Below are 230,686 nucleotides of genomic sequence, written 5' to 3'. Positions count from 1 at the left end.
TAAGCGTTTCGAGACACAATTGCCTGCATGTGACGACTATTTTTCAGGTAATGATTTAAAGGCTGTATTAAAGCAAAAATTAACTCAAATTTATGATATTGCACAAGACGATGCCAACATACGTGCTTGCATTAAAGACGGCAAAGTAGAGCAAAAAGCATTTGATTTATTACGTAAGAACTATCCGCTGCGTCGCGAGTGGGCAGCACATGGAGGGCCGCAGGCATGAGTTTAAGTTATCAACCTACTTGTTCAATTGATGCCTTAAAAGCTCGTGCCAAGCTCTACACCCAAATCCGTCAGTTTTTTGCAGAACGAGATGTTATGGAAGTTGAGACACCGATTGTTTCACAAGCAGGTGTCACCGATGTGCATTTAGCTTCTGTTCAAGCTTTGCGTCATATCAATGGCAAATTGCAAACTCAATATTTACAGACTTCACCTGAGTTTGCCATGAAACGTTTACTGGCGAGTGGTAGTGGGCCGATTTACCAGATTTGTAAGGTTTTTCGAGATGATGAACACGGGCGTAAACACAATAGTGAATTTACGATGCTTGAATGGTACCGCCCGAGTTTTGATCTAAAAGCTTTAATGCATGAAACCGCCGATTTATTGCAAAGCTGTTTGCAGCATCGTTTTGGTGAGGTTCGTCCGTTTATTCTAAGTTATAAACATGCCTTTCAGGACCGTTTAGATATTAACCCATTACAAGCAACTTTGAAGCAACTCAAAGATACGGCAAATCGTGTGGGATTAAACCTTGATTTAGGTGACGACCGTTTAGCTTATATCGATTTATTATTCTCGCATTTTGTTGAACCAAGTTTGGGGTTTGATGCACCTGTCTTTTTAACTGACTTTCCACCAGAGATGGCATCTTTGGCAAAGGTAAAACTCGATGAAGATGGAGAAGAGGTTGCTGCCCGTTTTGAGGTTTATATTGAAGGTCTAGAACTTGCCAATGCTTACGATGAATTGCTCGATGCAGACGTGTTACGTTCACGCTTTGAAGCAGATAATGCAGAACGGGTTAAGCAAGGCCTTCATGTCATGCCTTTAGATGAACATCTATTAGCTGCTTTACCTCATATGCCAGAATGCTCAGGAATTGCTTTAGGGGTGGACCGTCTATTAATGGTTGCAATGGATCAGGTCAAAATTGAAAAAGTCATTACATTTCCAGCAGACATTGCTTAAAAACTAACAAATAAAAAAGCCACAATATTGTGGCTTTTTTATTTAGAGCTTATTCAATTTAAGCTTGTTGAATACCTGCAACAACCCAGTCTTGCTGAGAGCCAGCAGGTTTAACAAAGTGCCAGATTTCAGTAAATGGTTGTGGCAAGCTGTTTAAATCTTCACTCACATTACCTGTGAAGCGTACGCTCACAACGTATTGACCATTTTCAGTCGCACTGTCTACAACCATCGCATTAAGATTGCTAAATTCAGCAACGTCTTGATCTTGGTTTTCCATGATGTCGTTATACATAGAAGTATAAAGTTCTGGTGTTAAGTAACGGCGAATTTCTTCAATGTTACTTGCAGTATTCATCGATTGGATGTGATTAAAACGTTGACGTGCAATACGCAAGAACGCCGCTGGTTCACTACCGTCTGGAAGTTGGTTGCCATTGCTGGTTGTTACACCGCCAAAAGGAGCTTGGGTTGCAGCACCACCAGTCACAGACTGACCAAAGATATTTGTATTATCTCCAGCATTACGTGGTGTCGCTTGTGGTGCAGCAGAACGGCCAAATGGGTTTTGACCGCCGTTGTTTGGTGCGTAAGGATTATTACCCGCTAATTTTTTTTTTGCGCCCAATTTGCGGAATACAAAAAAGGCTAAAGCTGCTGCAAGTAATACCCAAAGCCAGCTAGGAATTCCGCCTTTCTTCTCTTCTTGTGCTTGAGCAGCTTGGTCTGTTCCAGCTTGAGTTGCTTGATGTTCAGTTGATGTTGGTTTGTCATCAGCTAAAGCATTTGCTGCAACAGCACCTACGGCAGCACCAGCCACACCAGCTGCAACCATTGAACCAACGCCTGGACCAGATCTTTGAGGTGCAGTAGCAGGTTGTTGAGCAGGAGTCACTTGACGAGGTTGTTGATAAGACTGGCTTGAAGTAGTCGAGCGTGCCATACCGTGGCTTTTACCACCACCTGCACGTTTAGCTTCAGCAAGAGGCGAAATTGCTAAAGCAGCCATTAAAATACCGGTAATCAAGCCACGCTGGTGTACTTCCATAGGAAATTCCTGTTTAAAATTAATTTGTAATAGTATTTATGAAGGTATTTGCGCTAAATTTCAACTATAAAAGTATGTTTTTTTATGTCAATTCCTCACTAAGTTGCATTGCTTCGGTCAATGCTTCATGCAGACGGGCAACCGCAATGACTTGTACGCCTGGAATTGCTTTTTGCGGCGCATTACCTCTTGGTAAAATGACATATTTAAAGCCATGTTTTGCAGCTTCTTTTAAACGTTCTTGACCATTAGGGACGGGGCGAATTTCACCAGAAAGACCAACTTCTCCAAAAACTGCAAGTTGTTGGGGTAAAGCTTTAGTACGTAGACTTGAAGCACATGCTAACAAAACCGCTAAATCGGAACCTGTTTCGGTAATTTTTAAGCCACCCACAATATTGACATAGACGTCTTGTCCTGTGGTTTGAACACCGCCATGACGGTGCATTACAGCAAGCAGCATGTTCAAACGGTTTTGTTCCAGACCCAATGCGACACGTCGTGGTTGGCCTTGTGCATCGTCAACTAAAGCTTGTACTTCGACTAAAAGAGGACGAGTCCCTTCACGGCTAATCATGACAATTGAACCGGGGATCGCTTCATCATAACGACTCAAGAAAATGGCAGAAGGGTTAGCAACTTCACGTAACCCTTTATCTGTCATGGCAAATACACCAAGTTCATTGACCGCACCAAAACGGTTTTTAACAGCACGAATCATTCGATAGCGTGAGTCGGATTGACCTTCAAAGTAAAGTACACAATCCACCATGTGCTCTAAAACACGAGGGCCAGCAAGTGCACCTTCTTTGGTCACATGACCAACAAGAAATAGCGCCGTGCCACTATTTTTTGCATAGCGTGTAAGTAATGCAGCAGATTCACGAATTTGAGAAACACCACCTGGTGCCGATTGAAGTGTTTCGGTGTAAAGCGTCTGAATAGAATCTAAAATAGCCACCGCAGGCTTTTCTTGTTCTAAAACCTCACAAATTCGTTCTACACAAGTTTCGGCCATGGCCTTTAATTTGTCAGTAGGCAAATCAAGACGTTGAGCACGAAGAGCAACCTGAGATAAAGATTCTTCACCCGTAATATAAAGTGCAGAGCTTTTCGCGCTTGCCATGTGAGTCGCTGTTTGTAACAGAATGGTCGATTTACCAATACCGGGGTCACCGCCGATTAGCACAACTGAACCAGTAACTAAGCCTCCGCCAAGTACACGATCAAATTCGCTAATCCCTGTCTGTAATCGGGTTTCATGGGAAACTGAGACTTTGTTGAGTGTTGTAATATTGGCCGCTTGGCCTGCATAGCCCCCAGTTTTGGGACGTGCTCGGTGTGCAGTGGTAGGCTCAAGTTTGACTTCAGTCAAAGAATTCCATTCACCACACTCTGAACATTGACCTGCCCATTTAAGATGATCAGCACCACATTGTTCGCAACGGTAAACAGTTTTGACTTTGCTCATATTCGACTTCAGTTAAAAACTTCTTAATTAATAGTAGAAACGGAGTATAACAAAACCAAAATAGAGAATCAGTTTTGAGGTGGAATACATTTTGCTTAATTTAAAACAACGAAAATATCAGGTCATTGTCATGTGTTAAATAAATTGAAAGATTAAGGTCGAGAAGGGGTGTTTTTAATAAACAGATGAATGACTGAAATGAAATTGAATATTAGAAAAACGGTCAATTGAGTCGTCTTTTTAATTTAAAAATCAGACAAGTTCAAGTCATGTTTTTAGACCGTAAAGTGCGTTGTATTGCTATGGGCTTGTGCGTATTATCAGATTTAATTGTATGTAGCTTGAAATCATCAGCAATACAGATAAAAATCGGTTAGCTGAAAAGTTATCAAAAAATATACATTTAAAAGATACCTGCAAATGGTGCGATATCGTCTTTTTGATTTTAGCTAACGGACTAAAAAAAATTACTGGAGTGTATTGATAAGATGTCGAATCAAAATCTGAGTGAGTCTCATGAACAAGGTGAGCTCCATCGTAGCCTCTCAAATCGGCATTTACAGCTGATCGCGATTGGCGGTGCAATTGGTACGGGATTGTTTATGGGATCGGGCAAAACAATTAGTCTTGCTGGCCCATCAATCTTATTCATTTACCTGATCATTGGTGTGATGGTGTTTTTTGTCATGCGTGCGCTTGGCGAACTACTTCTTTCAAATTTGGCCTACAAATCATTTATTGATTTCACAACAGATTTAATTGGCCCATGGGCAGGTTATTTTGTAGGCTGGACGTATTGGCTATGCTGGATCACAATTGGTATTGCCGATCTGTCTGCAATTATCTATTACTTACAATTCTTTAATAATGGTCTACCTTTCTCGCCTGTCGAAGGTGCCATGATCAGTGTTGCGGCCATCGTATTCATTATGGGCTTGAACTTGTTAACAGTTCGCTTGTTTGGTGAATTGGAGTTTTGGTTTGCGCTCATTAAGATCCTTGCAATTATCATTTTAATTGCTGTGGGTTTATGGATGATCTTTACGGGCTTTACCTCGACTACAGGTGAAGTTGCTTCATTTACTCATCTTTGGGCTAATGGTGGTTTCTTCCCAACAGGGGTGCATGGTTTCTTGGCAGGCTTCCAGATTGCAATCTTTGCTTTCGTTGGTGTAGAGCTGGTTGGAACAACGGCTGCGGAAACTAAAGATCCTGAACGTAATTTGCCTAAAGCAATTAACTCAATTCCAATTCGTATCATTATTTTCTATGTGTTCGCATTAATTATTGTAATGTCTGTAACACCATGGAATCGAATTGATCCAGCCATCAGTCCATTTGTAAATTTGTTTAGTCAAGCAGGTGTTGCAGCAGCAGCAATCTTGATGAACTTAGTCGTATTGTCATCAGTGATGTCATCAATGAACAGTGGCGTGTTTTCAACAAGTCGTATGTTATTTGGTCTATCACGTGAAGACCAAGGACCTAAAGCTTTTGGTAAATTGAACAAACGTGCAGTACCTGCAAATGCATTGTATTTCTCTGCTGCGTGTTTATTGTTAGGTGCGGCTTTACAGTATTTTGTTCCAAATACCGTTGAGGCGTTTACGCTTGCAACAACACTTTCAACGATTCTGTTCATTTGTGTGTGGTTGTTAATTATCTGGAGTTACATCCGCTATTACACTACGCGCCCTGAACTACATGCCAAATCAACATTTAAATTACCGGGTGGTTTATTTACCTGTTGGATCACCATTATTTTCTTTGTTGGCATGATTTATGTGTTGTCTTTAGAGCCAGATACGTTTAAAGCGCTTAAGGTAAGTCCAATCTGGTTTATTATCTTGCTCATTGGTTATTTCTTCTTCTATAAACCACGCAATAAAAAATAATTAAACTTATTTGGTTATGACTAAACGCCGGCTGGAAAGCTGGCGTTTTTTATGCATATTGTTTTTCTCTTTAAGTTTACTCTTTAGCCGCTTGCATGATCACGGTATACTGCATCGAATTGTTTAAATCAGGTGCTCAGATGCGTCGTGTCATTTGCCTCATCAGTTTATTGAGCAGCAGTGTTTTGCTTAGTGCTTGTGGTCAGTCAGGAGTATTACAACTACCTTCTGATCCAAATTATGACAAACGTGCAAAATACTTGCTCTATCGTAATAAAGAACCAAAACAAGTTGTGCAAAACGATGAAAAGGCTGAACAGTCAGCCGAATCTTCAACAGCTCCAACCCAAACAACATCACCTTAAGCTTTGAAATAAGGACACATTCATGAGTTTCACCCGCATTAATGGAGTATTGCACGCAGAGCAATGTTCTCTGGAGCAGCTTGCGCAGCAATTTGGCACACCGTTGTATGTTTATTCAAAAACAGCTTTTGAAAAACATTATCTAGATATGGATCGTGCTTTTGACTTTATTGATCATCAAATCTGTTTTGCGGTGAAATCTAACTCAAATTTAGCTGTTCTTAATGTATTGGCAAAACTTGGTGCGGGTTTTGATATCGTATCTGGTGGTGAGCTTGCACGTGTTTTAAAAGCGGGTGGGGATGCATCTAAAATTGTTTTCTCGGGTTTAGGTAAAACCGAAGTTGATATTGAAACATCGTTAAATGTAGGTATTGCTTGCTTTAACGTAGAGTCATACGCAGAACTAGACCGTCTTCAAAAAGTTGCGGCTCGTTTGGGTAAGAAAGCTCCGATTTCTTTACGTGTAAATCCTGATGTAGATGCAAAAACACATCCTTATATTTCAACAGGTCTTAAAGAAAATAAATTTGGTATTCCAAGTGATACCGTTTATGAAACTTATCAATATGCTGCATCTTTACCCAACCTTGAAATTATTGGGATTGACTGCCACATCGGTTCGCAATTAACCGAGACTAAGCCATTTGTTGATGCTTTAGATCGTGTCATGTTGATGATTGATGAATTAAAAAAACTTGGCATCAATCTTAAACATATTGATATTGGCGGTGGTTTAGGTGTTTGTTATAAAGATGAGACGCCACCAAGTGTTGAAGAATATGCCAACTCAATGAAACCTGCTTTAGAAAAGTTAGGTCTCAAGGTTTATATGGAGCCGGGCCGTAGCATTAGCGCAAATGCAGGCGTGCTTTTAACAAAAGTTGATTTGCTTAAACCAACGAGCCACCGTAACTTTGCCATTATTGATGTCGCAATGAACGATTTGATTCGCCCTGCATTATATGAAGCGTGGATGGATATCCAACCTGTGGTACCAAGTTCAGATACTGAAGAAAAAACTTGGGATCTTGTTGGTGCAATCTGTGAGACAGGTGACTTCATTGGTAAAGATCGTTCATTGGCTTTAAAAGAAAATGACTTGTTAGCTGTTCTCGGTGCTGGTGCTTATGGTTTTGTAATGAGTTCAAATTACAACACACGTGGACGTGCCGCTGAAGTAATGGTATCAGGCGATAAAGCTCATTTGATTCGTGAACGTGAAACAGTTGAATCCCTTTGGGAAAAAGAACGTTTATTGCCTGAGGAGTAAATGAGATGTTATTAGAATTTACTAAAATGCATGGCTTAGGCAATGACTTTATGGTGGTTGATCTGATTAGCCAGCGTGCTTATTTAGATACAGAAACAATTCAACGCTTAGCTGACCGTCATTTTGGGATTGGTTTTGATCAGCTTTTAATTGTTGAACCACCAGATTTACCAGAAGCAGATTTTAAATATCGTATTTTTAATGCTGATGGTTCTGAAGTTGAACAGTGTGGTAACGGTGTCCGTTGTTTTGCTCGTTTTGTACATGAGCGTCATTTAACGAGCAAAACCAATATTACTGTTCAAACCAAAGCCGGTATTGTAAAGCCAGAACTGGGGCAAAATGGTTGGGTACGCGTGAATATGGGTTACCCGAAATTTTTACCAAATGAAATTCCATTTGTTGCTGAACAACCAGAAGCTTTATATACACTTGAGTTAGCCAATGACCAAAACATTAGTATTGATGTGGTCAATATGGGCAATCCTCATGCCGTAACGATTGTTCCTGATGTACTCACGGCAGATGTCGCTGGTATTGGTCCACAAGTTGAGTCACATAAACGTTTTCCTGAGCGTGTGAATGCTGGTTTTATGCAAGTAATTGATGAAAACCATGTGCGCCTTCGTGTATTTGAACGTGGTGTAGGTGAAACACTTGCATGTGGTACAGGTGCTTGTGCTGCTGCGGTAAGTGGCATGCGCCGTGGCTTACTTGCTAATTCTGTAGAAGTTGAATTGGCTGGCGGTAAATTGCAAATCGAATGGCAAGAAGGCGATGTGGTCTGGATGACTGGTCCAACAACCCATGTGTATGATGGGCGTTTGGATTTACGTTATTTCCAAGGCTAATAGCGTTACCTAAATAGAAGCCTCTTTTCATCAACTAAACTGATAAAAGAGGCTTTCTTTTATATGTACAATAATATTTGATTTAACTACTTTATAAGAAATATGAATAATTTAATTTTCCTTCCCGGTGCTTCAGGAAGTATTAGTTTTTGGCATCCATTAATTGAAAAACTACCTCAGCAGTATCATACAAAAATTATTGGTTATCCGGGCTTTGGAGATACACCAGAATCTGTAGAGGTTAAAAATTTTAAAGACTTAACAAACTATGTTCTTAATCAAATTAATGATGAGTCTGTAATTATTGCTCAATCTATGGGAGGAATTTTTGCTGTTGCCGCAGCGTTGCAAAAACCTCAACTGGTTAAAGGGCTGGTCTTGATTGCAACTTCTGGTGGAATCAATCTTGAAAGATTCAATGTACAAGATTGGCGTGAAGCATATCGCCAAGCATTTTTAAAATATCCAGATTGGTTTGTTACTACCAATATTAACTATGAAGAATTTTTGTCAGATATAAGCATCGAAACTTTACTAATTTGGGGCGACCAAGATCCAGTGAGTCCAGTAGTGGGGACATACTTAAATCAGATATTTAAAAGTTCAACATTGCATATTGTTAAAGGGGGAGATCATCAGTTGGCAGAAAAATATGCAGATGAAGTTGTAATCCAAATAAAAGACTATTTAAAAAAGCTGAAGTAACTCTTTAAGTTATATTAAGCGTGCTAGGTGCCAGCACGCTTTTTAGGTTTACTTTTTGCTCAAAGCCAATTTCAAAGCAAACAACACAAAAATACTGCCTGTAATACGGTCCATATATTTCACAAATTTAGGTTGCTTTAGATAACGCGACAGTGGTTGCATAGCCAAAATTAATAGAGTTGACCATAACATTCCAATTACTACATGAATCATCACTAGCCCCATGACCCAAGTGACAGCCGATGCTTGCGGTGGAATAAATTGGGGAAGAAATGAAATATAAAAAATGCCGACTTTAGGATTAAGTAAATTACCCAAAAAACCTTTAATGAACCAATTTTGTGAAGTGGGTATATTTGAATTACTCCCTTGCATATCTGTAAGTTGACTACGCGGTTTTAAAATCATATTCAAACCCAGCCATGCAAGATAAGCGGCCCCCATCCATTTCAATATATTAAAAGCTAAATCAGAAGCCATGAGCAAAGCACCCAGACCGCAAGCAACCACGATTCCCCACGCAATACAACCAAGGCTAATGCCTACTGCTGCTTGGAATGCTTTGGATTTACCTTCAAGTGTAGCAGTACGAATAATTAAAGTCGTATCTAGACCCGGGGTAAGCGTAAGTAAGGTAATTGCAAGTAGATAGGGTATGAGTATGGTGGTCATGGCAGCAAGGTTCCGACAAATACTTGAGCTAAAGTGTAATACATATATAAGGTAGTTAGTTATTATGCTGTAAGATCTCAATTTTCCTGATCAACTACTTTTTGGTACACTGAAAAAAATAAAATGAGCAAATAAATGGAGAGCAATTTGGATTTTGCATTACAACTGCTCTCAATGTGGTTAAAAGAAAGAAAAATTCAGAACCAGTCTGAGCACACGATTACGGCTTATGAAAGAGATGTTAAAAGCTTTCTTGAGTTTTGTGATCTCAAACAAATTGATTTAAGAAATGTTGAAGCTTCAGATTTACGTGAATATTTAGCCCAGCGTGTTGAGCAGGACCAGTTAAGTTCAAGCAGTATGCAGCGTCATCTCACTTCCATTCGCCAGTTCATGAAATGGGCAGAACAAGGAAAATATCTAGAAATTAATCCTACTGATGATTTTAAGCTAAAACGTCAGCCTAGACCTTTGCCCGGTATGATCGACATAGAAACGGTTAATCAGATTTTAGATCAACCTATGCCTGAAAAACCGATTGATCAGCAACTGTGGTTACGTGATAAAGCCATGCTCGAGTTACTTTACTCAAGTGGTTTACGTCTGGCTGAGCTGCAAGGTTTAACAATTAAAGATATAGATTTTAATCGGCAACTGGTCCGTATTACCGGTAAAGGAAATAAAACCCGTATTGTACCATTTGGGAAAAAGGCGAAAGAAAGCCTATTGAATTGGCTAAAAATTTACAAAATCTGGAAAGGCCATTTTGATCAAAATGCTTTTGTTTTTATTTCTCAAAGAGGTGGAGTGTTAACCCCGCGACAAATCGAAAAACGTGTAAAGCTTCAGGCGCAAAGAGCAGGTGTAAATGTGGATTTACATCCTCATTTATTAAGACATTGTTTTGCTAGCCACATGTTATCAAGTAGTGGTGATTTACGCTCAGTTCAAGAAATGTTAGGTCATAGTAATTTGTCTACGACACAAATTTATACGCATATTGATTTTGATCATTTGGCACAAGTCTATGATCGAGCTCACCCAAGAGCACAAAAGAACGAATAGATTTAAAAACTATCTTAATAATAAAGTTGACCAAAATGGCAAGTCTTATACGAATGTAGACATCATTTGTATTTTTTTAGAAATTTGTTTAAGAGAAATAGGGAAAATAGTCAAATTGACCATTTTGATCTTTGGATATTTTGTAGGTACCCCTGAGTCAAAAACATCTAATCTCGATTATTTAAAGGCGATCTTATGTTTCTGGCTAATAAGCTAAATAAGATAAAAAGATAATAAAAATCAATATATAAAATAGAGTGTAAAAAGAATGAAATAGCACCTAATAAGGCATAATATTTTTTTTATGAACTGATGGTTTCATTTTTTTTGTGCTGTTCTGGAAAATTGTGACTTGACCGAAATGCCAAACACATTGCAAGATAGGGTACCTAAAAAATTTTAATTGAAGAGTTAATATACTTTTCTCAACATTTACTTTTGCTAGAACAGCCGAGGATTACATGAAGGCTCTTGTTGCTGTAAAACGCGTGGTTGATGCCAACGTCAAAGTTCGTGTTAAGCCGGACAATAGTGGGGTTGACCTAACTAACGTTAAAATGTCAATTAACCCATTTTGTGAAATCGCAGTGGAAGAAGCGGTTCGCTTAAAAGAAAAAGGAACAGTAACAGAAATCGTTGTTGTTTCTGTGGGTCCTAAAGAAGCTCAAGAACAAATCCGTTCTGCAATGGCTTTGGGTGCAGACCGCGGTATTTTAGTTGAAACTGCTGATGAAATTGGTGCTCTAGAAGTTGCTAAAATCCTCAAAGGCGTTGTTGATGCTGAGAAACCAGAACTTATTCTTCTTGGTAAACAAGCAATTGATGACGACTCTAACCAAGTAGGTCAAATGCTTGGCGCTTTACTTGGTGCTGGTCAAGGTACTTTTGCATCTGAAGTTAAAGTTGACGGCGGTAAAGTTCAAGTTACTCGTGAAATCGACGGTGGTTTACAAACTGTTGAGCTTGCACTTCCTGCAATCATCACAACTGACTTACGTTTGAATGAGCCACGTTATGCTGCTCTTCCAAACATTATGAAAGCTCGTAAGAAGCCGCTTGATACTAAATCTCCTGCTGATTATGGCGTTGCAACTGGTACTAAACTTAAAACTGTTAAAGTTGAAGCACCTGCTGAACGTAAAGCTGGCGTACAAGTGAAGTCTGTAGACGAGCTTGTTGAAAAATTGAAAAATGAAGCGAAAGTGATCTAATACAGAAGGATACAATCATGAGTATTTTAGTTATCGCTGATCACAACAACCAGACACTTAACGGTGCAACTTTAAACGTTGTTGCGGCAGCTCAAAAAATCGGTGGTGATATTACTGTATTAGTAGCTGGTTCTGGCGCTCAAGCAGTTGCTGATGCTGCTGCTAAAGTTGCTGGTGTGAGCAAAGTATTACTTGCTGACAATGCTGCTTATGCAAACCAATTGGCTGAAAACGTAGCTGCTTTAGTTGCGGATTTAGCGAAAGGTTACAAATACGTATTAGCTGCTTCTACAACAACTGGTAAGAACATTCTTCCACGTGTTGCTGCTCTTCTTGATGTAAGCATGATCACAGATATTATTTCTGTTGAATCTGCGAATACATTCAAGCGTCCGATCTATGCAGGTAACGCGATTGCTACTGTTCAATCTGACGAAGCAATCATTGTTGGTACAGTTCGTGGTACAGCATTTGATCCAGTAGCTGCTGAAGGTGGTTCTGCTACCGTTGAAGCAGTAAGTGAAGCGAAAGATGCAGGTATTTCTAATTTTGTATCTGAAGAAATCGTGAAACTTGACCGTCCTGAATTGACAGCTGCTCGCATCGTTGTTTCTGGTGGTCGTGGTGTAGGTTCTGGTGAGAACTACCATAAAGTACTTGATCCATTAGCTGATAAGCTTGGTGCAGCACAAGGTGCTTCACGTGCGGCAGTTGATGCAGGCTTCGTACCTAACGACTTCCAGGTTGGACAAACTGGTAAGATCGTTGCACCTGACCTTTATGTTGCTGTAGGTATTTCTGGTGCGATCCAGCATTTGGCTGGTATGAAAGATTCTAAAGTTATTGTTGCAATCAACAAAGACGAAGAAGCGCCAATCAACAGTGTTGCTGACTACTGGTTAGTTGGTGATTTGAACACTGTAGTACCAGAGTTGGTATCTAAACTTTAATCTTTACTGGTTAAAGTCAAAAACCCTTAGTTTTTACTAAGGGTTTTTTTATTGTAGAGATGGATGTTAAAGACTAAATTGGATTTGTTATCTGATTTTGGGTTTGATTTTTATAGAATAAAAATCACATAGTTTTAATAAGGTGAACCTATGCCCATTACAGCGATATGATAAGAATAATATGCAATTAAATTATACAAATATCACCAGATTGACCATGTAGATTCCGTACATTCCAAAGCGCTTTTGTGCTATAGTATACAGCTATATTTTTTTCGACTTTAGTTCAGTTTTCGGAACTAAATTTTTTGCAAGATCAAGACATATAAGCAGATGGAAATTTCTATCTGTAAGAAGGAGTATGCATGAGCGTATCGGAAATCCGACCGATTGCCATTGAGGATGAACTCAAGCATTCATATTTAGATTACGCGATGAGTGTAATCGTATCTCGTGCATTGCCGGATGTGAGAGACGGTCTAAAACCTGTTCACCGTCGTGTACTATTTGCCATGCACGAATTGGGCAATGACTATAACAAAGCCTACAAGAAATCTGCACGTGTTGTTGGGGACGTAATCGGTAAATATCACCCTCATGGTGACTCAGCTGTTTATGAAACCATTGTACGTATGGCTCAGGACTTTAGCTTACGTTATTTATTGGTAGATGGTCAGGGTAACTTCGGTTCGATTGATGGCGATAGCGCAGCTGCAATGCGTTATACCGAAGTCCGTATGACAAAGTTAGCGCACGAACTTCTTGCAGATCTAGAAAAAGACACTGTTGACTGGGAAGATAACTACGACGGATCTGAGCGTATTCCTCAGGTGGTTCCGACACGTGTTCCAAACTTGCTAATTAATGGTGCTGCCGGTATTGCTGTTGGTATGGCAACAAACATGGCACCACACAACATGACAGAAGTTGTGAATGCATGTTTAGCCTATGCCGACAATCCGAATATCTCGATTGAAGGATTGATGGAATATATTAGTGGTCCTGATTTCCCTACAGGCGGTATTATTTACGGTAAATCAGGTATTGTTGATGCATACCGTACAGGTAAAGGCCGACTACACATTCGTGGTAAGTACCATTTCGAAGAAGATGAAAAGACAGGTCGTATAACCATCGTCTTTACTGAAATTCCATATCAAGTCAACAAAGCAAGAGTCATTGAGCGTATTGCCGAGTTAGTTAAAGAGAAAAAACTTGAAGGTATTTCAGAGCTTCGTGATGAGTCTGATAAAGACGGTATGCGTATTGCGATTGACTTGAAACGCGGTGAAAACGCAGAAGTCATTGTAAATAACTTATTCTTAAATACACAGCTTGAAAACTCATTCAGCATCAACATGGTTTGTCTTGACAATGGACAACCAAAATTGATGAATCTGAAAGATATTATTGCGGCATTTATTCGTCACCGCCAAGAAGTAGTGACACGCCGTACCATGTTCGAATTGCGTAAAGCACGTGAACGTGGTCATATCTTGGAAGGCTTAACCGTTGCCTTAGCCAATATTGATGAAATTATCGAAACCATTAAAACTTCTGCTAACCCAGCTGAAGCGCGTGAGCGTTTACTAGCAGGTGAGTGGGCTGGCGGTGGTGTCGTTTCTTTACTCGAAAAAGCTGGCGCTATTTCTGTTCGCCCAGATGAAATTGAAGGTGAAAACCCAGATCGTCCATTTGGCTTATCTGAATCGATTTATCGTCTATCTCCAACGCAAGTAGGTGCAATTTTAGAATTGCGTTTACATCGTTTAACGGGTCTTGAGCAAGATAAATTACATGCTGAATATACTGAAATTTTAGGTCAAATTGCTGAACTTACTGCAATTCTTAATGATTTCAATTTATTGATGGCTGTGATTCGTGAAGAATTAGCACAAGTTTTACAACAGTATGGTGATGGACGTCGTACGGAAATTATTGAATCGCGTATTGATTTTAGTCGTGAAGATTTAATTCCAGAAGAACAAGTTGTATTAACGGTTTCACAAACAGGCTACGCAAAAACTCAACCGCTTTCTGACTATCAGGCTCAGCGCCGTGGTGGACGTGGTAAGTCTGCAACTTCAATGAAGAGTGATGACTTTATTCAACATCTCATTGTAGCTTCAAACCATGCGACTGTGCTGTGTTTTACTAACGTAGGTAAAGTATATCGCCTTCGCGTATTTGAAGTGCCTCAAGCATCACGTGGTGCAAAAGGCCGCCCGATTATAAACTTGTTACCTTTAGATGCGAACGAAACAGTAACTGCGATCTTGCCGTTAACAGAGTTCCTAGAAAACCATTACGTATTTATGGCAACAGCTTCAGGTACAGTTAAACGTGTTGATTTGGAGCAGTTCTCTAACATTCGTTCAAATGGCTTACGTGCAATTGAACTTAATGAAGAGGATACCTTAATTGGTGTTGCGATTACTGATGGTAATCAGCAAATCATGTTGTTCTCGAATGAAGGTAAGGCAATTCGTTTTGCTGAAACCGATGTGCGTTCAATGGGTCGTACTGCTAAAGGCGTCCGTGGTATGCGCGTTAGCATTGCAAGCAACACTTTAAGTGAAGAAGATGCGGAAATTGAAAATGATGAATCTGATGATAATGAAGATTCAGCAGAGTTAAGTGTAGTAAGTCGCATCGTATCACTTGTTGTTGTTCCTGAAACGGGTGAAGTGCTGTGTGCGAGTGCCAATGGTTATGGTAAACGTACTCCTGTAAATGACTTCCCAACCAAAAAACGTGGTGGTAAGGGTGTTATTGCAATTAAGACAAGTGAACGTAATGGTGAGCTTGTGGGTGCGGTATCTATTGATGAAAGCAAAGAACTGTTGCTTATTTCTGATGGCGGTACATTAGTTCGTACTCGTGCAGCAGAAGTTGCAATGACTGGTCGTAATGCACAAGGTGTACGTCTAATTCGTTTAAGCGAAGAAGAAACCTTGGTGGGTGTTGTGTCTATTGAAGCGGTTGAAGATGAAGAAGAGTTTCTCGAAGGAGAAGTGGATACTTCAGAATTAGATACCGAAGATGCGGTGTCTACGAATGACGATGCATCAGAAGAGTAAATAGAAATTAAATAAAAAAGGAAGCGTAAGCTTCCTTTTTTATTTTATGAAGAAGATTTTTTAACAAGTCGATAATAAGCTAAGCACATTAATATTAATCCGGCTGTCGCAAGAAATATCAATTTTGGTACAACCGTTGCTAAAGGAACACCCATCTGATTAAGTTGTACAAACATTTGTACGGCATGTGTAGAGGGTAAACACCAAGCAAACCATTGTAACCACTCGGGCATGGCTTGATGAGGCCATGCAGCTCCAGTTAATAAGAATAAAGGTATAGAGCTAAACACAATAATATGTCCAGCACGTTCTGGCATATCTAAAAGTGAGCCAATCAGCATGCCTAATCCAATCACACAACTAATAAAAGTAGGAACGGCGACTAGCAAGCCAGTAAAGTTCCCACCGTGTGGATAGTCATTGAACCACAAGGTAAAACCGAAAAGATAAAAACATCCTAAACAGCCAATGGTAAATATACTTGCAAAAATTCCAGCGAAGCGAACACCTGTAATTTTTTGGTGTTGTTCACGGTAGCTTGCGATTAGCATTGCTAAACCTAACACAATCGTTTGATGGATAATTAAACCTGCAACAGCTGGAAAAATATAACTTCCATATCCTGAAAGCGGGTTAAATAACGGGACTTGATGAATAGAAAGGGCCGGTTGGAAATGTGTGCGCTCTCCAAATCTTTCAATATATTCTTTTAATGTGGCTTCAATGGATGTGGCTAAACCTAAACCAATTTCTTTAGTTTTTAAAAAGTTTGTTGTGCTCAGATATAAGCCAATTCCACCCGTTTCTCCTCGACGCAAGCTTTGTGTTAAGTTGCTTGGTAAAAGTAAAATACCATCGGCCTTTTGTTCACGAACCATTTGTTCAGCTTGTAAAAAATTACTTGTAACGGTAACAATATGAACATGTGGACTATTTGCACTTTGGCCGATTAATTGAGAGGTTAATAGGCTTTGTTCTTCATCGACAATCACGATTGGAATTGATTCTGCGCGCTCAGCTTTATAGGCGGTAGGATAAAAAAAGCTATAAAGAATAACCGATAAAATCAGAGTTGTTAAAACCGAGCTATTACTAACAATATCTTTAAAAGTTTGCCCATAAGCCTTTAAAAACTCTTTCATGGAGTTGCTCCCCGAATTAATTTTTTAAGCAGCAGAGAGCTTAAAAAGAAGTAAATAAGGCAGTAACCCAGAAGTATTAAAAAGGGAATCATTGAAATGAAAAGTGGACTACCAATCACCCATTGCTCGGTTTGCAGCTTGGCATAAGGTGTATAGGGAATAATGAGGGACCAAAATTTAGTGAAAATCGGTGCATTATTTAAAGGCAAAGTAACGCCTGCAAAACTTAAAGATGAGCCACCATAGACGGCAATAAAGCCAAAAGTTTTGCTCAAATTTTTAGTGGCAAGAATGACCGTACTGCTAATTAAAGCATAGGCAAAATAAAGTAAGAACTGTGCGACCAGCAATAAACTTAAGGAACCCGCTACGAACCAGCCACGGATTTCAACTAGCCAAAACATCCACAACCATGTCCAAAAACAGAAAATAAGGCTATAGAGCAAATTTTTAGCCAATAAGCCTTGAATAAAATTTTCTCGGTTTACCCATTGAGTGAGGGTATTACGTTTTAGTTCTTGTCCAATTGCAAAAGCAACACAGCAGCATAGCAACAGATGCAATACGGCAGGAACCATAAATGGCTCTAAATAAAACTCATAGCTCATGCTCGGGTTGTAAAGCGTTGATACTTTTACATGAGCTGTAGGTACATCTAAATAGGGAATATTATTTGCAAGATAACTTTGGCCTGCATAGTCTGCTAAAGCATTGAGGGTACTTACCAACATTGCTGAAGAAATCGTATTTCCCACACTAAAGAAAGACTGGTTAAAAGCAATGCTGATTTGAGCATCTTGCGCTTTCACAAAACGCTTTTCAGCGCCGTCCGGAATAAAAACATAACCCCAGATTTTGGTTTCATTCAGTAACTGTTCAGCTTCAGTAGAGCTTGCCGTAATTGTTTTAATATCTACCGTATGATTCAACGAAAGATACTTTTCAATATTACGGCTGAGTTCACTTTGGTCTTGGTCAATAATGGCAATGGGTAAATGTTCAGCTTTACCTGCGTAAAACATGCTGCTAAACATAAAAATGATAAAAGCGGGGATGAGTGTCACCATACACAAATCCCATTTGTTGCTTTTTAGATAGTTTAGTTCACGTAATATACTGGCAAACATACTTTATTTTTCTTCTTTAATTTTAAAGAGAACACTCATACCCACTTTTAAATCTTGCACTGGTTTTTCAGGTACAAGATGAAGTTTAAAGCTACGAATATCATAGCCTCCAGTTTGACGAGTAGTTTTAATCGTCGCAAATTCACCTTCAGCATCAATATTTTTAATTTTAAAAGTCACATTTTGATTCAGTGCAGGAATAAAACCTTCAAGGGTTTTATTTCTATAAACAGAGGCATATTGATTTTCACCCACATTTAAACTCACCCATAAATCATCATCTTCTAGAATGCTGACAACAGGTACACCCATAGCGACTAACTCAGAAGGCTTGCCGTAAGTTTTTGAAACTGTACCTGAAATAGGGGAGAATAAACGTGTCTCAGCTTCAAGTGCTTTTGCTTCACCTACAGCTGCTTTTGCAATTTCAACCTGTGCATCTGCTGTAGATTTTTGCTGGCTAGTACTACCTCGTTTTGCACGAGCATATTGTTGATAAGAGGCTTCACTTAATTCTTGCGCAGAAGTTTGAGCCGCTAGCATCTCATCTCGTCTTTGGCGTGAAATAACACCTTGTCTATATAAATTTTCACCGCGTTGGTAAGTGGTTTTTGCAAGGTTTGCTTGTGCTTTTGTGCTTTGCCAGTTGGCATAAAGAGTATCGATATTTTCTTGCTGAGAACCACGGTCTACCGTAGATTGAAATGCTAAAGCTGATTGTAAAGCTGCCAAGGCTTGTTGCTTTTTAGCTTCTATTTCTGGGCTAACCAAGCGAACAAGTGGCTGGCCTTTGGAAATTTTCTGGCCTTCTTGTACATAAATTTCTTCAATACGGCTTGGAACTTTCGTACTCACGTGAATAGTTTCGGCTTCAACCCGACCTTGTAGTTCAATAGGCTTTGGCTGATAACTTTTCCACAAACCAAAAATAATTAAACCTAATAGCGCAATAATTACTAAGCCAATAATTAGTTTAAGCTTGGAGTTTTTAGGTGGTTGAGAGTCACCATTATTTATGTTTGATTCAGGGGTGTCACTCGCTTGATCGTTTTTTTGAGATTGGTTAATTTCTACCGTATCCGCAGCAAGAGAATCCTGTTCTGAATGAGATGATTCTTGATTCATTTTATACTCCTATTAACGGATATAGTCGGTATGTGGTTGATTGACATAAGCTTTAAATTGATCAATTGAACCATGACTTTGCAATAGAGTCGCGAGTGACATGACATATTTATAGGCGTTTAAAGCCATTTCAGTTTTTAACGCGCTTAATGCATTTTGTGCATCAATGACTTGGGTTGCTGTACCCATTCCTTCACGGAAAGAAAGCTCTTGGATACGCAAGTTTTCTTGAGCGGCATTTACGTTTCTTTGTAAGAGTTGATGGCTTTGCTGAGCAGAACTGAGTTCGTTATATGACTTATTCAAAAGAGCTTCAATCTCTTGCTTAGTGCGTTCGGTCATAAGTTCAGAAGCATAACGCTTTAATTCGGCAGCATGGATATTCTTATTTTTATCTACACCAGAGAATAGGTTGTATTTTGCCATTACACCTACAATCCAGTTTTCATTTTCATCAAGGGCATATTCACCAAATGCAAAAAGACTTGGTTTTTTTGCGGCTTGTTGAGCTTGAATATTTACATTAGCCAGTTGGGTATCCATCTGCATTTTTTGTACAAGGCTAGATTTTTGCGAATAACTGGTTAAAAGTGATTCTAGAGACTGGCTTGGAGTGTTATTTACAAATAAGGGTGTACTTAAATCTACATTATTTTGTTGATGTAAAAGATTATTAAGGCTAAAGCGACTGGCATTTAAGTTGGCTTGAGTACTTTGTAAAGTACGTTCCGCATTATTACGCGCGACTTCAAACTGCATGCGTTGCCCTTTACTAATAAATCCTTGCTGTTCGAGCTTTAGGGCATTGCTGTAATGTTTTTGCATGGCATTAAAGTTGAATAAACTACTTGCTACCAGTTGCTGCTGTAATTGAACATTAAAATAACTTTGTACCACTTCAAACCGCTGTACATCTTGTTGCTGTTGACTTGAAAGTTCAGAACGCTGTGCTTGAATGTTGGCTATTTTTTTTGCACTGCTGGTTAAGCCGCCTGTATATAGGGGCATAACGACCGAAATAGAAGGGCGTACAACCTGATCTTCTATAGTCAGATTCGCATAGTCGGGAAAGCGATTTATACCATCATGAATGGTTTGATTTGCACCTTCTTGAACTTGTCCAAGAACATCCGATGGAATGACATTGTTCCACTGTGAAAGTTTATCGTTGAATCCCTGACTTAAATCATTTTCAAGCTTTTGTTTAAAAGAGGCGAGGGGTACGTCTGTTTCGCTATGAAAGGCATATGCTCTGACATTTAAATCAACTCGAGGTAATCCGAGTCCTTTCACTGCTTCAGCTTCTAGTTGAGATGCTTGCTGCAAAGCTTGATTAGCTTGAGTGCTATAAGAACTTTTCAAAGCTTGTTGTTCCGCTTCAGCATAGCTTAAGCTTTGAGCATATAAATGATTTGTGAAAAAAAGTCCTAAGGCCAAAGCAAGATGCTTGGGTTTAAAGAAAAAGGGGCAAATAGACTGTCTATATCGATGTACTGGCATTTTAAATAACAATTTCTGGCATCCCTTATAGTTTAAATTTCTTGTTATTAAATTCAATTATCATCTTGTTTCTTATACATTTGTATAAAAACCTTGTAGTTTTAACCTCCCTTTAATTATTGAATATGACGAAGCCTATATATTTGTAATCCCTATCAAAGTATGTGAAATCATAATCACAAGTCAAGCTGATCTTGATTGAATAAAAAATGTTTTAAATCGATAAAATTGGAAGTCAAAGCAAAGAAATAAATAGAACAATAATTGAAAAAATAAACCTAAATGTAGTCCAGCATTGAAATATTTACTTGAGAAGCTGCTGCAAGCTTAAGCAATCTGTGGTTAAATGCCATTTTTATTGTGTTTGACTTTATACAAGGGAAAAATCATGCGCGCGTACAATTTCTGTGCTGGTCCTGCTGCATTACCTACTGCCGTTTTAGAAAAAGCTCAACAAGAAATGTTGGATTGGCATGGTAAAGGTCTATCCATCATGGAAATGAGTCATCGTAGTGCTGACTATGTTGCTATGGCTGAAAAAGCTGAAGCAGATTTACGTAAGTTAATGAATATTCCAGAAAACTATAAAGTACTGTTTTTACAAGGCGGTGCGTCATTACAATTTTCTGCGATTCCTTTAAACCTTTTGGGTAAGAACAATAAAGCTGATTATATTGATACAGGCATTTGGTCTGAAAAAGCGTTAAAAGAAGCAAAACGTTATGGCGACATTAATGTTGTAGACGCTGGTATTAAAGTAGATGGTAAGTTCGCAATTTCTGAACAAAGCGAATGGAATTTATCTGACGATGCAGCCTATGTACATTATGCAGATAATGAAACGATTGGTGGCTTACAGTTTGCAGGAATTCCTGATGTAAAAGCGCCACTCGTTTGTGACTATTCATCAAGTATTTTATCTGCTCCATTAGATGTGACCAAGTTTGGTTTGATCTATGCTGGCGCACAAAAAAATATTGGTCCTGCTGGTTTAACAATTGTCATTATTCGTGATGACTTACTTGATCAAGCTAAACCAGAAATTCCAAGCATCTTGAAATATGGTGACCAAGCGAAAAATGGTTCTATGGTGAATACACCATCGACTTATGCTTGGTACTTGTCTGGTTTGGTATTTGAGTGGTTGCTAGAGCAGGGTGGGGTAGATGCTATCCATAAAGTTAACCTTGCAAAAGCTCAGTCATTATATGGTTATATCGACTCAAGCGATTTCTACAATAACCCGATTGCAATTCCAAACCGTTCAATTATGAATGTACCGTTTACCTTGGCAGATGAAGCTTTAGAAAAGCAATTCTTAAAAGAAGCGGAAGCAAACCATTTATTAAACTTAGCTGGACATCGCTCTGTCGGTGGTATGCGTGCAAGTATTTATAATGCCGTACCATTAGAAGGCGTACAGGCTTTAATCAACTTTATGGATGATTTTGCAAAGCGTAATGGTTAAGCAAATCAAATAAATAAAGCCCTCAAATGAGGGCTTTATTTTTGAATAAATTTTATAAACTAAAAAGGAACTAAACCAAACTGGTGCATGAATATGGCAGCTAAAAACATACCCAATACAAAAAAGCAAAACGCACCAGTATCGACCTTTACGCGCAGGCTACTAGATTGAATGAGGCTGGTAGTTTGTTCGGGTATAATCTTCATTCAATAACCTAATTATTAAAATATTAGTGAAATTCAATTAGTTTCACCCTTTTTAGCACAAATAGTCGCCTGAATCCAGATATTACCGCGAATATATTCGCCAATATTAAAGTTTTTATACAAATCGTTTTTGGTTGCAATGCGCACTAATATGGCAGGAAGATCATCTTCTAAAACCAAAGTAACATCATAAAGGCTATATTCTGCCCCCATAAATGTCATAGAAGTTTTGCCAACAATATTACCTTGGAACCATGCTTCATCTTCTTGACCAAGATTTTCACCATATAAATAAGCAACCATTTTAGAAAAATCAACGGTTACAGGTTCTTGATCTTCTGGAGTTTTTGGTTGCCATTCATTAATGAGTTCCTGTAAATTTTCAGGAGCAACACCATTATGTTCAGTCAAAATCGCATTTAATGCACGGTGATGTTTAATTGAGGCTGGGTCATCGACAACGATTTTTTCGCCTGCTGGAACCGGTTCTAATTCATAAGCCCATGCATTAAATTGAACTTGATAGTCTTTAGTTTTGTCATATTGACATGAGTTAACGCTAAATAAATTATCAAATGCATAAACCGTTGTATCTTTATTTAGTTTTAAACTTAAAACAGCTTGTGTCGCAGAGTCACAAGTAATGATACGTTCAATTTTCGCATTATATTGATATGGACTTTCAAAACTTGGAAAGGCTGTTTTGAGTGCGCGAGGTTTCTGATTTTCAACCGCAATAATCTGGTTGATTGTAACTTTTTGGTTTTGTGGGCCTTGAATCAACCAAAAAGATTGATCCATCTCTTCTTCATGTTCACATAAGCCCATTGGCATTACAGGTGCATCAAGTGCTAGTCCTAACCATTTTGGTACATCTGTTTCAGGATGGGACGTCAATAGATTCCAATGTTCGCCATGACTACCAAAATTTTGGTCATTTACTTTAATAACTTCTGGACTGTTTTGATTTTTCATAAGCATGATGCTGTTGGGTTCACATTACTTGTTATATTAAATCGAGGGTGTTTGCTATTTTTCAAGTCACCATATGTAAATTCTCTTGTAAAAGCACATATTTAGTCATTGAAAGATAGATATTGCTGCTAATTATAAAATAAAAGGTAGATCTGGCTCTTAAAAAAACTTAAACACTAAATTAAAAATAAGTTTAATGTTTATTACTATTCACCTTAGAAAAGCATCTGTTAGACTTATATTTTTAATGGAAATAGAGAATAACTTGCTGCCATTTAAGCTATGGGTAGATGCAGATGCTTTACCAAGAATATTACGTGAAGTGATTTTGCGCGCATCAGATCGTTATCAGTTAGAAGTCATCTTTGTTGCTAATCAAAATGTTGGGATTACGCCTTCTGTCCGCATCAAGTCAATACAGGTTTTAAGTGGTGCAGATCAGGCCGACAAAGAAATAGTTGATCGTATGATTGAAAATGACATTGTCATTACGCAAGATATTCCACTAGCAGCTCAAGTAATTGAAAAGGGTGGCGTTGCTATTCACCCCCGAGGTGAGGTTTATACAACCGCGAATGTTAAAGCGCGGTTACATCTACGTGACTTCATGGATACGCTTCGTGGCGCGGGTGTGCAAACTGGTGGACCGCCACCTATTTCCGAGCGGGATAAGCGTGAATTTTCGAGTGCATTAGATCAAACAATTTTAAAGCAAAAACGTAAAACAGCTAAGTGAGCATCGCATGCCATCGCAAACCAATTTGGCTTTAACCTATGCCTTGTTAGTGTTTATATGGGCAACAACTCCATTAGCCATTGTTTGGAGTGTGTCCGATTTACATCTTATGTGGGCATTGTTGTTACGCTTTTTTATTGCATTGCCTTTGGCCGTGACCATATTACTGATTTTAAAAACGCCTTTTCCAACTCATCGACAAGCTATTCATAGTTACATTGCCGGATCTTTTAGCTTAATTGGTTCTCAAATTTTCACATATGCCGCTACCCAATATTTAAGTTCAGGCATGATTGCACTTATGTTTGGCTTAGCACCTATTATGGCTGGGCTGATTGGCCGTTTTGCATTTGGTCAGCAACTTTATAAGTTGCAATGGTTAGGTATGGCTATTGCCGTAAGTGGTTTAGCGATTATTTGCTTGAATGGATCGAATCAGCATGTGCATCCATTTGGCATTGTTCTTATGCTGATCAGTGTTTTTGTCTATTCTTTTTCAATTTTCTGGGTTAAGAAAGTTAATGCACAAATTCAGCCTATGGCTCAGGCAACAGGCTCTATTTTAGTTTCTTCGATTTTGGCAAGTTGTCTTATTCCATTTATTTGGCAATATGCACCGACACATTTACCAGAGACCAAATCTTTATTTGCCTTAATTTATACGGTACTGATGGCTTCATTAGTCGCCATGTTTTGTTATTTCAAACTTATACAAAATATTCAGCCAACGACTTTATCTTTAACCACCGTAATTACACCAATGTTAGCTATGATGATTGGAGCTGCCTTAAATCATGAACAACTTTCGATTATGGTTTTTGTAGGGGCTTTAATCATCTTGTCTGGACTCTTTTTATATTTCTATAAAGACATTCAAGCAAATCGAAATTTTGCTCGGCATATTAAGTCTAAATAGGAGAATATTTGGGTAATTTGTTGAGCTTATTCATTAAATTGTTCTAATTCGTAGCGAAATGCATGATCAAATTGATCTCCCAACTTAAGTAGTAGAAAATAGCGCAGCAATATAATATTAGGATTGTTAAGGAAAGATCAGAACTTACTGATTTTTAATCCTTAATACAGCATCTAACGATATGGTCAAATAGTAGATGTGGATGCGATTTGACATGAGCATCTGCTATTTCCCATCAATCACCTTGGATTTAGAAGGTATGTTTAAACCAATCTCACTGTATATAGGGTTGAGATATACTCGCGCAAGACGCAGTAATCATTTTATTTCTTTTATTGCATTGGTTTCGATGATCGGTTTGACACTAGGTGTCGCTGTGCTGATTACGGTACTTTCTGTGATGAACGGTTTCGATCGAGAACTAAAAAACCGTGTTTTGGGAATGGTTCCGCAAGCGACAGTTTCATCTACACAAATCCTCACGGATTGGCCTGAACTGGTAAAACGAGTTGAACATCATCCACATGTAACTGGGGTTGCACCTTTTACCCAATTGCAAGGTATGTTAACCGCGCAAGGGCAAGTCGCAGGTATTATGGTGACGGGTATTGACCCAAAATATGAAAAGAATGTGTCTATTATTCAAAATCATATTGTTGCTGGTAGCTTAGATTCACTTAAAAAGGGTGAGTTTGGTATTGTCCTTGGTAAAGATATGGCTGACTCATTAGGCTTACGTCTAAATGACAGTGTGACATTGGTTTTACCTGAGGCAACGCCATCTCCAGCCGGTGTTGTACCTCGTTTCAAGCGTTTTAAAGTGGTGGGTATTTTTAGTGTAGGCGCTGAAGTCGACTCTATGGTGGGTTATATCGCCCTATATGATGCTTCAACCTTATTACGCTTACCAGATGGTGCTCAAGGTGTTCGTTTAAAACTAGACGATATTTTTGCCGCGCCACAAGTTGCAGACGACTTGGTAAAAAGTTTGCCAAGCAATTTCTACGCGACGAACTGGACCTATACGCATGGCAATCTGTTTAATGCCATTCAAATGGAAAAAACACTAGTTGGTTTGTTACTTGTACTTATCATTGTGGTTGCAGCATTTAATATCGTTTCGTCTTTAGTGATGGTTGTTACTGATAAAAAATCTGATATCGCCATTTTACGTACATTAGGCACGTCACCATCGATGATTACTAAAATATTTATGGTGCAAGGCACAGTGATTGGTGTGATTGGTACAGTTGCGGGTACGGTTTTAGGTGTAATTTTGGCTTTAACCATTAGTGATATCATTTCATGGTTTAACAATGTGTTGGGCTTAAATCTATTTGATGCTTACTTTGTGCATTACCTACCTTCTTATTTAAGATGGCAAGATGTGACGATTATTGTGATTGTATCTTTACTTCTAAGCTTCTTGGCAACTATCTATCCGGCGCTTCGTGCTGCCAAAGTTCAACCTGCCGAGGCACTGCGCTATGAGTAAAATTGTTTTAGAAGCGAAAGATATCTATAAACATTTTGATGATGGTAAATCTAAGGTTGAAGTCATTAAAGGTCTTTCTTTACAAGTTGAAGCAGGGCAGTTTGTTTCGATTGTTGGTGCGAGTGGTTCAGGTAAAAGTACTTTACTTCATGCGCTAGGCGGTCTAGAGCAACCAACGCAAGGACAAGTATTTTTAAATGGTCAGCGTTTTGATAATTTAGGTGAAGCCGAGCGTGGTTTTCAACGTAACAAATACCTTGGTTTTGTTTATCAATTTCACCATTTGTTACCTGAGTTTACTGCGCTTGAAAATGTGGCAATGCCTCTTATGCTTCGCCCAGATAGCCAATACAAATCGGTAAAAGCACAAGCTGAATATTTACTAGACCGAGTGGGTTTATCTCATCGTATGGATCATCAGCCAGGTGAGCTTTCAGGCGGTGAGCGCCAACGTGTCGCTTTGGCTCGTGCTTTGGTCACTCAACCTGCGGTTGTTTTGGCTGATGAACCAACAGGAAACCTAGATCGTAAAACAGCTTTAGGCATTTTTGAATTATTGACCGATCTTAAGAAAGAACTCAACATGGCCATGCTCATTGTGACTCATGATGAACAATTGGCGCAGGCAGCAGATTCAATCTTGCATATGGAAGATGGTCTTTGGGTGAGCGGTTCTTAAAAAAATGTCATTAAATCACATTGTTAAAGCCCACTTAGTTGGGCTTTAATTTTGCCCCTAAAAAGATAACGATATGATTTTAAATGTTAAAGCTTATTTTAGTGGGGTGGGTTGTAGGTATTGCATTCATGGGAATAGATCTTCCTTTAATAATGCAATATGGTTGGATTGGTAAAGTTGTCCTCTTTATCAGCTTTATTTTTTATATTTTTAAGCAGCACATCGTTGTAAATCGTCCTCTATTAAAGGCAGGTTACTGTTTAATCTGTGGTCTAAGCCTTTTTATTATAGGTCATCAATATGCTCAGCATGCCTTAAATGAAAGACTACAACTACGGGAGATGCAACCTGAGTCTTTAGACATTGTTGTTTATATAGATCGAATAAGTGAAGAAAAAGATAATAAGACACAGCAACTCGCTCAGGTTCTAGGGCGGTCATCCCATGTAGTCAATTGGCTATTATATTTAAAAAATGAAAATGAGAATGCATTGATAGAGGGGCCAAAATTACAATTAGGTCACTACTATCGGATTTCGGGTAAAACCAGACCAGCTCATAGTTACGCAGTATCAGGTGCTTTTGATCAAGAACAATGGTTCATTCAACGAAACATAATGTCAGGTTTCAGTGTTCAGCATATTGAGTCTTTAAACTCTAATGAAATTTATCGGTTGGGTTATCAAAATCACTTAAAACAGCAACAAAATTTTTTGACTAGACAACAATTAAATATAGAAAAACTCCGTCTAAAATTTAGATTAATGCTAAAAAAATCTCCATTTCAGAACAAAGGATTGTTATTAGCACTTCTAACAGGAGATGAAAGTCTTTTAAATGAACAGATTAAAAATCAATTTAAACAGTTAGGAATCTCTCATTTGTTGGCCATTTCAGGGCCTCATGTCCTTATTTTTTCCATCATGTTGTCGTGGAGTTTACATCAATTAGTACGACGTTATTATCCACAGATTTATTTGTGGCAACCCAAACAAATATTGGCAATGATTCCATTATGTTTCGGTGTTTTGATTTATACTGCATTTGTAGGCTTTGAAATTCCAGCCTTAAGAGCTTTACTTTCAGTATTTTTATTTGCCTTTTTATTGTTGGTCAAACTGCCTATTAAGCCATTTACACTCTTGGTTTATAGCGCAAGTCTACTTTTACTTTTTGATCCATTTAGTGTTTTATCGGCAGGTTTTTGGCTCTCTTATGGTTCTTGCTTTATTTTATTACGCATTTATCAAACCATAGTACAGACTCCAAATCTTGCCTCATTGAGCTTGCTATCTAGAATAATTTTTTTAACTAAAACCCTAATTGAATCTCAGGGCAAAATATTTATCGCCCTATGTCCTTTAATGCTGATTTTCTTTCAACAAATTTCATGGGTCGCACCTCTCACAAATATTATTGCAGTTCCTTTGCTAGGAGGAATTATTGTTCCTTTGAATATTTTTGCTGCTTGTGTGTGGCTTATTTTTAATTCAATTGGAAGTGCACTCTTTCAGATTAACGATATTTTGCTCAGTATAGTGCTGACATGTTTTAGTTTTTTAGAGAAGTTATCTCTACCGTTGCAAGGTTTTAGCCTGACACCACTTGCTTTGTTAGGCTTAAGCTGTGCAATTATTATTTTATTTTTACCGCGTGGTGTTTTACCGAAATCTTGGAGTCTTATATGTTGTTTACCCTTAGTCATTCCGAATAAAACCTCTCAGCAAATTCAATTAAATATTATAGACGTTGGCCAGGGCCAAGCGATTTTTTTACAACATCCAGAGCAGACATGGTTAATTGATACAGGTGGTTCTTATGATGAGAAGGCTTTTAGTATTGGTCAAAATGTAGTGATCCCATATTTACGTCAGAAAGGTATTAAACAATTAGATCATGTGGTGTTATCTCATCTTGACCAAGATCATAGTGGTGCATTTCCTTTTATCGCTCAGGCTTTTCCTATCAAACAAGTCATATCAAATGAGCTATGGGCAGAGAAGGTGAAAGAACCATTTACCTATTGTCATCAAGGGCAAAAATGGCAGTACCCCCAGTTAGATATTGAGATACTTTGGCCTAAAGAAAATGATTTAAATTTAGTTTCTTCAAATCAAAATCAATACTCTTGTGTCGTTTATATTCATTTAAAACAAGTAAGGGGTTATCAAAATTATTTAATTATGGGGGATGCAGGATGGGAAGCAGAATATCAATTGATAAAAGAATATCCTGATTTAAAAGTAGATGTTTTGGTATTAGGTCATCATGGTAGTAAACATAGTTCTGCCTATGACTTCTTAGCGACTTTAAATCCCAAGCTTGTTGTTGCCTCTGCCGGTTTTAATAACCGATACGGTCATCCAAGCAAAGAGGTGATAGCGAGAATACAAGCACTTAATATTCCTTTTAAAAGTACAATTGAGCAAGGAACATTAAGTTTTGTATCTCAGAATCATCAAATGATTTTATACACTCGACGTTTTGAGCGCACTTGGCTTCACAGAACTTTGTGAAGCTTCGGCTTTAAGTCTATCTACAATTTGAAGTGCTTCATTTGGATCAATATTGTAAATATTATCTAAAGCAGGATTTGCCTTAAAACGTTTATAGCTCCAGTGATAGTGTTCTGGATAACGCTGGATGAGTTGTTCAATAGCCTGATGAATCACATAAGTTCCATCATCCGCACTACCTTGGTAGATCTTCTCATCCATAGGTTCAACGTGCATCGTAAAGCCGTCATTTTCGTTACGAATCGCGTAAAGGAATAAAGCTTTTGCTTTAGTTTTTTGAATAAGCTTGGTACTTAAATTACTTGAGGCAAGGGGAACACCAAAATAATTGATCATACTGCCGCCGACGTTAGGCGTATGGTCAGGCAAAATTACGGTAGTTTCACCTTGTTTTAAAGCTTTAAAAATTTGTCTTACACCAGTTTCGTCAGTAGGAACCAAGTGGGCTTGTTCACGACTACGTGCTTCTCGAACAAAACGGTCTGCATCTTCATTTTTTACTGGCTTGTATAAAATTGTCATTGAAGTGAATTGTGAACACCAAGCATTCAGGACTTCCCATGTACCAAAATGTGGAACAATCAAAACTACACCTTTTTTTGCTGCAAGTGCTTCGTGAAAGTAATGTTCACCTTCAATATGATGAATTCTTTCGATATTCTTACTATTTGATGAACCCCAAATACTTAAAAATTCAAAGTATGAGGTGACTTCATTACGAATAGCTTGTTGCGTAATTTCTATTCGCTGCTGTGGCGTTAAATGTGGAAGGGCGATTTGTAAGTTTAGTTCTATACTTTTTGATGTTTTAGTAATTTTTAAAGTATTGATTAACCCTGCCAACATACGAGCAAGAAAACGTCCAAATTGAATTGGCTGGCGGCTAAAAGTTTTGAGTAGGTAGTAGTTCATGCTTTTTGTATCTAATTTGGTCATCTATCGCGGGAAAAAGGAAGCAATAATTAAAAAAAGATAAAATTATTATAAATGAAATCATATTATTTAGACAGTTTTTATCAAATCAACGTATATAATGACATCATTTTAGATTAATTTGGATTGGAATTTTATGTCCGATTGGCCGCCAAAACCACAAAATGAACCTATAATCCCTAAACAAAATGGACCAGAATGGCAAATTCTCGAGAAGGCTGTGCTTGCCTCTGTAGAGGAACAGCGTCGAAGTCGCCGTTGGGGTATCTTCTTTAAAACATTAACTTTTATTTATTTATTATTTATTATTGTACTCATGGGTAAAGGCTGCTCAACCAGTAAAGAAGGATCTGCTGTAAGTAGCAGCAGTGCTCATCTGGCAGTGGTAGATATTATTGGAACTATTGATGCTTCAAGCAATCAATCTGTGAATAGTGAAGATACCAATAAAGCGCTTAAGCGTGCTTTTGAGGCATCAAACAGTAAAGCTGTTGCACTTAATATTAACTCACCAGGCGGTTCTCCAGTTCAGTCTGATGAAATCTGGCAGGAAATTCGTTATTTAAAAAAACAGCATCCTGATAAGAAAGTTTATGCTGTTATTGGTGATATGGGTGCATCGGGTGCGTACTATATTGCTTCTGCTGCAGATGAGATTATTGTTAATCCATCGAGTTTAGTGGGCTCAATTGGTGTCATCATGCCTAACTATGGGATTACTGGTTTAGCTCAGAAACTTGGTATCGAAGACCGCACTTTAACAGCAGGAACGAATAAAGACATTTTAAGTATGACAAAACCGATTGATCCTGCGCAAAAGCAGCACATTCAATCTGTTCTTGATAATGTTCATACTCACTTTATTACCGCAGTTAAAGAAGGACGTGGAAAGCGTTTGAAATCGAATGATCCAGCTATTTTTTCTGGTTTGTTCTGGACTGGTGACCAAGCAATCCAGTTAGGAGTTGCTGACCGTTCAGGTAACATTACGAGCTTGATGCGTGAACTAAACCTTGATAATAAAGTTGACTACACAATTGAGCGTAACCCATTACAATCAATTTTAGGTCGTATGGGTGCACAGATAGGGCAAGGGGTAAGTGAATCTATTGCTCAAGAAGTGCAGACTCGTCAAAGCGCAAAATTACAATAAAATCTGTTTTAGGATAGCGGTATGTCAATGAAACCAGTTATACACTTTGCTCATGCGAATGGCGTACCCTCAAAAGTGTATCAAAAACTGTTTGACCAGTTGAAAGGGGAATATGACATTATTTATGTTCCCCTGATTGGTCCTGATAAGCGTTATCCTGTGACTAACCATTGGCCTTCTTTGGTTGATCAGGTGATTGATAGTATTGTGCGGCAGGCGAAAGGACGTAAAGTCATTGGACTTGGGCATTCTCTTGGTTCAGTTTTAACTTTGATGGCCTCTTTTCAGCGTCCTGAACTCTTTTCTCAAGTGATTATGTTAGACCCGCCTCTTATTTTAGGACGATATTCATTTGCTTTTCATATGGCAAAATTATTTCGTCCTAAATTAGTTGATGCGATGACACCAGCAGGCTTATCTGCACGTCGTCGTGAACATTGGGAATCCAGAGAACAGGCGGCCGAATTACTGCGTCCTAAAGGCTTCTATAAAGATTTTGATGAAGATTGTTTTCAAGCTTACATTGACTATGCTTTAAAAGAAGACTCGGTCCGCGGTGGAGTTACTCTAACTATTTCTCGTGAAGATGAGGTTGCAATTTTCCGAAAAAATCCTTCTTGGTGGTGGCTACCTATGCCAAAACCTAAGATGCCTGTGCATTTAGTTGTAGGTAAAGGAAGTGATTTCTTAAAAAGAGGCTTTCCTCAAATGGCAAAGCGAAAAATGGGAATTCCGTTTACTGTGGTTGAAGGGGGGCATATGTTCCCTCTAGAACATCCGACTGATACAGTGAACTCTATAAAGAAATTGATTCATACTCACCCAAATTAATTTTTAAACTTATAAAAAAAGGACATGCTAGCATGTCCTTTTTTTTTATTTCTGCTTGTAAGTAAAATGCTTTACCAATTTGCAAAACGAATAGGGTGTTTAAGAACTTGATCACGGAAATAAGCTTGACCATTTTTCCATGTAAGTTGACCGTTACATAACCACTCTGCTACTTGTGGGTAAATAAAGTGCTCAAGTGTATGTACTCGATCTGCTAATGAAGCGGCAGTATCATGTTCTTTAACTGAAATAGCGGATTGGGCAATTGATTGACCAGAATCTAGTTCAGCAGTTACAAAGTGTACGGTACAACCATGTAAACGATCACCTGTATTTAAAACACGTTGATGAGTGTTCACGCCTTTGTAAGCTGGAAGAAGTGAAGGATGTATGTTCAGCATTTTCCCTTGCCATTTATTGACAAAGGTGGGAGTTAAAATGCGCATGAAGCCGGCTAAAATAACCACATCCACTTGCCAAGCCAAGAGTTGTTGATGCATTGCTTCATCAAACACTTCACGAGTTGGAAAGTCTTTATGGGAAATAACAGCCGTAGCAATATTAGCTTTTTGAGCACGCTCTAGGGCATAAGCATCTGCTTTATTAGACAGTACACCTACAATTTGCCCTGATAGATTTGCATCTATCAAGGCTTGTAAATTACTGCCGTTCCCAGAGATTAGAACAGCAATTTTTATCATGCAAAGATCACACGAATTTTTTCGTCTGCGCCTTCCACTGATTCAGCATTTTCTTGGATATGTCCGATTTTCCAAGCTTTTTCACCTTGAGCATTAAGCACTTCAATTGCTTTTTCTGCATCATTTGCATCAACAGCAATGACCATACCTACGCCACAGTTAAACGTACGGTACATTTCAAAGCGTTCTACATTGCCTTCGCGTTGTAGAAGTTGGAATAATTCAGACCATTCCCAAGAAGCTTCATCAATGACAGCTTGTGCACCATTTGGTAATACACGAGGTAAGTTACCTGGTAAACCGCCACCAGTGATGTGTGCCATAGCATGTACATCAACTTGTTTGCATAGCTCAAGAACTGGTTTTACATAAATACGAGTTGGCTCCATTGCTACATCAGCAAGAGGACGGCCATCAATCGTTTGAGTTAAATCAACATTTTTAACGTCTAAAATTTTACGTAATAATGAATAACCATTTGAGTGAGCACCACTTGATGCAACACCAATAAGCACATCACCAGACTTTACTTTAGAGCCATCAATAATTTTACTTTGCTCAACTACACCAACAGCAAAACCAGCAAGATCGTAATCTTCGCCTTCATACATGCCTGGCATTTCTGCGGTTTCCCCACCTACAAGTGCGCAACCTGCAAGCTCACAACCTTTACCAATACCAGTAACAACATTTGCAGCAACGTCAACATTTAAGTGACCAGTTGCATAATAATCAAGGAAGAATAATGGTTCTGCACCACAAACTAAAAGGTCATTTACACACATAGCCACAAGATCTTGGCCGATTGTGTCATGACGATTAAGATTAAGTGCCAAACGTAATTTAGTTCCTACACCATCGGTTCCAGAAACTAAAACAGGCTCTTCATAACCTTTAGGAATTTTGCATAGTGCACCAAAGCCACCAAGTCCGCCCATTACTTCAGGACGACTTGTACGTTTAGCGACTGACTTGATACGATCGACCAGTGCGTCGCCCGCTTCAATGTCGACACCCGCATCTTTATAGCTTAAACCGGTATTTGGGGTAGAAGTTGAGTTGCTCATAAATGAAGTCTCCGCATTGGCGGCAGATTATAACCTGAATATACGAAACTCTTATGTTATTTATGCTCGAAAATGCTATCTTTAATAAAAATATTTTTTCATTTATAACGATTAAATCAAAAAAGGCTAGATTTTATGCAAGATCGTATACTGCGCCGTATTTTTTTACTCGCAGGTATTGTATTGCTGGTATGGGTATTGTACTTACTCAAGCCTGTAGTCATTCCTTTTATCGGCGCTTTTTTCCTAGCTTATTTATTCAGTCCACTTGTTGATGTTCTGGTAAAAATCAAATTGCCTCGCTGGTTAGCAATTAGCGTGGTGTTTATAGGAATAGGTGTAACTCTAACCATCGCTTTGTGGTATTTGGTTCCTCTAATCTGGAAACAATTGGTTTATGCCCGAGATAGTATTCCAGCTGGTATTCACTGGATTAACGCTACCTTTTTGCCTTGGGTATCTTCAACTTTTAATCTCCAGGCAATGGAAATTGACACAGAGCAGATGTCAAAAGCTGTGATGGAATATGTTCAAACCAATTATAGTGCCGATAGTATTCAGTCAGTGTTATTAAAATTGGCCCAGTCTGGTTTGAATTTTATTCAGATTGGTGGAACAGTTGTTTTAATTCCAATTATTGCTTTTTATTTTTTACTAGACTGGGATCGTATGTTACAGAACTTACGTCGTCTCATTCCACGTCAATATGAAGCAACTACCTTGCAAATCGTTGGTGAATGTCATAGCGTTTTAGGGGCATTTGTTAAAGGTCAGTTTCTCGTCATGCTGTTGCTAGGCATAGTATATGCGGTTGGTTTGCAGCTCATTGGTTTGGAAGTTGGTCTTATTATTGGTATGGTGGCTGGCCTTGCCAGTATTATTCCTTATTTAGGGTTTGCAGTAGGTATTATTGCAGCGGTTATCGCAAGCTTGTTCCAGTTCGGATTGGACTGGATGCATTTATTACTCGTTGGTGTAGTTTTTATGATTGGCCAAGCGGTAGAGGGCTATATTCTACAGCCATTCTTACTGGGCGATAAAATTGGTCTATCTCCTGTAGCAGTTGTTTTTGCAGTATTGGCAGGCGCGCAACTTGCAGGATTCTTGGGAATGTTAATTGCATTGCCTGTTGCGGCTGTTATTGTAGTGTTGTTGAAACACTTAAGAGATAACTATGAAAGAAGCTCACTTTACGCTTCACCGTCTGCGTTAGTCATACAACAAGGTGATATTGAGCAAATTCATGTAGAAACCGAAAGCACTAAGCTTGATCTTGAGGTTAAAACACAGCAAGATACAGATAAACTGAAACCATCTGACCAGAAATAATTTCAAGGTTAATTCGATATATGCGTCAACTCCAACTGGATATAGAACCTCAACTTGATGCCCGAATCAGTGATTTCTCGGGACCAAGTTGGGGGAATGTAGTCGATGCTGTGCGTCAACTACATGCTGGTCTGGTCAGTAGGTTTTACATCTATGGTGGGGCGGGGACAGGTAAGAGTCATTTACTTTCCGCAATTTGCGACTCTTATTTAGAAATAGGCAAATCTGCAATTAAAGTTTCTTTGCTTGAACTCCTTGATGCTCCTATCGAAGCAATTACTTCTTTAGAACATTATGACCTTGTTGCTCTGGATGATATTGAATCGATTAGTGGTGTTCCTCATTGGCAAAAAGCTGTCTTTCATTTAATGAATAACCACGAAGGGCAGTTGGTATTTTCTTCGCGTGTAGCACCTATCGAATTAAAGTTGGAATTACCAGACTTACAATCACGACTTACCCAAGCTGTCAGTGTTAAGGTACCGAGTGGAAGTTTATATGCGGATCGCTATGCTTTGGTTACATCTGTAATGTCTAGACGTGGTATTCATTTTGATCAGCAAATTGTTGACTATTTATTGTTACATGGCCCTCATCAAGCTTCTCTTTTACTACAGACTGTTGCCCAATTAGAAAAATTACTCAAAGGCGAAAAAACAAAACTTTCGAATGCAACTTTAAGGCAAATTTATGCTTTGATTGATGAATATCAACAATAGATATTCTTTCATTCTGCTTTATTGCTTTGCCTAAATTTATAAAAACCTATTAAAAATAGAGTCTCTGGCACAAGATTTCTAATTTCAGAGTACTTGCATTTACATCTTTTTAAATTTCCTTCTAATTTTTAAATGAGTCAATTTTTGTATTTAAAAAAGTTTTTTGAATGTATGAAGCTTTTTGTAATCTGGTTCAAAAATGACTCTACAGACCGACCAAAATGTCTTGAGAAATTCTACTTGCTGTGACAAAGTACGCACAAAGGATGCGATTGCAAAAGTGAAAATTTTGCAATATTGACAAAAAAAATGAAAAAAGATGTAAGGAGATGGGTATGCTCAAACGGAGCATTGCTTTTGCTTTATTGGCTGCTGCTGGACACGCTTATTCTGCCGATATTCAAGTCACAACTACAATTGATGAAGACGTGGATAATACAGTCTGTTCATTACGTGAGGCTGTAGAGCTGTTAAATAAGCGTAACTCAAGTAATTCTACAGATGTTGATTCTGTAAAAGAGGGTTATCACGGATGTAAAGGTAGTGACTCAACAAACATTATTCTGCAAAGAGATAAAGAGTACACACTTAATGAAAAAATAAAGATCACAGCACCTTTAACAATTAGTACTGTTAAAAATGATTCTACGCTAGTTGATACCGATCAACCAGGTTCACATAACGCTACAATAAAAATGGTTGGTACAGATCAGTTATTTAAGGTTGATGATGCAAGTGTTGAAAAAGCATCGATTTCTGTTTCGTTAAATGATCTTAATTTACAGGGTGCAGGTTTAAAGTCTAAAGCCTTTACTGGTGGGTTGATCGATAATCATGAAATGTTAAGGATCCAAAATTCACGTTTAATCGATGGATACGCAGCTCAAGGAGGAGCTATTTATAATCGAGGGCTGGTCACGAAAAGTGGTCAGACTTATGGTTTCGTCACTATTACCAATACTCTTATTCAGAATAATAAAGCAACAGAAGGTGGAGTCATTTATAGCGAGCAGCCGTTGTATTTGGTCACTCAGTCTGTAATCCGAGATAATGAAGCTAGTTCAGTAGCTGGATCACTTTTTTTTAACGCAAATAGATTTGATGATGCAAGTACAGCTGGGTACTTAAGTCAGCGCGCTACTGGATTGAGTAACAGTACTTTTTTCCACAATAAAGTAGGTTTTATTGCAAATATTCGAGATGGAATGTTTGTTAATAACATTACCATGATCAAAAATGATAAAGGGCTATTTCTAGATGCCCCGCAAGGTAATGCTTCTATTTTAAATAGTATTTTAGTTGGGAATACAATCAATTGTCAGGCTAGTACTGCTGATAAAGCAATTATACAAAGTAATTTAGTTACAGCAGAATGTAATAGGAACGCGACCTCAAAACTTCCAAATATTATTTATCCTAATAATGAAAAATTAATTGCAGGAACTACAGATGAAGGTGTCTGTGATGTAACAGCAAAAGAAGGATTGTTATGCCCATTTAGCACGCCTAAAGATAGCTTCTTAGGTTTTTTTAAACCTCGACTGTTAGAAAGTTATAATACTTTAGCTGATTCTTTAATTATTAATAAAGGTCGTTTATATAGTGATGCCACTTCAATCGGATTAGTAACCTGTGAAAATGTTGATCAACGTGGGAAAAAACGTAGCGGTTATGATGAGCTGTGTGATCTTGGCGCAATCGAATATATTTTAAACACAGAGATGTCTTCAGTAGGTCAAGATATTAGATACGGCCAAGTTGCTAAATTTAATATTTTGGGTTCTTTAAGTGAAGCAGATCTAGTGACTCCAGCTACATGCAAACGTTTATTTGGAGAGCGTGCTGATGGAAAAGAATGGCAACCAGGATGTCTTCGAATTAAACAAAGTACGGATACTCCAGTTTCTAAAGGTACTATAACTCTAGATCAAAATGGGAATGTAGTTTATACCCCGAATGGTAACTGGCATGGTGCAGATATTTTTAGCATTCAGGTTATTACGAGTGTGTCTCGTTTTAATGAAGGCGTAGAGTTTCAATATATTACTATCCCAACAAGAATTGTTCAGGACCCTGTATCTGGAATTGAAGATAAATCTGTCAGTACTGGAGGAGGAGGTAGTGTTGGTGGTGGCTTTATTTTAAGTTTATTAGGTTTAATTGCTTTGCGCCGTTTCAAGTCATAATCAGGGATGAGGACTATGAAAAATTATAAAAAAGCATTATTAGCATTAGCTGTACTTGCAAATATGCCACTTTTTGCTGATACCACAAATCAAAGAATTGAGGTTACAACTTTTGCTGATGAAGATGGTGAAAATGCGAATGCATGTTCATTAAGAGAAGCTATTAAAGTTGCTGAAACCCGTAAATCGGCGTATGGATGTACTGTTTATAATCTCAATACAGATCAAGTAATTCAGCTAAAAGCAGGAACTTATACTCTAAATAAAGAATTAGTCCCAAATGCTAATATTTCTATTTATGGTTATGGTGAGCGGAATGAAGATCAGATTTGGTCAGAAAAGAATGTACTAACAAATAATTATCCTGCATTACCAAAACTTCAAACTCGTATTAATGCAGCAGGCAAGTCACGTATATTTAATACAGCAGAAAATCAAAAAGCATTATTTTTGCAAAATATTATTTTAGAAAATGGTATGGCTTCAAATCAAGGTGGGGCTATTTATGCGGGTGGTAATGTTACCTTATTAAATACACAAATTTTGAATTCGCAAGCACCGAAAGGTGGAGCGATCTTTCTTGGTGGCAATAAGGTAGACCTATCGATAAGTCATTCCTTGATACAAGGCAATCAGGCAACAACTGGTAGTGTGCTAGCAATGAGTTGTTTTAATGGTACTGAATATGCCAAACGAGACGTTACTTTTACATCTTCAAGTATTATCAATAATGGTTCAAATAATTCTGTTAGTACATTTGAATTTTGTGGCGAACCTACAGCTGAATTTACTATTAATACAATTGCTCAAAATATTGCAAGTACTGTAAATGGCAGCATTTTGAAATTTACAGGAGATGCGATTCCTGGTAGTACAACGAATTCATCAACCATTCTAAGTGGTAAAAGCCTTTTAAAATTAAAAAATAATACGATTGTCGAGAACAGTGCCCATACTACTTTTCTCTATGATAGTTTAACTGAAAAAGAATTAAATTTTAATATAATTGGATATAACCCAAATGGTTATGCATGCCGATATTTGGCAGGCTCAGCAGCTGACTTGAAAAACTCGGGTCTTAAATTATCCTTTAATGCACTAAATTTAAGTAATAATCCTGACAAATGCGATTTACCAACCGAAGTACTTTCTTCGGCCAATAAGACAATTGATATTTCAGATGTTCCATTTAACGCTTTACTTGAGCGCCATGAAGCAGCAGCAGTAACAGGCTTCTTACCACTTTATTTTCCATTAAATAATTCTCCTTTATTGCCACCTGGAAAGGAAGATCTGACAGATATAGATCCTGAGCGTAAAGCTGTATGTGCTGTTATAGACCAGCGTGGTTTAGTTCGACTTCCAACTAATAAACCATATTATGAGTCAGTAAATATTGCTCGTAATAGCTGTGATATAGGCTCGGTAGAATTAATGAAATTGACTGCTGGTGATTTAAAGGGGCTAGGTAATGAATCACTTACTGCTTTACTTAAGGGCTATCAAACACAATATGATACTGTAGAAAAAAATCTCACTAATCCACTTTATTCTTATTTGTGGGATGCTTTAAAAATAGATTTTGCCAATTATAAAAATCTTCTTGATCAAACTAAAGCAAATGCAAAATATCGAGCTATTTATGTTGATTTGAAAGCAAAGGGTTTACCTTTGCCAAATGAAGATAGTACCCATCTTCTAAAGTTTTTTAATAGCACAGACTACAATATTAAAGTTGAGACTATTGGGACTGGTCTAATCAATGATAAGCAATATTACATTAGAGATACGGAAAAAAAAGTACTTAAATGCGAGTGGAATGCGGCTTTACAACAGATTATTTTTTATAGATTAGATGATTTAATTACAACAAGTGGTGACAATCATTACTGTAAGTATACCGTAAGTACTAAGGATGGGACTATCCAGTCGACAGGTTTGTTAGAAGCCAAGTTTGATAATATTGCTCCAGTAGTAACTGATAGTAAGGTCGTATTTCAATATTTAGCAAATGAAGTAATTCCATTAAACTTACTTAAATATGCAAATGATGATGGGGATGGCCCAGCTAATACACTTATTACAAAGCCAAATAAACCTCAGTTTGCAGATTTGCCTATCTATTTACCAAGTAAAAGCTCAAAAGATGGAATTTTTACGGTCGTGAAGGCAGATAGAGAAGGTCCTTGTCCAGATGAGGATAAGGATAATACCTGTTATGGCGGCAATATTTATATTCAAGCTAAAAATAGTTTTAATAACTTCAATGATACATTAACTTATTACGTATATGACGCTGATAATAAAATTTCAAATGCTGGTACTCTAAGTTTGGTTAGCAGTAATACTGCTGCTGGGGGCAGTAGTGGAGGCGGTGGTGGTGGCTTAGGAATTTTGTCTTTATTCTCTTTACTTGGTTTAGCGGTCTATAGACGCTACCGTAAATAAGCGATATAAAATAAAAAAGCCTCCAATTGGAGGCTTTTTTATAGAAAATTATTAAGGTATTAAATCTACTACATACGAATTTTACAGAGTTGTATTTAATGTTCTAAATACTTATTCATATACTCTTCACGAATAGCTGTTCTTTCTTCGCCATTTGCTTTAAGCATACGCTGACGTAAATCATTACGCTCTTGTGTACTCATTTTTTGCCATGCTTCACGCATTTTTTCTTTTTCAGCATCGGGGAGCTGAGTAAACCAGTCCATACGTTGCTGTAGGTTCGTACTTTGATTCGCTGGTAACTCTTTTAAGCTCTGGTAACGTTTAATAACTGCACGTTGTTCCTCTTCAGAAAGGGCATTCCATGTGTCATCAACTTGTGTATTGGCATCTTTAGAAAAAATCCAAAATCGTTCAAAACCTGCAAAACTGGTTTGCAAGAAACTTAATGAACAAAGGATAAGAGCTAATTTTTTAGCTGCCATGTTGTACTTTATCCTCACCCAAGACCATTAGCATTTCTAAATCTTCCACCATTTGTGGAGATAATTTAGGATTTACAATTACTTGATTCTGCGGCTTATCAACAATATCTGCTGAATTAGGTAAAATTACAAAACCTGTGATCGCTGCTGCAAGTGCAAAACCAGACATTTTCCAGACACTATAAAAAGAGGCTGGTTTTTGTTGAATATGGTCAAGCACATGATTCATGACCACTGTTTTATTTTTATGGTGATGTGCCAAACTATCAAGTTTAGACGTCACCTTTTTAGTGAAATCATCATGATTCATCAGAACCTCCCAAGGGATTTAAATGGGCCAAGTATTCTCTAAGTCCCTGAATTGCTCGGTGATAATGGGTTTTTACACTACCTTCGGTACAGTTCATGATCTGAGCTGTTGTGTGTGTGTCAAAACCTTCCCACGCACGTAACATAAATGCCTGTTGTTGACGAACTGGTAGTTTTGAAATCGCTTCTCGAATTTCTTCGATAGTCACTGCTTGATCGAGAAAATCGGCAGGATTAATGGCTTTTTCATCAACTACATCAATAATTTCGTCGTCGTCATTGTCCAGACTAACTTTTTTGAAGAATGAAAATGGGTTTGCTCTACGAGATTCTTTACGGCGCCAATCCTGAAGTTTGTTGTTTAAAATCGTATAAAACAGGGGATACCATTCTTCTGTACTTTTATCGGCATAAGATTTGTGTAAAGCAATAAATGCTTCTTGAACCAAATCCATTGCAATACCTTGTTGACCTTGGGTAGCACTCTCCATCATCACCAAAGCACGACCAGTTACATCTTGCATGAAAACTTTCAGGCGTTGCTCAGCCGTGCTTGCATGAGCACTAGATGTTTCCGATCGAGACTTTTTCGGTGCTAAATCCATGGAGATGGAAAATCCTGTCATTGGACATACCCACCTTATCTTCAATATATCTCTTATATAACGCTGAAAAGAGGTGGGAGGTTGACAACAATCGGCTATTTTTTACTAGTGTAATTGATTTTTTTCACAAATATGTGAGATGTAAAATAAATTAACGTTTTATTGGCGTTGACGAACCATCTCAAAAAAACAAATAGATCCTGCAATTGCTACGTTTAATGACTCTTGTCCACCTGGTTGAGGAATAGTCACAGATTGTGCGTGATTTAATGCGTAATCACTTGCACCTTGACCTTCATTTCCTAAAATCCATACACAGGGTTTTGAAAGATCTTGTGAATAGAGGCTTGTTGAGCGATGTGAGCTTGTAACAAAAACTGGAATAGGAAATTTTGGAAGAATATCTGTGAGTTGGAAGTTTTCAAAACAATGTAAGCTAAAATGCGCTCCCATACCTGCTCTTAAAACTCGCGGAGACCAAAGTGATGCAGAGCCTTGTGTGCAAATAATTTGTTTAATATTTGCTGCTGCTGCTGAACGTAGCAATGTGCCTACGTTACCAGGATCTTGGATATTTTCTAAAATTAAAGTATCTACGTTGTAATCGATCGTTGATGCAGTTTTAGGTAAATCGATAATAGCTAAACAAGGCAGACTCGTACCTAATGTACTCAAATCTCTATATAAAACTTCACTAATAACAAAGATATGACCTTGATGCAGTTCGATTATTTCTTTTAAATCTTCGTGTTCTAATGCTTGTTCTGTCGTAAATAAAGAGAAAAGCTTCTTCTGTTGCTGTAACCAAGCTAAACAAAGATGAGTGCCTTCAAGGACTGTTTGCTGGTGTTTTTTTCGGGCGTTACTAAGTTCGATTAATCCACGCAAATGTTTAATTTTTGCATTGTCTTTTGATTCTAAAAAAATAACAGCCATAAGGAAATATCCAACAAAAGGGCACCATCATACTATGATGCCCTAAGTAATTAAAATTATTAATGATAGCTTGTTACGCGTTCAACTTCATTTTTAGAGCCAATAATCACAGGAACTCGTTGATGAAGTTCTGTTGGTTCGATGTCTAAAATGCGAACACGGCCTGTAGTTGATGCGCCACCAGCTTGTTCAATGAGCATACTCATTGGATTCGCCTCATACATTAAACGTAAGCGACCCGCTTTTTTCGGATCTTTTAAGTCGTATGGATAAAGGAAAATACCACTGCGGCATAAAATACGGTGAATATCACCCACCATACATGCTACCCAGCGCATGTTGAAATCTTTTTCACGAACAGAGGTTTTACCTGCAAGTAATTCATCAATATATTGTTTTACAGGATCTTCCCAATGACGCTGATTAGAAGCATTAATTGCAAACTCTTGAGTATCTGCTGCAACTTGAACATTGTCAGTAGTGAGCAAGAATGTTTGAGTTTCTGGGTCTAAAGTAAAGAATGCTACGCCATTTCCAACTGTTAAAGCCATCATGGTTGATGGGCCATAAAGTACGTAACCAGCAGCAACTTGCTGTGTACCAGCTTGCATGAAATCTTCTGCTTGTGTTACCGCATTTTTTGCAGGCAGGATAGAGAAAATTGTGCCTACACACATATTAATATCGATGTTACTTGAGCCATCTAATGGGTCAAACAAAACTAGATATTTACCATTTTCTTGGGCTGGTGTGAATTCATCAAGCTCTTCAGAAGCAAGACCACCTACTTGTGGATGAACTTTTAATGCATCGATTAAATAGTCATTAGAAATCACATCAAGTTTTTTCTGTGTTTCACCTTGAACATTTTCATTACCAGCACTTCCTAAAATACCAGCGAGCGCACCTTTTTGTAAGGCTTGATCGATAGTTTTACAGGTTGTGGCGATAGTATCGATGACTTGAGCCAACTCCGGTGTTAGATTCCCTTTTTGTTGTTCTAAAAATTGGGACAAGGTGAGGTTGGACATAGAAAATAGCTCCTGTGCTTCAAGCATCAAAATGAGTCAGATAAATACGTGGCATATTCTAGATGAGAATGTCACAAAATAAAAATTATCTTACTTTATTTGTGTTGGATTTATGCTTACAACCCCCATTTTAAGTGGTATGTTGATTATATAACAACGGACTGTATATTTTAGGAGAATCGAAATGACAACAAAGAAGTTTGATGCGACCCCAACAGCAGGTGAACCAATCAATCTAGATGAAATTTCGAAAGAGAATGTTCAGGATGCTTGGAAAGATTATGAGGCAAAACCTGAATATAAAGATTTTAATAAGCATGATTTGATTGAATCGATGCAACATTCTGAAGAAGAAAAGAAATCTTCCTAAGTTTTGTTGTTATAAAAAAACGCTCATAAAAATATGAGCGTTTTTTTATGCGTATTCTTTATTTTAATAAAGGGGGGACTGCTTCATAATTAATTTCAACGCGGCGGTTTTCTTTCCACGCAGATTCATCATGTCCTGCATTAACAGGAGCTTCTTTACCATAACTTACAGCTTCAAGTTGCTGTGGGTTTACGCCATTGGTAATTAAATAACTTTGCACAGCTTTAGCACGACGCTCACCTAAAGCCATATTGTACTCACGTGTACCACGTTCATCTGTATGACCAGTTAAAGCAACTTTTGAATTTGCATTTGCCATAAGAAATTGTGCGTGAGCTTGGAGAGTTTGATAGTCTTCAGTAGATAAGTCACTGCTGTCATAATCAAAATGAACAACGCGTTTAGCCAAAGCAGCTTTATTTGCCTCAGTTACACCTTTCGATGAAGCACCTGCCAAATTTTGAGCATTTAATGCTGCATCTTCACTTAAACCAGAAGTGTTTACCGTACTTGGATTTGTACCAGTTGTTGTAGTCGCTGCCGGTTTGCGGCTAGCACAACCTGTCATCACAAGTGCTACGCTAAGAAAGGGTAAAGCTAAATATTTGATTGATTTCATGATCATCTCCATCAATGGAATTAAAAGTTATTTTGGTGCCCATGCCGGTTCACGTACTTCACCTTGTTCACTTGGTAAATTCATACGGAAACGTCCATCAGTAGACATAATAGACAACAAGCCACGGTTGCCTTCACGAGTTGCGTAGACCACCATTTGCCCATTTGGTGAGAAACTTGGTGATTCATCTAAACTGGTTGGGGTAAGAATATTGGTGATGCCAGTATTAATGTCCTGAATTGCAACTTTATAACTGCTGCCACTTGGGCGATGAACAAGAGCAATCTTTTTGCCATCTGCACTCAGAGTTCCACGTGCATTAAATGAACCTTTAAACGTTAGACGTTTTACTGAGCCATCAGCAAAGGTATAACGATAGATTTGGGCAGAACCACCACGGTCAGAAGTAAAAATAAATGATTTTCCATCTGGTGTATAACGTGCTTCGGTATCAATTGCCGAGTCATTTGTCATACGTTTGACTTGGCGAGTTGATAAATCCATTTGATAGATTTCAGGGTTACCATTCATAGATGCTGTAAATAGCATTGATTGGCCATCAGGTGAAAAACTCGGTGCGCCATTTAGACCTTTAAAGCTTGTGAGTACTTCACGTGTCCCTGTAGATAAATCTTGTAAATAAATTGCTGGACGTTTGGTTTCAAATGAAACATAAGCAATTTTCTTAGCATCTGGTGTCCATGCTGGTGAAAGAATTGGATCACGAGATGACAAAACAGTTTTTGGTTGTTCACCATCCGTATCTGCAATTTGTAAAGTATAACGTTCTGCAGGAGTGGCCGGATTTCTGAGTACATACGCAATACGGCCACTAAAATCACCCGGAATTCCTGTAAGTGCTTGATAAATAGCATCACTTACCATATGCCCAGCTTGACGTATACGTGAAGCTGGTACATTTAAAAGTTCATTTAAAATGTATTGCTGCTTTTGTACATCATAAAGTTGGTAATGAACTTCAAAACCTGTAGCTGTTTGTTTAATTTGTCCAGTAACTACATATGGAATTCCGGCAGCTTGCCAGTCAGAAGCTTGAATCTGATTGATTGCAGCATTAGCAGGTAAATTTTTAGATGAGCTTGTAAAGCGTCCAGAACGATTTAAGTCAGTTTCAACAATAGGAGAGAGCCCATTGTCATTATTAAACGGGACAATAGCAATTTTAGGTGCCTGATCTGGTGCTTTAGCAATTTCCAGATATAACTGGGCAAAAGCAGTTGTAGGAGCTAGAGGGCTTAATGCGGTGATCAATGCTAAAGATAGCAGGTGTTTGCGGCTCGTATTCATAAGTTTAAAGTCATAGCTGGTATTTTTGTGACTGTTGATTTTGTAGCATAGTTACATGCCTTAAACTATTTAAAGCATGTAACTCTTTCAAAATTATTGCGCTCTAAATGTAGAGGTAACACTTCTTGCTTCGCGCCTTGCATCTGGGTCTGATGGCATAGGATATGGCGCAGAGGCTTGAATTGCGGCCTTAATACTTGCATCTAAAGCATCATCTCCGCTTGAACGCGTGATTACAATTGAATTGACACTTCCCGAATCTGAGAGGGTAAAACGAACACCAACTGTTTTACCACTACTGCCCGTCGGAACATCCCAAGAGCGTCGAATTTTTTGCTCAAAATCACGTCTAGCTGAAGAAGCAACTTTTTTAGCCTCAGCTTTCTTTTGAGCTGCCTCTTCTTGTGCTTTTTGAGCAGATGCAGCTTTTGCTTCAGCCTCTGCTTCAGCTTTACGTTTAGCATCGTCAGCAGCTTTTTGCTGCTTAGCTTTTGCATCGGCGTCAGCTTTACGTTTAGCATCGTCAGCAGCTTTTTGCTGCTTAGCTTTTGCATCGGCGTCAGCTTTACGTTTAGCGTCGTCATTGGCTTTTTGCTGTTTAGCTTTAGCATCGGCGTCAGCTTTACGTTTAGCATCTTCATTTGCTTTTTGTTGCTTAGCTTTAGCATCGGCGTCAGCTTTACGCTTAGCCTCTTCATTTAATTTTTGCTGCTTAGCTTTTGCATCGGCGTCAGCTTTACGTTTGGCATCTTCATTTGCTTTTTGTTGCTTAGCTTTTGCATCGGCATCGGCTTTGCGTTTAGCGTCGTCATTGGTTTTTTGCTGTTTAGCTTTTGCCTCTGCTTCAGTTTTACGTTTAGCTTCTTGCTGGGCTAAAAGTTTAGCATTTTCAGACTTTTGAGCCTTACGTTTCAGCTTTGCATCGGTCTCAGCTTTACGCTTAGCCTCTTCAGCGACTTTTTGTCTAGCCTTAGCATCTGCTTCAGCTTTCGCACTTTGTTCGGCTTTGCGTTTTTGTTCGGCTTCAGATTTTGTTTTAGCCTCAGCTTGCTGCTTTTGTATTTCTTCTATACGTTGCTGTTCTGCTGCTTGTTTAGCTTTTGCAGCCTCTTCAGCTTTACGCTTTTGTTCAGCTAACTTTGCTTGCTGTGCCTGTTCAGCTTTTTGCTTTTCAGCAGCAAGTTGTTGAGTTGTTGGAGGAGGGGGCGTAGCCGGAAGATTTTCAGGAAGCGTTTCATCCACAATAGGAGTTAACACCTCTTTTGCTTCATTTGTAGCTGTAGTCTCTTGTTCAACTTCTTTGGCTAAAGGAGGAGGTAAATCTTCTGGCTTAACTAAAATAGTTGTTAGCTTTTTTGGCTGTTCAGGTGGTTTACTCAAGCCTAAAAAAAGCAAGCCAACAATAGCAATTGCATGAACTCCAATTGTAAAGCTCAATGCAATCGCATTTTGTTTAAAGTGTGGCTTTTGATTTTTATTCATAGCTTATTTTAAAGGCTCTGTCAGAAGGCCAACTTGAGTTAAACCTGCTTCTTGTAAACTTGCCATCAGTGATACGACCTCTCCATAAGGACGAGACTTATCACCATTGACTAAAACTGTGAGTTGTTTATTTTCTTGTTCAGCTTGTTTTTGAGCATCGCTTAAAACTTCTTCAAGTTTTTCACGAGATAATGGCTCACTATCTTTGTAATCTTCATACTGAAGATAAATATTGCCATCTTTACCAATCGTTACCATAGCTGGCATATCTTTTGATTCGATTGGATGGTTATTTGCTTGAGGTAAATCGACTTTAATACCACTGGTAATCATGGGAGCAGTCACCATGAAAATAACCAAAAGTACGAGCATAACGTCAATATAAGGTACGACGTTCATATCACTTTTTAGTGGTTTTTTTATGCGCTCAAAGCGCCCTGAACGCTGAATTGCCATTATGCATCTTCCTGTGATGAACCCACAGACTGACGTTGCAATAAAGCAATCATCTCTTCAGCAAATAAAGCACGATCAGAGTAAACACTTTCGCTTTTAGACGTGAAATGGTTAAAAGCTAATACAGCAGGAATTGCAGCGAATAAACCAATTGCAGTTGCAATAAGTGCTTCGGCAATACCCGGTGCAACAGTTGCCAGAGTAACTTGATCAACAGCGGCTAAACCGATAAAGGCATTCATAATGCCCCAAACAGTACCGAATAGACCGATATAAGGAGCTACAGAACCGATACTTGCTAAACTACCTAAACCATATTCTAGGTGGCTCTGATCACGACTCAAACCAACACGTAAAATACGTTCAGTCCCTTCAATTGTTTGTGAAACAGGAGCCTGACGTTTTTTTAGTTTAAAAAATTCACTCAACCCTTGATAAAAAATATCTTCAAGACCTGAGCGTTTTGAGTTGAGTTGAGCATTGTTGTAAAGCGTATTGAGTTCAGCACCAGACCAGAACATTTTCTGGAAATGTTCATCTTCTTGATGTGCTTTTTTATAACTCATATGTAACTTGGCAATCAGATACCAACTAAAGATTGATGCTAATAATAAAATTAGCATGACCAACTGAACGACTGGACTTGCGTGTAAAATAAGGTCAGAAATATGCAGGGTTGATTCAATGTTTGTTGCCATAGTTACATATGCCGGTTGTTTTTTTAGTCTTGTTCCAATTCTTTACGAATAAGATCACGTATTTCTTCTGGAAGACGACGAGCTACAAGTTCTTTGCTTAAACATGCCAACTCAACCTCGCCAGAAGCAAGCAAGATTTCACCACGATAAATATTTTGTTGCAACACAAATGACGCAGCTTTACATGAAACTACACGTGCTGTAACAGTAATTAAATCATCCATTAAAATAGGACGCATGTATTTTACGTCAATTTTGTGTACGACAAAGTTGTAATCTTTTTGATGCCAGTAATGATCAACGCCAGAAGCACGGAGCCATTCAGTACGGGTACGTTCCATATAGCGAATGTGGTTGGCATGGTAAACAATACCACCTGCGTCCGTATCTTCAATATAAACACGAATGTTGAATTCAAAATGATTCGCCATGAGAGGATTCCGTTTTAGTTCACTATAGAGCTTTGCATTTAAAATATGACTGCTGAATAAAACATCAATTTTATTCGAAGCCACGTATATGCTTTAAATACGGGGCAGTTTAGCAGATTGCATACTAAGTCCTATGGCACAACCTTTCAATTGCGATTGCTGTATTTCTAGTCTAAAAACGGTACATCTCATGGCTAGCATGCTTTTAAATTATGACGGTTTCCATGTGGTTTGAACTTGTTTTGATATATTCGGATAATCTAATACGAACCTTATATGTAACTCGGTTCCTGTTTTTAAGGCCTTGTCATCTACAATAAAATAAGGATTGTGATTCGGTGCAGCCTGACTTAAATCTTGATTTTCTGGTGTAGCTCCTAAGAAAACAAAGAATGATGGCATCAGTTTGCCATAATATGCAAAATCTTCACTTGCACTCGCATTATGATCTAAAACATGTAATTTTGAATCTCCAGCAACTTTGGCTAAAGTTGGCTGAATAAGTTGAGTAAGAGTTTTATCATTCATGGCCACTGGTGCATAAGGTGCAATTTCAACTTTAGCAGTTACATCATTGGCTTGAGCATTATGCTCTATCATGACCGGTAAGCTTTTTAAGATATTATTTCTTATTTGTTCGTTATTGGAGCGAATGGTCCCGATCATATTGACCTGTTCAGGAATTACATTTCCTGCAGTGCCGCCTTGAATATTGCCGATACTGATTACGCCCATACCTTCAGTCAGATCTGTTCTTCGGCTAATAAGACTTTGTAAATTGTTAATCATGAGCGCAGATGCATAAATTGGATCTTTGCCTAACCATGGGGTAGAGCCATGGACCTGTTTGCCATTGACCTGAATACGTAAGTGATCTGCACTATTTAAAATGGCCCCATCTTTATAGTAAAGATGACCACTTTTCATGCCTGCCATGACATGCATTCCCAAAATAGCTTCTGGCTTATAGTCTTTAAAGGCGCCGTCTGCGATCATTTTTCTAGAACCGATTTGATCACCATGAGTAAAGTTATCTATATTTGCACCACCTTCTTCAGCAGGTTGGAAAACAAAAACAACTGTGCCCGATATTTTATCTTTATTAGCAGCCAGAATTTTTGCTGCGCCTAATAACATTGCAGTGTGTGCATCATGTCCACAAGCATGCATCACATAAGTTTCTTTGCCTTGATAAATTGCTTTTTGTTTACTTGCAAAGGGTAGGCCGCTTTTTTCTTCCATCGGCAGAGCATCCATATCCGCTCGAAGTGCGATGATAGGGCCGGGTTTGTCACCTTTTAAAATGCCGATTACGCCAGTTTTTGCATAACCAGTTTTGACCTGAATGCCATAAGATTTCAATTCTTTTTGAACAAGGGCAGATGTTTTAAACTCCATATTGCCCAGTTCAGGATGTTGGTGAATGTTTTGTCTTAGCTGAATAATCTGATTTTCATTTTGTTGAGCAGCATCATTGACCCAATCTGCTAGGCTTAGCTGACTTATGAGGGCGAGTGGCAAAAATAAAGCGGCTTTCTTATACATGTCCTTATCCTAAAAATATTATTGTTCATAAGATTTAATATCTTGATTTCTTATAATTCAGTTTTTAAAAATATTAAAAAATCAATAAGGTATAAAGAAAGACTTAAAAGGTATCGAGTTGCTAATTGATTGATAAAACAATTATTATTTTAGTTAAATAGAATAGTTAAATTAAAAAAAGGAAGAGAAAATTCTCTTCCTTTGGCTAGTTTTTAGGCTCAGGTGGCGTCAGTCCAAACTGTAAATAAGATTGATTGGTAGCAATACGACCTCGAGCAGTACGCATCACATAACCTTGTTGAATTAAATACGGTTCAATCACATCTTCAAGTGTGCCACTATCTTCAGCCATTGCTGCTGCAAGTGCTTCAACGCCAGCAGGACCACCATCAAAACGCTCTAGTAGCATGCTCAAATAACGTCGGTCTAGGGTGTCTAAGCCAGCTTTGTCAACATTGAGCATATCAAGCGCACGTTGTGCCATGTCATGGGTCACTTCACCTGTACCTTTTACTTGTGCATAGTCACGCACACGACGTAATAGACGATTGGCAATACGAGGTGTTCCACGTGCACGGCGTGCAACTTCTTCTGCACCCTCAACTGTAATTGGCACATTCATTAAGTTTGCAGAGCGCGACACGATGTGAGTTAGGTCTTCTACAGAGTAAAACTCAAGACGTTGCACAATCCCAAAACGGTCACGTAGTGGCGAGGTAAGCAAGCCCGCACGTGTAGTCGCAGCCACGAGTGTAAAAGGTGGTAAATCCAGTTTGATTGAACGAGCAGCAGGACCTTCACCAATCATGATATCCAGTTGGTAATCTTCCATCGCTGGGTAAAGAATTTCTTCAATAACTGGAGAAAGACGGTGAATTTCGTCAATGAACAAGACATCGCCTTCCTCAAGGTTGGTAAGCATTGCAGCTAAGTCGCCCGCTCGTTCCAAAACTGGTCCCGAAGTAGATTTAAGATTACCGCCCATTTCACGCGCAATAATGTTGGCAAGTGTGGTTTTACCCAAGCCGGGTGGACCAAAAATCAGCGTGTGATCGAGTGCTTCACCACGACCGCGAGCAGCGCCAATGAAAATCTCCATTTGTTCGCGTACTACAGGTTGCCCAATATAGTCGGCAAGTGAAGTTGGTCGAATCGCCCGATCAAAATGATCTTCTGGTTTTTCTGCTCCACTGATTAAACGGTCTTGCATAAGTGTTTTACTTCATCATTGATTTTAGAGCAGCGCGAATAATATCGGCTGATTCGGTGTAATCGGCTTTAACAGCAGCAACAGCTTTTTGTGCCTCAAGTGGCTTGTAACCTAAAGATTGCAAAGCCGCTTCTGCTTCTGCCACAGGTGAGTTTGCAGCAAACTGAATTTGAGGCAGGGTAGTCGTAGAAGAAGTTCCTTGAGCCAATGTTTTGAAACGGTCACGAAGTTCAATCATTAAACGTTCAGCAGTTTTTTTGCCAACGCCCGGGACTTTGACCAACGTGTTGATGTCGTCATGCTCAATTGTATGCACTAGTAGCTCAACACTTAAGGTCGATAGAATCCCTAATGCCATTTTCGGGCCGACACCATTTACTTTTAATAAGGTGCGGAAAATTATTTTTTCTTGAGCATCACTGAAACCGTAAAGCTGTTGAGCATCTTCACGGACAACCAAATGCGTCCATAACGTAACTTTTTGGCCTTTTTGTAATTGGCAAAATGTTGAAAGTGGCGTATCAATTTCATAACCCACACCATTTACATTCAGTAAGACAGTAGGGGCTTCCAGGGCAAACACTTCGCCAATTAAACATCCGATCATAGAGTAATTTCACTTATTCATAACTGTAAATCTGGTCGTTCTAACATTCATTGAAAACGACACAGGTTTTATTTCTTTCTATATCAAGCCAGCTTAAAACAAGCCAATTTTATTACCTTGTAACTCTTGAGCCAAGCTATATGCCTGATGATCTGAGAACTTACTGATAATATCGAGTACTTGCATAATATTACTGTAGTGATTATTGCTAAAGTTAGCACCATACAGATTAAGGATAGACATTAAACGTTGTTCTTTAAAGCTCAAAGATTTATGTGGCGTGGTCAAAGGTACAAATGCATCCAAAATTGTTTGCAAACTTTGATGTGCAATAATTTCTAAACCAGACTTTTGTGGATGTTCAAAAATTTTATCACGTGCCAGATTTTTGGCTGTTTCGATACCAATTGCAATATCGGGTGAGCAATATTGTAAAAGGTTGCCTTTAAGCTGACCGGTAATAATTTCATAATGATGTTTAGCAAAAGCTGTAGTAACTTCATCTACAAGCCGTTTCATGACGCGACCACGTAATGCTGAAATCTTTTGTTGCCACGTACTGTCTGGGTGTGACAATTCTTCAGGCTGACCATAATCGGCAATAAGATTTAAGAAAATTGGTTCAACTTCTTGGTAACTCAGCATATTTAAGATAATGCCATCTTCTAAGTCAATTAACGCATAGCAAATGTCGTCAGCGGCTTCTAGTAAGTAGGTCAATGGGTGACGGCAATAATGATATTCACCTAACTGAATAAGCCCGAGTTGTTCAGCAATCTGTTTTAAAATTTCTTTTTCAGACTGGTAACAACCAAACTTTGCTCGTTGATGGGAAGGGCGATCACCTTGAGACGCAATGGTTTTTGAAAGCCATGGATACTTTAAATAAGCGCCTAAGGTAGCGTAGGTTAAGCGCATCCCGCCATCATTTGGATGATAGTCAATGCGACTTAACAAACGTAATCCTTGGGCATTGCCTTCAAACTGACGAACATCGGCTTCTTCTTCTGGACTTAATTTTTTTAAAAAATCATCATGTGAGGCATCATCGAACCACTCACGAATTGCATATTCACCCGCATGTCCGAAAGGTGGGTTACCAATATCGTGAGCCAGACAGGCTGCTTGAATAATTGCACCGACATCGGCAGGAGAAATCCAGACAGGTAATTCATTTTTTATTTTTTCTGCTGCGAGCATGCCCATTGAGCGGCCAATACAGGAAACTTCAAGTGAGTGGGTTAGGCGAGTGTGAATGCCATCATGCTGTGCGAGTGGATGAACTTGCGTCTTACGATTTAGCTGACGAAAACTTTGAGAAAATATAATGCGGTCATAATCTTTATGGAATGGGCTACGAGCCAGTTCTGTACTGCTTTTTTTACTACCTAAACGAACTGCAGAAAGCAGCTCTAACCAACGCATTTGTTCCATTTATCATTATTCAAAACTGTAAAACCTGATCATGCCAAAAAAAAGTTAAAAGCACTAGCTTGGTGCGACATAGTTTGTCTTAGTTCAGGTTTTATTATGTTATTGAACAAACATGAAACAATTTATTTTTAGCTAGAATGCCTAAAAAAATGATTTTGAACAAAAAACTAATCACTTCTTGCAGAATTAGGTTACAGAATACTGATTCTACATCTAGCTGATTTTAGCAAGAAGCAGTAGAATATGCGCTCTCTCTAAAGTCACATTGCGGTAAGGTTCACAAGACCTGCCCGTGGAGCCAAAATCAACATGTTTATCGTGGCCGGTGCAGCAGCACATTCTTCTTTTAAGAAAGCTCAACTATTAACACGTTTATCGTCAATTAGTTCTGTTCAATCTTTTGACAGCCAATGGGTCTATTTGTTTGATCAAGCGCTCAACGAGCAGCAACATCAATCTGCTTTGCAATTATTGAATGACGGTGAGTCTTTTGAACTTCGTCAATCTGCAAGTGATGAGATTCAGATTTTAGTTACACCACGTGTGGGTACTATTTCACCTTGGTCTTCTAAAGCAACTGATATTTTCAAAAACTGTAATACGCCAGTGCATCGTTTAGAACGTGGCCTTTTATTTACGTTAAAAGGTGTTTCTGAACTTTCTAATGAAGTTAAACAAGTACTTCATGACCGTATGACAGAAACAGTTTTTGCTCAAATTGATGATGCAAAAGCATTATTTTCAGAAACGGCACCAAAACCATTAAATTCAATTGATATCTTGGGTCAAGGCAAAGAAGCTTTGGTTAAGGCGAATAATGAGTTTGGTTTTGCGCTATCTGAACAAGAAATTGATTACCTAACTGAAGCATTCGGTAAGCTTGGTCGTAATCCAAATGACATCGAGTTGATGATGTTTGCACAGGCAAACTCTGAGCACTGTCGTCATAAAATCTTTGGATCTGAATGGACAATTGATGGTGAAAAACAACCATTATCATTGTTCCAGATGATTAAAAACACTTATAAAGAATCTCCAACTGATGTGTTATCTGCTTATAAAGATAACGCTTCAGTGATTGTGGGTTATGACACGATGCGTTTTTATCCGAAAGCGGATGAAAATGGTCACTTTGTTTATAAATATAAGAGCCAAGCTGCTCATATTTTAATGAAGGTTGAAACTCATAACCACCCAACAGCAATTTCTCCATTTGCTGGTGCTGCAACTGGTTCAGGCGGTGAAATCCGTGATGAAGGTGCAACAGGCCGTGGTGGTAAACCAAAAGCTGGTTTAACAGGTTTCACAGTTTCGAACTTAAACATTCCTGGTTTTGAACAACCTTGGGAAGAAAACTACGGTAAACCTTCACGTATGGCATCGCCATTACAAATCATGATTGAAGGTCCATTAGGTGGCGCGGCATTTAACAATGAATTCGGCCGTCCTGCATTAAATGGTTATTTCCGTACTTTTGAACAGAATGTAAATGGTGAAGTGAAAGGCTTCCATAAGCCAATCATGATCGCTGGTGGTTACGGTAATATCCGTCCAGACCATGTAGAAAAAGATGCGATTCAACCAGGTGATTTACTCATTGTCTTGGGTGGCCCTGCAATGTTGATCGGTCTTGGTGGTGGTGCTGCATCTTCTGTAGATAGCGGTACAATGGGTGAAAGCCTTGATTTCGCATCTGTACAACGTGAAAACCCAGAAATGGAACGCCGTTGTCAAGAAGTGATTGATACTTGCTGGCGTTTAGAAGACTTCAACCCAATCGTTTCTGTACACGACGTTGGTGCTGGTGGTCTATCAAATGCTATGCCTGAACTTGTGAATGATCATGAGTTAGGTGCGGTACTTAATCTTCGTAAGATTCCTTCATTAGAGCCGGGCATGAGCCCAATGGAAATCTGGTCAAATGAAGCACAAGAACGTTATGTTCTCGCAATTCGCCCAGAATCTTTGGATCAGTTCGAAGCAATCTGTGCCCGTGAGCGTTGTCCATTTGCTGTGTTAGGTGAAGCAACAGAAGCGCGTCACTTAACAGTTGAAGATCCATTGTTCCAAAACGATGCTGTTGATATCCCAATGCAAGTAATGCTTGGTGGTACACCACGTATGCAACGTTCTTATGAAACTATTGAACGTAGTGGTGATGATTTCGACGCTTCAAAAGTTGATTTGAAAGATGCGATTTTCCGCGTATTGAAAAACCCTACAGTTGCGTCTAAATCATTCTTGATTACCATTGGTGACCGTTCAATTACAGGTATGGTTGCACGTGACCAAATGGTTGGTCGTTGGCAGGTTCCTGTTGCAGATGCAGCAGTAACAACAACAAGTTTGCAAGGTTTCACTGGTGAAGCAATGGCAATGGGCGAACGTCCACCAGTTGCATTGTTAAATCCAGCGGCATCTGCTCGTTTAGCAGTTGCTGAAGCAATTACCAATATTGCATGTGCGAACATTGAACAAATTAGCGATATCAAACTTTCTGCAAACTGGATGGCTGCTGCTGGTCAAAAAGGTGAAGACCAAGCATTGTTTGAAGGCGTGAAAGCAATTGGTATGGAAATGTGTCCTGCTTTGGGAATTGCGATTCCAGTAGGTAAAGACTCACTTTCAATGCGCACAACTTGGAATGACGACGGTGAAGATAAAGCCGTAACTTCTCCAATGACAGGTGTAATCACTGCGTTTGCTCCAGTGACAGATGTTCGTAAGACCTTAACACCTGAACTTAAAAATTTAGAAGATTCAGTACTTGTACGTATCGATTTATCTAAAGGTCAGTTCCGTTTAGGTGGTTCGATTCTTGCGCAAGTATATAAAGCAATCGGTTCAATCACTCCTGACGTTGATAGTTTTGATGATTTCAAAGCGTTCTTTGCTTTAATCCAAGACTGGAACAACCGTGGCTTGATTCAGGCTTATCATGACATCGGTGATGGTGGTTTATTAGCCTCTGTAGCTGAAATGATGTTTGCTGCGCGTTTAGGTGTTGCATTAGAAGACCAAACTCAAGCAAGTTTGTTTGCAGAAGAAATTGGTGCAGTACTTCAAATCAAAGCAACTGATTGGGAAGCTTTACAAGCAGAAATCGCTGCTTCTAGCTTGAAAGATGCAATTGCTGTAGTTGGTCGTGTAAACAACACAGATCAATTATCTGTAAATGGTTTAACTTTAGATCGTGCTGAATTACAACAAGCTTGGTCTGAGGTATCTCATCAGATCCAACGTCTACGTGATAACGTAGAAACTGCTGATCAGGAATTTTCATTAATTACTGATAATGCGCACCAAGGTTTGATTGCTAAACCAACATTCGACTTGAATGAGCCTGTTGAAGCGCCGTTTATCAACACACGTCGCCCAAATATGGCAATCTTGCGTGAGCAAGGTGTAAACGGTCATATTGAAATGGCGGCAGCCTTTGATAAGGTTGGTTTCAATACTGTTGATGTGCACATGAGTGATTTACTTGCTGGTCGTGTTAGCCTGAGTGATTTTGAAGGTTTGGTGACTTGTGGTGGTTTCTCTTACGGTGACGTAATGGGTGCTGGTGGTGGTTGGGCAAAATCAGTATTGTTCAATGCTAAATTACGTGATCAGTTTGAACAATTCTTCCATCGCGATGAAACGTTCAGCTTAGGTATCTGTAATGGTTGTCAAATGTTGTCACAATTAGCGCCACTTATTCCTGGTGCTGAACACTGGCCGCGTTTCCACCGCAATATGTCAGAAGTTTTTGAAGCTCGTAGCGTAAACGTTCGTGTTGAAAAATCTGTTTCTGTATTGCTTGATGGTATGGAAGGTTCAATCTTACCGATTGCTGTTGCACACGGTGAAGGTCGTGCTGTTGCAAGTGAAGCTAGCATTGCAAGCTTGAACGCAGCTAACCAAGTGGCATTACGCTATGTTGATAGCCTTGGTAACCCAACTCAGCACTATCCATTGAACCCAAATGGTTCACCTGAAGCGATTACTGGTGTGACTTCTAAAGACGGTCGTGCAACCATTATGATGCCACACCCAGAACGTACTTTCCGTGCGCTTCAGCATTCTTGGAAACCAGAAGAGTGGACTGAAGACGGTGCATGGTTGCGTATGTTCCGAAATGCGCGTAAGTTTATTGGTTAATGTAAAGATTGAAATAAGCCACCGTAAGGTGGCTTATTTATGTGTACTAGAATATTAAAAATAGTGGAGAAGAAAAATGAAATCAAAAATCCATTTTCGTGAGTTTGCGTTGCTCATGGCATTACTCATGTCGATTGTTTCTTTTTCTATTGATGCAGTTTTGCCTGCTTTAGGTGAGATTGGACGTATTTTTGAATTAAAAAATAATAACCAGTCGCAGTGGGTCATCATTGGTATTTTTTCTGGAATGACAATCGGGCAGCTCATTGCAGGTCCATTATCCGATGCGATCGGGCGTAAACGGATTTTATTCACAGGAATTATTATTTATTTTCTGGGAAGTTTATTGTGTTTTTCCACACAAAGTTTTGAGTGGTTTTTAGTTGGGCGCTTTATTCAAGGTATTGGAGTGTCAGGGCCTTACGTTGCTTCTATTTCAATCGTTAGAGATAAATACAGCGGAGCTCAAATGGCTCGCATCATGTCTTTAATTATGATGGTATTTATGGTTGCTCCAGCAATTGCACCGAGTTTAGGGCAACTCATTATTCATTTCTTTGGTTGGCGTGAAATCTTTGTTTTATATATGGTCTATGCCACAGTTGTGGGAGCATGGGTCGCTTTACGACTAGAAGAGACTTTACTTCCCGAAAATCGTTTGCCCATGCGTCTACATGCATTTAAGGAAGGCTTTAAAGAAGTTGTGAGTAATAAAACTACCATGAGCTATCTATTGTGTGCTGGATTCTGTTTTGGTGGATTTATTGGTTATTTAGGAACGTCACAGCAAATTTTTATGCAGCAATTTGGCAAAACAGGGCAAGAGTTTAGTGCTTACTTTGCTGTGCTTGCAGGTGTGATGGGAATCGCATCATTTACAAACTCTAAAATTGTCATGAAGTTTGGCATGCGTCCAATCTGTATTTATGGCTTTCTTGGACTGTGCTTAATTTCTTTGATTTTCTTGTTGATTCAACTTGCGGGTGTAGCGGTATCATTTTGGATGTTTATGCTTTATGCCTGTATTTTGTTTTTATTGTTTGGAACCCTCTTTGGTAATTTGAATGCGATTGCCATGGAGCCGATGGGGCATGTTGCTGGAATGGCATCGGCTATTATTGGTGCAGCTTCCTCTGTATTGTCACTTATTCTTGCTTCTATCATTGGGCAGTTATATAACGGTACATTAGTTCCAATGACCTGTGGTTTTGTGATTTTGTGTGGTTTAGCTTTTGCTATGACAATATATGAGAATAGATATTTAAAGAAATCGGATGCTTAAAATTATAAAGATGAAGATAGATTACTGAATTTTAAAATTTTCTTCAGACTAAGATTTGCATATGGATGAGTGCTGTTCTTTTAAGCGTTTTAGAAAACTTATGAGACTATAGACATAGAGCTATTTATCCCCGTATGCTTGGTTCGAGGTTGGTTCAATTTTTGCTTTCTCTGTAACAACGATAAAAATCGGAGATCAAAATGATGAAAAATGAAAATCATATAAAAACGTTTTATAAAAAAGATAAGGGCTGGCACTGGTTCGGTTTAGCGCTTGCCATTCAAATATTATTTATTGGAGCAAATTATTTAGCAATGATGAACTGATTTTGCTTGTTGGACTTTTAAAAGGGTATGATTTCAGCCCAACTCATAAAATCTTGAGTCATTTTTGTTATGTTAAAGCTGATTTATTACGTGCCTGAGTCACATCTTGAATTAACTAAACAAGCCATTTTTTCTGCTGGTGCAGGTGGTATCGGTAATTATGAACACTGCGCATGGCAAGTGAAAGGAATAGGGCAGTTTAAGCCAGTTAAAGGGGCTGCTCCCTATATTGGGCAGCTAGATGAACTTGAACAAGTTGATGAGTGGCGTGTTGAAACAATTGTGCTTGAAGAAAAAGCAAGTGCGGTAGCGAAAGCATTAAAGGCAAGCCATCCTTATGAAGAGCCTGCCTTTGAGTTTATTCAAATCATAGAAATTGATTTTAATTAAACTGAGAGAAATCTGGTTTACGTTTTTGCATAAATGCTTGAACAGCCTCTAGCATTTCAGGTGAGCGAACACGTTGCATAAAGATTTCAGCTTCATGATCAACACATTCGATAATCTGTTCTAAATTATGCTTCATGAGCGCTTTAGTTTGTTTTAAAGATGCAAGAGGCAAGGCCGTTAATTGTTGAGCAGTTTGTTGAGCTGAAACATAAGCATCTTCAACTACTTCATTGACTAAACCTGCTTGCACCGCAGTTTCTGCATTAAACTTTTTCGCAGTAAATAGCAGCTCAGCTGCTTTATGATAGCCAGCTTGTTGAACCAGTAATTGACTTGCGCCACCTTCTGGAGAAAGACCGAGGCTTACAAATGGAATTTGGAAAAGAGCGGTGTTGTCAGCAAAAACCAGATCTGCATGCAATAAAATTGTAACGCCAATACCAATTGCAACGCCTTTTACCGCAATGATAAGTGGTTTTGATAATGTGGCAGCGGCTTTAAGTAAAACGAATGGTGGGACTTCTCCTGCTGGGCCGATGTTAGGATTTTGTACAAAACCCATAAAATCTTTCATATCATTGCCAGCTGTAAAATCTTGTTCTACACCGCGTAGAACGACTACTCTAACTTCTTTATTGAGATCGGCTTCATTCAGTACTTTGGCAATCCATAAATAAAGTTCGCCGTACAATGCATTTTTTGCATCTGGGCGATTTATGGCTAAGGTGAGTACGCCACCTTCTAAATTTGCGTTTAAATGTTGATGAGGTTGTTGAATACAGCTAAGTGTCATCGTACTATCCTTGCTTTAAACCACGTTGTTAATTTTTAGGTTCTCATTATGGCGCATATTTTTTGTAATGAGCGTTACTGATGAGTTCATAAAAAGTGAAAATCTAATTATGTATAAATTTGACTATCTCGTTTTTATAGGTCGCTTTCAACCATTTCATTTGGCTCATATGCAGACAATTGAAATTGCCTTACAGCAAAGCCACTATGTGGTCTTGGCATTAGGCTCTGCGCAAATGGAACGTAATATTAAAAATCCATTTCTTGCGATTGAACGAGAGCAAATGATTTTATCTAATTTTTCATTAGATGAGCAAAAACGTATTAAATTTGTGCATGTGGTCGATGTTTATAATGATGAAAAATGGGTGAAGCAAGTCAAATCTTTAGTGAATGGCGTTATTGAACGGAACTCAAAAGTAGGGTTGATTGGACATTTTAAAGATGAGTCTTCTTACTATTTAAAACTTTTCCCTGAATGGATTATGGTTGAACTCGATAGTTTAAAAGATTCAATTTCGGCTACCCCGATGCGTGAAGCTTATTATCGTGGTGAAATCCAAACTGAATTTTTTCCTATAGGAACCATTCGATTTTTGGATGAATTTAAAAATACAGAAGTTTATGCTGAATTACAGCGCAAGTATCTTATAGATGATAAAACCAATCTAAATTAACTCAGCTTGTGCTTTTAATTCTTTAATCAGAAAATCGATAAAAACACGAATATGAAAAGATTCGTGTTTTTTGAGTGGGTAGAGTAGAGAAAAGGGACGTGAAGTTCCTGAAAATTTTGTAAGAATCTCAATCAATTCTCCATTTTTAAGCTCTTTTTCTACTATGAAACGATAGGTTTGTAATAATCCTGCACTATGTTTTGCTAGGGTAACTGTACCTAAAATATCATCTAAACAGCGGATCTTACCTGTGCTTTGATATTCAATAATTTGATGATTTGAATTGAAAAGCCACGGTACATTTTTTCCTGTGCTGGGTAGCACAAATTGAATGCATTGATGATGCTGTAAATCTTCAAGACTTTGCGGTGTGCCGAATTGTTTTAAGTACTGCGACGATGCCACCACAACTAGCTCGGCTTGTTCGAGTTGGCGTGCAATCAAATTTGAATCAGCAAATAGTCGCCCACGAATTGCTAAATCATATCCTTCTGCAATAAAGTCCACATTTTTATTAGTTAGTTGAACATCAACTTCGATGGCTGGATATTGCTGCGAGAATTTTGCTAATAAGGGCAGTATTCGGTAATGCCCATAAGGTGTGGGTACACTGATTCGAACTAAACCTGATGGTTGTTGTTTTTGGTTTTTGAGTTGTTGCTCAGCTTCTAAAATTTGATTTAATGCTTGTTTGCATTCTTTAAAGTACATTTTTCCTTGTGGTGTCAAACGTACTTGTCGAGTCGTTCTCACAAAAAGTGGTGTTGCTAAATGCTTTTCCAATCGTGCGATTGAACGGCTTACAGCAGCTGGACTGACCCCAGCATGAAGTGCAGCTTTAGAAAAGCTTTCATTTTCTGCAACTAAGCAAAATAGCTCTACGCTACTAAACATCATTCTTTTTAGCTGTTGAGCCATTTATTACACCATGTAAAAAATGATTTGATTTATGGGCTATTTAAGCACGTATAAGTAAACAATAAGATGATTTTCATACCTTGTATGGAGTTATTTTATGAAACTTTTTTATTCACCCAATGCCTGTTCTTTAGCTCCACATATTGTTTTAAGAGAGCTTGGATTTCCATTTGAATTGATCAAAGTAGATTTACACCAGCATTTAACGGAATTGGGTACAGACTTTTATCAACTCAATAAAAAAGGACAAGTGCCTTTATTGCAGTGCGATGATGGTTCATTGTTGACAGAAGGCGCTGTGATTAGCCAGTTTCTCGTTGACCAATCTTCTCGGAAAGATTTATTAGCTGAAATAAATACGGCCGACCGTTACAAGATTCTTTCATGGATGAACTTTATTGCTTCGGAAATTCATAAAGCCTATTCGCCATTTTTCAATGAGTCCTATAATAAGCAATGTAAAACCGTATATAGAACAACTCTCAATAAGCACTATACGTGGGTCGATCAACAATTAAATGGGCAAAATTACTTAACAGGAAGCAACTTTACGATTGCTGATGTTTATCTTTTTGTGGTGACACGCTGGGCTGATTTTATTGGTCTTGATTTAGCACACTTCATTCATTTAACAAGTTTTATGAAGAGAATTTCTGAGCGTCAAACGGTTCAAGATGCAATTTCAGCTGAAGCAGCCTAATTTTTCGTTATTAAAGAAAATTATAAAAGGGGGGAGATATGCCTTATATCTTAATTCAAATTACCAAAGAAAATGTTTCAATACAGCAAAAACAGCAATTAATTCAAGAAGCAACTGAGCTTATGGTTCGTGTGCTTAATAAAGATCCTGCTACTACATTTGTAGTAATTGATGAAGTTGAAACTGATAATTGGGGTGTTGCAGGTGAAACTGTTTCTACGATACGAAAAAGACAAAGTTTGAGTATATAAAAATGCAAGATAATCCTATTGCAGCGATTCAGTGCCAGCTAGATAAATACTTTGATGGTTTGTATTTTTGTGATGTACAACTTTTGAGTGATATTTTTCATCCTGATGCTGTGTATATGAATGTAACTGAACAGCCTATATTGCGACTTAGTATGGCTGAATATTTTCCGATTGTTGCGAGTCGGATTTCTCCAGCGTCAAAGCAACAATCACGACAGGATAAAATCAGTTCAATTAATTTGATTAATGAACAGTTGGCGATGGTACATGTTGAATGTGTTATTCACCCTAAATATTTTTATGATGCGCTTACATTTGTGCTTGAAGACGGTAAATGGAGGATTATATCGAAAGTATTTCATTATCAAATTTTAGCGGACTGAATGATTAAGCATCTGCCCAAAAGATAATTCGGTTGGAAAACGGATCGGTGATACTGAGTTCAAGTGTTTCCCAATCTGTTTTTTCAACCTGAGGTTTGGCGAACTTATAATCTTTTTGACTCAATTCGCTATGCAACTCATAAATAGGTTCCCAATAAATGCGGATTGCACTATGTGGGCTTGCATCTCCAAAATGCTCAGATAAATGAATAACGCAATTATCTTTGGAAATTTGTAGATATAACGGAAAGTTATCTTCAAATTGATGTTGCCAATCAAGTTGGAAACCTAAGAATTCAAGATAAAATGATTGGGCTAAATCAACATCAAAAATTCTTAAAATTGGGGTGATTGAACCTGATTGCATCATTTTTTCCTTTTAACGTGTACCAAATTGTTGAGTCCAATAGCTCTTTTGTTTTGCAGACTGATCGGAAGCACAAGCGATTGCGTAAGTTGTAAATTTGGGATTCATTAGATTACTACAATGTAGAGGACTCGGCAGCCATTTAGACATAACTTCACTCAAAGTTTTCTGGCCGCTAGCGACATTTTCACCATTGGCTTTACCGAGTGTATTATAAATTTTCAAACGTGACTTTAAGTCTAGTCCTGTTGAACTCACATGTCCCAGAAAGTTATGTTTTGCCATATCTTCACTATGAGAAAGTGCACCTTTATATAAATTATTATTCCAACTCAGCGGTTTAGCAGCAGGGAAAAATTGTTGACCACACTGGCGTGGTTGTTGGCGGATCTGGTTAATTGTATTAAGTATGGCCTGTTGATAAGCTGGGTTTTGTAAATCTTGGCAGCTTATTTCAATGGCAGTTTTCTGAATTTGAGCAATTGATGGGGTGGTGTCGGTTGGCATGGGTAATGTATTTGCACTACATGCACCGATAAAAAGAGTCAAAGGCAGTAAAGAGTAATTTTTGAGTAGACTCATGTGAACGCCTTAAAATAATTATTCTAATGTTTTTATCATACGCCAAAGTAAAATTATTGAGCAATTCTATGCAATAAAAAAGCGAGTTCGATACTCGCTTTTTTATTGCATAACTTTATCAACCCGATTGAAGGGCTTTTAGGTCTTCAAGTACTTGTTCAGCATGTCCTGCTGCTTTGACTTTACGGTAGCTTTTAACTAAGGTTTTGTTATGGAAAATGAAAGTAGAGCGTTCAATTCCCATAACTTTTTTGCCATACATGTTTTTTTCTTTAATGACATCAAAATGATTACAGAGCACTTCTTCTTTGTCGCTAATGAGGTCAATCGTGAGCGCTTGTTTTTCAGTAAAGTTTTGATGGGCTTTTACCGAGTCGCGTGAAACACCGAAAATACGTGTACCTAAAGCTTCAAATTGGTCTTTTAAACAAGAGAAACCGACTGCTTGTGTTGTACACCCTGGGGTTGAATCTTTTGGGTAGAAATAAATGATTAACCATTCATTCTCGACCTCGGCCAAGTTCACTTCACCGTGGGTAGTAGGAAAAACCTGATTTGGTAATTGAATATTTTCAGTCATTTTTCATCCTTCAAAAAGCTAAATTTGATCTAATTCAAGTGGTAAAAAAGCATATTCTTCATGATAAACAATATTGAGTTTTCTTACAGGAATTGCTTTGTTAAAAATTGGTCCATCAATCACAGTTGTATGAAATTCACCGCCTTCACCACATGGATCAATACCGCGATTCTCAAGTTCTTGGATATATTCTAAGGTTAAAGTTTTTCCTAAATCTTCAATGGTCATGCCTAATTTTAAGTTTACTGTTACAAGCACACTACGGAAACCAAGATTGATAAATTCTTCAACAACTTCACGATGTGGACGAAGCCAAAGAGGCATTCCTAATTTGAGTCCTACCTGTTGAGTTATTCGATCATGCCAACACCCATGTTCAGGCATATCAAGGTCACCTGTAACGAGTACCTCGGCACCTTGTTGTTTTGCCTGAATGAGTAATTCAATAAATTTAGCTTCATAGACATTCCAGCTTGATGAAGCCATAAATACTGGTAGGCCGATTGCTTCAGCTTGAGCTTGAATAATATCAAGTGGCATAGCATGTGAACGAGAGCGCTGGCCTTGTTCTTCTAGCATGACAATTAGTCCACTAACCGTACCAGTTTGCATTGCATGGTAGAGTGCAAGGGAGCTATCTTTACCTCCACTAAATGAGACAATAGACTGTTTGTTAATTGCGTTGTTTTTCCATTGTTCTTGCATGATTTATTTCAAATGAATTGGTCAAGATCGATTTCATTTTAACAGAGCTATAAAAAAGCCTGCATAAATGCAGGCTTAATTTGGAATAACAAAAGCTTATTTTTTAGGAGCTTGTTGTTGAGCTGCTTTCATTGCATCTTCAGTTAATTTTTCAAGCTTAGTTGTTAACTGAGGGCCGAAACATGCTTTTAGATCACGGTTTTGTTGTTGTACAAATCCTAGAGAGCTTGGGCTTTTCTTCGCATTGATTGCACTTTGGATTTCCCATTTTTGTGCTTCAGTGACTTTACCTTGTGCTTCAACTTGGCAGCTACAGAATTTGCTAACTTCAGATGAACTTAGCTTACCGCCTTTAGCTGTTTGATCTTTACAAACGTTAACTAATGCACCTTTAACGTTAGTACTTTTATATGCTGCTTGAACTGGGTTTTCCGCAGCATGTGCTGTACCAGCCATAAGAGCAACAGTTGAAAACAAAGATGAAAGAATAAGATTTGATTTTAACAACTTCATAAATTTTACCTACTTATTACGGTATATAGCGTGTTGGGTCGGCAACACCGGCCTCGATAAAGCCTTCTTTACGCAAACGGCAACTGTCACATTTGCCACACGCACGTCCTTGAGCATCTGCTTGGTAGCAAGATACCGTTTGACTATAGTCTACGCCATGTTCAATCCCTAAACGTATAATATTCGCTTTGGATAAATGTAACAGGGGTGTTTCAAATTTAAGTGGTTTTCCTTCCACGCCAGCTTTCGTTGCTAAACGTGCCATATTGGCAAAAGCGTCAATAAATTCAGGGCGACAATCAGGATATCCTGAATAATCAACGGCATTGATACCAATAACAATCGCTTCAGCATTGAATACTTCTGCTGCTGCTAACGCATATGAAAGAAAAATTGTGTTACGTGCTGGTACATAAGTTACAGGAATGCCTTCTTGTAATTGTTCTGGTACAGCAATGTTATGGTCTGTAAGTGCAGACCCACCTAAATTAGCCAAATCAATATTAATTACACGATGTTCAACACCTGCACGTTGAGTTAATGCTTTTGCTGCATCGAGTTCAGTGGTTGAGCGTTGACCATACATAAAACTAATAGCAATACATTCATAGCGTGCTTGTGCCCAAGCTAGGCAAGTGGTTGAGTCTAAGCCGCCTGAAAGTAAAACAATGGCACGAGGACGCATATTTTTCTCCATATTCGGAATGATTTATTTTATTGAGTGATTAGCGACCTGATTCGTCATTCCACAGCAGTTTATGTAACTGAAGTTGGAAACGAACGGGTAATTTATCATCCAGTATCCACTGTGCCAGATCACGTGCTAGACGTGGCAGGCCAACAGCACCTTTTTCAACTGCAAAGGCAGGAGAGAACCAAACGGTACTGACTTTTTTATGCAGTTGATATTTTTCAACTTGTTGCTTTGACCATTCATAATCTTCGCGGTTACAAATGACGAATTTAATTTGGTCATGCGCAGTCAAATGATCAAGATTGCTGATGAGGTTACGATGTTCCTCACCAGAAGTTGGAGTTTTTAAATCGAGAACTTTAGAAACACGCGAATCTACTTTTGAGACATCGAGCGCGCCACTGGTTTCTAAAGAAACATCAAAGCCAGCTTCACATAGACGTTGTAATAAAATCAAACAGTTTGGCTGTGCAAGAGGTTCACCACCAGTTACACAAATATAAGGCGTTTGAAATTGTGTAGCTGTTTCAATGATATGTTCAAGTGAAAAACGTTCACCACCTTCAAAAGAATAAGTGGTATCACAATAGCTACAACGTAATGGACAGCCCGTTAGACGAATAAATACAGTCGGTAGGCCAGAGGCATTTGCTTCACCCTGCAACGAGTAAAAAATCTCGGTAATGCGTAAACCGGACGCAGGGTCTGAGACAGGGATTGCAGAGGAACGTAAGGAAGCCATTCTAGAAATACCACACTATATAAAAAATAAAATCTCTACGATCAGTGTTGACCGTAGAGATGTTTGATCAAACTGAAATTAGTCAGCGCGTAACAAATCGTTCAAACTTGTTTTTGCACGTGTTTGCGCATCAACTTTTTTCACAATAATTGCAGCATATAAGCTGTATTTACCATCAGCAGACGGCAGGCTACCTGCTACAACAACTGAACCTGCTGGAACGCGACCATAATGGATTTCGCCAGTTGCGCGGTCATAAATTTTAGTCGATTGACCAATGAAAACGCCCATTGAAATGACTGAGCCTTCTTCAACAATAACGCCTTCAACGATTTCTGAACGCGCACCGATAAAGCAGTTGTCTTCAATAATGGTTGGGTTAGCTTGTAATGGTTCTAAAACACCACCGATACCTACACCACCAGACAAGTGAACATTTTTACCGATTTGAGCACATGAACCTACAGTTGCCCATGTATCAACCATTGTGCCTTCATCTACGTAAGCACCGATGTTGACATAAGAAGGCATTAACACTACGTTTTTAGCTTGGAAGCTACCACGACGTGCTACAGCAGGAGGAACAACACGAACACCTGCTGCTTTAAATTGTTCTTCAGTCCAACCAGAGAATTTAGTTTCAACTTTGTCGTAGAAACGAAGATCACATGACTCGATTGGTTTATTGTCATTTAGTTTAAATGATAATAAAACAGCTTTTTTTAACCATTGGTGAACAACCCATTCACCATTGATTTTTTCAGCAACTCGAAGTGTACCGTTATCTAAACCAGCAATTGCTTCTTCAACAGCTTGGCGGATTTCGCTTGGGCAATCTGCTGCAGTAAGGTTTGCGCGGTCTTCAAATGCTTGCTCAATGATCGTAGAAAGCTGAGACATGATCTTCCTTCCATAAAAAATTTTAAAGATTTTACACTAATTTGTGACAAGAATCTTTGAAAAAACGTGTTACGTTTAATCGAGGGTATAAATGAGGTAAATGAAATTAAGCTTATTAGATAATCAAGTGTTTTTTACACAAAAATGATTTGAAAATAAAAATTTAACTCAATTTGTATCAAAAAATAACAGAAATCTAGCATTTTTTGTATAAAAAAGACTCTAAGCTCTCTTTATTATGATTTCAGTCACAAGATGAATAAATTAAAAACAAAGCCTTTTTTGAGGAGAAAACTATGAAAGCATTACGTGTTTTAGTAACAACAACAGCTTTATTTGCTGCTGGTGCTGCAATGGCAGATGAAGCCGTTGTTCATGACAGCTACGCATTTGATCAAAAACAATTACTTCCTGTGGGAGTGCGTGCTGAGGTAGGTACAACTGGTTACGGTGGTGCTTTATTGTGGCAAGCAAACCCATATGTAGGTTTGGCTCTAGGTTATAACGGTGGTGACATTTCATGGACAGATGATGTTTCTGTAAATGGTACTAAATATGACCTAGATATGGATAATAACAATATCTATTTAAATGCTGAGATTCGTCCTTGGGGTGCTAGTTCTAATCCATGGGCTCAAGGTCTATATGTAGCTGCAGGTGCTGCTTATCTAGATAATGATTATGACTTAGCTAAACGTATTGGTAATGGTGAAACTTTGTCAATTGACGGTAAAAACTACCAACAAGCAGTTGCTGGTCAAGAGGGTGGCGTAAGAGGTAAAATGTCTTACAAAAACGATATCGCTCCATACTTAGGTTTTGGTTTTGCTCCAAAATTCAATAAAAACTGGGGTGTGTTTGGTGAGGTAGGTGCATATTATACTGGTAATCCATCAGTTCAGTTAACCCAGTACAATCTTGCTCCTGTAACTGGAAACCCAACATCTGCTCAAGATGCTGTTGATAAAGAAGCAAACGAAATTCGTAATGATAATAAATATGAATGGATGCCAGTTGGTAAAGTTGGTGTGAACTTCTACTGGTAAGATCTTAAAGAAAAAACGAGCTGCGGCTCGTTTTTTTTGTGTTTAATAAAAATAAAAGAGCTAAAAAGCTCTTTTATTTTGTTCTTAAGTTTTATTCATCTGGATAAGCAATTTTCTTAAGGGCTTTAATATCGGCATCGGGTGAGCATAAAGAAATAAACTCGTAACCATAACCGCGTAGTAGATGACCTTTACGAACCGCAATCCATGTCGTATTGACACCAAAAATATCAGTTTTAGTTTGTTTTAAACGATGATCACGCTCTGTGTCATAAGCTACATCATTGACAATTCCGACTCCCATGCCCAATTCGACATAAGTCTTGATAACGTCTGCATCAAGAGCTGACATGACGATATCTGCATCGAGGTGAGCTTCTTCGAAAGCTTTGTCAATTTTAGATCGACCTGTGAAACCGCCATGATAAGTAATGAGTGGATAGTCCGCTAAAAGTTCCAGCGTAATCTTGTCCGCCTTCACTAAAGGATGATTTTGCGGTGTGATAATGCTGTGTTGCCATTGATAGTAAGGAATACTCGCTAGATTTTCTTCAGTCGTTAAAGACTCTGTAGCAATTCCAATATCCGCCTCACCTTGTAAGAGCATTTCTGAAATTTCAACAGGGCTGGCTTGTTGTAAAATCAAATGAACTTTAGGAAATAACTTCTTAAATTGATTGACGATTGGAGGCAGTACATAACGTGCTTGAGTATGGGTCGTCGCGATCGTTAATGTCCCTTCATCAACTTTATTAAAGTCTTCCGCAAGACGTTTAATATTTTCAGCATCAACTAACATGCGTTCAACGATACCAAGAAGAGATTGTCCTGGTTCGGTTAAACCTAAAAGACGTTTACCTTTTCGTATAAAAAGTTGTACACCTAGCTCGTCTTCTAAATCTTTAATATGTTTACTTACGCCTGATTGGGACGTGTAGAGCGCAGCTGATGCTTCGGTTAAGTTAAAGTTTTGGCGTACAGTTTCTCGGATAATTCTTAATTGTTGAAAGTTCATTCACACTTTTCCTTACCAAATATATTTCTTAAGCAACTTGATCTGCAAATAAGTGCAGTTGAGATGCACTTACCCAAACGGTTTGATTCGGTTTAAACGCATGTAATTTTGCAGCTTCATTGCTTAGAGCAATCTCAATTAAACGTCCATTACGGTCTTGTAATTCCGCCACAACTTTTCCAGCAATCCAGATTTCACGTACAAAAGTCGCTTCAATAGTATTCGCCTGAGGTTGCGAGTGAATATGTAACTCATCTGGACGCGCAAAAGCAATCACTTTTCCTTGAGGCGCCTCAACTAACGTTGGTAATTGAATACGGTCATTGCCAATACGGATAATACCGCCTGTGTTTTCACCTTCAAAACGATTTGCCTGACCTAAGAAATCAAATACAAATGGTGTTGATGGTTTTTCATAAACTTCACGAGGCGAACCGATCTGCTCTACATTACCTTTATTCATTACAATAATCTGATCGGCAACTTCAAGTGCTTCTTCCTGATCGTGGGTCACGAAAATTGAAGTAATATGCAACTCATCATGTAAGTTGCGTAACCAGCGGCGTAATTCCTTACGGACTTTGGCATCTAGCGCACCAAATGGTTCATCAAGTAATAATACTCGTGGCTCTACTGCCAAGGCACGGGCTAAAGCAATACGTTGACGTTGTCCGCCCGAAAGCTGAGCAGGGTAGCGGTCTGCCAAAAATCCAAGTTGAACTAGATCAAGTAAACGAGTAACACGTTTTTTAATTTCAGCTTCTGAAGGGCGTGTTGCACGTGGACGAACACGTAAACCAAAGGCAATATTGTCAAATACAGTCATGTGACGGAATAAAGCATAGTGTTGAAATACAAAGCCAACCTGACGCTCACGCACATGTACATTGGTTGCATCTTCGCCTTCAAGTAACACTTGACCGCCATCAGCTGATTCTAGGCCCGCAATAATACGAAGTAGGGTTGTTTTACCGCAACCAGATGGGCCGAGTAGGGCAACCAGTTCACCTTCAGGAAAGTCTAGGGAAATATTTTTAAGCGCATGGAATGCACCAAAGTGTTTTTCAATATTTTTAACTTGAATACTCATGATTTCATTCCTTACGAATCAGTTGAATGCGGTTCTGGTTTGTCTTGATGTAGTTCTAACCACGTTTTCAATACCAGTGTTAATAGGGCTAAGAAAGCAAGTAATGAGGACACGGCAAACGCTGCGCTAAAAGTGTACTCGTTATATAAAATTTCGACATGAAGTGGCAGGGTATTAGTTTCACCACGGATGTGACCAGAAACTACAGATACTGCGCCGAACTCACCCATTGCACGAGCATTACATAGAATCACGCCGTAAATTAAACCCCATTTAATGTTTGGTAGAGTGACTTTCCAAAAGGTTTGCCATCCTGATGCACCGAGTACAATCGCTGCTTCTTCTTCTTCAGTTCCTTGAGCCTCCATGAGTGGAATTAACTCACGTGCGACAAATGGAACAGTAATAAAAATAGTGGCTAAAACAATTGCGGGTACGGCATATAAAACTTTGATGTCGTGTTCCATTAACCATCCGCCAAACCAGCCTTGCGCACCAAAAATCAATACAATCATTAAGCCTGCAATAACAGGTGAAACCGAAAAAGGCATATCAATGATGGTGGTTAAAATTGCCTTACCTTTAAACTGGAACTTAGAGACAGCCCATGCAGCGCCAACACCAAATATCACGTTAATTGGTACAGCAATTGCTGCGGTTAATAAGGTCAATTTCACTGCCGATAGCGTGTCTGGATCAATCAACGCTTGAACATAGACTTCAAGTCCTTGTTTAAATGCTTCTACAAAAACCAGAATGAGTGGCAACATTAGGCAGCTTAAGAAAAAAATCAGAGCCACGGTAATGAGTGTGTAACGTACCCAAGTTGGTTCACGTGTCGCATCTCGTGATTGCAATTTAAGCGCAAGCGCATTGCTGTCAGTATGTAGGTTCATGTGACATTTCTCCCTGTACGACGGTTTGCCCACGCTTGAAGTAAATTAATGGCAAATAAAATGATGAAAGAGAGAACTAACATGACCGCAGCAATCGTTGTTGCGCCTGCATAATCATATTCTTCAAGACGTGAAATGATCATGAGTGGAGCAATTTCTGTTTTAAACGGCTGGTTACCCGCAATAAAAATAACTGAACCATATTCACCCACACCGCGGGCAAATGCTAAAGCAAAACCTGTGAACAAAGCCGGTAGTAATATCGGTAAAATAATTTTAGTAATCGTCTGCCAGCGATTTGCGCCAAGTGCTGAAGCTGCTTCTTCAAGCTCAGTTTCGATATCACTGAGTACTGGTTGAACTGTTCTTACAATGAATGGAATACCAATGAAGACCAATGCCAACGTAATACCGATTGGGCTATATGCGACCTGAATGCCTAGAGGTTCGAGATATTGACCAATCCAGCCAGTAGGTGCATAGAGCGAAGTCAGTGCAATACCTGCAACTGCAGTTGGAAGAGCAAAAGGTAGGTCGACTAATGCATCAACCAGACGTTTCCCTGGGAAGTTGTAACGTACAAGACACCAAGCCAGAAGTAAGCCAAATACAACATTAATAAATGCTGCTATTAAAGCTGAACTAAAACTGAGTTGAAGCGATTTTAAAATACGTTCAGACGTTAAAATTTCCCATAATCCGTCCCATCCAATTCCAAATGATTTGATAAAGACTGCGGCTAATGGAATAAGCACAATAAAAGACACATAGGCGAGGGTGAAGCCCAAAGATAGACCAAACCCAGGCAGCACTCGGGATCGCTGCGACATGATATTTCCTCAAAGAGAAAAGCCTGCTGAAACCAGTAAGCGAATAAATAAAGATAAACGGTGCGATATAAAGATGGGTATTAAGCAAATTTCAAAGAGAAATGAGTTTTTACCGGGTCGATAGATGAGTGACTACACATCGAATCTTCTGGAATCAGATAATTCAGCAAATCTGGAAATGGTCCAAAACCTGAAGCAACATTAATATGGCCGACTTCACCAAGATTAACTGGATTTAATTTCCACGACTTAGCAAGTTGTAAAGCATCAAAAAAGCCGAGCCATGGATCATTTTCACTAATGAGCAGAGATGTTGGCACATCAATTTTTAACTGATGAAAATATGCTTTGTAGTCAGTCAAACTATGGCGGGCAAAACCAGCTTCCCCAAAGCGTGCTGGATTTGCTGGAGCAACCAAAATAAGTTTTTTAACTTGGCTCTTTAACTCTGGATATTCAGCTAAAGCAGCAACACTCGTTAAGCAACCAAAACTATGCGCAACAATTTGTACAGGAGCTTGCGCTACTTGAACTGTTTTAACGAATTGTTCAACCCATTCACTTAATACTGGTCTATCCCAGTTTTTTTGCTCAACACGAGAACTAGACACGAGTTGACGCTGCAACCAAGATTGCCAATGCTGATGTTCACTTCCACCTACACCCGGAACAATTACAGTGTGAATCATGTCTGTTCTCCTTATCTTTAGTACAAAGAATTACTTCTCTGTACTATTGATTTTCACGATTTGATCGAAAACACCACCATTGTCGAAGTGTTTCTTTTGTACCTTCGTCCAACCACCAAACTCTTTGTCGATAGTTACAAGCTTCAATGGCTTAAATACGTTGCTGTATTTCTTAAGAACGGCTGCATTGCGTGGACGGTAGAAGTTGCGTGCTGCAATTTCTTGGCCAGCTGGTGAATACAAGTAGTTGAGGTAACCTTTTGCAATCGTGAGGTTACCTTTTTTAGTCGCATTCTTTTCAACAATTGCAACTGGAGGTTCAGCTAGGATCGAAAGAGAAGGGGTAATAATTTCAAATTTGCCTGGCTGTTCGCGAAGCGCTAAATGTGCTTCATTTTCCCAAGCAAGTAAGACGTCACCAATGCCACGTTCAGCAAAAGTAGTGGTTGCGCCACGAGCACCCGAATCTAAAACTTTAGTATGTTTATAAATTTGGCGAACGTACTCTTGTGCTTTTGCATCATTACCACCTGGTTGATGTTTTGCCCAAGCCCAAGCTGCAAGATAATTCCAGCGAGCGCCACCAGAAGTTTTCGGGTTTGGTGTAATAATTTCTACACCTGGTTTGATTAAATCACCCCAGTCTTTAATTTGTTTAGGGTTACCCTTACGTACTAAAAACACAATTGTTGAGGTGTATGGGGTAGAGTTCTGCGGTAACTTTTTCTGCCAGTCAATTGGAAGTAATTTTGCTTTTTCAGCAATTTCATCGATATCTGCTGCAAGTGCTAATGTCACTACATCTGCATTTAAGCCATCGATAACAGCACGTGCCTGTTTACCAGAACCACCGTGTGATTGTTTAAACTCAATATCTTGACCAGTACGTTGTTTCCAGTAAGTACCGAACTGTTTATTGAAATCTGTATATAACTCACGAGTAGGGTCGTAAGAGACGTTTAAAAATTCTTGAGCTGCAAATGATGAAACTGAAAGAAGTGCAGCAATAACCCCGACTTTTAACTGAGAAAAACGCATGAGATAATCCCTCAAAAAATATGAAATGTTCAAAACATGAACGCAGAATAGCGCTAGTCTTTATTCTAAAAAAATAATAAAAAACGAATTTAATATGAAAAAAATGGAAATAGTAAAAACAGATAAGTTATTCTTAAATCTTGATATACAACAAGTTTCAAAAGTAGATACGAAATCGGTATAATTTTTTAAAATCAGTCATTTATTATTTAAATGAAAGGTGTTGTATTGTTGGATCGTTTTAAGCAAAGGGTGGATTAAACATGTGGTGTTTTAAAAATGGTCAACCTGTTGAAACCATTCCTTTACTGGATCGAGCATTTCATTATGGAGATGGGTGCTTCACCACAATTCGTATTTTTCAAAACCAGATTGAGCTTAAAGAAAGACATTGGGAACGCCTAAAACTTGCATGTCAAAAACTGTTTTTAACTGCAGATTTTGAATTAATAGAACAGAGTTTGCAGCAACTACAAAAACAGCATCTTGTGCTCAATGGCACTTTAAAAATTGTGATCAGTCGTGGGATAGGTGACCGTGGTTATAGTTTGCCAAAGCATCAGGCTGATATTTATATCTGGTTTTATCCGAAAGCTTTAGAGCCATTTCAGCCAGACTTTATTCAGTGTGGCGTTTTAAATCAGGCTTTAGGTTTAACCATGCCGAGCTTAGTCGGGCTTAAATCTTTAAACCGTCTTGAACAAGTATTGCTAAAAAAAGAAGCAGATCAACTAGGGTGGGCTGAAGCATTAGTTACTGATGTACAAGGTTATATTGTTGAAGGAGTCAGTAGTAATTGTTTTATTCGTTTAAATGATAGATGGATTACTCCCGAACTTCGCTATAATGGCGTCCACGGTGTAATGCGGGCGGAAATTTTAGCGCGTATGCAGCACCATGGAATTGCCTGTGAAGTACGTATAATTGAGCTAGATGAAGTATCTGAAATACAAAGTCTATTCTTTTGTAATGCTTTACATCCTATGCGAGTGGTCACTCATTTAGGAGCGAAAACGTTAGAAACACAGGCATGCATAGATTTATTTCATCTCCTTAACTTAAATCAGATTCATTAATATGCCGAAGCCACCTGTGAATGCGAAAGCAAAAAACGCCAAGAAAAATAACAAAAAACAAGCTCCAAAATTTTCTAAGCGATTGGTTCTAATTGGCCTGTTTATTGTTTTAATTTCTACTTGTGCCATTTTATGGTCGAGTCTATTTAAAGCTTATCCGATTGAAGGCAAAAAACAGATGTTATCCATTACATCGGGTGAAACCTATTCTGGTTTTATTGATCGGTTGGCGAAAGAAGGCAAAATTAGCTTTCCAGTGGTATTAAAGCTTTATCAGAAATTTATGATTCATGACAGCATGAAAGCTGGTGTGTATGAAATTGAACAGGGAATGAGTGTAAGAGAAGTATTAGAGATGTTATCTGATGCAGATAATGCTCAGATGAACCGTGTTTTGGTTATTGAAGGCACAACTTTTAAACAGCTTATTACTGCATTAAAAAATGATAAAAACGTAAAAAATACAATATTAGATTTACCCGATGATCAGCTGATGAAAGCGCTTGGCATTCCTTATGATCATCCAGAAGGTTTGTTTGCACCTAATACATATTTCTTTGCAAAAGGCGAGACTGACAAGAAAATTCTTACCGATTTATATCATCGTCAAATGAAAGCTCTAGATGCAGCTTGGGCAAATCGTGCGCCGAATTTACCTTATAAAGACAAATATGAAGCATTAATTATGGCTTCTATTGTTGAGAAAGAAACAAGTTTAGACAGTGAACTTACACAAGTTTCTGGCGTTTTTGTCCGCCGTTTAAAAATTGGTATGCGTTTACAAACGGATCCAACTGTTATTTACGGTATGGGCAATAACTATAAGGGAAATATTACCCGAGAAGACCTGCGTACCCCAACAGCATATAATACCTATACTATTAATGGCTTACCACCAACTCCAATTGCTTTGCCAAGCCAAAAAGCAATTGAAGCTGCGTTGCATCCAGATGACTCAAATAACATCTACTTTGTAGCGACTGGCAATGGTGGGCATAAATTTACGGCAAGCTTGCAAGCGCATAATCAAGCGGTGCAAGACTATTTATCCGTGTTGAGATCGAAGAAATAAGGAAAAGAGATGTTTATTAGCTTTGAAGGCACGGAAGGTGTAGGTAAAACTACGCTTATTCGAAAAATTCATCAGCATTTTGAAGAGCAAGGCAAACAAGTTGTTTTAACGCGAGAGCCGGGTGGTACACCGTTAGCAGAACAAATACGCTCTATGCTTTTGGCAGTCAATCATGATGAAAATATGAGTCATGATACCGAGCTATTACTCATTTATGCGGCACGTGCTCAACACTTACAACAGGTCATTTTGCCTGCTTTAGAATCTAATAAAATTGTATTAAGTGATCGTTTTACCGATGCAAGCTTTGCCTATCAATGTTCTGGTCGTGGTTTAAGCCAAGATAAATTACAGCTTTTAAATCAGAACTTTGTTTCACGCATGCCAGAGGTGACTTTCTGGTTAGATGCACCGATTGAACTGGGGATGGACCGTGCACGTGAACGTGGAGCTTTAGACCGTTTTGAACAAGAAAAGTTAAGTTTCTTTACTAAGGTTCGTGAAGGTTATGAAACCTTGTGGAAAGCTGAACCCGAACGAATTAAGCGATTAGATGCTACGCAAAACCCAGATCAGGTGTTTGAGCAAGCTTTGCAATATTTAGGATAAGCAATTGGATGGGGAGCCACTCTTATAAACTATGGGAGTGGTGCAAAATGACGTTAATTCTGATTTAAAACGTCATAGAAAATATCTGTTATTTTCTTATGCTATCTTACATATGATTTATAGATTGAAGAATAACAAGGATGAAAAGCTCAAAAGAAGAAATCGTGGCATTTCTTGAAAAGGAATTTCCACCAAGTCTTGAACATTGCACTATTGAATCAGTCACGCCCAAAGCTGCGGTTGTTTATTATCATGTCGATCAAAGACATCAACGTCCCGGTGGCACCATATCAGGTCCAACCATGATGACCTTAGCAGATTTTGCTTTATATATTGCTATCTTAGGTGAAATCGGAATTATTGGTTTAGCTGTGACGACTAACTTTAATATTAACTTTTTACGCAAACCTGCGGGTGATCAAGACTTACGCAGTGAGTGTAAGCTCATGAAAGTAGGAAAGAGCTTGGTGGTGGGTGAGGTTTGGATTTATTCAGTCGGTTTGGATGAACCCGTTGCACATGTGACCGCGACTTATTCAATTCCACCTAAATCATAAATATCAAAACAAAAAAAAGCACAGTCTGAACTGTGCTTTTTTTTGTTTTATAAGAATTACAGCTCTGTATTAACCAATGGCTGTTCTACTGCAAAGTTTGGAGGTGTTAAAACAGTTTTACGAATTTCACTCGAGGTTTCAGGATAATCGAGTGTGTAATGTAGACCACGTGATTCTTTACGTTGCATCGCACAACGAACAATCATTTCAGATACGAGAACAAGATTACGCAGTTCAATCAGGTTCTTGCTCACACGATAATCTTGATAGTATTCGGTAATTTCACGCTTTAACATTTCAATACGGTGTAAAGCACGTTCTAAACGTTTTGTGGTTCTTACAATACCAACGTAGTTCCACATGGTAGAACGTAACTCATCCCAGTTTTGTAAAATCACCACATCTTCATCTGGATTGGTGACTTGAGAGTCATCCCAACTTGGTACTTCTGGTAGTTTTAAATCTTTATCAAATTTATTTTCGATGTCTTTTGCTGCACTCATGCCATAGACGAAGCATTCAAGTAATGAGTTACTCGCCATACGGTTTGCGCCATGTAAACCCGTATAAGACGTTTCCCCAATAGCATATAAGCCTTCAATATCGGTCTGGCTATTTGAGTCAACGACAACACCACCACAAGTATAGTGAGCTGCTGGCACGACAGGAATCATATCTTTGGTAATGTCGATGCCCAATTCAAGCAATCGCGCGTAAAGTGTAGGGAAGTGTTCTTTAATAAACTCTGGTGATTTGTGCGTGATGTCTAACCACACATGGCGAATACCGAGGCGTTTGATTTCATGGTCAATGGTACGTGCCACAATATCGCGTGGAGCCAGTTCTGCACGATCGTCAAAACGTAGCATAAAACGTTCGCCGTCAGGTAAGCGCAAGTAAGCACCTTCACCACGCATCGCTTCGGTAATTAAAAATGAACGAGCTTGTGGATGGTACAGGCACGTTGGATGGAACTGATTAAATTCCATGTTGGCTACACGACAACCTGCGCGGTAGGCCATAGCAATACCATCACCAGTGGCAATATCTGGATTAGATGTGTAGAGGTAAGCTTTCATCGCACCGCCGCAAGCAAGCGCGGTAAATGGTGCAAGGAAGGTATGAACCTTTTCTGTGTTTTCATCTAATGCATATAAACCAATAGCGCGATTCGCTTGGTCAACATGGCCTAATTTTTGTGAAGTAATTAAATCAATCGCAATATAGTTTTCAAAAATAGTAATATTTTTACGTTCTTGGGCACGTTCAACCAAGGTGGTTGAAATAGCTTTACCTGTTGCATCCGCAGAATGGATAATACGGCGCTGTGAATGACCGCCTTCGCGGGTTAAATGAAGTTGTTCGTCTTCATCTAAGGTAAATTGCACGCCTTGCTTTAAAAGAAAATCTACAGAAGGGCGACCACCTTCTACGGTATGTTGTACCGCATCCATTTCACATAAATGGGCACCTGCAATCATAGTGTCATTAATGTGCTGTTGAATAGAGTCAGTCTCATCAAGAACAGCAGCAACACCACCTTGAGCGTAGAAGGTACTTGCTTCAGTTAAAGCAGCTTTTGCTAAAACTGCAATATTAAAATGATTTGGTAACGATAAAGCCAGACTCAAACCAGCGCCGCCGCTGCCCACAATAATCACGTCAAAGTGGTGAATTGTCTGTAAATTAGGCATGTCCATTCGCATCAATTTAAAACGTCCGCTAATGACACCGCTTTTTATCTAAAAAGGCAAGAGCTTAAGCGCTCTAACTCAGAGAAAAATTGCAATTGGCTTAAAAAGTTGCAATGCGTAAAATAATGATTGTAAGGTTGCCTTACAAATAAACATATTGTTACGCACAACTCCAAGGCGTTGTGATACAAAAGTTTTATTCTTATTCTCGTAGACCAATTGTGGGTGAGCACCGAATGAAAACTCGCTATTTACAACAAGGAATGTATGCAGCGGTATTTACAGTTGCTGCTGTTCAAGCAAATGCTACTGTTGATTTTTCAAACCTCGTTGAACAAGTTAGTCCAGCAGTGGTGAGTGTAAACGTCGTAAAAAAAATGACTCAGGATGAACTGTTGCAGCAGCAAGTTCCTGAAATTTTGAAACGTTTCTTTGGAAATCAGGTCATCATTCCGCAGCAACAAGGTCCACAAGAAAAAACCGCATATGGTAGTGCATTCTTTATTAGTAAAGATGGTTACCTACTCACCAACCACCATGTGATTGAAAATGCCTCACGTATTAGTATTACTTTAAATGACCGCCGTGAAATTGATGCAACTGTGGTTGGTAGTGATGAGCGTACAGACGTTGCATTGTTAAAAGTGACTGGAAATAGCTATCCAGCTTTACGCGTAGGAAATGTTGACCGCTTACGAGTAGGAGAGCCCGTTTTAGCAATTGGTTCGCCTTTTGGTTTTGACTACTCTGCGTCAGCAGGTATTGTGAGTGCTAAATCACGAAATATGAGTGGTGAAACGTCGGTACCATTTATTCAAACTGACGTTGCGCTAAACCCAGGTAACTCTGGTGGTCCATTGTTTAACCAAAATGGTGAAGTAGTCGGGGTAAACTCTCGAATATTTAGTGGTACTGGCGGCTATATGGGCTTGTCTTTCTCTATCCCGATTGACGTAGCGATGGATGTGGCCGAACAGCTTAAAACTAAAGGTAAGGTAACACGCTCTTATCTTGGTGTGATGATGCAAGACATTGACCGCAACCTTGCTGATGCTTACAAGTTACCAAAACCTGAAGGTGCTTTAATTACTCAAATTTCTCCGAACTCGCCTGCACAAAAAGCAGGCTTGCGAGCTGGAGATGTGATTTTGAAATATAACGGTAATCCGGTATCGCGCACTAGTGAATTACTCTACGCATTGAACAAAGTACAGCCGAATCAAATTGTTCAGTTTGAAGTTTTACGTGATGATAAAACCCGTAATATTTCAGCAACTTTAACAACTGCCCCAGATGAAACGCCTGCCACAGGAGCACAAAGTGCTGTATCTAAAGGACCAGTTTTAGGAATGAGCATTCGTGATTTAGCTGAGCCAGAAAAAAGTGCTTTAAGTGTAAAAGGTGGTATCTATGTACAAGATGTTCGCCGTGGTGGCTTAGCATCATTGTCAAATATCATTCCAGGTGATGTGATTGTTCAAGTCAACAATAACCAGATTTTAAATAGTCAGGATTTTGCAAAAGTCGTTTCTAACTTGCAAAAAAATACCGTAGCACGTGTCGCGATTATTCGTCAGGGACAACGCGCAATGCTCGGTTTACGTATCCAGTAAACTTAAAAAAGAAACAATGAGCCACCCTAAACATGGGTGGTTTTTTGTTATTTATCTTGAGCGTATAGTGATATCTACCTACACTTATTTCAGTTTGAAAGTTAATAAATAAGAGTGTGAACATTCGTGAGTAGTATTTTTGATTTACATATTCAGGTACAGCCACATCATATTGATGCGTTAGGACATGTGAATAATGTGATGTATGTACAGTGGATGCAGGATGTAGCTGCTGCTCATGTTGAAACCTTAGGAGTAGGGGTCACTAAATACCTCGAACTAAAACATGCAATGGTCGCGGTTGAGCATCATGTGCAATATCGTAAAGCTGCATTTGAAGGCGAACAAATTGTATTACGCACATGGTTAGATGATATCAATGCTCTTTATTCTTTCCGCCAGTATGTATTTTTCCGTCCATCAGATCAGGCTGTATTATTTGTTGGAAATACAAAATGGGCATGTATTGAAATTGCCACAGGGCGTCCAAAACGAATGTCTCCAACTTTTACCCATGCATACAAGCCACTTGATTCAAGCATAAACCCTTATGATTTTACTGTTTCATATGTTAGCTAGTAAAAAAGAGAGGCTGAAATTTGGAGTATTCATTTTCCATAGAAACTGATCGGTTGGTTTTAAGTGATCTTACAGATGATGATAAAGATTTTGTCTTTGAATTATTTTCAAATTCAAGCGTACTCGAATTTTATGATTTAAAAGCCTTTACTACATTAGAAGAAGCTCAGGCTCTAATTGAAAAAATGCATAAAAAATGGGACCAACGGCTAGGTTTTAGACATGCTATTCGTCTTAAACAAGATGCAACTATGTTGGGAACATGTGGAGTAAATGCTGTCAAACCGATTGGTGATGATTTTGCGGTAGTCATTGGTTATGAGCTTCATCCTCATGCATGGGGTTCGGGATATATGCATGAAGCTCTTACAGGGCTAATTCACTATTTGAAACAAGAGGGATTATTCCAACGAAAAATAAAATATGTTTGGGCTGAGATATTTGAGCCCAACATTAGATCCCAGCAAGTTGTTCACAAACTTGGATTCAAATTGATTGGAAAGATCGCTAATCATACTGGCAATAATTTATCTGCAAGCCTGCTTAGGTTTGAGCTAAAGCTGTACTGATTTACATACTCTTCCAAGAGAAATAGTTTGTTATGTTGAGAAGTTTAAAAAGCTTTTTTAAAAGAAAGAATTTATGTCTTTTTCATATCTGCAATCTGTTATAATCGCACGCAATTAATTTAACTGCTTTGGCTGTGTATTAAAACAAGCTACATAGCACTCTATATTTTCTCAAGGTAACCCATGGCGCAAGCTAAAAAATCCGTCGATATCAAAAATATACGAAATTTCTCGATTATTGCTCACATTGACCATGGTAAGTCTACATTGGCTGACCGCTTTATTCAGATGTGTGGTGGTCTACAAGATCGTGAAATGCAAGCCCAAGTCTTAGACTCAATGGAGCTTGAGCGTGAACGTGGGATTACCATTAAAGCCGCTTCTGTCACGCTGTATTACACTCATCCAAATGGTCAAGAATATCAACTTAACTTTATTGATACTCCTGGACACGTAGACTTCTCGTATGAAGTTTCTCGTTCATTAGCCGCATGTGAAGGTGCGCTATTGGTTGTAGATGCTGCACAAGGTGTAGAAGCACAATCAGTTGCAAACTGTTATACCGCAATTGAACAAGGTCTCGAAGTTCTTCCTATTTTAAATAAAATTGATTTACCACAGGCTGAACCTGAACGTGTAATTCATGAAATTGAAGAAATCATCGGGATTGAAGCGACAGATGCACCGACTTGTTCAGCAAAAACAGGTTTGGGTGTTGAAGGTGTTTTAGAACGTTTAGTCGATGTTATTCCAGCGCCTGAAGGCGATCGTGATGCTCCATTGCAAGCATTAATTATCGACTCATGGTTTGATAACTACTTAGGTGTAGTTTCTCTTGTACGTATTAAACAAGGTCGTATCCGTAAGGGCGACAAAATGTTGGTTAAATCGACAGGACAAACTCATCCGGTAACTTCAGTGGGTGTATTTAATCCTAAGCATACTGAAACAGATATTCTTGAAGCTGGTGAAGTAGGTTTTGTTATTGCGGGTATTAAAGATATTTTTGGTGCACCAGTAGGTGACACTATTACCCTTGCTGCTACACCTGATGTTGCAATTTTACCAGGTTTTAAAAAGGTTAAGCCACAGGTTTATGCTGGTCTTTTCCCGATTGATGCGAGTGACTTTGAGCCATTCCGTGAAGCGTTACAAAAATTGCAGATCAATGACTCGGCTTTATTCTTTGAACCAGAAAGTTCAGATGCATTAGGTTTTGGTTTCCGTTGTGGCTTCTTAGGAATGCTACACATGGAGATTGTACAAGAGCGTTTAGAGCGTGAATATGACCTTGATCTCATCAGTTCTGCACCTACCGTAATTTATGAAGCATTAACCAAGAAGGGCGAAACGATTTATATCGATAGTCCATCAAAAATGCCAGACGGATCTACTGTAGAAGATTTGCGTGAGCCGATTGCAGAGTGTCATATCCTTGTTCCTCAAGAGTACCTAGGGAATGTAATGACCCTATGTATTGAACGCCGTGGTGTTCAAAAAGATATGAAATTCTTGGGTAATCAAGTTTCTATTACCTTTGAAATCCCGATGGCTGAAGTCGTTATGGATTTCTTTGATAAATTAAAATCATGTTCTCGTGGTTTTGCATCGCTAGACTATAACTTTGTGCGTTTCGAAAGTTCAGCTTTAGTTAAGGTTGATGTATTAATTAATAGTGACAAGGTTGATGCCTTGGCTATGATTTGTCACCGTAATGACGCGCGTCATCGTGGTATTGCATTGGTTGAGAAAATGAAAGATTTGATTCCTCGCCAAATGTACGACGTTGCTATTCAAGCAGCTATCGGTGCACAAATTATTGCTCGTTCTACTGTAAAAGCGATGCGTAAAAACGTATTAGCGAAATGTTATGGTGGTGACGTTTCACGTAAGAAAAAACTACTTTCTAAACAAAAAGAAGGTAAGAAACGTATGAAACAAGTGGGAAGTGTTGAAATTCCACAAGAAGCGTTCTTGGCTGTATTGAAAGTAGAAAGATAAGAAATGAGGGGGGAGAAGTAAGATATTACTTTTCCCCCACTTTAAGACAAGCAGCTAGGCTGCGAGTGAGGTCGTGTGGATTTTGATTTTAATTTAATTCTTGTTCCAGTTACGCTGATTCTATTTGCAGTGTGGTTGTTAGATAAATTTGTATTCAAACAGCGTGCAAATAAAGGGCGCGGGAACGAAAATTTTGTTATTACATGGGCCTATGACTTTTGGCCAGTTTTAGCTGTAGTACTTGTACTTCGTTCATTTCTTTATGAACCATTTAATATTCCATCAGACTCTATGGTACCTACCCTAGAAACTGGTGATTTTATTCTGGTTAATAAATTTGATTATGGTGTGCGTTTACCTATCGTCAATAAGAAGATTATTGATGTGGGCGAACCAAAGCGTGGTGATGTGATTGTGTTCCGTTATCCACCTCAACCTACCATTAGTTATATTAAACGTGTAATCGGTTTGCCAGGTGATCATCTTGTTTATGATCATGGACAATTGATTATTAACGGACAAAAAGTACCGAAAGTATCAACACAGTTTAGTCGTGAAAAAGATGTGTTAGATACCCCAACGTCTATTTATCATAAAGAGACGATTGGTACGCACACCTTTACGATGCGTGAGCTTGAAGGCGTAAATGTGGCACGTCAAGCACCGTTTATCAACTATGTTGAAAATGGTAAATATGCAAACCAAGACGGTTTATATTGGGAAGTGACTGTTCCAAAAGGACATTACTTTGCAATGGGAGATAACCGTGATCAAAGTGCAGACAGTCGTTTCTGGGGCTTCGTTCCTGAAGAAAATTTAACAGGGCGAGCATTCTATGTCTGGATGCATAAAGAACCGGGTTTACATCTTCCTAACTTTGGCCGAAATGGAAAAATAGATTAAAAACAACCATTAGGAAAAAAAGAAATGCGTAAGGCACAACAAGGTACTTCGTATTTAGCAATTTTATTTGGGGTGGTTATATTTGCAGTTGCAGTAAAAGCTGTACTTGCAGTTTGGCCAGCATATTGGGATGATCGATTGATTAATAATCAAATAGAAGAGCTTTTACAAGAAAGCTCTTCTGAGATCACACCACAGAAGTTTGTGACGCAAATGGATCAGCGACTGGAAATGAACAATATTCGTGATCTCCACTTTAAAGAGATTGCGCAAGTGTTTAATCAGTCTGGTCTGACAGTCAAAAAGAAATATGAAGTAAGAAAACCTTTCTTATCAAATATTGATTTAGTTTTAACATTTGAGAAGAGTTTTGATAAAACATCAGTTCAAACTAAGTGATCCTCGCTTATTGAGTCGCATCGGATATCAATTCAAGCAGCTTGAGTTGTTACAGTTAGCTTTGACTCATCGTTCGGTGAGTCATAAATACAATTACGAGCGCTTGGAGTTTTTAGGCGATTCATTATTAGGCATGATTGTTGCTAATTATCTATATCATGCCTATCCAAATGAAAACGAAGGTCGTCTAACACGTATGCGAGCGACTTTAGTTCGTCAGGAAGCTTTAGGTAAGATTGCAACCGATTTGCAACTTAGTCGGTGTTTAATATTAAGTACGGGTGAATTGAAATCTGGTGGTCATCATCGTGAGTCAATATTAGCTGACACGGTAGAAGCGATTATTGGTGCAATTTATATTGATAGTGGTGATCTCAACTTACTTACAGATATTGTGCTAAAATGGTATGTACCCTATTTAGACCATATTGAACCTACAGATCAACTTAAAGACCCGAAATCACGTTTACAAGAGTATCTACAAGCACGTAAAAAACCTCTCCCTGTTTACGAGGTTGTAGATATTCAGGGTGATGCACCTCACCAGCACTTTAAAGTTGAATGTTTGATAGATGGTTTATCAAAGATTTATGGTGAGGGTTCAAGTCGTCGTTTTGCCGAGCAGGCAGCAGCGGCGGAAATTTTAAAGTTATTGGAGCAATAACCTGCATGTCGATGCATTCTGATCAAATCAATCCAGATTCAAATGATAACCAAGATCCTAATAATCTGATTGATCAATTTTTTAGTTCCAAAGGCGTAACAATTCCTTCGGATTTTAAGAGCGGATTTGTGGCGATTGTAGGACGTCCAAATGTGGGTAAATCTACCCTCATGAACCATTTATTAGGTCAAAAGCTCTCGATTACTTCGCGTAAACCTCAAACAACACGTCATAAAATTATTGGTATTGATTCGCGTGAAAAAATGCAGGCGGTATATGTAGATACCCCAGGTATGCATAAAAAAGAAGTGCGCGCTATTAATAAAATGATGAACCGTGCAGCGCATTCTGCATTACGTGATGTCAATTTGGTCTTATTTGTTATTGATGCTTATAAGTGGACCCCAAATGATGACTTAGTGCTTGAAAAACTCAAGAATGCTGAAATGCCAGTTATTTTGGTGATTAACAAGGCTGATACTTTTGAAGATAAAAGAGATATTCTTCCTTTAATTCAAGAGCGTGCCAAGCTTATGAATTTTGCCGAGATTGTTCCTGTATCTGCATTACGCGGAGCAAATCTGGAACACTTGAGTGAAACGATTGAGAAGTATCTTCCTTATCAAGCGCCTTTGTATTCATTTGATCAGATTACTGACCGTTCTGAACGCTTTTTAGCTAGCGAAATTATTCGTGAAAAAATCATGCGTCAGTTAGGTGAAGAACTACCTTATGATTTAACAGTACAAATTGAATCTTTCAAAACGGAAGAGGCTGCTGTTAATGAGAAAACTGGGCGTTTAAAACCAGCTTGTACCTATATTGATGCAACGATTTTTGTAGATCGTGCGGGCCAGAAAGCGATTGTGATTGGTGAAAAAGGTGCCAAGCTTAAAACAATCGGTATGGACGCTCGAAAAGACATGGAAAAAATGTTTGAGCAAAAAATTATGCTCACACTTTGGGTAAAAGTGAAGGGTGGCTGGTCTGATGATGAGCGTGCCTTAAAAAGCTTAGGGTATAGTGATATCTAAAGGATAAGGATACTGGTATGAAAACAATTACATCATTGGTCGCTATAATTGGATGTACATTGATGTTACAAGGTTGTGTATATAAGCTTGTAACCGTACCAGTAGGTATCGCTTATAAAACTACAAAAGGTGTTGTTAAAGGTACAGCGGCTGTTGTAGGGGCGGTAATTCCTGACGGTGATGATGAGGATGACAAAAAAGAAAAAGAATCTGAGGAATAGTTTCTTTTTATGATGCGCAATGAAGTCCTCCATGGATATATGATTCATCACCGTAAGTACCGTGAAAAAAGTCATATTGTGCATCTTTTTACTCAGGAGTATGGGCGAGTCGATGGTATTTTAAGACAGACTCCGCCCCCTCAGTATCAACCTATCCGATTACAAGCAACTGGTAAAAGTGAGCTGAAGAACTTTACTAAGTTAGAAATATTAAATCAGCCTGTTTTCTTTTTTGGTGACGCCTTTTTTGCCGGATTTTATTTAAGTGAAATCATTCTTCGGCTATGTCCACTAGAAGAGGCAATGCCTCAATCTTTTGAGCAATATCAGTTAACTCTATTGCAGTTACAGCAGCTCGCTTCTAATGATCAGCCCGATCTTTTTTTAAGACAGATATTACGCCAGTTCGAACATGTGCTTCTGCCTGAACTAGGGTACGCGCTTGATTTCTCAATTGATACTCAGCAGCAGCCGATTCAATCTCATCAGTTTTATCAATTTCAAGTGACCGAAGGTTTTGCTCCTGTTGCGCAGGCGAGTCGTTCATCTTTGTCAGGAAAAGCGATTTTGTCTATGGTGGATTATGAGCAAGGACAGGATTTTTCTCACGAACAACTGCAATTATTAGGTAAACTATACCGCCAAATGATTACATCGCTTTTAGGAGATCGTCCCCTAAAAAGTCGACAGTTGTGGATTCAAAATACTCAAACTCAATCGTAATTAGGATTTATTTATGGCTGCATTGCTTGGTGTAAACATAGACCATGTTGCTACTTTAAGACAGGCGCGCGGTACTACTTACCCAGACCCTGTAGAAGCTGCTCTCATTTGTGAACAAGCTGGTGCAGAGGGGATTACCTTGCATTTGCGTGAAGATCGTCGCCATATTCAGGATGATGACGTACGTCGTATGCGACCATTACTAAAAACACGCATGAATCTAGAGTTGGCTGTTACTGATGAAATGGTCGAGTTTGCGAAAGAAATTCAGCCACAGCATGTATGCTTCGTTCCTGAAAGACGCCAAGAAGTAACAACTGAAGGTGGTTTGGATGTAGTAGGTAACTTTGAAAAAGTTAAAGCTGCAACTCAGACTTTAGCTGCTATTGGCTGTGACGTATCATTATTTATTGATGCTGATCTAGCTCAAATTGATGCAGCAGTTGCATGTGGCGCACCTACGATTGAGTTGCACACGGGTGCATATGCAGATGCGGCAACGGAGCAAGATCAACAGGCTGAGTTGGCGCGTATTATTAAAGGTGTTGAATACGCAGCTTCAAAAGGTTTGGTAGTAAATGCGGGTCATGGCCTTAACCTTAAAAATATTGCTCCAATTGCTGCTATCTCACAAATTCATGAATTAAACATTGGACACTCAATTATTGCGGATAGCATTTTTGTAGGTCTTGTTCAAGCTGTCAAAGATATGAAAGCAGCAATTCAGGTGGCAGGATAATTGGTTATGTCGAGTATCAATTACGATGAGTTAATGCAACCTGTCTTGGCCTTTTTAGGATGTCAAACGCCAAAGGCATGGTTAGATGAAGCGATCAATAATTTAGATATCTTGATGCAAGATCATGCTAACTGCGAAAAAAAAGCAGCTAGTACAGCAATGAACTTAATGTTCCGCTATAGCTTTTTCCCTGATTTGCAAGTGAAGCTTGCACAACTGGTACGGGAAGAAATGCTCCATTATGAACAGGTGCTTGAGCTAATGGCCAAGCGTGGTCAGAAATGGGATGGCTTAAGTGCAGGGCGCTATGCAGGTGGGTTGCGTAAAGAGATTCGTACTTATGAGCCAGAAGCTTTAATTGATGTACTTGTGGTAGGTGCTTTTGTTGAGGCGCGCTCATGCGAACGTTTTCATGCACTTGCCCCACGTGTAGATGAAGAGTTAGGACGCTACTATCGCTATTTGCTTAAGTCAGAGTCTCGTCATTTTGAAGACTATTTGGCACTTGCACTTGATGTTGCAAACACTGCAAAAATGAAAAATCCTAAAGAGGATATTCAGCAGCGCATTGAGCATATTCGTGAGGTTGAAAAGAACCTGATTTTAACGCCTGACGATACCTTCCGCTTTCACAGCGGTGTACCTGCATAATCAAAAAAATTGTAAATAAAAAGTTTATCTTTCTAGGTAAACTTTTTATTTTAACCCTTTAATTTTTAATTGTTTTTATAAGCTATTTTAATTTGGGATATGCTGTATTGATTCTTGTACAGTTTTCATAAGTCATATTTATATAATTAATTTCCTTAAATATTGTTATCCATAATCAAATTTTTTATAAAATTCTTTTATTTTTTAAAGTAATAACGAATATTATGTAAATATAAAGATAGGTTTGTTCATAATCGGTTCAACTAAAGTAGTCGAATATTTTAAGGATATAAGAATGTTAGCATTAGTTACAGGCGCTTCTGCGGGTTTTGGTTATAGTATTTCAAAAAAACTGATTGATTTAGGTTATAAAGTTATTGGCTGTGGAAGACGGGCAGAAAAGCTAAAAGAATTACAACAAGAGCTCGGTGAAAAATTCTATCCACTCGTATTTGATATGACAGATACGGTGGAAAATATAAATAAAGCATTGGTTGATTTACCAGCCGAATTTCAAATTAGTCAAATTGATTTATTGGTTAACAATGCTGGATTAGCATTAGGCCTAGAGCCAGCAGATAAATCAGATTTGGATGATTGGTACACCATGGTAGATACCAATATTAAAGGGTTGATTACCGTTACGCGGCTAATTTTACCGAATATGGTGAAGAAAAAGTCCGGTTTAATCATCAATATGGGATCAATTGCAGGTACATACCCATATCCGGGTGGTAATGTTTATGGTGCAACCAAAGCATTTGTGGAGCAATTTAGTTTAAATCTTCGAGCTGATCTGTCAGGTACTGGCATCCGAGTGACTAATATTGAGCCAGGTCTTTGTGGTGGTACAGAATTTTCTTTGGTGCGTTTCAAGGGCGATCAGGATAAGGTAAATAGTTTGTATGATAAAAAGAACCCAATCTTGCCTGAAGATATTGCAAATACGGTAGCGTGGGTCGCATCACAGCCTCCACATATTAATATTAACCGTATTGAGATGATGCCAACCTCTCAGTCCTTTAATCCCTTAAAAGTTGTTGAAGTGGAATAATGAGTTTAAAAATGATCTAAGAAGAGGATTGAAGGTGATATTTCTTTTAGATTTAGATTGGGTCATTGAATGAAACTAGTAGATTAATCATTAAATCCTCTATGCCGTCACAGGGGATTTTTTATAGTTATGGGTAAATTTATGGCAAAAAAAAGCCCGCTTTAATGCTGCGGGCTTTTTAGTATTTGGCTCTCCCACCTGGGCTCGAACCAGGGACCTGCGGATTAACAGTCCGTCGCTCTACCGACTGAGCTATGGGAGAATCTGCATGCGATTATAAGGAGATTTTGAGAAGGGTCAAGTGAAAATCGCCATGTTTCCTTCATTTTTGTGTTGTATGCTTTTTATTTGACCAGTTGAGCGGTGAGCTGAGAAATTACTTGCGCTTTAAAAATTCAATTGCTAGATTTAAACAAGAACAAGCGTTTGAAGAAATTCAAACAGTGTGGATTTAAACCAACTTGCCAGCACTAAAATGGCTAAATCGGAGATAAGTATGAAAACACTTACTATTGCCTCTATTTTTTCTAATTTTGATTTTTATCAACGCAATTATCTCAATATCTTAAGTCGACCAGAATCTTATTATACACCTGTAGAGGGTGCGTCGATTGATGCTTATCCTTTTAAAAAGCAGGACTTGTACTTAGGTGATTTATTGCAGCTTTGGTTCAGTTCTAAATGGAATGTGCATAGTTCACTAAAAGTTTTAAAAAGTTCAAAACTATTAAATCCCTCTAAACCCTTATATATTTTTCAATTAGAAGGGGAGTTACTGTTGGGCAAAAATAAAGTTCTAGCTTGGTCTACTGAACATCAAGAAGTTATAGAACTTCAACTTAAAAATATTTGGGCACCTTATATAGTGGCGCAAACTTGTGATCGTCCAGATAATCCAGATTACTCAATAAAAAAGGCAGCGGTTTAAGGCTGCCTTTTATGACTATGAACGAATAATCATGCAGGTTGCTGTTGCATAGGCATAAAGTTTACCTTCTTCATCAATAATCTTTCCTTCGGAAATTCCTAAGTTTTTACTTATGTTAATGATTTTACCTGTTGCAATTAAAGGATGGTTCTTTGGAATAGGGCGGCACATTTTTACGTTAAGATCGATTGTTCCGTAACCTACACCAGCAGGTAACATCGTATGAACTGCACAGCCAGTCACAGAGTCTAAAACTGTAGCCGCAAAACCACCATGTACGCCCCCTAGCGGATTTAGATGATTATGATCTGCTTGCGCTTTAAAAGTAACAGAACCTTCTGAAATTTCAGTAGGTTGCATAGGTATGGTTTTACTAATACTTGCTGCTGGAATATGGCCATCAATCATCGCTTGTAAAAATTCAAGACCAGTCATTTCCATGGGATTTTTCATTTTTGAGTCCTTTAATTTTATAAGTTCTTAAATGGAACTTAATTTTAAATTATGATGTAAAAGTACTATTGTCAAGTTAGAAAAATGAAGTGATAAGTTCAGTTATAGTTTACAAACTTGTAAATTTTAATTAGACAGAATATTTTATGAAATTAAAAATATAAAACTTATCAATGGGAAATAATAATGAACGGTCAATGTTTATGTGGTAAGACTACATTTGAGGTAGAGCTAAAAAATCATGATGTGCATGTTTGCCATTGTTCGATGTGCCGCCGACAAACTAGTGGTGTCATTATGACAATTGATGTGGTCAAAGATAGTTTAAAGTTTATTCAGCAAAAGCATCTGAGTATTTTTAACTCTTCTGAATGGGGAGAACGAGGTTTTTGTAATGCTTGTGGAACAACAATTTTTTGGAGAACGAAAGATCAAAGTTACTGCAATATCAATGCATTTTCTTTAAATGAGCCAGTAGAAGATTTGAATTTGGATATGGAAATTTTTATTGATTCAAAACCCGATTTTTATACTTTTCAAAATGATACAAAGAAATTGACTGAGGCGCAGGTCGCCGCGTTATTTTAACCTATAATAATTTTAATTATAAAAAAGGGCCTCAATTTTGAGACCCTTTTAATTTTTACAGATTATTTCGCAGCTTTTTCAGCTTCGATTGAAGCGATAGCAGCATCTACACCTTCAATTGAGTCAGCAGCTTTTTTGATACGTGCTAACGCATCAACAAGTACTTCGTCAGCTGTTGCATATGAAATACGCATAAAACCGCCTAAACCAAATGCATCACCAGGTACTACTGCTACGCCTGTTTCTTCTAGTAACCATTCAGAGAATTCTGTGCAAGATTTTAAGCCTTTTGCACGAATAAGAGGGCGAATGTTTGCATAGGCATAGAAAGCACCATCAGCAGGCAAGCAAGAAATCCCTTTGATTTCATTCAAGCCGTTTACGACTAAGTCATGACGACGTTTGAACGCTTTAATCATTGGTTGAAGTACGTTTTGAGGACCATTCAATGCAGCTTCAGCAGCAACTTGTGAAATAGAAGTTGGGTTTGACGTTGATTGAGACTGGATTTTTTTCATTGCGCCAATGATTTTTGCTGGGCCGGCTGCATAGCCAATACGCCAACCTGTCATCGCATATGCTTTAGAAACACCATTTAAAACAATCGTACGATCATATAAATCTGGAGCAACAGTTGCGATGTTGTAGAACTCATCTTCCCAACGAATTGGTTCATACATATCGTCAGATGCAACAAACACTTGTGGATGGCGACGTAATACTTCAGCTAAAGCTTCTAATTCAGCTTTGCTATAGATCATACCTGTCGGGTTAGATGGGCTGTTTAATACAACTAAACGAGTGTTAGGAGTAATAGCCGCTTCTAATTGTTCAGGAGTAATTTTGAAACGTTGGTCTTCACCACATTTCACAATGACTGGAGTACCTTCAGCAATAATGACCATATCTGGATAGCTTACCCAGAAAGGTGCTGGAATGATAACTTCATCGCCTTTGTTTAATAGAGCAAGTGCCAAGTTAAAGAAGCTTTGCTTACCACCACATGAAACCAAAATCTGATTTGCTTGATAATCAAGATTATTATCGCGTTTAAATTTAGCAATAATTGCTTTTTTTAATCCAGAAGTACCATCTACAGCCGTATATTTGGTGAAACCATTATTAATCGCTTCAATTGCAGCATCTTTGATGTGTTGCGGGGTATCAAAGTCTGGTTCGCCAGCACCTAAACCAATCACATTCTTGCCAGCAGCTTTAAGTTCAGCAGCTTTGTTGGTTACAGCAAGTGTAGGGGACGGTTTGATGGCATTGACACGATCAGAAAGACGTACGTCCACGGCAATATTCCTCTTATGGGATTAAAAAATAAAAAGCATACTATCTTATCGCAAAAATTAAGTAATTTGCGGATGTGAACCTTTTCAGATGTAAAAAAGTTTAGTTTAGTAATCATCTTAAGCAATATTTATTCAATTGAAGCTTTTTTAGAAAGAAATGAGAAAATCATTTATAATAGGTCGCAATCGAAATTTCGAGAATGAATCATGACTGAGCAACAGCCAAAACAGAAAAAGGCTTTGGTGAAATTGCCATTCCCAATGCCGAATGATAGCAATGCAGCCGACGACGCGGTACACAACCAAGTGCGTCCAAAACCAGAGCAATACGCAGATAGAACGTGGATGCCTCCGCGTGGTACTCGTCGTTCTATGGGAAAACGCTAATCTCGAAAACAGGCAATATGCCTGTTTTTTTATTGATTAAATAAAATTTCCTGATAATAGCTTTTTTTCTTTTGGTACATGTGATGGTCAGCTCGCTTCAACATGTCCTCAATTTGTTCATTTGCTTGAGTTGTTGCATGTCCAATTGCAATGCTAATTGGGTGGCTTGAATAATATTGATTGTCGATATTAAAAAGCTCTTGAATGGTTTGAAGCATAATTAGAACATTCGCCTCATCTGCCCCCGGCATTAAAATCACGAATTCATCGCCACCTATTCTAGAAGCCGTATATGCTGTATTTAAAATAGCCTGACTTAAAATATTTCCGACGCGGCGCAATAAGCCATCCCCAATATCATGACCAAACTGATCATTTGTTTCTTTTAATCCATTCATATCTAAGAAAATTGAAGAAACAGGTCGAATAATGCTTCGGTTTAAACGGTTAAGCTCTTCTGTAAAAAAAGCGCGATTATATAGTTTGGTCAGGACATCGTGTTGCCCCAAATATTCAAGATAGTTTTCCGCTTTTTTTCGCGCCGTAATATCGGTAAGTGCAACCTGTACCAGTCCCCAAGTGTCTTCATAACCCGGAAAAACGGTAAATTGAAGCAATACATTTCTTATTTGCCCATCTAAGGCATAGTTAATCGCTTCACGCTTATGATGAATATTACCTTGCCATAATTCGATGAGTTGTTCCCGAAAGGTTTCAATCATCTCTTCAGCAAAAATTTTATGTGTATTTCTTAAAAGTGTCGACTTATCGGGAGCCTTAAATAAATCAAGAGTTGCCTGATTAACATCTAAAATCAGAATATCTTCTACACACTGACGGACAAACTCAGGATGGACATCTAGAAAAGTTCTAAAATCTTCAATACCTAATAACCTGAGTTGATCAATTCTATTTTTTATACGACTGAAATCTTCGACCCAAAGAGAGGTGGGTGAATAGATAAACATAGACTCAGCTAATCGACGATTTTTTGCTTCCTCACGAAGTGCATTTTGATAGGGCGTAATGTCTTCGGTGGTAATTAATACACGCTCAAAGGTCGATTCAGAGCCGGGTAAAATAGAACCTCTTAGCTGAACATCAATACGTTTGCCTGATAAGGTGTAATTTACAGTCGTACTTGAAAAGTGAGTTTTACCATTCCATAGTTCTTCAAGCTCAAAAATATGGGATTCGAACATTTCTTTTTTAAAAATAAGATTTAAATTCGAATATAGCTCTTCGTGAGTTTTGGCTTCAAAAAGTTCTAATGTTTTTTGATTAACACGAATGATTTTAATTTTATGTGCACATTCACTGATTAAGTTTTTATTTTTACTTAAAAATTCATGGAGGTTTTCAATACCTTGATTTCTCCATAAATCAAATTGTCGTTTAACTTCACTGAAATCCTCAATCCACATTGGAATTGGACTAAGGTCAAAAATTGAAGAATCTAAAGTTTCCATATGTTTCTTTAAGTATTCAGTTTGCCTTAAAGTATAATGAGAAAAATTAGGATTTGGGAAGCTAAAGAACTTAAATCTATTAGAATAATTAAAAATATAAAGATTAAATGTAAGTAAAAATAAAATAATGAGAAAGCAGATATTATCTGCTTAGCTCATAGATTTATAAGAAAAATTAACGATTAATAGGGTGGTCAATATTCTTTTCACCACGCCAGAGTTTGATAAAGTCTTGCTCGTCAAAATCGTAAAGTTCCATGAGTGCAACCACAGCACTTACAAAAATCATAGCACCCTCAGAGTTGCCGTGCAGGTCAAAAATTTTACCATTCAGCTTACCTAAAATATCGCTAAGCTCATGATCACGACCTCGGCCATAACGATCTCGAGGGTATAGCTCTTCATTTAAAACAATAAGAGCAATCGCTTTTTCAGCAGCCGATAAATCTGTTTTATCTAAGGCTTCTTCAAAAGATTCACTTCCATGATTGAAGTAAAAAATTACTTCATCATTAATGAAACTTTTCACCATCTTTTGGGTTAATGTCGGAAATTCAGAAACTGCATTATCTTCAACATAAGGTTTAAAAGATTCTGGAAAGATAACGTTGTGATGAATATCTTTAAATAGTGGTGCAATTTCAGAAACTTTATAACCTGCGATGCCACAACCTAAAGCCGTGACAAAATATTTCATTTTAGGATGATTTTTTGCATATATCTTAAAATCTTCAACATAGTGCTCAATTTGTGAAAGAGGCATTTGTTGAATATGTTCATTTAAGGTGGGAATTGCAAAGCTTTGACCAGCCCAGCCGCGACCTACACCTTCAACTGCTCCGAAGTGTTGACTGGCAACGCGTGCTGCACCGCTACCGTGCTGTCCAGCAAGGTTACTTCCAAACACAAAAACTGTATCTTCGGGAAGTTCGGTTACAATACTTTCATCATGATATTGATAGGTCATGGTTATGCTTTTTATTTAATGGATAGCTTCATGTTGCAACTGATTATGGTATTGGTCAAGTGTTAAGATGCTTAATCTTTTACATTGAATTTCCAACTCAATTTGCACTTTAAATTAAGATAAAAATCCCCATTAATGGGGGAGACGTTAAATTCAATTTTTCATAAAGAGAGATAACTTTGAACGAAAATCAACCTTTCGATTTGGTCACTCATTATCAGCCAGCAGGTGATCAGCCACAGGCAATTGAAAAGCTGGTCAATGGTATCGAGCATGGTTTTCGTAATCAGTTATTGCTAGGGGTAACGGGCTCAGGTAAGACCTATACCATGGCAAATGTGATCGCCCAAACACAGCGACCTACAATTGTGATGGCCCACAACAAAACTTTAGCTGCCCAGCTTTATGGTGAGTTTAAATCTTTCTTCCCCAATAATGCGGTTGAATATTTTGTAAGTTATTACGATTACTACCAACCAGAAGCTTACGTTCCATCTTCGGATACGTTTATTGAAAAAGATTCAGCCATTAATGATCACATTGACCAGATGCGCTTATCAGCAACACGAGCTTTATTAGAACGTCGTGATGCAATTATTGTGGCATCGGTTTCTGCAATTTATGGTTTGGGTGACCCGAATGCTTATATGCAAATGTTGCTGCATGTGGTTGAGGGCGATCGAGTAAGCCGCGATGAAATCATCCGCCGATTGGTTGAAATGCAATATACGCGTAATGAACTTGAATTTTTACGTGGTACTTATCGCATTCGCGGCGAAATTATTGATATTTTCCCAGCGGAATCTGATCAACATGCGATTCGTATTGAACTATTTGATGATGAAGTCGATTCAATCCGTTGGTTTGACCCGCTAACTGGTAAAATGGTTCGTAAAGTTTCTCGGATAACGATTTATCCGAAAAGCCACTATGTAACACCAAAAGATCATTTGACCCGTGCTATCGATACAATTAAAGATGAATTACAAGATCAGCTCAAATTCTTCCGTGAACATGACAAATTGCTGGAAGCACAACGTATTGAGCAACGGACACGTTACGATCTGGAAATGATGCAACAGTTGGGTTATACCAATGGTATCGAAAACTATTCGCGTCATTTGTCAGGACGTCCGTCTGGTGAAGCACCGCCGACTTTATTCGACTATATTCCAGAAGATGCTTTGCTCATTATTGACGAATCACACGTTACCGTTCCGCAAATTGGAGCGATGTATAAAGGTGACCGGTCACGTAAAGAAAACTTAGTGAATTATGGGTTCCGTTTGCCAAGTGCGCTTGATAACCGTCCAATGAAATTTGAAGAGTGGGAGCGTATTGTACCGACGACCATTTTTGTAAGTGCAACACCTGCTAAATATGAATTAGAAAAGTCAGATCAAATCGTTGAACAAGTGGTACGTCCAACAGGTCTAATCGACCCTGAAATTGAGATTCGTCCTGTCTTAACCCAAGTAGATGATGTTCTTTCTGAAATTAATATTCGTAAGAACTTGAATGAACGGGTATTAATTACCACTTTAACAAAGCGTATGGCAGAAGACCTGACTTCTTATTTAAAAGAATATGGCGTTAAGGTCGCTTATCTCCACTCAGATATTGATACAGTTGAACGTGTCAAAATTATTCATGAACTACGTACAGGTGTATTTGATGTTTTAGTCGGTATTAACCTGTTGCGTGAAGGTCTGGATATGCCGGAAGTTTCTTTGGTTGCTATTTTAGATGCAGATAAAGAGGGCTTTCTACGTTCGGAACGTTCACTCATTCAGACGATTGGTCGTGCTGCGCGTAATGTGAAAGGTAAAGCAATTTTATATGCTGACCGAATTACCGATTCTATGCAAAAAGCAATAGACGAGACTGATCGCCGTAGAGCCAAACAAATTGAATTTAATGAGCTGCATGGTATTACGCCACGTAGTGCTGTTCGTCAAGTTGTCAAAGAAATTGACTCGGGTGAGGTACTTTCAGACGATGAGATTGATGAAAAAGTACTTGAACAAGCACAAGCATTGAGTGCCGATGAAAGACATATTCTTTCAGATCCTAAACTGTTTAGTAAGCATATTACTAAGCTTGAAAAAGATATGTTAAAGGCCTCGAAAGATTTACAGTTCGAGCAAGCAGCGCGGATACGTGATGAAATCATTCGATTAAAAGCGCAAATGTTGCAATAAACGAATACATAACGCTACATAATGTGTTTAAAAAACAAGCTACTGTAGATGTTTGAGTTCTTTTGTATTCACAACTAATCGTTGAGGGCAACAATGGCATTTCGAAATAATGTTCCGCAAGCCAGTTGGCGTTTGGCTAAAATTGCGTTGGGCGGTGTTGTTTTGGCTGGTTTAGCTGTTGGAACGTATGTCTATGCTCAGCCGAAACCTTTGCAAACCGTTTATAAAGTTGAACTGGACCGATATTTAGGTGTCTGGTATGAGGTCGCCCGTAAGCCTGCTTTTTTTCAAAAAAAATGTGCTTACAACGTATCTGCAACTTACACCTTAAATGAAAATGGAAATGTGGTTGTAGATAATCGCTGTTATGACAATAGAAAACAATTACAGCAATCTATTGGTGAAGCCTTTGTCGTAAATCCGCCATACAACACGAAATTGAAGGTGAGTTTCTTACCTGAAGCTGTGAGATGGATTCCAGTCATTCGTGGAGATTACTGGATTTTAAAAATAGATGAAGACTATCAAACTGTTTTAGTAGGAGAACCTTCTCGTAAATATCTTTGGGTGTTATCAAGAACACCTCATCCTGAACAAGAAGTGGTTGATGAATATCTAAATTATGCAAAAACATTAGGTTTTGATATTCGCGATATTATTCGCACAGAACATAAAGAATAGCTGTAGATGTCTGATTAATAAAAAACCATGTTTTTACATGGTTTTTTCTTTTTTATAGTGGATAAATCAAGTATTGTGGTGAGCTGTTTTTACTAAAGTATAAGAGGGTGATGATGTTTAAGGGCGTGAGCTTGTCTGTCATGGCATCTATCACTTTTGGTGTACTTTATTTTTATACTCAGTTGTTAAGTCAGCTTGATAGTGAACAGACTTTTGGATGGCGGATTATTGCAACATTACCAGTTCTCACTTTGTTTATGTGGTGGAGCGGTGATTTAGGATATATAAAAAATATCTACCAACGTATTTTGGCAAAGCCATCTTTATTATTGTTATTAATCACAACCTCCATTTTAACTTCAGTACAACTTTGGCTGTTTTTATGGGGGCCAATGCATGGTCGAGGCCTACAAGTATCTTTAGGGTATTTTCTATTGCCGCTTGTTCTTGTCTTGGCTGGAAGTGTGCTGTATGGCGAAAAAATATCAAAATTTCAATGGGTCGCAATTATTCTTGCAGTCATTGGAGTGGGCCATGAGATCTGGCGTTTAGGAAGTATTGCTTGGGAAACTGCACTAGTTGCAGTTGGTTATTCTGCCTACTTTTTATTACGTAAGACCATTAAAACAGACAATTTAGGCGGTTTTTGGTGGGACTTAGTTATTATTCTACCGATTGCGATTTATTTGACCCATACAGGTTTACTCCCTTATAGCAAATTTATAGACCAACCGAGTCTTGCTTTGGTCATTGTTGGGCTTGGAATTTTAAGTGCTATTGGTTTAGGAAGTTATATTCTGGCAAGTCGCTTTTTACCATTAGTCGTGTTTGGACTTTTAGGATATTTAGAACCTGTATTACTTGCTCTCGCTTCTTTAGTTTTAGGGGAGAGTATTGGCCAAGAAGAATGGTTCACTTATATTCCGATTTGGTGCGCAGTATTTGTACTCGTTTTAGAAGGTGCAGTTCACCTTTATCAGCAACGTCAAAAAGCCAAAAATTTGCAGCTCAACATCGCGAAATATCAAAAAAGATTAAAAAATGATGAGTTTGATTAGAGGAGCAGAATCTAAAAAGTAAGAAAAAGCAAAAATTTAGCTGCTTTAAACAATAAAATAATAAAAAATAATTATAGGTATTTTATGAATTTATGATGAATTTTAGGAAAATCTAATCACTAACGTCAGCTTTTGATTCATTCTTGCCAATAATTCCATTACAATTACGGGGTTTAAAAAATCACGCCTAGATATAATTAATTAGAGGACGTATCTGTGAGCAAAGACACTATCATCGCCCTGCATGCTGAACACCAAGGCCGTTGGAAAAACCGTGAAGAAATCGCGGAACGTATGATTGCATTAATCGGACAATTATACCGTGAAAAAAATATTGTCGTATCTGTTTACGGTCGCTCTTTAATTAACCGTTCTGTTATCCAAATTTTGAAAACTCACCGCCGTACACGTGTTGTAGACGTTGAGCTTTCTGTTGTAAATACATTCCCAATTTTAGAAGCTTTAGCTAAGCTTGAAAATATTGGTTCTGCAGAAGTTGATATCGGTAAACTTGCTGTTGAATATAAAGAAAAAGGCGGTGATGTTGATGCTTTTGTTGCTCAAGCAGTTGAGTCAATCAAAGGTAGCGCAACTTCTGAACAACCTAAAGATGTCGTTCTTTATGGTTTTGGTCGTATTGGCCGTATCTTGGCTCGTTTAATTATTAGCCAATCAGGTCTAGGTCGTGGTCTAAGCCTTAAAGCAATTGTTGTGCGTAAATCTTCTGATGGCGATTTAGCAAAACGTGCTTCTTTACTTCGTCGTGACTCTATTCACGGTACTTTCGCTGGCACAATTGCTGTTGATGAAGAAAACGAAGCAATCATTGCTAATGGTAACTTCATTAAAGTGATTTATGCGTCTAGCCCAAGTGAAGTTGACTATACTGAATACGGTATTTCAAATGCACTTTTAATCGACAATACTGGTAAATGGCGTGATGCTGAAGGTCTAAGCCAACACTTGAAATGTCCAGGCGTTGCACGTGTTGTATTGACTGCACCAAGTAAAGGCGAAATGAAAAACGTTGTATTTGGCGTAAACAACACAGACATTTTAGATGAAGACAAAATCATCTCTGCTGCAAGTTGTACAACAAATGCAATTACTCCAATTCTTAAAGTATTGGATGACAAATATAAAGTTCTTAATGGTCATGTTGAAACCGTTCACTCATTTACAAATGACCAGAACTTGATTGATAACTACCATAAAGCAGATCGTCGTGGTCGTGCTGCTACTTTAAACATGGTAATTACAGAAACTGGTGCAGCTAAAGCAGTTGCTAAAGCATTACCTGCATTAAAAGGTAAATTAACTGGTAACTCTGTACGTGTTCCTACACCAAACGTATCTCTTGCTATCTTGAACTTGACGCTTGATAAAGAAATTGATCGTGAAGAAGTGAACGAATACATTCGTCAAATTTCAATTAACTCTAGCCTTCAAGGTCAAATTGGTTATACCAACTCGACTGAAGTTGTATCGAGTGACTTTATCGGTTCTCGTACTGCTGGTGTATATGATGCGCAAGCAACGATTACTTCTGGTAACCGTTTAACTGCTTATGTTTGGTACGATAACGAAGTAGGTTATAGCTGTCAGGTATTACGTATCGCTGAACAAATGTGCGGCGTAAGCTACAAAAAAATCCCAGCAGAATTGAATGCTTAAGATCATTTAACGATCTATAAAAGATTTTCACAAAAAGACCCAGTTTAGGCTGGGTTTTTTTACAACCGTACAAAATATATGCTGACTATTTTTTGTAAATAAATGAGAATATGAATTAAGGAAAAAAAGAAAATAGTAAGGGATTGGAATTGTCGCAGTTTAAACGTTTGTTGGTCGTTTTTATATTCATCATTATTGCCAATTTATGTGGTGTACTCATTGCAATATGGGTGTTTAAGCATTTTAATATTTATATTCCACTGAAGAATCAGGCAGTTGCTATTGACTTGCAAGAACCCCTACAGGTTAAAGTTAAAGTACAAGATGCTTTAAATGTGGATGTAAAAGGACGGGTAAATGCCAGTATTCCAATTGATGAGCAATTAAATATTCCATTAACACAAACGTTAACTCCACGTGTTTATTTCGATAATATGGTGCCCATTAGCACAACAATTCCTGTCAAAGAAGTATTAAAAGTTGAGCAAAATTTACCAATTGATACGAAGGTTCAAGTCAGAGTTTTGGGGCGTGATATTACCTTACCGTTAAAGGGATCAATTCCATTAAAACTTGATGTTCCGATTGATATTAATGTTCCGCTTGAGCAAAAGGTTCATTTGAAATTTGATGCGCCAGTGCGGACAGTATTAAAAGAAAATTTACATATTCCTCTAAAAGCAAGATTAGATACAAATATTCCAATTGAGGGCAATTTGAGTGTCCCAGTTAAAACAGCACTAAATGCTTCGGTTGATGTGAAAAATACTTTACCTGTGAAGATTGCAAATGGTGAGTTAAAAATTCCTCTGTCCAGTATGCGATTAAATCGGGTATTAGGTTCAGAAACTTCGCAGACGACAGCTGATCAATAGGGTGGATGGTAATGTTTCGTTCACTCAAGAGTATGCTCATCAGTTTCATTTTAATGATGATACTTGCCGCTGTTATGTTTTGGGTATATCTCAATATTCAGGCAAATGTAGTGGTTTCGGCTCATAACGCAGATATTAGTTTACCTGACTCTTTAGAAACAAAGATTCAAGTTGGTAACACTTTGCAAGTTCAATCTATTGGTAAACTTGATACAACATTGGATATAGACCGCCAACTGACTTTACCGCTGAAAGGGAAATATTTAGCAGATATCAGTTTTGCTATAGAGACGCCTGTTACAGTAAATGTTGATTACACAACGAATCTAAAAATTGATCAGGTCATGCCTCTTGAAACAACTACAGACTTGATCTATCAAAATAAGTTGTTACCTAAATTCCCACTTAAACTTGATATTCCCATAAAGTTAGATGTGCCTTTTCAGTTAAAGCGTAGTTATACCATTCCGATTAAAATTGTTTTTGATGGTCCTGTTTATTTTGAATTTGATGAGCCAGTAAATTTATCAGTTAAACATCAGTTTAAACCAAGTCTACAAGTGAATGATCCTATGGAAATGGGGAATGTCTCTTCATTTAACGCCATTATGTATAATTCGGTTCCAAAAACAAAAGCAAATCTTGATATGCAAATGACCTTACCTCTACGGAATGTTCATCCTTAAAAATTAAATAGTCATCCTGCATTTTATTTTCAATTTAGGCTGTATTTGTGGATCTAAAATGCTTCTGATGACTTAAATATAAAAACAGATCGTTATAAATAGGAATTGTCCCATTTTATATTCGAGAATTTTATGAAAATATGGCAGAATAAGCGGTTTTAGAGTTTTTAGAGGATTGGCAGATGCGCTTTGTTGATGAAGCAGTCATTACCGTAGAGGCTGGCGACGGTGGCAATGGCGTAGCCAGTTTTCGCCGTGAAAAATTTGTACCATTTGGTGGCCCAGATGGTGGTGATGGCGGACGTGGTGGAAGTATCTATATTCAAGCTGATGATGATACGAGTACGCTAGTCGATTACCGTTACACACGTAAGTTCCGTGCTGAGCGCGGAAAGAATGGTGCAGGCGCTAACTGTACCGGACGTGGTGGTGAAGATGTGGTTTTAAAAGTACCTGTTGGTACAACAATTGTTGATACAGATTCAGGCGATATTATTGGCGATTTGGTTGAAGATGGCCAAAGAATTCTGGTTGCAGGTGGTGGTGACGGTGGTTTGGGGAATACTCATTTTAAATCATCAACTAACCGTGCTCCGCGTAAATGTACGACTGGTATAAAAGGTGAATTTCGTGAAATTCGCCTTGAATTAAAAGTATTGGCAGATGTTGGTTTATTGGGCATGCCAAATGCTGGTAAATCAACCTTTATTCGTGCTGTAAGTGCTGCAAAACCAAAAGTGGCAGACTATCCATTTACAACCATGGTTCCAAATCTAGGTGTAGTAGATGCTGACCGTCATCGTTCATTTGTAATGGCCGATATTCCTGGGTTGATTGAAGGTGCAGCAGAAGGTGCAGGTTTGGGAATTCGTTTCCTTAAACATCTGGCACGTACGCGTATCCTTTTACACATTATTGATGTGCAGCCAATTGATGGTTCAGATCCGGCGCATAATGCAAAAGCAATTATGAACGAGTTAGTTAAGTTTTCACCTACTTTGGCTAAACTACCAGTTGTTTTAGTACTGAATAAACTTGATCAGATTGCTGAAGAAAGTCGTGAAGAGTGGTGTCAGCATATTCTAGATGAACTAGAGTGGACTGGACCTGTCTTTAAGACATCGGGCTTATTAAGTGAAGGAACGAAAGAGGTTGTCTATTACCTCATGGATCAGCTTGAACAACAACGTGAACGCGAAGTTGAAGATCCTGAATATGCAGCAGAAGTAAAAGCTTTCCGTGAACAACTAGAAGTTGAAACACGTGAACAAACCATTGCGGCAAAAGAAGCATATCGCGCTATGCGTCGAGCACAACGTCTTGAAGGCATGTTAGGCGATGATGATGATTTTGACGATGATGAAGACGACAATGATGTAGAAAGCGTCTACGTTCGTGACTAGAAAACCGAGGAAAACATGATAGAAGTGGTCGATGGGCAACGTCAGCTCAGTGAGTGTAAACGAATCGTTGTTAAAATCGGATCATCTTTACTCACAGCCAATGGGCAAGGTTTAGATTTGGATGCTATTTCGCATTGGGCGAAACAGATTGCAGATCTACACAATGCCGGACACGAAATTATTTTAGTGTCTTCTGGAGCAGTGGCTGAAGGTATGGTTCGTATGAAGCTTGCGAGTCGACCCACCGATCTACCCAGTCTACAAGCCTGTGCTGCGATTGGGCAGATGGGTTTAATTCATACTTGGTCTAGTGTGCTCGAAGAACATGGTATTCGTACTGCTCAGGTTTTACTGACACATGATGATCTGGCGGACCGCCGTCGTTATTTAAACTCATGTGATGCTTTACAAAACTTGATTGATTGGCGTGTGATTCCGGTCATTAATGAAAATGATACGGTATCTACCGATGAGATCCGTTTTGGTGATAACGATACTCTAGCTGCGATGGTTGCAGGACAGGTTCATGCAGAATTGCTGATCATTTTAACGGATCAGCAGGGTATGTTTGACTCAGATCCACGTCATAACCCTGATGCTAAACTACTCTCTACTGTTCGTGCCATGGACGATGTTTTATTCGAAATGGCTGGCGGTGGCGGTGTGCTTGGCAGAGGTGGTATGGTGACTAAGGTTCGTGCCGCACGTTTAGCTGCTAAGTCGGGTTGTCCAACGCTCATCGCAAGCGGTGAAAGTGATAATGTCTTATCACGTGCGATGTCGGGTGAAATGCTAGGTACGTTGTTTACTACAGATAAAGACCGTATGACTGCTCATCAACAGTGGCTCGCTGCTCATTTACAGACAGCAGGCCGTCTTGTAATTGATGATGGTGCTATTGAAGCGATTAAATTGAAACATCGCAGTTTACTCCCTGTTGGGGTTAAAACTGTTGAAGGACATTTTGATCGTGGTGATGTGGTTGAATGTGTCGATAAACAAGGTAAACGTATTGCAGTGGGTCGAGTGAATTTTAGCTCGCGATCTGCTGAGATTATTAAAGGCTTAGCCTCTGATAAGGTTTATCAAGTGCTTGGTGAAGCCCGTTCACTTGAAATGATTCATCGTGATCATATGGCAATTTATTAAGTTATGTTTAAATAAAAAAGCTCGCTTTATGCGAGCTTTTTTTCTGGCGTTAAACGAGGTAGAACGCGATCTTCACCCACCATGTACGGATGTGTGGCGAGACTCAACATGTCTAGGTCTTCCGAGCTATTACCGTAAGCATAAATTTGATGATAATGCTGTAGCGTATATTGTTGATGTACTCTTAATTTCTTTTGTTCACTACTACAATCTGGGGTGGAGTAATAACCCGTCACCATGCCATTTTTAATTTGAGTTTCAGTACAAATTAATTCGATATTTAGTAACTTGCACAGTGGGGCAAGGTAGACATCGATTGAAGCAGAAACCAGTACCACCCGATCACCACGTAACTGGTGGTGTTGTAACTGTGCGAAAAGTTCAGGTGAGAGGGTAGAGACTAGCTCTTGTGCGTATTCTTCACCTAATCTTTGTAGTTCAATTGCGGAGGTATCTTTGAACATGCTGCGAAATAACTTGGCACGCATTGCATGGGCTGGATAAAAGTTAAGATAGTAGGCTTGAATCCATGGCAGAATTTTCAAGCCTTGTTTAACAATGTGTCGCTTAGATAAAGCATAAAAGATGAACCCTGTAAAACTGTCTTTACTGCACAAGGTTCCATCAAAATCGAACAGGGCGAGACTTTTTATAGTCTTATTCGTTTCGCTCTTTGCATACATGTTTCATATCGTCCGTTTACTCGGGTTGCAAACCAGTTGGTATTATAGTCACGACTTAATTTTGGCCCAGAAATAGTAACTTGCGGCATAATTGCATAGATAGGTTCTTTACCTGTCTTCGCTTTATAAAGTTTCGTCAGAGCAATATAGGTTTGTGTACTTTCAAACTTTTTCTCTTTTTCTAATTTAAGATCATCACGAATTTGTCTTGGCGTAACTAATACATTATTTTTTGCAAATACAGTAATCAGTTCTTTTTCTGACTGGCTTTGAGTCGGACGCGGATCACCATCTTTTGTGTAAAGAAGTAGATCACCATCAAGACTGATTTCTGTATCGGTTAAGTCATTGAGCATACTTTGAAAAGCAGCATTACGGCTAGAATACATACCTGAGTTATAGTCTGCAAATCGATAAATGGCTTTATCATAGTCTGCTGGATAAACCATTAAACGATGAATACCATAATATAAACCGCCATATTCAGTATATAAGTCATCACGAAGCTCAGCGATATTCATGCTAGAGCGTTTGTTGGCTTTGGCGTAGTTAATGTGAACTTGCATAGAACCCAAAGTGGTAATTGGGTTCATTTTTTCACCAATATCTTGTCCGACCAGTTTGGCTGCACCTGTTAGAGCACTGACATGATAATGCTTCGCCATGAAATCGAAAATTTCTCGATAGAGTAAGTCTAGTTCACGTTCGGTTTTAACTTTACGCATCCGACTCATATAATTGTCATCTGGTGAAGGCTGTGTTTTAAGAACTTCTTCGAAGTAACCAGCAACTGTTCCACCAATTTTTTGACCCAGTTTTGCTTCAAATTTTTCTTGTAAACGCGTATTTACTTCTTGAACTGCTTTCGTGCCTAGACCCGGAACTGATGGGTCAGCTACAAAATTTGATTCCTGATCGACCACAGCAATAATACTGCATACATTTGTTTTAGTTTGAGCTATATCTAGCTCTTGCATAATGTCATTAATATCTTTTGCCCATGATTCACGGTCATTTACACGTGATGGGATTAAGCGTTTAATATGTTGGCTTTCTAGTTCAGGCTCATCATTGTTTGACCACCAAGCTTTATCACCACAAGCAGCTAAACTCATGCACACGGCGACCATACCGAATGATTTTAATAAAAAACGGGAAGACAACGGTTTGTTCATGGCGAGGAAAGCACCTGCATAAAAAGATGAGCCGATTAAGCGGATGAAGTATACTATGTTGATCATCAATTGTATGAATATATATGTATATTGGTCCCTATCAACTGTCAAATAATTTAATCGTTGCTCCTATGGCTGGAGTTACTGACCGCCCATTTAGAACGCTCTGTAAGTATTTTGGCGCAGGCCATGCAGTCAGTGAAATGATGACTGCCGATAAGACTTTGCAGATGAGCAAAAAAAGCCTCTACCGTGCAAATTTTGATGGGGAACTCGCACCGATTTCTGCACAAATTGCGGGTTCTGATCCTGAGCAGTTAGCTGAGGCTGCACGTCATCAAGTGGCAAATGGCGCCCAAATTGTTGATATTAATATGGGATGTCCTGCCAAAAAAGTATGTAATAAACTCGCAGGTTCAGCTTTATTACAAGATGAAGATTTGGTGGCACGAATTCTTGATACGGTGGTCGCTGCTGTTGATGTTCCTGTTACATTGAAAACCCGATTGGGATTTTTAAATGGTCAAGAAAATATTTTAAGGGTAGCAAAAAGGGCAGAAGAGGCTGGTATTGCAGCGTTAGCTTTACATGGCCGGACACGTGAAGACATGTATTTAAATACGGCACGTTATGAGCTGATTAAACAGGTGAAGGATTTTATTAATATTCCCCTCATTGCGAATGGTGATATTGATAGCCCTGAAAAAGCAAAATATGTACTCGATTACACTGGTGCAGATGCGATTATGATTGGTCGTGCTGCTCAAGGCCGACCATGGATTTTTCGTGAAATTGCTCATTATTTGAAAACAGGAGAGCATTTAGCAGCACCTAATATTGAAGAAGTGAAGCAGGTGTTATTGGGACATTTATCAGAACTTTATCAATTTTATGGTGAATATTCAGGCTGCCGTATTGCCCGTAAACACATTGCTTGGTACACAAAAGGATTACGTTCAAGTAACGAATTCCGCCAAAATATGTATAAAGTTGAAAGTACTGCTGAGCAAGCAATAGTGGTTGAAAACTATTTTAATCAGTTATTGGCTCAAGGTGATTTGATGAGTGATGTGCAAGTTGAGCAGATTAATTTATTGCAAACTCATTAAATAAAAAAGCCAGTATCTTCACTGGCTTTTTAAGGTCTTACTCATCTTCTAATATTTCTACCACTAACTGGTTAATCAGGTCAGCAGCATCTAGTTCTCTTATTTGCGATACATTACTACCTGCCCAAAAAGCACCATATCCATAGTCTTGATGTTTGCTTGCAATCGCATTTAACTGTTTCGCTAAATCATAGGCATATGGATATTCTGGTTGAGGAGGGCGATTTGGTAAATCAATTTGTGTATGCCAGTGGTTCAATAGACCACGGGCTGGACGACCGGAAAGACTCGCACTGATTTGTGTTACTGGTTCATTAAATAAAGCTTTACGATATTCAGTAGATGCATTGGATGATCTACATTGAACAAAAGCGGTCCCGAGTTGAACAGCCGCAGCACCTAAGCTCAACATATACCGCGCTTGTGCTCCATTCATAATCCCACCAGCAGCTACGACAGGCAAATTACAGTGTTTTACAATAAGTTGTACTAAATCGCTAGTTTTAATTGCTGCATCAAAGGTTTTATTAAAGATTCCACGATGACCACCTGCTTCAATACCTTGAGCAATAATAATATCGATGCCTGCAGCTTCAATGGCTTGTGCTTCAACCAAATTGGTAGCAGAAACCATCGTTAGAATTCCGGCATTCTTTAAAGCCTGAATTTGATGTGGATGGGGAATACCAAAATGAAAACTGACAGCTTTAGGTTTTGTTTCTAGTACGACATTTAAAAAGTCATCGTTATCAAGAAAACTTGGATAAATGCAGTTCAAATTTTGAGGAGGTTGCTCACCAAACTTTTCAAATTGTGGACGTAAATATTCAATCCATTGTGCTGAAGTTTGAGGATTAAGTTGCTCTGGTTGATGGCAGAAAAAATTAACCTGAAAGGATTTCTCTGTAAGTGTTTGGTTTTTTAAAATCTGTTCGCGCGCACTTTGTGCCGTGTTTGCTCCGAGTCCTAATGACCCAAGTCCACCTTGATTAGAAACTTCCGCGGCAAGTTCGGGGGTAGATACACCTGCCATGGGCGCAAGAAAAATTGGATGTTTAATTTCAAGTTGTTGTAACAGGGTCATTTTATTCACCTCATTTCTTTATGTTCACCATAACGTGGAATTTGAATCAAGAGCAAATAATATTGGCTATTTAGTTTTTAAATATTTAATTATTGAACGTTCATAAGTTCTATTTTTTTAAAGTGGAGTAACATTAAATAATGAGCCAATCCAACTTGAAAAAGCCATTGCTAGAATACCCCACAATGTAATGCGTAAACTGCCTTTAAGTTTAGATGTGCCTGCAAAATAACTTGAGAGGGCACCTAAGATAGCCAAAGCAAAAATCCCTGTAACGAGAACACTTTGCATAATTAAATGTTCAGGAGTGAATAAGATTGCGAGCATCGGAAAAAAAGCGCCAAAAGAAAACGATGCGGCGGATGAAAGAGCGGCTTGAATTGGATTTGCAGCTGTATTTTCATGAATACCTATTTCATCACGGGCATGCGCACCTAAAGCATCATGAGTTGTCAGCTGAACGGCAACTTCCTGTGCTAATTCTTTAGAAAGACCCCTAGAAATATAAATTTGGGTGAGTTCATCTAATTCTTTTTGAGGATGTTTTGTGAGTTCTTTTGCTTCAACAGCTAGATCTGCTTTTTCAATATCTTCTTGAGATTTAACGGAAATATACTCTCCGGCAGCCATTGAGGTTGCACCAGAAATTAATCCAGCAATACATGTAATTAATAGAGTGTGTGAGTTGGCTCCACTAGCTGCCATTCCCATAATTAAGCTAGTAACAGAAATAATTCCATCATTGGCCCCTAATACGGAAGCTCTTAACCAGCCTGAACGGTGAATAGCATGATGTTCTACATGATGTGGAAAAGCCATAATTTTTCCTTATAAATTCTTTATAGATGCTATGAAATTTTACAATTTATTGATCAAAAAATATGTCATTATTATAGGGAATCTAGGGATAAGACAGAATAGATTAATAACAAAAAATGGAGACTAAGTTATTTATATAAAACATCGTTAACCTAAATTAACGATGTAACTCATTATTTTTAATTATGATATTTATTGATCATTTAAAAAAACTACCCCTAATAACTCTAATTTACTGTAGAGGTGAAAATGAAAAATAGCAAAACAATAAAATTTCTAACTCGTTCCTTTATCGTTATCGGTTCGCTTTGTCCAACTTTAGGGTTCTTAACTATTGAAACTGCATTTGCCCAAGAAATCGTTAATCAAGAATATAAACCTGGTAACCCAATCTATGATAAATGGGACCAATTTTATAAAATTGAGAAGACTCAACCTGAAAATGCGGAGAAGTTATTATTAGAACTCGGAGAGATGACACCACAAGATATTAAGGTATGGAAAAGCTTAACCTATTTACAGATTAGATTAGGTAAGCAAGAGGCTGCTTTACAAAGTCTAAGAAAAGCAGAGGCATTAGATCCAGCAGATGACACTTTAAAATTACAAGAAGCATATCTGCTTAATTCTCAGAAAAATAATAAAGAAGCTTTGGTAGTTTTTAAAGAACTTACACAATCTAAAGATGCTGATATTGCCAATAAAGCCACACAAGCCGTAAAAAACCTAAGTGGAGGAGAGGTGAAAACTTACTTCCGTGATGTTTATTTTGCGCCTTCATATGAGTCACGTTATGACGATGTAATTTTCCCACTTAAAGCTCGTTATGGTAAGAACTTTGATAATGGTCGAGCACAAGTGTATGGCTTTTTAAACTTAAACCGTGACACTCAATCTCAAGGCGGGGTACGTCCTGAAATTATTGATGAAAACGCAGTGACGCTAGGCGTGGGTGCTAATTATCAACCTTGGACTTCAATCCCTGTGCGTGCATATCTAGAAGTTGGCGGAAGTTACGATCTGATTGACCGTAATAGAGATAAATTTCGTGAAAGTGTAGTGGGTGGCGTTACGGGTTACCAAGAGTGGAATTCTCAAAATAATTGTAATAATTCACTTTGCTTTAATGATTACTTCACTGATTTATATGGCAATGCTGCGACGTATTCTAGAGAAGATTATAATGTTATTGGGGATTTACGCTTACGTACGGGTTTAAATGTCTATAAAGGTGAGAATGGAACTGTCCAAGCTTATGTGAAATTGCATGGCTTAGCCGATAGTAAAGATGAATATTACAATAATTTATTTGAATATGGCCCCGGTATTTCGTGGCAGCCTTTTAATTATCAACCTATAAAATTACGTGTTGAACGACTATATGGCAATTACTTTAAAGATGTGCCAATAGATACAAAAGATCATTACAACAATACTCGAGTAGAACTCGTTTTTTATAAGGATTTTTAATAGTAGAGGTTTTTATTATTAGAGGAATTAGTCTATTGTTGCATTCTATTGATGGTGGTAGGAATACCACCATAAGTGAGGCGATACCACAAGCTCACAATATTGACGCACCATCTATTCATGTAGTGAGGACCATCAAAAATATAGACAGTTTTTCCTTCATATGCTTTCAGTTGAGAAATAATTTCCCAAGGATATGCGGCTCTAAATTGTCCATTCTTTTTAACTCTAAAGGCTTCTAGCACTATAATTACTTTATCTTTTCCAAGCTTTTGTTCAAGCTGGTCTAAAATATGTTTGGCTTGCTGAGGGGACCTTACACCTACGCCAACCCCGTCTTGGAAGAAAACACCGTTATTTTCTGGTAACCAGCTTTTAACCCATAAATCATAATGTTCGGGCTCGCTTTCACCACTATAAATACTTACCCAAACTGGTACTGGAAGTTTCGTTAAAACCTGACCTAAAGCACTGACTCTCAACCAAGTCGGATCTGCTTCCACCGGAAAATAATAGCCTTTAGGCACCGTTTTTTGCTCTTTTATAATTTCGGCAGATTTTTCCCCTAACTCAGTTACATTTGCCCGAGCTTTAGGTTCATTATATTCACCTGCTAAGCCCAAGATTAGATTTTTAGCCCAAGGTTCTTGTTTAATTTTTTCTAAATTAATTGCTTTTTCCCATTGAGGAAAGTTTGATTCTTTCCACCATGATTTAGACTCAACAACAGACCACTGAGGGACAAATGTGTTAACACCCAAATAGTGCCAGTTTCCCTCTGGTGGGGTCGTGTTATTGTCGGGCTGCCAGAAAATTCCTTCAATACGCGGGGCTTGCCCTTGATGTTTGAACAACCCCGCATAAGCTATAACACTACATATAATTAAAATAATAAAAGCAGCTATTTTAATTGGTATCTGTTTTTTCATTATTTCGTCTTAACCAGTACCACAAAAAGATAATTATTATCATAATTGCAGATATAATCACAACTAATAAGAAGAAAGAAGATTGTTGGACTAAAGGTGCTTTTTGATTTCCGACAATGAGTTTTTGTAAAACATAAATATTTCCATTTTCTGAAACCAACATTTTTGTCACGTTATTTGGAATTTTATGCTGTATTTTTCCCCAAAGATGCATAAAGCTTTGTGCACCACCTTCTGAGTCGGTAATCACATCAAAACGGTTATTGTTATAACTCACAATAAAACCATTAACAGCAGCAGGCGCATAAATAGTATCTTGATGCATTAATACCTGTTGTTGGTAAATATCTTTATTCACACGAACATTTATTGATTGAGGTGCGCTCGGTGTATAGCGAACTAGATTTAGAGGAATAGGGGCTTGTGTTAATAACATTTTTTTAGCAACTTGACCCATAATAATAGCAATATTTAAAGCACCAGATTGATCATCAATCGCAATGGTTGGGGTTGTTGCTAAAGTCATGGAAATTGCAGCTACACCATTTTTGAGTTTATGCGGTAGTTTTACAGTAGATTTGGCTGTATCAATCCAGAGTGAACCATGAGCATTAGGTAGACACTCAGAATTAGCAATTACTGAGTTTTCAAGTTTTAGGCTGAAATTGGTCGTATTTGAAATCGCTTTTGCAAAAATATTGAATTGTCGGTTTACTGGATCTGAAGCAAGGTCTGCTGTTTTCATACTTCCTGCGAGTCCTCCATCAATCCAAGCTGTAATATTTGAACCTTGTAATAAACCACTTTGAATGCGAAGAGCAATCTGTCCTTGCAAAATATCAGTGGGTTGCCATACAGCTGGAAAATCAAGAAATAAGTTTTTTTCAGCATGGTTCAATCTGAAATCTTCAATGCCTAAGTCTGCAAGTGTATTAATTTTTTTAAATTGGGCCCAAGCTGGATTAGAGATCGTGGTGGGGAAAGCAGCACTTCCTGTATTCAGTTGTTGTACATAATACGGATTAATGAGTCCATTTATGGCCGCAGTGAGTTCTTGTGGCGTGTGATAGGTAATTGAAAGAGTCGGCACGCCTTCTGCTGGTTTTGCAATTTGTACTAAGGCACCCCCTTTAAGTGGAGAGGGTGAGTGAATAACTTCAATAATAAAATTTGTTTCAGGGTTTAAGTTTATTTGACCTGAATCGACCCATTCAACTGGTGTTACAGAGCCCCATGAGCTTGCTAGTCGTGCAAGCATAGAAGCTTCTACAATTTCTTTACGGTTATATTTTAAAATCCCTACAAATGGTGTAGGGCGTCGAGCCTGTGGGTTAAATAAAGCATCTGGTAAGTACTTTAGCTGATAGTCTTTTCTAATAGGTGTGAAGTCGAGCTGGGAATTATTGAAGTACGTTAAATGATCAATATCTTCAGAGCAAAAAGAATCTTTAGTTTGATTTAGAGTGGTGGGTTTCGCATATTGCTGAATAATGAAATCTAAGCGATGGAAGCCACTTTGACTTGGTGGAATATCGAACTTCAGTAGTCCATTACCGCTTAAAGTGGTGTTATAGATGAGTTTATCATCATATTTTACGAGTAACGCTGTATCACTTTCAGTAGAGTAGTTACTTGAAAATTGAACATTTTGCCATTGGGCACCTTTTCCAATATAGAAAAAATGTGACTCAACCGTATATTTAGTGGAGGTACTAATATCGTCTAGTTCCCATGTGTTTGCATAACTAGAAGCCACAAACATGAAGCTGGTGCTGGCAAGGAGTGCTTGAACCATTTTGTAGAAATTAGAAGAGTATTTCATTTTTTTTTCTCCTTGCTACGTTCCGTTTTGTACCATTGAAGGGAGTTGCCCTGTATTTTATTTTTAAGCATGTCATATGCGGCTTTAAATACAATAAATAGAAATATTTGTGAGTAAGTTACATAAGATAAAACAGAGTAAAAATAGAGTTCTGGTTTGGCCCTTTCTAAAGATAAGGTAAACCACATTTGTGCAACGTACAGGCAAAACGAGAGGCCCCACAGTAATGTGAATGGACCAGGAACCGAAATACCTGCAATACCTAGTAACCCAAGGGCTAAAGTAATATGACTCCAGAATAACGCGGGTACGAAAAGTACGTAGCACATAATGTTATTCAGAATTTCAATTCCGATAGGAAAAGGCGTTCTTAACGCTACAGGTAAATATTTACGAGTCACATAAAAATTACCTTGAGTCCAACGTGAGCGCTGTTTAATAAATACACTCAAAGATGGGGGATCTTGCTGCCAACCAATTGCGTAAGGTACCCATTTAATTCGTTTTTGGCCGATAAAAATCCTAAAACTCATTTCAGTGTCATCGACCAATGACTTCTCATCAAAACCACCCAAGGTTTCTAATGCATCACGCCAAATAACATAGTTGGTACCCATTAATGTGGATAGTTCAAAACGTTGCCAACGTCCGCCTTGAAAAATCCATTGGAAAAAGATGAACTCAATGGCAATAAAGCGAGTCAAAATACTATCTTGCCAATTACGGGTTCTGACTTTGCCATTTACAGCTACTAATTTTTTATCGGCAAGTAAGGTTTGAGCTAATAACCTTACACAATCTGGTTCAGGTGTACTATCTGCATCATAGACAACAATCAGTTCACCCGTCGCATGCGGTAAGCCATTATTAAGTGTTCTAGATTTACCTTTGCCTCCCATTCCTTTGGGAACGTTGACAATTTTTATGCACGGATAAATCTGTGCTAGATTTTCGGCAATTTCTAGGGTGTTATCTTTAGAACCATCATTGATGAGTAATACTTCATAAGATTCCGCAGGATAGTCCTGCTGAGCGATTGCATGTAAAGTATCTTCAATCACTACGCCTTCATTATAGGCAGGAATCAAAACACTCAATACTGGCCATCTGTCTGGTATGGGAAGATTCTGTAACTCTTTTTCCGCCGTTTTTGAATATTTCCAAGCCTGATAGCTTAACCATGCCCAAAACGCCTGCGGAATCCAGATTCCCAAAAAACCAAATAGGAAGAGAATATCAATGGGAGCCATTTGATTTAACCCTCCTAATAATAGACGAGATCAGCAATAACAATAAAATTAGCCCAACGACCAAGGAGATCCATGAAATATAGCTGCCAAAGGTACCAAGAAGGTCTGGGTAGGTACTGGTTAAAATCAAATCGAGTGGAACTACGACTGTGCTTAAACCAATAAAAATGTATCCAATAAAACTAGTTTTTACATGTTCGGGCGTACTTATGTAATTGATATGATTAAATCGCCATGATATTCCGAGTTGAGGGTATCGAATATTTGTGGTTGGTAAATCAGCAGGAGGATTGATAATAATTTCATAACCGGAAATATGACCATCAAAACTTTTAGCCGAATAAAATAAGTGCTGTTTTTGTCTAATCTCTCTAGAGGGTAGGGGAAGTATCGAAGGATTGAACTGAACAATATAGCTGCCCGCAGTTTGTGAAATTAGATTTTCATCCCAACCTTTTGGAACAAAAGCAGCCATTGGTCGTAATCCAATTGCGGTCGAAAATGTCGCTTTTGCTGCAAAATATTTAGGCTGTTCTGGTTTGAAAAGTGCAATGGGAATTGCACCTTGGGTGACAGCTTCTTTTAATAAGAAATAATGAGAAAAGCTAAAAACTTCATCTGGTAATATGATGCCGGGCTTTATCCCTTTATGAATAAGCTTTTGAAAACTATCCGAACTGATCTGGTCAATTGTAAAGACAGGCCACCATGTGTCCTGTGATGGGAAAAACATGGAAAGGTCATTAATACTCTGAACTTCAGTTTTTGTTTGTTCAGCTTTAATTTCACAATGATAATATTGACGATAGAACTGCTGCAAAGTGCCATCTGGATATTGGCTAGATGCAATAATAATTCCACAAATATTAAGAAGATTAGACATTAAGTAATCTCCTCTTCAGGTGGAATCTGAATAATTTTATATTCGACTTCAAGCCGCAAGGTCATAATTTCTTTTAGCTTTTTAATAAATTCAGGGTCTTCTTCAGTTTTTTGCTTGCGAATAACAATGCTGTATATCGTTTCTAGATCATCATCAGCAAACTGGAAAACAATTTCTTGGGGATGATGCTGGCTCAAAATTTTAATCATTTCATTTTGAGTGGTTTTCCATACATCATCGCCTAACATTTCTTTAATTAAGCTTCGGTTGAGAATTCTAATTTCAAAGACTTCATAGTCTTGTATGTGATGATGATCAAGAAGCTTAAAGAAACTACGTTGAAAATACTTGAGTGCACTAAGCGGGAAAATATCACGGCGATAATTTCGATCATAACTCTGTATATCACGATATTTTTGAACGTTAATTTCAATATTGTGGCGTACAGCACTCAGGAAAAGTGGAATAAGGGGAATAATAAAAAGTAAAAGGAGTTGACGTTCAATATGTGTTTGCGCCCCTAGGTCGAGTAGAAAATATACTGCAACACCTACGAAAGCGATTAAACCAACAATTAAAGATGCGCCGACTTCTAAAAAAGCACCAGAAATTAAAAGAATAAGAATAAAAATCCAGCTTCCTCTAAAACTTACAGGCAACCACTCATATGCCACCATTCCCATAAAGAGGTGAGCTGCGATGATCCATAAGACGAGTGTTCTTCCTGGGTTCTTTTGTTGCATGTGCGCTCTGGCTACCTTTTTTGTAATGTTAATTTTTATACTTTTTTAATGAACTGTGATGTTTTTTGAATTTATTGTTGTGTTTGTCCTTTTATAAATCCCTTTAGAATTATTTTTAGAGTAAAGTCACAATATAGTCAAATTTCTAGTTTTTTTTTAATCAAAAATAAACACAAAAGACAGAAGTAGCGTCTAAATGTTCTTGAATGTTTCAATTGCTTTAATACGAGTTTCTTTTAAATCAACAATTGGTTTTGGATAATTCAATTGAAGATTAGTTTTAGTTGGGTATGGTTCATGAATCATTTTATTGTCTAGATGAGCTAATTCATTCACCCATTGACGAATATAATCTCCATTTGGGTCAAATTTCTTAGATTGAGCAATAGGGTTAAAAATTCGGAAATAGGGTACAGCATCAGTTCCGGTCGATGCACACCATTGCCAGCCACCATTATTCGCAGCTAAATCACCATCGATTAAATGCTGCATAAACCACTGTTCACCTACTCGCCAATCGATGAGTAAGTTTTTACACAAAAACATAGCGGTAATCATGCGAACACGATTATGCATCCATCCCATTTTTTGTAGCTGACGCATGCCAGCATCAATAATCGGTATGCCTGTTTGACCATTTTGCCATGCGACCAAATGCTCTTGATTATTTTCCCACTTAATATTTTGAGTATTTTTCTTAAAAGGATAGTGTTTAGAAACATGCGGGAAATCAAATAAAATATGTTGATAAAATTCGCGCCAAAGAAGCTCATCTAACCATGTTTGCTGGCCTTCGTTTGTCAGATGAAAGTTGCCATGTTCGGCTCGAAAAAGGGCTTGTAAACATTGACGGATAGATAAAATTCCAAGATTTAAATAGGGAGAAAGTTGGCTAGTTCCTTTTACATTTGGAAAGTCACGTTCTAATTTATAAGTAGATAAATGATCTTCAATAAATAAATCGAGCTTATCCAGAGCAAAATCTTCTCCAGTAGGCCATAAGTCTTGTTGCTCTTTCGAAATTGATGAGTCAAAAAAAGCTTCAACATCTTCTAGATCTAAACTTTTTATATTTGAAAAAGACTGCGGATAGGCATTTTGTTTCTCAGGAATTGGATAGCACTGAGGCAAACCACTTATATCTAGTTTTGAATAACATGCTTTTTTAAATGCGCTAAAAACTTGATACGGTTGCTGTGACTGATTGCGAATGGAACGTAAAGGGAAAATCGTGCGGTCATGAAATAAAAAAAGCTCTTTACTCTGCTGATTTAAAGCTTGTTGTACAGTTTTATCTCTTTTCAACTCATTCACGCCTACTTCTATATTTGAGTAAACATTTTCGATATGCAGTTGTTGAGCGAGCTTAGAAATATAGTCTGCAATATCTTTCCAGTAGGGAATGACTTGAATGATAAGTGGAATATTAAGCTGTTCTAATTCTTTTTTAAGTTGTTGAAGCTGACGTAAATAGAAATTAATTTTTATAGGCGCATCGTGATGTATTTTCCACTGTTCAGGCGACAAAATAATTAACCCAATCGAAGGGCCTTGCTGGCAGGCATGCCATAATGCAGCATGATCCCGAACTCTCAAATCCTGACGAAACCAAATAAGCTGATTTACGTTTGACATGAAAGATACCCTTATAAAGTTGAGTGAGTTAGAGGTTTGTTATCCAGATATTATATAAAAATAAATACATAAAAAAAGCAAAGCCGAAGCTTTGCTCTTATCATCTTTAAAGATGAATTAGTGGTGATGACCACCAGCACCGTGTACGTGACCGTGATCTAATTCTTCTTCAGAAGCTTCACGGATTTCTACGATTTCAACTTCAAAAGTTAAATCTTGACCAGCAAGTGGGAAGTTAGCATCAACAACAATGTTGTCGCCTTCAACCGCTTTAACAGTTACGATCTGAACGCCGTCATCTGTTTGCGCTTGGAATTGCATACCAGGTTGAATGTTCTCAACACCTTGGAACATTTGAGCTGGAACTTCTTGAACTAGGTCTGGGTTGTATTCGCCATAACCTTCAGCTGCTGGTACATTAACAGTAAATTTTTCACCAACAGTTTTACCTGTTAATGCATTTTCTAAACCAGGAATGATATTGCCTGCACCGTGCAAATAGGCAAGTGGTTCACCTTGAGATTGATCAAGTGTTTCACCCTCAGCGTTTGTTAATTTGTAGTGGAATGAAACCACGTGGTTATTTGCAATAGCAGTCATGTTTTTGATCCATTCAATCAATTAAAGCGTACATCATAAAGTGAAAAATAAATTTTGTAGACTACAAAATTTGAATCTTTAACACTTTTATATAATGCGTTTTTATCTAAATAGGGATGAACTTAAAAAATTCAACTCAATATAGTTTAATTTTTGGACGTACACGTCTTGTAAGTAAATCTTTCATTGTGAGTAGTCCAGCCTGTGTGTACCCGTGAATCGTTGCTTGATGTAAACGATATAAAGATACGTACATTGTTTTGGCAATATAACCTTGCACACTTACATCGCCAAGTAATTCTCCAACGGCTTTATTACGGCTTAAAGACACAAGCGAACCTTTGTCGTTAAAGCTAAACATGGGTTGTGATCGGCCATTAAGTCGAGCAGCCATAGCATCGACTAAAAAGCTCGCTTGTTGGCTTGCAACTTGAGCACGCGGGCCAAGTGGAGGGTGTCTTGCATCAAGTTGGCAACGGGCGCAATCACCAAAAGCAAATACATTTGGGTCGGAATAGGTTTGTAATGTTGCGTAGACCATCAGGCGGTTAATATTATCGCGTTCAAAATCATTGAAACTTTCTAAAACTTTAGGTGCTTTTACACCAGCAGCCCAGACGGTAATATCACTTTTTAATTGGTCACCATTACTAAAATAGATGGAATGCTCATCAATTTTTTCAACGCGATGTTTTGTTAAAACTTCAATGCCCATTTTTTTGAGCTGTTTTGCACTATGCTCAGCCGTTTTTTCACTTAGAGCAGGTAAAATGCGCTCAGAAGCCTCAATTAGGGTAATTTTAACTTGGTTGGGATGAATCTTCTTTAAACCATATCGATAAAAGTTTTTAGTCGTTTCAATGAGTTCGGCAGCAAGTTCTACACCTGTTGCACCCGCACCAACGATTCCAATATTTAAAGTCCGCTGATTTGGCTGATTTTGAGCTTCAATATACAGATGTAATAAATCTTGCTGGAAAATATCGGCTTGCTTTCTGCTGTCGAGGAAATGACAGTTTTCACGCACGCCTGCTGTATTAAAGTCATTTGACACAGAACCAAGCGCTAAAATAAGCGTGTCATAACTCAGTTGTTGCACATGGGTGCTTTGCTCTTTAGAAACTTGAGGGGGAATTAACTCAATTATTTTTTTATTTTTATTAACTCCAACTAATGTTCCAAGCACAAATTCATAGTGATGCTTTTCTGCATGGGCAAAATAGTTAGTTTGTTCTTCGTGTGGATTTAAAGATCCAGCAGCAATTTCATGAAGTAAAGGTTTCCAGATGTGCGTCAGGTTTTGGTCAATTAACGTAATCTTCGCTTTATGAGTTTTCCCAAAAGTTTCACCGAGTTGTGTCGCAAGTTCTAAGCCTCCAGCACCACCACCAACAATTACAATATGATGTAAATTTTGGGTCATTTTTATCACCTAATTATTTTTCTATAAAAAAAAGATGGCTGAATTATGCCATCTTTTATTTATAAAATTTATTGTGCATCTGTGCACAATTTGATGTTTTTAGTGCGAATCTAAAGGGTAGAGTTTTGCGGCACTATGTTCACTCGATGAAAAAATAGAGAAGAGGCTAGAAAACCACATCATGATTCTTTGGAAAATATTAGCTTCTTCAATATGTACGTTATCTTCAATTTGAAGACTACGGATCAGCTGGTTGTTTTGATAAATAGATACTGTTGCCAAACTCATGACTTTCATTAATGGCGCGGTTAATTGTTTTTCATTTAGTTCAATATTTACATGTGTTTGAGTCTTTTCGAGTGGAGTAATCACTTTTGGCTGTAAATTGCTATCAAGTACTTGAATGCGTTGAGTCACATTGTCAAAAGTATTTAAGTCAATTGGTGCTGGGTCTGCATATAGCGACGTCGTTACAATCGTCGGCTGCTTTGTTGCGACCTTAAACATTTTTAAAGTCGATTTTACAACAGGCAGTTCGGCAATTAATTTCTGCTCAGGAATAATGACTTCATCGCGTGTGTAAGCATAAGCAAGATTCATTAATTTATCTGCAATCTCAGCTCGTTTTACCGCACTTGGTGTACCTAAAACGATGACTAATAAACGTCTTTGAGCTAAGTCAGATGAAAATGAAGGGCGAGATGCCGTTAATGCCAAATTATAACCTGCTGCTTTAGTGTAGCCAGTTTTTAGACCATCAACAGATGGGTCATATTTCAGTGCAAGGTTTGTTGCATGATGGAAGCGTTGGTTGTAGCTAAAGCTTGGCATTTTTGAATAATGCAAATATTCAGGCGTTTCTTTAATTACGGCCTGACCTAATAAGCTTAAATCATGTGCTGTAGTGTAATGATCCGGCATCGTAATTCCAGGAGGGTTACTAAAATGGGTATCTTTCATACCCAAAGCCTGAGCTTCCTGATTCATACGTTGTACAAAATGGGGAACATCACCAGAAATTTTTTCAGCTAAGGTCACGGCTGCATCATTTGCAGACATCACAATTAAACCTGCCAATAACTGATCAACAGAAATTTGTTCACCAGCTTTAAGATACATTTGTGATTCATCCCACTGCACGACACTTACTACCGGTGTTGCAGTAATGATTTCTTCTTTTTTCAGCTTTCCAGCTTTAATCTCTTTTAAGGCAATATAAGCAACCATCATTTTAGTTAAAGATGCTGGTGCGCGCTGCACATGGCTATTGTGCTCGGCAATAATTTGACCCGATTGAGTATCTACAATGGTCCATGCAGCGGCTTCAACACTTTCAGGTGCAATATTGAGTAACGCAGCATTGGTTAGGGTAGTGCAGAAAATACTGAAGAGGGTAAAAAGAGATAGAAAAAATTTCACGGATGACCTTAACTTTTACTGGCAAATACGGGACACAGATGCACAGCATGCTATGCCTTTTTTTAATTGAAGGCTAGTGGAAATTGTTGCCAAAAAATACATGTACGCAAGACGATACAAAAAAGTGATAATCTAATGTGAAGCCGTTCTTATTTTTAAATTGAAGAATTTATGTTGCATTATCAAATTGAGTTCGATGATTACAAACAACACCTTGTTCACGTGACAATTCGTTTTTTAGCCAATCCGAATCAGGAACTTTGGCTACCAACGTGGATTCCGGGTAGTTATCTAATTCGAGAGTTTTCAAAACATATTGAATCCGTTAAAGCTTATGATGAAGCTGGGCGTATGCTGGACATTAAAAAAACGAGCAAGAATCGCTGGCGTTTATTTAATACAGATCACGAATTAATGACGATTGAATATGATGTGTATGCATATGATTTGTCTGTACGTGGTGCATATGTAGACCAGACGCGTCTATATATTAATCCAGCGTGTGTATGTCTAGCTTTGGAAGGTCAGGAGCAGTCTGCTTGTGAAGTCGAAGTTTTCTTGCCAGATGAGTTAAAGCATTTTCAGTTAGCAACCGGCTTAGCTTCAAAAAGTCTAGTCAAAGGGCGCTTTACTTTAAAAGCCGATCATTATGATCAATTGATTGATAGCCCGTTTGAACTGGCTGATCAAACACGCTTTGGCTTCGAAACACATGGCATTGAACATGAGTTTGTAATTTCTGGCTCACATAATGCCAATATTGATCGCTTAAAAGCCGATATTGAAAAGATTTGTGCAGCTGAAATAAATATGTTTGGTTCAGCGCCATTTAAAAACTATACCTTTATGACGATGGCAACAGGGAATAGTTATGGTGGATTAGAACATTGCAATAGTACAAGTCTGATTACGCCACGCGACGATTTACCAAAATCGAATGAACCAACTGAACCTTCTAAAGATTATCAACGCTTTTTAGGCTTATGTAGTCATGAATATTTTCATTCATGGTTAGTAAAGTTTATTCGTCCAGAAAACTTTGCAAATTATAATTTGCACCAAGAGGGCTACACCTCTTTACTTTGGATATTTGAAGGTTTTACTTCATATTACGATGACCTGATTTTATTACGTAGTGGCGTCATTTCTCAGAAGTCTTATCTTGATTTACTCAAAGCACAAATTGATCGCTATTTGCAAAACCCAGGTCGTTTTGTTCAAACAGTGGCCGAATCAAGTTTTGATGCTTGGATTAAATTTTATCGTCAAGATGAAAACTCAAATAATGCGGGTACCAGTTATTACAATAAAGGTGCTTTGGTTGCATTGTGCCTAGATTTAGGTTTACGCCTACGTGGTTCTAGTCTTGATGCTTTAATGCGTCGGTTATATGAAAATACTCAAAATGGTATGCAAGTAAATGAGCGAACCATTTTTGATTTATGTAAAGAACTGACGGGTGATAACTGGATTGAACAAATTAATCATCTGATTAACACGACTGATGAATTACCGCTTGATCAGTTGCTTCCTGAATTTGGCTTAAGCTATAGAGTTAAAACTGACAAATCTTTGCCATTAGGCTTGAAACTTGTCGATAAGCCAGAAGGCGTACTCGTGCAAAGTGCTCGCCGTGAAAGCGCTGGAGCAAAAGCAGGTATTTCTGCCAATGATGTGATTATTGCAATTGATGGTTTAAAAGCATCCACTAAGCTTATCGAGAAGTATGCAAAACAGGGCGGCACTTATACTGTATTTGCTTTCCGTCGTGATGAATTAATATCTTTTGCAGTCGATTGCGCTACATCTGATTTAACAGAAGTTGAACTTGTAGTTGAAGATCAAGCTAAAACTGAAAAATGGTTAAAAGCATAGATTAAAGCTAAATAGTTTATAAAAAACCGATGTTTTGCACATCGGTTTTTACTTTTAAGTACTTCTAAATGGTGAAATCCGTTTTACCTTTGAGTTTATTTTGAATGAAAAGTATAATAATTGTCAGAACACTGAAAGATATCTCATGTAAGTTAATCATGTTTAATGCCTGAAAAGTGATCTGAATGTGCGTATTACAATGACTTAGATATCAGAAAATTATCTATATATTTGAATTATGTATTATTTCGCTACGAAATGTCGTTATCACTGGATATTTCGTTGACTGGAAGGCAATGAGAGCCGATACTCTCAGGGTTTTATTTAAGCATATCGGTTCGTAGGCACTGGGCCAAAAGCTCGGTCCTCAACACTCAATCAAACGGAAGGGGCTATATATGGCTGGTGAAAAGTCAACTATTATTTACACACTGACTGACGAGGCGCCACTATTGGCGACCTATTCGCTACTGCCGATCATTGAGACCTTTACTAAGCCAGCTGGCATCGAGATTATTAAAAGTGACATCTCTGTAGCTGCACGTGTGCTCGCAGAATTCGCTGAATACCTAAGTGAAGAGCAAAAGGTAACTGACAACCTTGCAGAGCTAGGTCGTCTTACACAAGATCCAGATACTAACATTATCAAACTCCCGAATATCAGTGCGTCTGTTGCGCAATTAACTGCATGTATCAAAGAGCTTCAATCAAAAGGTTATGCAATTCCTGATTATCCGGAAAATCCTGCAACCGAAGAAGAAAAATCAATCAAAGCTCGTTATGGCAAGTGCCTTGGTTCAGCAGTAAACCCTGTCCTTCGTGAAGGTAACTCTGACCGTCGTGCTCCAGCAGCAGTTAAAAATTACGCAAAAAAACACCCTCATTCAATGAGCGAGTGGAAACAGTGGTCACAAACTCATGTTTCACATATGGAAGAAGGTGACTTCTACCATGGTGAAAAATCAATGACACTTGATCGCGCACGTAACGTGAAAATGGAACTTATCACGAACAGTGGTAAGAGCATTGTTCTTAAGCCAAAAGTTGCGCTACAAGACGGCGAAATCATTGATTCAATGTTCATGAGCAAGAAAGCACTTTGTGATTTCTATGAAAAAGAACTTGATGATTGTAAAGAAGCGGGTATTTTGTTCTCGCTACACGTAAAAGCGACAATGATGAAAGTTTCACACCCGATCGTTTTCGGTCACTGTGTGAAAATCTATTACAAAGAAGCTTTCGAAAAACACGGTAAGTTATTTGACGAATTAGGTATTAACGTCAATAACGGTATGGCTGGGTTATACGAGAAAATCGAAACTCTTCCAACATCATTACGTGAAGAAATCATTGAAGATTTACATGCTTGTCAAGAACACCGTCCTGCACTTGCAATGGTTGACTCGGCAAAAGGCATCACAAACTTCCATTCACCAAACGACATCATCGTTGATGCTTCTATGCCAGCTATGATCCGTGCTGGTGGTAAAATGTGGGGTGCTGATGGTAAGCAATATGATGCTAAAGCTGTTATGCCTGAATCAACATTTGCTCGTATTTACCAAGAAATGATCAACTTCTGTAAGTGGCATGGTAACTTCGATCCGAAGACTATGGGTACTGTACCGAACGTTGGTTTGATGGCTCAAAAAGCTGAAGAATACGGTTCTCACGACAAGACTTTTGAAATTTCAGAAGCTGGTATTGCAAACATTACCGATCTTGACACTGGTGAAGTGTTATTGACTCAAAATGTTGAAGAAGGCGATATCTGGCGTATGTGTCAGGTTAAAGATGCTCCGATTCGTGACTGGGTAAAACTTGCAGTAACTCGTGCACGTAACTCTGGCATGCCTGCGATCTTCTGGCTTGACCCATACCGTCCACACGAAAATGAATTGATCAAGAAAGTACAAAAGTACTTAAAAGATCATGACACGAATGGCTTGGATATTGAGATCATGTCTCAAGTTCGTGCAATGCGTTACACACTTGAGCGTGTAGTACGTGGTCTAGATACTATTTCTGTGACTGGTAACATCTTACGTGACTACTTAACAGATTTGTTCCCAATTATGGAACTTGGTACTTCTGCGAAAATGTTGTCTATCGTTCCGCTTATGGCGGGTGGTGGTATGTACGAAACTGGTGCGGGTGGTTCAGCGCCAAAACATGTACAGCAACTTGTTGAAGAAAACCACTTGCGTTGGGATTCGCTTGGTGAGTTCCTTGCTTTAGCAGCTTCTTTAGAAGAGATGGGTATTAAAGAAAATAATGCTCGTGCTAAGTTACTTGCGAAGACTCTTGATGAAGCGACTGACAAGTTACTTGACAATGGTAAGTCACCATCACGCCGTACGGGTGAGATTGACAACCGTGGTAGCCATTTCTACTTATCACTTTACTGGGCTCAAGCGCTTGCTGCACAGGACGAAGATGCTGAGTTGAAAGCTAAATTTGCTCCTCTTGCAAAAACTTTAGCTGAAGAAGAACCGAAGATTGTTGCTGAACTTGCTCAAGTGCAAGGTAAACCAGCTGACATCGGTGGTTACTATGCAATTGATAAAGCAAAAGTAGATGCTGTAATGCGTCCAAGTGCTACATTTAATGCAGCTCTTGCAACTGTTGAGGCTTAATTACTAATTCGTTAGTAAATAGCTTAAAGGCCGGTGCATATGCACCGGCTTTTTTATTTTTAGAAAAATAACAGGCATTAAAAAAGCCCACTGATGTGAGCTTTTAAAAGTTTAAATCTTATCGACTATTGCGGCCACGACCACGTGGTGCTTTAGCATTTGGACGAGTTGTACCATTGGTTTTACGACGAGGCTTTTCACCTTCATCCATTTGCCAAATACGTTTTGTACCAGACTTTTTCGTAGAACCATCTTTGTTTTTACGAACCATCGGTTTGCCACCAGTACCACCTGGTTTTTTTACGTATGAACGTGAACGATAAGGTTCTTCAGCTGGAACATCTTTAAAGTCAGGGTAAAGCAGAGGCTCAATTTCTTTAACATCACCAGGTTTTAAACCGAGTTGAACTAAATCAATTGAACCAATTTTAGTACGAATTAAACGTAAAGTTGGAAAACCTACCGCAGAAGTCATACGACGAACTTGACGGTTACGGCCTTCGCAAATTGAAATTTCGATCCAAGATGTTGGAATATTTGCACGAAAACGTACAGGCGGGTTACGTTCCCATAACCATTCAGGTTCACTGACTTTAATGGCTGTAGCAGGAAGCGTCATACCATCGTTAAGTTCTACACCTTTACGAAGCTGCTCAAGCGCTTCTTCAGTTACATCGCCATCAACTTGAACTAAATACGTTTTGTATTTTTTATTTGCAGGGTTAGTAATGAACTGATTCAGACCACCATGATCAGTTAAAAAAACTAAACCCTCAGAGTCCATATCAAGACGGCCTGCCAAACGCAAAGTCGGGTCATCAACAAAGTCAGAGACGGTCATATGCGCTTCGTCTTTACGAAACTGGGAGAGAACGTCATATGGTTTGTTGAGAATGACAATTTTCATAAAAAATGACTTCTTCTTTCAAATAACTAGAGAAAACATTGAGGTTTATTTAAGTGAGAAATCTTATTATTTCTCATATAAATCCCAAAAATGATTAATTTCAATTAAGCTATTATGCGTTAAGAAGAGTTGAAAGTATTGTGTATCGATAATTATTTTTAGTTAATTAAGTATTATAAAAGGGAGAATTCACATAATGGGTTATCAGAAGATCGTGGTTCCTGCAGATGGCGACAAAATTAAAGTAAATGCAGACCTGTCACTGAATGTACCAAATCATCCAATTATTCCTTTCATTGAAGGTGATGGTATTGGTGTGGATATTACACCAACCATGAAAGCAGTCGTAGATGCTGCTATTTTAAAAGCTTACGGCGGCAAGCGCTCAATCGAATGGATGGAAGTGTATTGCGGTGAAAAAGCCAATAAAATTTATGGCAGCTATATGCCGGAAGAAACTTTTGAAGCACTTCGTGAGTTCGTTGTCTCAATCAAAGGTCCTTTAACGACACCAGTGGGTGGCGGTATTCGTTCACTCAACGTTGCCTTACGCCAAGAATTAGATTTATATGTTTGCGTACGTCCAGTGCGTTGGTTTGAAGGCGTACCTTCACCAGTTCAACACCCAGAATTAACAGACATGGTCATCTTCCGTGAGAATTCGGAAGATATCTATGCAGGGATTGAATGGAAAGCCGATTCTGAAGAGGCTAAGAAAGTCATTAGATTCCTTCAAGAAGAAATGGGTGTGACAAAAATCCGTTTCCCAGAAGGCTGTGGTATTGGAATTAAACCTGTATCGAAAGAAGGTTCACAGCGTTTAGTACGCAAAGCCATTCAGTTTGCGATCGAAAATGATAAGTCTTCGGTGACGCTTGTTCACAAGGGTAATATCATGAAATATACCGAAGGGGCGTTCAAAGAGTGGGGCTATGAGCTGGCGCTTGATCGTTTTGGTGGAGAACTGATTGATGGCGGTCCATGGGTTAAAATTAAAAACCCAAGAACTGGTAAAGATATCATTATTAAAGATGTGATTGCAGATGCGTTTTTACAACAGATCCTAATGCGCCCAGCTGATTACTCTGTTATCGCAACCCTTAATTTAAATGGTGACTATATTTCCGATGCGCTCGCAGCAGAAGTAGGCGGCATTGGTATTGCACCGGGTGCAAATATTGGTGGTGCAATTGCTGTTTATGAAGCAACTCATGGCACTGCGCCTAAATATGCTGGTCAGGATAAGGTAAACCCAGGTTCTATCATTTTATCTGCGGAAATGATGTTACGTGATATGGGCTGGACAGAAGCTGCTGATCTGATCATTAAAGGAATTTCTGGAGCGATTGCAGCTAAAACCGTAACTTACGATTTTGAACGCCTAATGCCGGGTGCAACTTTATTACGTTGTTCTGAATTCGGTGATGCGATTATCAAACATATGGGAGAGTAGTCTTCTATTAAAAAGCCCTCAGTTGAGGGCTTTTTTTATTGCAAAAATTCAGGGTGCTTAGTGGTCTTCGTGATGCCGACTTTCTTTTGATAACTCTGATCTATGGCCTGAATAATCAGAACAAAGGCAATTAAAAATAGGGGGAAGAACAGAGATTTCATGATTCGGTTTCTCCGAGAGTTGAGATGTAAGTAGGGCGTACAGGAAGTAAAAGGCAAACTGCAAAGAGTAGAACGATTCCACCCAGAAGAAAGAGATGTGCGTAAGACCAATGCAAATGATGCAAAGTACTAATGACGACACCACCTAAAAGCTGAGTGCTAGCAAATCCAATCGTGGCTAGACTCCATAGCTTTTGATAACGCTGTTCATAAATCTGTAGCAGACTATAAGAGCTAATAAACACTGTCGCGGGAGTAAGTAATCCTGTAAGAAGGGAAGATAAAGCGAGCAAAGAAGTGGTCTGGGAAAAGAAAGGTAAAACAACAGCTAGACAATAAATGGCATATAACCATTTAATGGTGTGTAAATATCCTATTATTCTGCTTAAGCAATAAGCGACAAATGCACCAATGCAGCTTCCTGCTCCATAGAGAACCCAAAATAAATTCCTTTGCTCTAATGAGAAATGCAAAGTTCCAGATAAATAATCCATCCAGAATAGAGAGTGAGGAATATAAGCAAAGGCACTGCACATATAGGCAATAATAATGACAAGACCTAAACGTGATTTTTGTGAGGCTTGCAGGTTGGTAGAATGCGGTTTAATCACCTGAGCCGTATTACGGCTTAATAATTGATAGAGCAGTACGCTTCCTAATATGGAGATACCCGCAAAAATATCCCAAACATAATGCACAGGTATATTTTTAAGTACAGGAATAATAATGGTGGCAGATAACACACCCACGCCAATCCCGCTAAATCCTAAAAAATTAACTTTTAATCTTTGCGTGATGGGAATGTATTTCATGGCAAAGCTTGGGGCTAAAATCATAAGTAAGCCGCCAGCAATACCAGAAACCGTACGCCAGAAAATGAACCATGCCAGAGGCATATCCATGAATGAGCAGCATAGTAGGCTGAGGCTACCGGCAATAGTTGAGAGTACGATCATGGATGGGATGTACTTTTCTTTAATACTCAATAACGCCAATAAGGCACCAATGAGATATCCCAATAAATTTGCACTCCCTAAGAAGCTGGCAAAATCATGGGTCCAGTGATATTGCTCAATCATGATGGGCATGAGTGCAGTATAGGAAAATCTAAACACTCCAATACCCAAACAAGTTGCCAAAAAGACAAGTAAGCTCATTCGATAAAACGTAGACATGAGAAGACTCTCAATTTTTTTATTATTAAAAGCTAGTTTTTTAATCATTAAAAATGATTTAATAAGATGATAGTTATCTTATTTTGAGATAGTGTAATGTTATTAAAGTCACTAGAGTTTTTCTTGGCGGTCGCAGAGAGTGGAAGCTTTTCATTGGCTGCACAAAAAATGTATACCGTTCAATCGAATATCACGAGCCATATAAAAAAACTTGAAGAAGAGTTGGGGGTGATTTTATTAAATCGTCATAACCCAGTGACGCTAACCAATGCAGGACAACAGCTACATAGTTATGCCGTTCAAATGCTTGCACTACACCATAAAGCTAAAAAAATCTTTCAAGAAGGTGGAATTGATCCTGCTGAATCAATCCGACTTGGAAGTATGGAGACCACTGCTGCGATACGTTTGCCGCAGTTACTTAATCAATGTATGCAGCAATATCCTACTTTACCTATTGAGCTCCAAACTCATCCGACACGTTATTTATTAAATGCTGTACATCAGGGTGAATTGGACTGTGCTTTTGTAGCATCTAAACATTCCATCCCTGAGTTATATAGTTTTCCAGTGTGGCATGAAGAGCTGGTTCTGGTTTGCCCTAAGCAACAAGAGAGCTTTCCAGACATGGCAACCCTTGCAAAAACAAGGTTTATAGCATTTCGACAAGGTTGTTCATATCGACATGCAATAGAGCTTTTCTTGAATGACTTTAGTATTCCACCTTCGCAAATTATGGAAATGGGAAGTCTGGACGGTATTGTGAGTTGTGTAGAATTGGGTGTTGGTTTTGCTTTATTACCTAAGTCTTATCTGGCAAAAGTTGCAGATAAAGTGTCCGTCAATTGTTTTGGACTAAATACGGAATCTGCTTTTTTCACTACATATTTAGTTGCCCAGTTACCCGAAACATGGGGAACCAATTTAAAGCAGTTTATTTATTTTATTGAGCAACAATTTCAATTAAAGGTTGCTTAGGTAGAGGCTGATTTTTATACATAAATATCTTACGTAATTTATAAATTAAAAGTGATATATATGTATTTAAAAGTCATTTTATATTCTCACGCAGGTTTGTAATCATCTTGATGCTATAAAATTGTTGAAAAGGGTAGTTTATATAGGCCGGCTATGGTCAAATATGCCCCCTTGAAAGATGAAACAAGCAATAATTTGGAGTTTGGGAATGAATATACCCTTAATCATCAATATTGTGGTTTTTGTCGGGTTAATATTTTTACTCGCCCAAACACGTAAAACGGACTGGAGCTTATCGAAAAAAGTTCTGGCTGGCTTAATTCTCGGTGTGGTGTTTGGCTTAGGACTACATTTGATTTATGGCGGTGGCCATCCGATTCTTGCTGAATCTATTAGCTGGTTTAATATCGTTGGAAATGGCTATGTAAAACTTTTACAAATGGTCGTCATGCCTTTGGTATTTGTGTCTATTTTGGGAGCGGTTGCAAAATTACACCAAGCATCGTCTTTAGGCAAAATCAGTTTTTACACGATTGGTACTTTACTATTTACAACACTGATTGCTGCGCTCGTAGGGGTATTTGTTACTAACCTGTTTGGCTTAACGGCAAAAGGCTTGGTGCAAGGTGCTGCGGAAACTGCACGCTTAACTGCCATTAATACAGATTATGTAGGCAAAGTTACCGATTTAAGTGTGCCGCAATTTATTCTTTCCTTTATTCCAAGTAATCCATTTGCTGAATTAACTGGTGCCAACCCAACTTCAATTATTAGTGTGGTTATCTTTGCCGTGTTCTTAGGTATAGCAGCGCTAAACTTAATGAAAGATGATGAAGAAAAAGGTCAGCGTATTTTAACTGCAATCCAGACTTTACAGTCTTGGGTAATGAAGCTTGTTCGTTTAGTGATGACGCTTACACCTTATGGTGTTTTTGCGCTCATGACTAAAGTTGTGGCAAGTTCTAACGTAGCAGATATCTTAAACTTAGGCGGTTTCTTGGTGGCGTCTTATTTAGGCTTGGCGATTATGTTTGTCGTACATGCCATTATTTTGACGCTTACAGGTGTTTCTCCACTTAAATTCTTTAAGAAAGTTGCTCCAGTTTTAACGTTTGCATTTACCAGCCGTTCAAGCGCTGCAAGCATTCCACTAAGCATTGAAGCACAAACTCGTCGTTTAGGTATTCCTGAATCTATTGCAAGTTTCTCTGCTTCTTTTGGTGCGACAATTGGCCAAAATGGTTGTGCTGGTTTATATCCTGCAATGCTAGCGGTAATGGTTGCGCCAACGATGGGAATTAACACGCTAGACCCAATGTGGATTGCATCGTTAGTCGGTATTGTGACTTTAAGTTCAATTGGTGTGGCTGGAGTAGGTGGCGGTGCGACTTTTGCTGCACTGATCGTACTTCCTGCAATGGGTTTACCTGTAACTTTGGTTGCGCTTCTTATTTCAATTGAACCATTAATTGATATGGGGCGTACTGCGTTAAACGTAAATGGCTCAATGACTGCGGGTGTTGTTACCAGTCAATTTATGGGCCAGACAGATAAAGAAATATTAAACAGTGAAGATGAAATTGAATTAACACATCATTAATAAACTGTAAAAGACGACTCAATCTTATTGGATTGGGTCGTTTTTTTATGTGTGAATGATTGCTGTAATGCTAATTTTTAAAAATCTGTGTCTGTTTATATTTAAAAAAATTGAAGACAATGAGTTAATTTAAAAGAGTTGAATATCATGAAAATGTATCAAGTCGATGCTTTTACAAAAGAGTTATTTCGTGGAAATCCCGCCGCTGTAGTTGTTGAAAAAGAATGGCTAGATGCAGATTTAATGCAGAAGATAGCATTTGAAAATAACTTGTCTGAAACTGCTTTTGTCAAAATCATAGACTCTGAAAATTATGAAATCCGTTGGTTTACTCCAACAGTTGAAGCTGATTTTTGTGGGCATGCCACCCTTGCCAGTGCTTTTGTAATATTTAAAGATTTTACTAAGAAAAAGACGATTAATTTTCATGTCCGAAACTTAGGACTTTTTATCGTTCACCAAGATGAAGATGGCAAAATTAGAATGAATTTTCCAATTTGTAAAGCTCATCAAGTTGAAGATTATCCGGCTATTTTACGTCAAGCTTTAAGCAAACCTTTTAAAGCGGTTTATCAAAATCCTTACGCCTACGTCATTGAATATGAGTCAGTTCAAGATGTATTAGATGAACAGCCAGACATGAATTTGCTCAAAACTTTAGGTAAGTTACGTACTGCTGTTACAGCAAATGATGTGGATGTTGCAATAACATCAAAAACAGACCAGCAATATGATTGTGTCTCTCGCTATTTTGCACCTGTCGCAGGTATTGATGAAGACCCCGTAACAGGCTCAATTCATACTGCAATAGCGCCGTTATGGGCAGAAAAGCTTGGGAAAAATAATATTGTGGCTTATCAGGCTTCTAGTCGTGGAGGCATTTTATATTGCAATATTCTGTCTAAAGAACGTATTGAAATTTCAGGATATGGGAAACTTTATATGCAAGCTGAAATTTTTCTTTAAAATATAAGGCCGTTTAAATAAACGGCTTTTTTTTCAAAACTTTACTATGAAAGTCAGCTTAAATTTCCTACTATAGTCCCACAACTATTGATTTTTTATTATTCAAATTAATTGGTATTTATATGTTTATGCAGTTTAAACAACTGACTCTCTCCCTATGTATTCTTAGTTTAAGTGCTGCGTCTTGGGCACAAACCACACTAGTAAAAAGCAAGCAAAATATTGAGGAATATAAATTAGATAATGGTTTTCGGATTGTACTTGCACCGAATGACAAAGAAAATAAAATCTTTATTAATACCATTTATTTAACAGGTTCATTAAATGATCCGCAAGGCAAAAGTGGGTTAGCTCACTTGCTTGAACACTTGGCTTTTAAGGGGACAAAGAATGTTAAAGGGGAAGAATTCCAGCGTCGTTTAGATCAATATACGTTAATGACGAATGCGAGTACGGATTATTACTCGACCAAATATACCAATATCGTTCGTCCAGAAAAAACTGCACTCAATGAAGTGTTGTACCTTGAATCTGAGCGTATGGATAAATTGGTTCTACAAGAAAAATTTGTTCCTTCTGAAATTGAAATCGTAAAGCGTGAACGTGAAGTCCGTATGGATCAGCCTTTTGCTGTTTTAATGGACCAAATGTGGAAATCGGCTTATGGCAATCAATATTTAGGTCGTTTACCGATTGGTGATTTGCCTGAGCTTAAATCTATTAAAATGCCTGAATTGAACCAGTTTTATCGTAGCTGGTATGCACCGAATAATGCAGTAATGGTTGTTTCCGGTAAGTTTGATAAAACAGATGTCTTAAAAACAATTGATCAATATTTTAGTCCAATCGCGGCACGAGAAGTTCCGAAGGCTGTACAGATTCCTGTACTCGACTCTACAAAAATAAAAAATCGTCAGTTTGTAGTAAAAAAGGGCAGTGATCTGGCGAAGTTCCATATTTATATGAATGGAAAAAATACCAAAATTCAGCCGACACTCGCTTTAGCTCCTTTGCTATATACCATGCAACCAAGTGGTCATTTATATCAGAACATGGTTGAAACTGGCATTACCACAAATGTTGATGCCAGCACGTGGTTAGACCAAGATTTTAATGTGGTATTTCTAGGTGCTATTTATGCACCAAGTAATGACCCTAAAAAAGTTGAAAGCTCTTTGCTAGCGGGTATTGAAAAAGGAAAGCCTTTTACTGAAGTTGAATTAAATCGTGTTAAGAGTTTAATGAAAACTCAAGGCGACTTAATCACTAAAGATGCGGTAGCACTTGGTTCACGTTTGAGTGATTACACGGTCGCTGGTGGGCAATGGGATCAATATTTTAAAGACCTAGATTCGGTAAAAAACGTTAAGCTAGATGAAGTAAATCAAACTTTAAAACAGTTCCTTGTTGCTGAGCATCGTATTGACGGTGATATTTTGCCAACACCTGAAGACCAGAAGAAAGCTCAACAACAAAACTCAAAAGATGCGCCTAAAACCTTAGATCAGGTGGAAGCAAAGGCTGAGCCTTTAAAAGATCCGAAGGTGTATCAACAAGAAGTCGCTGAGTTTTTAAAAACTTCTAAGCAATATGTTGAAAGTAATGAGAAAAAGATTATTCGTGGAAAGCTGAAAAATGGAATGAAGTATGCTTTATTCCCAGTTGAAACACGCGATGATCGTACTTATGCCACAATTACGATGGACTTCGGAACAGAGAAATCTTTATTTAATAAAGGTACGGTAGTCGATTTAACCTCATATTTATTACTACGTGGTTCTGATAAATACAGCTTGCAGGATATTGCCGATAAGTCGATTGATGCGGGTGGGGCCGCTTATGCGAGCGCTGATGGTAATGGCATGACCATTAATATTCAGTCTAAATCAGAAAAATTTGATGAATTCTTTAAGTTTGCTCTCGATGTGATGAAAAATCCAAAATTTGAGCAATCTCAATTTGATTTGATTAAATCGCAGAGCTTATCTAGTTTAGATCGTCCGTATACTGAGCCGGATGTTGTAGCAGGTTTAACACTTTCCCGTTTACTGGAAGAATATCAACCGGGAGATTTGCGTTACCACTTTGAACCAGAGTTGGCAAAGCAGCAATTGAAAAGTGCTACTCAAGAACAAGTGAAAGAGTTGTACGAGCGCTTCTTTGCTATGAACCACGCTCAGATTGCGATTACGGGCGGGTTTGATCCGAAAAAAATGCAGAAATTACTTAATCAGGAATTTGGTCGTTGGAATGGTAAACAGCCTTATCAAAAAATCTTGATTGATCATGTTGATTTTCCAGCTCAGCAAGTTCATGTTTTATCTGAGCAGCGCGAATTTGGTAGCTACCAAAGTGTGCTCGCTCTACCAGTCGGAAAAAATCATCCTGATGCATCTGCTTTAATTTTACTTAACTATATTTTAGGTGAGTCTCAAATTTCATCACGTTTGGCCCAAGAGCTTCGTGAGAAAAATGCATTGGTTTATGGTTTTGGAAGTGGGTTACAGCTTGATCGTGATACTAACGTAGGTGCTTTAAGCATTAGTGCAAATTACACTTCGGGCCGCTCAGCGCAGGTTTCTGCATCAATACATAAAGTGTTGAATGACTTGTTGAAAAATGGTGTGACAGAGCAAGAGCTTGAAGCTGCAAAAGCAGATATCATGAAGAAACGCGTTACGGCATTAGAAGATGAACGTAATATTCATGGGATGTTAAATCTCCAGCTTGAGTCAGGTAAAACATTAATGGACCGTGTAAAACATGATCAAAATCTGACTAAACTGACTGTTGCTGATGTAAATGCAGCAATTAAAAAATATATTAAACCTGAACATTTAGTTGAGGTTATGGCTGATCAATATGGTCAGGCAGCAAAAAAATAAAGTCTTCTTTTAAATAAAAAGCCACTTAATTGTGGCTTTTTATTTGGGTTGTTAAATCATTTTAATGATCATGTTTATGCGCGTGAAAATCTTCATTTTTGCGGAAACGTAAATAATTTTCGAACTGTTCACAATATTCATCGAAATTATCTTCAAGCATCATTTGAAATTGTTGCACAAGATAAGACATGACCTGATCTTTAGCATCACGCATTTCATCGCCATCTTTAAAGTTATTTGCCGCTACCCATGTATTAAAACGGGCACTAGCAAATAACATTGCCGCACTCACTTGACCACGCAGCTCAGCTGGATCTGGTTTTTCACCTTTTGGCGGGCGACAAAAATCATTCGCTTGTTTGATAAATTCATCCGCACGCTCAAAGAAAACCGCATTTAAAGCTTCTTCTTCAGTAACATCTGTTGCATTGATCTTTTGAGACATGACTTATTCCCGCAAAAATAGAGTTGCTTATTATAGGCAAAGCCTTGCGGAAACAAAACCTTTGCCTTAGTCTGTAAATAGCCTAAGTATCGGGAGGTTTAATATGCAAGATGCAATTGCTATTCAAAGTTTAAAAACGGATATCGCTTTATTACGACAGCATATTTTCCCGCCTCAATATTTAGAACATGTGGAAGGGCTGCCGATCTATTATGGTTTACAACAAGAAGTCGAAATCTATTACCAACAATGGCAAGGTCTAATTGAAAGGGCACAAGAACTTTTTCAACCCTTTATGGAAGATGAATTACCAGATGCGATTCATTTGCCAAGTCATTTAAATTTACCGTTGTTTTTTTTTCATGTAGACCGAATTCGGATTAATAAAACACGTGCGAAAGAGTCTAAAACTTTCCGTGGTGTTGCAAGTCTTATTGAAAAATGCGGGCAGTTCGAAACAGATCAGATTTTTACAATGCAAGAATGGTTGCAGAGTGACGATACTGCTGCGCTGGTGGCTCATCGTGAGTTTATCGATTTAAGAACTTATGTATTCCAACATGGCCAAAGTGAATATACCCGTTCACGTTTTTATACCAATGGTATTGTGTTAGGGGTTGAGCCACATTTTAAATTGGTCGATGCTCGTGATAAGCCAAGAAAGCAACGTAGTGATAGCTATAATGACCCATTAGCAGATAACGGTGTATGGAAAGTATTTGGTAAGTATAGATAAAAAGTCGCTGCACGTTTACAGCGACTTTTTATAAATTACCAGAACGTTTCAGCCTGACTAAAAGTTTGTAAAGCTTTGGCGGACCGCTTTTGTAAGTGAGGCTGTTTGGCTTTTACCCAGCCTAATGCAAACCAGAAAGACGAGTCATTTTCGACGGCTTTATTGAAAATACCTTCAGCAATAAACAAATCGTTATATTGACCTAAAGTATTTTGTACAGGTTGTAGCTGTTTTAAATATTGCTGTACTTTTTTGTCAGGATAAAGACTTGAAATAAACTCAACACAATAACGTAACTGCTTAGCTGTCTTGCGTATTTTATGCTGTTCAGCAACTTCAAGTTCAGAGAAATGTTCAGCATTGCTGATCACTTTATGATGTAACTTATCTAAACTCTTTTTAATATGTTTTTTTAACCCACCTGTTTTGTTCTTTGAATCTTCTTCTGAATACGCAAATGCTAATAAATCGAGTAATAGTTTAATTGTTTCCGAAGAGGTAAAGAGTATTGAGAGCTCTTTTAATGGCTGTGTCGAAACGGGTAGTAAAAGCTCAGGTGAGCCGTGTTGCTTAATGATTGGTAACACTTCGGTGCGAATAGCATCTTCATCACGAGTGTCTCCAAGCTGGCGGAAAAGCTCAGCAATTTGTTCTTCCCAAAGAGGATTGACCTCGTTTGACCAGCTAGAAAAATGTTTAAGTGCGCTACGTAAACGGCGCAAACTTACACGTGCCTGATGAATATGTTCAGCTTCGGCAACGCCATCAGCAATTGCAGCCATATTTGGTAAAAATTGTCCTAAACAGTTTTCGACAATCTTTTTAAGGGCCTGTTCAGCAGTAATATCTTTATTTAATGTTAGCGCTTTGGCATGAACAGCGGGTGAAGCCGCTTGCCCCAGCGCTAATAAATTACCACGCTCGGCTTTACTTCTTACATCGAGCCAAAGGGTATAACGATTAATCCATTGCTGTGCAAACTGAATAAGTGTTTTAACTGCGCCTTGTTTAAGTTCAAATTCAACTTCGCAAATTATGCTTTGAGCAGTTGCGGTTTTTACTACACCGTCATCAAGGCAAACTTCAATCGCTGTATTATCTGCTTCAAACACATGATAAGTACGCTGTACATCAGTCTCAAATTGCAAACTTAATTTTTTAGCTTCTTTGCCTAGGGCTGTATTAAGTAAATCAGTTACTACTTTATTGTCTTGATATAACTCAAGGTTTAAATCAGGTTCTTGGTCACATTTGCCTAAAAAAACTTCTTCTTCAACACGGTGTAAATGGCTTTGACCAGCAGCTTTAAAGGTTTGGACCCAAAGATCATTTTCTTTACGCAAACGTATCGCCATGCCATTTTTTGCGAGTAAGCGATCGGGGGTGTCGTAATATTTTGCCTGTAGATGAATCTGTTGTGCTTTATGCTTTTTTAAGTATTGTTGAACAGATTTTTTCTTCGATTCAGGTAACTGAAACTTAAGCTCAACTTCAACCATAACGTATCTCCCTGAATCAGTTATTTAAACTATCTTGAATGAGTATAATAGCTTAGTACTAAAAGTAGTGGTTTTGATAGAGAAAGTTACAATCAAACATATGACGCTATGCTTTTATTTCGGTGTACAATCAGGTGACGTTTTGATCAAATAAAAATCAGGAAGATGATCGTGAATGCACCCATAAACTTTAATCATGAAGCTCAGCCAGAGTTTGAATTGCCGATTAAAAACTATCAGGAATTTTATCGTTTTTACTTAACTGAACACCGTAACATCATGAGCAGACGCTTACATGTGGTGGGTAGTAGTATAGGCATATACTTTTTTTCGAAAGCAATTCGTAAAAAACAAGCCAAATATGTAGTCTATGGTTTGGTAGCGGGTTACGCAAACGCTTGGGTTGGACATTTTGTGTTTGAAAAAAATAAACCTGCGAGTTTTAAACAACCTTTCTATAGCTTTATTTCTGATTGGCGAATGCTATCTGATGTTGCACGTGGTCGTTTGAGTTTGACTGATCGCAAACACGATAAAATTCCAAGTTAATTTTTATTTCTATTCTTAATAGACCGATTGGTACTGGTAAGCCCATATCAATCGGTACTTATGATGATCTATAAATCCGTTATACTAGCGAAGTTTTTTAAAGCAAGAGTAGAGTATGCGCGGTTTATATCTGATTACCAATGATGACCCAATCCAATTATTATTAGAAAAACTAGATGCTGCGCTCGCAACTAAACAGGTCGCAATTTTACAGTACCGCCGTAAAAAAATAGAAAAAACTGACCAGCCTACTGAAGTTGAACAAATCAAACTGTTGTGTGAAAAATACCAAGTTCCTTTTGTGATTAATGATGACCTAAAACTGGCTGCTCAGTTTGGTCTAGGTGTGCATTTAGGGCAAAGTGACGGTGAAATTACCGATGCCAAATCTCAGTTACCACAAAATGTCATTATTGGTCGTACTTGTTTGAACTCTTTAGAGCTTGCCCAAAAAGCAATTGCAGATGGCGCGACTTATATTGCATTTGGTGCAGTCTATGCGACCTCTACAAAACCTGAAGCAGGTAATGTGGGCATAGAAGTGATTAAGCAAGCAGCGGCTCAATATGATTTACCAATTTGTGCCATTGGTGGTTTAACTGTTGAAAACTCAAAACCTGTGATTGAGGCTGGGGCTGACCTGTGTGCCGTCATTAGTGATATATTAGGCCGATCAACTGCTGAAATTCCTGCCCGTGTACAAGCATGGGCACAATTATTTTCTTAAGCTTTCAAAATTATTTTTTAGATATTTAAGACGAGCATTTCCATGAGTTTATCTCCAAAGCAAGAACAGTTATTTAAACAAGCCAGCAAACACATTCCAGGTGGTGTGAACTCTCCTGTACGTGCCTTTAATGGCGTTGGAGGAACACCTGTTTTCATCGAGAAAGCCAAAGGTGCATATTTGTGGGATGTGGATGGTAAGCGTTATGTTGACTATGTTGGTTCTTGGGGGCCAATGATTTTGGGTCATGCTCATCCAGAAATTATTAAAGCAGTACAAACAGCCGCAGAAGATGGTTTAAGTTTTGGTGCACCAACCGTACACGAAACAACGTTGGCAGATATTATCTGTGAAATCATGCCATCAATTGAATTGGTGCGTATGACTAACTCTGGCACAGAAGCGACCATGACGGCTATTCGTTTAGCGCGTGGTTATACTGGCCGTGACAAAATTGTGAAGTTTGAAGGTTGCTACCATGGGCATTCTGACTCGCTGTTAGTAAAAGCAGGTTCGGGCTTACTCACTTTAGGTGAAGGTGAACCAACTTCAAAAGGTGTTCCAGTTGACTTTGCTAAACACACTTTAACGCTGCCTTACAATGATATTGCTGCATTAAAAGAGTGCTTTGCTAAATTTGGTCATGAAATTGCTGGCGTCATTATTGAGCCTGTGGCGGGTAACATGAATATGGTGAAACCAATCGACGGTTTCTTACAAGCTATTCGTGATGTGTGTGATGAATATAAATCTGTCTTTATTATTGATGAAGTCATGACAGGTTTCCGTGTTGCTTTGGGTGGCGCTCAATCAGTTTATAACGTTAAGCCAGACTTAACGACCTTAGGTAAAATTATTGGTGCTGGCTTACCCGTAGGTGCATTTGGCGGTAAACGCGAAATCATGGAATGTATCGCGCCTTTAGGTGGCGTATACCAAGCAGGTACTTTATCTGGTAATCCACTCGCTATGCGTGCTGGTATTGAGATGTTCAAACATTTACGTCAACCAGACTTTTACAGCAACTTATCAGCTCAACTTGAAAAGTTACTTGCAGGTTTACAAGCAGCAGCTGATGAAGCGGGGATTCCATTTAAAACTCAGCAAGCTGGTGCAATGTTCGGTCTTTACTTTACCGATCAAGAAGACATTACAAGTTTCGACTCTATGCTGGCATGTGATATTGAAGCTTTCAAAAAGTTCTTCCATGGTATGTTAAAGCGTGGTGTAAACTTGGCACCGTCAGCATTTGAAGCAGGTTTTATTTCATCTGCTCATTCTGATGAAGATATCGAATATACGATTCAGGCTGCAAAAGAAACATTCGCTGAAATGAAGTAAGCAAAAAGGCCCGTTTAAAACGGGCTTTTTAATTTGAGCTATTTTTTATTTGTAGAGAACAATGTTTTATCCTTTACCTCGAAAAATCCAATTAGCAGCAAATACTTCAAATTGGTCAATTGAGTCTACGCAAAGTATTTTGCTCATGATTGGACTAAATGAACTTAAAGTTTTACCGGATTGGGCAGGGCAGCCATTAGCCGATCATTTAGAATTGCTAAGTAAAAGAGCGCAAGCGCTCGAAATTCCAGTCATTTTTATTGATGCATCTCAGCTTCAACAAACCATGTTGCAGTTGGGGCAGCGACTGTCATCAAATAGCAAAGCCCAAGTTGTGATGGCAGGTGATTTGTCACCTCTTTTTAAACAGGTCATGCAGCTTGTTTTATCTATTACCGATTATGTAGCTATTGTAAATGATGCGTTCTTGGCGGCTAATCTAGAGCAGCATATTCAATGGGTTGAAAAGATCAGTTTTGACCATATAAAACATTTAAATACACAGACCTTAATGCGCCTATGGTCTTTAAGTGCGCCGTCTGAATATATCTTGTCGGATAAAGGAATTTTATTGGCCATTGCTGAACAGGTTGGGCGACATCCTATGGAAGTTCACCCTGAAATTGATTTAAGAAACTACGGATTAAATCAATCTGCTGTGAATTATCTAGTCGACCTATGGCGTGCGAACGGTGCAAGCCTGAGCACTGAAGAGGTGATGCAAGCACCTACCATGCAACATATTATGCAGTTATTGAAGCATTGACTCACCATAGACCCAACGTGCGCCATAATATTTGCAAATTATGCTGTTAATTTACCCGAACGGCATTGTAATTCGGACGTAAGCTTTTTATTATTGCCCGCTTGTTTTTCATCTTGCCTTGGGAATACAACTTTGAGTGATTTTCTAAGTGAACATCTGATCTATCGTGATGATGATTTTATGGTGATTCATAAACCTTCGGACATCTTGAGTGTTCCGGGTAAGGGTGATTTACATGATAGCGTTCTGACAAGGTTGGTTGCGATTGAGCCTAAAACTTTGCTCATTCACCGTCTAGATCGAGACACTTCAGGTATTTTGGTATTTGGTTTATCCAAACGTGGTCAAAGTGCGATTGCGCGTCAATTCCAAGACCGTCAAACTTCAAAAATATATGAAGCAGTAGTTGCTGGTCATTTAGAGGGTGAGGGGACTGTAGATATTCCTGTTATCTATGATCCAAGTCGACCACCTTTACATATTGTCGATGCTTCTCACAATAAGCCTGCTTTAACCCATTGGCAGGTTCTAGAAAATTTTCAGATTCAGGGACAACCTGTAACGCGTGTGAAATTAACACCAATTACGGGTCGATCCCATCAACTCCGTGTACACATGCAATATCTTGGGCATCCAATTGTAGGTGACACGCTGTATGCAACACCGGAGCAGCAACTTGTTCCGCGTTTGTGTTTGCATGCCAAACAGTTAAGTTTTAATCATCCTGTCACAGCAGAAACATTAACTTTTGACTGTCCTGTACCGTTTTAATGTAAAAAATTTTAATGCGTGATTTTTTGTAGCAAAACGATTTAATTGGTTTTTGCTTCAAAATTTTGCTTTAAAGACTACATAAAAAGATGCAAAAATAAGCTAATTTGCATCGTACAATATGTAGTGCGAACTTGAGAGAAAGGTGGAAAAATTGCAGCAGTATGCTATTGGTCAACGTTGGCTATCAGACACAGAGACTGAGCTCGGTTTAGGTGTACTTATTGATGTAGATGAAAGATCTGTCAGCATTTTATTCCCCAAAAGTGATGAGACACGTGTATATGCACGTAATAACGCTCCACTATCTCGTATCATCTTTAACACAAATGATGAAGTTCAAGATCAAGAAGGCAAGAAGTGGATTGTTGAATCTGTTGAAGACCGACATGGCGTTTTGCGTTACAACGTTGTTCGTACCTTAGAAAATGGCGAGCAAGATCGTAAAGCGTTGAACGAAACACGTATCGGTGCGCAAATTCAGTTGTCGAAACCTTTAGATCGTTTGCTTGCAAGTCAGGTTGACTATAAAGAGTGGTATGACCTGCGTATTGAAGCGATGCTTATGCAAGCACAAATGCAGAATAGCCCTCTACGCGGTATGATTGGTGCGCGTGTTGGTTTAATTCCACATCAGCTTTATATCGCACACGAAGTTGGTAAACGTTTTGCACCTCGTGTTTTACTTGCCGATGAAGTGGGTTTGGGTAAAACAATTGAAGCTGGCTTAATTATCCACCAACAGCTTAAAACCGGTCGCTCAGAACGAATTCTTATTTTAGTCCCTGACTCTCTACAGTATCAGTGGATGATTGAAATGCGCCGTCGTTTTAACTTGCAATTCTCTCTGTTTGATTTAACACGTACCGCATCTATTAAAGAACATGACCCAGAACTTAACCCGTTCTTGACTGAGCAATGCATTATTGCCAGCGTTGATTTAATGGTTGACCATGATGATTTGCGCGAGCAAGCCATCGAAGCTGGGTTTGATTTGCTCGTGGTTGATGAAGCACATCATTTGATGTGGAGCGAAGAAGAAGGCGGTAATGACCGCTACGATTTAATTGAAGAGCTCGCTGAAAATACGGCTGGGGTGTTATTGCTTACTGCAACACCTGAACAGCTGGGTGTAGAAAGTCATTTCGCACGTTTACGTTTACTTGATCCGCAGCGTTTTAGTAGTTTAGAGCGCTTCTTAGATGAAGAAACTCAGTACCAGCAGACTGCAAAAATTGCTGAAGTGCTTATGTCTGATCAACCTTTAGCTCCTGAGCATTTATCTGCTTTAGAGGGCTTGTTAGGGCATAGTATTGAAGACCAGCCTGAACAGCGCTTTAGAGCAATTCACGAATTATTAGACCGTCACGGTACTGGACGTATTTTATTCCGTAATACACGTGAAGCCATTCAAGGCTTCCCAGGGCGTGATTGTCAGCCAGCACCATTACCAGCACCAGAAGATTGGTCAAAAGATGGAAAACTGCGTGAGCAGATGTGGCCTGAAGAAGCACAAATTGATGGTTCATGGATGCAAAATGACCCACGTGTGTTATGGGTAATGGAAGTTCTACGCAAAGATCTCAAACATAAAAAAGTGCTTTTAATTGCGCGTAGTGGGCCAGTTGTTGAAGCTTTAGAAAATGTATTGCGTTTGCATGCAGGCATCCGTACTGCCATGTTCCATGAAGGCATGAGCTTACTTGAACGTGACCAAGCGGCTGCTTATTTTGCTGAAGAAAGCTATGGTGCACAAATTCTACTGTGTTCGGAAATTGGTTCGGAAGGCCGTAATTTCCAATTTGCTAGTGATCTAATTTTATTTGATCTGCCAGCTAATCCAGATGTTTTAGAGCAACGTATCGGACGTCTAGACCGTATTGGTCAAGAAAACCGTATTCAGATTCATGTGCCATATCTTGTTGGAACAGCTCAAGAGCGTATGTTCCGTTGGTACAATGAAGCACTTAATATTTTCAGCAATATTTCGCCAACAGCACAAACGTTGCAAGAAAACTTTATTGTTGAATTAAAAGACTGTTTGCTTGCAGACCAAGGTCAAACATTTGAAGATTTGCTTGAAGAAGTGAATGTTCAACGTCAAGCTTTAGAAGCTGAACTTCAAGCAGGCCGAGATCGTTTACTTGAATATAACTCATGTCGTCCAATCGTGGCGCAAGAGATTGTTCAGGCCTTAGAAGATTATGATGACAATACGACGCTCCCAATGTTTGTGAAGCGTTTCATGTCATCAACCAATATCGACTTTGATGAGCAAAGTAACGGTACTGTGATTATTCGTCCAACAGACCAAATGCAAGTGCAAGGTTTGGCGCTAGACGAAGAGGGCATGACAGCAACGTTCTATCGCGATCAAGCACAGCTTCGTGAAGATGCTCAATATTTAACTTTAGAGCATCCATTCATTGAAAGTGTAATGGAAATGATCCGTACGCAATCATTTGGTAGTACCAATGTTGCTGTACTCAAATCAAATGCGTTAAAGCAGGGTTCAGTATTAATCGAAGTGTGGTTTAAAGTCGATGTGGTGGCACCTAAGGCGTTAAATCTACCATCAAGCTTACCTAAGCAATTAATTCGTGTGCTATTAAGTGAAAATGGTCAAGATTTGTCTGAGAAAATTGATCCGACTATCTTAAAACCATATTTACACCATTTAGATGGCAATAGCTGTCGTCAAGTGGTTAAAGCTCGCCGTGATATCATTGAGGAACGTTATAAACAAGCGTTAGATATCGCAAAAGTTGATTTGCCACAGCTTCAGCAGCAAGCAAAAGAACACTATGGTAATAAATGGCAATATGAAATTGACCGTTTAACCTATCTAAAACAGTTCAACCCAAGTATTCGTCAAGATGAAATTGAACGCTTACAAAAGTTGCAAAAAGAAGGCTTGAGCTTGCTTGATGGTTTAACTGTTACACCAGAAGCAATTCAAGTATTAGTTGTGGTTAAGCCATAACTCACTCAAAATGAAAAAAGCGCCTAGAGGGCGCTTTTTTTATAGATCGATTTTGAATTAGATGAGACCGGCATCTTTTAGTTCTAGCTTTAAATATGCATAGAAAATTGGAGCTGCGATTAAACCACCTAAGCCAAAAATTGACTCAAATACTAGCATTGCTAATAAAATTTCCCATGCATTTGCATTGATTTTATGTCCAATAATTTTAGCGTTAACAAAATATTCAAGTTTATGAACCAGAACGAGATAAAGTAATGCTGCTCCTGCTAGTCCGAGTGAAACAGTAAGAGCGGCAATGAACGTTAATGTGTTGGAAATAAGATTACCTAAAATTGGAATCAGTCCAAACATAAAGGTCAAAATAGTGAGGGTTTTAGCAAAAGGCAGGTGGACTCCCCAAAGCGGTAACAAAATAAAAGCGAATAAAATAAAGAGCAGGGTATTAATGGCTGAAATTTGTATTTGTGCAAAAACAACGTTTTTAAATGAAATTGATAATTTTTGAATACGTTGAATCAGAAGAGATTTAAAAACAGGCTGAGGGGTTCGGCGGTGAAAACCATGTATTGCCACCAAAATCCCAATGATTAATCCCATCACCATAGTCACGAAGTTATGCAAAATATCTGAACTGGCATTTTTTAATGTGGTCACGTTATTCTTCATAAATGCAAAGATTTCGTCTTTTAAATCTGTAACGCTATCGGGAATATAACCCGGAAGATATTTGCTAATTTCAGCTTGTAAATGCAGTAGGGTTTGATCAACTTTTGTATTAATACTATGTAATCCAACGCCTTTTAAATCATATACAACAAAGCTAATCAGACTCGTAATGAAAAAACCAATAAGTGAAATAGTGACAATACTTAGTAAAATACTAATAAAAATACGGGCTCTTTGACCATCAATATAACGTTCTACAACCGAACTTAAGCTAATAATAATTTCATAAATAAGAAAGCCTGCAAAAAAACTTGCTAATAGGTGTAATGGGATAACCGAAAGCAAAAAGATGCCCATAAGAATGTAGCTTGCAATCAGGCTTTGACGATTATTCAAATTTTGCATGTTGATCCCTGAGATCGTTGGGAATGTAGGAGAAAGAAAAAATGGGGTAATTATTTATACTCTCGCAAGCTATTCGCTTCAATCGATGAATTATATTTTTATTGGAAAATAGAGGAGTTAGATGTAAAAATGGCCTGTTCATCAACAAGCCATTCATTAGATAATTTTAACGAATTTTTGCTTCATCCAAATGACGTGCGCCCTCTAAAATCATTCGAATCATAATCATGGTTTGCTCAGCAAGTTCTGACCTTTGCTCAATAGGAAGGTCAATCGCTTTTGCCCCCATGTGAAACACAAGTTGAGTAATTGCTTTTGCAACAAGTTCAGGGTGGTAGAGGTGATTGTTATTTAAGCGCTCCAGCCGAATTAAATCTTCTTGTAGCTCTTGTTGAAAGAAATTTAATTGACGTTCAACTGCGGCTTTATAAGAGGCAGAGCCTGTAAAGCCTTCACGTAGTAATAAACTTAAGTTACCCTCATCAGCATCGAGCTGCTGAAGAAAAATATCGACAGAACTACGAATAATACTTTCTTGTAAGGATGCGCGTAGGCGAGCGTGGCGAATAATTTTACGTAAGACAATACCAGCACGGTCAATTAAAGAAATCGCTAACTCATCAATATCTTTAAAATGTCGATAGAAACTGTTTGGCGCAATACCAGCTTCTCTTGCTACTTCACGTAAACTTAATGAAGCAATACTCTTTTGTGGGCCAATCAGATTTAGAGCAGCCTGAAAAAGTTCTTCTTTAGTAATTGTCGCTTTTCTTCCTACAGAACGCGTAGCTGTTTTAATTTCAATGACATCTTGTTGTCGAGGCGTGTCATTCAGGTTCTGAGAAAGTGAAGATTGGGTCATGCTGTTCAATATATTTGTAAACTGTCAGGATTATAGCCTTAGAAGCTGAACTTGTGAAATTGTAATTAAAAGTACAGGTGTATATACAAATATATATACATGTGTATAATAATTAAAAAAGAGCGATAGAGCCTCCAGCTATGCACGTAATCGAAAAGAGAAATTCTCTATTCAATTCATTGACACAAGCCATCTTTGATAGAGATACGGCTAACTTCTGGCTACAAAAAGTTAATCCTTTATGGTCTGTAAAACATGGGCTTGTTCAAATTGTAAAAAAAGAATTTGTCGCTCATGACATGGTGAGTCTTACACTAAAATGTAACCGTTTAGTGAAAATAGGTGTTGCTGGTCAGCATCATCCTGTCATTGTTGAAATTGCTGGTCGTCGTTATGAACGTACGTATAGCTTGACGCAAATTGACGAACAACATTTACGTTTAACGATTAAAAAAGTGGCTGATGGTATCGTCAGTAACTGGTTTATGACTGAAAGCCAAATTGGCGATGTTTTTGAGCTTGGTCAACCTTATGGCGACATGCAACAAAATATCAAAACGCCAAAATTAATTATGCTGGCTGCGGGTAGTGGTATTACTCCAATGTTGAGCTTAATCACTGCAATTAAACAGAGTCAGCAGTTAGATAAAGTTCAAGTACAACTTCTATATTGGGTAAAACAGCGTTCTGATGTCGCTTTTATTGAATATTTTGAACAAGTTGCACAGCAATTCCCAAATTTTAGTTATCAGATTTTTTATACACAAGAAACACCAAACGATGAACGTTTAAATGCAGAGCATTTAGCATTAGTAGACGATTTAGAAAACAGCACCGTATATGCGTGTGGGCCTTCAGGTTTTGTTTCGACAGTGGAACAGCTTTTTGAAAAAGCACCGACTGTATTAACAGAAGCTTTTAGCCTAACTCGTGATAGTACGGCTGAAGTTGGTTATGTAAATGTCACATTAACCCAGTCTAATAAGGTCATTGCAATTCCAAAAGGCGAATCAATTTTGGTGAGTCTGGAACATGAAGGCCTTAAGCCAACACATGGTTGCCGTATGGGAATTTGTAATAAGTGCGTTTGTAGTAAAGCCCAAGGGTCTACACGTAACTTACTCAATGGTAGCGAAAATACCGAACCAAGCCAATTACTCAAAATTTGTGTGAACTCCGCACAATCTGATCTAGTTATTGATCTTTAAGAGAGAACTTTTATGAATATGCCAGTGAAAGTCGAATATTTTAAAAATCCTAAAAATCGAGATTTGACGCCTACAGAACTTGACGCATTTGCAAAAGAGCTCGATCAGATCAAACAAGAAGTATTGGATGATTTAGGTGAGAAAGATGCTAAATATATCCGCCGTGTCTATGCTGCAATTCGTTACAGTAGCTTTTTAGGGCGCGCATGTTTGTTTGCAGGTTGGTTCCCACCAGCATGGATTTTAGGAACAGGCCTTTTAGGCTTCTCTAAAATTATGGAGAACATGGAATTGGGTCATAATGTCATGCATGGTCAATACGACTGGATGAACGACCCTAAATTTAATGGTCAAACTTACGAATGGGATACCGTTGGTACTTCTGATAACTGGCGTCAAACTCATAACTATAAACATCACACTTATACCAACATTAAAGGTATAGATGATGACATTGGTTATGGTTTGCTTCGCTTATTCCCAGAGCAACGTTGGAAACCAGGTTTCTTACTTCAACCAGTTTATAGCATTCCATTTTGCTTATTGTTCCAATGGGGCGTAGCCATTCAGAACCTTGAAATTGGTCGTGTCCTTTATAAACGTAAGAGCATGGCAAAATTCTTGGAAGAGTTAAAACCTGTTAATAAAAAGATTGGTACTCAGCTCTTCAAAGATTACGTTTTTTTCCCATTAATTGCAGGCCCAGCAGCTTTACCTGTATTTACGGGAAATCTGGTTGCGAATGGCCTTCGTAATATTTGGACATTTACGATTATTTTCTGTGGTCACTTTACAAAAGATGCAGAAGTATTTCCAAAGTCTGTTTTACAGGACGAAAGCCGCGGCCACTGGTATATGCGCCAGATTCGTGGTTCTTCAAACTTAAAAGGTTCAGAAGCACTACATATCTTAAGTGGACATTTGAGCCATCAGATTGAGCATCATTTATATCCTGATGTTCCAGCACGCCGTTATCGCCAGATGGCTCCAAAAGTTGAAGCTGTATGTAAGAAATATGGTCTGAACTATAACAATGCAAGTTTGACTAAACAGTTTGGTCAGGTGGTTGGCCGTATCTTGAAATATGCCTTACCATTTAAAAAATAAATAAAAAAAGCCCTGATCAGTTCAGGGCTTTTTTATTACTTCTTTTTAGAAATCCACATGGTAATCGTAGCTTGGAAGACTTTCTCTTTCTGAGAATCAAAGACTTCTACATTCACTAAATATTCTCCAGCTTTATCCCAGTCATAATTTTTTTCTACAGGCGTTGCAACTGCAATTAAGTCTGTTTCTGCCTTTTTTAAATATTCGACAGTCATACCTTTGGGAATCCAGCGATGTGTGGAAGGCACCGTAACTTCTGTCATTGTGCCACCTGCAAGTTCAGCCATATTACACATCGCAATCGCATGAACTGTTCCAATATGGTTGAGAACAGAACGCTTTTTCTTAATCGCTATTTCACAATAATTAGGTTTTAAATCGATAAAGAGCGGTGAAATACTGCCGAAATAAGGTGCTTTTAAACATAGCATGCGTGAGAAAGTCCATTTTCCTTTAGGAAAAGCAGACACTTTGTTCCAAAGTTCTAAAGTAGTTGCCATGGTTTAAAGCTCCATTATTAATAAAAAACAGAATTTTGTTCTGTTAAAGAATATAATTCTGTTTACAAAAACGAGTCAAGTCATTCAGAATATCTCCGATAACTGGTTAGGGAACAAACGATGAAATCTGCACAAGAGCTATTAGAACGTTTATATCCAGGCAGAAGGGCTGCTTTAAAAAGACAGATTTTATTAGATGCTTTGTCTTGTTTCTTAGAAAATGGAATTGAAACTACAAGCATTGAGATGATTCGTGCGAAGTCTGACAGTAGTGTAGGGGCTATTTATCATCACTTTAAAAATAAAGAAGGGATTGTTGCGACTCTATTCTTTGCAGCTTTAGATGACCAAGCTGCACGAAGAGATGACTATCTGGAGGGCACAGAATCCCTTCAAGAGGTTTTATATGCTTTTATTCATAGTTACATTGATTGGGTAAGTGAACAGCCAGAGTTTGCTAAATTTTTAATATCTGCTCGTTTTAGTGTGATGCAAGGTGAAGACCAAGAACGTCTTGTTCAGAAAAATAAATCAAGAAATCAAAAGATCTTTAGCGAAATTTCAAATTATGCAGATTCTGAGTTTTTAAAATCTATACCTCATGAGCTATTACTTTCATTGGTGATTGGGTCTACAGAAAATTATTGCCGTGCGTGGTTATCACAACGTGTTCCTTCCAACCCTAAAATTTATAAAGATATTTTGGCAAAAGCTGCTTGGGATTCTTTGCAAAATTTGAGTTGAATATCTTGATCAGTAATAAAAAAAGCCGCATCTTTCATGCGGCTTCTTTTGATGAAAAGAAATTATTTAAATTGAATTGAACCGTTTGCATTTACAGTAATTTTAGATTCACCAGCCGCCATGTCTTGAGCAGGAGCCGCTTCGGCAGTAGCAAACTTAGCCATGCTTGCACGCATTACAGGCTGCGGGAAATAGTTGTTAGTGTTTAAGTTTAAGTTAACGAGCGTGTATTGGCTTTTATTCCATGCTTGCGTCAACATTTGAGCACGTTGTTGAAAGTTTTTAGAAGCTTCGATCATCAACTCGTTTTCAACTTTTTTACGTTGTTCATCTGAAACTGTAAAATTAATTGATTGAGTTTGGAAGCCTTGCTGTAATTCATTTACTAACTGGCTTGCTGCTTTAAAGTCTTTACTTTCAAGACGAATTTCAGCGCGGCCACGCCATTCTTTTAGCTTGTTACTGTCATTATCGTAAATTGGATAAGTACTTTGTGCACCTGTTTCCACTTTTACTTGTGGATATTTGCGGGAAACGGCAAGTGCCTGATTCATGAGTTGATTAATTTGATTTGAAAGTTCGGCTGGTTGTTTATTACTTTTTTCAATATATAAAGTTGCATGCATTTCATCATTAGAAACTTGACGAGAAGCTTCAGCTTGCACATTCACAATATTATAGTTCAAAGCGTTATCATCCTGAGCAAAAACTAAAGGGCTAAGGAGAGAACCTAAAAGAAGGGTTGAGACAGCTAAAGTACGCATAATTTTTTCCTTTAAAAATTAATATAAATTTAATTTTTTTCATTAAGAAATGTTAAACATAAGTTATGCATAACTTTTGCAGATTTTGTGGCGTATTTGTAATATTTAGATCAGTTTTTTTAAATTTTGGTAAATATAAATTATTTTAAAAACAAAGTCTTAAAATTAAAGTGTGTCAATGTAACTTAAAAAATCAAAGTAATATAAAAAAAGAATATTTTCTTTAGGTTGTCACATAGTATGATGATAATTCATCGTAACTATTGGGATGATACATTTTTTCAATAAGATTAGATGAGTAAAGTACATAAAAGACGTTTTTTTTCTTGTAAAATTAGGTATCATCGCGCTCCTAGTTACAAGATATAAAATAAGTGTCTTTACTAGTTCTATAAAGCACCGAGTCAAAGGACCCATCGTCACCAGACTTATTTCTTTCTACCCCTATCAGAGATGGTAATCCGATATGAGCGTTACTTCCGTTAACCCTGCCACTAATGCTACTAACGAATATTATTTGACTCGCCAAAGTCAAATGGAATCAAATGTTCGTAGCTATCCACGTAAATTACCGTTAGCGATAGCGAAAGCACAAGGATGCTGGGTTACTGATGTTGAAGGTACACAGTACCTTGATTGTTTAGCTGGGGCAGGTACATTGGCTTTAGGTCATAATCATCCTGCGGTGATTCAAAGTATTCAAGATACATTGGCAAGTGGTTTGCCATTGCATACTTTAGACTTAACCACACCTTTAAAAGATGCATTCACTGAAGCATTGTTAGCATATTTACCTGGTGGTAAAGAAGAATATTGCTTGCAGTTCTGTGGTCCTGCTGGTGCAGACGCAACTGAAGCAGCAATTAAACTTGCTAAGACTTACACTGGCCGTAGTTCAGTGATCAGTTTCTCTGGCGGTTATCATGGTATGACCCATGGTGCACTTGCTATGACTGGTAATTTAAGTGCGAAAAATGCAGTTAACGGTTTAATGCCAGGCGTACAATTCATGCCATATCCGCATGAATACCGCTGCCCACTTGGTTTAGGTGGTGAAGCTGGCGTTGACGCTTTAACTTACTACTTTGAAAACTTTATCGAAGATGTTGAAAGCGGTGTAACAAAACCGGCTGCTGTTATTCTTGAAGCGATTCAAGGTGAAGGTGGCGTAGTTACAGCTCCAGTAAAATGGTTGCAAAAAATCCGTGAAGTGACTGAAAAGCACAACATCGTTTTGATTTTAGACGAAGTTCAAGCTGGCTTTGCACGTTCAGGCAAAATGTTTGCATTTGAACACGCAGGTATTGAACCTGATGTTGTTGTAATGTCTAAAGCAGTAGGTGGTGGTTTACCACTTGCAGTATTAGGTATTAAACGTAAATTTGATGCTTGGCAGCCTGCAGGTCACACGGGTACTTTCCGTGGTAACCAACTTGCTATGGGTACAGGCCTTGTCGTATTAAAAACGATTACTGAACAAAATCTTGCTCAAAATGCACAAGAACGTGGTGACTATCTTCAAGCTGAATTTAAAAAATTAGCTCAAGAATTCCCATGTATCGGTAACGTACGTGGTCGCGGTTTAATGATCGGTGTTGAGATTGTTGACGAGCGTAAACCAGCTGATCGTATTGGTTCGCATCCTGCTGACTCACAATTAGCTGCTGCAATTCAAACTGCTTGTTTCAACAATAAACTATTGCTTGAAAAAGGTGGCCGTAACGGTACAGTAATTCGTTTACTTTGCCCGCTTATCATCACTCAAGAAGAGTGTGTTGAAGTAGTTGCTCGCTTTAAGAAAGCAATTGCAGAAGCATTGGTTGCAGTACGAGGCGCATAAGTATGGTGGATTTTGCAGAACATCGTAAAGCGTTACTCTGCAATGATGCACAATCCATTGCTGACTATGAGTCAGCAATGGGCGAAGCGGTAAAAGCCGTTTCAGCATGGTTGCAAAATGAAAAGATGTACACAGGTGGTAGCATTAAAGAATTGCGTTCAGCGATTTCTTTCCAGCCTTCAAAAGAAGGTATGGGTGTACAAGAATCACTTCAACGTATGATTGAGCTTTTCTTAAATAAAAGCTTAAAAGTACATCATCCGCATTCATTAGCACATTTACACTGTCCAACGATGGTAATGAGCCAGATTGCGGAAGTCCTTATCAATGCGACTAACCAGTCTATGGACTCGTGGGATCAAAGCCCAGCCGGTTCATTAATGGAAGTTCAGCTTATTGATTGGTTACGCCAAAAAGTAGGTTATGGTTCTGGTCAAGCGGGTGTTTTCACCTCTGGCGGTACTCAATCTAACTTAATGGGTGTATTGCTTGCTCGTGACTGGTGCATTTCGAAAAACTGGAAAGACGAAAACGGTAATCCGTGGTCTGTACAGCGTGATGGTATTCCAGCTGATGCAATGAAAAACGTCAAAGTCATTTGTTCTGAAAATGCGCATTTCTCTGTGCAAAAGAACATGGCAATGATGGGCATGGGCTTCCAGTCAGTTGTTACTGTTCCTGTGAATGAAAATGCACAGATGGATGTAGATGCGCTTGAAAAAACAATGGCACATTTGCAATCAGAAGGCAAAGTAGTTGCTTGTGTCGTTGCGACAGCAGGTACAACTGATGCTGGTGCAATTGATCCATTGAAGAAAATCCGTGAAATTACCAATAAATATGGTTCATGGATGCATATCGATGCGGCATGGGGCGGTGCACTGATTTTGTCAACAGACTATCGTGCAATGCTTGATGGTATTGAGTTGTCTGACTCGATTACCCTCGACTTCCATAAGCACTATTTCCAAAGCATTAGCTGTGGCGCGTTCTTGTTAAAAGACGAAGCGAACTATCGCTTTATGCACTACGAAGCTGAATATTTGAACTCTGCTTATGACGAAGAACATGGTGTACCAAACCTTGTTTCTAAGTCATTACAAACGACTCGTCGTTTTGATGCATTGAAATTGTGGATGACAATCGAATCACTTGGTGAAGACCTATATGGTTCAATGATTGACCATGGTGTAAAACTTACTCGTGAAGTTGCAGATTACATCAAGGCAACGACAGGTTTAGAGCTTTTAGTTGAACCACAATTTGCTTCTGTATTGTTCCGTGTTGTACCACAAGGCTATCCAGCTGAGTTGATCGATAGCTTAAACCAAAACGTAGCGGACGAATTGTTTGCTCGTGGTGAAGCAAATATCGGTGTAACAAAAGTTGGTAATGTACAGTCATTGAAAATGACAACATTAAGCCCGGTTGTAACATTCGAAAACGTTAAAAACCTTTTAGGTCAAGTATTGGCTGAAGCTGACCGCATTAAAGATGCGATTGCTTCTGGTAACTATGTACCACCAATCGACTAATTGAGTTGATAACAAAAAAAGCCCGGTTTATTACCGGGCTTTTTTATTACATATTATTTTTATTAAAAGTGTGTATCAGAAGAGTGATATATGCACAAACCATGCATATTTTCAAAAAACAAAAATAATTATGCATGATTTATGGGGAGCAAATTTCTTATTGTATTGGTATGTTCCCGATATTTTTGGTCGCATTGATATATCTATATCGTACTTACTTTAAATAATCCTGCTTTAACTGAAAATAAAGTAAGTGGCTGTAATTACAATTAAGACAAGGAAGAAGAAATGCAACAAGCGAATATGCTCAATGAATTTAAGCTCATTATTGGCGGTCAACTTTGTTCAGGTGAACAAGGTGAACTAGAAATTATTAACCCTGCTACTGGCTTAACGGCTGCACATTGTGCAAAAGCATCGGTTGAGCAAGTGAATCAAGCAGTGAGTGCGGCTAAACAGGCATCTAAAGCATGGCAAATGGTGTCGCACGATGAACGTAAATCAATTTTAAACAAGATAGCTGACGGTATTGAGAAGCACGCTGAAATGCTCGCAGAGCTGGTTGTGCTTGAACAGGGTAAGCCATTGGCACTCGCGCAAATGGAAGTGCAGGGCGCAATTGGTTGGACTCGTTATGCAGCTGCTATGGATTTACCTGTTGAAATTATCGAAGACAGTGAAGTTAAGCGTATTGAACGTCATCGTCAACCATTAGGTGTAGTGGCTTCAATTACCCCTTGGAACTGGCCACTCATGATTGCGGTCTGGCATATCATGCCTGCATTGCGCGCGGGTAACGTTGTGATTAGCAAACCTTCTGAATACACACCACTATCGACTTTGCGTTTATGTGAAATCATTCAGCAAGAAGTTCCGGCTGGTGTTATTTCAATTGTGGTGGGTGCTGGCGAGATTGGCGAAGCATTATCTTCCCATCCTGATGTACAAAAAGTTGTGTTTACGGGTTCAACCAGAACTGGGCAGCACATCATGACGGGTGCAACTCAACAACTAAAACATTTAACTTTAGAGCTGGGTGGTAATGATGCGGGTATTGTATTACCTGATGCAAATATAGATGAAATTGCAGCTAAGATTTTCAATACTGCATTTTTAAATGCGGGTCAAACGTGTGCTGCGTTAAAACGTTTATATGTACATGAAAGTCAATACGATGCTTTATCGCAAAAATTAGCTGACATTGCCAATGCTCAGATTGTTGGCGATGGAATGGAGCCTTCTACAACATTTGGTCCAGTACAAAACCAAATGCAATATAACAAGGTGAAAACTCTTATTGCAGAAGCAATTGAACAAGGTGCAAAAGCACTTTCAGGTCAACAGCAATTACCAGAGCAGGGCTACTTTATTGCGCCTACTATTTTGACTGAAGTTTCTGAATCTTGCCGTGTGGTCCAAGAAGAGCAATTTGGTCCAGTGTTACCTATCTTAAAATATACAGATATCAACGATGCGATTGCACGCGCTAATGATAGTGAGTTTGGTTTAGGTGGTTCAATTTGGTCTTCTGATATTCAAGCTGCTCAAACTTATGCGACTCAGCTTCAATGTGGTACTGTTTGGGTCAATACCCATGCGGAAGTTCTGCCTCATGCACCTTTTGGTGGCTGGAAAATGTCAGGCTTAGGTGCTGAGTTTGGTTTGGAAGGTTTGCTTGAAAATACGATTGGGCAAACACTACATATTAGTAAAGTTTAAATATTAATTTTAAGGCGGATGATAGATCCGCCTTTTTATTCTAAATTATTTTATTAAATACTAACTTGCTTAAGTCGTGTGATGGTAGCCGTGACTTTTTGGTTTTATTAAAAAATGATTCTGTTCTTTGATTTTTTTTAGAACAATGTAAGACTTTATATGTCCTATAAAATTATAAGAAAGCAATCTTTCAGTCACAAATTGAGAAAGCTGTTCTAAATTCTCTGCAACTACTTTTAAAATAAAATCAGCATCGCCACTAATTGAAAATGCATCCTGAATGTTGTCTTCAGCTTCAATTAACTCTTGAAAAGCCTGCTGCGATTTAGCTTCGTGTGTTCTTAAATTAATATGAATCATCGCTGTGACTTCCAGTCCTAGCGCTTGTTGCTGGATGCGGGCAGTGTAACCTAAAATTATGCCTTTTTGCTCAAGCAGCTGTCTTCTTCTAGAACATTGGGAAGCAGATAAACCGATTAAATCTCCAACTTCCTGATTGGTGAGCCGTCCATTCTTTTGTAATGCCTGAATGATTTGCCAGTCGAACTTATCCATTGCATAAAATCCTTTTATGATACACAAATCATGTATTTTTATTAAAATGCGTTTTCATTATGCACGAAATTTAAAAGGTAGATGAAATATTATTTTTCTATGGAATAAAAATTGGTCTCAAAGGATATAGAGCAATGTTCATAGAAATCGGTGACTTTTTAAATCTTCGTCTAAAACAAATGGGTATCCAACATCTGTTTGGTGTACCTGGTGATTTTAACCTCTCATATCTAGAACAAGTTGAAGCAGATCCAGAACTCGAATTTATTGGAAATTGTAATGAATTAAATGCTGCCTATGCAGCAGATGGTTATGCACGAATTAACGGTTTTTCTGCCTTGGCAACCACATATGGTGTAGGTGACTTAAGTGCGATTAATGGCATTGCTGGTGCCTATGCAGAAAATGTACCTCTTATCCATATTTCTGGTATTCCACCTTTACATGCAGTGCAAAAAGGTACTTTGATTCACCATACGTTGGTTGATGGTAACTACGACAATATTATGAACTGTATGAAAGAGTTCACAGTTGCTCAAACACGTTTAACTCCGGCAAATGCAGCCTTTGAAATTGACCGTGTATTACGTCAGTGTTTTCTTGATCGCCGCCCTGTACACATTCAATTACCTGGAGATATTACTCACGTTAAAATTGAAGTGTCTGAGCGTCCACTCGACCTAAGTTATCCAGCTGTTGAACCTGAATTATTGCAAACTGTGGTGAGCAAACTCTGTGACATTATTGCGAATGCTCAAAGCCCAGCGCTTCTTATTGATAATGAAGCTTCAGTTTTTGGTGTAACTTCACTTTTAAATGATTTATCTCAAAAGTGCTCAATTCCATTTGCCGGTATGAATACTGCAAAAAATATTATGGATGAAGGCTCACCTCGTTACATCGGTACTTATGTTGGTGGGGCAAGCCAGCCACATGTTAAAAATATCATTGAGCAGTCTGACTGCCTAATTGGTATTGGCGCACGTTTTACAGATGTCGGTTCAGCTGTATTTACTCATCAAATTGCGACTAAGAACTATATTGAAATTAAATCTTATGGTCTGAATATTTTTGGTCAGGATTTTCCAGGCATTGAAATTGGACAATTACTTGTTGAGTTAAATAAAAAAGTTGCACCGCGTAAAGCAACTAAACCTGTTCTTGAAAAACAACCTCAGAAAGCCTTTGAAGCCCCAGCACAACAAAAGCTAAGCCAAGATGTACTTTGGAACTATATTGCAGGTTTCTTAAAAGAAGACGATGTGATTATTGGAGAGGTTGGAACTTCAAACTCAGCTTTGTCTGGTTTAAAACTTCCTGCTACGGCTAAATATATTGCTCAGCCACTTTGGGGTTCAATCGGTTATACCTTACCGGCTTTACTTGGTAGTTTGCTGGCTGCTCCTGAACGCCGTCAAATTCTATTTATTGGTGATGGTTCATTCCAGCTTACGGTACAAGAACTCTCTACAATTATTCGCCATGGTTTAAAACCAATCATTTTCTTGCTGAACAATGGCGGTTACACCATTGAGCGATTAATCATGGGCGAAAACGCTGCCTATAACGATGTACAAAACTGGAAATATACTGAAATTCCAGCCGTATTTAACGGTAAAAAAGGCCATACCACCTATGTGGTTGAAACTGCTGGACAGCTAAAGAGTGTTTTAGACAATGTTCATCAGAATGATCAATTAACTTTTATTGAATTAAAACTACCAGCAATGGATGCACCGGTGAGTTTGAAAAAATTTGCTTCTGTGATTGCTCGTTTTGATTACGGTGATCGCGGTTACGAAATTTTAAAGGAGCGTTCCCAGCCTATTAAATGTAAGGATGCAAGCTCGTTTTAAATAGAAGACAGGACAAGTCTTCTCAAAAATTAAATGGACTCATATTAAAGCAAACTTATGTCCGAAGGTCGGTTTCTGGCCTTCGGATATGGTGCTGAATAAAGGTGTACAGGAAGTGACACCAACATTGGAGATAATGTTATGGATGCAAACAATAAGCACGAGTTAAAACAAGGCTTATCCAATCGGCATATTCAACTCATCGCACTCGGAGGGGCGATCGGAACAGGGTTATTCTTAGGTCTTTCTCAAACGATTAAACTGGCAGGTCCTTCAATTTTATTGGGATATGCAATTGCTGGAATTATCGCTTTCTTAATTATGCGTCATTTAGGTGAAATGGTTGTTGAAGAACCAGTAAGCGGTTCATTCAGTTATTTTGCCAATAAGTACTGGGGCAAAATGGCTGGTTTTATGTCTGGCTGGAACTACTGGGTGTTGTATGTACTGGTAAGCATGGCTGAACTCAGTGCAATTGGAACCTTCATTCAGTTTTGGTGGCCTGAAATTCCCACTTGGCTGACTGCTTTATTTTTCTTTATTTTAATTAACGGCATTAACTTGGTAAATGTCCGCTTTTTTGGGGAATCCGAATTCTTATTTTCCTGCATTAAGATTGTTGCAATTTTAAGCATGATTGGTTTTGGTACCTATCTCTTATTTACAGGTTCTGCTGGTCCGCAAGCAGGTATTGCAAATTTATGGCAACACGGTGGTTTCTTCCCACACGGAATTCACGGTTTTGTCATGGCTTTGGCTGTTATTATGTTTGCATTTGGTGGCTTAGAATTAATTGGTATTGCTGCGGCTGAAACTAAAAAACCTGAAACGACTATTCCAAAAGCAGTGAACCAGATTGTTTACCGTATTTTAATTTTCTATATCGGTGCGATTGGAATTTTACTATGCCTTTATCCTTGGAATATGGTTGCAGAAGGCGGTAGCCCATTTGTAATGATTTTCCAGTCATTAAATAGTAATGGCGTTGCGAACGTTTTAAACTTTGTGGTCTTGATTGCTGCCATTTCAGTTTATAACAGCTGTATTTACTGTAATAGCCGTATGTTGCATGGTTTAGCAGAGCAGGGTAATGCCCCAGCTATCTTGAAGAAAGTAAACAGTCGTGGCATTCCAGTTCCAGCAGCAGTGGTATCTGCATCGATTACAGCAATATGTGTGGTCGTAAATTACCTAATTCCAGGTCAAGCTTTTCAGCTCTTTATGATGCTTGTTGTGGCTGCACTTGTCATTAACTGGCTTATGATTTCAGTGACTCATTTGAAATTCACTAAAGCAATGAAATTGCAAAAACGTCAAACCAAATTCCAAAGCATTCTTAGCCCATGGAGTAATTATTTAACCATTAGCTTTGTATGCTTTATTCTTATTATTATGGCAATGACGCCAGATATGAGACTTGCCGTTATTTTAGGTCCAATTTGGTTGGCTGTTTTAGCGCTTACGTATTTCTTAAAATATCGTAAAAAAATGGTTGCGATGCCAGAAGTACAATCGAGTTGATCGTTTAAATTGACAATAATATTGCGGTTACCTGACGTAAAACAGGTAACCCTTTATCTTTTGTAATATTATTTTCATGTTACAAAGAAATTATTATTTTTAGAAATATTTTAATAAAAACTTCCTTAATCAAAAAATATTTTAATCATTAAACTAAAGATAACTAAATTATCGGTTTTTAAAACATTTATAACACTTTTGTTTTTTATATTTTATAAATACAAAAATCTTATATTTTTAACGAGTGTAATAATACAGACTAATATACAAGGTAAAATATCTACTAGGATTGAATTAAATATTTGATAGTAGGCAAAAAATAATAATGTGACAATTAACAATATTGAAATCATTAAAGCGTCATCATACTGTAACTTAATTGTCATATTTTCTATTCACAATGCAGCTATCGAAGAGCGTACAAGCACTCAACAAAAAGTGACGTACAACCTATTGCATTAATGAGAGAGAACAGAATGCGCTTAAATCCACGTCAAATCGCAATTGCGTTAGCAGTAACTGGGGCAGCTGTAACAACGACTGCAAATGCAGCTCGTGATACGATTCAAATTGCTGGTTCTTCAACTGTACTACCATTTGCCAGCGTTGTAGCTGAAGAGTTTGGTAATACATTCCCTCAATTTAAAACTCCTGTAGTTGGTTCTGGCGGTTCTTCTGCTGGTTTGAAACAATTCTGTCAAGGCGTTGGCGATAACACAATCGACGTTGCAAACTCTTCTCGTAAAATTAAAAGTACTGAGATTGAAGCTTGTAACAAAGCTGGCGTAAAACAAATTCAAGAAATCAAAATTGGTTACGACGGTATTGTATTCGCGTCTAACTCAAACAAAGCAGCTTATAAATTAAAACCTTACCATGTGTTTGCTGCTTTAGCTGCACAGTTACCTTCAAAGGGTAAATTGGTTCCAAACCCATATACAAACTGGAACCAGATTGATAAATCTCTTCCAAATGAACCAATTACACTTGTAATTCCTGCGTCTAACCATGGTACTCGTGAAGTTTTCCAAGAGAAAATGGTTGAAGCTGGTTGCGAATCGTATGAATACTTCAAGAATCTAGATAAAGATGCTCAGAAGAAAGCATGTTCTACTTTCCGTAAAGATGGTCGTGTAATTGAAATTGCTGGTGACTACACAGAAACATTGGCTCGTTTAAAGACCTCTCCAAGTGCAGTAGGCGTGTTTGGTTTAAGTTTCTATGATATGAACCGTGACAAGTTACGTGTAGCGACAGTAAACAATGTTGTTCCTTCTGAGAAAACAGTATTGAACGGTACATACCCTGTATCTCGTCCATTGTTCTTCTACGTGAAAGGCGAGCACTTAAAATCAGTTAAAGGCTTACCGCAATATGTAGAATATTTCGTAAGCAAAAAAGCAACAGGTAAAGGTTCTAAAGCTGAGCGTGATGGCTTAATCGCAATGTCTGATGCTGAACGTGCAAAAGTTTTGGCTGACTTTAAAGCAGGTAAAACTGTTAAATAAGTTAGTTTGAATGAGGGCTGGTGATCTTGAAAGTTCATCAGCCTTTTTGTCTAACTTGTTTTTTCCAAATTATGACAATTGAGAAAACAGTGGAGAGTACATGAATCTGCTACTTATCGGTGTGTTGTTAGCCCTTGTGGCAATCGCATATCAACTTGGGCTGAGAAAAAGCCGTAACCTAGCAGGTAAGGGAAGCAACTCGGCGACGTTACATTCTCGTCCTGGTTATTATGGTGCACTGGTTGGACTTTGGTGCGGTATCCCTGCTTTTTTAATTTTGATCATTTGGAGCTTGGTTGAACCAAGTATTTTAAATCATATTATTTTTAATAATATTCCGGCATCTGTAAGTGCTTCGCTTGATGAAGCGGGCAGAAGTGTACTGGTTGATCGTGTTCAATCCATTGCTTCAGGTTTTGGGGTAAGTGATAAACCGGCAGCCTATGAATTAGCTGCTGCTCAACAGTTCGCAAAATTTCAAACCATTGGCTCTTTTGCCAAGTTTGCTGTTGTCGTTTGCGCAGCTTTATTAGGTTTAGTTTGGGCAAAGAAAAAAATTAATCAACAATATCGTGCGCGTAACCAAGTTGAACGTGCCATTAATGTTGCGTTGATTTTATGTTCTGGCGTTGCGATTTTAACAACCATCGGTATTGTGATGTCGATGTTTGGCGAAGCGATGCACTTCTTCCGTTTTGTAAGCCCACTTGATTTCTTCTTTGGGACAGAGTGGAACCCAGGCTTTAGTACCTCCGGTAATGCTGAAGGTAGTTATGGTTTATTGCCATTACTTTGGGGCACACTCATGGTCAGCGGCATCGCCTTATTGGTTGCTGTACCTGTAGGACTCATGATTGCTATTTATTTAGCTGAATATGCTTCACCATGGTTACGTTCATGGGCAAAACCAACAATTGAAGTTTTAGCGGGTATTCCAACAATTGTTTATGGTGTTTTTGCCATGATGGTTATTGGACCATTTTTCAAGACAGCTGGTGCTTATGTAGGTCTTGAAATTAACGCGACTAGTGCTTTAACTGCTGGTTTCGTGATGGGGATTATGATTATCCCGTTTGTTTCTTCTTTATCAGACGACATTATTACCCAAGTACCTCGTGCATTACGTGACGGTTCTTTAGGACTTGGAGCAACTAAGTCTGAAACAATTCGTCAAGTCGTTTTACCCGCTGCGTTACCAGGTATTACGGGCGCCTTTTTATTAGCTGTCTCTCGTGCCGTAGGGGAAACCATGATTGTGGTTTTGGCCGCAGGGAACAGTCCACTTTTACATGCAAATCCATTTGAAGCTGTTTCGACAGTGACCGTTACGATCGTAAAACAGTTAACTGGTGATACTGACTTTGCCAGCCCACAAGCTTTGGTTGCATTCGCGTTAGGTCTAACACTATTTGTGATTACCTTATGTTTAAACATTGTTGCACTGTACATTGTGCGTAAATACCGTGAGCAATACGAATGAGTACATCAAATACATCGTCTCCTATGGATCAGAACGTATTTGATCCAAAAGTTGCTGCTGAATTAAGTGAACGACGTAAACAAGTCATCGAAAAATCTTTGGCTAAACGTCATCGTAAAGAAAAAGCTTTTCGTTATGCTGGGTTCTCGGCCGTCGTAATTGGACTTGCATTCGTTGCACTATTGTTTAGCAGTATTTTGGCAAAAGGTTTACCTGCTTTTTGGCAAACGAGTATGAATGTTCCAATTTACTTTGATCCGAAAGTGATTGATGCAGGTCCGGTACCTGTTCGTGGGCAGGGGGAAACACCTGCACATTATCAAGAGCGTTATATCGACTGGCAAACCAAAATGGGTATGGTGGATTGGGATGGCATTATTGTAAATGGAATGATTGCCAAAGACCCTGCACTTGCTAGCCAGCGTGATTACTTAAGTAGTCTTTATGCGAGCTCAGAAGCTTATCGTTTGCGTGATATGGTTTTTGCGGACCCATCACTCATTGGTAAAAAAGAAAATCTTAATTTCTTGGGCGATGCCAATGTTGATGTCTGGTTAAAAGGTAATATTGACCGTTCATTGCCAGATGATCAGCAACAGCTTGATCCCGAAGTGCGTAAACTTGCAGATGAACTAAAAGCAAAAGGTGTTCTTGAAAGTACATTTAATATGAACTTATTTAAGAACCCTGACTCTCGTAGTTCACCAGCAATTAGTGGTCTTGCAGGTGCATTCATGGGTTCATTATTCATGATGCTGATTGTGATCATTATTGCAATTCCGATTGGTGTTGCCAGCGCAATCTATCTTGAAGAATTTGCTCCAAAGAATTTTATTACAGACATTATTGAAGTCAACATCAATAACCTTGCTGCGGTTCCTTCAATTGTGTTTGGTTTACTCGGTGCGGCAATTTTTATTGGCTGGATGCATTTGCCTTTATCTGCTCCGTTAGTGGGTGGTTTAGTTCTTAGTTTGATGACATTACCAACAGTCATTATTACTACTCGTGCTTCATTAAAAGCAGTACCACCTTCTATTCGACAAGCTGCACTTGGTTTGGGAGCTTCTAAATTTCAGACCATTTTCCACCATGTTCTACCATTAGCGTTACCAGGCATTATGACTGGCGCAATTATTGGCGTTGCTCACGCACTTGGTGAAACAGCACCTTTACTTTTAATTGGAATGAGTGCATTCGTTGCAAGTATTCCAACAACTCCATTTGATCAAGCAACAGCTTTACCTGTCCAAGTTTATTTATGGCAAGGTAATGAGTTGCGTAACTTCTTCGAAGGCCGTACTGCCGCTGCGATTATCGTACTCCTTGCATTAATGATTGGTTTAAACAGTCTTGCAATTTGGTTACGTAAAAAGTTCGAAGTGCGTTGGTAATAGAGGATAAATGATGAATACTATTGATATTACGAATTCCTTAGAAAAGGATAAGTTAGTGAACACTGAACAATCTCAATTTACAGATAAATCGCAAAATCATGGCACTTCGTATGTTTCGCATTTTGAACCACATACTTCAAAAAAGCAGAACTCAACCGAAATCAAAATTAGTGCACAAGATGCCCATGTTTATTATGGTGATTTTGAAGCGATTAAGGGTATTGACCTCGATATTTACCAAAACGAAGTTATTGCTTTTATTGGACCGTCAGGTTGCGGTAAATCTACCTTTCTTCGTACGATAAACCGTATGAATGACACCATTGATGGCTGTCGTGTAACAGGTAAGATTACACTTGATAACCACAATATTTATGACCCAAACCTTGATGTCGTATTATTGCGTGCTCAGGTTGGTATGGTGTTCCAGAAGCCAAACCCGTTCCCTAAAACTATTTTTGATAACGTGGCTTATGGTCCTAAACTTCATGGTCTAGCACGTGATAAATATGATCTTGAAGAAATTGTTGAAAATAGTTTGCGTAAAGCGGGTTTATGGGACGAAGTGAAAGATCGTTTGAATCAACCGGGTACTGGTTTGTCAGGTGGTCAGCAGCAACGTTTATGTATTGCACGTACGATTGCAGTAAGTCCAGAAGTCATTTTAATGGATGAGCCATGTTCTGCACTTGACCCAATTGCCACAGCAAAAATTGAAGAATTGATTTCTGAGTTGTCGAATCAATATACAATTGTAATTGTGACTCACTCTATGCAACAAGCAGCACGTGTTTCAGATCGTACAGCCTATTTCCATTTAGGTGATTTGATCGAAGTCAACTCAACTGAAAAAGTCTTTACTCAACCTGACCATCAGTTGACGGAAGCCTATATTACTGGACGCTTCGGTTAAGTTAGTTATTCATACAAAAAAAGAGCCATGTGCTCTTTTTTTTATTTTATAAATGAAAATGACTCTATTTTGCGAAATCGCTATTGAATTTTAATCAAAAGGACCACATCTTAAGGCTATAAAAGATAACTTATGAGCTTAGAATTTTATGTTATTCCATTTGCCTAAACTCCCTGCAGAAATACGTGTTAGTCATTTAAATGCACGTGTAAATGAACAGAGAAAAAAAATTGCACAAACTACTGCAAGTCGTTTAGAACTTTTACAATTGGTTCAACAACTTGCTAAAGAAGCTAAAATCCGTCGTAAAAATAATCAGAAAATCTTTGTGTTGGATTTTAAAGGTGATATTCAAGCTTCAGCAGTTGAAAACATACGAGAAGAAATTACTCTCATTTTAGCAACTGCTAAAGCAGGGCGTGATCGCGTTGTCGTTCGCCTTGAAAGTCCAGGAGGCATGGTACATGGTTATGGTCTAGCAGCAGCTCAATTGGTGCGCTTACGCGATGCAGGTTTCCATCTGACCATCTGTGTAGACAAAGTGGCAGCGAGTGGCGGCTATATGATGGCATGTATCGCAAATGAAATTATTACTGCACCATTTGCTATTGTGGGTTCAATTGGTGTTGTTGCTCAAGTTCCAAACTTTAATCGCCTTTTAAAAGAACATAATGTTGATTTTGAGCTTTATACAGCAGGGCAATATAAACGTACCGTAACGATGTTTGGCGAAAACACCCCAGAAGGTAAAGCAAAGTTTGAAGAAGAGCTTCAACAGACTCATGTGTTATTTAAGCACTTTGTAGAAAAGTATCGACCACAGCTTAATGTTGATAAAGTCGCTACAGGTGAACATTGGTATGGTGAAGATGCGCTTAATCTTAACCTTGTTGATAAATTACAAACATCTGATGAGTATCTATTAGCTTTATTAGCACAGCATGATGTCTATGTGATTAACACTCGTAGAAAAGCGACCTTAGGTGAAAAGTTGGGTTTGCAAGCGGCACAAATGGCAGATAGTTTGATTCCAGCTGTAATGAATAAAGTGGTAGATAGCTTGGCGAAAGCTAATTCAACTTTAGTTCAACTACGCGATAGTAGATTTTAATTAAGCTAAATTTTTTGAAATAGAGAGTACCTGAATGGGTGCTCTTTTTTTTATGTGAGTGATGAAAGAAATTTGATTAATATTTGTTTAAGTTTCAATTGTAAAAGTTATAGTTAACTTTTCACTTTTGAGCTTTTGTGATGTCAAAAACATGGTCACACATAGATATTCTAATACGCATTTTACATATAATTATTATGCTTGGCTTTATTGGTGCTTATTTTACAGGAGATAATGAAGATCTACACCAAGTCCACATGATGTTTGGTTACATACTTCTGATTAGTATTACCGCACGAGTGATCTGGCATTTTGTGAGTCCACGTATTTCAAGTACCACACCGTTTGGTATTAAAAAGCGGAGTAATGTGGCAACGAATGCAATCAAAAAATCTTTGAGTCATGCAAATTTAAAGAGTATTTTTTCTAAAAATTCAATTCATTCAATCAGTGTTGCACTTTTTCAAGTTTCAATTGTACTTATTTTTCTCGTGATTCCAATTGTGGTGGGACTAGGGTATGCGACTGAGCATTTTTACTATTCTTTAAAAGGCTTACACGAATTTTTTGCAAACTTGTTTTTAGCTTTGGTTTTATTGCATGTTTCAACTCTTATTCTAAATAGCATTTTTGCAAAACGTTTTCAGGGCTGGAGTATGCTAAAAATGACCTTGTCAGATGCGAAAATAACTAAATTCGCTGCTTTATGTCTTTTGATTCTGATAGCTACTTTTAGCTTCTTTTACTTACAAATGTAAATGATGGCCTTAATATATGAGAAATTTAGTAAATACTCGAACAGGGTGATATTTAAGGTTGATATGAATTTTATGAGAAATAGATATTTTAATTAAAAGTCAAAAATAATTATTGATAAATATGCTTTTTGAATTGTGATAAACACATGGTTTTGATATTTTAAACAGCAATAAAATAGCTTTTAGATGAATCATTTAAAAAGTTAGACATTTAAAAATATAACTGAAATTCAGGATAGGAAATAATGACAAGAATAATTGTGGCATCCAAAGAGGGTTTGGACGTTCTGCAAGATGGTCAGTTCAATAAGGTAGTTTTAAGCAAACCTACTATTATTCAAATTGGTGTAAGTCAAAAAGATATAGCATCGATGGAAAAGCAGGGGGGAAGTCTCGTCATTCATTTAAAAAATGGAGAGACCATTGTCTTAGAAAATTTCTTTAATGAAGCAACGAATACAACAGACCATTCACTTGTTTTTCCAACTGAACATGGAAAATTTGTTGAAGCACAATTCGATGCACAAGGTAAGGTGATCGACTATACAGGTCTAAACCATGTCACAGATTTAGCCTATACAAGCACTAGTCAACCAGCTTCATCAATGGCAGTTGATGATTCCCCAACGTTTTCGATGGGCAATGTTTTAAAAGCAGGCTTAGCAGTTTTAGCCGCTGAAGGTTTATATTTGTGGGCTTTTGATAAAGATGACAAAGATGATTCACCTGTTGATGTCCCAAACACTGCGAAACCAACAGAACTAAAACTTGCGGATGATGCTGTTACGGTCACTGGTAAGGCAGAAGCTAATGCCAAAATTTATATTAAAGATTTAAATGGAAATGTGGTTGCTTCTGGTAACACAGATGCAAGTGGTAATTTTACTATCAAGTTAGACAAGCCTTTGACAGATGGAAATAAATTAAATGTTTTCGCTCAAAATGGAGGTGGTAAAGAGTCTACTGGTGCTGCTATTACAGGTACAAAAGATACAATTGCTCCCGATGCTCCACAAGCTCAATTAAATGAAGATGGTTCAATATTAGATGGTAAGACTGAACCCGATGCAATGGTTTTCATTTATGATGCCAGTGGTAAATTCATAGATACTACAAAAGCAAATTCAGATGGGAAGTTTTCTTACAAATTTACTCCGCCTTTGACCAGTGAAGCGGGTGGTAAAGTGGTTGCTGTAGATAAAGCTGGAAATGAATCTGAGCCAACTAAAATCATTGCTGGAAAGGACACTTTCGCTCCAGATATTCCTTTAGTTGAAGTGAATAAAGAAGGAACAGTAGTTGACGGAATCGCAGAGGCTAATACCAAAGTACAAATTAAAGATGCTAATGGCAAAGTGATTGGAACGGGTACGGCCAATGCCCAAGGTGAATTTCAAATTACGCTTTCTCCAGCATTAAAAGAATCACAAAAGGCGACAGTCATTGTTGAAGATGCAGCGGGTAATACCTCTAAGCCTTTAGAAATTAAATCTGGCTATGACACTATAGCGCCAGATAAACCTACAGCTCAAATTAATGCTGATGGAACCACGGTAACAGGAACTGCCGAAGCTAATGCTAAAATACAAATAACAATAGGTACTAAGGTAATTGGTACGGGAACGGCAGATGCAAATGGAAAATTTACAATCGCGATTTCACCTGCTTTAACAGATAATAATAAAGCGAAAGTTACCGCAATAGATGGCGCAGGTAATAGTTCTGTAGCATTTGAGGTAACAGGTACAAAGGATACAACCCCTCCTGATAAACCTACATTTAATAGAGTGGATAATGATAATGGTACTACTGTAAAACAAATCACTCCTAACTCAGAAACTGATGATTCAACTCCAAAATTTACTGTTAAAGTTGAACCCAATGCAACCTTAACTATTTATGATAATGGAGTCGCAATTTCGGTTCTTAAAGTTGGTCAAGTAGATGCAAATAGTTATTGGTCATTTACACTTGATAAAAATTTGGCTATTGGAAAACATACAATTACTTTAATTCAAAAAGATGCAGCAGGTCTTCCTAGTGAAGAGAGTGCATCATTCACCTTTTATGTCGTCGCGCCAAAAGTGGCGAGTACGAGTGAAGAAGTTGTCAGTAGTGATGTAAATGAACTTGTTCCTTCTGTTGCTGATAGTGTCGGGTTAAATACATTAAAGTTAGCGCAAACTACATCCAATGAAACGACTAGTCCGCAGCAAAAATCTGTGTCATTGGATGATTTATTAAAAAGTTCTTCAACGGATGCTTCTGACCCAATCGCAAAAATTTTATCTGCAACAGATTCTAAACCTGTAGTGAATGAGCAGAGTGAAGTAAATAATACAGCTAGTGATGTCACAACTAATCTAGAACAGCTTCTACCAAATACGACTTCTTCGGCTTTATCAAATCTGTTAGATCAAACTTATTCAGTCGTCTAAAGAACTCTTAAAAAAAGCGCTTATTAAGCGCTTTTTTTATTTATGAATTATTTATTTTAGGTTTTTTTATAAGAGCAGCAACTCCATAAATTATTGCCCCAATAGTTGCTAACAGCATATCTTTATGGGCATCCCACATGTCGCCTTGTTGACCATTATAATTCTCAGCTTCTTCTGGAGATAAACCAATTGCAATCGCCCATTCAATGAGTTCATAAAAAACGCTAGATGCCATCACGAACTGGATCACAAGTAAAAACAGAGTAAAAGGCCGTGCTGTAGGCAACCAAACTTGAAAAACTCGATAAATAAGAGGGTAGAGTAAAACACCATATGCAAGATGAACTAAACGATCATACATATTACGGGACCACCCCATGTATTGATCTAGACTAAAATGGAACACCTGTTGAATCCAGTCATTGTAAGGAACATATGAATACAAGTAATGTGCACCGATAATGTGAATCAGTAAAAATAGTAAGTAGAGAATAAAGCTTAAAAAATCGAGTCCAATCTTTTTAAAAATAATAAATAGTAGAACCAACATAAAAACAGTCCCTACCTGATGAAGTAAATAAGCTTCAAATTCAAGGGGGTGAATGCTTGATAGTAAGATGGCAATAAATATGAGGACTAGAGCAACATAGTGTTTAAGTTTGAATTTTTTTTCGATCATTTTATAAATAGGGCTTTATTGTGCTTTATATCAGTGTAATAAAAAAGCGAAGCCGAAGCTTCGCTTTTTTAACTTTTCAATTAGATTTTTCTAATTAAGTCATTGATCTGTTTTGCTTGTTCAGCAGCATTACCTGTGTAAGTTGCAGGAGTAAGTTCTGCTAAACGTGCACGCTCTTCGCTTGGCACTTGAAGAAGTTCATCACCATTTACGAAGTTAACCATCATGTCGCGAGTCATTGCTTGACCACGAGTTAATGCTTTTAACTTTTCATATGGCTTTTCAACGTTATAACGGCGCATAACAGTTTGGATTGGCTCTGCTAAAACTTCTTGAGCTTGGTCAAGATCTTCAAGTAAACGAGCAGCATTAAGCTCAAGTTTACCAACACCTTTTAAACACGCATCAAAAGCAATTAAACTTTGCGCAAAACCAACACCCATATTACGAAGTACAGTCGAGTCAGTTAAGTCACGCTGCCAGCGAGAAATTGGTAATTTTTCGCCTAAGTGAGCTAATACGGCATTCGCAATACCTAAGTTACCTTCAGAGTTTTCAAAGTCAATTGGGTTAACTTTGTGTGGCATAGTTGAAGAACCAACTTCACCATCTTTTAATCTTTGTTTGAAGTAACCTAAAGAGATGTAACCCCATACGTCACGGTTAAAGTCGATTAAAATCGTGTTGAAGCGACGTAACGCATCAAACAACTCTGCCATGTAGTCATGTGGCTCGATTTGTGTCGTATACGGGTTGAATGCTAAACCTAAAGATTCAACAAAAGCTTGAGCATGCGCAGCCCAGTCAACATCTGGGTAAGCAGAAAGGTGAGCATTGTAGTTACCTACAGCGCCGTTGATTTTGCCTAGTAGCTCAACATTTTCAAATTGTTTGATTTGGCGAGCTAAACGGTATGCAACGTTTGCCATTTCTTTACCCAAAGTTGTTGGGCTGGCAGTTTGACCGTGTGTACGAGACAACATTGGTTGTTCAGCGTGAGCTGTTGCTAAAGTAGAGATCGCATTTAAAATTTGCTTCATGCTTGATACTAAAACTTCGCGGCCGTTTTTAAGCATCAGTGCATGAGACAAGTTGTTAATGTCTTCTGAAGTACATGCAAAGTGAATGAATTCACCTGCATTTTGTAATTCAACGATACCTGAGATTTTCTCTTTTAAGAAATATTCAACAGCTTTTACATCATGGTTAGTTGTGCGCTCAATTTCTTTAATGCGGTTAGCATCTTCTTCAGAAAAGTTGCTAACAATGGCATCTAAAGCTGCATTTGTTTCATTTGAAAAAGGAGCAACTTCAACAATTTCTGGACGGTTAGAAAGCGCTTGTAACCAACGCACTTCTACAGTGACACGAGCATGAATTAAACCAAACTCAGAAAGAAAAGGACGTAGCGCATCACATTTGCTGGCATAACGTCCATCTAATGGTGATAGTGCGGTTAAAGCGTTCATAACGATTCCTTAATGTTGGAATAAACATAAAACAAAAAATAATCTCTTTACAGCCTTAGATGACTTGGTACTGTAAACGAGCAAGTGCCTGAATATCTTGTAGCAACTTACGTTTGCTAAAAATCATGTTCCACGAACTACCACCGAGTTGTCGCCATAAATGGGCCATTTGTAAGCCAGTAAACAGACAAGCACGGATGCGGTTAGTGTGGTTGGTATCTTTAAATGCTTCTGCATTACCACGAACGAGAATGCGGGGGTTAATCTGCCCAGCAGTATCGACATAAGTTTGAGCCAAATTGGCTAAAATGCTTGGGTGTAAATAGTTATTATCAAAAAAAGAAAGCTGTTTTAAAATCTTTTGCTGAGCTTTTTCAATGATTGCGACATATTCAGGATTGCTATAGACCTTCTTTTCTAATTGCAAAAGGGACATCGCATATGACATTGGAAGCTTGGCAGTGCCCATTTTCGGAAGGCGAGATTTGGGCATATTTGTAAAAGGTTGAGTAATACAATTTTCGAGGGTCTTAAGCCCTAAAGAAATATCTGCCAACTGATTAAAAAAATCTAATGTTTGAACACCATTGTTGACTGTAGGGCGAATATTTAAACTCGCTTTGATTAACAGCTCAAAATAGAAGTTACCACTTTCACCAATACTCTGCTGACCAGTTAAAGCTGTCATGTGCGTGAGCTGGGTAGCCTGAAATACCCCAGCCAAGGCAAGGGCACGGTTTTGGCGAACATTCAAGGCTTGTGATTGTTGAAATGGTAACTCCACCATGTCATTCATTCCCTTAAATAAAATTTGGTGTAGGGGCATTTGTATGGTGAATTACACCCCCGCCTAAGCAAACTTCATCTGAATAAAATACAACGCTTTGACCCGGTGTAACAGCACGCTGAGGTTCATCAAACTCAACTCGTACACCGTGTTCACTATTTTCATCATTAAAAACTGTACATGCCTGATCAGGTTGGCGATAGCGTGTTTTAGCTGTACAGCGTATACCTTCAACAGGAATATTCTGTTCGCCTGCCACCCAGTCGATTGACTCACTCCAAAGCTGTGTGCTTTGCATGAGTGGGTGTTCATGCCCCTGACCAATAACTAGGCGGTTATTGGCAATATCTTTGTGGAGTACGAACCATGCACCTTCAGCTGCACCTTTCAAACCACCTAGACCAATTCCGCCACGTTGACCGAGCGTATAGTACATCAGACCGTGATGTTCACCAACTTCTTTACCTGTATCAAGTACAATTTTTCCAGGTTGAGCGGGCAAATATTGTTTAAGGAAGTCATTAAATCGACGTTCACCAATAAAACAGATTCCTGTAGAGTCTTTTTTCTTAGCTGTAGCAAGATCAAGCTCTTCAGCAATTCTGCGAACTTCTGGCTTTTCAATCTCACCCACTGGAAATAGGGTTTTGTTAATTTCTTTACCATGAACAGCATGTAAGAAATAAGTTTGGTCTTTGTTATTATCTACACCACGTAATAATGGTGCGTATGCTTCGCCTTTCGAGTTATATGCGGTTTCGCCGCGACGTGCATAATGACCAGTTGCGATAAAGTCTGCACCTAAAGTCATGGCATGATCTAAAAATGCACGGAACTTAATTTCTTTATTACATAAAATATCTGGGTTCGGGGTGCGTCCAGCTGCATATTCAGCTAAGAAAAGTTCAAATACGCGATCCCAATATTCCATAGCAAAGTTTGCTGTATGGAGTTTAATACCGATTTTATCCGCTACTGCTTGAGCATCGGCTAAATCTTCCATTGCCGTACAGTATTCCGTGCCGTCGTCTTCCTCCCAGTTCTTCATGAAAAGACCTTCAACTTGATATCCTTGTTGAAGTAAAAGTGCTGCAGAAACAGAAGAGTCTACACCACCAGACATACCGACGATGACACGTTGTTGCATAGGACTAGGCATCCAAATGAGAAGTTAATGAGGGAGAGAAAGGGTGCTCATAAATAAGCGATAAAGGATAATGGTGGCCTTTCATGGCATCTTCAACTGCTTTAAGTACGAGTGGACTACGAGCACGAGCAGATTCTTTGAGCTCATCTGGTGTCATCCACACAGCCGCTACAATACCAGTATCAAGTTGAGGATTATTTTCAACCTGAGTCACATGCGCAAGAAAACAGAAGCGGTAATAGGTCCGATCCGGAAACATAGGCGGGGTATACGTATAAATACCGAGCAAGGCATCAATTTCAACATGATGACCCGTTTCTTCAAGTGTTTCACGAATGGCTGCTTCTGTTAATGACTCACCGCATTCCACATGACCAGCAGGTTGGTTAAATACGGTGTGTACAAAACCTTCGCTATGCTCTTCAACAAATAGATAGCGTCCGTCTTTTTCTACGACTGTAGCAACGGTGACATGAGGAGTCCATGCGGCCATAAAAAAGCACCATGATTTAAAAGACGTATAATACGAAATTTAGGGGTTTTTGGCTACGGTGATCTGCTAAACGATATGAGCAATACTACAAAACCATATCGTTTAAAAAATCAGAATTTTATTGCTGATATTTCATAGAGCTAATTAATCTTGTTCTGCTTGAGCTGCTTTATGATTATTTTGTACTTTCACATAATGTCTTGCCGAATAGGGAAGAAATGCTAATTCTTTTTCGGTAAGAGGGCGTACTTGCTGTACAGGGCTTCCTACATACAGATAACCACTTTTTAAGACTTTACGCGGTGGAACAAGACTTCCCGCGCCAATCATCACATCATCTTCAATAATCACGTCATCTAAAATAACAGTATTAATTCCGATTAAAACTCGGTTACCGATGGTGCAACCATGCAAAGTGACATGATGTCCAACCGTCACATCTTCACCAATAACAAGAGGTGAGCCATTAGGTTTTGCATCATTTTTGTGGCTAACGTGTAACATACAATGGTCTTGTACGTTACTGTTTTTACCAATTTGAATACTATTTACATCACCACGAATGACAGCAAAAGGCCAGACAGAAACATTTTCAGCTAAGCTCACTTCACCGACTACAACAGCCATTTCATCGATATAACAGGTTGTATCAACTTGAGGACGATGTTCAAGATAAGGACGGATGTTCTTTGCCATGAGAGGTATCAACATAGAATTTAGATGAATTATAAAATAAAAAAGCACTCAGGCTAAATAGCATGAGTGCTTAATTCAACTATTCAAAAATTAGAATAAGTTGCTGAAGAATTGTTTAACATGGTCGATTAAGCGTGCAAAGAATCCTGCTTCTTCAACTGGCTTTAATGCAACTAATGGCTTTTCAGCAATTACTTTGCCATCTAAGCTAGCAACAAGTTTTCCAACCACTTGGCCTTTTTGAAGCGGTGCATTTAAGTTAGGTTGAACAACTAACTGTGTTTTAATGCCATTAGCTTTACCTTTAGGCATCGTCACACTAAAGTTTTCAGCTAAACCAATTTGCACTTCATCTTCTTTACCAAACCAAACTTTTGCTTTTGCAAGAACTTGATTCGCTGGTTGAATATTTACCGTTTCAAAGTTTGCAAAGCCCCAAGCCAATAATGTACGCGTTTGGTTGGCACGTTCATTAACGCTATCCGTTCCGAAAATAACGGAAATGAGACGCATCGGACCACGTTTGCTTGAAGTTGTTAAGCAGTAACCTGCTTCATCAGTATGGCCTGTTTTTAAACCATCTACACTTGGGTCTGTGTAAAGCAAGGCATTACGGTTACCTTGTTTAATACCGTTAAATGTAAATTCTTTTTCAGAGTAGATTGGGTAATATCTTGAGCTATCTTTAATAATATGTTGTGCTAAGACAGCCATATCTTTGGCACTTGAATAATGTCCTTCTGCTGGTAAACCAGTTGAGTTCATAAACTGGGTATTTGTCATACCGATACGTTTTGCTTCCTGATTCATCATATGAGCAAAAGTGCCTTCATTTCCGGCAATATGTTCAGCCATTGCTTTTGATGCATCATTACCTGACTGGATAATAATACCGCGAAGCATTTCTAGAACAGTTGCTGTACCATTTAAAGGAACATACATACATGATTCAGAGCTACTTCCTTTACACCACGCAGATTCGTTCATACGAACCTTTTCATTCTCGGTAAGCTCACCTTTTAATAGTTTTTGTTCAATGATGTAGCTTGTCATCATTTTAGTCATAGAAGCAGGTGCAAGCTTTTCGTTTTCATTTTTAGAAGCAAGAATTTGTCCTGTCTCGTAATCCATTAATACATAAGACTTATTATTTAATTCTGGCGGAGCTGATAAGACAGTTGCTGCATAAGAAAAGCTTGGCAAGAGGAGTAGTGCAGCAATAGCGCTTTTTCGAGTCATTCTATGTAATTCCAATATCTTGTATGAAGCAGAAGAGCCTAGCATTTTAGGATAAAGCAAAGCCGACTTCTATGGGGGAAATCGGCTTTTTCTAACAGTATTGTAACTCAAGAGTTTTTTGCTAATTTAGTTTTGCGATTGATATGCTTTCACGTCTTGGCAAACTAATGTGTTTTGCTCATCGCCTGCTGCTTTCGCATCTTGACGCGCTTCTTTTAAGTATTTTTTGAAGCCTTTGTCTTTGCTACGTTTTTCTAACGCAGAGACAGCATCAGTTTCATTTGGTAGATAGTCTTTAACTAAACGTTCATAACCTTGAGCAAAATCAGCATCTTTTTTGCCAATAAGATCTGGGCAAATTTCAGAAAGTACTTGAATCGCAGCTAATTCTTCAGGGGTTATACCTTGTTGTGGAGTGACTTCAACAACATTTTCATTTTCGGTTTTCTTTTCAGTTGTTTTCTTCTTATCAGCAGCAAAACCAACTGTTGCCATGCTCATAAGTAAAACCAAAGAGAGCGATTGAACTAAGCTTTTCTTCATAAACATCGATAACCCGAAATAAAAATTTTAAATATCTCGATAGCTTAACCAATTTGTAGATTAAGAAAATGGAAAAAATGTATTGTTATGTTGGTTTTCTGCTTAATGCCAAACAGAAAACCAAAATTAATAAATCTCTATTCTAAAAAGATTAAGACCTATTCCTTATAATTAACCATCTCTTCACAAAGCTCATGTTGTTCATGATGGTCCATTTGTTTTGCAGCCTGACGTGCTTCATTTAATAAAGTTTTAAATTCAGCATCGTTTTGCAGATTTGCTAAGGACATTGATTTATTTGAATAACCGTTGAGATACATCGCAATAATTTTTTGAGTATTTGACTCAAGTTTTTTATTTGTTCCCACAAAAGCTGGGCAGATTTCCTGCAAAACTTGTGTTGCGGCAATGTCATCTTTAATTAAGCTATCAGCCTCTTGTGTTGAAATATCCTCATCTGCAAAAACTGCTTGCGTACACAATGTGATACTGATCCCCAATACTTGAAAAAAAGGAGCGAAAGTTTTCATTTTTTCACAATTTTATAATGCTATGGAGGCATAAATATATATAATTCAACAAATAATTCAATTGTGAAAACCTTTAGGTTTATTTGTCGAGAAAGATTTTAGTGAATATTTTGATAGCGAATGATGACGGTGTTTTTGCACCAGGTATACAGGCTTTAGCTGAAGCATTAAGACCACTTGGACGCGTGGTTGTAGTTGCACCAGAAAGCGAAAGAAGTGGTTTTTCAAGTGCATTGACATTGGATCGACCATTACGCCCAATTCAAATTGCGGAAGATGTTTGGGCAGTGAATGGTACGCCAGCAGATTGTGTTTATTTATCAATGAATGGTTTGTTCGATTTTGAATTTGACTTGGTCGTGAGTGGAATCAATAGCGGAGCAAACTTAGGTGATGATGTTTTATATTCTGGAACAGTAGGTGCAGCATTTGAAGGCCGTTTAATGAAGCAACCTGCAATTGCAGTGTCTTTAGCTGGTTCTGATGTACGCGCTTATAACAATAAAGAAGATTATGCTCAGGCTGCTCAGTGGGTTCATGATTTTATTGCAAGTGGACTGCCATCTTTGCCTCCAAGACATATCTTGAATATTAATATTCCAGACGTGCCACAGTTAAAAGGAGCACAAATTACTTATCAGGGACGCCGTGCCCAATCTAAGCCAATTACCAGTCATGTCGACCCACGAGGGCGTCAAGTTTACTGGATTGGATTAGCAGGTGAGGCTGTTACAGATCCACAGCGTGATTTAAGCCAGATTCAGTCTGACTTTTTTGCAGTGGCCAATGGATATGTAAGTGTTACCCCAATTCAGATGGACGCAACAAATTATGCTGTTTTAGAAGACCTACAGCTAAGTTTGAGTCAATAATTTGCCTCGAATGTTATAACTTTGTGAATAAAGAAAAAGAGGAACGTGTTTCCTCTTACTTTTTTGGTACTCTTAGCCGAAATGATTTGTAGCATTTAGTGAGGGAGATCAATGCATTTAATTGGGCAACAAAGCAGAGTGAATATCCAAAAAGACAAAATAATGAAAATTATGCTGTTGTCTGTAGCTGTAGGTTTTACCGTGGCTATGGCTGGATGTGCTTCTAAACCGCAAATTAATAATAGTTCTCGCTATGCAATGGCTCCTAACTATTACACAGTTCGTTCAGGTGATACTTTAAGTGGTATTGCAATGCGTTATGGTCTGGACTATATCAGTATTGCCGAAATGAATGATATTCCCGCACCATATCGTATTTATGTTAATCAATCGTTGCGTTTGAAGAAAGGTTCTTCACCAAGAACAGTTTCTACGCAAGTCATGGCGCAACCTGAACAAATTAAGCGTCAAACCATTGCTTTACCAACAACACAGCCTGTTACACCAGTAACTCAGCCAGCAACTAGCGTACCATCAACAAATACGACAGTAGCTTCGGTTGCACCAAATTCGAGCTTACGTTGGATAAAACCGACCAATGGGCCAGTGATTCAAGGGTTTAATTTGGCAAATAATGTCAAGGGAATCCGTTATGGTGGAAATCAGGGTGACCCTATTTATGCCGCAGCTGATGGTCAAGTTGTGTATGCAGCAGATGGCTTAAAAGAATACGGAAATCTGGTTTTAATTAAGCATATTGACGGTTACATCAGTGCGTATGCCCACAATAGCAAGATGTTTGTGAAAAGCGGTGATAATATAACTGCTGGGCAAAAAATTGCCGAAATGGGATCTACTGGAGCGTCTCAGGTCATGCTCGAGTTCCAGATTCGTTTGGATGGAAAACCGATTAATCCTATAAATCTTTTACCAAAATAGCTAATGCAAAAAACTTAGGTTTCCTCGTATAATGTAATTGGTTGCTTTCATTACAACAATAAGCATTTTTTATAAATTTAAAATTAGATTTGAGGAAACCTATGTTAGATCAGCTTCGTGCGATGGGTGTTTTTGCTTGTGTGGTCGAAAAAAGTTCATTTAGTGGTGCGGCACGTGAATTAGGGATTACAACAAGTGCGGTGAGCCAACAGATTCGCTCCCTTGAGAATGAAATGGATGTAATTTTATTACATCGCTCCACTCGTAAACTTAGTTTAACAGAAGCCGGACAGGCTTTTTTTTCAAGCTGTCAAGAGATGTTGGCGGCTGCTGAAAGGGGAAAAATCAGAATTAATGAATTGAGGGATGATTTAATCGGAGATTTGCGTATTGCAACGACTCCTGATTTAGCAGTTCAACACCTCATTCCTGCATTATCTCACTGGATGTCAGCTCATCGCGGTTTATCTGTGCATTTTGAAGTTGGGCATCGCTATATCGATTTAATTGAAGAGCGAATTGATATCGCAGTACGCATGAGCTCCACTCCGGTAGAAGAGAGTAGCTCTATCATTCCAATGGCTTTTGTAGATCAAATTTTGGTAGCTTCTCCCAGTTATCTGAACCAATCTAGTCCAATTGTGCATCCTAATGATTTAAGAGATCATGAATTGTTGTCGATTAATGTTATGAATGATTCGCGCCATTTCAATTTTCAACATGTAAAAACAGGTGAAACACTTAATATTGAAATGCAAAGCCGTTTGCAGAGCAATAATTTACAAGTTGCAAAAGCGTTATGTCAGCAAGGACATGGTATTGCACGAATTTTATATTTGGATGCTCAGAAAGAATTAAAAAATGGTTCTTTGATTGAACTCATGCCAGATTGGAAATTACCAGCTTTTACATTGTATGCAGAAGTTGCCAAGCATGATCAACAACCAATGAAAATTCAACGTTGTGTTGAAGCACTTAAACAATATTTTAGCCAGTTAGCAGGAGGGCGAGCGATTCAGATCGTCCGTTAATTTTGAAGTCTAAAAGTAAAAAGGGCCTGTATTTTTCAGGCCCTTTTTTATTACTTCTGTTTTAATGTTGCAACTTCTTCTGCATTTTCTTGTGGCAGATCGTTAGCAGTAAGTTCTTCATGCTTCTTAATTTTTTTCTTATTTTTCTTTTTCTTTTTTGGCTCTTCTTCAATTTCAGCACCATCCTCAATGGCTTGCCAATATTCAAGTTGTTCCATCACTGCTGCATAAATTGAATTTTTGCTGTATTTACCCTTTTTATCGAGTGCACCAACCGGACGAGCCATTAAAATTTCAAGTGCCTGATCAATCGTATCAATTGCATGAATATGGAATTGACCGCTGCGAACAGCATCAATAACATCCTGACGTATCATTAAATGCTGCATGTTTTGACGAGGAATAATGACACCTTGCTTACCTGTGAAACCTTGTAATTTACATGCATCATAAAAGCCTTCAATTTTTGCATTTACGCCACCAATTGGCTGAACTTGTCCTAATTGGTTCATAGAGCCAGTAATTGCCCATGATTGATCAATTGGTATCTGGCTAATAGCAGAAATCAATGCTGAAAGCTCAGCAACAGTGGCACTATCGCCATCGACTTGACCATAGCTCTGTTCAAATGCAAGTGCAGCGGAGAAATGTAAAATCTGTTCGCGACCAAAGTGAGCTTTCAAGAAGCTAGACATCAGCAACACGCCTTTAGCATGAAGTGAACCACCAAGTTCTACACTACGTTCAATATCAAGAATATCACCGCCACCTTGATAAACAGACGCTGTCAAACGTGAAGGCAAACCAAACTCAACATCTGCATAATGAATAACGGAAAGGGCATTGATCTGACCTAAACGGTATCCCGACGTTTCGATTAATTGTGTACCACGTGAAAGATCTTGCCAGTAAAGTTCTCTTAAATAGCCTAAACGGTATTGTCGATGTTGTAGAGCTAAATTGATATGCTGTTCAGTGACGATCTTATCTTCGGCTTTAAACGCGTGGTGGTGCGCTTCTCGAATGAGGTCACCTAAAGTCGACGCATGTAATGATAACGAGCTTTGATCTTCTGCTTGGCGGCTCGAATCAGTTAATAAAGCTGCTAAAGCGCTACGATCAAATGGTAGTAATTTATCGGCTTGTACATAGTCAGCAATCAACTGCATATAAGCCTGTTCATTCGTTTCATTACGTTGCAGAGTATCGGTAAAATCTGCACGAATTTTAAAGACGCTGCCAAGTTCTGGTTCAATCTCTAAAATTTCATAATAAATTTCAGGCTCAGCCATTAAGATCACTTTAATATCGAGCGGAATTGCAGCAGGTTCAATCGAAATGCTGCCAGTTAAAGTCAGCATGTGTTCAAGTGAAGACAATTTAAGCTGCCCAGATTTAAGCGCGCGTTTTAAACCTTGCCAAGCATATGGTTGTTCTAGTAACTGTTCAGCTTCAAGCATTAAAAAGCCGCCATTGGCTTGATGCAAAGAACCCGGACGAATTAAGGTGAAATCTGTGATAATTGTGCCGTTATGGGTAAGCTGTTCAACGTGACCAAGTAAATTATAGTGTGTTGGAAAGTCTTCAAAAATAACAGGAGCACCGCTATTTGGTTTATTAGCCACAATAACATTAGCTTGATAACGTGCAGGAACACGGTTGAACATTGATGGAGCATAATCATCTTCATCTTGTTCTAAGATCAGTTCAACATTGTCAATAATATCTTGGGCATATTGTTTTAAGTAATCTTCGAGTCCTTTAACTTGACCATATTTATTTAAAATAAGCTCCATTCTTGGCATAACGACTTGCGTTGCAATATCTCGATTTAACACAGACACTTTGTCACGTGCGTCATCTTCTAAATCACCTAAATGTAAACCAAGGCGATCCAGCTTTTTATCCATATAGCGAATATTGGCAGCAATTTCAGCGCGTTGTTTACTATTTAAAGCATCAATATCGTTTTGGGTAAGTTCTTGAACTTGATCATCTTTAACTTGTACAGGTACAAAACCATGTTTCTCATTACGAGAAATGAGTTTTAAGTCGAGTTCTTCACCTTCTTTGGTCAGTTCAACAAGCGCTTGCTGTTGCACATCGCCTGTTTCCTGACGGATGCGCTCAATACGGTTATGATAAGTCTCTGCACTAAAACGGCGTTCAAGTTGTTTTAAAATTATTTGCCAAGTTTGTTCATGTGCTTGTTGAAACTTAGTGCCTTGACCTGCTGGGAAACGTAGGGCAATAGGTTGACGTGCTTGTTTGAAATTATAGACATACACCCAGTCATCAGGCGTTGGCATTGTTTTGGCGTGCTGCTGTAACAAACGTTTGATCATGGTACGTTTGCCTAAACCAGCAGTTCCTACGGCAAAAATATTATAGCCTGAGTAGGGTAAAGAAATTCCCGCCTCTACAGATGCTTTGGCACGATCTTGACCCAAAAAGTTATTAAGCGGTTTGATGCGTTTGGTTGAAGCTGGAATTTTTTCAAAATCTGGGATATGTGTAAGTTGTTCAGGTTTTAAAACGGTCTTGTCTAAGGTCATTTTTATATCAGGTTGCTCAAAAGCTGAAGGAAATGCATTTACTGTGACGTTTGTGGTGGTTGTTTTAGCGAGTGATAAAGTTGAAATAGTCACTTGATCAAGTTTTTGTGTCACTGTTGATATCCAGCAAAAGAAAACGAAGGTTGAAGGCTAAAGGTATACAGGTTTAGCATAAAATATCAAGCAAACTTGCGGTTTTTATCGCCAAATCCAAAATGTTTGCATAAAGAATCTTGAAAGCAATTGTAAGAAGGGTTTGAATAGGCACATTTATAATTTATGGAAAATAAAAAACGAATGACCACACAAGCTTCGGGTTGGGTCTCGGCTTTTAAAGCATTTTTAGATCGCCGTGCATTAATTATGCTGTTCCTTGGTTTTTCTGCCGGAATTCCAATTTTATTAATTTTCTCTAGTCTCTCTTTATGGCTTGGAGAGGCAGGCATTGATAAAAGTGCAGTCACTTTTTTTAGTTGGGCGGCTCTAGGTTACTCTTTTAAGTTTGTTTGGGCTCCTCTCATTGATGAGTTACCAGTACCTGTTTTAACTAAAATGTTAGGCCGAAGACGTGCTTGGTTGTTAATCGCACAGTGTTTGATTGTCCTTGCTATTTGTATTATGGCTTTTTCTGATCCAGCTTTAGGTCAGAGTTATCTGGTTCAAATGGCAGTAGGTGCGGTGTTGCTTGGTTTTTCAGCAGCAACACAAGATATTGTGATTGATGCCTACCGTATTGAATTAGCAGAAACAGAAATGCAAACAGTGTTGGCATCTACCTATAATGCTGGTTATCGAATCGGAATGATTGTGGCTGGAGCGGGGGCATTATTTCTAGCTGCATATTTGGGAACTGCTAAAGGTAATTACATTTACGAAGCTTGGAAAATGACTTACTTAACCATGGCAGCGGTTATGTTAGTCGGCATTGTAACGACTTTGCTCGTTCGTGAACCTCAGGTAAATCGTGTTTATAAAAACTATAAGAGTAGTGATTATTACCGTTTGGTGTTCGTGTTTTTTGTTGCCGTTATTTCATTTGTAGTCACCTATATTTATTCTGGACAGATAACAGATGCAATCTCGCAAGCTGGAAGTATAAAAGACAACGCAGCATTATTTGGTTTAGAAGCTTTAAGATTTTTAACGGCGACAGCTTGTGCCATTTTTGTGGGCTATTTACTGGTTAAATTTGGTGTAGTTAACCAACAAATGGCTAAAGAGACATGGATTGCACCAATCTTAGATTTCTTTAAACGTTATGGTGTCAAACTTGCATTAGTCTTATTACTCCTCATTGGTTTCTTCCGTATTTCAGACATTATTGCGGGTGTTATTTCCAATGTTTTTTATCAAGACCTTAACTTTAGCAAAGAACAAATTGCTGAAGCAGTCAAAATTTATGGGGTGATATTTAGTTTAATAGGTGGTTTCTTAGGTGGCCTTTTAGCACAGCGTATAAACATTATGAAGCTTATGTTTGTCGGTGCAGTTTTGGCAAGTTCTACTAATTTAATTTTTATTGGACTGGTAAAATCTGGACAGCCATTAGATTCAGTTGATGTAAAAGTTGGTGAGCAAAGCTATAAAGTTCAGCCCGATGAAGTAGGTTTATGGAAGCTTGCGGTACCAAGTTCTAGCTTCAATGGAGTGAAACAAATTGAGGTGAAAGCTGCTTATGCCACACAAAATGGTGTAGCACCTGTGACTCGTACTCAGCCATTACTCACTACTGAATTAGCCAAATCACCTCTACAAATTTTACCGATCATGGGTAATGATCAAATCTATTTGAAAGAGGGAGAAAGGAGTATTGTGATTCGAGGGCAATACTTCGGGCAAGCTTTAACTCCTACACAAAAAATCATAATTAGTCTTGATGGACAAAATTTTGATGCAAAAATGTCAGATGAAAAAGGTATTTTTAGTGCAGCAATTGATGCGAAAAAATTAGCTTCATCGGCAAGTAAAGAACTCAATGTAGCTGTAGTAGATGGTGAACGGAAAATACTTTCTGCATCTCATCCATATGCTGTTAGCTCAAATATAAAAGCAACAAGTGAATTAGATGTAAATATTGAACCCTTAGCTTACGTTGACCCGCTTTCAGGTCAATCAGTTGAAATCAGCGGTAAGGTGATTAAACCATATAGTTCTTTATGGCTTTATTTTGCCATTATTGTCGACAACTTGGCTTCTGGCTTGGCGGGCGCCGCATTTATTGCATTCCTTTCAAGTTTAACGAGTGTGTCGTTCACAGCTGTTCAATATGCGATCTTTAGTTCACTCATGACGCTTACACCAAAACTTTTGGGTGGATATTCAGGTACCATTGTCAGTAATATTGGATATCCAAAATTCTTTTTGATGACCACTCTTATTGGTATTCCAATCTTGATTTTAGTGGTTTGGGTTGGAAAACTGCTAAAAGATCATCAAACACATGAATCAGAAAAGGCAGGTGAATAAACATGCGAATGCTTCATACAATGTTGCGAGTAGGCAATTTAGAACAATCTTTAAAGTTCTATACCGAAGTATTAGGAATGAAGTTACTTCGTAAGCGTGATTATGAAGAAGGGCGCTTTACACTGGCATTTGTTGGTTATGGTGATGAAGAAACCAATACTGTGCTTGAACTCACTCATAACTGGGATACTTCAAGTTATGATGTAGGCAATGCATACGGCCATATTGCCATTGGCGTTGATGATGCTTATAAAGCATGTGAAGAAATTAAAGCACGTGGTGGTAAAGTCGTGCGTGAAGCTGGCCCAATGAAAGGCGGCGTAACGGTTATTGCATTTGTTGAAGATCCAGATGGTTATAAAATCGAGTTGATTCAACAAGATGCTGATGCCAGAAATAACTAAATAAATGACTTAGGTGATTTAAGATTTAGGTCTTAAAAGTCTAGCTTTATTTTTAGAGCCCAGTATGATGAATGTCCGACCGAATGGTCAATTTATCAACTGGGTTTTTTATTTATCTAAAATAATCATAGGATGTGGCTATGTTGAAGTTATTGGCACTTGATCGATTTACAATTTTGTTGGTTGGAATGGTACTTCTAGCAACATTTTTTCCAGTCAGTGGTCAAGCAGCGCAATATTTCAATACACTCACCACGGTCGCGATTGCAATATTATTTTTTTTGCATGGTGCGAAGCTGTCTCGTGAGGCTGTAATTGAAGGCATTTTGCATTGGAAAATGCATTTACTTGTATTCGCATTTACTTTTTTTGTTTTTCCAGTGATTGGTTTGTTGGCTAAGCCGATTCTGTTACCTCTACTAGGTCAGCAGCTGTACTGGGGTTTTCTGTTTATGTGCTTTTTACCCTCTACGGTTCAATCTTCTATTGCATTTACATCAGTTGCAAAAGGGAATGTGGCGGGAGCGGTCTGTAGTGCATCTTTTTCAAATTTGATTGGTATGTTTATTACACCAGTGTTGGTTAGCTTTTTTATTTTAGGCCAAAGCCAACATGGGTTCGATCCGACTGCTTCAATTATACAAATTACATTGTTACTGTTAGTGCCATTTATTTTAGGGCAAATATTACGTCCTTATATTTTTCCCTATATGGCAAAAGTTCCAAGTATTGTTAAAGCTTTCGATCAAGGTTCAATTTTGATGGTGGTGTATGGTGCATTCAGTGGCGCAGTGGTGGCAGGGCTTTGGCATCAGGTAAGCTGGAAAACCTTACTTATTTTAACGGTTGCTTGTTCAGTTCTTTTAACCATCATTATGCTATTAGCACTTTACCTACCTCGTGCTTTTGGATTTAACCGAGCAGACCAAGTTACGGTTTTCTTTTGTAGCTCAAAAAAGACACTGGCAAGTGGTGTGCCGATGGGACAAATCTTATTTATTGGTCAGCCTTTAGGCATGATTGTGTTACCTATTATGATCTTTCACCAAATCCAATTAATGGTTTGTGGGGTAATTGCAAATTACTGGGCTAAATCTAAAGATTAATTCGCAAATAAAAATTATTTGACGTATAATCTTGTCCACTTGTTGTGCTTAGCTCTAACCCTAGAGGTTTCGGTGGGCCAAAAGAATGGTCTGTTGTGGTGTTGATCTGCTCATTTGAGCCTGTCCTCAACTTAGTTGAGAGTGATCAATTGCGATGGCAGCTTAAGCCTTTCTAAATTAGGAGTAATCGACGATGCGCGCCGATATTCACCCAAAATATGCAACATTAGTAGCAACTTGTTCTTGCGGTAACGTAATCGAAACTCGTTCTGCTTTAGGTAAAGACACTATCTACCTTGACGTATGTTCAGCTTGCCACCCATTCTACACTGGTAAGCAAAAGAATGTAGACACTGGTGGTCGTATCGACAAATTCAAACAACGTTTTTCTGGTATGTCTCGCTCTATCAAGCGTTAATACTGCAAAACGAAACAAAAAACGGGCTTTATGCCCGTTTTTTGTTTGTGGACGACAAGACCATTATTGGTCTTGTACGTCTGTTAATCGATCAAGTTTTTTCTGGAAATAGCGACCTTGTAAGAAACGTGCTTCTACATTCCAAGCGTTTGCAAATAAGTTCATATCATTAAGATCGGCAAGTAAAATCCCTACTGGTTTTACAGTCAAATAGTTCAGAACCTTTTCTTGTAATTGCGCTAAACCAGCGTCTGAGTTTAATAGCTCTGTCTTCTTCGATTGTAATTTTAAATATTGAACATCAAGTTGTTGCAATATCGATTCACTATAAATAGAAGATGTGAAATCCCGAATTGAAATTTCTGCGCCGTGTTGACGTAGGCGAGCTATGTGTTGCTGCACAATTGTAAGATGTGGCTGAATCGCTTGTTCTGAAAATTGTAAAACCAATGGGCTTTCTTGCTTACTACCAATAATGGTGAGTAATTTCGAAATCAGCTCAGGGAATGATTTATCTTTGAGTAAGATATCAATATTCAAGTTAATAATCAGTTTAGCTTTCGGGTACTGCGTAATAAAATTATGTAGCTGCTTGCTAGCCTCAACCAAGATCCAACGGTCTAATTGAATAGAAAGTTCGCTATCATCTTTTAATGTGGCTAAATCGTTTAAGTCGTGCCACTGTTCATCTGCAATAAAACCGCTAGTAACTTCATAGTTATGGGTTTCTTGATCATGCTTATCATAAATCTGCTGATATTTTAAATGGATTTCACCCCGTGCTAACTGTTGCTTTAATTGTTGCAATAGAGAGGATTGCACAGGAGCATCAACATTCTGAAGGCTTAGATCAAGTGAGATAGAAGAACTAGTAGGCTCAGGAGAGATAATATCGATAGTTGGCACTAACTCAATTTCTGACTTCGCCTTAGGTAGCTCTTGCTGATTGGTTTGATCGAGTAGCTTTGCAAAACTAGCTTCATCTAAAGGTTCAGTAATTTGCGCATAACTCAGCTTAAACTGGATCGAGTAGTTAAGCTCATTAATCGGTAATAAATGCTCTTTTTGCAAACTTTGCAGACTAGCCAATTGGGAGTTAAGGACTGTACTGTTTTCAGCTTGCAAAACGCCAAGATATGCCCCAAGTTCAAGATTGAAAATCGGCATTTGTGCTTGTTCTTTCAGAAAACTTTGCAGCTGATTAAAATATTGTCCAGGAGTTTGCCAATCGAGTTGAAATACACGTTCTGGGCACTGACTTAATTTAAATAAAACCAATGCATTCGCTTGAGCAGGGTGGGTTGATAGTTGTCGATTAATCTGTTGCCAAGGGGTAATTAACCCATAACTCTTTTCAGAAAAAACTGTATTTGCGGGTGTTTGTAAATCCAGTTGATAGTCAATGGTTAACTGTACGGCGTCTTCTTCCTGACTGGGAATAAATTCAAGTTTTAAAGCATTATTACCTGAAATTGCTGCATGTTGACTCTGGATTTCAAAACGCGCCTGATCAAATTGACCTAATGAAATTTTCTTAAATCTTTGTTTAAAAATATTTAAATCATTGGGTTGTAAAACATCTAATATCGGCAGGCCAATAATCTCTTCTTCTTGCTTAAAGCCAAAAAGATTGAGATATTCTGTATTTGCCTTAACGTGCATGCCTTCTTGAAAAAGGGCAACTGCTTTATGACTGTTATTGACCAATGTTTGTGTATGAGAGTGAATAGTCTCTAGTTCACTGGTCAGGCGTTGCTCAGTTTGCAATAAATGGCTATACGACAAGGTTCGAATAAGCGTGATATAAAAATAATCTAATGGTTCTAATGGAACTACATCATAAATACCTTTATGAATATAAGCCTGATATTGCTGAGGTTGATAGTCTTCAGGTTGCAATAACAAAACAGGTAAATGTGGTTGCTCAGATGCTTGAATAAGGGAGAGGGTTTGTTCAATTTTTAGGTCATAAGCACGACCAAAAATAATAGCATCCCAAGGCGTATTTAACTGTTTTTCAAAACTTTTTAGGTCATCAAGCAATAATGCCTGAACTTGATAATCATTCCCCAATAATAAATTTAAAATCTGGTTATAACGTAGCTGGTTGTCATCAATAATGAGTAAACGTGTTTCAGTACGTTTTAACTTTTTAGATAATAAAGAGTTTCTCACTTTAGTGCTTCCCATAAATCTTGACTGCTAGAGTTGCTATTCTTTTTCATCATGAACTGATCAAGCAGATTTTGTTGCTGCTCATTCAGAAGTTCGAAATGAAATTGAATAAAACTTTGAGTAATGAGTTGTGCTTTGAGTAGATACACTTTGATTTCTTCTGTCCCCAATCGTAAATGAATTGTTTGCTGCTCTCTAAAAATTTGTGACCCCGGTAAAATCAGCGTATTTTGTATTTCTTCTAGGTTTTGTGTTTGTAGTAATAGTGCAGGATGATAATTGCGCGTATGACGCTCAGCTTGAATATGGACTGCGCAAGGGAACATGGCCTGTGACAAAATCTCTAAACCTAACTCTAGGCTTTTTTCTGTCGACTGTTTAATCCAGCGGATTACTCCACCACGCCATTGTCCATGCAAGGTTTCTTTAACTAAAATATATTCACCAGTTCTTAGATTTTTTGGTGCTTCTCCAGACCATTTAATACGATATCCATTGACACTAATATCGAGAACAGTGGTTTGATAAATGGTTTTGCTTTCACGACTTAAGCGTTGATAGGATGTCGTTTGTTGTTCTTTTTTCTCTAAATTGGATAGAACTTTAGATTCACTTTGTAAGTTGTAGTTATTGTTCAGTTGTAGCGTTTCTTCAAAGTTTTTTGCTTTCGAGAGATAGAAATGGGCTGTACTTAAACCGAAACAAATTTGTAGCTCGGCATTATATTCATAACGTTCATGACGACGTTGAGCCGTAGTACCTAAAATAGTTTGAACATGAAACTTTAAAGCTGGACTTAAATAAAACTTTTCATTTTTGGAAATATATTGCGCATTTTTATGCATGGTTGCAGTGACATGCTCAAGTAAAGCCTGTGTGCCTATAAAAATGTTTGGGCTAAAGTTAGAGCTGCGTTTGGTGTTATAAACCGGCGGATGATCTTTATTTGGGTCGACCACATATTTCGTTAAGGCTGTATCTTTCGGCAAAATATGAATCATTCTTGCCCAATCAAAGCTACATTGAAATAATGCCTGAATTTCTGACTGACGAATTTGGTTCGTATTTAAAATATCGAGCAAAATCAGCTGAGCATAAGCTTGAGTGATATTTGCTAGAGGGTGATGTACACCCTGAATATGGTTAATATTTACCAGATGATATTTATGCTGAACAGCAGTTTCATAGAGTTGATGCGCAATTAACCATTGCCCTTTGACCGGCTCACTATAGAGCATATGCTGCTGATATAAGAGACTGGTTAATTGTTGCAGCGCATGGAAAGTCGATAAAGTACGTGCCGTTTGCAAATTCTTTTTTTGTTTATAGGCAAACAGTGAAAATTTTTGATGTTGTAATTGCTCATGGCTATTTTTAGCAATATTTAAATAAATACTGGCAAAATAGCAACGCAGTAACATCGCTAATTCAATAATGTGTTCATTACGGTCTGTGCTAATAACGCCTTGGTTAAAAAAGTTTTTTTCTAGGCTTGCAAGAACGTTATTAATGGTGGGATGAAGCGTTTGTATGAGATCGAAACGCAAGGTCTCGCTACATTTTAATTCATTGAGTTCTAAAATGGCTGTGAATAATGCTTTTGACGTATCGCCGAGTTGCATAATAGAAAGGGTAGTGACCCATTGATTAAGATCTTTAATATTGGCTTCACAAAAGCTTAACCGTTCACGAGTGAGTGCGGTTTGATTGTGAAAAATGTCCGATAGTGCATTATTCATCATCACTTATTATATAACTCAAAATGTTGTAGCCCCAAAAAGCGGTGTTTTATTCTTTTCGCCCGCAATTTCCCTGACGAGTTTAGGAACCAAATACCCCGGTAGGTTCGCTAACACATCACGATATATATCATCTATCTCAGATGGTATTAAATCAAAATGTTGTGCACCTTTTACTTTATCTAAAACATGTAAGTAATAAGGCATAACGCGAGCTTCAAATAAACGATAACTTAAATCAATTAATGTCTGTGCAGAATCATTAACACCTTTAAGCAAAACTGCCTGATTAAGTACAGTAATGTGCTCGGCAGATAACTGCAACAATTTTGAACAGGTAAAGTCATCGAGTTCAGAAGCGTGGTTTGAGTGTACCACCAGAATAATACGCAGCCTACTGTTTTTTAATAAAGAAATAAGCTCTTCGTCGATACGGTTTGGAATAACAATTGGAACCCGTGAATGAATTCTCAGAATCTTAATTTGTTTGAGAGATGATAAACGTTCTAGCCAAAGTGCTAATTTACGATTAGAAAGTGTAAGGGGGTCGCCACCACTCAAAATGATTTCATTAATGTGCGGATTCGCTTCAATATAGTTTTTTATATTTGGCCAATCGTCATTTTTCGGTAAATTTTCTTGATAGGGAAAATGACGACGGAAACAATAACGGCAATGTACGGCACACGCACCCGTCAAAGTCAGTAAAAAACGTGATTGATATTTATGTAATACACCGGGTAATTGATTTGCTGCTTCTTCACCTAAAGGGTCAGTTACAAATTCAGGATGTTCCTCAAGTTCTAAATGATGAGGTAAAACCTGTAGTAAAAGCGGGTCAAAAGGGTTTTTAACGTTCATTTTTCCGACGAACGCGCGAGGAACCCGTAATTTAAACTGTTCAGAAGCCAGAATCGCACCTGATAATAGCTGATCGGTGGATAACTCGAGTAGGTTTAGCAACTCCAAAGGATCTGTAATAAGGTCACTCAGTTGCGATTGCCAGTTTTGCTCTTGGTATAAATAGTTTATCATTTGACACGATTAAGATAATGCAACAACGCATTATATCGCATAGTTGACTTGTTAAGTTTGGAGTGTGCCAGTCATGGCCAATTATTCTACAAATGATTTCAAGCCGGGCCTTAAGGTCATGCTTGACAGTAACCCATGTTCAATCATGGAAAATGAATACGTAAAACCAGGTAAAGGTCAAGCGTTCAACCGCGTAAAATTACGTAACCTTAGAACTGGTAAAGTTTTAGAAAAAACTTTTAAGTCTGGCGATACTGTAGAAGCGGCTGACATCGTAGAAGTAGAAATGGACTACTTATACAATGATGGCGAACTTTGGAACTTCATGGATCCTGTAACTTTTGAGCAAATCGCTGCAGACAAAACTGCAATGGGCGATGCAGCTAAATGGTTAAAAGACGATTCAAATGAAAAATGTACTATTATGTTGTTCAACGGCGTGCCTTTAACTGTAAGCGCACCGAACTTCGTAGTATTAAAAATTGTTGAAACTGATCCAGGTGTACGCGGTGATACATCTGGCGGTGGCGGTAAACCAGCTAAGCTTGAAACAGGTGCGGTTGTTCGTGTTCCGTTATTTGTTCAGCAAGAAGATAGCGTTCGTGTAGATACTCGTACTGGCGATTATTTAGAGCGTGCATAATAGTTAAAAAATAAACTATTATCGAAGGGATGATGTAAATCATCCCTTTTTTTATGCGAAAGTATAAGAGGAAAAAAATTAAAGGAGGAGTACAGTCACAAGGATTTGATAGAACAGTACATAACAATATAAAAATGCTGTAGTTATTTATTGAGAGGTTAAGAATGGACACAATGCAAGCGAAATCTACGCTTCCCTCCAAGCTGGTCTGGAGCCTAGTGGCAATTATAGGTGCAATTTCTTTTGGGATGCTGGCACTCAGTCGTGGTGAACATGTCAATGCGGTTTGGCTTGTACTTGCTGCAGCATGTGTATATAGCATCGCATATCGATTTTATAGTCTATTTATTGCAACTAAAGTATTTGAATTAAACCCAAGACGGTTAACCCCAGCACATCGTTTAGCCGATGGTCTGGATTATGTTCCCACCAATAAATATGTACTTTTTGGTCATCACTTTGCGGCAATTGCCGGAGCGGGACCATTAGTCGGGCCAATTTTGGCTGCACAAATGGGTTTTTTACCAGGGACAATCTGGCTACTGGTCGGTGTGGTTGTCGCGGGTGCAGTACAAGACTTCTTAGTTTTATTTATTTCAACGCGTCGAGACGGTCGTTCGCTTGGTGAAATGGCAAAACAGGAACTGGGTTCTTTTGCTGGTATCGTTGTAATGCTTGGCGCGCTTGGAGTAATGATTATTATCCTTGCGGTATTGGCCTTAGTTGTGGTTAAAGCACTTGCCCATAGTCCATGGGGTGTTTTTACTATTGCAGCGACTATTCCCATTGCATTATTTATGGGCGTTTACATGCGATTTATTCGCCCGGGACGTATTGCTGAAGTTTCTATTATTGGCTTCGTCTTAATGATGCTTGCCATCGTTTATGGTGGACATGTTGCAGCAGATCCATACTGGGGTGAGTTTTTCACCTTAACCGGAACACAGCTCACATGGTGCTTAATCATTTATGGCTTTATTGCTTCAGTATTACCTGTCTGGTTATTGTTAGCGCCACGTGATTATCTATCAACCTTCCTTAAAATCGGTGTCATTCTCGGTTTAGCAGTCGGTATTATCATTGCATTACCTGAATTGAAAATGCCAGCAGTGACCCATTTTATTGATGGTACTGGTCCTGTTTTCTCAGGTAGTTTATTTCCATTCCTATTTATTACTATTGCCTGTGGTGCTATTTCTGGTTTCCATGCGCTTGTATCAAGTGGTACTACACCAAAACTCATTGATAACGAAGCAGATATTCGCGTGATTGGTTATGGCGGCATGCTCATGGAGTCTTTCGTCGGTATTATGGCGATGATCTGTGCAACTGTCTTAGACCCAGGCGTGTACTTTGCAATTAATGCACCTGCGGCTGTACTTGGTACAACTGTAGAATCAGCGGCAGAAGCTGTTCGTAATTTAGGATTTGTTGTTACCCCTGAAATGTTAACGCTGTTGGCACAGGAAGTCGGAGAAACTTCGATTCTTTCACGTACAGGTGGTGCGCCTACCTTTGCGATTGGTATGGCACATATCATTTCGGAAATTTTCAATAGCCGTTCAATGATGGCATTTTGGTACCACTTTGCGATTTTATTTGAAGCATTATTCATCTTAACTGCTGTAGATGCCGGTACTCGTGCTTGTCGTTTTATGGTGCAAGACACAGTGGGTATTGTAATTCCTGCGGTTAAATCTTCTGGTTCATTCGTGGGTAACTTAGTGGGTACAGCAGTTGCAGTAGGTGGATGGGGATTCTTCGTCTATCAAGGTGTGATTGATCCATTGGGTGGTGTTAACTCCTTATGGCCTCTATTTGGTGTTGGTAACCAAATGCTGGCTTCAATGGCACTCATTTTGGGTACAGTCATTCTGTTTAAAATGAAAAAAGAAAAATATGTATGGGTGACGATCATTCCAACAATTTTCTTATTCGTAACCTGTATGACTGCGGGTTGGCAAAAGATTTTCCACGAAAATCCAAAAATTGGTTTCTTAGCGCAAGCAAATAGATTTTCAGATGCGATTGCTCGTGGTGAAATATTAAAACCAGCAAAAACACTTGAAGAAATGCAGACGATTGTGATGTCAAATCAAATCAATGCTGCACTTTGTGGCTTCTTTATGATTGTATCGATTGTCATGATTATTGCTTCAATTGGTATTGTACGCCGTGCTTTAGCAAGCCCAACACCGACTGTAAATGAATCCCCAGCTGTATATGCTGATCCTGAAGTGGTCACCACACGAGGAGAGTAATGATGAATTTTAAATTTGCAAAAAATGGAACTGTCATTATTGCGAAAATCATCAAAATGACGGTGCTCTCACAAAAAGAGCTATTGCTCTCTCCAAAGAACTGGTCGCGTATTGCAACACTGTGGCAGCGTTTGCAGCAAAGCTTTCGACTCATGGTCGGTGTACCAGATTATCAAACGTATCTGGAACATATGAAGCTTCATCATTCTGATTTAACACCAATGGATGCTAAAACTTTCTATCGCTATTGTGTCGATGCGCGTTATCCATCGGCTGGCGGTACTTTAAAGAAATGCCCTTGTTAAGTTGAGATTAATATTCAGCTAAAGAATCGGTATGTGGTTAAACCATGTACCGTTTTTCTTTTTTGGAAAATGAAAAAGAGTTTGCTTAAAGTCTGCTCATTTGTATTTTTTTCAATTGAAAATCACTTGTTTTGCTTTTGAAAAATGAATATTATGCTTTCCATCCTAGGTGTATAGCTCAGTTGGTTAGAGCGCTACGTTGACATCGTAGAGGTCTCCAGTTCGAGTCTGGATATACCTACCAAGACATTAAAATCATATAAACTCACATAGCTTTATATGACTTAGAAAAGCCCTAAATTATAATGATTTAGGGTTTTTTTATTGCTTTATATAAACTAACACAAACTCATATAGCAGATCGATTCTTGTATCATCGTGTGTATCATGATTCAATTACTGAACTCATGATACAAGCTTGTTTGCCATAATTTGTATGAAAAGAACCGCAATTAAGAAAAGACCTTTATCTGATACGACTTTGGCCAGCCTTGAGCCAGAAGATAAAGACTATAGGGAACTGGATAGTAATGGTCTGTATTTCCTCGTACAAAAGAAAGGAAATAAATCTTGGCAATTAAGATATAAAAAGCCTGATGGCAAATGGTCATGGATGGGGTTAGGAGCTTATCCAGCTATCAGTGGAGCATTAGCTAGAAAGAAGGCAAATGAAATATTAAATAAGCTCTCTAATGGCGAGATGATACAAACTAAGGCAGTTATAAAAAAACAGGCCACTGAGCAAAAAGCTCTGCTATTTAAAAATCTAATGTATGACTGGTTAAATACTAAAGAGCCAAATTGGGGATTCGATACTTTTGATAAGGCGAAGAAATCTATCGAAAGACATATTATTCCTAAATTTGGAAATAGAGACTTTACTGGTATTTCACCTAAAGAATGGTTTGATTTCTTCCAAAGTCTACAGCGTGATTTGGGTATTTATACTCAAACTGAGAAGCTGACGTCTTATTGTCGTAATGCATATGATTGGGCAAAGTTCCAAGAGAAAATAAAATTTAATCCGTTAGAAGGCATAACAAAACATCTTGATAAAAATCAGGGCGGGAATATGAAGTTTGTCGATATTGATGAATTTCCTGCTTTGATTAGAGCTATCAGAAGTTATCCTAAACGGGATAAAGCAATTGGTTTGGAATTGTTTGCTTTATTGTTTCCACGTCCTGTCGAATTAAGATATGCCACTTGGGATCAATTTGATCTTGATAAAGCTGTGTGGATTAAGCCAGCTGTAATCATGAAAAAAGATATTCCTCATGCTGTACCTTTGCCTCCTCAGGCTATAGTTCTTTTAAAAGAATTATTAACTTATAAAACTGAGTCTAATTTTCTGTTCCCAGGCAGAGGAAGCTTAAGCGAGCCGGTATCTGATAATACGTTTAATACCGCATTAAATCGATTGGGATATAAAGATAGACAAAATCCTCATGGCTTTAGACACATTGCTAGTACTCAGCTAAACAATAGATTTAGTGATAAAGAGCAGGTAGTAGAAGCCACACTGGCACATTTAAAAAAAGGTGTTAAAGGTGTCTATGATAAAGGAGCTCATTTTGAAGAGCGTATAGGAATGATGCAGTGGTGGGCAGATGAGATTGATAGGATAGTTGGAAATGGCTAAGGATTGGATGTTTAATGGCTTTCCAGGTGATGCAACACGTGATGATGAAATACGTGCTTGCATAAATCAAGGAAAGTTCATGATAGAAATTGCTGAAAAAATAAAAAATGATAAGCCTTTAACTAAAATGGAAAAGGAGTGGGCATATGGAATAGTGAGAGCTAGGGGAAAAGATCAAATAATAAATCCAACCAAATATATCTCCAAGGAAGAAAATGGAGCTCCAGCAGATCCAAGGAGATATGAAGCAGTTTTGACATATTATTGTTATCTAAGAGTTTTAAACGTAAAAAAGAGAGCAATTGAATTAGTCTGCTATGAATACGAGGAAATTACCTCAGATAATTTGAAAAGTTGGATAAAACAAGAGCGAGAAGCGGGGCAGCCAATTAAAAGACAAGCAGATGATATGATTATTAAAAATCCAGAAAGCATAATTATTAGTTATGAAAAAATTAAAGGGAAAAAGTAAAAAAAGTTTTTCCCTATTTTCTAAGGCTGCCATGTGAATAATTAAGTACATCCCTGTTAATTTTGAAAGGATGTATCTAGATGTCGAATAAAATTAATCAAACCAGAAAAATCACTTCAGGTTCAGTAAAGTCACATCATAAAATGCTGTTAGACGCGATAGATTTAATTCTGAATATCATTCGTCTTTTGCTTGAACTCATCAACATTTTATTTCTATAGATTTAAAACTAGAGCGCGACACAATTAGACGTATTACTTGGCTTTATATATTCATACATGAACTATTTTAGTTTAAATTCAATATGCTAAGTCTAGGGTAGCTCCCGAAAGTCAGATGCCCAGTCTGATTGGCTTAGCTGTTATTGATATGGGATTTCGTGCTGTGGGAGGCATCATGGGTTTATTGAATCTAATAAAAGAAGATGAGACTTATAAATATATTTCTTTGAAAGAAGCTATTAACTTACTAGCTGAGAAAACTACATCAAATATTTATGAAGTTGCAGTATACCTACTTAATAAGAGTGTTGAATCCTATATAGATTGTTATATACGAGGTATAGATCATAAAATTCATGTATCAAGTGCAGGGCGTTATGATGGGTCAGGGTGGAATGGTGAGAATTATGCCTTTGATATATTAAAGCGCATTATTAAAAATGGTGATGGGCAAGCGCCATCAAGTATTCATAACTTTTCTACATACAATAAAGAATGTGAAGAGGTTTTCTGGAATAGAACAGATTTTTTTAACTTGGACGGTATAAAAAGCCTTAATTTATTGGGATCTGAAGAAGTTACGAAAGATAGGCAACAACTATATATATGGGATCAAAAATATTTAACTATCCAAGAAAATGATGTTCCTCACTTTGAGTTATTTGAGGATCAATTCATATATGGTTTTGAATTCGGTATTATTAATGAAAGTGAGATTCCCCATGAGTTATGGGATTATGAGGAACAGACTAAAAAATATCCCTTATATTATAAAAATGATACTTTTACAGCTACTGAAGCAGCATGTTTAATTTCTGGATATGATCCTACTCTAATAGGGCATAAAGCTAATAAAGTTGTTTGGCGTAAAGAAAACCCAGTTTTTGATAAAGCTATAAATTTTATTTACTCGGCAGTAAGAGGGGATTTATTTGAGGAGGTCTCTTCTGGACTTTTCATAATTAAATCTGCTCAACTTAAAGATTTTTTAAAAAGTAAAAAGATTGTGATTGAAGGGTTTAATGATGTTGAAGAGGATTCATTTAGAAATGATGAAATTATATATGTTGATAATAATGATTTAGAAATGCTAATTAAAGAAAATGAACAGCTTCATGATAATCTTGCTAAGTTTGAAGAGATAAGAATGATTGCTCTTAATGCACAAAATGAAGTGGTCTCTTTAACAGAGGAAAATCAAGAGTTGGAAAGAAATGTTTCCAATTTAAAGAATGCTTTGTTATGGATAGAACATGAAAAATATGAACTAGAAGCTGAAGTAAAAATTTTACAAGAAAAAATTGAAAAAGAAGGCCAAATAAATCAAATCGATAAATGTGATCAACTTATTCATCCTTCACTTAACAAAAATACCGCAAGTTTTGCTCCTGAGCTCTTAATAGCCATTGAGGCTTGGGAAGCAAAGTATTTACATAATGAATATCCTTATCAAGAACATACTCCAGCTATAACTAATATTCTAAAGAAGCGGAATATTACTCAAGTAAATTTAGTGAAAAGAATTTGTGCAATTACTAATCCAAAAAAGTGATTTACTACAATTACTTGTTGAAAGGTGGCACCTTAAGATGTCACCTTTTTTTATCCAAGTGTCACTTGTATGTCACCTTATTTGATTTGCTTCACTAGCTCCATCAAACACAACTGTATGGAGTCAAATAAATGCAACCAATCCGAGTTACATATAACCAAGCATGCGAGTTATTGAGTATTAAGCGCAATGCTTTGCGTGAGCTCACCATAAATGATCCAACTTTCCCTAAAGCTTATAAAGCCGGTACAACTCGCCAGGCACCAGTCTATTTTGATTATGCACAACTAATTGAATGGCATAACAACCAAATCAAAAGCCAAACCAATGCAGAATTGGAGGCTTAATTCATGAATAAATTAGTTAATCCATCAATTCTTATGATGACTAGTTTGGAAATTTCTGAGCTGGTTCAATCTGAGCATAGAAATGTAAAAGTCTCAATTGAGAGACTTATGCAAAAAGGTGTTATTCGAAATACTCCAATGACGAATTTCGGAAGAATCAATAACTTAGGGTTTACTTCAAAAGTTGGTGTATATGTTTTTGAAGGCGAACAAGGCAAACGTGACAGCATTATTGTTGTTGCTCAGCTTTGCCCTGAGTTCACGGCGAGTTTAGTCGATCGCTGGCAAGAACTTGAATATAAAGTTAAGGATGAAGTGGTGGTAGATATTTCTAATCCTCATGCTTTACGCCGTGCTCTTTTGGACTATACAGAGCAAGTAATTCATCTTGAAACTCAGAACCAGTCTTTAGAACGAACAATCGATACCATTACTCAAACTCCTGCAGGTGTAAAGTTTCAACAAGCCTGCAAAATCTTAAATATTAAAAGAGAAGTATTGGCCAGCTGGTTACGTAAACATGGTTGGGATCGCAAGCTTAATGGGGTGCGTGCTTCAACCTACTATAGCCAAGAGCGTGGTTATTGCGAAACCAAGTATGAAGAAGTGGCTCGGATTCGACCTAATGGTGATCCATATACCTTTACTAAAATAGAGTTCTTCATCCTTCCTAAAGGTATGAATGTTCTAGCTAAACATTTTGGTAAGGAGGCTTAAAATGAAGAGTTTTGTTTTAGCTTCTTACGCTCCGCTTACTGAAGAAGATGATAAAGCAGATTTGGTTGTGAATGACCAAGCCATGAAGTTTATTGAAACCCTCGCCATAAATGGTGAGCTTCAAGAAGTTAAAGATACCCGAGAATTATTATTGCAAAAGCCTTCTGTGCAGGATGTCTTAGTGCTGCACGCTGGTAGCCTTCAGGTATTACTCACCAGTATTATGGGAGAGCCACCTTATGGAAAAGCATAAGAATCTGTTACCCATATTTTTAACAATACTTCTTGCAAGGTGTCATGTGCCTAGTTATGCTAGGGACGTTCATCAGAAAGCAGATGAGCTAACCTTGGCCGGTTATAAAAGTAACACAAGCGCACAGTCCGCTTATTGGACTTTTTTTGTGCGTAAAATCTCTATGCACCTGCATTTTATGGCGGGGCTGGAGAGGGACACCTTCGGGTGTGCAGGTTTCTTGTGTTGCCTGTCGGCCAACCCTTTTCAGCTTCGCCACCCTCACTTGGCCGTGAATGGTGAAGCTCCTGTACAACACAAGGAGTGCATTCATAATGCCTAGTAACAACTCGTCTTTTAAAAATTCTCATATAGAAATTGCTATAAAAACTTATGACGCCAGTGATGTGTCTGAAGGTTATGCGTTGGCCTATGAACAGGTTGCTGACCTCGCCGTAATGCTTGATTCCATTCGTAGTAAATATGAAAAAACAGCAGAGTACTTACAACAAGTCTATAGCGTGCCAGAAAGTGTATTTAAAGATTTAAAACGTCTCTTGAGTATTACAGACAGCATAATTGATGAAAATCTGGAGTTTTCCAAAGCACAAGAAGATAAGTTTCAAAAAGAATATGAGGAGTCACAAGCATGACTAAACGTGACACCTCAAACATGACGCCAAGTGAAGTTTTGACTCATTGTCAGGTATATACACCTGATCAAATTGAATATCTTCAGCATAAAATTATCCAGCGTTTTGGTGGACCTAATCAGCCTATTTATATTGATCAAAATAGAGTTGAGATAGATAACGTTGAATACTCTAATCCCTTAATTCTACCGATCTTTAACGGTGAATTAAGTGTGGTTCAATGCGCCGTTATTGAAAGTGGAAAAACTATTTCTATCTTTCCTGATGGATTAGCCCGTGGGTTTGCTTTTTATGGTGAGCTACAGCATGACAAGCCTGTAATTATTACTTATAGCCTCGAGTCTTTCTTTAAGATTGCTTCAAGTGGGTTATCTGTAGCTCTGGTCGTACTAAATAACTTATGTGCTTCTCGCTTAGCAAAAACGCTTAAGGCTTTTGATTTTGAGCAGATCCAGTTTGTCATTAATCAATTGGCACAAGCTGGTTTTAAAAAGCTTTACCTTCCTGTACGACCTGAATATTTCAAAAATGATGCCTTCCAGAAGCTCGAGCAGAATACTTGTGTTCGCCTAATTAACCAGTACCAGAAAATTGACGAGACTGAATTTCTGATTGAACTGACTAAAGATGAAGATCCGGAGGAAGTTTCTGCATTTTTAAAAGCAGCCATTGCCAGACTTCCTCATACTGAACCTTTACCAAAAGGCCATTTGGCCAAGCCATTTAAATGGGGGGATGGACGCTTTCATCTTTTAGAATCTGGATTGTACTTTTTAGAAACGAATAACAAGGGAGATGACTATAAGCGTTATATTTCTAGTCCAATTAAAGTCGTTGCTCTGACTCGAGATAATTCTAGTACCTCATGGGGACGGTTGCTCGAATGGTACGATCCAGATGGTATTAAGCATCTACAAGCTGTTTCTATGGAGTTCTTCCAGTCTGACGGCGTAGAACTACGCAAAGCACTTTCTTATCAAGGAATGACAATAGCACCGGATGCTAAAGCGAGAAGCTTATTACAAAGCTATTTGATGAGTTATCCAGTTGAGCAGAGGGCCTTATGTGTCGATCGCGTAGGCTGGCATGATGAGGTGTATGTATTGCCTCATTGTGAGGTTGGCCAAAGTAAAGATAATGATTTAATTGTTTATCAGGCTATTCACGGTTTAGATAATCGCTATCAACGCAACGGCACATTAATTCAATGGAGAGAAGAGGTATCTAAGCTCGCACAGAACCATAGCAAGTTAGTGTGTGCCATCAGTACGGCGTTTGCTGGCCAGCTTTTAGGTCCACTGGAACAACAGAATGGAGCAGGTGTTCACTTTGTTGGGAAGTCATCTAAAGGTAAATCAACGGCATTATTTTTAGGTTGTAGCGTATGGGGTAAACCAAGCCGTTTTTATCGTACATGGAGAGCAACCGGCAATGCTCTTGAGCATACAGCCTATATGCACAATGATAGCTTTTTGGCTTTAGATGAGATTGGAGAAATTGCCAATCCTAAAGAGCTAGGTAACATTGTTTATATGCTGGCCAATGGATTAGGTAAAGCTCGTTTAAACAAGCAAATCACAGCTAAACCTGCTTTTAACTGGAAACTTATCTTTCTGTCCAGTGGGGAAGAAGGGCTCAAAGATATTATGGCCAAGCATGGTCAAAAGGCCAAACTAGGACAAGAGATCCGATTAATCGATATTGATGTAGATCAGTCAGAGTATGGTGTGTTTGACAGTATTGATTTTGCTTCGGATGGTGCAATGCAATCCCGAATGTTAGTAGAGCATTCAAATATGTATTACGGTGAAGCAGGTATAGCGTGGCTTGAATTTCTTTGTAGCGATAAACATGAAATTATTAAACATGCTCGACAGTTATGGGAACAATACCGAGAACCAATGATTGATGGACATTCAGAAGGACATATTATTCGTGTAGCCAATACATTTGCTTTGATTGCTACAGCTGGTGAACTAGCAACACAAGCTGGAATAACAGGATGGAAAAGCGGTACCGCATTTAGTGCCATACAAGCTGTTTTTAAACAATGGTTAGCTAGCTTTGATCGGGTTGGCAACTATGAAGATCTGGAAATTCTGGCTCAGATTAAAGCTTTTTTTGAAGCACATGGTAATAGTCGTTTTGAATGTATGACACCAGATGCGGAACATCTGGATAAAGTCATTAATCGAGTAGGTTATTGGAAAATTGAGAACGGCGAAAAGAAATATCTGGTCTATCCGGAACAATTCAAAAAAGAGCTTTGCAAAGGGCTGAACCCTAAACGTGTCGGCAAGTTACTTATACAACGTGGATGGCTGGATCATCTAAATAATGGCAAGTCTACTAAGCTCACAAGAGGAATTGATGGCATGCCTAAAGCGATTCCTATGTATGTATTTAATGAAAAGGTACTTACAGATGATCTGGATGAACTCTAGGAATGGTGAAAAAACTGAGGTTACAAAGGTTACTGAGGTTACAGCCTTATGGGGCAAGGCTTTCAGGGTGTAACCTTTTAAAAAAGAGAAAAGGTTACAGATTTCTGAGGTTACATAGATTTATCTAATTCATTAATACGTGGACAATAAAATGACAATGAGTAGAAAAGAGTTTTTGAGGATACTTGAACAGCAAGAAGGATACGCCGTGAATGAGTGGAAGTCTCTTAAAAATGAGACTCCACCATATGGCCAAGCCATTATTACCTTAGGTAAAGATGAGGAAGGGTTCTTTTATCATATCAATAAGGAGTTCCTGAAAGGTGATGAGGAAATCCTTATTGAAATGGGAGTGACTGATTGGCAGATTGTTAAGTTTTCTAAATTAAAACTTGTAATAAATGCTTAACAATATCAACGTCTTTATGTATTGTTAAAGGGAAAGAGTCTGATGCAATGATTTTACTTTTAAGGTGAACTATTAAATTATCCTCATTTCTTTCAAGATCAAATATAGTTGCCTGTTCCTTTAAAAGAGTTTGAGCGAACTGGTTTAAATCTTCTTTGTTATTTGGATCTCGCATTTTGGCTATACAAGGAGAAACTATTGAAAGCACTAGATCTCTTAATGCTCGGGTTTCATTAATTGGGTCACTTGCAGAAGCAAATCTCAAGCATCTAATAATATCATTATACGTTGTCTCAATTAGACTTTCGCTCTCTTGATTAATAAACGTCAGCTCTTCAATTGCGGCATCAATTTTGCCTTCTGAAGTTACTTGATCTGAGATACAGTAATACGCTTCAATTGAGCCTTTTCTTAAAAAGAAGATTCCAACCTGTTCTAATAAATTTAATAAAGCTTCATATCTTCTTCTAATAGAAATCCATGCTGTTTTATTATTTAGTTCATCAATACTGGATGAGTCTAGGCTCATTAATGTTGAAAAAGCAGATCGTTTTTTTGCTTTAGTTTCATCATCATTATGTCCATTTATCCAATAGGCGTGCTGATGAGCTAAAGTTTCTATTTCAGTCCAATGTTCGTCGAGATGTCTCACAAAGTCAGTATTTAAATTTCTTGCCATTTCAAAAGCTTTGCCAAATCCTAGATGAGCTGCTAAATGATCTGCATCAGGAAAATGAGGTAATAACTGATTTAATAATTCGGTCCCATCAGAAATACTATCAGCATCTGCTAAAATGACTGGATCTTTACCTAAGAGTTTAAAAAGTTTAACCACTATAGGGAATTGATCCTTGCCGATTACTGGTAAAATCTGAGATCCTGAGGCCTCTAAAAAAATATTAGTTCTATTTGCTAAAGTGTTGCAAATCACTACATCAGATGGGCCTTCTACCAACAATGGTCTTTTTGAAAAGAGAGTTAATTTGTGTTCTTGACCTAATTTCGAAATTAAACTTTTAATTTTTTTATTTTTTAATATGTCTTCATCTGGTGAAATTTGAACTGGATCTTCATTCAAATCATAACAAAAAATTAGGGAAGCTAAATCTATCGGATTATTAATTTTTAGCATTTCAGTAGAGTGAGTGGCAATAACAATTATTTTTTTATAGCTATTTTCTTCTGGAATACCTGCAACTCCTAAAATTTCATTTAATAAGAAAGCTTGTAGTTGTGGATGCAGTGATACTTCTGGTTCGTCAATAAAAAGTGCACCTATCTCATCATCATATAAAGCTGCTAATATACCGACCAAATGCATTAATCCAGATGCTTCTCGACCAGAGGAATATGGTTTAGATCCATCCAATTTTGTAAACAGAATCTTAAGATATCCCGCATCCCAATTAATAATTAAATCTCTTTTGAAAAGTTTTTGTAGTCGCTCTCTTATTTTTAATAAAATATCTGGACGTGAAGCTAATCCTTGATATGTCCCCTCCAAGGTTTCAATACTATGATGACGAGCTAAAGAGTCTTTACTACCAAATTGAGCATTATCATACAAAATATAATTATTTCTATGTCCATCATAATCTGAACGATATTGTTCAAACATACCTATGCGTCCTGCTGAAATAAATTTTGTCTTTTTTTCATTTATAAAAGGATGAATAGTATTTTTAATACTTCTTAATAGATGTGTTTTTCCAGAGCCATTAGGGCCTAAAATACAAGTAAAGGGTTGGTTAATAGAAATACACTTTTCTAGTTTGCCGTTATGACTATCAATGGTACAAGTTAATTGGAGTGGAAATTCCATGTTAATACTCTGAAAAATAATAATTTTATATCTTTAATTTACCATTAAAATTTACTTTTGAAACACTAATCAGTTTTAATATTTCTCTTGTAGATAATTTTTCACTAACTCATTTAAGTATTTTTAATACTGCTATTATTAACTTCCATCTACCAAAATTAGTCTTACCGATTTCTTTCGTATAATAGGCTCTAACCTATATAGCACAAGCTTTACGTCTTTTTTGGAAAATACCATCTCGTAAGACTACGTAAGAGTAAATGTCTTTAAATTATCCATTAAAGGCTGGTTAAATTTTTCTATTCATTTTTTGATTTTGTATGACTATGTATAACAAAAGTGGCAACTTTAGCTCGAAATCACTTCTCATTTCCTTGATGGACAACTTATAGAAGGATTAATCAATTACTTTCAAAGGTCCATGAATAATAGATCTTATTAATTTTTGATAATCGAAATTTCATCAAGGGACATCAAGGAAACTTCTAGTTTTTACTTATACGAAGTGCTTACTATTTACCTTGACAGCCTGCTTTCCAAAAGCTGACTAGATTTTTTAAATCTCTTATTTAGCAAAACTTACAGGTTGATTTAGTCATTTATAAAAAAATATAAATTTTGATAGGTAAAACTGCCAAACGTAAATAAAGTAGCTGTCATGCGTGTATTAGGTTGTGCTTCTGAAACGAGCATTTCACCTAATGGACACCTAATTAAAAATAATTTTTGTATTTACTATTTAAGTATACGTAATTTAATAATTTTTATTGGTGGGTTGTATAAAAAAAAGTCAAGGGTATGCTAAAGTTAAAGTGCTATTCTTAAATTTAATTGGTAGGTTTAGCTTAAATTAATAAACACAACTTTTATATCAAGGTTAGCTATGTCAGAACAGCAATTAAGAAAAATTAAGGGAGTTTGGTGTAAATTTAACAATCAAAATAGAATGTCAACGATTACCCTGGATGAGGTACGTATATGTTGTATAAAAAGGGGGGTAGAGATAATTGAGATTGAAGAATGTACTTTTGGCTTTAACCTTAGCATTCCAGCAATTAAGATTACAATTGTAAACAATGTAACGACTTTATTACCTCGACAGAAACTATCAGAAATTCAAATTTATCAGAACAATATTATACCATTCCAAAAACAAGAAGAATTCTGGGCTAAAGTAGACTGGTTCCCGCCAGTCTTTATGAGTCGAGAACAAATAGGTGAAGGCTTCAAAGTAGCTAATTTGAAAATTGGTTACCACGAGTTTTTGCCTAAAGAGGACTTACAAAAACGGTTTCAAGAGTTTTTCCCAACTGTATACAATTTCTCCAACATTATTCCCATTACTGTACAAACTTTTTCAGACTCAATAGCTATATCAAAGCATGTACCATTAATTAAAGAATCAATTTTAGCTTTTTATAGTGGAATGAGAGTAGCTTCTATAGCATCCTTAATTCCGATGATCGAAGATATTTTAAATACTATCATTGAGGATTCCTTTGAGAATCTTGATTTAAAAACTAAAGTTGATCGATGCATAAAACGTGCTAAAGAGAATATAAAACATGATCATATATTAGGTGCAGATTGGATTCCCGAAGAGTATGTTCAAGATGATGTGCTGAAAGTAATGAATGAGCGTATTAGAATTATTGAATTAATAGGAAATTGGCTTAAAAATAGTTTTTATGAGAATACCGGAAACTACCAAAATACTTCAGGATTTAATCGACATTTTTTTGCTCATGCTAAATCTGAAATTTGGCAAAATCAGTCTAATTTTTTTCGCGCCATGGGCCTAATTCAAGCATTGGCATTTATTGAATGTTTTGCAATGAAAGAGTCTAAGTTATCAATTTTCTCACCAACTCCAGATATTAGATCAGAATCTTTTCGTAACGATGTTTTTGCTTGCTTAAATTTACAAGCCATCAAAAATACTCTTTTGCAGCAATTACAAATCAATGGGTGCTTACCTTTCAACCCAACAGCTTCAGATGATGGTTGGTTAAGATGCTCTGCAGTTTTATCAACTAAAATGAATGATGAAATAGTTAAAAGTCTTAGAGATAATGGATGGCAATGTCATTCTTTTGGGCAACCTGTTAAATCTGGTGGATATATAACAGTAAGAGCATCAAAGCTTGGCAAGGAAATTGGTATAGCTCTATTGTATAGTTGTGCTACAGATAATAAAGTTTATAAAGAGTTGGAAGTAACAAATGATTATATTCTCTATCAAGGAGCACCATATCAACAAGAATCATTTGCATATGGAATCAACAAGTATGTGGGCCCATTGAATGCCTGGTTAGCTCCGGATTAGAGAAATTCTCACGAGAAAAATTGTATTTGGATCTTAATACTGTACTTAAGCACCAGATTGGTAAGTAATAGAGATTAGGGCAGATATGTTGCAGTTGCTTTGATACTTATTAGCCCCTATAAAGGGGCATCATCTTTTAAATTCAGTCATTATTTAGTGCATTGAGGAGTCTTTGAAACTTATCACCGATAGTAGCAGAAGAAATTAATTCAGATAAATTACTTTCAAAAGACATTTTATCTAACGCAATCAACTTATTCCCATCTAGAAAAATTGTACAAGGGTATCCTTCGCTACCTATTTCGACGATCGAAAGTAATTCTTCATCACCTTCCGAATTGACAGCATATATAGCCTTATCTTTTGGCTTTTCATCCTTGGGTTTATCATTAATCTCTAAAGAACTGAGGGCACCACCTAAAACACCAAAGGCTGCTAAAGGATTTCGTTTTGCAGGTGATTTATATTGAATTGAGATCTTATTATCAGTAGCTTGAGATATTTCTAATTTTAATTTTTCAATAACCTCATTAATTGAAGATAAATTTTTTGATTTATTTTCTGAAGCTTGTAAACCAGCCTTTAAGGCTTGACCAAACAAACTATTCTCTAAAGAATTAGACATATTAATTTATCCTCGTAATTAAAGTGCTTAAAGGCCAATGGTCAGAAGGATTTTTAAATTCTTCATCCGGTTTAAATAGTGTATTTAAGTCAATAATAGAAGTTAGACTATCATCAAAAGACCACTGATTTTTCAAGAAAGAGCTTGAAATTAATATTTGATCTATTACACACCAAGTATGAAAATTACCTTCAGTGTAATTGTAAGTACCCTTAACTCTTGCATTTGCATCTAAAGGTAAGAACTTCCAGCATGGATTATAAAAGATATTTGGTTTTTTTAAGACAATATCTCTATCTCTTGATGATTGTAAATGATGAACCATCTCATCACTAAAAGGCTCAACATTGTAATCACCCATCATGATAACTTCCTTATTATTATCAAGATCTTTTTCAACTTCAAACCTTAAGCGCGCTGAAATTGTAGTTGTATTTAAACTGTTATCCTGTAATCTACTTGGCCAGTGAGACAAATACAGCGAGAGTAAATTACCAAATTCAGAATGTATGAACTCATATCTTTCAAAGATTTTTAAATTACGACTACCAAGCCCCATGGTTGCAAATTGACAATCATCCCTATTGTACTTAATCAATTGATGATTTTTTTTATAAAAAATAGCCGTATCAAAATATAAACGACCTTGTTTCTGTGCCCCAATAGCATAATTGTATTCAGTCTTTTTTAAATTCAAATAGCTTGAAATATAACTTATATCTTCGATGCTGACTTCACCTAAGCATATAAAGTCATATTTCATATCCATAAATTTTTTTAAAACAGTTGCAATACACTCTTTTTTAACTTGTGAAGCTAAATTCCGTTTTGAACTCATGGGCGGTGAAAGGCTAGTATTCCACCATATGATTGATAAATAATCTTTCATTAAAAATAGTTCACCTATTTTTCAAAACCATATTTATATCTAAAGGATTGGAATGTCATTCATACCAACTATCTGTATTAATGCCAACTCTATGCACTATTATCTCCTCCCCAAAAGGTTGTTGAATCATAACTGAAACTTTTGCCTGAAATGGAAATGATGGCTTTATCACTGTTCCATCACCTTCGTTCCATTCTTTTCTAGATCCATATTCGAAATGACAATTAGCTGTACCATTAACAATAAAGATTACTTTATTAGATAGTATCTTTATGTCATCAAAACCCTCAGCGTATAATTCTTCGATAGAAGCTCTATTTGCTAAAATTTCAATTTCTTCACAAGACTCAAAAATAGTGGATTCTAATAAGTGAGAATCTAGAGTATTTTCGATTTTTTCAAATACAGCTTGTTTGATTTGATCAATAATAGAAATGATTTCTATCACAGCCTCGATACATTCTTCAGCTAATTTTTCTGAATCGTCTAATGATATTCCAAATGTACTGGGTCCAATATGTGTGAAGGAATTTAACCTTTTTTGCTGGGATAGTAGATTATCACACGCATCATTAATTACTTGAGCTAAATCCAATTTTTGTAATAAATGTGCCCCTAAGCCTCCATGAATCATGTATTGAAGCCTATGTCTACGAGTTATTCCAGATTTAGATGTGGAGTCATATTTATACCAAGAACATTGAAGTATTTCTTCATCTGGTGCAGATCTATGTAATAGGTGAGTTATTAATTCTCGCATTGCATAGGCGAAATTATTGAAGGTTAAGGAGTGGTATTCCGCATCCAAGTTTTTCCTAGCTGCCAGGAATAAATCTTTCTCAAAATCATCTTTCAAAAAGTAATTAAGTTTTTCTATATATTTTTCATCAATCATTTTTAAACCCAATTGTCTACAGAACTCAATTAGTAGTGGAGGCGGTTATTAAGTCTTTGAAACTATTTTAAATTTCGAATAATCTGGTTTTTGGAATTCGAGTTTTTATGTTTAACTTCCCTCTCGATTTTTTCATTGATGTACATGTTCCAAAATTCTGTTCTTGATAACTCTCATTCTCATTAATAATGCTAACAATATATTGTTGCGCTTGTTTTTGCTTTTTCAAACAAAATCAACTCTTTTATATTGAAAAAAATCCTTTTTATAAAATTACGAATTTTAATAAATTAAAATTAAGTATGCAAAAAATAAAAGCTTAGGGCTATAAATCGTATCAAGACCAATGTGCTATTTCCACTAATTTGTCTACGTACGTCTAAGAAGAGTGGAAAGAATAGCTGTGTATATTGTTGTACAAGACAAGTGTAATTTACTTGGACGGCTCTATGTCTAAAACCTCGTTCAAATTCCCAAGCACTATCGGGCTTTTTAAAAGAATTGTGAAAATGAAGTTTTGTCCAAGTAAATCCATACAGCTACGTATATCAAAAGCACGTCAAAATTAATAAGCTTAAATTTTGATATAAAAGATACAAGCAATTTACCTTGACAGACCTCTATTTAAAAGCGTCTACCTATCTAACTAAAAACCTTATCAATAAGGCTTTACAGCCAATTTTAGCAAGGTTTTAAAAGTGATATTCCGTCAAGGTACGTCAAGGAAACTTCTACTTTTTTCGTATATGAGAGGATTGCAATTTAGGTTGACAGCATGTCTCCTGAAAACATATTAAATTTTCTTTAAATTATTTATATATTAATGCTTTATAGAGTTTTAATTAATTTTAAGAAACTGAGTTTGGTCAACCTACGTCAACCTAAATTTGAATTACATGTCAAAGTTTTATATTCAATTATTTATCTAGTAATAGTAAGAGCATTGAGCTGTACAGCAATATTTTTAAAAATAACTTCTATGCTAGGCAGTGCAATGGTTTCGGCTTTTTTATAATTTTGATTTCGTACAGCTACGTACAACAAAAACACGATTTATATTCAATTCTTTCTAAGTAAATTTGCTTTACGACCATTTATATAAAATACGCCTTACGCTATGCACCATAAGGGTTTTAGCTTTTTTTAAATATTCACCTCGTAAAGCTACGTAAAGCAAAAAAACATTATTTATATTCAAATCTATCTAAGTAATTACTTGGACGGCTTAGTCATGGATCATGATTTAAAATCCTTTACAAACTATGTATATCAATGGATACAGCAGATTTCTAGTAAGTCTGCTTATCTGAATCTGTCCAAGTACGTCCAAGTAAATTTTGTTTTACGGCGATTTATGAAAAATACGCCGTACGCTATGCACCATAAGGGTTTTTATCTTTTTTTAATTATCCATCTCGTAAAACTACGTAAAACAAAAACTAATTTTGTTGGACGGGGCTTACCTTTTGATTTGCCCAAAAGCCATATATAGAAAGGTATTGAGCGGATTTTAGAACCTTGAGTTTGTCCAACTATGTCCAACAAAAACTTAGAAGAGAAGGGTGTGATTTTGTTTTACAAGATCAGATGGGGAATTGGCTATATGCATTGAGAAATAAGCGTTTGGATATATTTGCTTTACTACTTTAATTTTGAATCCTTCAGGATATGGTTGACTAAAAATCAGCTTCTTATTGTTCCTAGATCTGACTATTCTGCTTTTATGAAATGAAGTTCAATAAAATCTTTTAAATTTTGTTTTCTGCCCATCTGCTGCTAATGATTTTTCGATTGACAGTACTAATCACAAGCGAATTGGATCTGGCCTGTGTGTACCGACTTATTAAAATGCGTTGAGCTGTTTTATTTTTGAGTATGTAAATTTTCGTATTGTATCAGTATGGATACTAATATAGTATCCATAAATAGCTTCTGCAAAGACTTCTCCTAAATGGCTTCTGTAAATACTCAATTTTCCATCGCTGTTCATGTACTTGCGGCAATTGCACATCACGAAGGTGTCTTCACGTCGGAAGTTCTCGCAGGTACGGTGAATGCGAACCCGGTTTTTGTTAAGAGAATTCTCGTTAAACTTTCGAAGGCTAAGTTAGTTAAGTCGACTGTTGGTAAGTCTGGTGGTTATGGCTTAGCCAAGAGCCCCAATAGTATTTCTCTCTTGGACATCTACTCTGCAGTTGATGCTCCAGATGCTTTCGCTATCCATACCTATCCCAAAAGGAGCGAGTGCATCATAAGCTGTAACATAAAAGAAGTCATGGGCGAAGTTCTGGCGAGCACTCAGGAGGCAGTCCGTAGGGATCTGGTTCAGACGTCATTGTCGGACGTGGTGTCCAAAATCAGGGCTAGGTCTAACTAGCTTTTTTTTACCCTAAATAGATACTTTTATAGGTACTAATACAAACCAAAAGGAAAATGAGATGATGAAATTTAAAGTAAAGAACCCTGTGAGTACCGAAAGCATTGCCGCAAAACAGGGCACGGATGCTCCCACCGCCGTTCTCATCGGAGCCACTGGAGGGCTTGGTAACGCTCTGGCCAAACTCCTCGTGGCTGAGGGTTTTCGGATTGTGCTCGCGGCACGGAGTGAGAACGATGCTACAGCGTTGACTGGCCGGAGTGATGGTTCGGCGATTTATTTGCGTGCAGATGTTACCGATCCAGCTAGTCTTGATAAGTTAGCTGCTGCTGCTTTTGATCATCTTGGGCGGATTGATGCAGTAGTGAACCTCGCAGGAATCTCACCGCGCAAACCTATTGAAGACTACACTACAGCCGACGTAGATGCGCTGATGGCGATCAATGTGAAGGGGCCGATCTTCGTGACCCAAGCTTTCCTGCCGATATTGCGAAAACAAGCTGCTGGTGGAGTGATAGTACATCTTGGTGGCGCTATGGATGGGCGTGTAGCGTTACCATTTATGAGCGCCTATGTGGCGACTCGCGGTGCGCTGGCAAGTTACGTTCAAGGCGTCAATCGCGAACTTGCCGGTACCAACGTAGTGCTTTCGTTCTTCGGACCTGTACCGTCTAACACGGAATCAGAGTCACCATATTTCGAAATGTGGCGTAAGATGGGCGTCGACCTCTGCGAACCCGAAGTAGTCGCGCGCGAAATACTTACAACCATCCGTCAACGACGTCAGGTCCATGTCATGGGAGGATGGTTGCTCAAAATGCTCACAGTTTCGAACGCCGTGTCGCCGTCCATTGCAGATGCGATCGGTCTGCGAAAGTTCGCGAAGCTCATTCAACAACATAGTCCACGCTGACATTTCTGTTGATACCGATGTTGTAAATGGTATTAGGATAAGCAGAAAAGAATAAAAGTTCTCAAGTTATACAAATTTAAGTAGAGAAGCTTACTTCTCTACTTGTACGAGAATTAGGATCTGTTGGTAGCCTACAATAAGCTATTAAGTAGCATGTTAGAATTTTAAATAAGGACTTCAGTTCCATTAATTTCTGCTGATTTGAATAATGCAGCTAGTAAGATTGAAATATTATGGGCCTGTTCGGCTGGTACTTGCGATGGCTTTCCATTCTTAAATGACTCTAAGAAGGCAGCGAGTTCTCTATCAAAATAAATGGGATTACCAATTTCTGCTATATCTGGCGAATATTCTGTTTTCTTCGTAGCCCAGATTTCTGGAAAACTAGTTTCATGCCATTCTGTCCAACCTTGAATAGTTCCCTCAATTTTTCCTGTTTGATACAGCTTATAAGATGAAGGTAGGGAGCGTGATGACATAATTCCCTCAGTACCATAGGCAGTCATATCCCAGCTTTCCGTCCAAGGCAAAACATCCCAAGACATAAAATCTACCACTACGATTTTATCGTCATAGTTGAGAATTGCCCCAGCAGCATCTTCACGTGATTCATCTCCCTTGAATCCATTAAACTTTGTAATACGTGCATTTACTGATTTGGGCATTCCAAAATGATAAAGCACTCGATCAAATAGATGGCATCCAATAACGAAGAATGCTCCACCGAGATCTCCAGATTGTCTCATATGTGCCGTTTCTGCCTCATTATGAGAACAGCCGGCATGAGCTCGAACTTGTAATACTTTCCCGATTTTTTCTTGCTTTAAACAATCTTGCATAGCATTGATAGAGGGTGCAAATCTCCAGCAATATCCTACTTGAACAAGACCATTGTTTTCTTGAACTGCTTCAACAATCCGTTGAGTGTCTTCAACACCACGACCTGCTGGCTTTTCTACTAATACAGCTTTACCCTTTTTTAATGCTTCGATCGTTAAATCAGCCATTTCATAGCTTTTAGAATGGACAAATACTATGTCGATTTCAGGATCACTTAATATTTCTTCCTTTGTAAGAGTATTAAGATTCATTGCAGTACAGAAAGGTTGTAGTAATTCACTATGATCCGCTGCCCCAATAATTTCAATGTCTGCTCGACGTTGGAGGGCTTTAACACGGCCTGAGGCATGGGGATGTGTAATCCCTAGTAATCCTACTTTTAATTTGTTCTGTACATCATTCATTGCATTATTCCTTGTTATCAATATCCCTATTAAAAATATATTTTAATTATTTGATATTAAAGTTCATTTAAGGAAAGGATTATTTCTAAAATGAAATAATAGATTGTCTCAATTATGTCTAAAAATGAAAAAGTGTTTTAATCTTTTATAGTTTTACATCAATAAATGGAATGGTAAGTTGTGCTTAATGCAACTGATACTGTAATAAAGGAAATATGATGAGTAATCAGAATATAGATCTAATAGCGGCTTATTTTACGATTTCTGGCGATGTGTATCCATTTGGTCCAACAGAAATTAGTCCTTTTTCATTTAAGGATCGAGTTGAAGCTGCTGCAGAGGCTGGTTATAAGGGTTTAGGCTTAGTCCATCCTGATTTGATGGCTACCGTGGACCGATATGGATATAAAGAAATTAGACGTATTTTAGATGCAAACGGTATTAAACATTTTGAGGTTGAATTCCTAACAGATTGGTATAAAACCGGTGAGAAATTAAGACTATCTCATAAAATGCGTGACGAGATGTTTGAGGTCGCTTCAGAAGTTGGATTGCATGCCATTAAAGTTGCACCAGGCGTTGGGGACGATACCGCAGATATTCCATTAATGGCTGAAAAGTTTGCAGAACTTGCAGATGGAGCTAAGGCTAATAATACTTCTCTTATGCTAGAAATCATGCCATTTAGTAATGTTAGAACAATTGATACAGCTCTAGGCATTGTTCAAGGCGCAGACCGTGATAATGCAGGTTTAATGTTAGATATTTGGCATTTGGCTCGAGGTAATGTTGATTTCAGTGAAATTTCAAAAGTTCCAGTGAAATTTATTAAAGGTATTGAGTTAGATGATGCCGATAAGTATGCGGTAGAACCTTTATGGATGGATACGATTAGCCGAAGAAGATTACCTGGTGAAGGGGTATTAGATATTAATCGCTTTATCACTGAAGTAAAAAAGACTGGTTATGAAGGTCCATGGGGCGTTGAAATTTTATCTGAAGCATTCCGTAAGTTGCCATTAGAACAAATGGCCAAAGAGTCTTTTGATAAAACGATTCGTTTCTTTTAATTCTTAATATTAAAAAAGGGAGCACATGCTCCCTTTTATTTTGAATATATATTCCAATAACGTTCGTATTCTTTTTCTTTGAAATCTTTCACAAGGAAGTCGATAAATAAACGATTTTTAAGAGGCATAAATTGACGGCTTTGAAAGGCGATATTCACAGTAAGTTCTGGAAGCTGCCAATCATTTAAAATTGGAATTAGACGTCCCTCAACAATGTCTTGATAAATAATATATAACGGTTGTATTAATATCCCTACGCCGTTTAATGCAGCAGCTCTTACAATTTGTCCATCATTGGTTTCTAGTATTGGATCAGTAACAAACTCGCAGCTTTGCCCATCTTTTGAAAAATTGAGAACACGTGGATTATTTGCATGACTGTACAGCAAAATATCGTGATCTTTTAATTCTTCAATAGTTTTAGGCTTTCCTTTCTTCTTAATGTAATCATATGAGGCAGCTAAAATTCTATGGGTTGTAGCTAATTTCTTAATAGTTAAGTTGGAGTCTGGTTCAAACTCTCGAGTACGTATAGCTAAATCAATATTACTATCGATAATGTCATGATAGCGATTTGCCCCAATAATATTAATTTTAATTTTGGGATATAGCTTATTGAACTCCGGTAATAACGGCGTTATGTGCATCATTGCAAAAGAAATAGATGAGGTAATCGTTACGGTACCTTCTGGTTCTAGTGCGGCAGATGTAATTTCTGATTCACTTTGATCGAGTTGGGCCAGAAAACACTTACATTTTTTATAATATTCTATTCCGATTGGGGTTAAAGCTAGTCGTCTAGTACTGCGCTCAATTAATCTTACATTCAGGCGATTTTCCAGTGCAGTTAAATGGCGACTTGCAGCAGCATTTGAAATTTCTAATTTTTCAGCTGCTTTATTCATCGTGCCAAGCTCAGCTACAGCGACAAATAATTCCATGCTAGTCAGTCTATCCATACTTCCTCATCCTTCATTATTCCTGAAATGAAATAAAGATTTTCTATTGTGAAGTTTTATTTCATTTTCGATCAGATTAGCATGAATTCAATGGGAATATTTTTATTAAAAGGAAAATTTATGAAGAATCTGGATGAGAGAACTATTACTCAAGCGGTAATAGAAAGGAACTCTACATCATCTAATGAACGCCTTGTAGATATTATGCATTCCTTAGTGAAACATTTACATTCCTTTGCCAGAGAAGTTCATTTAACTGAAGAAGAGTGGGAAATGGGAATTAAATTTTTAACAGAGGTGGGGCAAATTTGTAGTCCTACTCGTCAAGAATTCATTCTTCTTTCAGACACATTGGGACTGTCAACTTTAGTAATAGCTCAAAATCATAAAAAGCCTTTAGGGTGTACTGAAGCTACTGTTTTTGGTCCATTCCATGTCCAGAATGCTCCCCAATTAGAACTTGGTACGAATATTAGCGAAGGAGTTAAGGGTACTCCTTGGTTTGTAAGTGGGAACATCCGTGGAATAGACGGCGAACCCATACCAAATGCAGAAATAGAAGTTTGGCAGGCAGACGATGATGGCTACTATGATGTTCAAAAAGAAAATTTACAGGCATATCAAGGACGAGCTGTTTTAAAAGCGGATAACCAAGGCCATTATTATTTCCAAACTATTGTTCCCGAAGCTTATCCAATTCCACATGATGGGCCTGTTGGAAAAATGCTTGAAGCACTCAATCGCCATCCATGGAGACCTGCACATCTGCACTTCATGATTACGGCTCCCAATTATGAACGCTTAGTTACTCATATTTTTAAAGAGGGTGGTGAATATTTAGATTCAGATGCCGTTTTTGGAGTTCGTTCATCATTAATTGCTAATTGGCTTCGTCACGAAGAAGGTCTAGATCCAAATGGTAATTTTCAAGATACGCCTTTTTATACATTGAACTTTGACTTCATTTTGAATAAGCAAAAGATTGGTGTGGAATCATGATTAATAAAGTTTGTACATCACTTAGCGAAGTTCTATCGCAGATTAAAGATGGTGCCACCATCCTGATTGGTGGTTTTGGTACCGCAGGACAACCCGCTGAACTCATTGACGGACTGATTGAACTGGGTGTTAAAGACCTGACTATTGTCAGCAACAATGCCGGTAATGGCGATTATGGTCTGGCTAAACTGCTTAAGGCTGGTTCAGTTAAAAAAGTGATCTGTTCTTTCCCACGTCAGTCAGACTCTTATGTGTTTGATGAGCTGTACCGTGCCGGAAAAGTAGAGCTTGAAGTGGTACCGCAAGGTAATCTGGCTTGCCGTATTCAGGCAGCGGGTATGGGGCTTGGGGCTGTGTTTACCCCAACAGGCTTTGGAACACTTCTAGCTGAAGGCAAAGAAACCCGCCAGATCGATGGTAAAGACTACGTACTTGAATATCCAATTAAAGCAGATTTCGCACTCATTAAAGCCTACAAAGGCGACCGTTGGGGCAATCTGGTTTACCGTAAATCTGCACGTAACTTTGGCCCGATCATGGCAATGGCTGCGGATGTCACCATTGTTCAAGTCTCTGAGGTAGTAGAGTTAGGTGGATTAGACCCAGAGCACATCATTACCCCAGGTATTTTTGTACAGCACGTTGTTCAAGTACAGCCAGCACAGTAAGCAATAAGGAGAAATAACATGAGCTACCAAAAACTCAGCCGTGACCAGATTGCAAAACGTGTGGCACAAGACATTCCAGACGGCGCCTATGTGAACTTGGGTATTGGTTTGCCAACCAAGATTGCGAGCTATCTACCTAACGATAAAGATATTTTTCTTCATTCTGAAAATGGTTTATTGGCTTTTGGCCCACCACCAGCGGCAGGTGAAGAAGACCCTGAACTGATTAATGCGGGTAAAGAATTTGTGACTATGCTTGAAGGCGGCAGCTTTTTTCACCATGGCGACTCATTTGCCATGATGCGTGGTGGTCATCTTGATATTGCGGTGCTTGGCGCATTTCAGGTTGCAGCTAATGGTGACTTGGCGAACTGGCACACCGGTGCACCAGATGCGATTCCTGCGGTAGGTGGTGCGATGGATTTAGCTGTAGGTGCCAAGAAAGTATTTATCACCACGGACCACGTGACCAAGCAAGGTGAACCGAAAATTGTTGCTGAGCTGAGCTATCCGGTTACAGGTAAGCACTGTGTTGACCGTATTTACACTGATCTTTGTGTGATTGATGTGACCAAAGATGGTTTGAAAGTGATGGAGAAAGTGGAAGGCCTTAGCTTTGATGAGTTACAGGCTTTAACGGGTGCCACTTTGATTGATGCGACACAAGGATAAGGGAATAAAGACATGACATTAAAAAACGCTTATATCATCGATGCTATCCGTACTCCATTCGGCCGTTATGCCGGTGGCCTTGCCCCTGTTCGTGCCGATGACCTTGGCGCTTTGCCGATTAAAGCTCTCATGCAGCGTAACCCAAATGTAGATTGGGAACAGGTCGATGATGTGATCTATGGTTGTGCTAACCAAGCCGGTGAAGATAACCGTAACGTTGGCCGTATGTCTGCACTGCTTGCAGGTTTACCGTATCAGGTGCCGGCAACCACCATTAACCGTCTCTGTGGTTCATCACTCGATGCGATTGCCATTGCTGCCCGTGCTATTAAAGCAGGTGAAGCAAATCTAGTAATTGCAGGTGGTGTAGAAAGCATGAGCCGTGCACCCTATGTGATGGGTAAGTCAGACAGTGCTTTTGGCCGTAGCCAGAAGATTGAAGACACCACCATGGGCTGGCGTTTCATTAACCCTAAACTTAAAGAATTATATGGTGTTGACACCATGCCCCAGACTGCCGAAAACGTAGCGGAACAGTTCAACGTAAATCGTGCAGATCAGGACCAGTTTGCCTTGGCGAGCCAACAACGCACCGCAAGCGCGCAAGCCAAAGGCTTTTTTTCTAAAGAAATCGTGGCAGTTGAAATCCCTCAGCGTAAAGGTGATGCTGTTGTGATTGATACCGATGAACAACCACGTGCTTCAACCCTTGAAGGTTTAAGCAAGCTTAAACCAGTTGTCAAAGCGGATGGTACAGTCACTGCGGGTAATGCTTCGGGCATTAATGATGGTGCAGCAGCACTACTGATTGCTTCTGATGAGGCAGTTCAAGCTTATAACTTAAAACCACGTGCCAAGATCATTGCTTCAACCGCTGTAGGTGTAGAGCCACGCATTATGGGTTTTGCTCCGGCGCCAGCGATTAAAAAACTACTTAAACAAGCCAACCTGACTTTAGAGCAGATGGATGTGATTGAGTTGAATGAAGCTTTTGCTGCGCAAGCATTAGCAGTGACCCGTGATTTAGGTTTACCAGACGATAGCAACAAGGTCAATCCAAACGGTGGTGCAATTGCTTTGGGGCATCCGTTAGGTGCGTCAGGCGCACGCCTAGTGACCACAGCCTTAAACCAGCTTGAGCAAACAGGCGGTCGTTATGCCTTATGTTCAATGTGTATTGGTGTAGGGCTCGGTATTGCTTTGATTATCGAGAAAGTTTGAAGAAATTCATATAAGGAGGGGGAAGTTTATGGATGAGGATTTAATTAGAGATTTAGAGAATCAACGTTTCCAAGCGATCTTAAACAAAGACTACTTAACTTTTCGGAATTTATGTCATTCAAGTCTTCATTACATGCATAGTAATGGTATTGCAGATAACTTGGATAGTTATATTCAGAAGTGTGAGACAAATTTTTATCAATATCAATGGATAAAACATCCAATTGATAAAATTGAGTTTTTTAATAATTGTGCATTTGTATTTGGTGAGATGCAAGCTGAGTTATTAATCAACAGTATTCCTAAGCAGCTCGATAATAAAACTCTAACTATATGGATTAAAGATCAAACTTCTTGGAAATTTTATGCCTTTCAACCTACATCAAAAGCATAAAATTTATATATTGTTAAGGAAACTAGAAAATGGATATTTGTTTCAAAGACCAGAATGTTGTTATTACTGGCGCTGCACAAGGCATTGGTAAAGCAACAGCTCACCTATTTATCAAATTGAAAGCGAATGTTTTTCTTATAGATTTTGATTTGGATGGGCTACAGCAAATTAAAAATGAGGTTCATGGTTTTGAAGGGAAAATAGAAATTTTCCAATGTGATTTAACCAGCTCTGAACAAACTAATCGTGTTTTAGATAATGTCATTATGTTGGCTAACAACAGAGTTGATGTCTTAGTTAACAATGTTGGTTCTGGAGCTGTTCGGTTATTTGATGATTTAACCGATCAAGATTGGGAAAATACCATGAACTTAAATTTCATGAGTTATGTTCGCACGTGTCGTAAAATTTTGCCGGTAATGAGAGCACAAGAAAAAGGTGTAATTATTAACAATGCATCTGATCTTGCCCGTCAACCTGAAGCATGTCCTATAGACTATTCTGCTTCTAAAGCAGCTGTATTGGCTTTAACAAAAGGTCTAGCAAGAAGTGAAGGGCCTAAAATTAGAATTAATGCTGTAGCTCCTGGCCCTATATGGACTCCGTTTTGGACAAAGCCGGGGGGATTCGCTGATACATTAAGCACTATTCATAAACTCCCCCCACAGGAAGCTGTTGAGTTCGAAATGAGAAATCGTCACCTTCCTCTTGAGAGATTAGGCACTCCTGAGGAAGTCGCTAACGTGATTATATTCTTATCTTCAGAATATGCCTCTTTTGTGACCTCAAGTGTGTGGGGTGTTGATGGAGGTAGTATTAGATCTATTATTTAATACTCAATAAAATAAAGGCCAACTTAAAGTTGGCCTTTATTTTGAATTAATTAATAAACCAATGGGTTACCACCAATATTCTAACTGAACCCCAAAATTAGAACCGTTTGATTGATGCACAAATTCTCCATATGGATTTAAAACATCACGAGTTTTTTGTTCAGCATCATTCCACAAAGCATACGTATAATAGACTCTTAATTCTGGACGATCATAATATTTAGTGCCATTAAAAGACCAAGTTGGTGCAAAGGTAATTTTGGTAAGATTACGTGTTTCATTACCTTCTTTGATTTCATCATAACCAACCTCTGCCGAAATTTTGAAATGATCATGAAATATATAAGAAGCTCTAGATCCCACTGATAACCAATCGACATCATCTTGGTGATCAAATTTATTCTTTTGGTAGACCAATTGCGCTTGACCATTAAATAGCTGGTTATCTGACTCCCAATCCAAAATATCCATTACTCGAAAGGCATTATTGCTTTTATCTAAATCAGTCTTACCGGTATAGCTCAGTCCAGTTCCTGGTCCTTCCCCATATTGTAATACAAAAGTATTTTTGCCATTTAATATATGAGCGGTTGTATCTTGTAGTGTTAGTGCCCACCCATTTTGTTCAGCATCTATGACAGAAAGCCCTACATTTAATGTATTAGAGGGGGTAATCTTGATATCACCAATTGTTAGATCATGTCGATTAGCATATTCTTTTTGAAAGACATTATCTTTTCGAGAGAAGACATAGCTTAAAGAAAAGTCTTTAAGTTTATATTTATCAATTCCGAAACCAGTACCACTTTGATTCCAATAATAAAAATCGGTCATATGGCTATCATTACGATTATAGTAGCGACGACCAGCCCAAATATTACCACCATTCAAAAAAGAAATATTTTCCCATTCTAAATAAGCCTGATTAAGCCGTGTAAAGCCATTATCATTATTAAAGGTGAGGGATTGTCCATATGGATTGTATGCTTGCAGCATTCCATTGATACTTATTTTTGATTGATCACTTAATGTAATCAGTTTTTGTTTTGCAAAAATTTCGCCATATTGTTCACATTCATTTCCCAAGCGATATTTGGAAGGGGCTCCTGTTAATTGAAAGCATTCTTGTGTATTACCATTATCAGAGGAACCAATTCCTGTTCTGAGATATCCGTGGGTTTCAAGGGCCATGCTTGCTTGGCTTGAAATAAGTGTAAGTGTTCCTAATATCCATTTGATATTTTTCATAAAAAGTCCTTTTTATGGGTGAGTTTGGCTACCTCCATTTAAGATATAAAAATGGAGGTAGGTTTTTGGTTCTAAACTTAGTTAAACGTTAGTTGGGAGGATTTCCTTCATAGGCATTTTGCAGCAATGCACGAATTGCATTCTTTTCAATAGGCTTAGGATTCCAATAAGGATTTGCTAGAGCAATTTCTGTGGCTTTATCCAGATCTGGTTCGGTGAGGCCTAAATCTTTTAGTGAAAGTGGGCCTTCTAAAGTTTTAATTAACTCGAATAATGCGTTAGCGGCAGTACTGTCATTCGCTCCCAAAGCTCTTTTAATTCGATTCATTGCCTCTGGAGCAGATTCTTCGTTATAAGCAATTGCATGAGCGAGCACTACAGTATGAGTAGGGGCATGAGGCAAATTGAAACTTCCACCTAATGTATGGCAAAGCTTATGATGTATTGCCATTCCTACATTACCAAGGACATATCCGCACAGCCAAGCGCCATAAAGACATAGGCTACGTGCTTCAATATCTAGTGAATCATTTTTTAATTTTTTCAGACCTTCTGCTAGAGCGCGAATTCCTTCTTCTGCTAACAATGACATAATAGGATTGCCATTTTGGGCATAAAGTCCTTCAGCCGCGTGTGCAATAGCGTTGATACCACTAGTGATAGACATTTCTAATGGTAAGCTTAAGGTTAATTCAGGATCATAGATTACAGTTTTCGGTAGTACTCTTGGATCTTTGCCCGTTTTTTTAATCCCATTTTCAGTTATGCCATATACAGGAGTCATTTCTGAACCGGCATAAGTTGTTGGAATTGCTAAAATAGGGAGGTCATATTCTAATGCAATGGCTTTACCTAAGCCTGTAGTAGAGCCACCGCCTACAGCTATTGCGCAATCCGCTCCTAGTTTTTGAGCTACATCCCGTGCTTCTTTCGCAGATTCCACAGGTACATGCATTACCGCTTTTGCAAAAACTCCAACTGAGTTCTCACCTAAGATAGAAGAAATCTTTTCAGCTAATTCAACTTGTTCTGGAGTACAAAGTACCAATGCCTTTTTTGCGCCTAAAAGATCAATTTCTCGCTGAAGATATTGAATCGAACCTGCTCCAAAAATTACGCGACTTTGTGGAACATCATAGATAAATTCATTTTTCATATGGGTCATCCTTACGGTAATGGAGTGGGTTGATATGCATAAAATAGCCAACTATCATTTTCTTTAATCCAGACAGCTAACGATTTATTTTTAAGATTCTTTTCTGAGTTTCCTGCTCTAAGTTCTGAGTGCATTTCTCCAAATACAAGAGCTAAGTCACCAATAATCTTAATTTTATTAATTGGATGCTTAATCCACTTGTAGTCGTAATAACCGCCGAATAACTTTTCTAAATAAGTTTCTTTAGTATCGGTAATTCCACTTGTATGGGTATACGTCATTTCAGGATGTGCGAGTTTAGCGAAATCTTCATAACGCTTTTCAACGATTGATTGAAAGCGTTCATTCTCTAAGTTTTGGATTAAAATATCGTCCATAGCATCTATATTTTTCTAGAAAGATAGTTCAATCCTAAAGATATTTATAATTTTAAAAATAACGATAAGGAAAAATATATTTTCATAGATGAAAGAATAAATGGTATTTCGAAAGATTATTTCAAAATAGAAATACTGTTTTTTGATTGTTTCTATTTAACTTAATCATGCAGATTCCTATGATGAATGTAAGCAGTGATGTTTCACTAATCAAAGGATGATGAAAATGATTAACTTCGCAGTATTAGGTGTTGGCCGTATTGGCAAAATACATGCTCAAAATGTCCATCAGAATCCAAACTGTACTTTAAAGGTTGTTGCGGATCCATGGATAGAAGGGACTGATCAGTTAGCGAAAGAATTAAACTGCAGTACTGAATATGATTATTTCAAAGCTATTGAAAGAGATGATGTTGATGCAATCTTAATTGGTACACCAACAGAGTTCCATGTTTCTTTAATGTTGCATGCAGTTCGTCTTGGAAAACCAGTATTGTGTGAAAAACCGATTGATAAAGAATTTCAACTCGCACTAGATGCAGTTAAAGAAGTTGAAAAATATAAAGGCCAAGTGATGTTGGCATTTAACCGTCGATTTGACCCAGACACAATAGCGTTAAAAAATGCCATTAATGCGAATGAAATTGGTGATATTCGCCAAGTTATTATTACCAGTCGAGATCCTGGACTTCCTTCTAGAGAGTATTTGAAGAGTTCGGGTGGCATTCTAAAAGATATGACTATTCACGACTTTGATATGGCTAGATTTCTATTAGGAGAAGAGCCAGTTCAGGTTCAAGCAATCGCAAGCCGTTTAGTTGATCCGACTATTGAAGAGTTTGGTGATTATGATTCGGTCATGGTTCTTCTGAAAACTAAATCTGGAAAACAATGTGTGATTAATGGTTCACGCGAGGCTGTATATGGTTTTGATCAACGTCTAGAGGTCTTAGGTTCTAAAGGAATGCTTAGAACTGAAAATCACAAAGAAAATAGCTTACAACGATATTCTTCAACTTATACACAAGCGCAAGAACCCTTACTTAACTTCTTTCTTGAACGACATGCTCTTTCATACAAAATCGAATTAGATAAGTTTATTGATGCGGTAACTAACAATAATTCATTTTGTACAACACCTTTTGATGGTCTCATGGCTTTACATATCGCTCTCTGTGCAGAAGAAGCAGTGCGGACGGGACAAGTAGTTAAAATCAACGATTTAAGGGAAGAAATTAATAACAGTAATGTTGGACTAACTGTTGCCTAATCGGCATTAAAAAAGGATTTTAATCATGGATA

Annotated in this window: 215 protein-coding genes, 2 tRNA genes and 3 pseudogenes (2 of these 220 running past the window's edge); 126 read left to right on the top strand and 94 right to left on the bottom strand. The window is 38.1% G+C overall.

Annotated elements, in window-relative coordinates:
- Both ACPF64_RS18475 and epmA read left to right on the top strand, forming a co-directional pair.
- Positions 1-229 carry the 3' portion of a 4-phosphoerythronate dehydrogenase gene (locus ACPF64_RS18475; RefSeq protein ID WP_426455024.1) on the top strand. It extends 839 nt beyond the left edge of the window, so 229 of the gene's 1,068 nt are visible here — the last part of the coding sequence; its start codon lies beyond the left edge, outside the window; its stop codon occupies positions 227-229.
- Complete coding sequence (gene epmA, locus ACPF64_RS18470) at positions 226-1,200, top strand: EF-P lysine aminoacylase EpmA (RefSeq protein WP_426455022.1); 975 nt, start codon at positions 226-228, stop codon at positions 1,198-1,200. Before ACPF64_RS18475 ends, epmA begins: the two co-directional genes overlap by 4 nt.
- 58 nt (positions 1,201-1,258) lie before the next feature.
- On the opposite strand, the gene ACPF64_RS18465 is transcribed toward epmA, so the two are convergent.
- Both ACPF64_RS18465 and radA read right to left on the bottom strand, forming a co-directional pair.
- Positions 1,259-2,248 (bottom strand): Tim44 domain-containing protein, encoded by a 990-nt coding sequence (locus ACPF64_RS18465; RefSeq protein ID WP_005038796.1) that lies wholly within the window; start codon positions 2,246-2,248, stop codon positions 1,259-1,261.
- Between the two features lie 82 nt (positions 2,249-2,330).
- Entirely contained in the window at positions 2,331-3,719 is a 1,389-nt protein-coding gene (radA, locus tag ACPF64_RS18460) for a DNA repair protein RadA (RefSeq protein WP_004643802.1), read from the bottom strand.
- A gap of 488 nt (positions 3,720-4,207) precedes the next feature.
- Here radA and ACPF64_RS18455 point away from each other — a divergent pair, with 488 nt between their 5' ends.
- The 5 genes from ACPF64_RS18455 (at position 4,208) to ACPF64_RS18435 (ending at position 8,808) form a co-directional block, all read left to right on the top strand.
- Positions 4,208-5,614 (top strand): amino acid permease, encoded by a 1,407-nt coding sequence (locus ACPF64_RS18455; protein WP_004643801.1) that lies wholly within the window; start codon positions 4,208-4,210, stop codon positions 5,612-5,614.
- Between the two features lie 140 nt (positions 5,615-5,754).
- Positions 5,755-5,979, top strand: coding sequence for an LPS translocon maturation chaperone LptM (lptM, locus tag ACPF64_RS18450; RefSeq protein WP_005038802.1), 225 nt, complete (start codon positions 5,755-5,757; stop codon positions 5,977-5,979).
- Between the two features lie 22 nt (positions 5,980-6,001).
- The gene (lysA, locus tag ACPF64_RS18445) at positions 6,002-7,252 is read left to right on the top strand and encodes a diaminopimelate decarboxylase (RefSeq protein WP_426455019.1); all 1,251 of its coding nucleotides are present in this window, start codon (positions 6,002-6,004) and stop codon (positions 7,250-7,252) included.
- A gap of 5 nt (positions 7,253-7,257) precedes the next feature.
- The gene (dapF, locus tag ACPF64_RS18440) at positions 7,258-8,103 is read left to right on the top strand and encodes a diaminopimelate epimerase (protein WP_003650169.1); all 846 of its coding nucleotides are present in this window, start codon (positions 7,258-7,260) and stop codon (positions 8,101-8,103) included.
- Positions 8,104-8,205: 102 nt separating this feature from the next.
- Positions 8,206-8,808 (top strand): alpha/beta fold hydrolase, encoded by a 603-nt coding sequence (locus ACPF64_RS18435; RefSeq protein WP_426455016.1) that lies wholly within the window; start codon positions 8,206-8,208, stop codon positions 8,806-8,808.
- A 48-nt stretch (positions 8,809-8,856) separates the two neighbouring features.
- Here ACPF64_RS18435 and ACPF64_RS18430 read toward each other — a convergent pair whose 3' ends face one another.
- Positions 8,857-9,480, bottom strand: a complete 624-nt coding sequence (locus tag ACPF64_RS18430) for a LysE family translocator (protein WP_056481554.1) — start codon at positions 9,478-9,480, stop codon at positions 8,857-8,859.
- 174 nt (positions 9,481-9,654) lie between these two features.
- On the opposite strand from ACPF64_RS18430, the gene xerA reads away from it, so the two are divergent.
- The 4 genes from xerA (at position 9,655) to gyrA (ending at position 15,786) form a co-directional block, all read left to right on the top strand.
- On the top strand, positions 9,655-10,545 hold the full coding sequence (xerA, locus tag ACPF64_RS18425) for a site-specific tyrosine recombinase/integron integrase (protein ID WP_202743108.1): 891 nt from the start codon (positions 9,655-9,657) through the stop codon (positions 10,543-10,545).
- A 461-nt stretch (positions 10,546-11,006) separates the two neighbouring features.
- A complete protein-coding gene (locus tag ACPF64_RS18420) occupies positions 11,007-11,756 on the top strand; it encodes an electron transfer flavoprotein subunit beta/FixA family protein (protein ID WP_426455014.1) in 750 nt (249 codons plus the stop codon).
- Between the two features lie 17 nt (positions 11,757-11,773).
- Positions 11,774-12,706 carry an electron transfer flavoprotein subunit alpha/FixB family protein gene (locus ACPF64_RS18415; protein ID WP_426455012.1) on the top strand — a complete coding sequence of 311 codons (933 nt, stop codon included), beginning with the start codon at positions 11,774-11,776 and terminating at the stop codon, positions 12,704-12,706.
- 365 nt (positions 12,707-13,071) lie between these two features.
- On the top strand, positions 13,072-15,786 hold the full coding sequence (gene gyrA / locus ACPF64_RS18410; RefSeq protein ID WP_017391817.1) for a DNA gyrase subunit A: 2,715 nt from the start codon (positions 13,072-13,074) through the stop codon (positions 15,784-15,786).
- A 44-nt stretch (positions 15,787-15,830) separates the two neighbouring features.
- Here the strand turns inward: gyrA and ACPF64_RS18405 are convergent, their stop codons facing one another.
- From ACPF64_RS18405 to ACPF64_RS18390, 4 genes are read right to left on the bottom strand one after another with little or no spacing between them, the layout of a single operon-like run.
- Positions 15,831-16,928, bottom strand: coding sequence for an A1S_2622 family ABC transporter permease subunit (locus ACPF64_RS18405; protein WP_426455009.1), 1,098 nt, complete (start codon positions 16,926-16,928; stop codon positions 15,831-15,833).
- Positions 16,925-18,055, bottom strand: a complete 1,131-nt coding sequence (locus ACPF64_RS18400) for an ABC transporter permease (RefSeq protein ID WP_426455007.1) — start codon at positions 18,053-18,055, stop codon at positions 16,925-16,927. Before ACPF64_RS18400 ends, ACPF64_RS18405 begins: the two co-directional genes overlap by 4 nt.
- A 3-nt stretch (positions 18,056-18,058) precedes the next feature.
- Positions 18,059-19,180: an HlyD family secretion protein gene (locus tag ACPF64_RS18395; RefSeq protein ID WP_198079530.1), complete on the bottom strand. Its 1,122-nt coding sequence runs from the start codon at positions 19,178-19,180 to the stop codon at positions 18,059-18,061.
- 12 nt (positions 19,181-19,192) lie between these two features.
- Positions 19,193-20,680, bottom strand: a complete 1,488-nt coding sequence (locus ACPF64_RS18390; protein WP_198079531.1) for a TolC family protein — start codon at positions 20,678-20,680, stop codon at positions 19,193-19,195.
- A gap of 388 nt (positions 20,681-21,068) precedes the next feature.
- On the opposite strand from ACPF64_RS18390, the gene serC reads away from it, so the two are divergent.
- Positions 21,069-22,148, top strand: coding sequence for a 3-phosphoserine/phosphohydroxythreonine transaminase (gene serC / locus ACPF64_RS18385; protein ID WP_017387847.1), 1,080 nt, complete (start codon positions 21,069-21,071; stop codon positions 22,146-22,148).
- A gap of 239 nt (positions 22,149-22,387) precedes the next feature.
- Here serC and ACPF64_RS18380 read toward each other — a convergent pair whose 3' ends face one another.
- Positions 22,388-23,329, bottom strand: a complete 942-nt coding sequence (locus ACPF64_RS18380) for a hypothetical protein (protein ID WP_426455004.1) — start codon at positions 23,327-23,329, stop codon at positions 22,388-22,390.
- Positions 23,330-23,576: 247 nt separating this feature from the next.
- Here ACPF64_RS18380 and ACPF64_RS18375 point away from each other — a divergent pair, with 247 nt between their 5' ends.
- Both ACPF64_RS18375 and ACPF64_RS18370 read left to right on the top strand, forming a co-directional pair.
- A complete protein-coding gene (locus tag ACPF64_RS18375) occupies positions 23,577-24,065 on the top strand; it encodes a YaiI/YqxD family protein (RefSeq protein WP_016801978.1) in 489 nt (162 codons plus the stop codon).
- Positions 24,066-24,072: 7 nt separating this feature from the next.
- Positions 24,073-24,981 carry a DMT family transporter gene (locus ACPF64_RS18370; protein ID WP_426455002.1) on the top strand — a complete coding sequence of 303 codons (909 nt, stop codon included), beginning with the start codon at positions 24,073-24,075 and terminating at the stop codon, positions 24,979-24,981.
- A gap of 29 nt (positions 24,982-25,010) precedes the next feature.
- On the opposite strand, the pseudogene ACPF64_RS18365 reads toward ACPF64_RS18370, so the two are convergent.
- Positions 25,011-25,091 (bottom strand): annotated as a pseudogene (locus ACPF64_RS18365) (PilZ domain-containing protein); the annotation flags it as partial.
- Positions 25,092-25,240: 149 nt separating this feature from the next.
- On the opposite strand from ACPF64_RS18365, the gene ACPF64_RS18360 reads away from it, so the two are divergent.
- The 3 genes from ACPF64_RS18360 (at position 25,241) to ACPF64_RS18350 (ending at position 29,671) form a co-directional block, all read left to right on the top strand.
- Entirely contained in the window at positions 25,241-26,476 is a 1,236-nt protein-coding gene (locus ACPF64_RS18360; protein ID WP_426456170.1) for a lipoprotein-releasing ABC transporter permease subunit, read from the top strand.
- On the top strand, positions 26,469-27,155 hold the full coding sequence (locus tag ACPF64_RS18355) for an ABC transporter ATP-binding protein (RefSeq protein WP_004643715.1): 687 nt from the start codon (positions 26,469-26,471) through the stop codon (positions 27,153-27,155). Before ACPF64_RS18360 ends, ACPF64_RS18355 begins: the two co-directional genes overlap by 8 nt.
- A gap of 83 nt (positions 27,156-27,238) precedes the next feature.
- On the top strand, positions 27,239-29,671 hold the full coding sequence (locus tag ACPF64_RS18350) for a DNA internalization-related competence protein ComEC/Rec2 (protein WP_426455000.1): 2,433 nt from the start codon (positions 27,239-27,241) through the stop codon (positions 29,669-29,671).
- Here ACPF64_RS18350 and ACPF64_RS18345 read toward each other — a convergent pair.
- Positions 29,624-30,607, bottom strand: a complete 984-nt coding sequence (locus ACPF64_RS18345; RefSeq protein ID WP_416658710.1) for a lysophospholipid acyltransferase family protein — start codon at positions 30,605-30,607, stop codon at positions 29,624-29,626. The two genes, ACPF64_RS18350 and ACPF64_RS18345, sit on opposite strands and share 48 nt — an antisense overlap.
- 133 nt (positions 30,608-30,740) lie before the next feature.
- Between ACPF64_RS18345 and sppA the strand changes: the two genes are divergently transcribed.
- Together sppA and ACPF64_RS18335 are read left to right on the top strand one after the other, a co-directional pair.
- Positions 30,741-31,757 carry a signal peptide peptidase SppA gene (gene sppA, locus ACPF64_RS18340; protein ID WP_005038834.1) on the top strand — a complete coding sequence of 339 codons (1,017 nt, stop codon included), beginning with the start codon at positions 30,741-30,743 and terminating at the stop codon, positions 31,755-31,757.
- A gap of 21 nt (positions 31,758-31,778) precedes the next feature.
- Entirely contained in the window at positions 31,779-32,588 is an 810-nt protein-coding gene (locus ACPF64_RS18335; RefSeq protein WP_281835156.1) for an alpha/beta fold hydrolase, read from the top strand.
- Between the two features lie 71 nt (positions 32,589-32,659).
- On the opposite strand, the gene purN is transcribed toward ACPF64_RS18335, so the two are convergent.
- Both purN and purM read right to left on the bottom strand, forming a co-directional pair.
- Positions 32,660-33,289 (bottom strand): phosphoribosylglycinamide formyltransferase, encoded by a 630-nt coding sequence (purN, locus tag ACPF64_RS18330; RefSeq protein ID WP_426454996.1) that lies wholly within the window; start codon positions 33,287-33,289, stop codon positions 32,660-32,662.
- Positions 33,286-34,356, bottom strand: a complete 1,071-nt coding sequence (purM, locus tag ACPF64_RS18325) for a phosphoribosylformylglycinamidine cyclo-ligase (protein WP_004643711.1) — start codon at positions 34,354-34,356, stop codon at positions 33,286-33,288. The genes purN and purM overlap by 4 nt, the downstream gene beginning before the upstream one ends.
- 135 nt (positions 34,357-34,491) lie before the next feature.
- Between purM and cxpE the strand changes: the two genes are divergently transcribed.
- The 4 genes from cxpE (at position 34,492) to ACPF64_RS18305 (ending at position 41,038) form a co-directional block, all read left to right on the top strand.
- Positions 34,492-35,685 (top strand): chloramphenicol efflux transporter CxpE, encoded by a 1,194-nt coding sequence (gene cxpE / locus ACPF64_RS18320; RefSeq protein ID WP_045429480.1) that lies wholly within the window; start codon positions 34,492-34,494, stop codon positions 35,683-35,685.
- Positions 35,686-35,705: 20 nt separating this feature from the next.
- Entirely contained in the window at positions 35,706-36,404 is a 699-nt protein-coding gene (gene hda, locus ACPF64_RS18315) for a DnaA regulatory inactivator Hda (RefSeq protein WP_003650214.1), read from the top strand.
- Positions 36,405-36,739: 335 nt separating this feature from the next.
- Positions 36,740-38,590 (top strand): rhombotarget A, encoded by a 1,851-nt coding sequence (rbtA, locus tag ACPF64_RS18310; RefSeq protein WP_426454993.1) that lies wholly within the window; start codon positions 36,740-36,742, stop codon positions 38,588-38,590.
- A 15-nt stretch (positions 38,591-38,605) separates the two neighbouring features.
- Complete coding sequence (locus ACPF64_RS18305) at positions 38,606-41,038, top strand: CSLREA domain-containing protein (RefSeq protein WP_426454991.1); 2,433 nt, start codon at positions 38,606-38,608, stop codon at positions 41,036-41,038.
- Between the two features lie 95 nt (positions 41,039-41,133).
- Here ACPF64_RS18305 and ACPF64_RS18300 read toward each other — a convergent pair whose 3' ends face one another.
- The 5 genes from ACPF64_RS18300 to ACPF64_RS18280 all read right to left on the bottom strand — a co-directional run bounded on the left by ACPF64_RS18300 (position 41,134) and on the right by ACPF64_RS18280 (position 44,404).
- Positions 41,134-41,523 carry a DUF3106 domain-containing protein gene (locus ACPF64_RS18300; protein ID WP_004790640.1) on the bottom strand — a complete coding sequence of 130 codons (390 nt, stop codon included), beginning with the start codon at positions 41,521-41,523 and terminating at the stop codon, positions 41,134-41,136.
- Positions 41,513-41,833, bottom strand: coding sequence for a hypothetical protein (locus ACPF64_RS18295; RefSeq protein WP_004643705.1), 321 nt, complete (start codon positions 41,831-41,833; stop codon positions 41,513-41,515). The genes ACPF64_RS18300 and ACPF64_RS18295 overlap by 11 nt, the downstream gene beginning before the upstream one ends.
- Complete coding sequence (locus ACPF64_RS18290; protein ID WP_005045802.1) at positions 41,823-42,437, bottom strand: RNA polymerase sigma factor; 615 nt, start codon at positions 42,435-42,437, stop codon at positions 41,823-41,825. Before ACPF64_RS18290 ends, ACPF64_RS18295 begins: the two co-directional genes overlap by 11 nt.
- A 159-nt stretch (positions 42,438-42,596) precedes the next feature.
- Positions 42,597-43,373 carry a TrmH family RNA methyltransferase gene (locus ACPF64_RS18285; protein WP_426454988.1) on the bottom strand — a complete coding sequence of 259 codons (777 nt, stop codon included), beginning with the start codon at positions 43,371-43,373 and terminating at the stop codon, positions 42,597-42,599.
- Positions 43,374-43,432: 59 nt separating this feature from the next.
- A complete protein-coding gene (locus ACPF64_RS18280) occupies positions 43,433-44,404 on the bottom strand; it encodes a class 1 fructose-bisphosphatase (RefSeq protein WP_045429509.1) in 972 nt (323 codons plus the stop codon).
- Positions 44,405-44,588: 184 nt separating this feature from the next.
- Between ACPF64_RS18280 and ACPF64_RS18275 the strand changes: the two genes are divergently transcribed.
- On the top strand, positions 44,589-44,774 hold the full coding sequence (locus ACPF64_RS18275) for an NF038105 family protein (RefSeq protein WP_003650227.1): 186 nt from the start codon (positions 44,589-44,591) through the stop codon (positions 44,772-44,774).
- 58 nt (positions 44,775-44,832) lie between these two features.
- On the opposite strand, the gene pal is transcribed toward ACPF64_RS18275, so the two are convergent.
- The 10 genes from pal to ACPF64_RS18225 form a co-directional block, all read right to left on the bottom strand.
- Positions 44,833-45,393 carry a peptidoglycan-associated lipoprotein Pal gene (pal, locus tag ACPF64_RS18270; protein WP_009393712.1) on the bottom strand — a complete coding sequence of 187 codons (561 nt, stop codon included), beginning with the start codon at positions 45,391-45,393 and terminating at the stop codon, positions 44,833-44,835.
- Positions 45,394-45,420: 27 nt separating this feature from the next.
- On the bottom strand, positions 45,421-46,701 hold the full coding sequence (tolB, locus tag ACPF64_RS18265; protein ID WP_080027605.1) for a Tol-Pal system beta propeller repeat protein TolB: 1,281 nt from the start codon (positions 46,699-46,701) through the stop codon (positions 45,421-45,423).
- Positions 46,702-46,794: 93 nt separating this feature from the next.
- Positions 46,795-48,183 carry a cell envelope integrity protein TolA gene (tolA, locus tag ACPF64_RS18260; protein WP_426454984.1) on the bottom strand — a complete coding sequence of 463 codons (1,389 nt, stop codon included), beginning with the start codon at positions 48,181-48,183 and terminating at the stop codon, positions 46,795-46,797.
- A 3-nt stretch (positions 48,184-48,186) separates the two neighbouring features.
- Positions 48,187-48,639, bottom strand: a complete 453-nt coding sequence (gene tolR / locus ACPF64_RS18255) for a protein TolR (RefSeq protein WP_003650231.1) — start codon at positions 48,637-48,639, stop codon at positions 48,187-48,189.
- On the bottom strand, positions 48,639-49,337 hold the full coding sequence (gene tolQ, locus ACPF64_RS18250) for a protein TolQ (RefSeq protein WP_426454982.1): 699 nt from the start codon (positions 49,335-49,337) through the stop codon (positions 48,639-48,641). The genes tolR and tolQ overlap by 1 nt, the downstream gene beginning before the upstream one ends.
- 23 nt (positions 49,338-49,360) lie before the next feature.
- Positions 49,361-49,768: a tol-pal system-associated acyl-CoA thioesterase gene (gene ybgC, locus ACPF64_RS18245; RefSeq protein WP_004699892.1), complete on the bottom strand. Its 408-nt coding sequence runs from the start codon at positions 49,766-49,768 to the stop codon at positions 49,361-49,363.
- A 210-nt stretch (positions 49,769-49,978) separates the two neighbouring features.
- Positions 49,979-51,313, bottom strand: a complete 1,335-nt coding sequence (locus ACPF64_RS18240; RefSeq protein ID WP_426454979.1) for a M20 family metallopeptidase — start codon at positions 51,311-51,313, stop codon at positions 49,979-49,981.
- Positions 51,314-51,518: 205 nt separating this feature from the next.
- Positions 51,519-52,523: a Holliday junction branch migration DNA helicase RuvB gene (gene ruvB / locus ACPF64_RS18235; RefSeq protein WP_005038860.1), complete on the bottom strand. Its 1,005-nt coding sequence runs from the start codon at positions 52,521-52,523 to the stop codon at positions 51,519-51,521.
- 7 nt (positions 52,524-52,530) lie between these two features.
- Positions 52,531-53,130 (bottom strand): Holliday junction branch migration protein RuvA, encoded by a 600-nt coding sequence (gene ruvA, locus ACPF64_RS18230; protein ID WP_426454977.1) that lies wholly within the window; start codon positions 53,128-53,130, stop codon positions 52,531-52,533.
- A 93-nt stretch (positions 53,131-53,223) separates the two neighbouring features.
- The gene (locus tag ACPF64_RS18225) at positions 53,224-54,564 is read right to left on the bottom strand and encodes a deoxyguanosinetriphosphate triphosphohydrolase (protein ID WP_003650236.1); all 1,341 of its coding nucleotides are present in this window, start codon (positions 54,562-54,564) and stop codon (positions 53,224-53,226) included.
- 309 nt (positions 54,565-54,873) lie between these two features.
- Between ACPF64_RS18225 and purL the strand changes: the two genes are divergently transcribed.
- The 4 genes from purL to ACPF64_RS18205 all read left to right on the top strand — a co-directional run bounded on the left by purL (position 54,874) and on the right by ACPF64_RS18205 (position 60,705).
- Positions 54,874-58,707 carry a phosphoribosylformylglycinamidine synthase gene (gene purL, locus ACPF64_RS18220; protein WP_426454974.1) on the top strand — a complete coding sequence of 1,278 codons (3,834 nt, stop codon included), beginning with the start codon at positions 54,874-54,876 and terminating at the stop codon, positions 58,705-58,707.
- A 76-nt stretch (positions 58,708-58,783) separates the two neighbouring features.
- Entirely contained in the window at positions 58,784-59,989 is a 1,206-nt protein-coding gene (locus ACPF64_RS18215) for a multidrug effflux MFS transporter (protein WP_426454972.1), read from the top strand.
- A gap of 200 nt (positions 59,990-60,189) precedes the next feature.
- Positions 60,190-60,315 (top strand): KGW motif small protein, encoded by a 126-nt coding sequence (locus tag ACPF64_RS18210; protein WP_426454970.1) that lies wholly within the window; start codon positions 60,190-60,192, stop codon positions 60,313-60,315.
- Positions 60,316-60,384: 69 nt separating this feature from the next.
- Positions 60,385-60,705 carry an NGG1p interacting factor NIF3 gene (locus ACPF64_RS18205; protein WP_426454968.1) on the top strand — a complete coding sequence of 107 codons (321 nt, stop codon included), beginning with the start codon at positions 60,385-60,387 and terminating at the stop codon, positions 60,703-60,705.
- Here the strand turns inward: ACPF64_RS18205 and ACPF64_RS18200 are convergent.
- Complete coding sequence (locus tag ACPF64_RS18200) at positions 60,698-61,498, bottom strand: enoyl-CoA hydratase-related protein (RefSeq protein ID WP_426454966.1); 801 nt, start codon at positions 61,496-61,498, stop codon at positions 60,698-60,700. The genes ACPF64_RS18205 and ACPF64_RS18200 overlap by 8 nt on opposite strands.
- Positions 61,499-61,607: 109 nt before the next feature.
- On the opposite strand from ACPF64_RS18200, the gene ACPF64_RS18195 reads away from it, so the two are divergent.
- Positions 61,608-62,174 (top strand): nicotinate-nicotinamide nucleotide adenylyltransferase, encoded by a 567-nt coding sequence (locus ACPF64_RS18195; protein ID WP_426454964.1) that lies wholly within the window; start codon positions 61,608-61,610, stop codon positions 62,172-62,174.
- Here the strand turns inward: ACPF64_RS18195 and ACPF64_RS18190 are convergent.
- On the bottom strand, positions 62,166-63,092 hold the full coding sequence (locus ACPF64_RS18190; RefSeq protein WP_426454962.1) for a LysR family transcriptional regulator: 927 nt from the start codon (positions 63,090-63,092) through the stop codon (positions 62,166-62,168). The two genes, ACPF64_RS18195 and ACPF64_RS18190, sit on opposite strands and share 9 nt — an antisense overlap.
- A gap of 97 nt (positions 63,093-63,189) precedes the next feature.
- On the opposite strand from ACPF64_RS18190, the gene gstA reads away from it, so the two are divergent.
- Genes gstA through ACPF64_RS18175 form a run of 3 tightly spaced genes read left to right on the top strand, consistent with a single transcriptional unit; the run spans position 63,190 to position 64,426 of the window.
- On the top strand, positions 63,190-63,792 hold the full coding sequence (gstA, locus tag ACPF64_RS18185) for a glutathione transferase GstA (protein WP_416658681.1): 603 nt from the start codon (positions 63,190-63,192) through the stop codon (positions 63,790-63,792).
- 38 nt (positions 63,793-63,830) lie between these two features.
- Entirely contained in the window at positions 63,831-64,043 is a 213-nt protein-coding gene (locus tag ACPF64_RS18180; RefSeq protein ID WP_056481480.1) for a tautomerase family protein, read from the top strand.
- 2 nt (positions 64,044-64,045) lie between these two features.
- Positions 64,046-64,426, top strand: coding sequence for a nuclear transport factor 2 family protein (locus ACPF64_RS18175; RefSeq protein WP_426454959.1), 381 nt, complete (start codon positions 64,046-64,048; stop codon positions 64,424-64,426).
- A gap of 4 nt (positions 64,427-64,430) precedes the next feature.
- On the opposite strand, the gene ACPF64_RS18170 is transcribed toward ACPF64_RS18175, so the two are convergent.
- The 8 genes from ACPF64_RS18170 to dapD all read right to left on the bottom strand — a co-directional run bounded on the left by ACPF64_RS18170 (position 64,431) and on the right by dapD (position 69,509).
- Positions 64,431-64,793, bottom strand: a complete 363-nt coding sequence (locus ACPF64_RS18170) for a glyoxalase superfamily protein (RefSeq protein WP_426456169.1) — start codon at positions 64,791-64,793, stop codon at positions 64,431-64,433.
- A gap of 12 nt (positions 64,794-64,805) precedes the next feature.
- Entirely contained in the window at positions 64,806-65,375 is a 570-nt protein-coding gene (locus ACPF64_RS18165; RefSeq protein WP_151743896.1) for a CAP domain-containing protein, read from the bottom strand.
- A 118-nt stretch (positions 65,376-65,493) separates the two neighbouring features.
- The gene (locus ACPF64_RS18160; protein ID WP_426454957.1) at positions 65,494-65,955 is read right to left on the bottom strand and encodes a peroxiredoxin; all 462 of its coding nucleotides are present in this window, start codon (positions 65,953-65,955) and stop codon (positions 65,494-65,496) included.
- A gap of 18 nt (positions 65,956-65,973) precedes the next feature.
- Complete coding sequence (locus ACPF64_RS18155) at positions 65,974-66,660, bottom strand: diphthine--ammonia ligase (protein WP_426454955.1); 687 nt, start codon at positions 66,658-66,660, stop codon at positions 65,974-65,976.
- Positions 66,661-66,756: 96 nt separating this feature from the next.
- Positions 66,757-67,173 (bottom strand): hypothetical protein, encoded by a 417-nt coding sequence (locus tag ACPF64_RS18150; protein ID WP_017387866.1) that lies wholly within the window; start codon positions 67,171-67,173, stop codon positions 66,757-66,759.
- Between the two features lie 16 nt (positions 67,174-67,189).
- Positions 67,190-67,858 (bottom strand): 7-cyano-7-deazaguanine synthase QueC, encoded by a 669-nt coding sequence (gene queC, locus ACPF64_RS18145; RefSeq protein WP_004643680.1) that lies wholly within the window; start codon positions 67,856-67,858, stop codon positions 67,190-67,192.
- Positions 67,859-67,898: 40 nt separating this feature from the next.
- Positions 67,899-68,609: a 7-carboxy-7-deazaguanine synthase QueE gene (gene queE / locus ACPF64_RS18140; protein ID WP_017387867.1), complete on the bottom strand. Its 711-nt coding sequence runs from the start codon at positions 68,607-68,609 to the stop codon at positions 67,899-67,901.
- Positions 68,610-68,687: 78 nt separating this feature from the next.
- Entirely contained in the window at positions 68,688-69,509 is an 822-nt protein-coding gene (gene dapD, locus ACPF64_RS18135) for a 2,3,4,5-tetrahydropyridine-2,6-dicarboxylate N-succinyltransferase (protein WP_004643678.1), read from the bottom strand.
- 296 nt (positions 69,510-69,805) lie between these two features.
- On the opposite strand from dapD, the gene carO reads away from it, so the two are divergent.
- A complete protein-coding gene (gene carO, locus ACPF64_RS18130; RefSeq protein WP_209734183.1) occupies positions 69,806-70,555 on the top strand; it encodes an ornithine uptake porin CarO type 1 in 750 nt (249 codons plus the stop codon).
- 91 nt (positions 70,556-70,646) lie between these two features.
- On the opposite strand, the gene ACPF64_RS18125 is transcribed toward carO, so the two are convergent.
- From ACPF64_RS18125 to ACPF64_RS18100, 6 genes are all read right to left on the bottom strand, one after another.
- Complete coding sequence (locus ACPF64_RS18125) at positions 70,647-71,570, bottom strand: CysB family HTH-type transcriptional regulator (protein ID WP_004790709.1); 924 nt, start codon at positions 71,568-71,570, stop codon at positions 70,647-70,649.
- A gap of 28 nt (positions 71,571-71,598) precedes the next feature.
- Positions 71,599-72,660 (bottom strand): sulfate/molybdate ABC transporter ATP-binding protein, encoded by a 1,062-nt coding sequence (locus ACPF64_RS18120; protein ID WP_003650279.1) that lies wholly within the window; start codon positions 72,658-72,660, stop codon positions 71,599-71,601.
- 11 nt (positions 72,661-72,671) lie between these two features.
- Positions 72,672-73,556, bottom strand: a complete 885-nt coding sequence (gene cysW / locus ACPF64_RS18115; RefSeq protein WP_045429575.1) for a sulfate ABC transporter permease subunit CysW — start codon at positions 73,554-73,556, stop codon at positions 72,672-72,674.
- Entirely contained in the window at positions 73,553-74,386 is an 834-nt protein-coding gene (cysT, locus tag ACPF64_RS18110) for a sulfate ABC transporter permease subunit CysT (RefSeq protein ID WP_003650283.1), read from the bottom strand. Before cysT ends, cysW begins: the two co-directional genes overlap by 4 nt.
- Before the next feature lie 80 nt (positions 74,387-74,466).
- Positions 74,467-75,075, bottom strand: coding sequence for an alpha/beta hydrolase (locus ACPF64_RS18105; protein WP_056481452.1), 609 nt, complete (start codon positions 75,073-75,075; stop codon positions 74,467-74,469).
- A gap of 30 nt (positions 75,076-75,105) precedes the next feature.
- Positions 75,106-76,113, bottom strand: a complete 1,008-nt coding sequence (locus ACPF64_RS18100; RefSeq protein ID WP_209831301.1) for a sulfate ABC transporter substrate-binding protein — start codon at positions 76,111-76,113, stop codon at positions 75,106-75,108.
- A 263-nt stretch (positions 76,114-76,376) separates the two neighbouring features.
- On the opposite strand from ACPF64_RS18100, the gene pabC reads away from it, so the two are divergent.
- From pabC to ACPF64_RS18080, 4 genes are all read left to right on the top strand, one after another.
- Positions 76,377-77,189, top strand: a complete 813-nt coding sequence (gene pabC / locus ACPF64_RS18095) for an aminodeoxychorismate lyase (protein ID WP_017391847.1) — start codon at positions 76,377-76,379, stop codon at positions 77,187-77,189.
- Position 77,190: 1 nt separating this feature from the next.
- Positions 77,191-78,261, top strand: a complete 1,071-nt coding sequence (gene mltG, locus ACPF64_RS18090; RefSeq protein ID WP_426454949.1) for an endolytic transglycosylase MltG — start codon at positions 77,191-77,193, stop codon at positions 78,259-78,261.
- Positions 78,262-78,270: 9 nt separating this feature from the next.
- Positions 78,271-78,870, top strand: coding sequence for a dTMP kinase (gene tmk, locus ACPF64_RS18085; protein WP_426454947.1), 600 nt, complete (start codon positions 78,271-78,273; stop codon positions 78,868-78,870).
- A 140-nt stretch (positions 78,871-79,010) separates the two neighbouring features.
- On the top strand, positions 79,011-79,427 hold the full coding sequence (locus ACPF64_RS18080) for a PaaI family thioesterase (RefSeq protein WP_003650294.1): 417 nt from the start codon (positions 79,011-79,013) through the stop codon (positions 79,425-79,427).
- Positions 79,428-79,483: 56 nt separating this feature from the next.
- Here the strand turns inward: ACPF64_RS18080 and nadB are convergent, their stop codons facing one another.
- Complete coding sequence (gene nadB / locus ACPF64_RS18075) at positions 79,484-81,127, bottom strand: L-aspartate oxidase (RefSeq protein ID WP_426454944.1); 1,644 nt, start codon at positions 81,125-81,127, stop codon at positions 79,484-79,486.
- Positions 81,128-81,357: 230 nt separating this feature from the next.
- Between nadB and ACPF64_RS18070 the strand changes: the two genes are divergently transcribed.
- The 13 genes from ACPF64_RS18070 (at position 81,358) to ACPF64_RS18010 (ending at position 92,271) form a co-directional block, all read left to right on the top strand.
- On the top strand, positions 81,358-82,734 hold the full coding sequence (locus ACPF64_RS18070; protein WP_426454942.1) for a Do family serine endopeptidase: 1,377 nt from the start codon (positions 81,358-81,360) through the stop codon (positions 82,732-82,734).
- A gap of 126 nt (positions 82,735-82,860) precedes the next feature.
- Positions 82,861-83,313 carry an acyl-CoA thioesterase gene (locus ACPF64_RS18065; protein ID WP_198495320.1) on the top strand — a complete coding sequence of 151 codons (453 nt, stop codon included), beginning with the start codon at positions 82,861-82,863 and terminating at the stop codon, positions 83,311-83,313.
- 20 nt (positions 83,314-83,333) lie between these two features.
- Positions 83,334-83,882, top strand: coding sequence for a GNAT family N-acetyltransferase (locus ACPF64_RS18060; RefSeq protein ID WP_151743902.1), 549 nt, complete (start codon positions 83,334-83,336; stop codon positions 83,880-83,882).
- A gap of 183 nt (positions 83,883-84,065) precedes the next feature.
- Positions 84,066-85,883 (top strand): translation elongation factor 4, encoded by a 1,818-nt coding sequence (lepA, locus tag ACPF64_RS18055; RefSeq protein WP_003650302.1) that lies wholly within the window; start codon positions 84,066-84,068, stop codon positions 85,881-85,883.
- Positions 85,884-85,958: 75 nt separating this feature from the next.
- A complete protein-coding gene (gene lepB, locus ACPF64_RS18050) occupies positions 85,959-86,786 on the top strand; it encodes a signal peptidase I (protein ID WP_045429623.1) in 828 nt (275 codons plus the stop codon).
- A gap of 24 nt (positions 86,787-86,810) precedes the next feature.
- Positions 86,811-87,185, top strand: coding sequence for a DUF4845 domain-containing protein (locus ACPF64_RS18045; RefSeq protein ID WP_004643664.1), 375 nt, complete (start codon positions 86,811-86,813; stop codon positions 87,183-87,185).
- Complete coding sequence (rnc, locus tag ACPF64_RS18040) at positions 87,157-87,849, top strand: ribonuclease III (protein WP_004643662.1); 693 nt, start codon at positions 87,157-87,159, stop codon at positions 87,847-87,849. The genes ACPF64_RS18045 and rnc overlap by 29 nt, the downstream gene beginning before the upstream one ends.
- A gap of 11 nt (positions 87,850-87,860) precedes the next feature.
- Entirely contained in the window at positions 87,861-88,883 is a 1,023-nt protein-coding gene (gene era / locus ACPF64_RS18035; protein ID WP_080028321.1) for a GTPase Era, read from the top strand.
- A gap of 17 nt (positions 88,884-88,900) precedes the next feature.
- Positions 88,901-89,104: an NF038104 family lipoprotein gene (locus tag ACPF64_RS18030; protein ID WP_004790744.1), complete on the top strand. Its 204-nt coding sequence runs from the start codon at positions 88,901-88,903 to the stop codon at positions 89,102-89,104.
- A 9-nt stretch (positions 89,105-89,113) separates the two neighbouring features.
- Entirely contained in the window at positions 89,114-89,827 is a 714-nt protein-coding gene (gene recO / locus ACPF64_RS18025) for a DNA repair protein RecO (protein ID WP_003650313.1), read from the top strand.
- 13 nt (positions 89,828-89,840) lie between these two features.
- Positions 89,841-90,566 carry a pyridoxine 5'-phosphate synthase gene (gene pdxJ / locus ACPF64_RS18020; protein WP_016137382.1) on the top strand — a complete coding sequence of 242 codons (726 nt, stop codon included), beginning with the start codon at positions 89,841-89,843 and terminating at the stop codon, positions 90,564-90,566.
- Between the two features lie 6 nt (positions 90,567-90,572).
- Entirely contained in the window at positions 90,573-91,217 is a 645-nt protein-coding gene (locus ACPF64_RS18015) for a tRNA-(ms[2]io[6]A)-hydroxylase (protein ID WP_004643658.1), read from the top strand.
- Positions 91,218-91,512: 295 nt separating this feature from the next.
- On the top strand, positions 91,513-92,271 hold the full coding sequence (locus ACPF64_RS18010) for an SDR family oxidoreductase (protein WP_267530874.1): 759 nt from the start codon (positions 91,513-91,515) through the stop codon (positions 92,269-92,271).
- Positions 92,272-92,457: 186 nt separating this feature from the next.
- Here ACPF64_RS18010 and ACPF64_RS18005 read toward each other — a convergent pair.
- A tRNA-Asn gene (locus tag ACPF64_RS18005) sits at positions 92,458-92,533 on the bottom strand.
- Between the two features lie 52 nt (positions 92,534-92,585).
- Here ACPF64_RS18005 and ACPF64_RS18000 point away from each other — a divergent pair.
- A pseudogene (locus ACPF64_RS18000) lies at positions 92,586-92,726 on the top strand (hypothetical protein); the annotation flags it as partial.
- 41 nt (positions 92,727-92,767) lie between these two features.
- Positions 92,768-93,199: a hypothetical protein gene (locus ACPF64_RS17995; RefSeq protein ID WP_426454935.1), complete on the top strand. Its 432-nt coding sequence runs from the start codon at positions 92,768-92,770 to the stop codon at positions 93,197-93,199.
- Positions 93,200-93,214: 15 nt separating this feature from the next.
- Here the strand turns inward: ACPF64_RS17995 and ACPF64_RS17990 are convergent, their stop codons facing one another.
- Positions 93,215-93,652 (bottom strand): PaaI family thioesterase, encoded by a 438-nt coding sequence (locus ACPF64_RS17990; RefSeq protein ID WP_426454933.1) that lies wholly within the window; start codon positions 93,650-93,652, stop codon positions 93,215-93,217.
- Positions 93,653-93,838: 186 nt separating this feature from the next.
- Between ACPF64_RS17990 and ACPF64_RS17985 the strand changes: the two genes are divergently transcribed.
- Positions 93,839-94,240 carry a GFA family protein gene (locus tag ACPF64_RS17985; protein WP_426454931.1) on the top strand — a complete coding sequence of 134 codons (402 nt, stop codon included), beginning with the start codon at positions 93,839-93,841 and terminating at the stop codon, positions 94,238-94,240.
- Between the two features lie 62 nt (positions 94,241-94,302).
- On the opposite strand, the gene ACPF64_RS17980 is transcribed toward ACPF64_RS17985, so the two are convergent.
- On the bottom strand, positions 94,303-95,538 hold the full coding sequence (locus tag ACPF64_RS17980) for a pyridoxal phosphate-dependent aminotransferase (protein WP_426454929.1): 1,236 nt from the start codon (positions 95,536-95,538) through the stop codon (positions 94,303-94,305).
- Positions 95,539-95,745: 207 nt separating this feature from the next.
- Here ACPF64_RS17980 and ACPF64_RS17975 point away from each other — a divergent pair, with 207 nt between their 5' ends.
- Positions 95,746-95,925 carry a hypothetical protein gene (locus ACPF64_RS17975; RefSeq protein WP_045429644.1) on the top strand — a complete coding sequence of 60 codons (180 nt, stop codon included), beginning with the start codon at positions 95,746-95,748 and terminating at the stop codon, positions 95,923-95,925.
- A 32-nt stretch (positions 95,926-95,957) separates the two neighbouring features.
- Here the strand turns inward: ACPF64_RS17975 and ACPF64_RS17970 are convergent.
- Positions 95,958-97,394: pseudogene (locus ACPF64_RS17970) on the bottom strand (diguanylate cyclase domain-containing protein); the annotation flags it as partial.
- Between the two features lie 175 nt (positions 97,395-97,569).
- Complete coding sequence (locus ACPF64_RS17965; RefSeq protein WP_426454927.1) at positions 97,570-98,361, bottom strand: A1S_2505 family phage non-structural protein; 792 nt, start codon at positions 98,359-98,361, stop codon at positions 97,570-97,572.
- A gap of 179 nt (positions 98,362-98,540) precedes the next feature.
- Between ACPF64_RS17965 and uvrB the strand changes: the two genes are divergently transcribed.
- The 8 genes from uvrB (at position 98,541) to proB (ending at position 108,088) form a co-directional block, all read left to right on the top strand.
- Positions 98,541-100,562 carry an excinuclease ABC subunit UvrB gene (gene uvrB, locus ACPF64_RS17960; protein ID WP_005038916.1) on the top strand — a complete coding sequence of 674 codons (2,022 nt, stop codon included), beginning with the start codon at positions 98,541-98,543 and terminating at the stop codon, positions 100,560-100,562.
- A 93-nt stretch (positions 100,563-100,655) separates the two neighbouring features.
- Entirely contained in the window at positions 100,656-101,243 is a 588-nt protein-coding gene (locus tag ACPF64_RS17955) for a lipocalin family protein (RefSeq protein ID WP_004643647.1), read from the top strand.
- Between the two features lie 110 nt (positions 101,244-101,353).
- Positions 101,354-102,301 carry an EamA family transporter RarD gene (gene rarD / locus ACPF64_RS17950; RefSeq protein ID WP_080027583.1) on the top strand — a complete coding sequence of 316 codons (948 nt, stop codon included), beginning with the start codon at positions 101,354-101,356 and terminating at the stop codon, positions 102,299-102,301.
- Positions 102,302-102,517: 216 nt separating this feature from the next.
- Entirely contained in the window at positions 102,518-103,975 is a 1,458-nt protein-coding gene (locus tag ACPF64_RS17945; protein WP_003650341.1) for a glyceraldehyde-3-phosphate dehydrogenase, read from the top strand.
- A gap of 149 nt (positions 103,976-104,124) precedes the next feature.
- Positions 104,125-104,850 (top strand): hypothetical protein, encoded by a 726-nt coding sequence (locus tag ACPF64_RS17940; protein WP_004643644.1) that lies wholly within the window; start codon positions 104,125-104,127, stop codon positions 104,848-104,850.
- Between the two features lie 11 nt (positions 104,851-104,861).
- On the top strand, positions 104,862-105,536 hold the full coding sequence (locus tag ACPF64_RS17935; protein WP_348949015.1) for a hypothetical protein: 675 nt from the start codon (positions 104,862-104,864) through the stop codon (positions 105,534-105,536).
- Positions 105,537-105,718: 182 nt separating this feature from the next.
- Positions 105,719-106,939, top strand: a complete 1,221-nt coding sequence (cgtA, locus tag ACPF64_RS17930) for an Obg family GTPase CgtA (RefSeq protein ID WP_003650347.1) — start codon at positions 105,719-105,721, stop codon at positions 106,937-106,939.
- A 15-nt stretch (positions 106,940-106,954) separates the two neighbouring features.
- Complete coding sequence (gene proB, locus ACPF64_RS17925) at positions 106,955-108,088, top strand: glutamate 5-kinase (protein ID WP_004643640.1); 1,134 nt, start codon at positions 106,955-106,957, stop codon at positions 108,086-108,088.
- Positions 108,089-108,114: 26 nt separating this feature from the next.
- Here the strand turns inward: proB and ACPF64_RS17920 are convergent, their stop codons facing one another.
- Both ACPF64_RS17920 and ACPF64_RS17915 read right to left on the bottom strand, forming a co-directional pair.
- Entirely contained in the window at positions 108,115-108,771 is a 657-nt protein-coding gene (locus ACPF64_RS17920) for an HAD-IB family hydrolase (RefSeq protein ID WP_209831283.1), read from the bottom strand.
- The gene (locus tag ACPF64_RS17915) at positions 108,738-109,946 is read right to left on the bottom strand and encodes a DUF1615 domain-containing protein (RefSeq protein ID WP_426454922.1); all 1,209 of its coding nucleotides are present in this window, start codon (positions 109,944-109,946) and stop codon (positions 108,738-108,740) included. Before ACPF64_RS17915 ends, ACPF64_RS17920 begins: the two co-directional genes overlap by 34 nt.
- Positions 109,947-110,029: 83 nt before the next feature.
- On the opposite strand from ACPF64_RS17915, the gene dusB reads away from it, so the two are divergent.
- Positions 110,030-111,055, top strand: coding sequence for a tRNA dihydrouridine synthase DusB (gene dusB / locus ACPF64_RS17910; protein WP_426454920.1), 1,026 nt, complete (start codon positions 110,030-110,032; stop codon positions 111,053-111,055).
- A 37-nt stretch (positions 111,056-111,092) separates the two neighbouring features.
- Here dusB and ACPF64_RS17905 read toward each other — a convergent pair whose 3' ends face one another.
- On the bottom strand, positions 111,093-112,139 hold the full coding sequence (locus tag ACPF64_RS17905; RefSeq protein ID WP_426454918.1) for an NAD(P)H-dependent flavin oxidoreductase: 1,047 nt from the start codon (positions 112,137-112,139) through the stop codon (positions 111,093-111,095).
- Between the two features lie 117 nt (positions 112,140-112,256).
- The gene (locus ACPF64_RS17900) at positions 112,257-112,958 is read right to left on the bottom strand and encodes a VIT1/CCC1 transporter family protein (protein WP_426454916.1); all 702 of its coding nucleotides are present in this window, start codon (positions 112,956-112,958) and stop codon (positions 112,257-112,259) included.
- A gap of 249 nt (positions 112,959-113,207) precedes the next feature.
- On the opposite strand from ACPF64_RS17900, the gene ACPF64_RS17895 reads away from it, so the two are divergent.
- Positions 113,208-114,428 carry a tetratricopeptide repeat protein gene (locus tag ACPF64_RS17895; RefSeq protein WP_426454914.1) on the top strand — a complete coding sequence of 407 codons (1,221 nt, stop codon included), beginning with the start codon at positions 113,208-113,210 and terminating at the stop codon, positions 114,426-114,428.
- Between the two features lie 32 nt (positions 114,429-114,460).
- Here the strand turns inward: ACPF64_RS17895 and ACPF64_RS17890 are convergent, their stop codons facing one another.
- The 9 genes from ACPF64_RS17890 to ACPF64_RS17850 all read right to left on the bottom strand — a co-directional run bounded on the left by ACPF64_RS17890 (position 114,461) and on the right by ACPF64_RS17850 (position 125,132).
- Entirely contained in the window at positions 114,461-115,357 is an 897-nt protein-coding gene (locus ACPF64_RS17890) for a hypothetical protein (RefSeq protein ID WP_426454913.1), read from the bottom strand.
- The gene (locus tag ACPF64_RS17885; RefSeq protein ID WP_209831276.1) at positions 115,335-117,179 is read right to left on the bottom strand and encodes a hypothetical protein; all 1,845 of its coding nucleotides are present in this window, start codon (positions 117,177-117,179) and stop codon (positions 115,335-115,337) included. Before ACPF64_RS17885 ends, ACPF64_RS17890 begins: the two co-directional genes overlap by 23 nt.
- Positions 117,176-118,429: a glycosyltransferase family 2 protein gene (locus ACPF64_RS17880; RefSeq protein ID WP_426454911.1), complete on the bottom strand. Its 1,254-nt coding sequence runs from the start codon at positions 118,427-118,429 to the stop codon at positions 117,176-117,178. The genes ACPF64_RS17885 and ACPF64_RS17880 overlap by 4 nt, the downstream gene beginning before the upstream one ends.
- On the bottom strand, positions 118,416-119,312 hold the full coding sequence (locus tag ACPF64_RS17875; RefSeq protein ID WP_426454909.1) for a hypothetical protein: 897 nt from the start codon (positions 119,310-119,312) through the stop codon (positions 118,416-118,418). Before ACPF64_RS17875 ends, ACPF64_RS17880 begins: the two co-directional genes overlap by 14 nt.
- A complete protein-coding gene (locus tag ACPF64_RS17870; protein WP_231762778.1) occupies positions 119,312-120,055 on the bottom strand; it encodes a hypothetical protein in 744 nt (247 codons plus the stop codon). Before ACPF64_RS17870 ends, ACPF64_RS17875 begins: the two co-directional genes overlap by 1 nt.
- Before the next feature lie 192 nt (positions 120,056-120,247).
- Complete coding sequence (locus tag ACPF64_RS17865; RefSeq protein ID WP_426454906.1) at positions 120,248-121,690, bottom strand: cryptochrome/photolyase family protein; 1,443 nt, start codon at positions 121,688-121,690, stop codon at positions 120,248-120,250.
- A gap of 117 nt (positions 121,691-121,807) precedes the next feature.
- Positions 121,808-122,290 (bottom strand): FKBP-type peptidyl-prolyl cis-trans isomerase, encoded by a 483-nt coding sequence (locus ACPF64_RS17860; RefSeq protein WP_003650377.1) that lies wholly within the window; start codon positions 122,288-122,290, stop codon positions 121,808-121,810.
- Between the two features lie 136 nt (positions 122,291-122,426).
- Entirely contained in the window at positions 122,427-123,713 is a 1,287-nt protein-coding gene (locus tag ACPF64_RS17855) for an NAD(P)/FAD-dependent oxidoreductase (protein ID WP_426454903.1), read from the bottom strand.
- 99 nt (positions 123,714-123,812) lie between these two features.
- Positions 123,813-125,132 (bottom strand): D-alanyl-D-alanine carboxypeptidase PBP6B, encoded by a 1,320-nt coding sequence (locus tag ACPF64_RS17850; RefSeq protein WP_426454901.1) that lies wholly within the window; start codon positions 125,130-125,132, stop codon positions 123,813-123,815.
- Positions 125,133-125,303: 171 nt separating this feature from the next.
- Here ACPF64_RS17850 and ACPF64_RS17845 point away from each other — a divergent pair, with 171 nt between their 5' ends.
- Positions 125,304-127,007 (top strand): M61 family metallopeptidase, encoded by a 1,704-nt coding sequence (locus ACPF64_RS17845; RefSeq protein ID WP_426454899.1) that lies wholly within the window; start codon positions 125,304-125,306, stop codon positions 127,005-127,007.
- 398 nt (positions 127,008-127,405) lie between these two features.
- The gene (locus ACPF64_RS17840; protein ID WP_045429701.1) at positions 127,406-129,643 is read left to right on the top strand and encodes an NADP-dependent isocitrate dehydrogenase; all 2,238 of its coding nucleotides are present in this window, start codon (positions 127,406-127,408) and stop codon (positions 129,641-129,643) included.
- A 118-nt stretch (positions 129,644-129,761) separates the two neighbouring features.
- Here the strand turns inward: ACPF64_RS17840 and ACPF64_RS17835 are convergent, their stop codons facing one another.
- Positions 129,762-130,550, bottom strand: a complete 789-nt coding sequence (locus tag ACPF64_RS17835) for an rRNA large subunit pseudouridine synthase E (RefSeq protein ID WP_005038961.1) — start codon at positions 130,548-130,550, stop codon at positions 129,762-129,764.
- 196 nt (positions 130,551-130,746) lie between these two features.
- Between ACPF64_RS17835 and icd the strand changes: the two genes are divergently transcribed.
- Positions 130,747-132,003 carry an NADP-dependent isocitrate dehydrogenase gene (icd, locus tag ACPF64_RS17830; RefSeq protein ID WP_132068846.1) on the top strand — a complete coding sequence of 419 codons (1,257 nt, stop codon included), beginning with the start codon at positions 130,747-130,749 and terminating at the stop codon, positions 132,001-132,003.
- 35 nt (positions 132,004-132,038) lie between these two features.
- On the opposite strand, the gene ACPF64_RS17825 is transcribed toward icd, so the two are convergent.
- Together ACPF64_RS17825 and ACPF64_RS17820 are read right to left on the bottom strand one after the other, a co-directional pair.
- Positions 132,039-132,164 carry a hypothetical protein gene (locus ACPF64_RS17825; RefSeq protein ID WP_426454896.1) on the bottom strand — a complete coding sequence of 42 codons (126 nt, stop codon included), beginning with the start codon at positions 132,162-132,164 and terminating at the stop codon, positions 132,039-132,041.
- On the bottom strand, positions 132,161-133,387 hold the full coding sequence (locus ACPF64_RS17820) for a YbfB/YjiJ family MFS transporter (protein WP_426454894.1): 1,227 nt from the start codon (positions 133,385-133,387) through the stop codon (positions 132,161-132,163). The genes ACPF64_RS17825 and ACPF64_RS17820 overlap by 4 nt, the downstream gene beginning before the upstream one ends.
- Positions 133,388-133,435: 48 nt before the next feature.
- On the opposite strand from ACPF64_RS17820, the gene ACPF64_RS17815 reads away from it, so the two are divergent.
- The 4 genes from ACPF64_RS17815 (at position 133,436) to ACPF64_RS17800 (ending at position 139,768) form a co-directional block, all read left to right on the top strand.
- Positions 133,436-134,317: a LysR family transcriptional regulator gene (locus ACPF64_RS17815; RefSeq protein WP_151744644.1), complete on the top strand. Its 882-nt coding sequence runs from the start codon at positions 133,436-133,438 to the stop codon at positions 134,315-134,317.
- A gap of 208 nt (positions 134,318-134,525) precedes the next feature.
- On the top strand, positions 134,526-135,917 hold the full coding sequence (locus ACPF64_RS17810; RefSeq protein WP_004643616.1) for an L-cystine transporter: 1,392 nt from the start codon (positions 134,526-134,528) through the stop codon (positions 135,915-135,917).
- A gap of 147 nt (positions 135,918-136,064) precedes the next feature.
- Positions 136,065-136,883 (top strand): PhzF family phenazine biosynthesis protein, encoded by an 819-nt coding sequence (locus ACPF64_RS17805; RefSeq protein ID WP_426454891.1) that lies wholly within the window; start codon positions 136,065-136,067, stop codon positions 136,881-136,883.
- Between the two features lie 122 nt (positions 136,884-137,005).
- On the top strand, positions 137,006-139,768 hold the full coding sequence (locus tag ACPF64_RS17800) for a M16 family metallopeptidase (RefSeq protein WP_426454889.1): 2,763 nt from the start codon (positions 137,006-137,008) through the stop codon (positions 139,766-139,768).
- A gap of 61 nt (positions 139,769-139,829) precedes the next feature.
- On the opposite strand, the gene ACPF64_RS17795 is transcribed toward ACPF64_RS17800, so the two are convergent.
- Positions 139,830-140,213: a DUF3144 domain-containing protein gene (locus ACPF64_RS17795; RefSeq protein WP_004643612.1), complete on the bottom strand. Its 384-nt coding sequence runs from the start codon at positions 140,211-140,213 to the stop codon at positions 139,830-139,832.
- Positions 140,214-140,316: 103 nt separating this feature from the next.
- Between ACPF64_RS17795 and ACPF64_RS17790 the strand changes: the two genes are divergently transcribed.
- Entirely contained in the window at positions 140,317-140,949 is a 633-nt protein-coding gene (locus ACPF64_RS17790) for a hypothetical protein (protein WP_003650404.1), read from the top strand.
- A 35-nt stretch (positions 140,950-140,984) separates the two neighbouring features.
- Here ACPF64_RS17790 and ACPF64_RS17785 read toward each other — a convergent pair whose 3' ends face one another.
- The gene (locus tag ACPF64_RS17785; protein WP_426454886.1) at positions 140,985-142,448 is read right to left on the bottom strand and encodes a CHAD domain-containing protein; all 1,464 of its coding nucleotides are present in this window, start codon (positions 142,446-142,448) and stop codon (positions 140,985-140,987) included.
- A gap of 165 nt (positions 142,449-142,613) precedes the next feature.
- On the opposite strand from ACPF64_RS17785, the gene ACPF64_RS17780 reads away from it, so the two are divergent.
- The 6 genes from ACPF64_RS17780 to rapA all read left to right on the top strand — a co-directional run bounded on the left by ACPF64_RS17780 (position 142,614) and on the right by rapA (position 149,585).
- Positions 142,614-142,997, top strand: coding sequence for a DUF962 domain-containing protein (locus ACPF64_RS17780; protein WP_231762792.1), 384 nt, complete (start codon positions 142,614-142,616; stop codon positions 142,995-142,997).
- 115 nt (positions 142,998-143,112) lie between these two features.
- Positions 143,113-143,724: a thiamine phosphate synthase gene (gene thiE, locus ACPF64_RS17775; protein ID WP_426454883.1), complete on the top strand. Its 612-nt coding sequence runs from the start codon at positions 143,113-143,115 to the stop codon at positions 143,722-143,724.
- A gap of 42 nt (positions 143,725-143,766) precedes the next feature.
- Positions 143,767-145,065, top strand: a complete 1,299-nt coding sequence (hemL, locus tag ACPF64_RS17770) for a glutamate-1-semialdehyde 2,1-aminomutase (RefSeq protein ID WP_004643606.1) — start codon at positions 143,767-143,769, stop codon at positions 145,063-145,065.
- Positions 145,066-145,126: 61 nt separating this feature from the next.
- Positions 145,127-145,831, top strand: a complete 705-nt coding sequence (locus ACPF64_RS17765; RefSeq protein WP_426454881.1) for an acyl carrier protein — start codon at positions 145,127-145,129, stop codon at positions 145,829-145,831.
- Positions 145,832-145,963: 132 nt separating this feature from the next.
- Positions 145,964-146,602, top strand: coding sequence for an RluA family pseudouridine synthase (locus ACPF64_RS17760; protein WP_426454879.1), 639 nt, complete (start codon positions 145,964-145,966; stop codon positions 146,600-146,602).
- Positions 146,603-146,747: 145 nt separating this feature from the next.
- A complete protein-coding gene (gene rapA / locus ACPF64_RS17755) occupies positions 146,748-149,585 on the top strand; it encodes an RNA polymerase-associated protein RapA (RefSeq protein ID WP_005307339.1) in 2,838 nt (945 codons plus the stop codon).
- A gap of 57 nt (positions 149,586-149,642) precedes the next feature.
- On the opposite strand, the gene ACPF64_RS17750 is transcribed toward rapA, so the two are convergent.
- On the bottom strand, positions 149,643-150,659 hold the full coding sequence (locus tag ACPF64_RS17750) for an AI-2E family transporter (RefSeq protein WP_080027564.1): 1,017 nt from the start codon (positions 150,657-150,659) through the stop codon (positions 149,643-149,645).
- Between the two features lie 166 nt (positions 150,660-150,825).
- Positions 150,826-151,521 (bottom strand): HTH-type transcriptional repressor FabR, encoded by a 696-nt coding sequence (gene fabR, locus ACPF64_RS17745; RefSeq protein WP_003650423.1) that lies wholly within the window; start codon positions 151,519-151,521, stop codon positions 150,826-150,828.
- A 140-nt stretch (positions 151,522-151,661) separates the two neighbouring features.
- Between fabR and ACPF64_RS17740 the strand changes: the two genes are divergently transcribed.
- A complete protein-coding gene (locus ACPF64_RS17740; RefSeq protein ID WP_426454876.1) occupies positions 151,662-152,729 on the top strand; it encodes a ferredoxin reductase in 1,068 nt (355 codons plus the stop codon).
- A 12-nt stretch (positions 152,730-152,741) separates the two neighbouring features.
- The gene (locus ACPF64_RS17735; protein WP_281835034.1) at positions 152,742-153,836 is read left to right on the top strand and encodes a fatty acid desaturase family protein; all 1,095 of its coding nucleotides are present in this window, start codon (positions 152,742-152,744) and stop codon (positions 153,834-153,836) included.
- Positions 153,837-153,871: 35 nt separating this feature from the next.
- Here the strand turns inward: ACPF64_RS17735 and ACPF64_RS17730 are convergent, their stop codons facing one another.
- Positions 153,872-154,336, bottom strand: a complete 465-nt coding sequence (locus ACPF64_RS17730; protein ID WP_045429752.1) for a hotdog fold domain-containing protein — start codon at positions 154,334-154,336, stop codon at positions 153,872-153,874.
- Positions 154,337-154,456: 120 nt separating this feature from the next.
- Here ACPF64_RS17730 and ACPF64_RS17725 point away from each other — a divergent pair, with 120 nt between their 5' ends.
- The gene (locus ACPF64_RS17725) at positions 154,457-155,080 is read left to right on the top strand and encodes a TetR/AcrR family transcriptional regulator (protein ID WP_004643595.1); all 624 of its coding nucleotides are present in this window, start codon (positions 154,457-154,459) and stop codon (positions 155,078-155,080) included.
- 62 nt (positions 155,081-155,142) lie between these two features.
- Here ACPF64_RS17725 and ACPF64_RS17720 read toward each other — a convergent pair whose 3' ends face one another.
- Positions 155,143-155,844 (bottom strand): SIMPL domain-containing protein, encoded by a 702-nt coding sequence (locus tag ACPF64_RS17720; RefSeq protein WP_004643594.1) that lies wholly within the window; start codon positions 155,842-155,844, stop codon positions 155,143-155,145.
- Between the two features lie 466 nt (positions 155,845-156,310).
- On the opposite strand from ACPF64_RS17720, the gene ACPF64_RS17715 reads away from it, so the two are divergent.
- The 3 genes from ACPF64_RS17715 (at position 156,311) to ACPF64_RS17705 (ending at position 160,938) form a co-directional block, all read left to right on the top strand.
- On the top strand, positions 156,311-157,684 hold the full coding sequence (locus ACPF64_RS17715) for a diaminobutyrate--2-oxoglutarate transaminase (RefSeq protein WP_309949354.1): 1,374 nt from the start codon (positions 156,311-156,313) through the stop codon (positions 157,682-157,684).
- A 2-nt stretch (positions 157,685-157,686) separates the two neighbouring features.
- Complete coding sequence (locus tag ACPF64_RS17710; RefSeq protein ID WP_004643591.1) at positions 157,687-159,219, top strand: pyridoxal phosphate-dependent decarboxylase family protein; 1,533 nt, start codon at positions 157,687-157,689, stop codon at positions 159,217-159,219.
- A 288-nt stretch (positions 159,220-159,507) separates the two neighbouring features.
- On the top strand, positions 159,508-160,938 hold the full coding sequence (locus ACPF64_RS17705; RefSeq protein ID WP_426454871.1) for an aldehyde dehydrogenase family protein: 1,431 nt from the start codon (positions 159,508-159,510) through the stop codon (positions 160,936-160,938).
- A 69-nt stretch (positions 160,939-161,007) separates the two neighbouring features.
- Here ACPF64_RS17705 and ACPF64_RS17700 read toward each other — a convergent pair whose 3' ends face one another.
- On the bottom strand, positions 161,008-161,493 hold the full coding sequence (locus tag ACPF64_RS17700) for an Lrp/AsnC family transcriptional regulator (RefSeq protein ID WP_017387914.1): 486 nt from the start codon (positions 161,491-161,493) through the stop codon (positions 161,008-161,010).
- 134 nt (positions 161,494-161,627) lie between these two features.
- Here ACPF64_RS17700 and ACPF64_RS17695 point away from each other — a divergent pair, with 134 nt between their 5' ends.
- The 9 genes from ACPF64_RS17695 (at position 161,628) to blp2 (ending at position 174,475) form a co-directional block, all read left to right on the top strand.
- Positions 161,628-163,349: an alpha-keto acid decarboxylase family protein gene (locus ACPF64_RS17695; protein ID WP_005045955.1), complete on the top strand. Its 1,722-nt coding sequence runs from the start codon at positions 161,628-161,630 to the stop codon at positions 163,347-163,349.
- 141 nt (positions 163,350-163,490) lie between these two features.
- Positions 163,491-164,870, top strand: coding sequence for an amino acid permease (locus tag ACPF64_RS17690; RefSeq protein ID WP_004643586.1), 1,380 nt, complete (start codon positions 163,491-163,493; stop codon positions 164,868-164,870).
- Between the two features lie 476 nt (positions 164,871-165,346).
- A complete protein-coding gene (locus ACPF64_RS17685) occupies positions 165,347-166,378 on the top strand; it encodes a substrate-binding domain-containing protein (RefSeq protein ID WP_426454868.1) in 1,032 nt (343 codons plus the stop codon).
- A gap of 100 nt (positions 166,379-166,478) precedes the next feature.
- Complete coding sequence (pstC, locus tag ACPF64_RS17680) at positions 166,479-167,858, top strand: phosphate ABC transporter permease subunit PstC (protein WP_416658594.1); 1,380 nt, start codon at positions 166,479-166,481, stop codon at positions 167,856-167,858.
- A complete protein-coding gene (pstA, locus tag ACPF64_RS17675) occupies positions 167,855-169,252 on the top strand; it encodes a phosphate ABC transporter permease PstA (RefSeq protein WP_270902799.1) in 1,398 nt (465 codons plus the stop codon). The genes pstC and pstA overlap by 4 nt, the downstream gene beginning before the upstream one ends.
- 13 nt (positions 169,253-169,265) lie before the next feature.
- On the top strand, positions 169,266-170,168 hold the full coding sequence (gene pstB / locus ACPF64_RS17670; RefSeq protein ID WP_003650451.1) for a phosphate ABC transporter ATP-binding protein PstB: 903 nt from the start codon (positions 169,266-169,268) through the stop codon (positions 170,166-170,168).
- A 148-nt stretch (positions 170,169-170,316) separates the two neighbouring features.
- Positions 170,317-171,279 carry a protease SohB gene (sohB, locus tag ACPF64_RS17665; RefSeq protein ID WP_151744660.1) on the top strand — a complete coding sequence of 321 codons (963 nt, stop codon included), beginning with the start codon at positions 170,317-170,319 and terminating at the stop codon, positions 171,277-171,279.
- Between the two features lie 140 nt (positions 171,280-171,419).
- Positions 171,420-172,037, top strand: coding sequence for a cytochrome b/b6 domain-containing protein (locus ACPF64_RS17660; protein ID WP_426454864.1), 618 nt, complete (start codon positions 171,420-171,422; stop codon positions 172,035-172,037).
- Between the two features lie 245 nt (positions 172,038-172,282).
- Entirely contained in the window at positions 172,283-174,475 is a 2,193-nt protein-coding gene (gene blp2, locus ACPF64_RS17655; RefSeq protein ID WP_426454862.1) for an Ig-like repeat protein Blp2, read from the top strand.
- A 40-nt stretch (positions 174,476-174,515) separates the two neighbouring features.
- Here the strand turns inward: blp2 and ACPF64_RS17650 are convergent, their stop codons facing one another.
- From ACPF64_RS17650 to ACPF64_RS17610, 9 genes are all read right to left on the bottom strand, one after another.
- Positions 174,516-175,154, bottom strand: coding sequence for a DUF2238 domain-containing protein (locus tag ACPF64_RS17650; protein WP_426454860.1), 639 nt, complete (start codon positions 175,152-175,154; stop codon positions 174,516-174,518).
- A gap of 80 nt (positions 175,155-175,234) precedes the next feature.
- A complete protein-coding gene (gene purB, locus ACPF64_RS17645; RefSeq protein WP_426454858.1) occupies positions 175,235-176,623 on the bottom strand; it encodes an adenylosuccinate lyase in 1,389 nt (462 codons plus the stop codon).
- A 55-nt stretch (positions 176,624-176,678) separates the two neighbouring features.
- Positions 176,679-177,410, bottom strand: a complete 732-nt coding sequence (gene hflD / locus ACPF64_RS17640; RefSeq protein WP_004643577.1) for a high frequency lysogenization protein HflD — start codon at positions 177,408-177,410, stop codon at positions 176,679-176,681.
- A gap of 13 nt (positions 177,411-177,423) precedes the next feature.
- On the bottom strand, positions 177,424-178,557 hold the full coding sequence (gene mnmA, locus ACPF64_RS17635; protein ID WP_347019697.1) for a tRNA 2-thiouridine(34) synthase MnmA: 1,134 nt from the start codon (positions 178,555-178,557) through the stop codon (positions 177,424-177,426).
- Between the two features lie 4 nt (positions 178,558-178,561).
- Positions 178,562-179,050: an NUDIX hydrolase gene (locus ACPF64_RS17630; RefSeq protein ID WP_426454855.1), complete on the bottom strand. Its 489-nt coding sequence runs from the start codon at positions 179,048-179,050 to the stop codon at positions 178,562-178,564.
- 144 nt (positions 179,051-179,194) lie between these two features.
- Positions 179,195-179,746 (bottom strand): gamma carbonic anhydrase family protein, encoded by a 552-nt coding sequence (locus ACPF64_RS17625; protein WP_426454853.1) that lies wholly within the window; start codon positions 179,744-179,746, stop codon positions 179,195-179,197.
- 90 nt (positions 179,747-179,836) lie between these two features.
- Positions 179,837-180,985, bottom strand: a complete 1,149-nt coding sequence (dacC, locus tag ACPF64_RS17620) for a D-alanyl-D-alanine carboxypeptidase PBP5/6 (protein WP_198079655.1) — start codon at positions 180,983-180,985, stop codon at positions 179,837-179,839.
- Between the two features lie 126 nt (positions 180,986-181,111).
- Positions 181,112-181,534: an MCR_0457 family protein gene (locus tag ACPF64_RS17615; RefSeq protein ID WP_151744668.1), complete on the bottom strand. Its 423-nt coding sequence runs from the start codon at positions 181,532-181,534 to the stop codon at positions 181,112-181,114.
- Positions 181,535-181,686: 152 nt separating this feature from the next.
- On the bottom strand, positions 181,687-182,058 hold the full coding sequence (locus ACPF64_RS17610) for an MCR_0457 family protein (RefSeq protein WP_045429829.1): 372 nt from the start codon (positions 182,056-182,058) through the stop codon (positions 181,687-181,689).
- A gap of 101 nt (positions 182,059-182,159) precedes the next feature.
- Here ACPF64_RS17610 and surE point away from each other — a divergent pair, with 101 nt between their 5' ends.
- The 3 genes from surE (at position 182,160) to ACPF64_RS17595 (ending at position 184,900) form a co-directional block, all read left to right on the top strand.
- Entirely contained in the window at positions 182,160-182,930 is a 771-nt protein-coding gene (surE, locus tag ACPF64_RS17605; RefSeq protein WP_004643567.1) for a 5'/3'-nucleotidase SurE, read from the top strand.
- A 111-nt stretch (positions 182,931-183,041) separates the two neighbouring features.
- Positions 183,042-183,869 carry a peptidoglycan DD-metalloendopeptidase family protein gene (locus ACPF64_RS17600; protein WP_151744669.1) on the top strand — a complete coding sequence of 276 codons (828 nt, stop codon included), beginning with the start codon at positions 183,042-183,044 and terminating at the stop codon, positions 183,867-183,869.
- A gap of 101 nt (positions 183,870-183,970) precedes the next feature.
- Complete coding sequence (locus ACPF64_RS17595) at positions 183,971-184,900, top strand: LysR family transcriptional regulator (RefSeq protein ID WP_003650468.1); 930 nt, start codon at positions 183,971-183,973, stop codon at positions 184,898-184,900.
- Positions 184,901-184,950: 50 nt separating this feature from the next.
- Here the strand turns inward: ACPF64_RS17595 and ACPF64_RS17590 are convergent, their stop codons facing one another.
- Positions 184,951-187,569, bottom strand: coding sequence for a Lon protease family protein (locus ACPF64_RS17590; RefSeq protein ID WP_426454849.1), 2,619 nt, complete (start codon positions 187,567-187,569; stop codon positions 184,951-184,953).
- Positions 187,570-187,734: 165 nt separating this feature from the next.
- Between ACPF64_RS17590 and ACPF64_RS17585 the strand changes: the two genes are divergently transcribed.
- The 4 genes from ACPF64_RS17585 to rpmE all read left to right on the top strand — a co-directional run bounded on the left by ACPF64_RS17585 (position 187,735) and on the right by rpmE (position 191,849).
- Complete coding sequence (locus ACPF64_RS17585) at positions 187,735-189,921, top strand: AmpG family muropeptide MFS transporter (RefSeq protein WP_426454847.1); 2,187 nt, start codon at positions 187,735-187,737, stop codon at positions 189,919-189,921.
- Between the two features lie 2 nt (positions 189,922-189,923).
- Positions 189,924-190,325 carry a lactoylglutathione lyase gene (gloA, locus tag ACPF64_RS17580; RefSeq protein ID WP_426454845.1) on the top strand — a complete coding sequence of 134 codons (402 nt, stop codon included), beginning with the start codon at positions 189,924-189,926 and terminating at the stop codon, positions 190,323-190,325.
- A 134-nt stretch (positions 190,326-190,459) separates the two neighbouring features.
- On the top strand, positions 190,460-191,431 hold the full coding sequence (locus ACPF64_RS17575) for a bile acid:sodium symporter family protein (RefSeq protein WP_426454843.1): 972 nt from the start codon (positions 190,460-190,462) through the stop codon (positions 191,429-191,431).
- Between the two features lie 193 nt (positions 191,432-191,624).
- Complete coding sequence (gene rpmE / locus ACPF64_RS17570; protein ID WP_003650476.1) at positions 191,625-191,849, top strand: 50S ribosomal protein L31; 225 nt, start codon at positions 191,625-191,627, stop codon at positions 191,847-191,849.
- Positions 191,850-191,912: 63 nt separating this feature from the next.
- On the opposite strand, the gene ACPF64_RS17565 is transcribed toward rpmE, so the two are convergent.
- Genes ACPF64_RS17565 through epmB form a run of 3 tightly spaced genes read right to left on the bottom strand, consistent with a single transcriptional unit; the run spans position 191,913 to position 196,798 of the window.
- Complete coding sequence (locus ACPF64_RS17565) at positions 191,913-194,024, bottom strand: EAL domain-containing protein (protein ID WP_426454840.1); 2,112 nt, start codon at positions 194,022-194,024, stop codon at positions 191,913-191,915.
- A complete protein-coding gene (locus ACPF64_RS17560) occupies positions 194,021-195,766 on the bottom strand; it encodes a GTPase (protein ID WP_426454838.1) in 1,746 nt (581 codons plus the stop codon). The genes ACPF64_RS17565 and ACPF64_RS17560 overlap by 4 nt, the downstream gene beginning before the upstream one ends.
- A 15-nt stretch (positions 195,767-195,781) precedes the next feature.
- Entirely contained in the window at positions 195,782-196,798 is a 1,017-nt protein-coding gene (epmB, locus tag ACPF64_RS17555) for an EF-P beta-lysylation protein EpmB (RefSeq protein ID WP_017387929.1), read from the bottom strand.
- Positions 196,799-196,871: 73 nt separating this feature from the next.
- Here epmB and efp point away from each other — a divergent pair, with 73 nt between their 5' ends.
- The 14 genes from efp to ACPF64_RS17485 all read left to right on the top strand — a co-directional run bounded on the left by efp (position 196,872) and on the right by ACPF64_RS17485 (position 208,696).
- Positions 196,872-197,441: an elongation factor P gene (gene efp, locus ACPF64_RS17550; RefSeq protein WP_004643557.1), complete on the top strand. Its 570-nt coding sequence runs from the start codon at positions 196,872-196,874 to the stop codon at positions 197,439-197,441.
- Between the two features lie 164 nt (positions 197,442-197,605).
- Entirely contained in the window at positions 197,606-199,702 is a 2,097-nt protein-coding gene (locus tag ACPF64_RS17545; RefSeq protein ID WP_426454835.1) for a carbon starvation CstA family protein, read from the top strand.
- Positions 199,702-200,007 carry a YbdD/YjiX family protein gene (locus tag ACPF64_RS17540; protein ID WP_004643555.1) on the top strand — a complete coding sequence of 102 codons (306 nt, stop codon included), beginning with the start codon at positions 199,702-199,704 and terminating at the stop codon, positions 200,005-200,007. Before ACPF64_RS17545 ends, ACPF64_RS17540 begins: the two co-directional genes overlap by 1 nt.
- A gap of 167 nt (positions 200,008-200,174) precedes the next feature.
- Positions 200,175-200,251 (top strand) — tRNA-Val (locus ACPF64_RS17535).
- Positions 200,252-200,443: 192 nt separating this feature from the next.
- Positions 200,444-201,649: a tyrosine-type recombinase/integrase gene (locus tag ACPF64_RS17530; protein WP_426454833.1), complete on the top strand. Its 1,206-nt coding sequence runs from the start codon at positions 200,444-200,446 to the stop codon at positions 201,647-201,649.
- Entirely contained in the window at positions 201,642-202,121 is a 480-nt protein-coding gene (locus ACPF64_RS17525) for a hypothetical protein (RefSeq protein WP_426454831.1), read from the top strand. The genes ACPF64_RS17530 and ACPF64_RS17525 overlap by 8 nt, the downstream gene beginning before the upstream one ends.
- Before the next feature lie 336 nt (positions 202,122-202,457).
- The gene (locus tag ACPF64_RS17520; protein WP_426454829.1) at positions 202,458-203,894 is read left to right on the top strand and encodes a hypothetical protein; all 1,437 of its coding nucleotides are present in this window, start codon (positions 202,458-202,460) and stop codon (positions 203,892-203,894) included.
- Between the two features lie 131 nt (positions 203,895-204,025).
- Entirely contained in the window at positions 204,026-204,241 is a 216-nt protein-coding gene (locus ACPF64_RS17515) for a hypothetical protein (RefSeq protein ID WP_064785856.1), read from the top strand.
- Between the two features lie 3 nt (positions 204,242-204,244).
- The gene (locus ACPF64_RS17510) at positions 204,245-204,958 is read left to right on the top strand and encodes a phage antirepressor KilAC domain-containing protein (RefSeq protein ID WP_426454827.1); all 714 of its coding nucleotides are present in this window, start codon (positions 204,245-204,247) and stop codon (positions 204,956-204,958) included.
- 1 nt (position 204,959) lies between these two features.
- Positions 204,960-205,211 (top strand): hypothetical protein, encoded by a 252-nt coding sequence (locus ACPF64_RS17505; protein WP_320138782.1) that lies wholly within the window; start codon positions 204,960-204,962, stop codon positions 205,209-205,211.
- Positions 205,198-205,533 (top strand): hypothetical protein, encoded by a 336-nt coding sequence (locus tag ACPF64_RS17500; RefSeq protein WP_426454824.1) that lies wholly within the window; start codon positions 205,198-205,200, stop codon positions 205,531-205,533. Before ACPF64_RS17505 ends, ACPF64_RS17500 begins: the two co-directional genes overlap by 14 nt.
- Positions 205,526-205,843 carry a hypothetical protein gene (locus tag ACPF64_RS17495; protein ID WP_426454822.1) on the top strand — a complete coding sequence of 106 codons (318 nt, stop codon included), beginning with the start codon at positions 205,526-205,528 and terminating at the stop codon, positions 205,841-205,843. Before ACPF64_RS17500 ends, ACPF64_RS17495 begins: the two co-directional genes overlap by 8 nt.
- The gene (locus ACPF64_RS17490) at positions 205,840-208,287 is read left to right on the top strand and encodes a DUF927 domain-containing protein (protein WP_426454820.1); all 2,448 of its coding nucleotides are present in this window, start codon (positions 205,840-205,842) and stop codon (positions 208,285-208,287) included. Before ACPF64_RS17495 ends, ACPF64_RS17490 begins: the two co-directional genes overlap by 4 nt.
- A 151-nt stretch (positions 208,288-208,438) precedes the next feature.
- Complete coding sequence (locus ACPF64_RS17485; protein ID WP_064785868.1) at positions 208,439-208,696, top strand: hypothetical protein; 258 nt, start codon at positions 208,439-208,441, stop codon at positions 208,694-208,696.
- Here ACPF64_RS17485 and ACPF64_RS17480 read toward each other — a convergent pair.
- Complete coding sequence (locus ACPF64_RS17480) at positions 208,668-210,518, bottom strand: ATP-dependent nuclease (RefSeq protein WP_064785870.1); 1,851 nt, start codon at positions 210,516-210,518, stop codon at positions 208,668-208,670. The genes ACPF64_RS17485 and ACPF64_RS17480 overlap by 29 nt on opposite strands.
- A gap of 883 nt (positions 210,519-211,401) precedes the next feature.
- Here ACPF64_RS17480 and ACPF64_RS17475 point away from each other — a divergent pair.
- Positions 211,402-212,844, top strand: a complete 1,443-nt coding sequence (locus ACPF64_RS17475) for a hypothetical protein (RefSeq protein WP_045125795.1) — start codon at positions 211,402-211,404, stop codon at positions 212,842-212,844.
- 142 nt (positions 212,845-212,986) lie between these two features.
- On the opposite strand, the gene ACPF64_RS17470 is transcribed toward ACPF64_RS17475, so the two are convergent.
- Genes ACPF64_RS17470 through ACPF64_RS17460 form a run of 3 tightly spaced genes read right to left on the bottom strand, consistent with a single transcriptional unit; the run spans position 212,987 to position 215,253 of the window.
- The gene (locus ACPF64_RS17470; protein ID WP_052660516.1) at positions 212,987-213,469 is read right to left on the bottom strand and encodes a hypothetical protein; all 483 of its coding nucleotides are present in this window, start codon (positions 213,467-213,469) and stop codon (positions 212,987-212,989) included.
- Between the two features lies 1 nt (position 213,470).
- Complete coding sequence (locus tag ACPF64_RS17465) at positions 213,471-214,358, bottom strand: endonuclease/exonuclease/phosphatase family protein (protein ID WP_426454817.1); 888 nt, start codon at positions 214,356-214,358, stop codon at positions 213,471-213,473.
- Positions 214,359-214,413: 55 nt separating this feature from the next.
- Positions 214,414-215,253 carry a hypothetical protein gene (locus ACPF64_RS17460; protein ID WP_052660513.1) on the bottom strand — a complete coding sequence of 280 codons (840 nt, stop codon included), beginning with the start codon at positions 215,251-215,253 and terminating at the stop codon, positions 214,414-214,416.
- 1,951 nt (positions 215,254-217,204) lie between these two features.
- Here ACPF64_RS17460 and ACPF64_RS17455 point away from each other — a divergent pair.
- Together ACPF64_RS17455 and ACPF64_RS17450 are read left to right on the top strand one after the other, a co-directional pair.
- Positions 217,205-217,630 carry an RrF2 family transcriptional regulator gene (locus ACPF64_RS17455; RefSeq protein WP_426454814.1) on the top strand — a complete coding sequence of 142 codons (426 nt, stop codon included), beginning with the start codon at positions 217,205-217,207 and terminating at the stop codon, positions 217,628-217,630.
- A 61-nt stretch (positions 217,631-217,691) separates the two neighbouring features.
- Positions 217,692-218,543 carry an SDR family NAD(P)-dependent oxidoreductase gene (locus ACPF64_RS17450; protein ID WP_426454812.1) on the top strand — a complete coding sequence of 284 codons (852 nt, stop codon included), beginning with the start codon at positions 217,692-217,694 and terminating at the stop codon, positions 218,541-218,543.
- A gap of 164 nt (positions 218,544-218,707) precedes the next feature.
- Here ACPF64_RS17450 and ACPF64_RS17445 read toward each other — a convergent pair whose 3' ends face one another.
- A complete protein-coding gene (locus ACPF64_RS17445) occupies positions 218,708-219,787 on the bottom strand; it encodes a Gfo/Idh/MocA family protein (RefSeq protein WP_426454810.1) in 1,080 nt (359 codons plus the stop codon).
- A gap of 215 nt (positions 219,788-220,002) precedes the next feature.
- Between ACPF64_RS17445 and ACPF64_RS17440 the strand changes: the two genes are divergently transcribed.
- Positions 220,003-220,857: a sugar phosphate isomerase/epimerase family protein gene (locus ACPF64_RS17440; protein ID WP_426454808.1), complete on the top strand. Its 855-nt coding sequence runs from the start codon at positions 220,003-220,005 to the stop codon at positions 220,855-220,857.
- A 35-nt stretch (positions 220,858-220,892) separates the two neighbouring features.
- Here ACPF64_RS17440 and ACPF64_RS17435 read toward each other — a convergent pair whose 3' ends face one another.
- On the bottom strand, positions 220,893-221,816 hold the full coding sequence (locus ACPF64_RS17435; RefSeq protein ID WP_045125790.1) for a LysR family transcriptional regulator: 924 nt from the start codon (positions 221,814-221,816) through the stop codon (positions 220,893-220,895).
- A gap of 216 nt (positions 221,817-222,032) precedes the next feature.
- Here ACPF64_RS17435 and ACPF64_RS17430 point away from each other — a divergent pair, with 216 nt between their 5' ends.
- From ACPF64_RS17430 to ACPF64_RS17405, 6 genes are read left to right on the top strand one after another with little or no spacing between them, the layout of a single operon-like run.
- A complete protein-coding gene (locus tag ACPF64_RS17430; protein ID WP_265103499.1) occupies positions 222,033-222,815 on the top strand; it encodes a dioxygenase in 783 nt (260 codons plus the stop codon).
- Positions 222,812-223,483 (top strand): 3-oxoacid CoA-transferase subunit A, encoded by a 672-nt coding sequence (locus tag ACPF64_RS17425; RefSeq protein WP_426454805.1) that lies wholly within the window; start codon positions 222,812-222,814, stop codon positions 223,481-223,483. Before ACPF64_RS17430 ends, ACPF64_RS17425 begins: the two co-directional genes overlap by 4 nt.
- 18 nt (positions 223,484-223,501) lie before the next feature.
- The gene (locus ACPF64_RS17420) at positions 223,502-224,155 is read left to right on the top strand and encodes a 3-oxoacid CoA-transferase subunit B (RefSeq protein ID WP_045125787.1); all 654 of its coding nucleotides are present in this window, start codon (positions 223,502-223,504) and stop codon (positions 224,153-224,155) included.
- 12 nt (positions 224,156-224,167) lie between these two features.
- Complete coding sequence (gene pcaF / locus ACPF64_RS17415) at positions 224,168-225,376, top strand: 3-oxoadipyl-CoA thiolase (RefSeq protein ID WP_426454803.1); 1,209 nt, start codon at positions 224,168-224,170, stop codon at positions 225,374-225,376.
- A 28-nt stretch (positions 225,377-225,404) separates the two neighbouring features.
- On the top strand, positions 225,405-225,770 hold the full coding sequence (locus ACPF64_RS17410) for a nuclear transport factor 2 family protein (RefSeq protein WP_426454801.1): 366 nt from the start codon (positions 225,405-225,407) through the stop codon (positions 225,768-225,770).
- 29 nt (positions 225,771-225,799) lie between these two features.
- Positions 225,800-226,603 (top strand): SDR family NAD(P)-dependent oxidoreductase, encoded by an 804-nt coding sequence (locus ACPF64_RS17405; protein WP_424612230.1) that lies wholly within the window; start codon positions 225,800-225,802, stop codon positions 226,601-226,603.
- A 66-nt stretch (positions 226,604-226,669) separates the two neighbouring features.
- On the opposite strand, the gene ACPF64_RS17400 is transcribed toward ACPF64_RS17405, so the two are convergent.
- From ACPF64_RS17400 to ACPF64_RS17390, 3 genes are all read right to left on the bottom strand, one after another.
- Complete coding sequence (locus tag ACPF64_RS17400; RefSeq protein WP_045125784.1) at positions 226,670-227,851, bottom strand: maltoporin; 1,182 nt, start codon at positions 227,849-227,851, stop codon at positions 226,670-226,672.
- 88 nt (positions 227,852-227,939) lie between these two features.
- Positions 227,940-229,007 (bottom strand): maleylacetate reductase, encoded by a 1,068-nt coding sequence (locus ACPF64_RS17395; RefSeq protein WP_045125783.1) that lies wholly within the window; start codon positions 229,005-229,007, stop codon positions 227,940-227,942.
- A gap of 11 nt (positions 229,008-229,018) precedes the next feature.
- Complete coding sequence (locus ACPF64_RS17390; protein WP_424613928.1) at positions 229,019-229,384, bottom strand: nuclear transport factor 2 family protein; 366 nt, start codon at positions 229,382-229,384, stop codon at positions 229,019-229,021.
- A gap of 226 nt (positions 229,385-229,610) precedes the next feature.
- Here ACPF64_RS17390 and iolG point away from each other — a divergent pair, with 226 nt between their 5' ends.
- Positions 229,611-230,654, top strand: coding sequence for an inositol 2-dehydrogenase (gene iolG / locus ACPF64_RS17385; RefSeq protein WP_205468728.1), 1,044 nt, complete (start codon positions 229,611-229,613; stop codon positions 230,652-230,654).
- 25 nt (positions 230,655-230,679) lie between these two features.
- On the top strand, positions 230,680-230,686 hold the 5' end (the start) of the coding sequence (locus ACPF64_RS17380) for an MFS transporter (protein WP_045125780.1). Its footprint extends 1,232 nt past the window's final position; only the first 7 of its 1,239 coding nucleotides appear in the window; the start codon lies at positions 230,680-230,682; the stop codon falls past the right edge of the window.

This window comes from Acinetobacter sp. KB005 (assembly GCF_049949095.1).
Lineage (GTDB): Bacteria > Pseudomonadota > Gammaproteobacteria > Pseudomonadales > Moraxellaceae > Acinetobacter > Acinetobacter calcoaceticus.
Note: the sequence above shows the minus strand (reverse complement) of the source record. Positions and strands in the feature narration are given on the sequence as shown.

Excerpts from the sequence above, each read along its gene's own strand:
- iolG (WP_205468728.1), top strand. The coding sequence starts at position 229,611 with ATGATTAACTTCGCAGTATTAGGTGTTGGCCGTATTGGCAAAATACAT.
- ACPF64_RS18420 (WP_426455014.1), top strand. The coding sequence starts at position 11,007 with ATGAAGGCTCTTGTTGCTGTAAAACGCGTGGTTGATGCCAACGTCAAA.
- ACPF64_RS18395 (WP_198079530.1), bottom strand. The coding sequence starts at position 19,180 with ATGAATCAAGAATCATCTCATTCAGAACAGGATTCTCTTGCTGCGGAT.
- ACPF64_RS17660 (WP_426454864.1), top strand. The coding sequence starts at position 171,420 with ATGTCAAAAACATGGTCACACATAGATATTCTAATACGCATTTTACAT.
- ACPF64_RS18380 (WP_426455004.1), bottom strand. The coding sequence starts at position 23,329 with ATGAAAAATCAAAACAGTCCAGAAGTTATTAAAGTAAATGACCAAAAT.
- ACPF64_RS18285 (WP_426454988.1), bottom strand. The coding sequence starts at position 43,373 with ATGGCTGTTATTTTTTTAGAATCAAAAGACAATGCAAAAATTAAACAT.
- ACPF64_RS18405 (WP_426455009.1), bottom strand. The coding sequence starts at position 16,928 with ATGAAAGAGTTTTTAAAGGCTTATGGGCAAACTTTTAAAGATATTGTT.
- tolB (WP_080027605.1), bottom strand. The coding sequence starts at position 46,701 with ATGAATACGAGCCGCAAACACCTGCTATCTTTAGCATTGATCACCGCA.
- ACPF64_RS17715 (WP_309949354.1), top strand. The coding sequence starts at position 156,311 with ATGAGCGTTACTTCCGTTAACCCTGCCACTAATGCTACTAACGAATAT.
- ACPF64_RS17520 (WP_426454829.1), top strand. The coding sequence starts at position 202,458 with ATGCCCAGTCTGATTGGCTTAGCTGTTATTGATATGGGATTTCGTGCT.
- ACPF64_RS17995 (WP_426454935.1), top strand. The coding sequence starts at position 92,768 with ATGAAAACACTTACTATTGCCTCTATTTTTTCTAATTTTGATTTTTAT.
- ACPF64_RS18170 (WP_426456169.1), bottom strand. The coding sequence starts at position 64,793 with ATGCAATCAGGTTCAATCACCCCAATTTTAAGAATTTTTGATGTTGAT.
- ybgC (WP_004699892.1), bottom strand. The coding sequence starts at position 49,768 with ATGGCGAATCATTTTGAATTCAACATTCGTGTTTATATTGAAGATACG.
- ACPF64_RS18105 (WP_056481452.1), bottom strand. The coding sequence starts at position 75,075 with ATGATTCACACTGTAATTGTTCCGGGTGTAGGTGGAAGTGAACATCAG.
- ACPF64_RS17690 (WP_004643586.1), top strand. The coding sequence starts at position 163,491 with ATGGATGCAAACAATAAGCACGAGTTAAAACAAGGCTTATCCAATCGG.
- ACPF64_RS18120 (WP_003650279.1), bottom strand. The coding sequence starts at position 72,660 with ATGAGTATTCAAGTTAAAAATATTGAAAAACACTTTGGTGCATTCCAT.
- ACPF64_RS17725 (WP_004643595.1), top strand. The coding sequence starts at position 154,457 with ATGAAATCTGCACAAGAGCTATTAGAACGTTTATATCCAGGCAGAAGG.
- cgtA (WP_003650347.1), top strand. The coding sequence starts at position 105,719 with ATGCGCTTTGTTGATGAAGCAGTCATTACCGTAGAGGCTGGCGACGGT.
- rpmE (WP_003650476.1), top strand. The coding sequence starts at position 191,625 with ATGCGCGCCGATATTCACCCAAAATATGCAACATTAGTAGCAACTTGT.
- ACPF64_RS17445 (WP_426454810.1), bottom strand. The coding sequence starts at position 219,787 with ATGAATGATGTACAGAACAAATTAAAAGTAGGATTACTAGGGATTACA.
- ACPF64_RS17510 (WP_426454827.1), top strand. The coding sequence starts at position 204,245 with ATGAATAAATTAGTTAATCCATCAATTCTTATGATGACTAGTTTGGAA.
- epmA (WP_426455022.1), top strand. The coding sequence starts at position 226 with ATGAGTTTAAGTTATCAACCTACTTGTTCAATTGATGCCTTAAAAGCT.
- radA (WP_004643802.1), bottom strand. The coding sequence starts at position 3,719 with ATGAGCAAAGTCAAAACTGTTTACCGTTGCGAACAATGTGGTGCTGAT.
- cysW (WP_045429575.1), bottom strand. The coding sequence starts at position 73,556 with ATGAACCTACATACTGACAGCAATGCGCTTGCGCTTAAATTGCAATCA.
- ACPF64_RS17855 (WP_426454903.1), bottom strand. The coding sequence starts at position 123,713 with ATGACCCAAAATTTACATCATATTGTAATTGTTGGTGGTGGTGCTGGA.
- ACPF64_RS18430 (WP_056481554.1), bottom strand. The coding sequence starts at position 9,480 with ATGACCACCATACTCATACCCTATCTACTTGCAATTACCTTACTTACG.
- ACPF64_RS18295 (WP_004643705.1), bottom strand. The coding sequence starts at position 41,833 with ATGAATCATGATGATTTCACTAAAAAGGTGACGTCTAAACTTGATAGT.
- era (WP_080028321.1), top strand. The coding sequence starts at position 87,861 with ATGCATTCTGATCAAATCAATCCAGATTCAAATGATAACCAAGATCCT.
- ACPF64_RS18375 (WP_016801978.1), top strand. The coding sequence starts at position 23,577 with ATGGAAATAGAGAATAACTTGCTGCCATTTAAGCTATGGGTAGATGCA.
- purB (WP_426454858.1), bottom strand. The coding sequence starts at position 176,623 with ATGAACGCTTTAACCGCACTATCACCATTAGATGGACGTTATGCCAGC.
- cysT (WP_003650283.1), bottom strand. The coding sequence starts at position 74,386 with ATGTCGCAGCGATCCCGAGTGCTGCCTGGGTTTGGTCTATCTTTGGGC.
- lepA (WP_003650302.1), top strand. The coding sequence starts at position 84,066 with ATGGCGCAAGCTAAAAAATCCGTCGATATCAAAAATATACGAAATTTC.
- ACPF64_RS17495 (WP_426454822.1), top strand. The coding sequence starts at position 205,526 with ATGCCTAGTAACAACTCGTCTTTTAAAAATTCTCATATAGAAATTGCT.
- ACPF64_RS17420 (WP_045125787.1), top strand. The coding sequence starts at position 223,502 with ATGAGCTACCAAAAACTCAGCCGTGACCAGATTGCAAAACGTGTGGCA.
- ACPF64_RS17955 (WP_004643647.1), top strand. The coding sequence starts at position 100,656 with ATGGCATTTCGAAATAATGTTCCGCAAGCCAGTTGGCGTTTGGCTAAA.
- serC (WP_017387847.1), top strand. The coding sequence starts at position 21,069 with ATGCGCGCGTACAATTTCTGTGCTGGTCCTGCTGCATTACCTACTGCC.
- ACPF64_RS18210 (WP_426454970.1), top strand. The coding sequence starts at position 60,190 with ATGATGAAAAATGAAAATCATATAAAAACGTTTTATAAAAAAGATAAG.
- purN (WP_426454996.1), bottom strand. The coding sequence starts at position 33,289 with ATGATAAAAATTGCTGTTCTAATCTCTGGGAACGGCAGTAATTTACAA.
- ACPF64_RS17440 (WP_426454808.1), top strand. The coding sequence starts at position 220,003 with ATGATGAGTAATCAGAATATAGATCTAATAGCGGCTTATTTTACGATT.
- ACPF64_RS17750 (WP_080027564.1), bottom strand. The coding sequence starts at position 150,659 with ATGCAAAATTTGAATAATCGTCAAAGCCTGATTGCAAGCTACATTCTT.
- ACPF64_RS17905 (WP_426454918.1), bottom strand. The coding sequence starts at position 112,139 with ATGACCCTGTTACAACAACTTGAAATTAAACATCCAATTTTTCTTGCG.
- pcaF (WP_426454803.1), top strand. The coding sequence starts at position 224,168 with ATGACATTAAAAAACGCTTATATCATCGATGCTATCCGTACTCCATTC.
- ACPF64_RS18290 (WP_005045802.1), bottom strand. The coding sequence starts at position 42,437 with ATGGATTTAGCACCGAAAAAGTCTCGATCGGAAACATCTAGTGCTCAT.
- ACPF64_RS18390 (WP_198079531.1), bottom strand. The coding sequence starts at position 20,680 with ATGCCAGTACATCGATATAGACAGTCTATTTGCCCCTTTTTCTTTAAA.
- ACPF64_RS18155 (WP_426454955.1), bottom strand. The coding sequence starts at position 66,660 with ATGCAAGAACAATGGAAAAACAACGCAATTAACAAACAGTCTATTGTC.
- rbtA (WP_426454993.1), top strand. The coding sequence starts at position 36,740 with ATGCTCAAACGGAGCATTGCTTTTGCTTTATTGGCTGCTGCTGGACAC.
- ACPF64_RS17780 (WP_231762792.1), top strand. The coding sequence starts at position 142,614 with ATGATCGTGAATGCACCCATAAACTTTAATCATGAAGCTCAGCCAGAG.
- ACPF64_RS18240 (WP_426454979.1), bottom strand. The coding sequence starts at position 51,313 with ATGTATAAGAAAGCCGCTTTATTTTTGCCACTCGCCCTCATAAGTCAG.
- gstA (WP_416658681.1), top strand. The coding sequence starts at position 63,190 with ATGAAACTTTTTTATTCACCCAATGCCTGTTCTTTAGCTCCACATATT.
- lysA (WP_426455019.1), top strand. The coding sequence starts at position 6,002 with ATGAGTTTCACCCGCATTAATGGAGTATTGCACGCAGAGCAATGTTCT.
- ACPF64_RS17805 (WP_426454891.1), top strand. The coding sequence starts at position 136,065 with ATGAAAATGTATCAAGTCGATGCTTTTACAAAAGAGTTATTTCGTGGA.
- ACPF64_RS17720 (WP_004643594.1), bottom strand. The coding sequence starts at position 155,844 with ATGCGTACTTTAGCTGTCTCAACCCTTCTTTTAGGTTCTCTCCTTAGC.
- ACPF64_RS17500 (WP_426454824.1), top strand. The coding sequence starts at position 205,198 with ATGGAAAAGCATAAGAATCTGTTACCCATATTTTTAACAATACTTCTT.
- ACPF64_RS17920 (WP_209831283.1), bottom strand. The coding sequence starts at position 108,771 with ATGTATGCAAAGAGCGAAACGAATAAGACTATAAAAAGTCTCGCCCTG.
- ACPF64_RS17460 (WP_052660513.1), bottom strand. The coding sequence starts at position 215,253 with ATGATTGATGAAAAATATATAGAAAAACTTAATTACTTTTTGAAAGAT.
- ACPF64_RS18400 (WP_426455007.1), bottom strand. The coding sequence starts at position 18,055 with ATGTTTGCCAGTATATTACGTGAACTAAACTATCTAAAAAGCAACAAA.
- ACPF64_RS17470 (WP_052660516.1), bottom strand. The coding sequence starts at position 213,469 with ATGTCTAATTCTTTAGAGAATAGTTTGTTTGGTCAAGCCTTAAAGGCT.
- ACPF64_RS17435 (WP_045125790.1), bottom strand. The coding sequence starts at position 221,816 with ATGGATAGACTGACTAGCATGGAATTATTTGTCGCTGTAGCTGAGCTT.
- ACPF64_RS18080 (WP_003650294.1), top strand. The coding sequence starts at position 79,011 with ATGAAAAGCTCAAAAGAAGAAATCGTGGCATTTCTTGAAAAGGAATTT.
- pal (WP_009393712.1), bottom strand. The coding sequence starts at position 45,393 with ATGAAATCAATCAAATATTTAGCTTTACCCTTTCTTAGCGTAGCACTT.
- ACPF64_RS17585 (WP_426454847.1), top strand. The coding sequence starts at position 187,735 with ATGGAAAATAAAAAACGAATGACCACACAAGCTTCGGGTTGGGTCTCG.
- ACPF64_RS17630 (WP_426454855.1), bottom strand. The coding sequence starts at position 179,050 with ATGGCCGCATGGACTCCTCATGTCACCGTTGCTACAGTCGTAGAAAAA.
- ACPF64_RS17465 (WP_426454817.1), bottom strand. The coding sequence starts at position 214,358 with ATGAAAGATTATTTATCAATCATATGGTGGAATACTAGCCTTTCACCG.
- dapD (WP_004643678.1), bottom strand. The coding sequence starts at position 69,509 with ATGTCTCAGCTTTCTACGATCATTGAGCAAGCATTTGAAGACCGCGCA.
- ACPF64_RS17425 (WP_426454805.1), top strand. The coding sequence starts at position 222,812 with ATGATTAATAAAGTTTGTACATCACTTAGCGAAGTTCTATCGCAGATT.
- ACPF64_RS18030 (WP_004790744.1), top strand. The coding sequence starts at position 88,901 with ATGAAAACAATTACATCATTGGTCGCTATAATTGGATGTACATTGATG.
- ACPF64_RS17865 (WP_426454906.1), bottom strand. The coding sequence starts at position 121,690 with ATGTCAAACGTAAATCAGCTTATTTGGTTTCGTCAGGATTTGAGAGTT.
- ACPF64_RS17505 (WP_320138782.1), top strand. The coding sequence starts at position 204,960 with ATGAAGAGTTTTGTTTTAGCTTCTTACGCTCCGCTTACTGAAGAAGAT.
- ACPF64_RS17390 (WP_424613928.1), bottom strand. The coding sequence starts at position 229,384 with ATGGACGATATTTTAATCCAAAACTTAGAGAATGAACGCTTTCAATCA.
- ACPF64_RS18355 (WP_004643715.1), top strand. The coding sequence starts at position 26,469 with ATGAGTAAAATTGTTTTAGAAGCGAAAGATATCTATAAACATTTTGAT.
- ACPF64_RS17625 (WP_426454853.1), bottom strand. The coding sequence starts at position 179,746 with ATGGCAAAGAACATCCGTCCTTATCTTGAACATCGTCCTCAAGTTGAT.
- mltG (WP_426454949.1), top strand. The coding sequence starts at position 77,191 with ATGCCGAAGCCACCTGTGAATGCGAAAGCAAAAAACGCCAAGAAAAAT.
- ACPF64_RS17730 (WP_045429752.1), bottom strand. The coding sequence starts at position 154,336 with ATGGCAACTACTTTAGAACTTTGGAACAAAGTGTCTGCTTTTCCTAAA.
- tolQ (WP_426454982.1), bottom strand. The coding sequence starts at position 49,337 with ATGGCAACAAACATTGAATCAACCCTGCATATTTCTGACCTTATTTTA.
- ACPF64_RS17395 (WP_045125783.1), bottom strand. The coding sequence starts at position 229,007 with ATGAAAAATGAATTTATCTATGATGTTCCACAAAGTCGCGTAATTTTT.
- queE (WP_017387867.1), bottom strand. The coding sequence starts at position 68,609 with ATGGCTTCCTTACGTTCCTCTGCAATCCCTGTCTCAGACCCTGCGTCC.
- ACPF64_RS18200 (WP_426454966.1), bottom strand. The coding sequence starts at position 61,498 with ATGACACTTAGCTGTATTCAACAACCTCATCAACATTTAAACGCAAAT.
- ACPF64_RS17525 (WP_426454831.1), top strand. The coding sequence starts at position 201,642 with ATGGCTAAGGATTGGATGTTTAATGGCTTTCCAGGTGATGCAACACGT.
- hflD (WP_004643577.1), bottom strand. The coding sequence starts at position 177,410 with ATGGTGGAGTTACCATTTCAACAATCACAAGCCTTGAATGTTCGCCAA.
- ACPF64_RS17820 (WP_426454894.1), bottom strand. The coding sequence starts at position 133,387 with ATGATTAAAAAACTAGCTTTTAATAATAAAAAAATTGAGAGTCTTCTC.
- recO (WP_003650313.1), top strand. The coding sequence starts at position 89,114 with ATGATGCGCAATGAAGTCCTCCATGGATATATGATTCATCACCGTAAG.
- ACPF64_RS17405 (WP_424612230.1), top strand. The coding sequence starts at position 225,800 with ATGGATATTTGTTTCAAAGACCAGAATGTTGTTATTACTGGCGCTGCA.
- ACPF64_RS18360 (WP_426456170.1), top strand. The coding sequence starts at position 25,241 with ATGTTTAAACCAATCTCACTGTATATAGGGTTGAGATATACTCGCGCA.
- ACPF64_RS18300 (WP_004790640.1), bottom strand. The coding sequence starts at position 41,523 with ATGGCAGCTAAAAAATTAGCTCTTATCCTTTGTTCATTAAGTTTCTTG.
- lptM (WP_005038802.1), top strand. The coding sequence starts at position 5,755 with ATGCGTCGTGTCATTTGCCTCATCAGTTTATTGAGCAGCAGTGTTTTG.
- ACPF64_RS18305 (WP_426454991.1), top strand. The coding sequence starts at position 38,606 with ATGAAAAATTATAAAAAAGCATTATTAGCATTAGCTGTACTTGCAAAT.
- ACPF64_RS17985 (WP_426454931.1), top strand. The coding sequence starts at position 93,839 with ATGAACGGTCAATGTTTATGTGGTAAGACTACATTTGAGGTAGAGCTA.
- epmB (WP_017387929.1), bottom strand. The coding sequence starts at position 196,798 with ATGATAAACTATTTATACCAAGAGCAAAACTGGCAATCGCAACTGAGT.
- ACPF64_RS17695 (WP_005045955.1), top strand. The coding sequence starts at position 161,628 with ATGTTCATAGAAATCGGTGACTTTTTAAATCTTCGTCTAAAACAAATG.
- ACPF64_RS17540 (WP_004643555.1), top strand. The coding sequence starts at position 199,702 with ATGATGAATTTTAAATTTGCAAAAAATGGAACTGTCATTATTGCGAAA.
- ACPF64_RS17490 (WP_426454820.1), top strand. The coding sequence starts at position 205,840 with ATGACTAAACGTGACACCTCAAACATGACGCCAAGTGAAGTTTTGACT.
- icd (WP_132068846.1), top strand. The coding sequence starts at position 130,747 with ATGGGTTATCAGAAGATCGTGGTTCCTGCAGATGGCGACAAAATTAAA.
- ACPF64_RS17785 (WP_426454886.1), bottom strand. The coding sequence starts at position 142,448 with ATGGTTGAAGTTGAGCTTAAGTTTCAGTTACCTGAATCGAAGAAAAAA.
- ACPF64_RS18165 (WP_151743896.1), bottom strand. The coding sequence starts at position 65,375 with ATGAGTCTACTCAAAAATTACTCTTTACTGCCTTTGACTCTTTTTATC.
- ACPF64_RS17705 (WP_426454871.1), top strand. The coding sequence starts at position 159,508 with ATGCAACAAGCGAATATGCTCAATGAATTTAAGCTCATTATTGGCGGT.
- ACPF64_RS17765 (WP_426454881.1), top strand. The coding sequence starts at position 145,127 with ATGTTTTATCCTTTACCTCGAAAAATCCAATTAGCAGCAAATACTTCA.
- rarD (WP_080027583.1), top strand. The coding sequence starts at position 101,354 with ATGATGTTTAAGGGCGTGAGCTTGTCTGTCATGGCATCTATCACTTTT.
- ACPF64_RS17610 (WP_045429829.1), bottom strand. The coding sequence starts at position 182,058 with ATGAAAACTTTCGCTCCTTTTTTTCAAGTATTGGGGATCAGTATCACA.
- sohB (WP_151744660.1), top strand. The coding sequence starts at position 170,317 with ATGTTATTCCATTTGCCTAAACTCCCTGCAGAAATACGTGTTAGTCAT.
- ACPF64_RS17810 (WP_004643616.1), top strand. The coding sequence starts at position 134,526 with ATGAATATACCCTTAATCATCAATATTGTGGTTTTTGTCGGGTTAATA.
- ACPF64_RS18010 (WP_267530874.1), top strand. The coding sequence starts at position 91,513 with ATGTTAGCATTAGTTACAGGCGCTTCTGCGGGTTTTGGTTATAGTATT.
- pabC (WP_017391847.1), top strand. The coding sequence starts at position 76,377 with ATGTGGTGTTTTAAAAATGGTCAACCTGTTGAAACCATTCCTTTACTG.
- proB (WP_004643640.1), top strand. The coding sequence starts at position 106,955 with ATGATAGAAGTGGTCGATGGGCAACGTCAGCTCAGTGAGTGTAAACGA.
- ACPF64_RS17825 (WP_426454896.1), bottom strand. The coding sequence starts at position 132,164 with ATGAAATCTCTGTTCTTCCCCCTATTTTTAATTGCCTTTGTTCTGATT.
- ACPF64_RS17795 (WP_004643612.1), bottom strand. The coding sequence starts at position 140,213 with ATGTCTCAAAAGATCAATGCAACAGATGTTACTGAAGAAGAAGCTTTA.
- ACPF64_RS17915 (WP_426454922.1), bottom strand. The coding sequence starts at position 109,946 with ATGAACAAACCGTTGTCTTCCCGTTTTTTATTAAAATCATTCGGTATG.
- ACPF64_RS18465 (WP_005038796.1), bottom strand. The coding sequence starts at position 2,248 with ATGGAAGTACACCAGCGTGGCTTGATTACCGGTATTTTAATGGCTGCT.
- ACPF64_RS18370 (WP_426455002.1), top strand. The coding sequence starts at position 24,073 with ATGCCATCGCAAACCAATTTGGCTTTAACCTATGCCTTGTTAGTGTTT.
- ACPF64_RS17545 (WP_426454835.1), top strand. The coding sequence starts at position 197,606 with ATGGACACAATGCAAGCGAAATCTACGCTTCCCTCCAAGCTGGTCTGG.
- cxpE (WP_045429480.1), top strand. The coding sequence starts at position 34,492 with ATGCAAGATCGTATACTGCGCCGTATTTTTTTACTCGCAGGTATTGTA.
- ACPF64_RS17735 (WP_281835034.1), top strand. The coding sequence starts at position 152,742 with ATGAATATGCCAGTGAAAGTCGAATATTTTAAAAATCCTAAAAATCGA.
- ACPF64_RS18015 (WP_004643658.1), top strand. The coding sequence starts at position 90,573 with ATGTCGAGTATCAATTACGATGAGTTAATGCAACCTGTCTTGGCCTTT.
- ACPF64_RS17800 (WP_426454889.1), top strand. The coding sequence starts at position 137,006 with ATGTTTATGCAGTTTAAACAACTGACTCTCTCCCTATGTATTCTTAGT.
- dapF (WP_003650169.1), top strand. The coding sequence starts at position 7,258 with ATGTTATTAGAATTTACTAAAATGCATGGCTTAGGCAATGACTTTATG.
- ACPF64_RS17840 (WP_045429701.1), top strand. The coding sequence starts at position 127,406 with ATGGCTGGTGAAAAGTCAACTATTATTTACACACTGACTGACGAGGCG.
- purL (WP_426454974.1), top strand. The coding sequence starts at position 54,874 with ATGTTTATCGTGGCCGGTGCAGCAGCACATTCTTCTTTTAAGAAAGCT.
- ACPF64_RS17870 (WP_231762778.1), bottom strand. The coding sequence starts at position 120,055 with ATGCAACAAAAGAACCCAGGAAGAACACTCGTCTTATGGATCATCGCA.
- hda (WP_003650214.1), top strand. The coding sequence starts at position 35,706 with ATGCGTCAACTCCAACTGGATATAGAACCTCAACTTGATGCCCGAATC.
- ACPF64_RS18335 (WP_281835156.1), top strand. The coding sequence starts at position 31,779 with ATGTCAATGAAACCAGTTATACACTTTGCTCATGCGAATGGCGTACCC.
- mnmA (WP_347019697.1), bottom strand. The coding sequence starts at position 178,557 with ATGCAACAACGTGTCATCGTCGGTATGTCTGGTGGTGTAGACTCTTCT.
- gyrA (WP_017391817.1), top strand. The coding sequence starts at position 13,072 with ATGAGCGTATCGGAAATCCGACCGATTGCCATTGAGGATGAACTCAAG.
- ACPF64_RS18435 (WP_426455016.1), top strand. The coding sequence starts at position 8,206 with ATGAATAATTTAATTTTCCTTCCCGGTGCTTCAGGAAGTATTAGTTTT.
- ACPF64_RS18225 (WP_003650236.1), bottom strand. The coding sequence starts at position 54,564 with ATGGAACAAATGCGTTGGTTAGAGCTGCTTTCTGCAGTTCGTTTAGGT.
- ACPF64_RS17875 (WP_426454909.1), bottom strand. The coding sequence starts at position 119,312 with ATGTCTAATCTTCTTAATATTTGTGGAATTATTATTGCATCTAGCCAA.
- gloA (WP_426454845.1), top strand. The coding sequence starts at position 189,924 with ATGCGAATGCTTCATACAATGTTGCGAGTAGGCAATTTAGAACAATCT.
- ACPF64_RS18280 (WP_045429509.1), bottom strand. The coding sequence starts at position 44,404 with ATGTCCAACCTCACCTTGTCCCAATTTTTAGAACAACAAAAAGGGAAT.
- ACPF64_RS18345 (WP_416658710.1), bottom strand. The coding sequence starts at position 30,607 with ATGACCAAATTAGATACAAAAAGCATGAACTACTACCTACTCAAAACT.
- ACPF64_RS17880 (WP_426454911.1), bottom strand. The coding sequence starts at position 118,429 with ATGGCTCCCATTGATATTCTCTTCCTATTTGGTTTTTTGGGAATCTGG.
- ACPF64_RS17480 (WP_064785870.1), bottom strand. The coding sequence starts at position 210,518 with ATGGAATTTCCACTCCAATTAACTTGTACCATTGATAGTCATAACGGC.
- ACPF64_RS18455 (WP_004643801.1), top strand. The coding sequence starts at position 4,208 with ATGTCGAATCAAAATCTGAGTGAGTCTCATGAACAAGGTGAGCTCCAT.
- thiE (WP_426454883.1), top strand. The coding sequence starts at position 143,113 with ATGCGCGGTTTATATCTGATTACCAATGATGACCCAATCCAATTATTA.
- pdxJ (WP_016137382.1), top strand. The coding sequence starts at position 89,841 with ATGGCTGCATTGCTTGGTGTAAACATAGACCATGTTGCTACTTTAAGA.
- ACPF64_RS17530 (WP_426454833.1), top strand. The coding sequence starts at position 200,444 with ATGAAAAGAACCGCAATTAAGAAAAGACCTTTATCTGATACGACTTTG.
- blp2 (WP_426454862.1), top strand. The coding sequence starts at position 172,283 with ATGACAAGAATAATTGTGGCATCCAAAGAGGGTTTGGACGTTCTGCAA.
- ACPF64_RS18275 (WP_003650227.1), top strand. The coding sequence starts at position 44,589 with ATGACAACAAAGAAGTTTGATGCGACCCCAACAGCAGGTGAACCAATC.
- tolR (WP_003650231.1), bottom strand. The coding sequence starts at position 48,639 with ATGGCAATTCAGCGTTCAGGGCGCTTTGAGCGCATAAAAAAACCACTA.
- ACPF64_RS18195 (WP_426454964.1), top strand. The coding sequence starts at position 61,608 with ATGTATAAATTTGACTATCTCGTTTTTATAGGTCGCTTTCAACCATTT.
- ACPF64_RS17685 (WP_426454868.1), top strand. The coding sequence starts at position 165,347 with ATGCGCTTAAATCCACGTCAAATCGCAATTGCGTTAGCAGTAACTGGG.
- ACPF64_RS17815 (WP_151744644.1), top strand. The coding sequence starts at position 133,436 with ATGTTATTAAAGTCACTAGAGTTTTTCTTGGCGGTCGCAGAGAGTGGA.
- ACPF64_RS17560 (WP_426454838.1), bottom strand. The coding sequence starts at position 195,766 with ATGATGAATAATGCACTATCGGACATTTTTCACAATCAAACCGCACTC.
- ACPF64_RS17455 (WP_426454814.1), top strand. The coding sequence starts at position 217,205 with ATGGCTTCTGTAAATACTCAATTTTCCATCGCTGTTCATGTACTTGCG.
- ACPF64_RS17790 (WP_003650404.1), top strand. The coding sequence starts at position 140,317 with ATGCAAGATGCAATTGCTATTCAAAGTTTAAAAACGGATATCGCTTTA.
- ACPF64_RS18070 (WP_426454942.1), top strand. The coding sequence starts at position 81,358 with ATGAAAACTCGCTATTTACAACAAGGAATGTATGCAGCGGTATTTACA.
- ACPF64_RS17835 (WP_005038961.1), bottom strand. The coding sequence starts at position 130,550 with ATGAAAATTGTCATTCTCAACAAACCATATGACGTTCTCTCCCAGTTT.
- dacC (WP_198079655.1), bottom strand. The coding sequence starts at position 180,985 with ATGACTCGAAAAAGCGCTATTGCTGCACTACTCCTCTTGCCAAGCTTT.
- ACPF64_RS17615 (WP_151744668.1), bottom strand. The coding sequence starts at position 181,534 with ATGTTTATGAAGAAAAGCTTAGTTCAATCGCTCTCTTTGGTTTTACTT.
- hemL (WP_004643606.1), top strand. The coding sequence starts at position 143,767 with ATGAGTTTATCTCCAAAGCAAGAACAGTTATTTAAACAAGCCAGCAAA.
- ACPF64_RS17965 (WP_426454927.1), bottom strand. The coding sequence starts at position 98,361 with ATGACCTATCAATATCATGATGAAAGTATTGTAACCGAACTTCCCGAA.
- ACPF64_RS17975 (WP_045429644.1), top strand. The coding sequence starts at position 95,746 with ATGACTGAGCAACAGCCAAAACAGAAAAAGGCTTTGGTGAAATTGCCA.
- tolA (WP_426454984.1), bottom strand. The coding sequence starts at position 48,183 with ATGAATAAAAATCAAAAGCCACACTTTAAACAAAATGCGATTGCATTG.
- ACPF64_RS17895 (WP_426454914.1), top strand. The coding sequence starts at position 113,208 with ATGAAAAATAGCAAAACAATAAAATTTCTAACTCGTTCCTTTATCGTT.
- pstA (WP_270902799.1), top strand. The coding sequence starts at position 167,855 with ATGAGTACATCAAATACATCGTCTCCTATGGATCAGAACGTATTTGAT.
- queC (WP_004643680.1), bottom strand. The coding sequence starts at position 67,858 with ATGCGTCCTCGTGCCATTGTTTTACTTTCAGGCGGCTTAGACTCAACC.
- ACPF64_RS17700 (WP_017387914.1), bottom strand. The coding sequence starts at position 161,493 with ATGGATAAGTTCGACTGGCAAATCATTCAGGCATTACAAAAGAATGGA.
- ACPF64_RS17935 (WP_348949015.1), top strand. The coding sequence starts at position 104,862 with ATGTTTCGTTCACTCAAGAGTATGCTCATCAGTTTCATTTTAATGATG.
- ruvA (WP_426454977.1), bottom strand. The coding sequence starts at position 53,130 with ATGATCGGATGTTTAATTGGCGAAGTGTTTGCCCTGGAAGCCCCTACT.
- ACPF64_RS18215 (WP_426454972.1), top strand. The coding sequence starts at position 58,784 with ATGAAATCAAAAATCCATTTTCGTGAGTTTGCGTTGCTCATGGCATTA.
- ACPF64_RS17860 (WP_003650377.1), bottom strand. The coding sequence starts at position 122,290 with ATGACTGCTATTGCAAATAACCACGTGGTTTCATTCCACTACAAATTA.
- ACPF64_RS18175 (WP_426454959.1), top strand. The coding sequence starts at position 64,046 with ATGCAAGATAATCCTATTGCAGCGATTCAGTGCCAGCTAGATAAATAC.
- fabR (WP_003650423.1), bottom strand. The coding sequence starts at position 151,521 with ATGACCCAATCTTCACTTTCTCAGAACCTGAATGACACGCCTCGACAA.
- purM (WP_004643711.1), bottom strand. The coding sequence starts at position 34,356 with ATGAGCAACTCAACTTCTACCCCAAATACCGGTTTAAGCTATAAAGAT.
- ruvB (WP_005038860.1), bottom strand. The coding sequence starts at position 52,523 with ATGCAAGACCGTTTAATCAGTGGAGCAGAAAAACCAGAAGATCATTTT.
- ACPF64_RS18415 (WP_426455012.1), top strand. The coding sequence starts at position 11,774 with ATGAGTATTTTAGTTATCGCTGATCACAACAACCAGACACTTAACGGT.
- dusB (WP_426454920.1), top strand. The coding sequence starts at position 110,030 with ATGTATATTGGTCCCTATCAACTGTCAAATAATTTAATCGTTGCTCCT.
- ACPF64_RS17595 (WP_003650468.1), top strand. The coding sequence starts at position 183,971 with ATGTTAGATCAGCTTCGTGCGATGGGTGTTTTTGCTTGTGTGGTCGAA.
- ACPF64_RS17890 (WP_426454913.1), bottom strand. The coding sequence starts at position 115,357 with ATGAAAAAACAGATACCAATTAAAATAGCTGCTTTTATTATTTTAATT.
- ACPF64_RS17475 (WP_045125795.1), top strand. The coding sequence starts at position 211,402 with ATGTCAGAACAGCAATTAAGAAAAATTAAGGGAGTTTGGTGTAAATTT.
- ACPF64_RS17515 (WP_064785856.1), top strand. The coding sequence starts at position 204,026 with ATGCAACCAATCCGAGTTACATATAACCAAGCATGCGAGTTATTGAGT.
- ACPF64_RS18045 (WP_004643664.1), top strand. The coding sequence starts at position 86,811 with ATGCGTAAGGCACAACAAGGTACTTCGTATTTAGCAATTTTATTTGGG.
- ACPF64_RS18190 (WP_426454962.1), bottom strand. The coding sequence starts at position 63,092 with ATGGCTCAACAGCTAAAAAGAATGATGTTTAGTAGCGTAGAGCTATTT.
- ACPF64_RS17710 (WP_004643591.1), top strand. The coding sequence starts at position 157,687 with ATGGTGGATTTTGCAGAACATCGTAAAGCGTTACTCTGCAATGATGCA.
- nadB (WP_426454944.1), bottom strand. The coding sequence starts at position 81,127 with ATGGACATGCCTAATTTACAGACAATTCACCACTTTGACGTGATTATT.
- ACPF64_RS18205 (WP_426454968.1), top strand. The coding sequence starts at position 60,385 with ATGTTAAAGCTGATTTATTACGTGCCTGAGTCACATCTTGAATTAACT.
- efp (WP_004643557.1), top strand. The coding sequence starts at position 196,872 with ATGGCCAATTATTCTACAAATGATTTCAAGCCGGGCCTTAAGGTCATG.
- ACPF64_RS18350 (WP_426455000.1), top strand. The coding sequence starts at position 27,239 with ATGTTAAAGCTTATTTTAGTGGGGTGGGTTGTAGGTATTGCATTCATG.
- ACPF64_RS17400 (WP_045125784.1), bottom strand. The coding sequence starts at position 227,851 with ATGAAAAATATCAAATGGATATTAGGAACACTTACACTTATTTCAAGC.
- ACPF64_RS17410 (WP_426454801.1), top strand. The coding sequence starts at position 225,405 with ATGGATGAGGATTTAATTAGAGATTTAGAGAATCAACGTTTCCAAGCG.
- xerA (WP_202743108.1), top strand. The coding sequence starts at position 9,655 with ATGTGGTTAAAAGAAAGAAAAATTCAGAACCAGTCTGAGCACACGATT.
- ACPF64_RS17845 (WP_426454899.1), top strand. The coding sequence starts at position 125,304 with ATGTTGCATTATCAAATTGAGTTCGATGATTACAAACAACACCTTGTT.
- ACPF64_RS18160 (WP_426454957.1), bottom strand. The coding sequence starts at position 65,955 with ATGACTGAAAATATTCAATTACCAAATCAGGTTTTTCCTACTACCCAC.
- tmk (WP_426454947.1), top strand. The coding sequence starts at position 78,271 with ATGTTTATTAGCTTTGAAGGCACGGAAGGTGTAGGTAAAACTACGCTT.
- pstC (WP_416658594.1), top strand. The coding sequence starts at position 166,479 with ATGAATCTGCTACTTATCGGTGTGTTGTTAGCCCTTGTGGCAATCGCA.
- ACPF64_RS17650 (WP_426454860.1), bottom strand. The coding sequence starts at position 175,154 with ATGATCGAAAAAAAATTCAAACTTAAACACTATGTTGCTCTAGTCCTC.
- ACPF64_RS17990 (WP_426454933.1), bottom strand. The coding sequence starts at position 93,652 with ATGAAAAATCCCATGGAAATGACTGGTCTTGAATTTTTACAAGCGATG.
- ACPF64_RS18180 (WP_056481480.1), top strand. The coding sequence starts at position 63,831 with ATGCCTTATATCTTAATTCAAATTACCAAAGAAAATGTTTCAATACAG.
- ACPF64_RS17450 (WP_426454812.1), top strand. The coding sequence starts at position 217,692 with ATGATGAAATTTAAAGTAAAGAACCCTGTGAGTACCGAAAGCATTGCC.
- pstB (WP_003650451.1), top strand. The coding sequence starts at position 169,266 with ATGAATACTATTGATATTACGAATTCCTTAGAAAAGGATAAGTTAGTG.
- ACPF64_RS17885 (WP_209831276.1), bottom strand. The coding sequence starts at position 117,179 with ATGAAATACTCTTCTAATTTCTACAAAATGGTTCAAGCACTCCTTGCC.
- ACPF64_RS18150 (WP_017387866.1), bottom strand. The coding sequence starts at position 67,173 with ATGAAGTTGTTAAAATCAAATCTTATTCTTTCATCTTTGTTTTCAACT.
- carO (WP_209734183.1), top strand. The coding sequence starts at position 69,806 with ATGAAAGCATTACGTGTTTTAGTAACAACAACAGCTTTATTTGCTGCT.
- ACPF64_RS17740 (WP_426454876.1), top strand. The coding sequence starts at position 151,662 with ATGCACGTAATCGAAAAGAGAAATTCTCTATTCAATTCATTGACACAA.
- sppA (WP_005038834.1), top strand. The coding sequence starts at position 30,741 with ATGTCCGATTGGCCGCCAAAACCACAAAATGAACCTATAATCCCTAAA.
- ACPF64_RS17600 (WP_151744669.1), top strand. The coding sequence starts at position 183,042 with ATGCATTTAATTGGGCAACAAAGCAGAGTGAATATCCAAAAAGACAAA.
- ACPF64_RS17900 (WP_426454916.1), bottom strand. The coding sequence starts at position 112,958 with ATGGCTTTTCCACATCATGTAGAACATCATGCTATTCACCGTTCAGGC.
- ACPF64_RS18125 (WP_004790709.1), bottom strand. The coding sequence starts at position 71,570 with ATGAACTTTCAACAATTAAGAATTATCCGAGAAACTGTACGCCAAAAC.
- ACPF64_RS18100 (WP_209831301.1), bottom strand. The coding sequence starts at position 76,113 with ATGCGTTTTTCTCAGTTAAAAGTCGGGGTTATTGCTGCACTTCTTTCA.
- ACPF64_RS17485 (WP_064785868.1), top strand. The coding sequence starts at position 208,439 with ATGACAATGAGTAGAAAAGAGTTTTTGAGGATACTTGAACAGCAAGAA.